Raw genomic sequence first — 230,686 nt, forward strand, 5'->3', positions numbered from 1 at the left:
CGCTAAAATATTTTCGTTTTCAATGGTGATTACCTAATAGATTTTAGCGGAGATTGTGTTTTGATAGACGCCTGCCAGGCGTCTCTACACCGCTGATATGCGTGTTCAACATTATAATCCAAACGCGCATTGCTATATCAATTCACAAAACTCCCGTCATTCCTCCGCACCTTCCCGGCGTTCCGCCCGCCCGTCCAACGTTGTGGGCTCCAGGAAAACTGCAGGAGGAAATAGCGGCTGTTGTGCGAGGAGGGAATATCGCGATAGCCATTCATGAGCAGTTGTCGCGCTACGGCATTATCCTGCCGCAGCAGGTCCATTACCACTACGCTGATCACCCCATTTTTCTGCCGGAAGATGCGCTTTTCCATGTTTAACCCCACTACCAGCGGCGACCGGTTGAGGGCATTATCGCTGCTGTGCTCCAGCTTTTTGCTTATATCAAATCCTACCAGCCACTCGGGTGTCAGGTATGCAGTACCGTAGATATTAAATCGCGCGCGTGTGCTGTTAAGCGCCGCAAAGCGGTTACCCCGATTCCATTCCAGGCCGGAGGCAAAGTTGAAATCGAGCCATTGCCAAGGGGTAAGCGTGGCAGTAAACGTATTCAGGTTCATCATGGTGATGGTGTGATCTGCCACATGATCAGTGAGGTATATCATGCGATTGCGTAACAACTGCCCATCCAGCTTTAGACTCAGCGAATGATATGATATGGTCTTAGTGAGATTATAATACACCATCATCTTCGTTTCCCCGTCCACGTTAGCAAATCCTGTGGTACGGCGCATCGTATTTCCGTTCACGGAGAAGGTGATGTCCGGCGTGACTTTGTTGGAAGTACGGGCATATAAGGCAGTCACACTCATAAAAATTTCCGGGCGCATCATAAAACGGGCAAACCTTGCCTGGAACTGATCCACCACAGCTGGACGCAACCCGGGATTACCGGTTACCGTATTAAGCGGGTTGCTTACATCCGGTATGGGCATCACTTCCGCCAGCCGTGGCAGCACAGTATTTCCATTGTACCGGAACGACCACTGCGTACGCATGCCATTGGCATATTCATACAATATGTCCGGGAAAAGCCTGGCAGTATAAACAGCGCTGTTGATCCAGCTCTGTTGCAGCCGCAGCCCCGCCGTAAGGTTACTTTTTTGCCCGATTGCACGCTTAACAGTAGCAAGTAACGGATGCTCCACCGTACGGTATAAAAAACGACTGCTCAGGGAATCAATCCGCTGCTGTGTAGCTAATAAATTATAAAATTGCTGATCATACATCACCCGGCGTACCTGTAGGTCGCTCCTGAGCTGCAGCGAAGTGCGGGTGTTGAAAGGCAGGGTATACGTCAGGGTAGAGAGGTAATTTTCAGGACTACTCCGCTCCTCCAGTTGCACCCGGTAGGTGCTATCCTGCTCGGGCAAGGGGTCGTGCCAGCTGGTGACGGTGCCATCATCTGTTTTCCGCTGCTGTTCTTTTTCGTTTAATAAATGGAAATCGGCCGTGAGGATCGATTTAGAGCGGGCAAATTTGCGTATATATAACAGGTCAATATCCAGCGCCGGCGCAGTAGCGGTTTGTAAACCAAGCAGGCTACTGCTGTTATGCAATAAGCCATCCTGCCGAGCATTACTACTGCTGGACAAACTTTCGTTCGCATGCCTGAAGCCAATGGTGGTATTTAGCTGTGAATGATCCGATAATTTAGTATTGAAAACGCCTTTGAGGTCATGTTTTGTTTGTTGTTGGGAGATGTCAGTGTTGCTGCTGGTCAGCAGCCCGCCGGTTGAAAAATACTCCTGCTGAAGGAGGTCTTTTATTTCAAGCTGATCTTTCCGTTGCAGGTTGTAGTAAAGCTCATAGGTCAGGAAATCTTTCCATTTGTTTTTATAGGTAAGTATACCAAATGCGTTTTGGTGATAGCCATCGGAAACACCGGGTTGTCCGCCGGCAGGTGCTAGCATTGCATTCATTTTGCTGATAGTACCCACTGGTGCGCCCGTAAGTACGCCGGCGGGTGAACGCGCCGCTCCTGCCTGTACTTCCAGCTGATTAAATCCATCGATCTTTTTAATATATCCCTGCCCGTTATAACGTGTATCAAAATTAGAAGAAGCAGCAATTTCATAGAGGTTAGCAACTGATTTATCCTTTTTGGAAACGATATTGATTGTTTTGGTGGCTTCGCCGGATTTTATGCCGGCAGCATTGGCCTGGTCGCCGTAGTCATCAATGATTTGAATTCTTTCTACAATATTTGCCGGGAGCTCTTTCAGCAATTGTTTTACATCTCCCCCAAAATACCTGATCCCGTTGAACATGGCCTTTTTTACCATCTGGCCCATGAACTGCACATTACCTTCCCTGTCTACGTTTACCCCTTCGAGCTTTCGTATTAACTCTTCCAGCCGCGCATAATCCCGGACGATGTAATCATCCGCCCAAAACTGCACGGTATCTCCGAGCAGCTGCGGCCCTACCTTACCCTTGATCGTTACGCCCGCAAGCGTTTGCAGCTGTGCATGCAATAATATAGGCGCCAGCGTGATACGTGCTTTCGTGTCATTCATCATATACCGCTGCATAAACGGCCGGTAGCCCAAATGTTGCACCACGATGGTGAATTCGGCGGAGGTCACCGATTCAAATACAAAAATACCATCCTCATTGGTGAGTACAAGTAGGGTATCCGTTAACGTTATTAGCAATACGCTGGCCTGCGGCACATCCACTGCGCCGCTGGAATCACGCACTACACCGCTCACCTGGCGGATTGCCAGTGGTGGCGGCTGCTGGGCAGCCGTACTCATGACAATTAACAGGCTGGTAAAAAAGAATAACAACCGCATCATACTCACGGCTGTTGTGCCAGTTCATAAGTAGCCCAAAACTCAGTAACCGTATTGGTTTCTGCTAACCGCATCAGCTCAGCCGGACTCACATTGGCACCGTCTTTATTTTTTATCTGGATGCCAGGCATCAGAAACATGGAACTTTGTCCTCTGCGGCCCGTTCCCATCAGGCAGATGTCGTAATCAAATGCATGCTCATTCAGGGATAATAGTTTACGAGGTATCCGTATTTCACAGGTAAAAATTTTATTCGCTTCATCCAGCTTCCATGCGGCCTTGATACCGTACTGGTTATAGATGGATATCAACGTATCTTTTACAGCAGGGATATTGCGGACTTCAATTTCATCCCATTTTTCAGGTAGTTTTTTATGAATACCCTCGGTAGTGACCGGAAAATGCAGCAGTGGCATTACCTCCGTTTTCCGCTCACCTTTGTTACCGATGGAGAGCTGAATGGAAGCGGGGGCATAAATTTTAGAAAGGTTATCTGTTTTCTTAAACGCAAAATAAATAAAGTCGTTATCGTTAGCTACGCTATACCAGAGCTTATTGGTAGTATTATATGCTTCCAGCGAAGTGCCCCAGTCCTCAATGGCGCCATCAATCTTTTTATTGGTGGCCCACCTGCTGGCCTGCTGGATATCGGGAAGTTGCTGCGCCAGTGCAGGCAGCGCTGCCATTATCACTATTAACGTAAATACAGATTTCATATGGCGTTTTTTTTTGAAAAAAAGATACCTGCCGGGCAGTCACCATAGGAGGTGGCGTCCAACAGGTATCACTATACGAAAACTAGATACCGGTTTCAACTTCCCATGGCCAGTCGCACACTTTCAGGGTTGGATTAAACCACAGGCCAGCAGGGCATTGACCTAATAAGGTATAGCCTTCTTCAGTACAAACATAGAAATTAGGATAAGAAGAAGGGTGTGGGTAAACACCTGCCGCCAGGTGATTCTGAGCGCAGTAATCAGGATTGAAAGGAACCTGTGCAATAGCAGCGGATGCGATGAAGGCAATGCCTGCAACGAACATAGCAATTTTCTTTTTCATAATGGTTTGTGATTAGTTTTTAATGAATGTTTACTTTACCATGTATATTGATCAATAATGGTCTGGAGGAGGCATTGGAATACACGTACACATTCTGCCGGAAATCTCCGGCTTCTTTCAGCTGATAGGTAACACTGATGTCGCGCATTTCCCCGCCGGGGATGGAGTCTTTAGGCCATTGTACTTTAAGACAGCTGCAGGAAGGATGCACTTCACTCAGCACCAGCGGCTTCCCTCCTGCATTCCTGATGGGTATGCGAATGGTTCTGAAAGCGTTTAATGGCGCAGGTTCCAGCATGATATCTACTGAAGGTGTGGAAAGGATAGCACTGTCGGCCAGTGCCGTTGGGCCGGCAAAAAATTCCAGTTCCGAAATATAGGTTTTATACAGCATCCTGTCGATACCGGTTGTACTTCGCAATAAGTCCTGTGCCATGGCCACTGCGGAATCTTTCCTCCCTTCTTTCACCTGTAGCTGCGTCAGCAGGTATCTGTTCAGAAAATAAGGTTTCAGTTTGACATTTTCCTGTAATGCCTGTTTTTCGGCCGCAGAAAAACGACCGGCTTTCCTGTAGGTAGTAAAGAGTTTCGCCACCGTGTTAATAAATCCAATACGATCTTCGTTGGTAAATTTCCGTTTCCCATCTACAGGCTGAAATGCTTTACTGTTGGGGGAATAGTAGATACCTCCAGCGTAAATAGCGGACAATTGCCGTGGTAAATCCGTGGCAAGGCCACCTTTGGAAATGCCCCTGATTTGCCCGTCAGGACTAAACATCACGATTATTGGAAAGGAAAACTCATGCAGCAATTGATTTAACCATAAATTTTGCGGCAGCCTTGTATCCACCGAGCGAATAATTAAATCTCCTGGCAGATCACTACCCTTTTTCACACTGGTTGCCAACATGGATTTGTATACAAAGCAGGCATCACAGCCTTGCTCAGTTAGTATAACTACCGCATGCTTATTGGCAGCGCCGGCATCTTTTAAAACATCATCAATTGAGGTAAGTTCACTCAGGTCCACCTCAGGCGTGGCATGCCTGCAGCTGATGAATATGCACAGGCATACCCACAGAGATATTTTTCTCATTGTCGGTTATTTTGTACTTGGTTGGTTATTCGTACTACTGGTTGATTATCTTATGTAAAAAGGGATTCCTGGAGTGCGCATTCTCTCTTCGACGGTTGGTTTTGTTATCAATACTTAGGGCAATCATTGCTGCACTTCCAGCATCACAATAATATTTTTAAAAATTTATTTAAACAAATATTTGGAGCGGATAAATGATTTTTATTTGTAAATAATTTTACTATTTTATTCAATAAGATAATATGGACGGCCGGTCATGAACTTATCGTGTAAAAGTGAAATGGAATCCAAACTTTATCACAAAAAAACGCCATGCAGTAGTTGCATGGCGTTTTTTACGCGTAACTTTTTGCTATCCCTTATTTCAGCGGCTTAATCACAAAACTATAATTCAGCTTACCAAAAGGAATCCTGTATTGCTCCAGTGGCTGGGAGCCCCAGCTGTCGATCCCCTGTACACCTGATTGCTGCAGGTCCACATGCATGAAGATCTGATCACGAGCCACCAGCTCACCGCTGTGATATTGCTTTTTATCAGCTTCAGGGTCCAGGTCGTCCATACTGTAAGGCAGTGCTGCGAAGTTTAACAATGTAGCACCCACGCTTTCGATCCGGATGCCTTTTCCTTTTTTGTTAGTCATCGTTACCCAGCGAACATCCGTTTTATTACCACTCTCCTGCGGACGTGCATATGGGAAATATTGCGCTGCCACATTGGAATTATACAGCCCTACAAACGAGGCCGTTTTTCTGTCCCAATAGTTTTCCCACGGACCCCGGCCATACCAGCTAATCTGATCAAACTGCTTTGCCAGCTGCATGTCTGTACCATAGCGCAGTAAAATTTTATGATCACCTTTGATGCCTTCAAATGCATTATTCACCAGGATGGTACCATCAGGCGCAATGGTATAGGTTTGCCGGGCAGTGGCGTCCCCGTTGAGCAGACTTGCTTTGAAGGTAACGGTTACGGCTGATGGTTTTTCATCAGTGGTGGCGGTAACAGTTGCTTTGCTGTAAGCATCGCGCCAGCTGCGTAAACGATGATTGTAATCCGCTCCAATGTCGTTATCCGTTGGTGCACGCCAGAAGGCAGGCTGCGGGCCATTCGCCATCACATCTTCTCCATTGATTTTGTAGGAAGACAACAATCCATGCACCAGGTCGAAATTCACTTCAAAGGCAGCACCTTTAACTTTTAACATCTGCCCATCTTTAGTAACAGTTAGTTTGCCACTCGCAGGTGTAGCTGCAGGAGCAGGTGACGGCGTGTTATAGGCAAACTGTTCTGCTGCAATTTCATAACCGGCAGGGAGGAAAGGTTCCGCTGCTTTCAGTACATAGCGTACATTCAAAAAGTACTCTTTGTTTCCGGCTATTTTAGTTTTAGGGGAGATAGTAAAGGCCGCTGAATCCTGAGCTGCCACGTTCAGGCTCGCTACAGTACCGCGCTCGGCAACTTTACCATCTTCCAGTAATTCCCAGTTCAGCTGATAGTTGGAAAGGTCCCTGAAGAAATAGGCGTTACGTACGGATATGCCGTTGGCTGTGCGGGTAGTTTTTACATGCTGGTACACTTTTTTCACTTCAATAGCCATTGGTGTGAGCTCCCGGTGAGCAGTCACCACACCTTTTACGCAGAAGTTATTATCGCTGAATGTTTCATTCACCGGTCCGCTCAGCGGGAAGTCGCCACCATAGGCCAGTATACGCTTACCATTTTTCACGGTATCAATACCCTGGTCAATCCATTCCCAGATAAAGCCCCCTTGCAGGTAAGGATTATTTTCTATGGCAGTCCAGTATTCCTGGAAGTTGCCCAGGCTGTTACCCATGATGTGCGCGTATTCGCTCATGATCATCGGGCGGTCTGGATTGCGCTGGGAATATCTTACCAGTGAGTTCGGACCGGGATACTGGGGCACGATGATATCGGTATTAAAATCATGTTCTGCACGTTCATATTGCACCGGACGGGTGTCGTGTGCTTTGAGCCAGTCGTATGCTTCATAGAAGTTCACCCCGTTGCCGGCTTCATTGCCCAGCGACCACGTAACGACGGCCGGATGGTTTTTATCCCGCTCGTACATACGTAAAACGCGCTCCAGATGCGGCATACGCCATTGCTTATCATTAGCCAGCGTGTAGCCGAGATCGTAGTAGCGGCCGTGTGACTCGATGTTTGCCTCGTCGATCACGTATAAACCATACTCATCGCAAAGCTGCATCCAGTAAGGGTCAGGAGGATAATGAGAGTGTCGCACCGCATTTACGTTGAGCTTTTTCATCATCTCCATATCCTTACGCATATCTTCATGGGTAAGCGTATGACCCTGTGTGGCATTGTGCTCGTGGCGGTTCACTCCTTTGAGGAATACGCGCTTTCCGTTAACGAGGAAGTTGCGGTCTTTCAGTTCAATGGAACGGAAGCCAACGCGCTGTGGTATTACCTCCAGCACGTTGCCCGTTTTATCTTTCAGGGTGATGTAAAGCGTGTATAAATAAGGTACTTCGGCGGACCATTTCTGCACTGCCGGAATTTCTTTTTTGAAAGAAACGATGGATTTATAATTCCCTAAAACTTTTTGTATGGAAGAAGTTTCTTCCTGGTATACCGTTTTACCAGTGGCATCCGTGAGCTTCACCGCTACGGAGAAGGTATCCGGCTTGCTATGGTTCGTGCGCTGATCAATGCGGTAGTTATTCACTTCCAGGTTGATGTCCAGCATACCGTTGGTATACGATTGATCCAGGCCTGCGGCAATTTTAAAATCGCGTACATCCATTTTGGGAGTGGCGTAGAGATATACTTCTCTCTCGATACCGGAGATGCGCCACATGTCCTGGCATTCGAGATAGGAGCCGTCGCTCCAGCGGTACACCTGCAGTGCCACCAGGTTTTCGCCTGGCTGCAGGTATTTGGTGATATCGAATTCCGCTGCCAGTTTACTATCCTCACTATACCCTACTTTTTTTCCATTTATCCAGATATAAAAGGCCGATTTGACTGCACCCAGGTGAATGAACACCTGCTTGCCGCTCCAGTTTTGCGGCAGGGTAAATTTGCGCCGATAGGAACCTACCGGGTTATTATCTTCAGGAATATCGAAAGGCGGGTTTAAGGCGGCGCCCATTTTAGCGCGACCCGTAAACTCATAAGGATGGTTTACGTAAATCGGTAGTCCGTAGCCGTTTACTTCCCAGTTGGCGGGCACCTTAAACGTTTCCCAGTTGCTGTCGTTGTAAGCCGGCAGGTAAAAATCAGCCGGGCGTTTGCGGGGATCCTGTACCCAGTTGAATTTCCAGGGCCCGTTGAGCGACAAAAAATTGGCTGATTTTTCTTTGGCTTGCTGTTGTGCCAGGGATTCATTTTCAAATGCAAAGGCCGAAGCACGCATGGGCATTCGGTTGACAGATACTACTTCCGGGGTTTGTAGTTCGGAAGGTAATTGCTGTGCATGCGACTTTATGGCAAAGCTCACGCATGCGGCAAGAAATAATTTTCCTTTCATTGTTCAGTATAAAATAGTTTGTTCATCGCAGCTACAACACACTTTCAAAGGCACGGCTGCTAAGAAAAGTATTATTTCCGAAAGTACTCAATAAATGTGATGAGCGTAAAAAATACGTTTCTTAATTCCGGCATAAAAAAAGCATCCCCAGCGGCGGACACTGTGGGATGCTCACTCCTGCTACATCAATTCTCAGGCTTTAGGAAAAGGCGGATTAGTAACAGCGGCCAACCGTTCTTTTGCTTTAGATATACGCCTTCCCCTGAAGAAGAGAAATAGATTGAGGAATAACATGATGCCAAGGTATATAAAGAATCCTCCCAGTTTGGAGCTCAGTGCTTCCAGCATTTCCTGGTGCGTTTCCAGACCATAGCTAATTTCCATTATTTTCACGCCAAAGCCCAGGTTCAGCAGATAAAATCCGGTCTCAAACAGTTTGTTGGTGCTCATGGCAATTTCTACGCGGCCATTAAAAATATCGAGCATAAATACTTTGCTGTTTTTAAACAAAGTATATGCAACAAACCAGGTAACAGCGGCTACCACAGGGAGGTAGATCAGGTAAGCAGTGTAGTTGAATGTGTGGTTCATATGGATGTATTTTTATTTGTGGAGATGAAAATTTCGCTTGCCAAGGAGGTAGATGCCCAGCATATTCATACAGTGAATAGCACCCAGGGTCAGCATAATCCGGCCCGTCATCTGCGCCACCGTTCCCATCACATCCAGCCAGTTGTGCAGCGCATCCCAGGTGCTGATCATCAGCGTGGCATAACCCAGGTTGAGCAGGTAGTAGCCCGTTAGTAATATCCTGTTGATAGCATCCGTCGTTTGCGCGTCCCCGTTAAAAAAATGCAGGATAAATACACGCCCGTTGCGGTAAAAAAGCCATCCCACCTGCACGGTGATTACCCATGTAATCGACAGGTAGATGAGGTATGCCAGGATATTCATAGCTGTTCGCTTTTGTTGAAACAAAGCTATATCAGTTTTCCGAATTTTCAAAATTTTCTGAAAGTTTAGTACTTACAAAGTACTAGAAAATTATCAGGTAATCTCCTAAACGATTGACAACAACGGGGATTTCTTTTGTGCCTGCGGCACAAAAGAAATCCCCGGATGAGGAAGGCCAGCGTAAAATCGTGAAAGGGTTGAGGACCACCGGTCATCAACCCTTTCACTTAAAGAAAACATAGTTTTACTACTCCCTGATACTCGTCTTATCCGCCAGCGTCATCCGCGCAATTTCATCCTTGCGCTTAAACGACACCCCCTTATGCCCCTGTATATATTGCAACAACTCCGCCGTTGCCTTCACCATCTGCGGAGTTCCGCCGATACGGTCGTGGAAACTGATGCTAAGCTGCCGGCGCCGCCGGGCCGATTCCTCATACAATTGATCAAACTCCATCTTCACCTGTTTTAAAAACTGATCAGTAGAAAAGTGTTTTCCTTCAATCAGCAATATATCATTACAGCGCAGGGTATACGGCACCACGGCAAAGTCCTTGTTGTTTACCTGAATGATAAAAGGCTCGTCCCGGCTCAGGTCATCAATATGATAAGTGAAGCCAAGCTCCTGCAGGATTTTCAGTGTGTTCTCCCCACGGCGCAGCCAGTTGGCATTGTAGCCCACCGGATTAAAACCCGTCACCTTTCGGATAGCGTCAGCACCATCGGCAATGAACTGCTTCTCCTGTTCATATGGCAGGTTATACTGAGTGGTCCAGTCCATCCCATGCCCCGCCGCCTCGTGGCCACGCTGCACAATCTCCTTCGCCACCTCAGGATGCTTCAGCACCGCCGATCCTACCATGTGTGACGTTACCTTTACGTCAAACCTGTCCCAGTTGTCCAGCATTCGCTGCACCCCTTCCTTGTAACCATAGGCATACCACGTGGCGCCCGGCAAATCCCTGAAGCCCGGCAACATATTATTGGGAAAGGGACTCTCCGCATTATCCGGCTGCCCACCGGATTCGAACTGCATGGAAATACTTACCACCAGCCTCGATCCATCGGCCCAGGAGGATTGTTTTGAAGTGTCCCTTCCTGCTGCCAGACTCCCAAACGGTTGTACTAATCCTGCCATACCCAATACGGCGCTTTGTTTCATAAAATGTCTCCTGGAACTCATGGCCACTATTTTTTAAGGAGGTTATCCAATGCCCAGGCATTGCTGGAAATATACTGTAACAGGGCCGCAAAAAATGCCACATGGATCAACTGTGATGGTATCCAATCCCAGTTTTCCACCATACAGCTGCCAAAAATCAGGGCAGTCATCACCAGCGCCCCCGCTATCAGGGCAGGCTTGGTAAACAGGCCCAGTAACAGCAATAAGCCCACAATAAATTCGGCAATAGGAAGAATATAACTGAAAGGCACTACCATGGCAGATGGCAGCATGGACTTTTCAAAAGAGCCTACCATCCAGCTGCTGAAGCCATTCAATTTGGGTAAACGTACAAGGCCATGGCCAAACATGCTGGCCGCTACAGCCAGTCGTAATAACAAATAAACAGTTGCGTTCATGTATCATTAAATTTTATGATACAAAAGTGCAGGAAACCATTGGGGTGTAACTGGTATAATTAGGTGGTTTATTTGTATAAATCTTGCATTTACCACCATTTACGATTGGCAGGATATTGCCGGATGCTGGTCATATTGTTTACCAACACCGCTACCAGCAAGAGTATGGCCACACCGCTGGCTACGGGACTGATCACATACCAGTATCCCAGTTTGCGGATCGCGGGCGACCCGGCAATGGCCAGTAAAGCCGTAGCCCCACCCGGTGGATGCACCGTTTTGGTCATCTGCATCACAATCAGGCTCAAAGCCACCGCCAGCGCACAGGCCAGCCACTCAAATTCAGGCCAGGGTATCAGAAATCGTACGGTAACGCCTACAATGGCACTAAGGATATGTCCCCCAATCAGGTTCCGGGGTTGGGCAAGCGGACTTTGGGTATGCCCATATATCAGTACAGCAGAGGCGCCGAAAGAACCAATCAGAAACAGGTTATCTTTTACAGGCAAATAAAAATGGCTCAGCATCCCCACCGCTGCTATCCCTACAAAAGCCCCCACAAAAGACCATATTATATTTTGCTTATCAATCATGGTTTCCCTGTACATCACGTACCGGGCTACACGTATGCTACGTTTAATCCTGTGTTTCATAATAATCGTGGCGCAAAATTAATAACTGGCACCCACAATTAAAACACTACTTGTTATTATCCAGCTGCTTAATAATGTTATTCACCTCCGTTTCTGTAGCCCGCAGCTTCTGCTGGCAAAATGCAATCAGCTCCGCGGCACGCTTTACTTTTTCGGATAACAGGTCTACTGAAACCGTTTCCTGTTCTATTTCTTCAGCTATTTCCTGCAGCTCCTGGTAAGCTGCATCATATGTCAGTTCCTCGCTCATCTGTATTGGATTTAGATTGGACTACTGCCTGAATGGCCGTATCCTGTAATTGAATGGTGATATTATTTCCTGCTGTAATGTCTGCGGCATCCTTCAGCAACTCGCCGTTCTTATATACCAGCGCAAAGCCACGCTTCAGCATACTTTCGGGCGCCAGCATTTTAAAAAACTGTTGTTGCTGCCGCAGCTTTTCCTGCTCGCGTTGCAAGCGTGTGCCCGGCCTGGCCAGGAGCGCTGCCTGCATAAAGAGCACCTGTTGCTTTTGCTGTTGCAACAGCTGCTTCGCACCACGGTCTATGCCATGCCGCAGGTGCAGCAGTTCTTCTCTCCCTACCCCCAAAATAGCCCTTGTTTTATTGATAATATCCTGCTGGAGATGGTACATCTGGCGGTTGCCCATGGCTACGGCCTGCTGGGCGCGTACCAGTATGCGTTGCCGGAATTGCAGCAAGGCATCCTCATAGCCACGATTATGTGCGATGATCAACTCTGCCGCTTTGGTAGGGGTTTTCACGGCGGTATGCGCCATCATATCTGTCACTGTTTCATTTTTCTGGTGACCGATGCCGGTGATCACCGGAATGGGAAACCTGGCCACTACCCTGCCCAGCTGATAGCTGTCGAACAACAAAAAATCGGTTTGCGCACCGCCACCACGGATGATAACCACCACATCGTACGCCTTTCCTGCATTGAACACATCCACCATGCGCTGTTGTACCAACTCGGCATTGGCTTCTCCCTGCACAACGGTAAAATAGGTATCCAGCTTAAACGTATAGCCAAAGCCGTTATTAACCAGTGTATGATGGAAATCCTGATAGCCGGCACTGTTGCCGGAAGTAACCACGGCAATCTGCTGGATCACGGCCGGCAGCGGCAACTCCTGGTTGCGGGTAATATACCGCTCCCCCACTAACCGCACGGCATCAGCATTTTCAGCAAGGAGTCGCGCCAGCGTTTGTTGCTTCTGCTGCTCCAGTTGCCCGATAGTAAAGCTGATGTCCACATCCTGCACGGTTACCTGCAGGCCATGTACCTGGTGATAGCTGACGGTTACCTGTACCAGCACATGGATGTTATTGCGAAACGGCTGCCCGGTGATCAGCTCAAAAGCCTTGATCTGCCGGCTGCCGTTACCCCAGGCATTGGCTGCCACGCGGGCCACTATACCACTACGCTCATCTTTCTCCACCAGGTCGAAATAATGAATGTTTTTATCGGGATAAAAGGAATGACTGGTAATATCTGCTTTCACCCAATAGCTCTGCCCGGCAAAGGCTTGCTGCACCACCGCTCTGATGCGGGCGCTCAGCTCTGATAAACGTATAGCGTTAGGGTGACTCATACTGCGAAGATAAAGAAATTGGCAGCAGCCTATTCATAATCGGTGATGCCGAGGCGGGCAAAAAATTCGGCTTCCGGCAGCTCCCGCACCTCGCCGGAGCGAAGGTCGCCCAGCTCAATGCCTTCAATGGAAACGCGCACCAGGCGCTGACAACGATGACGGATATGATCCAGCATTTTACGGATCTGGTGAAACTTCCCTTCCACCAGCGTCATGCGCAGCCAGGTATGCGGGTGATCGTTATAATCCCCCGGCCGGTTGGCCAGGTTATCAGGTGGGGTAGTACGGTCCACCTCACAGGGCAGTGTGGTGTAATCTTCCTTGTGGCCGGACATAAAGGTGATGCCATTACGCAGCACCTCAATGCTGGCATCGGTCACTATATTTTTCGCCTTCACCACATAGGTACGTTTATGCGGTACCGTACCCTGAAAGAGCAATTTGGTCACTTTCTTGTTGGTAGTGAGCAACAACAGGCCTTCCGAAGCGTTGTCCAGTCGCCCGATGGCATGTGTACCTTCCGGAAAATCAAAATCCAGATCGCCCAACAGCCGCACCGGATGCGGACTTACAAACTGGGAAACCATATTATAAGGCTTGTGTATAACGAAATATCGGTGACCACTACTATTCATGATGAGCGCAAAGGTACAGAATTAAGTAACTTTGCCACATGGACGGACAATACAGAAAAGATATCTATCCCGGACTGGAGGTAGGTATCATACTCAAAAAAGACCAGCGCAGCGGCAAAAAAACCTATGGTATCGTAAAAGACCTGCTCACTTCAGCAGCCTATCATTCCCGCGGTATCAAGGTGCGCCTGGAAGACGGCCAGATAGGCCGCGTAGCCGAGATTATCGGATAATCATTACATTTGCCCGCATACCCAACTACTTACTAACTCATTACTTGCTAAAACGAATGGATCAGTTAATTTTTCACTGGGCTGGAAATCTAAGGTTTTTGCGTAAACGGAAAGGCTTAACACAACAGCAACTCGCCGATGCCACAACCATAAAAAAAGGACGCCTGGCCGCACAGGAAAGCGGTAAAACCCGCAACCCCCGGATGGAAGACCAGGTACGTATTTCCACCTACTTCAACATTCCGGTGGACCACCTGATTAAATCAGACCTCAGCGCATTCACTGCCGAGCAGCTGTATGAACTGGAAACAACCGCGCCGCTGGATATAACCGGCAAGCATATACGCGTATTACCCATCACGGTAAACAGCGATAACGAAGAGAATATGGAGTTTGTACCGGTAAAAGCGAAAGCGGGCTACAGCCGTGGGTTTAGTGATCCGGAATTCATCGCATCTCTCCCTAAATTCTCCCTGCCAGGATTACCAAGAGAAAAAACTATCCGTATGTTTCCCGTTAGCGGCGACAGCATGCAGCCCATCCCCGATGGCAGCCATGTGATTGCCCAGTACGTGGACGACTGGAGCGTGGTGAAGTCAGACACCCCCTGCGTTGTAGTGTTGAAAGATGAAGAAGATATCCTGTTCAAACTGGTGGACAACACCATGAAACTGGATGGCACACTGCGCCTGCACTCCCTTAACCCGACCTACAAGCCGTTTAAGGTGAATGCCAACGAAGTATCCGAAATATGGAAATTCATCGGGTATGTAAGCCGCGAAATGCCGGCTGCCAGCTGATTATTTATTCACCAGCGCCAACTGACCCAGGTGATAGGAAATATGCGTGAGCCTCGACAGTAACACGTTAAAGCGGTTTCTGTGAGGCTCTTTTTCAAACTCCTCCGGCGTCACCATCGTATGGCGATCCAACCACTCTTCGGCCGACAATTGCCTGAATGCCGCACTAATAGCAGCATTTACATCTTTCCAATAAGTTCTTAACTCACCCGGCATAGGTAAAGCCGTTTCAGGACTATCAGGATGGGTGATAAAGAACTCATCCAGGTTGGGATATCTGCGCTCTCCCAGTCCCAGCAGAGGCAGCAGCATATCATGCACGGCCGTCATGTGGCCGAGGATGTAAATGATCCGGTTTCTGCCGGGCGCCACCTGCAAATACATGTCTTCGTCCTTGTAATTATCAAATGCGGTGGTGATTCTTTTCACCTGACTGTCCCAGTTGGACAGGGTAATGCCTATTAATGGATTTGTTTCCATAGAAATACTGGTATTAATAAGTTCTGATCCAATCAAGTACATACGCGGCATCTTCCTCCCAGGTTGGCTGCCCCAACACAAAATGATTGCGTCCTTCCACTTCCCTGAAATGCGTGAGATAACCGTTTTGTTTATATCTTTTGAAATTTGAAAATACAAGTGAAGACGGCACGATCCTATCCTCCCCGCCGCCGATGAGCAGGAGCGGCGCATGCGGCTTACCGAAATCAATTTTTGCCGCCGCCGTAAGTCCATCCCGCAGAATGCGCCTCGATTCCGGCACCGCATACTCCTCATAAGTTTTCAATTGCTGATCATGCGGCATGCCATTCGTAAACGCATATTGCCATTCTTTAAACGAAAGCATGTATGGCTGGTTAGCCGAAGTATAAAAGCCCAGCGGCTTAAACGTAGCTTTTAACACGGAATACCTCAACGAATACACGCCGAGTGGCGGCACGGGATGTATGGCAATACCGGCAGCGCCAATATTACGTTGCAGCAAAAGTTGTGTGATCAATCCTCCCAGGGAATGGCCCATGATGATGGGCGTTTCGGCCTGCACACTGGCAATATCCCCGTAGTAATGTACGAGGTCGCGCAGGCGAATACTGGCCACCAGTGGATCGGGATGCCGCTGCCGCAATGCCGGAGCAGAAATATTTTTATGCGGCCATGGTGGCGCAATTACCTTGTAGCCGTGTTGCTCGAAATAACGTTTCCAATTATCCCACATGGCAACGGTTACAAATGCGCCATGGATCAATAAGATAGTTCTTGTATTCAGTTCTCTCATATCGGAATTTTGGGATCCTTATGATTACCAAAATTCCAATTATGTAAATGGGTTACAAATGACAAACGGCAAAAAATACAATTGACAAATATCAACTACTCATTTTTCAGATAGGCCTGTTTGCGAATACGGCTGAGCGTTTCAGGGGAAATGCCCAGGTAAGAGGCGATCATATTCTGTGGGAATCGCTGCACAAATGCGGGCTGGTGACGGAGCATATCCAGGTAGCGTTCTTCTGCAGTGAGGGTGATGGCCGCATGAATCCGCTTTTGTGCAGCTACGGCGTGGCGCTTATCCATTTCGGCGGTAAGGATGCGCATGGCAGGTATACTATTGCGGATCTCCCACCAGTCGTCGTAATGAATCTGCAGCAGCGTTGTATCTTCCCATGCATCGATGTTGTAGGCAGATACAGAGCCCAGTTCAAAGCTTTCCCTGTCGGACATCCACCAGTCCTCAATCCCAAACTGCACAATATGCTCCACTCCCTTATCATCCACGGAATACTGGCGCATAGCGCCTTTTGTAATAAAAGCCAGGTGCCGGCAGATGTCGCCTTCCTGCAACAGGTATTGTCGTTTACGGATTTTGCGGGGTTTAAAAGCGTTTTGCAATAACAACAGTTCCTGTTCGGAAATGGGGTGCTCGGTATATCGCCGGATATAGTTAAAAAATGTTTCCATAAAGTGGTTAAATGACGGATTTCTAAGATAAGCAATTATTAGCTCCCTGCGGTATTCCTGCGGTATAACACCTATCTGGCGAAAGGATAGAAATTAAGTGGCTTCCAGGGCCCGTGCAGGTATTTCCAGGTATGTAAGCCGGTTGTTTTCACCTGGAAGGGCGAAAAATTTTCCATTAGTTTTTCCCTGGTTTGTGTGGCCTTATAAGCGGTCACTTTATTCTGAATGGTTATGTGTGGGCGTAGCGGTTGCTGATCTTGTTTAATGAGATGCGGGAGCCACTGCTGCTGCATGGCGGCGTGAAGCTCCGAGAGCGCCTGGCAGTGGAGCGAATAGGCACAACCCAGTCCAAATGAAAAAACCCCCGTGACATCCAGTAACAACGGTGGCCGCCGTGCCAGCCCGGGTAATGCGGCCAGGATACCGGCATCCTCATCCGGGAGTTTATAAAAGAGGGTAATATGTGCGTCCAGGTAATTGGCATGCGTGGGAAAATGGGCGGCACGCAGCGCATTGAAATACGCCTGTGCACTGTCTTCCATTTGTAGTGTAAGAATCATATCCGCTGCAATTTAAAGTTAATCCGTGGTTATTTATATTTGCAGCAAGAGCTAACGACATTGATAGAAGAAACGGATATACGAAATGGCAACTTAGTGGCCTATTATGATCGCAACATGCAGGAAACAATCTTTGCAGTAGAAGGCGTATGGCAGGGATTTATCTATAACTCCGGCCTGCCGCTCAGCAAGATTCCCTGTCAGAAGGCCAACCCCATCCCGCTGGAAATTAGCTGGCTGGAAAACTTCGGATTCCTCCCGGGTGATGCGGAGCATGGGGAAGATCCAAACGTATACTCCCTGAAATACAACCGCCTGCACAGTATACATATACGGGTGCAGCAGGGCATCTTTCAGCCGGTGGCCGACAGCCCCTCCGGACAGGTACCCTATGGTCGCCCCCTGGCGCATGTACACCAGTTACAAAACCTCTTTCATGCCCTTACCATGGAAGATCTCTGATTGTCACATTTAACCCCCATTTTGTCTTAAACGGCCAGTCTCCCGCAACAACATTGCCTTTACTTTTGTATGAGAAATTATTCACCCAAAACTTAAGTATATGGCAAGTGTAAATCCTTATCTGAATTTCAACGGTCATTGTGAGCAGGCCTTCCTCCAATATCAGTCCGTGTTCGGCACGAAGATCGAGTTTATGTCGCGCTTCAGCGAAATGCCTCCTGAGCATCCCTGCGACCCTGAAGAAAAAGAAAAAATCATGCACGTGATGCTGCCTATCGGCAACGGTACCGTGCTAATGGGCAGTGATGTTCCCAAGGCCTACCAAAAACCCGAAACCGCCTCTGCTTCCTTTGCCGTGGCCGTAGCGCCGCAAAGTGCAGAAGAAGCGGATCGTATTTTCAACGGCCTGGCAGAAGGTGGCAATATCACCATGCCCATCGGCAAAACTTTCTGGGCGGAAAAATTCGGGATGTGTGTGGACCGCTGGGGAGTAAACTGGATGGTAAACTACGCAAATCAATAAACGAAAAACCTGTAACTAAAAAAGTCTGCACCACTAAGGATGCAGACTTTTTTATTGGTTCAATCAAAGGCCTAACTGCGCTGTGCAGGATAGGCGTCGCGATTCTTCTCCAGCTCTCCTATGAAGGGTATTGCATTAAGGATAGATGACTTAATGGCGTTTTGCAGGTAAAGCTCCAGTTGCATGAACTTCGCTGCATTTTTACCACCTAATACCTTGGAAAATTTCTTGAAATATCTTTGATAAAATTTGTCGTAAGAGAGATCGTTGGACAGCGTACGCTTTGCCAGGCTGGTGGCCGCCTCATCATCAAGTGTTTCGTACATACGGCTGTAATCCTGTAATATCGCCAGCCGCTCCCGGCTCAGCGAACGACGATCAGATTCATACTGATCATACAACGACCAGAACGGATCATTGCTGCCATTCTTAAAATCCATGTACTGCGTTACCAGCGCCTTCTTCTCTTTCCCAAACACAGACTGAATTGTTTTTAAATCACTATCGTCCTGTGCAAATACCACATTGCCGATACAAAGCATCATCAGTAACAGTACATATCTCATAAAAAGCCATTTTTCAAGGAGATATAACACCAGTTCCCCGTAAATGTTCAGGATAAGTTTAGAAAATTAACAGGGTTGGCGTAGGGGTATACGGTAGCCTACCGTGTCGGAGGTGATATCTAATTTATCAGTGATGTTAAAAAAACTACCGATCTTATTACTATTAGGCGCTGCTAGCCAGGCCCAGGCGCAGTTAGGCGCCACTTCCCTCAAAGGACCAGGCATAGGCATCAGCACCGATTTCCTCCCTGCCAGCCACTACATCCGCCCGGAAGACAGTGTGAAAACCCAGTCTACCACCAGCCAGCTCCGTTATAATTTCGGTGCCAGCTTTGTACTATCGTCCAAAACGGATACGGCTACCCGTAAAATGCGTATGTGGACAGCCGATTTCTCCGGTACCTACACCAAACTGGACAATAAGGATTATACGAAAACAATCTTCCCAGGTGAGCTGCTGCAGGCATCTGCCGGCCTTAAATACATCCATTCGTTGAACAACAACTGGACTTTGCTGGCCATGGTAGATGGTACCATTGGTACGGACATGGAAGAAATCACTTTCGATGACCTGTTCCTCCAGGGCGGTGTCCTCTTCCTGAAACAGCATAACAAGCGCTTTGCCTATGGCGTAGGGGTGGTACTCACCAATGCCTTTGGTACCCCGATGGTATTGCCGGCATTTGGCATCCAGTATAAAACGGATAGCCGCTTTAAGATTGATATTAATTTTCCGGAAAAAATTTCCATCGGCACCCAGCTCAATAGCTTTACGGAACTGGCCCTGGCCGTGCGTGTACGCGGAGGCGCCTATGATGCCACCAACGGCGTGGATGGGAAAAAGCTGATGAGTTATTCTGAATTCAGTGCAGGCCTGGAAAGCACCTGGCACCTGGGTCACCAGTTTGATTTTGTGGTATCCTGTGGCAGTATCCTCGCCAGCCAGGTTTCGTATTCAGATAAAAAATTATCAGAGATGTTTAAAGAGAAACCAAGCCACCGGCTGGCCACCAACGTGTTTATGAGCGCGGGCCTGCGTTGGAATATTCCGCATAAATAAACCTACTCGTAACGCAATGCTTCGATAGGATCGAGTCTGCTGGCCTTTTGCGCGGGGTAATACCCGAAAAACACACCGGTGAGCGCACACACCATAAACGATAAAATAATAGAACTGCGGGAAACCAGCGTAGGCCAACCCAGCGCCAGCGTGATTACTTCGGAGGTAGTAATACCCAACACTACGCCAATTAGTCCGCCGGTGATGCTGATGATGATCGCTTCTACCAAAAACTGCAGCAGGATATCAATACCCCTCGCGCCAATGGACATACGAAGTCCTATCTCGCGGGTACGCTCTGTAACGGATACATACATGATATTCATGATGCCGATGCCCCCTATTACAAGAGAAATACCGGCAATAGCGGTGAGTAAAACGGTGAGCAGACTACTGGTGGAACTAAGGGTTTTAATCAGTTCCGCCATGGTTCTTACCTGGAAATTATTTTCATCTGTAGGTCGAAGCCGGTGCGTTTCCCGCAATATGCTGGTGATCTGGTTCACCGCTTCTTCGGAAGCATCTTCGCTGACGGCAGATGCCAGGATATTTTGCAGATAGATGGTGGCCAGCACGCGCTTTTGAATAGTGGTGTAAGGTGCTACGATGATATCGTCCTGGTCCTGGCCGAAGGAGCTCACACCTTTGGGCGCCAGTGTACCTATCACCTGCAGGGGAATTTTATTAAAACGAATCACTTTCCCGATAGGGTTCTCTCCACTGGGAAATAGATTATCCACCACCGTTTTGCCCAGGATGCAAACTTTTGCAGCGGAAGCTACATCTGATTCAGAATATAAAATACCATCCTGTAAGGTGAGCTTGCGGATGTCAAAATAATCGGTATTACCGCCCTGCAACTGTGTAGGCCAGTTGAGTGCACCGGAAATGGACTGCCCCCTGGAGGAGGAAACCGGCGACACAGCAGATAGCAAGGTAGCCCGCTTTTTCAACGCGTCCACGTCCGACACGGTCAGCGTTTGTACACTGGAGCCCTCCAGTCGCGCCCCTCCGGCCACATTACTGGCAGGCATAATGGTGATCATGTTTGAACCCATATTACCCAGCTGCGACTGTATACTTTCTTTGGACCCCTGCCCTATGGCCACCATGGCGATAACGGCGGCCACCCCGATAATGATACCCAGCATCGTAAGGAAAGCCCGCAGCTTATTACGTTGCAGGGCCAGTAAGGCGAGTCGTATGAGATTAAAAATGCTCATAGCAGTATTTTAGTAGTCGTCCGACACCGGAAGCGCTGCCAGCGCCTCTTTGGCAGAACGTACATTTTCATTGAAATAATCTTTTTGCACACGGCCGTCGCGGAGCATGATGGTGCGACTGCTAAACGCCGCAATGTCCGGTTCATGCGTTACAAACACGATGGTTTTTCCCTGTTGATTCAGTTCCTGCATCAGGGCCATGATCTCGTAGGAAGTACGCGTATCCAGGTTACCGGTGGCCTCATCGGCGAGGATCATCACGGGCTCATTCACGAGTGCCCTTGCAATGGCCACGCGTTGTTGCTGGCCGCCGGAAAGCTGACTGGGTGTGTGATCCAGTCGCTCGGCCAGCTTCACTGCCTCCAGTGCCCTGATGGCTCTTTCGCGGCGCTGATGCGTATTGATTGCCTTATTGTAAAACAGCGGCAGTTCCACATTTTCGAGTGCCGAGGTACGTGGCAACAGGTTGTAAGCCTGGAATACGAAACCTATTTTAAGGTTACGTACTTTTGCCAGGTCGTTGCGCGACTGATTTCCCACGTTGGTACCGTCCAGTATATACGTACCTGAGGTAGGTTTATCGAGGCAGCCAAGAATGTTGAGCAGTGTGGTTTTGCCGCTGCCACTGCTCCCCATGATGGTCACAAACTCCCCTGCCGTAACGGTGAAGTTGATTCCTTTCAGGGCCCGCACTACTTCTGTGCCCATGCGGAATTCACGCTTGATATTGTCTATTTCTAATATTTTCTGCGTCATCGTCTTCTTCCCATTTTAGGCATGAACGGAGAGCCGCCGGCCTGGCTGGATGCAGTAGCAACCGTGCCGCCTTCCTGCCCGGTGATCACCCTGTCGTTGATGGTGAGGCCGCGGAGTACTTCCAGCTGGGTATTATCATTGAGGCCGGTGCGGATACGTTTCTGTTGCAGCGTATCCCCGCGGAGTACCCATACATAGTTGACGGTGCCTTCGCGGACTTTCTTTTCGGTGTCCACGCGATTAGTGTCTTTAGGCTCCGGTGGCGCGTTGCGGCGCACTGCCGGGAGTATGATGTATTGTTTGGACAAGCTCGCAGAATCTGGTCTGAATTTAAGTGCACGTACCGGTATCAGCAGGGCGCTGTCGCGCTCCGCGGTGTAAATAGTCACATTAGCCGTCATACCGGGTTTGAGTTTCATCTGGTTATTGCTGGCGTTGATGATGGTGTTATACGTCACCACGTTCGCTGACACACTGGGCTGCAGGCGGATTTCCTGTACCCTTCCATCAAATACATCATCCAGGTAGGCGTCTACGGTAAAGGATACACGCAGGCTGTCGCGCACTTCGCCAATGTCCGCTTCATCCACGCTGGCTTCTACCTGCATCTTTGTAATATCTTTCGCAATTACAAATAAGGTAGGCGTATTGAAGCTGGCTGCCACTGTTTGTCCGATGCTTACATTTCTGTTGAGGACTACCCCGTCTATCGGGGAATAAATATTGGTGAAGTCGAGGTTGGTTCGGGCAGACTTTAATTGCGCTGTAACAGCGGCTACATTGGCCTTGGCGGCATTTAACTGGTAGGCGGCATTGTCGTAATCGGCGCGACTGATAGCCCCGGTTTTATAGAGCAGTTCCTGCCGGCCGAAATTAGCCGTTTGGTAAGTCAGATTACTATTTGCCACTGCCAGTTGACCGGAAAACTGGTCCACGGAGGCCTGGAACAGGGTTTGGTCGAGTTGTGCCAGTAACTGTCCCTTTTTCACATTGGAGTTAAAGTCTACATACAAATATTTCAGGTAGCCGGAAACCTGTGTACCCACAGCTACGGTATCCACCGGCTGAATGGTGCCGGTAGCGGTAACCGTGGTAGCGATGGTACCATATTGCGGAAATTCCGTTGTGAATGTTGTTTTTACAGGTGGCTTTCTGAAAAAGAAATACCAGATCAGCAGGAGTGCCAACAGCACTGCTACTACTATTATGATCACCCGTTTATATTTTGCCATAGCTGTCAGCGTTTATAGTTTTACCGGGATACCCCTGTAAAAATCATAGATCCTTATATTAAGTGCTGCGTTGTATTTCGACTGTATATACGCCTGTACGGCCTGTATGTAGAGATTCTTCTGTTGCAAAAACTCTACAATATTGGCCACACCTACTTTCAGTTGCTCATTCGCGATGCGATAACTTTCCTGGACATACTTAAACTGCTCCACTGCGGCGTCGTACTGGCCCTGTGCATTGAGCACATTGATGTAGGCCTGTTCCACGTCCTGGGAAAGGTTGGTTTTAGTATTCTGGAGGTTGAGCTGCGACTGATCGATATTTATTTTTGCTTTTTCTATATTGGTTTTATTCACTTTTCTTGTGAAGATGGGTACCGATAGCGTCAGTCCGATTTGCTGGTAAAAGTTATTGTCCAGCTGTTTGAAATAAGCAAAATCATTACCGGTGAGATAGTTGCTGGACAGCGACCCGCCGGCGGTAATCACGGGCAAACGCCCTGCCCTGGCTTTGGCCAGATCCAGATGTGCCACATCTACGTTGAGGTTACTGCTTTTGATTTCCGGGCGCGTATCAAAGGCTTCCTGCTGCGCCTCTTCCACCGGGGTGAGCAGGCCGGTAGCCATGATGGTATCCGGGGCTACAATATCGAAAGGTTTGCCGGTGGGCAGTTGCAGGATTTGCTTCAGGGTCAGCATATTTTGCCTGCGTGTATTCTCTGCCGTTATGAGGGTATATTTATCATTGGCCAGTTGTGCCTGTAGTTGCGCGAGGTCTTTGAGCGCAATGCTTCCCACGTCGTACTGTTGCTGGGCCCTTGCTACCTGTGCTTCGGAGGTAGTTACAATATCTTTTATGTAGATGATATTTTCTTTTGCGAGCAGGATATTCAGATAGGATTGTGTGATCAGCAGGGTAATATCGTTCATCTGCTGTGCAATGCTTAGATCTGCTACCTGCGTTAGTATATTCTTTTGCTGGATGTCCCTGTTGAGATAGCCGCCGTTGTAAATGGTGACGCTGGAATTGACGCTGTAGTTACCGGAAGCAGCAGTGCCATAGGACTGGCTGTTGTTGGTATTTTTTCCACCGGTAAAGTTCTGTGTGGCGGAGGCGTTCAGGTTAGGCAGCTTTGCGGCCCTGGACAGGATCAGGTCCTGCTCACTCGTTTGCCGGCTTAGTCGCAGGCTGTTGAGTGTAATATTATAGCGCATGGCATAGTCGAGGCATTGCTGCAGGTCCCACTCTACCGGTGAAACTGAATCTACCGGCGCCTGAGCAAAGCTGCCTGTAACCAGTAGCGGTAGCACCCAGGTGAGTATGGCCTTTGGCATCTGCCTGAAAAAATATTTAATCCAGTATGATGGTATCATAAACCCTGCTGTGTTTAAATCCGTGATGGGTTACGGTGATTTGTCCGCCAAACTTCAAGCCGGAAAAGCTGGAATAGTGGTGATGATGCGGGATGATAACAGTATCTAACATTGCTTAACATTAAATAACATTTGGGTATTTTTTGATCCACTGAGATTTCTTTTGAGCGAATTGCAAATGACACCTTCGGTGTCATTTGGGGGAGTTCCGCGCTGCGCGCGGGTGGCTTTGCCAGTGCCATCACTCACGGGCGTACGTTATGGTGGTTACCTCACCTCGTGGGCGTATCCTTTGGCGGTACCTTAGCACGCGGCATTCGTTATGGTGATCACCGTAGCGCACGAGCGAATGCTGCTGATCTTAGCCTGCGCGCATACCTATGCCGGATACCTTAGCGCACGAGCGTACGTCCCTCCCGTTGCTGAATGGGCGCACCGGCGGTGCGCCCATTCAGCGTTTATACCAGTGCCGAAGGCGCTGGTATAAACGCATTACTAAATCATATAACAATAGAATTTCATTAAGGTTGTATTTTTGGGGACAACTATGGAATCGATCGTAATAGCAGCGGTGGTAGCATTAGCAGCCACTCTGGTAGTAAAAAAGAAGAAACTCACACCGGCAGCCGGCATTACAGGATGGCTGGTGGCGATGGCAATATATATGGGTACCCGTTATGAGGGGCTGGCCTACCTGGCGCTGTTTTTTGGAAGTGCTACCCTGGCCACCCGTCATCAGCGCGGCGTTAAATCCCACGTGGAAGAGCATACTGAAATCCGCCAGGCTTCCCAGGTGCTCGCCAATGGCGGCGTTGCCGCCCTGCTTGGATTGGCAGCCTGGCTCCTGCCCCAATACCAGTCATTGTTTTCGCTACTGATGGCCGCAGGATTTGCCTCCGCCACTGCGGATACTTTGTCGTCAGAATTGGGTACCGTGTATGGCAGCAAGTTTTACAATGTCATCTCCTGGAAAAAGGACACCCGTGGCCTGGATGGCGTGGTAAGTCTGGAAGGCACGCTGATTGGGGCAGCAGGCGCCATTGCCATAGCAGGCTTGTATGCAGCATTCCGACAGGCGGATAGCGGGTGTGTGATTATTGCGTTAAGTGGTATACTTGGGAATTATATTGATTCTGTGTTGGGCGCTACGCTGGAACGGAAGCAGCAACTGAATAATGATATGGTGAATGTATTGAATACCGTGGGGGCGGTTATTATTGCAGTTGGACTATTTTTTTTATTAGCCTGATACCTTCGGTGTCAGGCTAATAAAATGCCCGCGTGATACGCGGGCATTTTTATTGATACAGTTATTTGATCTCTTTCAGCATTTCCTTCACGGCAGCTTCCATCTGTGCATCCGTACCGGCGAGGAAGCCCTCGAATGGCAGCGGCACACGGATATCCGGCTCTACCTGCAGGTTTTCTGTCGGGCGGTTTTCAGCACCGATAGTGGCCACCATCGGAATACCGAATACGATGGTAGGATCGATCTGTGTTTCCCACCACACAGCGGTACCGGTACCAGCTACCGGCATACCTACCAGCTTACCCAGTTTACCTTGTTTATAAACATATGGGAAGATGAAAGCGTCGCTGTAGTTACCTTCGCTCATAACCACGCAGCTGGGCCCCTGCCATACACCCATTGGTTCACCGCCGTTCAGCCGGTTACCCTGTGGTGCAAATTCCAGGTATTTCTTGCCGCTGAGGAACTGGTACAGGTCGTCGTGCAACCAGCCACCACCGTTGAATCGTGTATCTACGATCAGCGCTTTTTTGTCCTTATTTTTACCCATTACCACATCGTATACAGAGCGGAAGCTGGCATCGTTCATACCTTCTACGTGTACATAGCCTACTTTGCCACCGCTGAGTTTATCTACGAGTTTGGACATTCTGTCGGTCCAGCGTTTGTACAGCAAACCGGATTCTTCACCGGCACTGATAGGCTTCACGATCTCGTCCCAACGTTGTTTGGTATCAGGGTTGTAGATGCTCAGCAGCACATTGCTGTTAACTTTGCGATTCAGCAGGGTGGCCCAGTCGAAGCTACTGTTGATGGCCACGCCATCGATTTTCTCGATGATATCGCCTTTTCTCAGTTTGGAACTGGCTTTATCCAGCGGACCACCATTGATCACCTCATCCACTTTCAGACCATCCGCAGTGGAGGCTTCATCGTAGAGGAGTCCCAGCGCAGCAGTCACATCACCGTTAGGGATCATCGGGCTATAACGGCCACCTGTATGGGAAGCATTCAGCTCACCCAACAACTCGCTCAGCAGTTCCTGGAAATCGTAGTTGTTGCTGATGTAAGGCAGGAATTTAGCATAATTATCCCCATACATCTTCCAATCCAACCCATGCAGTTTAGGATCGTAGAATTTCTCTTTCACCTGCTTCCAGGTATGCCAGTAGATATATTCACGTTCTTTCTCCTGGTTAAGGGCCATTTCTGAACCGATGGTTACAGGAGTGATTTTACCGGAATTGGCATCCACCTTTACTACGCTGCCACGGTTGCTGACAAACACGGTGTTACCGTCTTTACTAAGTTCCAGTCCGCCTGGGGTACCGCCCAGTTTAGCGAGGATTTTGGTTTCACCTGTTCTTGGCTCTGTTACCCAAAGGTCGAATCCTTTTTCGAAGGCAGCCATGTAAAACACTTTGCTGCCATCTTTATTCAGCACATAATCGCTGATAGAAGCACTGTTGATCGTCAGGCGTACCCGGCGGTTTTCCAGGTTATCGAAATTTGGCTGCCAGGTTTTCTTCGCAGTAGTATCTTTTTCTTTGGACTTGGCAGTATCTTTTTTGGCGTCACCACCTTCTTTCAATAAATTAAATTCATCCTTCGACAATTTGAATTTATCGTAGGCTTCCTGGTCGAGGAATACGGCGTAAATATCTACTTCGCGGCTACCTTGTTTGGCGAGTGACTTACGACCTTCACGGTTGTTGTACCAGGTCATCATTTTACCTTCGGCAGCCCATTTACCATTGCCTTCACCAAAGCCACTGTTGATAGGATAGAAAGGCGTGCCTTTACCATCCGCAGCTAATACAGCGAGGTTGCTGGAACCGAAATAATTTTTCTCATCGTCTACCAGTAACCACTTGCTATCCGGTGACCAGTTGAATGACCAGTCGCCATCAGAATAGCTGTGATTATGGCCTTCCGGCAGGATGGTACGTGTTTTACCGCTGGCGATGTTTAATACTTTCAGCTCATTGCGGTTTTCCACGAAGGCAACTTCTTTGCCATCCGGTGAAAACAGCGGCTGGAATTCTTCTGCTGAAGTGGCGATCAGTGGCTCTTCTTTCAGCAGCGTAGCGTTAAAGAAGAATGGTTCTTCCTTGCGAACGATGGTAGACTGAAAGATATCCCAGTTACCGTTGCGTTCAGCAGCGTACACAACTTTTTTACCATCAGGTGACCAGTTCACCATGCGTTCCTGCTGGGGCGTATTGGTGAGGCGTTTGGTCATATTTCCTTCCACGCTGGTCACGTACACTTCACCTCTTGCTACAAACGCCATCTGTTTTCCATCAGGGCTCATGGCAAACTCAGTGATGTTACCGGATACCGGCATATTTTTCACTACCGATTCGCGACCGTCATTAAAGATTTGTACGTTGATTTTCTTTGGCTTATCGCCTTCTTTCAACGTATATATCTCCCCGTTGTAGGTAAACGACAAAACGCCGTTATCAGCTCTGGTCAGACTTCTTACCGGGTGATTGGTAAAGCTGGTGAGCTGTTGCATGCTGGATTTGTCGGTCAGGGAAGATTTAAAGAGATTTTGAGAAATACCACCTTTTTCGCTCAGGTAGTACACTTCGTTGTTGTTACCGAATACAGGTTCACGGTCTTCGCCCTCATAGGCAGAGAGCTGGTCGTATTTTCCTTTGGCTACATCCATTACCCAGATATCGCGGGTAACTGCGGAGGTGTGGTGTTTACGGAAAGGATCTTCATACCCTTTACGGTCCTGGAATACGATTTTGCTGCCGTCTTTATTATAGCGGGCAGCATCCATGCCGGCAGCGCTCAACAGTACCGCGCGGCCACCGGTAACGGGTACCGTATACACGTTACGGAAAATGCGGTAGGGGAAACGTACGCTTACAGCGGGTGCATTGCGTACACTACCAAAAAGCACCTGTTTGTTATCCGGTGTAAAATCGTACGGATAATCGGCTGCGCTGTTGGTAGTCAGCCTAACCGGCGTGCCGCCGGTGGCAGGCATTACAAACACATCGAAGTTGCCGTATCTGTCGCTGGCAAATGCGATGGATTTACCGTCGTGACTCCATACCGGCATCATATCATGTGCCTCATGGATGGTGAGAGGTACTGCTACTCCCCCATTGGCGTCAACACGGTAAATGTCGCCCTTATAGCCGAAAACAATGGTTTTACCATCCGGGGAAATGGCTGGATTTCTTAACCAAAGGGCATTATCCTGGGCATAGGAAGAGGCGGCGAGCAGTAAGGCCGCACAACTGAATAAAATCTTCTTCATAAGCGGTATTAGATAGCTTTGTATAACCGCCTAAAGTAACAAATTACTCCCGCTTTGGCAATCCCTTACTTGACAAACGGTCCGCAGGCCCAATAGCTGGGAAATCAGGTAGTTTTATAGATGTACCAGCCATCGCCGAGGTCGCGCAGCATAATGAGGTCAGACTCATACAGATCGGGCAGCTCCTTCTTGTCTGGCACGTAGAGGTAGCCTACGAAGTTATCGATCATACCACCGATCATAAATCGGATGGCGGTAGAGCCTTCCGGTTCGCCGGTGAGTACAGTTTCTATCAGCAGGTTTTTATAGTCGGTACTATATTTACGCAGCAGTTTATGGTACTTTTCCTTTTGCTTTGGATGGCGCTGCATTTCAGCCATGGCTGTATCTTTCAGCCGATTGAATGCGGCCTTATTGCGTTTGAAATGATCTGCAATTGTATCATCGAGGGCGAGGGCTAAACGAAGATTTCCAATGAGAAAATGATAATCATCCATGGAAGTCAGCATTTTAAGTGCGTTGCCTTGTTTATCCGCCTGTGCTGCGGCGATGAGGGTATCCAGGTAGCCTTGCGGCATTTGTTCCAGCTCTTCCAGTTCCGCCTGCATAATGCCGGTCATGGCCAGCGAGCGTACGCTCTGCAATTTCCAGGTGGTATCTTTTACCATGCGCAGGTAGAGGTCTGCTCCTTTTCCGGTGGAATCGATTACTGTGAGATTGATCAATGCGATGGTATCGCGCTGATCGAGCACTCTCCAATGCAGTTGCCCGTTTGCGAAATCACGTCCGTTGGGAGTACCGTCATATTCTCCCGTGATATACCGGTACATATCCGGTACAGCATCTTTTCCGAAAATTATTTTCGCCACTTTTACCGCCTCATTGCCACTCTTTCCTTTTACGCCGGGCACTTTTTCCTTACAGGAGAAAAAACTGCTGATAATCAGGGCTAAACAGGTTAATAAGATAGTATTGCTTCTCATGATAAAAGGGTTTTATCAGAAATGGTCAGCCCTAAAGATACGAATATCAAAATAAGCGATATATATATTTAAAAAATACCCGCTACCTTTAGTACGGTCAAAATTAAAATTTATGAAACGCCCCGCTTTAGAGCGCTTAGCCCAAATCCTGCATCAGGTACCCGCACAACTATCCGCATTTTCCAGCGAAGAATGGAACACCCCTTATGGTCCAGGCAAGTGGAACAAGAAGCAGGTGATCGGCCATTTGATTGACAGCGCCGTCAACAATCATCAGCGATTTGTACGCATACAATTTGAGGACACGCCGGTGATTCGTTATGCGCAGGAAGAATGGAATCAATACAGCTATCATCGTTTGCAAAATGAGCGGCTGTTGTTACAAACATGGATTGCGCACAACACCTTTCTGCTGGCGCTTTTGCAGCAAATTCCGGAAGCAGCGCTGGAGCGTACCGGCATTGGCGGAGAAGGTAAACCATTTACGCTCGCATACATTGTAGATGACTATGTAGATCATATGGAACATCATCTTAAACAGATCCTGTAGTACAAACATTTCCATAATTTCGTGGAAAACCAATTCATTATGTCATCCAGGAATATCAAGCAGGTGATTGTCATGCGCAAGGATCTGAACATGCGTAAAGGAAAAATGATTGCACAGGGTTCACATGCCTCCATGGCATTTCTTACCCGGCAGGCAACCATTGAAGGCAATATCCTGCAAACTCATTTACGCAACCCGGAAGAAGTGCAGGAGTGGATATCTTTAGGGTTTACTAAAATTTGTTTGTCGGTAGATTCGGAAGAGGAACTGGTACGTATATACGAACAGGCGGTAGCGGATGGACTGATAGCGTCCCTGATCACGGATAGTGGCTATACGGAGTTTGGTGGAGTACCTACTAAAACGTGCTGTGCGATTGGACCTAACAGGAATGAGGATATTGACAGGATTACGAAGGATCTCAAATTATTGTAACTGATTCCTCCCGCCTTCGGCGGGAGGAATCAGTTAAGGGTCAGGGCCAAAGGCCCTGACCCTTAAACCCCTTCTATAAGCAAACCAGTTTAATTACGGCAATGTAGTCAGATTTACCGTTGGCGCTACACCGGTAGCAGTACGCGTAAACGTAGTATTGTAGTTTACATAGTTACTGAAGAAACCACAGTTTTTCAGGAAGAACCTTCCCGTACCACTATCTATCCCACCGGCATAATCACGACGCTGATCAGCAGTGGCAGTAGCATCTGCAGTAAACTTAGCGGAAGTGATTTCTGTCCATACACCGGCAGTAGAGCGTATCCAGGCATTGCTGTATTGCGCGCTTCTTCCCAGGTAGCCTTTGGTATCATTGAAGTTTTCGAGGAAAGAATAGAGTCCGCCGAGATAAGTGGTGGTATTCGGTTGTTTCCACGTGGCAATGAAGCGCCAGCTGCTGGTTTCAGGTGTATAAATCCAGGACGAGAAATCGGTACCACCGGCACCATCCGGCAATACATGTGTAAGGAATTTATAGGTAGTACCTGCCTGCCAGTTAAACACGAGATAACTCTGTCCGCCGGTACCTTCACCGCCGAAAGCATTATCTACCACACCGGTGCCTTTACGCACGAGTGAAGTCTTTCCCACTGCGGGGTCCCAGATGGAGAAGAGGACGCGGCGCTCCGTAGCGCTGTTTACCTGTATCCCAAAATAACCACCGTTAAAGCCATTGCTCATAAAGTAAGAGCCGATCTTATCTTCCCCGGCTGGTACGGTTACTTCGTTATAAAACCATTCAGCCGTGGTGCCGGAAGGAATGGTGTAGCCGAGGTGCACGGAAGGGCCGCGGCGCGACCAGTAATAATTAGTGGCATCGTTAGCATACGTTACGCTGTTTGCCGTAGCGCTGCCGCTGATGAGGATATGCGATACATCCCCGAAGTAGCTGCCTGTTTTGCTCACCCCCTGCAGGTCTACCTTTACATAGCCTGCGCTGGTGATGTTGATGGAATCGATGTTGTAATCGATGTAAGAGTTACCTGTTACGGTTTTTGTAAATGCGGTACCGTTCACTGTTACTTTGATAACGCTGGTGCCGGAAGGAACTTTCATGCGTACGCCTACTTTGAGGGTACCGGTGAGTCCCAGGCGGAAATATGCGCTGGTAACGCTGTTGGCGTTGGTCCAGTTGCCCAGGCCATTGCTGGTGATCACTTCTGATGCACCGGAAGGCAGGTTGGTCACAAACGCATTGCCTGCAAGCGCCACGGCATAACTGGAGGCGGCAGGCACTGTTTCCGTTTGTGCTTTGGCGGTAGTGCGGGCAGTCAATGTGTCATCGCTTTTATTACAGGATAACAAAGCGGCAGACACCATAAGGGCTAAAATAAACCGAATGTTCACTTTCATTGGATGGTAAAGTTTTTGAGTGAAATTTTCTGACAGATTTGCTTATAGAGATGGAGTTTTGTTCACTGGAAAAATTTCGGGCACCCCACAGATCTTGGTTGAGACATTGTTCTCTTTAAATATACATCATGATAAATTAAAATAAGAATTTTTTTTCCTCTCTGCCGGGATGCAATCTTCTCAGGATGCCATTTGTGGAGTAAAACCCTTCATGGGATGCAATCTTCGTGAATGCCTGCAACAACCCTCCAATGCATTAGGTATTGGAGGGTTATTGGTAGATAACAAACCTGTTCCGAAAATTGTAATGTAATAGGAACAACACTATCACATGTCACAGCTGAATTTGTTTAATGAAACGGAAGGCTTCCGGTTCCCGGAGGAGCTGCTGGAATATTTCCCCGGTTTTATGGAACCGGCGGCGGCACTAACGTTAATGGATACCCTGATTAATACCGTTCCCTGGGAGCAGCATGTACAGCGGATGTACGACAGGGAAGTGCTTACTCCCCGCCTCACTGCCTGGTATGGCGACCCCGACAAAACCTACCATATGGCCGGTAAAACCCTGCAGATGCATGCCTGGCTACCTGAATTGCAGGCCTTGCGGGACCAGATCACTCACTCTACCGGGCATACGTTTAACAGTGTATTATTAAATTATTACAGAGATGAAAATGACTCGGTGGCCTGGCACCGGGATAAAGAGAGTGAGCTTGGTAACCGGCCGGTGATTGCGTCTGTAAGTCTGGGTGCTGCCAGGCCCTTCGAATTCAGGCAGTTAGACAACCACAGTAATAAATACGCGCTCACGCTTAGCAACGGATCATTGTTGCTGATGAAAGGCGATTTACAGCAGCATTGGGAACATCGGATTGCCAAGGCCGGGTACAGGCTGAAGCCACGGCTCAATCTCACTTTCAGAAGCATTCGCATCTAACTAAAAAACAACTAATTATACTTTTAAATAATAAAAATTTAAAATAATCCGGCAACTCTGTCACGTTTCGATTTTCGAATTTGTCTTACTGGTGTATATCGACATTAAAACATTAACTATAAAAATTTACACACCATGGAAGCAAGAATTAAATTCGAAGATGTAAACAAAGGTTTCGCAGATGGCCTGTTTAAATCAGAAATGCATTTAAAAAAATCCGGCCTCGATCCGTTGCTGAAAGAGCTGATAAAATTCCGGGCCTCTTTAATAAATGATTGTGCATTTTGTTTGGATATGCACTGGAAAGATGCCATTCACCTCGGTGAAAAAGAGCAGCGTTTATACTCCCTGGGCGCCTGGAGGGAATGCCCTTACTACACAGAAGAAGAACGTGCTGTGCTGGCCTATACCGAAGAAGTTACCGCTAAAAATGTGACGGACGAAACATTTAACCATCTCACTAAATTCTTTGATAAAGCCCAAATTGCCGATATTACACTGGCGATTGTAAACATTAACTCCTGGAACATGCTTAACCGCGCTTTCCATACCGTTCCCGGTGGTTATGTAGTAGGTAGTATGGGCTGATTTTTTTGCCAATCAAATGTTTGTATGATAGATTATCAACAGTTGTTGTTTCCGTATGCCTATAACATACTCGGAACAGCTGAAGATGCCAAGGATGCCGTACAGGAAGTGCTTTCCCGGTATTTTACCACTACACACGATGAGGTGGTGGACGAGAAAAACTACCTGATCAGAAGTGTAATTAACCTGGCCATCAATTACAAGAACAGAAATAAGCGACTGACTCCGCAGCCGGCAGAATGGCTGCCGGAGCCAGTGGCTACGGATGATAATGCGGATAAGAATGTATACCTAAAAGACATCCTTTCGTATTCGCTGATGGTATTGATGGAGCGCCTGAGCCCCATCGAAAGGGCGGTATTCATTTTAAGAGAGAGCTTTGATTATTCGCACCAGGAGATTGCGGATGTACTTTCCATCACGGAGGAATATTCCCGCAAGTTACTGAGCAGGGCCAAAACCAGGCTGTTTAAACCCGGTGCGGAGGTAAAGAGTAAAGATGTGATGGATAATACCAGCCAGCTGGTAGCTGATTATGTGAATGCTATCCGCCAGCGTGACCTGAGCCGGCTCGAAGAAATGTTATCCGCGGAGGTAACCCTCATTACTGACGGTGGCGGCAAAATTAAGGTGGTGGCTAAAGTCAGCACAGGATTTGAAGAAGTATCCAATGTGTTACGCATCGTTATTGAGCGGTACCTTGGCAAAGCGGAAATTAAGGTGCGGTGGATTAATCACCAGCCTGCCCTGCTGTTTTTTGTGAAAGGACGGCTGGCTACCTGCCAGGTGCTGGAATTCAGTGCAGACGGGAAGCGAATCGTACAGGTAAACAACGTGGTAGATCCTGCCAAGCTGAAAATGCTGGCATCTAATGATACAAACTAATATTATGGCCATTCAACACCGGAAAGAAGACTATTTCGAACAACTGATTGCCGAGGCTTTTCAGGCATTTAACCGGCTGATAGGAAATACTTCTCCAACAGCCATGCAGGAGCTGGAGATGCGGATCGATGAACTGCTGAAACCTTCCGGGCTAACGCTCGAAAATATGGGGAAGATGCCCGTCGCGGAGCTGGAAACAGCACTGCAAGCCAATCCCCAGAACGAGCAGCTGCTGGAGCTGGCAGCAGATACCCTGCAACAGCAGGGCAACAGCACCCAGCAACCGACACTTGCCGAACGGGCACAATGGCTGTATAACTACCTGATGAAACACCAGGGTGGCAACAGTATTTCGTATAGTTTGCTGATGAAAATGAAGAAGCCGAAGTAGAGACGCCTCGCAGGCGTCTATCAAAACACCATCTTCGCTAAAATAAATGCGTGTATCCGTTTAGGTTATACGAATTTATTTTAGCGAAGATTATGCAATAGATTTACGCGAATAGACGCCTGCGAGGCGTCTCTACACAAGATTATAATTCCGCATTTATTTCAACAACCCTACCACCACTGGATCCAGCGCCCTGGCCCACATCCGGTATCCTTTTCCCGTGAAATAAAAAGAAAAACACCCGCACAGAATACTGTCAAAACAGCTGCAGCTTTAATTAACTAGGATACCACATCAATCTGTGTAGAGACGCCTCGCAGGCGTCTATCAAAACACCATCTTCGCTAAAATAAATGCGTGTATCCGTCTAGGTTATACGAATTTATTTTAGCGAAGATTATGCAATAGATTTACGCGAATAGACGCCTGCGAGGCGTCTCTACACAAGATTATAATTCCGCATTTATTTCAACAACCCTACCACCACTGGATCCAGCGCCCTGGCCCACATCCGGTATCCTTTTCCCGTGAAATAAAAAGAAAAAACACCCGCACAGAATACTGTCAAAACAGCTGTAGCTTTAATTAACTAGGATGCCACATCAATCTGTGTAGAGACGCCTCGCAGGCGTCTATCCGAACAAATCTCCGATATGATCTCCGCAAAATCTTTCTGTTATCTGAAGGATCATGTAGGAGATTTTAGCGAAGACTTAAGCGAATAGACGCCTGCGAGGCGTCTCTACACGAAATAAAATGGTTAACTAAATGTGCTATTCCCAAACCTCCCTAAAAAATAAATTTGGCAATTTAGACCGATCGGTCTAAATTTGTATCATGATGACGAAAGGAGAAAAAACCAGGCAGTTTATCATTGAGCAATCGGCCATTTTGCTAAATAAAAAAGGTATGGCCGGCACCGCTATCAGCGATATCATGGAGGTCACAAAAATGGCCAAGGGCGGTATCTATGGCAACTTTGCCAATAAGGAAGAAATTTGCCGGGAAGTGTTTGACTACCTGCTGTCACAAATGGCCACCCGGATTGAAGCACGTTTGGCGCAGGAAAATACCTGGAAGGAGAAGTTGCTGGCACTGGTGGATTTTTATTACGACCTGGTACTGGCCAATAATAACGGGGGGTGTCCCATGTTAAATTTTGGTACGGAGGCAGATGATACCGACCTGACGATGAAATCCAAAGTAGCTGCCGGCATCAAAAGTACGCAGGCACGCATTGCCAAACTGGTTACCAATGGCATTAAAGCCGGAGAGTTCTCCCAAAATGCCCACCCTGCTGAATTTGCATTGAAAATGTTTACCATGATGGAAGGTGGCATCCTCGTTGCGAAAGTGACAGATAACACCAGCCAGATGAAAACCATTTGCGGTATACTTAAACAGGAAATCGAATCATTTTCGATCCCACGCACGTAAGTGCTTTTTTTTGCTTCAGAAAAAGACCGATCGGTCTATTATAAATAAACTTTAAAATCAAAAAAATGAACACCACAGCAAATACCATTCTTGTAACCGGCGGCAGTGCCGGTATCGGACTCGAACTCGCCAAAGCCCTGCTCGCAGCAGGTAATACCGTGATCATCACCGGCCGCGACGCCGCCCGCCTGAAAGCCGCCGAGGCAGCACTACCGGGTGTGCACACCTTCCGGGGAGACGTAGCCCATCCCGCAGACGTAGACGCGCTAGTGCAACATCTCCATAACCACCACCCGGCACTTAATATCATTGTCAACAACGCTGGTTACGCCAACCTCAATAACCTGCTCGACGACACCGATACCTTCGAAAAAGCCGGCAGGGAAATGCTCACCAACTACCTCTCCATCATCCGGCTTAACGAAAAGCTGCTGCCCCTCCTCCGCCTTCAGCCTGAGGCAGCCATCGTAAACGTGTCCTCCATCGTGGCTTTTGCACCGGGGAGTCGCCTCGCTACCTACGCGGCCTCTAAAGCAGCCCTGCACTCCTATAGCCAGTCGCTGCGCGTAGCCCTGAAACCAGCCGGCATCAAAGTATTTGAACTGATGCCCCCTCTGGTAAACACGGAGTTCTCCGCCGAAATCGGTGGTCAAAACGGTATCCCCGCTACCCAGGTAGCGGAAGAATTCCTGGCAGCACTCGCAACAGATAACTACGAAATTCGTGTAGCCAACACCGAAGCTTTTTACCAACTGTATCTCAGCTCTCCGCAACAGGCGCTGGAAGTAATGAACCCACAGGCAGCGGAAACGCTTGTACCATAATTTCTCTTTTTGAAAACAGGCCTGCGGCCTGTTTTCAAAAAGAGCGGGTTGTCCCGCCAGCGGGACAACTCGCTCTTAAAATAAAATCCTTTAAATTATGAAAGGTATTTATTACATTTATAAACAACAGTGAAGCCCTGATCATGCGTAAGTAGCAAAACCAAAATCTGTCAAAACAAACCACGTCTTGTTTAACCACTAAATACGAGCAATGAAAAAAATCAATTGCAAATCAATGATTGCAGCAACACTCCTGTGCGCTTCTGTACTGTTTGGCGCCTGTAAACGTAGTATTACAGAGGGGTTACAGCCTTTGTCGGCCAACAAAGGTACTATGATCAACCTTACACCCAGTGCCTACAAAGTGAACATCATCTACTTTGTACCGTCCGATGCCGACACCATCACCGGCTACCGGGAACGCCTGAACGGTATCCTGCTCCAGGGGCAGCAGTTTTATGGTAAATGGATGAGCTATTATGGGTATGGCGACCGTTCGTTCGGACTCCCAATGGATTCCGCCGGCAAAGTAAAAGTAACCGTGATCCACGGTGCACAGCCTAAAAGCGCTTATCCATACGATGGCGGCGGCAACACCGTGATCGGTGAACTCAATACCTGGTTTGCGAACAACCCTACCCAGAAACTCAGCGAGCATACCCTGGTGATCATGCCAGCCAGCACCTATGCCGCCGATGGCGATCCCGGAGGTGTACCGTTTTACGGGCTTGGCCGCTGGTGCTTCGCCCTCGACTACGCCGAAATGGATACCAGCTACCTGGGCCAGAACACCACCCTCGGCAATCGCGCTACCAAATGGATCGGTGGACTGATGCATGAACTGGGTCATGGCCTCAACCTCCCGCATAACAAGGAAAAAGTATCCGAAGCCGCTGACGCTACCAAAGGCACTGCGCTCATGGGCAGTGGTAACTACACCTACGGCAAAAGCGCCACCTTCCTCACGGCCGCCAGCTGCGCTATCCTGAACAATTCCCAGGTATTCCGCACGGCCACCGCTACGGGCATCTATGGCGGCGGGTCCACTACCATTAACGTGATAAAAGCTGCCTACGCCAGCGGTAACATCTCCCTGAAAGTAAAATACACGGCTACACAAACCGTAAACCGGGTAGTAGTGTACAACGATCCGGAAGGTGGTAACGACTACGACGCAGTTGCATGGGTGGCCACCCCAGCGGGCGACAGCATCACCCTCAGTATGCCAATCGCCGATCTGCAGAAGAAAACAGGCAACTACGCCATGCGCATACGCTTCCTGTATACCAATGGCTCCTCCACAGAAATTTCTTACCCTTACTCCTTCGTGAACAATGAACCTGTGCTCAACTTCAGCACCAAAGATGAACTGAGCAAAACCGGATGGAGCATCGCTTATGTGGACAGCCAGGAAAACGACGGACAGGCCGTAAACCTGCTGGATAACAACCAGAGCACCGTATGGCATACCCAATGGAAAAGCACACAGCCTACACATCCACACACAGTGGTAGTGAATATGGCCGCCCAGCGCACCATTGCCGGCGTGTCGTTCCTGCAACGCTCCAACCTGAACGGTTCCCTGAAAGATATTACGCTGTATACCAGTACCGACAATGTAAACTGGACTACCGTTGGCAGCTATACGCTGGCAAATGTGAACTCTAAACAGTACATCACCTTTAGTAGCCCGCAAACAGTGCAATATATTAAAGTGGTGACTGCGTCGAATTACCTGGGCACGTATTATGCCGTGCTCGCGGAATTAGGTGCATTTTAAACCCCTAATCCCGAGACCGAAGGTCTCGGGATTAGGGGTAAGCCCCACGCCGGCGGCGTGGGGCTTACCCCTGGCAAGACAAACATGCACATCTGAACATATCCCACCCCAAATTTGTAATGCAGTAGTGTCCTATTCCGACACCTGAATTTATGAAGCGCCCATTACTGCTGTTCCTGTTGCTGCCGCTGTTTTCATACAGCCAGCAGCAGAAAGAAATCAACTCCCAGTCACAATCCTGGTTTAGCATCAACAGTACCTTCCGGTTTAATAACCATTGGGGCGCCGTGGGCGACTTCCATATCCGCCGCAACAATTTCGTTGCCGATAACAGCTTTTACTTTATCAGGGCCGGTGTGGGCTACTGGCTCAACGACCAGTTATCATTTATTACCGGCTATGGCCATCTCTGGCTGGCCCCTACTACCCCCGGCTATAAAACCTTTGCAGACGAAAACCGCTGGTACGAACAAATCGCCTATGCTACCAAAGTGGGGAAGGTGTCGTTGCTCAATCGCTTCCGCAGTGAGCAACGCTGGCGGGAAATATTGCAAAACGATCAGTCCACCGGCGACTACTACTTCTCCAACCGCTTCCGCTACCTGATCAGCGTGGGTATACCTATCAGTCAAAATAAATGGGTGCCGCAAATTTCTCTGGCAAATGAAGTGGCGGTGCAGTTTGGAAAAGCGATTGTGAACAATACCTTTGATCAGTTCCGCGCCTTTGCCGGCATCCGCCAGGATTTGGGCAAGGGCTGGTCGTTTGATATGGGCTACATGTTTGTAAGTCAGCAAAAAGCCAGTGGCTACCAGTACGATTACAACCATACTTTCCGCTGGTTTTTCTACTACACCTGGAACCACAAAAAAGGCGGCAAGGAACTGCCGGCCTTACAATATGAAGATGAGTAAGTTATATTTCTTCGGGTAAAAAATCATCCTGTTTTTGATGCATGGCCTGCAACCGGCGTTTACGAAACGCCGCAAAGCCCTCTTTCAGCGCTTTTTCACGGGTTTTATCGGTTTGATTGTGCAGGTACACCTCCTGGGCATACTGCCTGAATTGCCGGTATAAATCATCCTCCTGCTGCGATTGTAAGGTACTGCCAATAGAGGCACGCTTGTCAGGGAACTCAAACCGATCCCACCAATGATAGATTTCCGGAAACAGGTTATTACTGTATTTAAACCGCATATACCACCAGGGTTCACTATCGCGGTAGCGCAGCCAGGCAGCTTTCAGGATGGCATACAGGTCGATCAGCCAGCGCACCCATATATAAAGCAGTAGCAATCCAATGGCTACGTAAAGCGTCAGCAGGTACCACGGTATGCCAAATATTTCCCTTGGTCCTTTTTTTTGTGGGGGAGATGCCGCCGCCACTGTTTTAGCAAGACTATCCTTCAGGGTCGTCATCATCCCCAGGGAAGGGTTTTCCGCCACATGGACCTTCACCGGCGGCAAGCTGCGGGAATACATCCGCGCGGCATAAGGGTTCCACCAGGATATCTTAATTGCCGGCATTTCAAATTCCCCGGCACTCGTGAGCAGGTAAGTAGTGGTTTGGGTACGCTCGCCATTGGCCGAAACATCATTGCGTGTATCCTTCAGCGTAGCAGGCTTAGGATAAGTACTGGCCCAGCTTAGCTTGTTATCAGGCAGCTCAGGAATAAACTGCGGTAATGTACCACTCACGTCCACGACTATACTTCGGTCGATCACATCTCCAACTTTGAGGTTGGTAAGCGGCTTGTTCCAGCGTTGGGTAAGCTGCACGTCGGAGGCTACCAGCCAGCTTTCGCCCGGTGGCAGCGTGCGGGGCACAGGCTTTACCACAAAGGATTTGGCCGGGCTATGAATCACCACGGTTTGACTGGCAGCACTGCCTTCCGGCGGCGTAACAGCGGTGATTTTTATGGGTGGCACCTGGAAGCTGCCCGACTTATAAGGGAACACGAGGTAGTAAAACTGAATACCCGAATATTCCTTGCCATTCACTGTAAAGCGGCCGGGGGTAGAACTGGTGAAAGGAACGATAAACGATTCAGGCACCTGCAGGTTCTCAAACTTCAATGGCTCCGTATACCAGGTAGCCGTGAGTACGGTGAAAGTTACCTTTACCGGCTGTTGTACATATACTTCGGTTTTATCCAGCTCCACCTGCGCAAAGCATCGCACCTGCGCCTGCAACAGCTGCGCGTGCATACAAAGGAGTAATATGATCCAGCCTGGCCTTACCATGTTTGTTTTCCGGGTTTTACAGTGGGGTAAAATTTCTTTTGCTGCAGTATAAAACGCTTATGCAGGAACTCGCCGGGATCTGCCGGCGGCTTACGCAAAATGATGTTTTGCAGGTCATCATTTTTCTGCTTGCTGGTATCACCGGGCTCGCCCATCTTATCACTCTCCTGCCCCCGGTGGATGTTGGTTTTCACTTCATCAGTATTACGATCCCCATGTGTAGGCAGTTTATCCACTTTTGTATCTGATGATAACTGTTCGTCTTTGGACTGTGGCTTTCTTTCTTTGAGCGGTTCATCTTTTTTATCATCTTTCAGCTTTTTACTTTTTGCATCTTTTTTTATGTCTGCTGCTGCGCTGCTATCGGCCTCATATTTGGCATGCTGATTCAGCTTCATGCTTTTCTGCACTTTATCGGACAGGGAGGGGTCCAGCCCTTCCGCTACCTTAAATGCATCTGCGGCTTCATCAAAGCGGCCCAGCTTACTGAGTGCCAGGCCACGGTTATACGCACCGGCAGCGCTGCTGTCCAGCGCAAACAAAGCAGCTGCAGTTTCATAGTCGCCCGCCTGGTAGGCCGCTGCGGCCTTATGCGGCAGGTCCTTAAACCGCGTTTCGGCCTCCGTATAGTCGTGCTGGTTATACAGTACTTGTCCCTGATAATCCGCCGTATACCACCACGATGCCTGTTTGCTTTTTACACTGCAACTGCTCATCACCAGCAACAGCAGGCACCAGTGTACGGCCCAGCCTTTACGGGCAAAAAACAGGGTAATCACCATCACGGGCAATATCAGGAGGTAGCCCATATCGTCCCAATCCTTGCTGCTTTTTTCCTTATCGGATTCAAATACCAGGTTCTTGCGGATTTGCGCTGCAATGCCACCAACGTCTGTAGTATCCAGTGTTAGCGGAGTGATAGCGAGTTTGGCATTTTTAAGTTGTTGCAATACTGCCGGGTCCTGTTTCGAGGTCACATTTTTAATACCCGGCACCGGCGCTCCTTCCGGTGACGACATCAGGATCACATCCAGCCGGTGTATGCTGCTGTTTAAGAAGTTCGTATAGGCGATCGCGTCAGATGCGGTAATTTCATCCGTAAATAGCAGGATCGTGCTGGGCGCCAGTACCGGCCGCATCACCGTATCTATTTCCTGCAATAACAGCTGGGTATTATTTCCCGGCACCGGCATCTCAAAAGTATTTAAACTACCCGCATGCATTTTTACAATACTGTAATCGCTGGTAAAAGGCAGCACCAGGTGAGGTGTGCCGGCGTAGGCCATCAGTCCGGCCCTGGCGCCGGGATGGGCATCCAGGAAATCGCTGATTTTGAGCTTGGCGCGTTCCAGCCGGGTAGGTTGTATATCGGTGGCGGTCATTGATTTAGTGAGATCTAATACAATCAGCACAACGGCCTGCACTTTCTGGCCCGGGATTTCCGTTTTCTTCCAGGCAGGGCCTGCCACTCCCAGTATCGCGGCGCTGCCTCCCAAAACGAGTAACAGCAACGGCCACACGATGCTCCAGCGGCTACCTTTGGAAAACAGGTAAGGCCGCAATACCGGTCCTATCACACGTTTCCAGCGCTCCGGCTCGCGGGCGCCAATTAACAGCAGCACTACAATAATGCCCAGCACTTCAAATAAATGCAGCAGCTTAGGCCGCAGAAAATGAAACTGCTGCCAGTTAATATCCAGATCTATATGTTGCCACCATTCATGCATGCTTCCAGTTTTTTGCCGCCAGCAGGTATACAGCCAGTAAGAAATAATACAACAGTACCAGCAGCAAACCTGCTGCCAGCGGATAGTAATACAGCAGCTCCACCGGTTTGTAGTTTTGCTCCAGGTATTCTACCGGGGCCAGTTTATCCAGCATCTGGTATACTGCTTCCAGCTCTTTTTCGTTCATGGCGTTGAAGTAGCGGCCACCCGTATTTTTTGCTACTGACTTCAGGGTATTTTCATCGAGGTCGTAGCCACCGGAGCCGCTGGCCTGGCCTATTCCGAGGGTATAAATTGTGATGGAATCTTTTGCCGCACTGGTAGCGGCATCCAGCGGTGATATGTCTGCACCGGTGTCCACACCGTCCGTCAGCAGCAGCAATATTTTCTGCTTTAAAGTATCGGCTTTCAGGATGCGGGTGCTGAATGCGATGGCGTCGCCGATGTTGGTCATCTGACCGGCCATACCTACTTCCGTTTGGTTCAGCAACCAGGTGATCATGTTCAGGTCCGCCGTGAGCGGGGCCTGGAGGTAGGCGTTACTACCAAATACCACAAGGCCCATCTGGTCACTCTTGCGTCGTTTCACAAAGTCTGACATCAGCTGCTTTACAGCATCCCAGCGGGTGGTATGCTTACCGCGCACAATCCAGTCGGGCTGGGACATGCTTCCTGAAATATCCGCTGCTATCAAAAAGCTTCTTACCGTTTTGGGTACTTTCTCCGGTTCACTTACATACCGGGGAGATGCCGCAGCCGCGAGGATACAGGCCCAGGTAAGGAACAATACAATCCAGCCAGGCACATTACTACCGGTGACCCATGCACGCTTACGGGGCTTATGCCCGATAGCGGCGGCGGCCACGCCGAAATGCGGCAGTAGCAGCGCTGCGCTGCGGCGCCGCCAGGCCGGCAATAAAAAGTAGATCAGCAGCGGCAGCGGCAGTAACAGGAATACCCATTTATATGCTATTTCCAGGTGCATGTTTGTGATGCCGTATCCAGCTTTTAGCTTTAGTAATAAATTGATTTATATTTTCCGGAGCGATCGGTTCCGCTCCCGGTTTATATAATGAAACCTGCAGCAAGCCAGCATCTTCAGCGGTAAAGCCAGGTGCCGGCCTGCTGCTGTTGTTCAGAAAATCCATCCAGGGCTGTTGTTGCAGAGAGGCAACTGTAGCAGCACCATAGCGGTGCATGGCAATCTGCTTCAGCAGCATATCCGTATCAAACAGTAGTTGTGCAGGCGTAAGCTGTGCCTGCTGTTTGGCTTCCAGCCAGGCCAGTGCGTGACGGCGATAACGATTGCGCCTGTATCTTCTCACTAACAAAAAAACAGCTGTAACCAGCAGCAACAGCAAAAGTACACCGGCCACATACCAGCCGGGCGCCGCAAAGGTAAACGGTACCGGATCGGGCACTATCAGTTGTCCTATATCGTTGCCGGGTTGCGCCATATCATTTGTTTCTGTTACTGAAAAATCCGATCACCTGCGAGGAGGCAGGCTGCGTGGTATCCATAAAGATCACCGGAATGCGGTAGTTCCTGAATTCCTCTGCCAGCCTGAGTTGCATCTTTTTGTATGCTTCCTCATATTTTTGCCCTGCGTTATGCAGGCTATTTTTCCACCGGAGTTGTTTTTTTCCGTCGCCCAGTATCAGCCTGCCATCCGGCAGTGCGGCATCCAGTGGATCGGAAATATGCACCAGCATCACATCATTGTGCAAAGCCAGTCCACGCAATAGCTTCACGGTTGTATCATCCGCTGCGGTGAAGTCGCTGATCACCGCAATTACGTAATCATGGGTAACGGAAGCGGCTGTACGCTTCAGCATATCATTGAGCAGGGAAATGTTTACTGCTGCCGGCTTACGTGCCGGAAGGAGTGCATTTTTTTCTGCAATACTTTTCAGCAGGTACTGCACATGTGTTTTACTCCGGGCAGGATGAATAAATTCGAATCCATCTTCGTTATATACAATCCCCCCTACCCTGTCGCCCCGGCGGATGGTGTAAAAAGCGCTGAGGGCCGCTACCTGTGCGGCTATCACCGACTTCACCTGCTCCTGTGAACCAAAGAACAACTGGCTGCTCTGGTCCACCACCAGGAAAGAAGGGCGTTCTTTTTCTTCATTAAACACTTTGGTATGGGTAGTGCCGGTGCGGGCAGTCACGCGCCAGTCAATGTTACGCACATCATCACCGGGTACGTATACACGTACTTCTTCAAAATCGAGCCCGCGGCCTCTCAGCCGGCTTGCATGCCTGCCTGCCAGGATGCTGTATACCGGGTGCTGGGGCAGGATCGGAATTTCCTGCACATAGTACTGGTAGCGCATCAGCTCATCGAGGGTAACCGCTACTCCTTCCGGCCATTTATGTGAAGTATTGTTACGCAACGGGTACTACTTTTAACAGTTCGTCAATGACTTTATCAGCGCCCATGCGGGCAACGTTGGCTTCGTAACTGAGGATGATACGGTGGCGCAGTACATCGTGCACCATGTGGCGCACATCATCGGGTGTTACATAATCGCGGCCGTCCAGCCAGGCCACGGCGCGGGAACATTTATCCAGGCTGATACTTCCTCTGGGGCTGGCGCCATAGTCTACCCATTTGGCCAGTTCCTCGCTGTACTTTTCCGGGAAGCGGGTAGCGTTGGTAATTTCCGCGATGTAACGTGCAGCAGCATCGCTTACCTTGATATCGTTAATCGCTTTACGCGCATCAAAAATTACCTGCTGTGATAAAGCAGGTTCATTGTTCGCTGCTCCTTTTGATTCTTCACGCACCAGTTGTACGATCTTCATTTCATTGTCTACTGTAGGGTAATTGATTTCAAGTTTTAGTAGAAAGCGGTCCAGCTGGGCTTCCGGTAACGGGTAGGTACCTTCCTGTTCAATAGGGTTCTGAGTGGCAAGTACCATAAACAGGGGCTCCATTTTGTGCGTTTTACCGGCAACGGATACCTGCCGCTCTTCCATGGCTTCCAGCAGGGCCGACTGCACCTTTGCCGGGGCGCGGTTGATTTCATCTGCCAGCACAAGGTTGGAGAAGATGGGTCCGGGTTGGAAGAAGAATTTTTCAGTGGCTTCCGGCTGGTAGATTTCAGTACCGGTAACGTCGGAGGGTAGTAAGTCGGGGGTAAACTGAATGCGGCTTAATTTACTATCGAGGTGTTTGGCCAGGCTTTTTACCGACCTGGTTTTTGCCAGTCCCGGCAAGCCTTCCAGCAGTACATTACCGTCGGTTAGTAGCGCTACTAATATTTTTTCGATCACATCATCCTGGCCGATTACATCTTCGGTGATGCGTTGCCGCAGGGTTTTGATATCGTCGAGTGTACTCATCGTAACGGAATTATGAAAATACCGGAGAAAGCGGGCTTTCTCCGGTATAAGAGTGATATAATTATTTCGCGCGTGCTTTTAGTTCACCTGTAAACTCAGAAATGTCGAAACTGGCTGGTTTTTGACGTGGTGGAAACTGTTTGTAGGTAGCCAGATACCTACCTACTGCTTCGGCTGAAGGCAGGACCAGGAAAGCCCTGTCCATAAACCATTTATCGTAATAGGCTGAAGCATGGTCGTAAGCGTATTCAAACGGATCGCCACGCAGATCTTCCAACAACGGGGCTCTTAGTACATCCAGTGGTTCCCTCCACACACTCATCCCTTTATGTTCCTGTTTCATGTAGTTGAATTTCCAGCGTCCCTGTCGGAAGGCCATCAGGTCACCATCATCTGAGAAGTAAAAGAAATCCTTACGTGGACTCTCCTGTACTTGTCCGGTCAGATATGGCAGCTGGTTATAACCATCCAGGTGCACTTTAAAACTTTTGGAACCGGCAGCATAACCATTTTTTAATTTATCCACCAGGTTAGCATCTCCACCTGCGGCAGCTACCAGGGTAGGTAACCAGTCTTCCGCAGAGAAAATTTCGTTATAAACAGTACCTGGTTTGATATGACCTGGCCATCTCACTACGCAGGGTACACGAAATGCACCTTCCCAGTTCATATCTTTTTCACCTTTGAAAGGAGATACGCCACCGTCGGGCCATTCGCATTTCATAGCACCATTATCGGTAGAGTAGATCACGATAGTATTTTCGGTGAGGCCGTTGTCGTCGAGGAATTTGAGCAGGTCCCCTACCATTTCATCATGCTCAGTCATACCATCAGCCTGTATCCCAAGCCCGGTGCGGCCTTTGGAAGCGGGTTTCAGGTGCGTGTTGATGTGCATGCGGGTGCTGTTAAACCATACAAAGAATGGTTTATTGGCATCTTTCTGGCGTTTCATGAAATCAATGGCTGCATCGTAGAATTCTTTATCTACTGTCTCCATACGTTTGATGGTGAGTGGGCCGGTATCCTCGATTTTACCGTCGGCAGTGGCTCTCAGCACTCCTCTGGGGCCATATCTTTTCTTAAACGCAGGATCTTTTGGGTAATCCTCATGTTCAGGTTCCTCTTCCGCATTGAGGTGATAGAGGTTACCAAAGAACTCATCGAAACCATGTGCAGTAGGTAGAAATTTATCCAGATCGCCCAGGTGGTTTTTACCAAACTGCCCGGTAGCATATCCCAGCGGTTTGAGGAATTCAGCAATGGTAGGGTCTTCTTTCTGCAGGCCCACGGTGGCACCGGGGAGGCCTACTTTGGTAAGTCCGGTGCGGAAAGGGCATTGCCCGGTGATGAAAGCGGCACGACCAGCGGTACAGCTTTGCTGACCATAATAATCGGTAAACATGGCGCCTTCATTGGCAATACGGTCGATGTTGGGGGTTTTAAAGCCCATCATGCCGCGGTTCCAGCAACTGAGGTTCCACAGGCCAATGTCATCCCCGAAGATCACGAGGATATTGGGCTTCTTTTGGGCTTGCAGGCTATCCATGGCGATAGCCGAAAACAACAGCAGGCAACAGGTGAATTGCCAGCATCTCTTCATAAGGTTCATAATAGAATTGTTTTGGATTGGAAAAGAGATGCTGCTAATGAAAATGCTCAGGAAAAGGATTTCATAAAGGTGAATAACACCGTATTGTTGTTATTGTTTACTATCATAATTTTTTATGAGGGTTTCGAAATAGCGAATCATGCGGCTATAGTTGCTGATACTGATGTATTCGTTGTTGTTATGAATGGTTTGTTGTTCGTTGTTGTTAATCAGGACAGGGTTGAAGCGGTATACGTGATCAGACACAATTTCATATTTATATCCGTCCGTACCACCGATGGTAAGGTAGGGCGTTACGATGGCATCGGGGAAATATTGTTTGATCGTTTTTTCCATCACCCTGTACCCTTGTGAATTAGTATCGGAGATGCGGGAGGCTTCTCTGGGTGCGCCAACATCTTCAATTTCCACGTCAAAACCCCTGCAGGCATTTTGCAAGTGCTGTTTCACTTCTGCCACGGGGTTACCCGGCAGTATGCGGAAGTTTACTACAAAATCCACGATGGGGGCCAGTACATTGGATGCATCACTACCCTTCATCATGGTGAGGGCAGTGGTAGTGCGTACAAGGGCGTTGGTGGTATGATTTGCGGTGAGTGTTTTAATGAGAGTGCCTTTTAGCAGCCACTGGTTGGAAATAGCCAGCCGGCCTTTAAAATCCATAGCACCGCCCACATTCTTAAAGAACTGATCAATAACCGGGATGATCATGGGTTTCATTTGTTCCGATTCGAGGCGCTGCATAATTACAGCAGCTTTCCCAATAGCACTTTGCAGGGGTGGCATGGAGGAGTGCCCGCCGAGTCCTTTGACTTTGACTCTTGCTGACCAGAAGCCTTTTTCGGCACAACCGATAAGAGCTACTGTGGCATTGATACCGCTGAGACTACCTTTGGAGGATACAATACCTCCTTCATCATACACTGCATCGAAGTGGATGCCTTTGGCTTTAAAGTCTTCCGCAATCATTTTTGCGCCATGGGTACCTCCTACTTCCTCATCGAAGCCAAAGGCGAGGTATACGTCTCTTTCAGGCGTGTATTGCCGGGATATAAGATTATTAACAGCTTCCATCAGGGAGAACAACATATTTTTCATATCCAGTGTACCACGGCCATAGATGCGGCCATCCGTTACGGCACCGCTGAAGGGGTAATGGGTCCACTTATCCTGTATGGCTGTCACCGGTGGCTGGGGTTTATCTTTCGGGGAGAAGATAATCTGTCCGCTATCCGTGCCTTCGTATTCGCCCGGAGGTACCACATCGTAGTGCGAGAGGAAAAGTACCGGCTTCAGGGAGCTGTTGCGGCCCTTCCAGTGGATAACGATTCCGTGATCGTTGACTGTGTAGCTTTCCGTAGCGGCGTATACGTTAGGGTAGGCCTGCCGCAGATAGGAGGCAAATTGAGTGATGGGGCCATAGTTAAACTGGGAATAATCTGCATTTGAAACGGTAGGAATACGTATCCCTCCGGCAAAACGTTGCAGGGCGCTGTCGCTAACGGGGAAATTTTCATACGCGGCGGTGCCGGTATTCACTTTCGTGAAGGGGTAGACGAGTGTTTTTATTGCCAGCACGGCTACCAATAAAACGAGTAAGACACCGATGATTGCCAGTAGCTTCTTCATACATAAATGTTTGGATCTACCTCCTTTAACAGCCACCTGATGCAATTGTTTGAACCCGGTTACAAACGGAAATATCGTTTGACCCTGGCGGTTAGTGAAGGAGTAGCTTCGAGGAAGGGCCTTTCCAGGTATTTATAGCTCAGCGTACAAACGGTTACCAGTACCAGGCTGCAGCCGGCGGTGATGAGCCAGTGCACCAGTGGCGATTGTACCCTGGCGACAGGCATGCCCAGTATAAACATGAAGGTGATAAAAAGGATCAGGCCATGGATGATGTAGAGCGAAAAAGCGATTTGCCCCAGCAGGCAGGATGGGCGCCAGGTTAGGATACCAAACAGGGTGTTTCCGCAGGCAATGGCTACAAAAATAAAGGTGGTACACAGATAGGTAAAGAAGGAATAAATATAGGGAGAATACAGGGTAGCAATGATCAGCACAGCGATCATGAGCAGGGAAGTGATCCAGTGAGCGGCCAGCTGGCGCACTTTCGGGTGGGCAGCAAAAAATGCGGGGATCATGCCCCCGGTAAAGGCAAGTGTTTTGTTCCAGGCGTTGGCAGGGTACCAATAATAAATGATGCCGATGAAGAGGGCCAGGAAAACGGCCGCCATCAAATAAATGTAGAAGGGCGCGCGTACACCAAGTAACAGTCCGAGAAAAGGCAGCGCAGCGTAATACAGCCATTCAAAGGCAAGGCTCCACACCACGCCGGCAATGATCAGTTTAGTGCCGGAGATATGATTCACATCCGCGGCGATGGAGATCATCCACTGGCCCACATGAGCCACTAACTGCGGGAGCGGTTCGCGGAGCTTCCAATGCGTAAGGATGCCCACTACGAACAGGAGCGCGATCACCACGGCGGTATACACCGGGTAGATGCGCAGAATACGGGAGATGTAAAGTCTCACCCAATCCACCTTACGCTCCCTGGCATGTACCAGCTTGGAAAAAAAGAGGAAGGCGGTGATCATGAAGAACAGGGAGATGCAGATGGCACCAAGATTGGCATGGATGACGGAAGGCGGCGGGGATGTCCACTTATTAGAGCGCAGGAAGAAGAACCAGATGATGGCATGATAGAGGAATACATATACGGCGAGGTAGCCGCGCAGGCCATCGATCGATTTGTAGCGGCCTTCCTGCGGGCGTACCTGTAGCCAGTTACTCACCAGGGTTATCCATAACAGGATAAGCAACAGGATCAGTAACATCGGCAACAAACTAACGGGGGACATAGGCGATATCATTGGAAGTGGCACTAATATCAGGAGAAGCACTGCGGCAGAATTAGCAAATGTATGCTCAAAAACAGATTTTTTTTCTTAATTTGAAGTGTCTATTATTCCAAAGTAACCGGTAATATTCATAACCCCCGCCATCCCTCAAGAATGAACAAGATTTATTTATTATTCGTCATAGGTGCTATTTTTTTTGTTGCATTAATGCATGATTTACATAAAGATAATACCGTAACAGCCTCTGGCACATCAACAAATAACGACCGTTATTTGTATAATAGGGAAAGCTTGTTATCTTTAACAGATAGTCTGGATTTTTCCGATAGCTCCGGCGTTACATTATATTTCAACCTGAAGGGCAAACGCTTCTCCGAAAAGAATGGCAAAAGCGATTACTATATTGTCTTTACCAAAGAAGATGATATTCAGGAAACGATACGAAAAGGCTATTACCTCCTCAACCCCGGCATAGCACTACTAGACCACATTACAAGGGCCTACCACTTATCTGATTCCCTGGGTGTGGAACATTTTTTTGTAGTGGGCAGGCAATCAAAAATGTCCGACATTGAGCGTGGTATTATAGACGCTATTTTCCCGAATGTTATTCAACGTGCAAAGACAACCCTGGTATCGCGGGGCGATGTACTGGACTTTTCCGTGCATTCGCATCCGTTAGTGAAGAATGCAATTAGTGGGGAGGTGGAAAGAATAGGTGGTCCGCTGCCGTCAGGGCCTGATTTAATGCCACAATACCCGATGGGTGGCCGTTTTGAGATGGTGCTGGGGCACGAGGTGATAGATCCGATGGAGTACAGAAAGCTGGATAAGGGCGTGTCGTTCAGCACAGCTATCGACCAGCCGCAGCGATACAGGCAGGTGATAGGCTTGTATAACCAGGGAGAGGTAATCGGCACTATTTTTTATGAGAAATTAATTGAACTGGTGTGCAGAGTGAATAAAGTGAAGCGGTACCCGGTGATTGATAAAACGAATGCAGATATAGTAAGTTTATAATTGCTGTATTGATATACCCAAAAGCTACTAGATTGTCATGCTAAAACACACTACCAGCGGAGTGCGATGTATTATTCCGGGCATGGTAATATGCCTGTTGGTGGCGCTCCAATCTGTTGCGCAAACGGCCGACAAGCTGGAACCTTTCGAACCCAGCCGCAATGCGGTGGACAGTTATTATAATCATCTTTATCAAAAGCTGCTGTACCGCTTTGCGGACAGGCCACTGGCGCGGGTGGTGGTAATGCCGCCTTTTAGTCCGGAATACGCCCTTTCTGTGGAGGGGGATGCCAGGGGTTATCAGCTGAAGTCCAATATCAAGGTGGCCTATTATGATGCGCTGCAGCAAAAGCGTGTGGTACCGGATCAGCCGGTGTCTGTGAGTCGCCCTATTGATAAGGAACTGGCCACAAAGATCAGGGACTTGTTTGAGGCGGCACTCAGTAGCACTGGTGCGCCTGCCGATCCGGGGCTGGATGGGGTCCGTTACTTTTTCTCTTCTTACAATGAAAAATATGGGATGCTAAGGGCACAAGCGCTTACGCCTACACCGGGTAGCCGTTCCGGCGCCCTGGTTAAAATATGTCATCAGCTGATTGCCTATGCCAAAGGGCAGTCAAATGCTGAGGATTCCCTGATCAGAAATATCAGCAATTTAACGAGGTATTATGAGTCGCTGAATGTGAAGATGGCGACGGCGTTGAATTGATGCGCTTATCATTTACTGGTAGAGGCGGGCTGCGCCCGCCACTACGCGAGGAGCCGCCATGCCTGGCGGCTCTACGCTGGGGAAGGAAGTCGCATACATAAATCCCTGATATTCAATAGAACGAACCAGTTGCGTGAGATTTAACAAGTTTTCCCGTAATTAGTAAATAAACATTTACTTATATTTGCATTGTCAAACTACCAACAATGCGACCCAAAAACCTGGAAAAAGAGCAGGCGATCAAAACCATAGCCCTGAACATCATTGCCACAGAAGGCCTGGAGAACCTGACCATGCAAAAGCTGGCAGCGGCAGCCGGTATATCCCCGCGAACGATTTATATTAAGTACAAGGACAAAGAAGACCTACTGATAAAGCTGTTTATTGAAGAAGCGCTGGGCGCCTTTGAAAAGGCACTGCTGCAGGACTTTGATGCAGGCATGACCCTGGAAGCCGGCATCACCAAAATCTGGCTCAACGGGTTTCATTACCTGCGCTACAACCAGCCCGCGTTTGCCCTGATCCGTCACGGGCAGGCCTCTCCCCTGCTGGTAAAAGCTTTCCAGGAACATCATATTAACGAAGGCTCGTTCTTTCAACCGATTCACCAGTTTATTCAGCAACAGATAACAGCCGGTAAGCTGGTACCCTTGCCGTATGAAGCATTGCGTGCTATGCTGTTTGCACCACTGATGGATCTGGTGAGCGAATATTTTGAACATACCGTAAGGCCGCAGCAGGTAATTACAGAAGCGGTACTGCTGCAATGCTGCAGCGCATTAATTAAGGGACTGAAACTATAACCACTTAAACTTTTACAACACATGACACAGATAGCCATCATAGGTGGTGGTCCGGGAGGACTCACCCTCGCCCGCCTGCTCCAGCAGCAAGGCAGGCACGTAACCGTATACGAACGCGATAAAAACCGCCAGGTGCGGGTACAGGGCGCCACGCTCGACCTCCACGAGGAATCAGGCCTGGCAGCATTGGAAGCCGCCGGTCTCATGGAAGCATTTAAGCAATATTACCGCCCCGGGGCCGATTTGATGCGGATCACTGACCGGACTGGCAACATCCTCGTAGATGATCATTTGCTGGGAAAATCCGAAGACCGGCCAGAGATAGACCGTGGCCCGCTACGCGAGCTGCTGCTGGATTCCCTGGCACCCAACACCGTTTGCTGGGATAAACAATTTCTGAAAATGACACCGGAAAAAAATGGCTGGCAGCTGGAATTCCAGGATGGTTATACTGCCTATGCGGATATTGTAATCGGAGCAGATGGTGCCAACTCACGGATACGCCCCTACGTAACAGGCATAAAACCTTTCTACTCCGGCATCACCATGGTGGAAGGCAGCGTATACCACCCGGAAACAGCAACCCCGGAAATCAACACCCTGCTGAAAGGGGGCAAACTTTTCGCACTGGACGGCAACCATACTTTGATAGTAAGCAGTAAAGGTGATGGCAGCCTGGTATTTTATACCGGCATGTATCTTCCGGAAAGCTGGACCAAAGAAAGTGGTATAGATTTTAATAACCGCGAACAGGTCTGCAATTGGTTCAACACCGCATTCAGCGACTGGGCGCCGCTATGGCATACGCTGGCTCAGCAAGCCTCGCTGCCACTGGTGTTACGCCCGCAATATTGCATGCCCGTTGACCAGCACTGGGAAGCACATGGTAACCTCACCCTGATAGGCGATGCCGCCCACCTGATGCCGCCCTTTGCCGGCGAAGGGGTGAATATGGCGATGCTGGATGCGCTGGAACTTAGCACCTGCCTCTCTTCGGGGAAATATGAAAATGATGCGGCAGCCATCGCGGCCTATGAAACACAAATGCGCCAACGCGCAGGTGAAGTGGCGAAAATGACGCTGGAACAAACTACCTCCATGCACACCGAAGGTGCGCTGGAAAGAATGGTTGCCATGTTTTCAGGACTGACGCAACAGGTATAACAGCGTAAGCAGCGAGAAATTGCAGGCTTTGTTCCGCAGATGATCCAGGGTTCGGTACATCAGTTTGGAGACGCCTGAGATATGCATATTCATGACATCCGCTACCTCGTCGTGACTAAGCCCCACATAATACCGCAGGAACAGGATTTCCCGCTGGCGGTAAGCCATAGAGCCCAGGAGATGTTGCGCACGATGCAGCAAGGCGCTCATGCGCTCGCCGGAAAACAGCGGATGTTCATCTTTTAATTGTAATTCGAAAGGCACCTGCTCGTCGGGTGCTTCGTTATAAGCATCGGCGCCATATTCCAGCTTGCCCAGTAAAATGCGGCGGAAAGAATGATACAGGTACTGCTTTACCGCAGTAGCGTGGTGTAGCCACTCCCTGTTTTGCCAGAGCCTGCGGAAGAGGTCCTGGATGCTTTCTTCTATGCATACATCGTCGTGAGTGAATTTGCACCCATAATTTGCCAGAGACTGGTAATATTGCCCGTAAAGGGCTTCCAAACCGTTTACTTCACCGGATTTGAAAGAATCCCAGTATTCGCTTTCATGCATACCTACAGTAATTTTTGGAGGTCTGAGAATGATCCTTATCATCAATAGAGCCTTATATAACAGTTCCGGCCTCCCAATTGTTTAACTAAATTCCTTAATTACGCGTAATAATTCCTTTTGCTCTTCAGTTGTCAGCTCCCCGGCCTTAAAAAACCGGACGATGTGGTTTTTATCAACGAATATGATCACGAATTTATTATTCACATCCCCCATGCGCCAGCTACGGCTGAGCGTATTATCTACATCGGTGTAAATATCCGCCCCGGTTTGCTTTACCTCCCGCCTCACCATCATACGCACAATGCTGTTGGGCAACAGCGGAGCATCGTTGAGGTTTACCACCCCAAAGGAAAAAATGTTGGTACTCGACACAGGGTGCTGCTTGAGGTAATCCGTAATGGTTTTGTTTTGAGAGGCATGATCGGGGTCGGGGTAAAAAATGAGATAGGCTTTTTGTCCCCAGTAGGGCAATTTCATCGGGTTATTGCTGGCGTCGCGGATAGTGACCTGACTAACCCTGTCGCCTACCCGGAGCTGGGCACTGGCAGGGATACCGGCGAGGATCAGCAGCAACAGTACGAGGTATTTCATATGTGCCTTTGTTGTGTTGAAAGATTTTTTATCCGCGGGTACATCCTTTTGATAGAATAAGTGTTATTAGGTTTGAGATGCCTGCGATATGATGAAAAACATTTGTATCCTGATTTTGGTTCTAAGTACTTTCCCGGTGGCCGGGCTGGGGCAGCAGGCGGCTGATACCAGCGCCCCGAAAGGGATCTTTAACCGTTTCATTCATTACATGAAACATACCAATGACGTTAAGAAGCAAAAAAAATTCGATGTCAGTGTGATTGGTGGTCCTTACTACGCGCCTGAAACCAGTGGCGGCATAGCTGTTATAGCCGCGGGCCTTTACAAAACAGATCGCAGCGATTCACTTCTCCCTGTGTCCAGCGCCTCGATTTATGGCTCTGTGTCGCTCACCGGTTTCTATGGCATTGGGATTAACAGCAATACCATCTTCCCGAAAGAAAAATTCCGTTTGCTGGCAAAAGCCTCTTTCAGCTCCATGCCCAACAAATATTGGGGTATAGGTTATGAGGACGGCAGTAACAAGGATGGCTATACGGATTATACGCTGGTTACTAAAAAGATTTCGGCGGACTTCAGCGTAAAAATTCATGGACGCCTCTTTGGCGGTCTTTCCGTAATGCTGAATGATGGCAGCGCCAGGAAAATTGATACCAGCGGCGGCACCCCACTGATGCAGCCGGAGCACGTGTTTGCCTTTGGGGCAGGGCCATTTATCAGTTTCGATAGCCGCGACTTCATCCCCAATCCTTATAAAGGCGTTTATGTGCGGGCGGGCTATAAATTTTTCCCTTCCACCTTTGGTAATGATGAGGTGTTTGGAAAACTGGAAGTGCAGGTGGACTGGTACAAGCGTTTATGGAAGACAGGCATCCTGGCCCTGGACTTTTTTACAGAGAGCAATTACGGAGAAGTACCATGGTCGCTCATGGCGGAAGCAGGAGGCAGTAACCGCCTGCGTGGCTATTTCGAAGGCCGGTACCGCGACAAGAAGTACCTCAGTGGCCAGGTGGAGCTGCGGCAGAAGATCGTAGGCCGCAATGGCGCAGTAGTGTGGGTAGGAGCAGGTAATGTATGCCCTGCCTATAAAAACCTCCGGCTGGATCAAACGCTGATCAGCTATGGTGTTGGCTACCGTTGGGAGTTTAAGAAGCGGGTAAATATCCGGCTCGACTTCGGCATGGGCTCCGATCAATCCGGCTTTTATTTCGGTATAAATGAAGTTTTCTGATGGCAATACGTTTACACTGGAACCGACAATCTACCTACCTCCTGATTTTTGCTATCAGCTGGGTGATCCCCAACATGGTACTGGTATGGATAGATTTCTCCTGGTTCAACATTATTGTAAACCTCCTGTTCCCTTTTACGCTGGGTATTGCGCTGATATCGGTGTTCCGCAAACCCGGTATCATGATGCTGCTGATGTTGCCCATGCTGATCATCCATGCGTATGAAATAGTTTTTTTGTATTTGTTTGGAGAAGGCGTGATAACGACGGACATGTTTCTCAATACGGTAACTACCGATGTGGAAGAAAGCACCGAGCTATTAGGAAACATCATGCCTTCGATCATAATTGTGTGCGTGCTGTACCTCCCTATTTTAGCGCTAGCCATTCTATCCTGCTGTATGAAGATGAGATTGCACGCGGGTTTCCGGCGCCAATTCAGTTTATACGCCGGCATCGCCAGTTTGGTGATGGCGGGCATTATACTTGTAGCGGGTGTGCGGATGGATGAAAAAGTATATCCGCTGAACGTTATTTATAATCTAAATTTTGCGGTGGACAAATGGTACCGGGAGCGGAATTACCCGATCACTTCCTATGGTTTCACTTTCCATGCAAATAAAAAAAATCATGCTAAAGAGAGAGAAGTATACGTGTTGGTGTTGGGTGAATCGTCGCGGGCCATGAGCTGGAGTTTGCTCGGCCACCGGGTGAACACCAATCCTTTTCTGACCGGGCAACCCGGGCTCCTGACGTTCTCCAATATTACCAGCGAGTCGAACGCCACGCAAAAGAGTGTACCGTTGATTCTCTCGCCCGCCGATGCTTCGTCGGCTCCATATCTCTATACACAAAAAAGTATTATTACCTTATTTAAAGAAGCAGGTTTCAAAACTTACTTTATCACCAACCAGGTAGCCAACCAACAGCTGATCGGATTTTACAGTAAAGAGGCCAATGTATGGATTGACATCAACAAAGGGGTGGATAAAAAAGAGATTGGGCAGTATGATGCCAACCTGATTCCGCACTTCAAAAAAGTACTGGACGAAGATACCGGCAAAGCCTTTGTCGTATTGCATATGCACGGATCGCACTTCAAATACTCCAACCGTTACCCCACGGATAAATCGTTTTTTAAACCGGACCAGCCGCTGGCAATTAAGCTGCAACATAAAACGGAACTCTGGAATGCCTACGACAACAGTATCCGTTACAGTGACAGTCTTTTACATGTGATGATCGGTATGCTGCAGGAACGGGAATTGTGTGCCGGTATGTTGTATGTATCTGACCATGGAGAAAATTTAATGGATGATGACCGGCATTTGTTCCTGCACAGTACTCCATTCCCTACCTATTATGAACTGCGTATTCCGCTGCTATTATGGTTTAGCAGGCAGTACCTTCAAACCTGGCCGGAAAGATTCCAGGTAGCGGAGCAGTACCTCCATGCACCTGCGGATACCCGCGTGGTGTTTCATACGCTGGCAGATATGGCGGGAATTTATAGTCCGTTTGTACAGTATAAACTCAGTTTAACTAACCAATCATTTGAACCGCAGATTCCCCGGAGGATTTTGGGAGATCATGAGGAACCGGAAGAGTTTTCCCGCTATTTCAAGACGGAAGATTTTGACGAAATGCAGCGCGAAGACTCGTTACTTAAAAGATAACAAATTCCACTGCAGCCCTTACTCACAGGGCTTATAAATAAAATTTTACTGCTCCGTAAATAGTTGTATTATTGTTACAACCAAAGTCTGATCGTAGTTCACTATTCAAACCTGATTAAGCAAATCTCTCCGATACTCATTCCGATTCGGTTTGGGCAGTATTGTATTTTCTTTTTCGCATGGATAACCCGGTTTGTTAATAGGCAATAAAAGTCCAGGAGTTTCACCCGATACCTTTTCCATCACTTAAAACCCCTCAAAAAACATGAAAAACAAAGCGCTTCTTATGCTGGGCTTACTGTTGGTAGTAGCCATTTTTGCGATTGTAGCCTGTAAAAAAGCCATCGATTCAGCGCCAAAAATTCAAACCATTGCCCTGACGAACGACCATGCCAAAAAAGTTTATAACTACATTATTGGCATGGGTTTTCCGGCACATCAGATCGTGGATCAGCCGGATGCATTTATTGTGGAAGGCGATATCCGTTTTCCTAAAGACATGGTGCTGCCAAAAGCTTTGGAAGAGCAGTATTACACGGGCAGCCTGGTGTCAACCAGTTGGGTAACTAACATCCGCTTATCTGTGGATGCATCCATGACTTCCATGAATTCGGAAATCACTTCTGCTATCGGGCAGTGGAATGGTATTACCAGTTGCGCGATTAACTGGACCATTGTTACCAGCGGAACATATGATGTATTGATCACGGACACCAACCTTGGTAACGGTGTTTGCGGTCAGGGTACCTTCCCAAGTGCTGGTAAAGCTGGTAATTTAATTTACATCAACAAGGCTTACATTGCGGGCAATACTTTCGCGCAGCGTGCCCGTACTATCTGTCATGAAATGGGACATAATGTTTCATTCCGTCATACTAACTGGTTTTCGAGAGGCGAGCCAACTGCTACAGATGTTCCAGGTGTACCTGGTACCGATGCCAATTCACTCATGAATGGTGGTCAATGCGGAACAGGGGCTACTTCGTTGTCTGCAAAAGACATTCAGGCTGCGCAGGCATTATATCCCTGATCTACTATAATTCAAGCGAATAAAAAACACGCTGAAAAACTCAGCGTGTTTTTTTGATAACATTACTTACTGCAATATGCTTTCATGGTGCAGATAAAAAAAATTTTGCTACTCGATAAATATTTGTATTATTGTTATAACCAAAATCTGAACGAAGTTTAACCTGGATACCCAATTAAGCAAATTTTCCGGAGAGCGCAACAGGCTGAAGTTTCAGCAGGTCTGCACCTATGTTTTATTGTATCTGTCGTATGCATTGATAATGAAAATTATCATAGTTACCCTGATTTGCCTATAGGTATTAAAAGTGCAGGATTTTTTAACTCACAATACCATTTTTATCACTTAAACACACGCTTCACAACATGAAAAAGAACCTATTCATCATGCTGGCTGTATTGTTTGCCGTTACTATTGCTTCCTGTAAAAAATCTGCTGATGCCCCGGCAGAACTACAAAGTGTTACAGCAGTTACTGACCCTGCTAAAAAAGTTTACAACTACATTATCGGATTGGGATTCCCTGCCCACACGATTGTTGACCAGCCAGGTGAGTACATTGTAGAAGGTGACATCCGTTTCCCTAAAGACATGGTAGTACCAAACGGCGCTTCTACAGAGCAGTATTACACTGGCAGCCTGGTATCTGCTGCTAACGTGGCTAACCTGCGTTTGTATGTTGACGCCTCCATGACATCTATGATTTCTGAAATTAACAGTGCCATTGGACAATGGAATGCTGTTGCCAACTGTAATGTTAACTGGGTGGTTGTAACCAGCGGTACTTACGATGTACTGATCACCAACTACAACCTGGGTAACGGTGTTTGCGGCCAGGGTACTTTCCCAAGTGGTGGTAAAGCCGGTAACCTGATCCGCATCAATAAAAACTATATTGCCGGTAATAGCTTTGCACAGCGTGCCCGCACTATCTGTCATGAGCTGGGACATAACGTTTCCCTGCGTCATACCAACTGGGCTGCTATTGGTGAATCCAGCGCTATTGCCGTTCCGGGTGTTGGCGGTACTGATGCATCTTCGCTGATGAATGGTGGTCAGTGCGGAAGCGGCGCCACTACTTTATCTACCAATGATAAAAATGCTATTGCAGCATTGTATTAATATTTCTTTCTTCTTCTGCGAAAAGGCACCCCGTGGCGGGGTGCTTTTTTTTCTTCCAGCGGCCGTTATCCATATTCTACTTTCTTAAAGGCCGCCAGCAGCAGGCTATGATAAATTTTTATCTGAAATCTCATATTAAAAAGAGTCCTAAACTTATGAAATCGCCATAAATGTGTATCCCATCTTCATCCACCCATCCCAAAACCCTTGCAAATCAGCCTTCACAGTTTTATATTGCGATCTTACTTTTTATCGAGTGTAGTTGTTAATTATGGAAACAGGAACAATGGTAGCAAAGCCGGAGGCGATGCAGGCAAAAAAGCATTATGAAATTCTGGATGGTTTAAGGGGTGTTGCTGCCGTGATGGTGGTGATCTTTCACTTTATGGAGGTGGTTTTCACCGATCCGAGCACCAACTTTGCGGGACACGGCTTTCTGGCGGTGGACTTCTTCTTTTGCCTGTCGGGCTTTGTGATTGCCTATGCTTACGACAACCGGATGGCAACCATGAGCACGGGCAGGTTTTTCCTGCAGCGGCTAATCCGCCTGCACCCTTTAGTAGTGCTGGGAGCTGTGATGGCGTTGGTGTTGTACCTGGTGGACCCGATTGTACCTCCATTTGCAGCATATGGCGTGGGGAGTGTTGTCCTGATTTTCCTGACTTCTATCCTCCTTATACCCTATCCGGTGATGGAGGAAAGGTATTTCAACCTGTTTTCATTGAATGCGCCTTCCTGGTCCCTGTTTTGGGAGTATGTAGCCAATATCGTATATGCGTTAGTGTTATGGCGACTGCCGCGCCGCATAATGGTGGTGCTCACCCTGCTGGCTGCCGGCGGCATTAGCTATGTGGCATATACCGCAGGTAATGTGGTAGGTGGCTGGAGCGGAGGCACCTTCTGGCATGGCTTTGCAAGAGTTGCGTACTCATTCCCGGCTGGCATACTGGTGTATCGCTACCGGATGATTATCCCTAACAAGCTGGGTTTTCCCGGACTCACCGTACTGCTGCTGGCAGCGCTGATGATGCCCTATTTCCAATACAACTGGCTGGTAGAGCTGGGGATCGTACTGTTATACTTCCCTTTACTGATTGCGTTGGGAGCTGGCGCCACACTGGCACCTGCCCTGAAGCCGCTGTGCAATTTTTCAGGCCATATCTCCTACCCGCTGTACATGACTCATTATGGGGCCATCTGGATCTTTGCCAATTACTTCAACACCTATAAGCCTGGAACAACAGAACTCACCATGGTGATCGTTTCCGGTGTGCTGATACTGATAGCAGTTGCTTACATGGCTATGCGCTGGTTTGATGTGCCGGTGCGACAATATCTCTCTAAAAAAATATTAAAGAAAGTAATAAAGTATTAGCGATTTTTAGCCACCACGGCTACTGTATGCCGGCAAATGCATATCAGCTGTCCGGATTCATCCACTATCCGGATATCCCAAACTTGTGTACGGCCACCCAGGTGCAAAGCGCGTGCGGTGGCATATACGCGGCCGCTACGGGCACTTCTGACGTGGTTGGCATTGATCTCCATACCAAAACAGACAAACAAATCCGGATCAATGACGAGTGTACCGGCAATGCTGCCCACGGTTTCTGCCAGCGCCATGGAAGCGCCACCATGCAGGATGCCGTACTTCTGTACAGTGCGGTAGTCCACCGGCATGGAAGCGGTGAGGAAGTCGGGACCTATTTCAGTAAACTCCATTCCCAGGTGCGCATTGAGCGTGCCTGCATTTTCTTCGTTTAAAGTGGCGATGGATACAGGTTTGTACCAGATGGTGTCGGTAATCATTCTATCTTTTGTTGTATGCGGGTAAATATAGCGGATTCCAATGACACCTTCGGTGTCATTGGGGAGGGGTGCCGCGCTTCGCGCGGCAGGCTAAGTTCTTCCGTTGCCACTGAATATTGTAAATTGCTCCCATGTACTACCACAGGAAAATAAATACGCCGGTGGGCGAACTGCAGCTAATTGCTACAGACAAAGGCCTGCGTGCTATTTTATGGGAAGATGAAGATGGCAGCAGGGTGAAACTGCCCGTAAATGGAGCGCAAAGCGCACATCCGGTACTGGATGAAACCACGCGGCAGCTGGAAGAATATTTTGCCGGCAGGCGCCGCGTATTTGACCTTCCCTTACATTTTGAAGGCACCACTTTTCAGCGGCAGGTGTGGGAAGCGTTATTACGGATTCCCTATGGCCAAACCGTGAGTTATGCGCAGCTGGCCAATCTCCTGGGCAACCCTAAAGCCGTGCGTGCGGTGGGTGCAGCCAACGGTAAAAATCCCATTTCAATTGTAGCCCCCTGTCACCGGGTGATTGGCTCCTCCGGCAGCCTGACCGGCTTTGCCGGCGGTATAGCCGTGAAGGAAAGATTGTTGAAAATGGAAGGTGCGATTACCACCAGCACTTTATTTTAAACAGCATCGCAGTACGAAGGAAGCTCTAAACGTCCCGGAAAAATTCCCCATACTGCGATGTCGTATTTTTATTTTTTCCTTAAGGAGCCACCGGACCGGATACGATCGGGCTTTTGTTAATCCCTACCTCGAAGCAGCCCAGGTCAGGACTGGCACCGGTGTAAGTATAACCACGGTTTACACCTTTATCAATCAGGTCACTGCCTGTTACCAGGCGCAGGAAGGTATTAGTAGGCAAGGTGAAATCAGAATGACGGCCCTGCGACATCATGCTTTCGGTGGTAGCGCTGAAGTCGGACGCGTTAACCGTAATGCCTGCAATCTGGAAATAGTTATTACTAGCCGTGGATGCACTTACATTGAGATTACTTACTTCGCTGCTGGTAGCAGCATATCCCAGGTTATTATAGAGATAGTGGCCCCATCCGGGTACATCTGCCGAAAAATCAGCGCTGCGGTTCAACATATTATAGTTCACGGCATTTTTATACGCGGTATTGTTCTCGAAGGTGAGTCCGCCCGGATGGTGATTGGCATAGAAGCCTGCTGACTTGTTCCCTACGGCCATGCAGAAACGAACGATGTGGCGTGGCACTACCGGCGGAACGGCACTTGCATCCGTAACACCGAAGCCGCCTGCTTTAATACCGTTTCCGTTAGCGAGACTCGCAAAGCTGGTGCTGTAGCCATTATAGAATGCCCAGCAGTTTTCGATGGTCACTACTTCGTAGGCGTTGATGAGGTCGAAGCCATCGTCGCTGTTGAACCATGCGCGGCAGCCGCGGAATACGTTGCCGGTGTAGCCTACGCCTTGTTTATATGGGTGTGCGCCGAATCCGTCCGTATTTTCGCCTTTACCAGTTTCTGAAACACTGTCCCAGTTGCGGTAAGCATCGCAGTTGAGTACGAGGTTGTTACCACCTTTGGTGAGGTAAAAGCCGATGCCCATACCATCGTGCATTTTCAGGGCTTCGTAGATGTTGTTGCTACCTTCATTGCGGAAGCATTCACTTTGAGTATGCGTGGTAATGGTGACCTGCACTCCAACCACTTCAATGCCTTTGATGGTGATGTAGGAGCCTGTTACCAGAAACGCGGTGATACGTTTGCCGGCAGGTTTAACATTGGCATAATTGAAAACGGGTATTTCGCCGGGATAAGCCAGGTACTGAATACGTGCAGCCGCCGTACCACTTTTATTAAGTTTGGTAACGCTGGCGTAGAGGGTACCGTTTTCAGCGATCTGCGATTCGCTCATCGTGTAGCTGCCGCCGCGGATATAGACGATATCGCCTGCTACTGCGGCTGTTTGCGCGCGCTGGATGGTGAGGAAGGGGGCCGCTTCAGTACCTGCGTTAGCGTCGTTACCATTGGGCGCAACAAAGTAGTAATGCAGCGCAGGTGCCAGGGTCACCGCTTCGGTATGTGCGCCGGCGGAACTGTCAGTATTCGGAAGGTCTTTCTGGCAACCCGACAGGCTATACGAAGTTAACAATACAGACACCATAAAGAGGCGGAATCCACTTCTGGGAGAATTAGACATACGTGAAATTTAAACGGTTATTACCTACTCTTAAAGATTTTCGGTTTACTCTTCAGGACGTTTGCATAACCTGACGGCCGGGCATGCCATTAGCTATTCGCCTTTATCAGCGCGAATTGCAGCGGAATACTATCCCGGCTTACAGGGAAATAGATTGCATGATGAGTAGTGAGATGAGTGCCCTAAAAAAGTATAACTAACAGATTTTGGTCATAACGTGATTATGAAGAAAAATTACGGAGAATTATCTGGAAATGCAAGCAGGTTGATTTTATTATCTGGCCTTCGGCCAGATAATAAAATCAACACGATCCCGAACCGGCGGTTCGGGATCGTGTTGATAGCCCACTTAAATCTCCGTGTACTTGACCGTTACCACCGGTGTGGTGTGGGTTACGAGACGCAGGTATGGCTGATGTTGCAGGATGTCACTGGCATCTTTATAAGCAAAATCAAATTCCTGGACATAACCCTGCGGGAAGTTGCCTGACTTATCCAGCAACTCGGAGAACTGCTGTTTGTACGCACGCCGCTGTTTTTCTTTCAGCACTGTTTTCCAGTGTTTCATGGCGTTGTAGCGCGACAACTTTCTACCGGCGCCGTGAGCGCAGGAGTTCAGGGCCTGGGCGGCACTGTACTCATCGCGGATTAGCACGAGCAGGCTGCCGCGGGACATAGACAGCGGAATGACCACTGTTTTGCCCGGGCTGATTTCCGTGCTGCCTTTGCGATGCATGATACCATCAGCCGTGAAGCGCAGGTGGTTATGTATCGAATCTTCCAGGGTGTACGGTGTGTTGTACAACTGCCCTGTTGCGGCTGCCTGGCTATAATCCAGCTGCAGGTACTGGCGGTCGATGCTGTTTTTATCGCAGCGCAGGTAACCAGCCATCTGCAGGAAGATCATGGATTTCAGGCAGAAATTTTTTCTGCGCTGATAACCAAAAGCCAGCGTATCCTCATAATACCGGATAAATGCCGGGGTGAGGAAATCGCGATGGAGGTAGTCGCCCTGGCTGCCGCTTTCCAGCGCATATTTCCGGGTGAGCTCCAGGCATTGCTGGTAGAGTGCGATGCCGCGGTTGCGGGTACCGGTATGGCAGATGATATAAACATTATCTGCATCCTCCTCAATGGAGAGGAAGTGATTACCGCCACCGAGGCCATCATCTGTCATCTGCGTGTGTGCCAGGCAGAATGCTTTGTAATGCGTGGTTTTATCAAAAGGCTTTAACCAGTGTGCCTTATTGATTTTCAAATACATAACACCGCAGCCAATATCCTTTCCGGTAATCAGCGGGTAGACGTAATCGTTAGTATGAAAAGCCACGCCTACCGGCAGGGCCTTTTCCGTGCAATAGTGTATATCAGTGAATGCGCAGATCGTATTAATATATGGCCGCCGGGCATATTCCTGTAACTGATGCAAGGCATTTGCTTCGATGCTGTTGGCATCGCAATAGAATGCAATAGTTTGCATATTCCTTAATTATGATAATAAAGATTAGTTTGTAGGAGCGTTTGGGGAACACCTGCTCCTGTCAGAGATGTCAGCAGCCGACTTGGTCGGAGGTGCAAAGGTAGTGGAAATTTGTATATTTAAATCAATTATTCCTTTACTATGATGTACAAGCTATTATTATTTATCCCGTGGCTGTTGCTGTCTGAGGTCGACAAGCGGTATATTTCAGGACAGTTTTATGTGAAGAGAGCAGCGGTCAGCCCGTTTCCTGATTACTATCTGGAGATCACCGCTGAATCAAATGGTAGTGTAATTGGCAAAGGGTTGGTTGACAGCAGCGGGCATTTTTTTATTACACTTGATAAGCCGGCGGCAGAAACAGATATTTTTTATACGGGCTTAGGGTTGGCCAAACGATACGTGGCCACCGTAAATATGAAGAAAGCACCCGATACCAGCCTGCTAAATATCCGATATCCACTCAGGATCAGCATGGGTAACAGCGGGCGCGCCATCTGTCCTAAATGTAAACAGGATGATGCCACTGTTCCGGTGAAGGATGGAGATGGTGTACCGCAGTACCAGCATTTTTTTGAGCACGACCCCGGCGATTTCAGCAAGTATGCGGATATTCCGCATTACTCGATGGAAACCTGTATACGGCCAGCTAATGCGCCTGATTGGATATGCGCCAGGGATCGTATATTCTTCTGAGTAAAAGAGGGTGTATCAAAAGTAAACCAACGTTTTGAGCATTACTTAAATAGCTGCCTGACTCCATCAGGAACCCGAATAAAATGAGGGCGTATCAAACTTTTGATACACCCCCATCACGTTACATAACCGGACGGCATTTCCTATAGGTCAGCAACCGGCCGTCCGCAGCTACGGGCATAAATCCTGCGCCCAGCAATAGCCTGCGACAGGGCGCATTATCTTCATAAGTCCTGGCTACCACGTGCCTCACCGCTTCATGGCCAAAGGCCCAGTTGATCATCGCCCGTAAAGCCTCGGCAGCATAACCCTGGCCGTGAAAGTGTTCATCCAGCATAAATCCTATCTCTGCAAAACCCTTATCATCCGGCGCCCCGGCAAAGCCAATACCGCCAATGGCCATATTACAGGATGTGAGCACAATTTCCCAGTTGGTATACCAGAAATAATTATCAGGATGAGCGGCCGTTTGTGGTAACCAGAAATGCGCCATGGCATACTGAATTTCGGTGACATACTCCTGGCTGATTTTCATAACATTGGTGGTTAAACCAAGCCTTGCTTCCATTTCAGGCCGGTTTTGGTTGCATAGCTGCAATAAATCGTGGGTTAATGGAATCAGCTTTAGCCGTTCCGTTTCAAGGAAAAACATCATGAATTATTTGTAATAAAAAAGACAAAAGAATATCAGCACCACAGAGAAAGCGGTGCAAACGGATTAGCGGAGTAAGCCGTTATAGTATTCCAGGCATTGAGTATTGCCTGTGTAGTTGGGTGGTATGCAAAAACTTGATTTTGATCCCGCAAAAATAGAAATTTTTGAGAGATTGTTTCAGGTCCTGACAAATTTTTTTGAGGGGAGCTAACTTTTGCGTGGCCTAAAAAAACAGGTAAAACCGCTGCGACGGCGGCCATCTCATCTCCATAAAAAAATCACCTGATAGCAGGCTACCAGGTGATCAGGCTTTATGTACGGAAACTAAAAATTGTAACTCATGGCAGGGTTATCCAGCAGGGGCACTGCCGTGGTCACCTCTTTACCGGCTGCCGGCTGCATACTTGGGTTCGACGGATAGGCCTTACCGTTATACTTCACCACGTGAATTTTCCCATTACTTGGGAGCAGGAGGTCTTTCCAGCCATTGGTAAGATTAGCACTCACACTCACCGGTGTATCCGTTACCGTGAATTTGGTAATCACCGTGCCCTGATCATTGAGCAGCAGCACCGTGCAACCACCGGAACCGCAGAAATAGCCACCGTTAAGTTTTACAAAAATCTCGTTGGAACCATCGTTGTTCAGGTCGGCCACGGCGATGTTAAACCGGCGGCTATTGCTATCGATCAGCTGTTTCGACAGGTCATCGGCATACAGTTTTTGCAGCACGGCAGTTACTTTTTCAGCCACCGGCTGCAATGTGTCTGTTACCGCAGGAACTACATTTTCCGTGCCTGCAATCGTATCAGTGGTACTATCTGCTTTTTCCGCACCGACGTTCGGTTGGCAGGCTACCAAAACAGCGGACAGCATTCCTATGCCAATGAGTACTTTTTTCATGATTGAACTATTTATGGTTTGATCTCGTGTAATACACCGCTCTTAACTACAAGTTCAGGCAGGAAAAGTTCGCTCAGGTTATCGTAAGGGTTATGTTGCAGCACAATGAGATTGGCCAGCATGCCTGGCTTCACCAGTCCACGATCCATAAGGCCGGTTACCCTGGCTGCATTCCAGGTGGCAGCCTGTATCACCGCCGCTGCCGGCATGCCGCATTTATTTTGCAGCAGTTGCAACTCTTCCTGCAGCGGCATAGTACCGCCTTGCTCCGGATAAATCCAGTCTGTACCTGCCACGATGTTTACCCCTGTTTGATAAGCCAGTCGCGTAACGGTTTGCGCATAAGTCAGTTTATTACTCGTGGCATGGAACACTGTTGCGTCCAGGAAGATGTTACGGGCTTTCATTTCTTTCAGCAATTGCAGCTGCCGGCTTGTATCCAGGGTGAAATTTTTATAGATGGCAGCCCATGCCTTACCTGATTCAATCATATCACCCGGTAATTGTTCAAATGCCATATCTGCGGCATGCGACATGCTATTCACCCCTGCCCTGGCGGCATCCATTGGTTTGGCAGGAAATACCGCTGCATGTGCCCATGCCAGCAAACCCTGGCGATGCGCTGCTGTGGTAATAGCAGCCACCAGCTGTTTGCTGAGGTCGTGATAAATTTTGATGCCGGTAGCACCACAATTCCTGGCAGCTGTTATAGCCGCTGCCATATTTGTAGTATCAGCAATGGTAGCAAACCAGGGCCTGGTGCCCTGATCAGCACTGTTGCGGCTACCACGACGAATTAATTCCCAATAGTGCGGACCCGCAAATTGCGCGGCGTAAAATATATCCGGCCCCGTTACCTCCTGCGCAGCAATCCTTTGCCGGCATGCTGCCAGGAAAGGCGCATCACCAGCCATATCGCGAACGGTAGTAATACCATGGTGCAGCATATTCTGCAACACGCTGTCCGTTTTTTTATTGGCCAGCTCCAGGTTGGAAAGATTGCCGGTAGCCAGGTGCACGTGTGCATCTATAAGGCCGGGTGCAACGTATTTGCCGGTACAATCAATCACCTTATATCCGGCGGGTATTTTGGCTGCCTTGCCATAAATGATCCTGGTAATTTTATCTTTTTCGATATAAACAGTACCTACCCGCGGCTTTGCAGCAGCGTCGCCGGTAATGATGGTGGCATGCTGCAATACCAGTTGGGCCTGTGCGGTGAGTGTGGCAACGGTAAGCGTCAGGAATAAACCTGTGTTTCGTAGTATGGTCATGAGCCTTATAGTTGAAGCAGTTGTTGTTCGGTTACCTGCTGACGTATAATCGTCCCCGTTTGATCGATCAGGAAAGTAGCCGGCAAGGTTTTCACCCTGTAGGCTTTTACGGCTTCGCTGTCCATTGCCTTATCAGCACGGAGCTGCAGCCAGGGGATGTTATCCGATGCCACTGCCTTTTTCCATAGCTCCTCATTGGTATCTACCGAAACAGAAACCAGCGCAATGCCTTTGCTTTTCAACTTTTCGTATATGGGTGCGAGTTTTCGGTTGGCAGCGCGACAAGGCGTACACCAGGATGCCCAGTAGTCCACCAGCACGTATTTATTTTGTTGGAGCAGCGATTGCAGGGTCACCACCTTTCCGTCCATATTCTGCAAACTGAATTCAGGTGCTTTTCTGCCCGTCATGATATTGGCTTCGTGTTGCTGTTGCAGTTGCAGGAGCCTGTTATAAGTAACCGGTGATAAGGGACTTGTTTTGTAGGCCGCTACCAGCTGATTCAACTCCGCGGGTTGCCAGAGGTTAGCCTGGTTGTAAGCGCTCCAGGCGCCGGCAATGTCCTGACGATGTTTCAGCGCAAAGTTGAGTCTTGCCTGCATTACTTTGGCGGCATATTTATTACTTTCTTGATTGGCTTTCAGTTTCAGTTCCAGGTCAGTAGCCTTACCATAAGTATTGCCCCATTCGTTCCAGGCTTTCTGATCTGCTTCCAGCGATTGTTCGAAAGCGCTCAGCTGTTGCTGGTATTTCCCGCCTTTAACCACCGCCGTTCCGTTTTCAGGAATCGTAATGCTCATATCCCCTTCGTTGGAAAAAACGATAGCATGATGGTAAGGGGTTCGTATGCTTACACTGTATACCATTGGGAGGGAGTCGCGCAGTTGCAGCGTGGCTTTACCACCGGTCAGCCGCAGGGTATCCACCAACATCCTTTGCGGCCATTCCCGGTAGATGGTTACTTTAGTACCATCCGGGTGAGCTTTGGATGCAATTTGCAATGATTGTGCGTACGAGGCCTGTACCGTGGCGATGCCCAGGCATACTAAAAGAGTCATCCATCTGACAGAGGGCCTTCGGCCCTGGCGGACTTTTTTGTCGCAAAGCAGCAAAGCATGTAAGCAGCAAAGGATTATGTTTTGTTTGATAAGTTTTGCCATTGACAACATAACATACACATATTTTAAGCAGGGCCGGAGGCAGGCATACACCTGCCTCCCAGCCCATTTTCACCGGGTTTATCTTGGATTCTGTACAATATTCCCGTTGATCTGAATAATTTTTGGACTAATCTGGAACAGGTATTTGTTACTCTGTGCCGGCAGCGTATATACGTTACCTTTATAAGTACGTTGCAGGTCTTTACGGAAAGTACTCTCCCGGTTGAGTCGCCTTAAATCAAACCAGCGAAGGCCATGGAACATGAGTTCCCGGCGGCGCTCCTGCAGCACCTTTTGCAGCGCTTCTTCTTTGGTAGCTGCGGTGAGCGGGGTATAATCTGCCGGTTTAAAGCGGTTTTTACGAATAGTGTTCAATATATCCATGGCATCTGTGGCTTTACCACTGCGCGCCAGGTATTCTGCGTTGATCAGCATCATTTCCGGAACTGTGATGCTGCTGTTCAGCATTTTCGCAAAGTAATCCGGCAGTGGATTAGTGGAAGCAGCACCCGTTGAAGTGATGCGCGTGAAAGTATATACGTAGCGCAAATCTTTTTCACCCAATACATTCAGCAGGTCCTGGCTGATCATGAAGCCCACGATGATACCATTCTGGCTATTTGTTTTGGTGAATATATTTTCCGGCCACTGGTCCACAGCAGGCTTGCCGGTAACGCCACTCCAGGGTTTGGCTGGATTGGTAAAACTCATTTTATTGAAGTCGAGCAGGGTGTTTTTATACCCTAATGCAGTAGTCGCATTTTTAGCGGCAGCCTCATAATCTCCCATGTAAAACATTACACGGGCCAGTAGTGCATAGGCAGCAGCCTTTCCGGGGTGCACATAGTTTCTGCCAAAATCAGGTAAGGTAGATTCAGCAATCGCTTCCTGCAGATCTTTCACTACCTGCGCATATACATCCTTTACCGTAGCCCTTGGGAGCATGGCTTCGAGGTCAGGCTTCAGCAATAGTGGCACTGCCAGATCAGTGGCGGCGGAGGCTGCCTGGTAATCGTTTCCAAACTGCATTGCCAGTTGGAAATAATAATAGGCGCGCTGAATTTTTGCTTCTGCAATCAGGCGTTGCTGATCCGGACTGGAGGCAGCATCACTGGCCTGCGGCAGGCGATCCAGCACGAGGTTACATACATAGATATTGGCGTATGATTTATTCCATTCCGCATCATCTTCCGAAGCCTTGAACACTTCGTCCAGCCACAGGTAGGACTTAGCGGTACGCTGATCCCCCTGTGCGGTTATACTTTCATCGGTGTAGGCAACATCATCGTTCATCAGCTCATTATAGCCGAAAGGTGCGTCGGCCAGCAGCACATCATTCAGGAATTTTTCGTAGTCGGCCACGGTTTGCGGCAGCACCATGTTTTTTGGCGTCACTTCGGTGAACTTGCTGCAACCGGCAGTGAGTAAGGTAAAACCTGCGATTGTATATAGCAATATTTTTTTCATCATCAGTTTTTTTACAAGTCAACACGAACGGTTAAAGTAGTAATTCTCGGCAGTGGCAAACTATATCCACCTGTTAGCGGGTCCACTGCATCCGGGTCCAGACCGTATTTGTTTTTCGTCCAAAGCGCCACGTTGTTCATCTGCGCAATTACCTGCACGCCTCTGAACACAGTGTTTTTTATCAGCCTGGAAGGCAGGGAATAGCCCAGCTGCACTTCTCTAAGCCTTATATAATCACCCGGCATAATGCTGTTGGAAGAATAGATAGCCGCACGGTCGCGGCCATCATAGAAGTCGGCCGCTGAGGAGGACTGCGTAATGGACGGAATATCTGTTTTCAGTTCATCGCCCGGCTGTCTCCATCTGTCGGCAATCTGGTAGTTAAGGTTGGACGCGCCTGCGTAACCGTTCATCGTTGGCATTTCCCTTCTCATTACATTTCCAAAATTGTATGTAGCAAACATGCTGAGGAAAAGGTCGTGGTAATAGAAGATATTGGTGAATCCGCCTACGTATGGCGCGCGATACACGCCGCTGTATTCGAGCGAGGAGAGTACCGGCACTTTCACTTTCTCACCTTTGTCGCCATATACCAACGGGTTACCGCTGCCATCGAGCCCGGCCCATTTGTAGCTCCAGATACTTTCGCGACTATAACCTTCTACGTATGGCGAAGAGCCGCTTACCCTGTTAATAGTGGGGTTACTCTCTGACATTCTGTTTGCCAGGATTTTGTTTTTATTATAGCCGAAGTTGAGGCGGCTTTCCCAACGAAAATCGCCCGTCTCAATAATATTTCCTCTCAGTGCCAGCTCTACTCCCGTATTGCGCATTTTAGCGGCATTTACCTTCATGCTGGTAAAGCCTACGGTAGGATCCAGGAGTTGTGTACCAAACAGGTCGTAACCGAATTTATTGTATGCATCCACAGTAACCTGGAAGCGGTTGCGCAGCAGACCCAGGTCCATACCCACGTTGAAGGTACGGGTACGCTCCCAGCGCAGTTTAGGATTATAGTTGGATACTCTTAATGCAAAATCGTTGAGGTTTACCTGGTAACGTTGTGTAGCGGTGAGCAGCGGCGTCGTAGTTTTGTCGAAGTTGCCGGTAAGTCCTACGGTGGCTCTCAGCTTCAGCATAGATACCGCCGGGATATTTATGAAATCTTCTTTGGCGATATCCCAGGCGCCACCAATGGACCACAGTGGATTGCTACGGTATTTAGGATCGGTACCGAAAAGATTGGACTGATCAATTCGGTAGCTACCCGTGAAAGTATATTTTTCATTATAGGTATAGGCAGCGGTTCCGTAGTAGGAAGCATGACGGTCATCTCTGAACGAAAATACATCGTAACTGGTCGCATCAAAAATTGGAACACTGGAATTATCCCACCAGCGCAGGCCTCCTTTGGCCAGTGTTTTTTGATCTACCGTTTGCCACGACAACAGCTGGTCATTGTACCCATAATGGCGTGCTGTAGCGCCTTCTGTAATGAACTTCTTCAATTCAATACCTGCCAGGATATTAATAAAGTGTTTGCCTTTAAAAGTGTTTGTGTAGTTCAGTTGCGTTCTCACGGCCCAGTTGCTGTAGGTATATTCTGACTGATCCAGGATATCTCCTTTAGGCAGATTGAAGTTGGCAGTGTTATTTACCAGTGTGGCGTATTGGTTCAATGTGTTGCGTACATATGTTGAGTTGGAGTCGCGCTCATTTTTGTTACTGGTTTTTGAGCGGTCGTACAAAAAGGTACCGTTGAGGGAGAGTCCTTTTGCGATTTTCCAGTTGGCACTCACTTTTGTGCGCAGGGCCATAGTTTTGGCATTATTATTTGCCAGTCGTGCATCTTCGAGCAGGTTACGACCGAAGTTGTAATAACCTTTTTTTATCAGGTCATCATTAGAAGCGTGGTTAAAGTCCGTATAGTCGTACAGGTAGTTACCTGTAGTGCCGGTGAGCAACTGGTACGAGGGCAGCTCCACGATATCGTAGGTGGATACGGCACTCTGATAGTTATTTGTAAATGCCGCGTTGATATCCGCACTTACCTGGAAGTTTTTGCTCAGGTCGAAATCGCTGCGGGTATTAAGTTGCGTATTATCGGACTTGCTGCCGATCATGGTTCCCTTATCATAATCGTAGGAGCCTGATACGAGGAAGCGGTAACCTTTACCGCCTCCTGCGAGGGAGAGGTAGTGGTTACTGCGCACGCCTGTTTGCAGGAGGAGGTCGTTGACCTGATCTTTATTGGACATGCGGCCAAGCGAATCTGCCTGGCGGCTGTATTCAGCTGCGGTAATGGTACCGGCATCCAGCTTCAGCAACAAATCGTAGGAGGGGCTATAGCCGGATTTAGTATTGGTATATATCTGTGGCATGATAAATCCTTTATCATACAATTCCTTATCATAATCCACCATGTCAGCTGAGCTGGCGCGGCCAAGTTTAGAAAAGTCCGGACGTTGGGTAAAGTAGGTGTTAGCAGTGTAGTTTACCCGCAGGTGCCCTTCTTTCCCTCTTTTGGTAGTGATAACGATTACACCGTTAGAGGCGGCGGCGCCCCAGATAGCGGCAGCGGCGGCATCTTTGAGCACATCTATGCTGGCCACGTCGTTCATATTCTGCGGCAGCTGATTTACCTGGAATCCGTCTACGATGATGAGTGGCGAAGTACGGTCTGACTGCAGGGAGCTACCACCGCGGATTTGAATAGAGGTAGCGCCTGGCGTACGGTTGGAGGCGATACCTGTATAGGTAGGTGACAGGGTAAGGCCTGGTATAGCTCCTTCGAGCACACCGTTTAGCGACTGACTACTGCGGCGTTCAATTTCTTTTTCCGTGATGCTGGTGTAGGCGCCGGTGGTATTCTTTTTAGCCATGGTTTGGTAGCCGGTGGATACCACTACTTCCCGGATGGATTGCAAGGCTTGTTTCAGCGTAACATTTACCTGCGAGTGGCTGCCAGTTTCCACTTCCGTGGTTTCATAACCCAGGTAAGAGATTAGCAGGGTACCGGGTTCGGTATGGAGTTTAATGGAGAAGTTACCCCTGTCGTCGGTTACGGCAACGGACTGGTGGCCTGCTTCGCGGATGGTAACCCCGGGCACATAGATGACGTCATTGCCTTCGAAGAGCCCTACCCTGCCCTGGATTACTTTTTCAGTGCCGGGTTGCAGTGGCGTAACTGTTTTTCTGGCTGTTACGCTGATCATATTGTTATTCCTTTTGAAGGAGAACTGGTAATGATCGGCGAGGTATTGCAGGATTTCTTCGAGCGACATTTTCCCTGTTGGTATAGAGATAACCTGACTGGTGTTGATCGTTGATCCACTATAAAAAAACCTTACTTTGTAGATGGAGCTAAGCTGATGGAATGCTTTCTCCGCCTGCATATTATTAATGTTCACTGTTCTTTTCTCCTGTGCTGCAACAGGTTGGTGCACCAGCAGGGCGCATAATAAAATAAGTACCGGGATGACATGGAACGTCCATTTCGTTATCCTTCCAGATAACCGATAGGTGTTAAGCTGCATAAATTTGGTTGATTACTTGATTAGCACGTTGGTTTCATCTGTAAATTCATATTGTTTGTTCACGGCAAAGCAAAGGACATCCAGTACAGACTGTAAGGAGTCATTCCTGAATTTTCCTGAGAATGTTTCTTTGTTTATATCCATACCCTCCACATTAATCTTCACGTTATAGCAGGATTCCAGCTGGAACACCACTTCCTGCAGCGGTGTATTTTCAAAAATAATTTCCTGTATTTTCCAGGCTGCCAGTGCTTTTGGTTCGAACACCTGCTGTGTTCCGCTGGCATCCGCTGCCTCGGAGGCGAAGCTTTGCATGGGTTGCAGGTATACCAGCAATTTCTTTTGATTACCTGTTCCCTGTTCCACTTTTACTTTTCCCTGTTCCAGCATCACATGCACTCCACCGGAGCGGGCGGTCATCTTAAACGCGGTGCCCAGTGCGGTCACCAGGTATCCGCCGCCTTCCACATCAAATGGCAGGCTGGCTTTTCCTCTGATCCGGAAATAGCCGGTACCGTTGAGTTTCACGTGTCTGTTGGCCGCATTATAGTCCCTGTCTATATCCAGGCTACTGTTTTTTTCCAGCAGCACATAGGTACTATCGGGCAACATAAAGCTGCTGCGTTCCTTGCCGCCGGCTGCGTAATGCAGCTGTTGGGCCAGTAATGGCGCGGGTGCCGGTGCATGCTGTTTCGCCTGTTGCAGATAGCGTTGTCCAACCATTAGTCCCGCTACTGCCGCAGCTACTGCTGCCCACCAGTACACCGGTTTCATCACCGGCTTTTTCTTTGCCGGCTTTTGCAGGTAAGCGTCCATACGGGCCATGGCGCCTGCTTTTTCATATTCTGCTATCAGCAGCCAGCCCATTGACTTTACCATTTCTTCCGCCTCACGGAAGGTAGCCGTGTGCTCAGGATGTTGCCGCAACCATTGTTCCCAGAAATGAACGTCGGGTTCATTTGCACGCGTACAATAGTTAATAAACGAGGGTTGTTGCAACAACCCGTCTACGGTCAGTTCATCCATGGTGGCACCTTTTAATTTAACAGAGAGATAATTGATTCGAATTTACCACAGAAAAAAAATATTTTTTTTGCCGACGGTGGCACGAAGCTGTGCAATCGCCCTGTGGGTAAGGTTATAAACAGTTCTGAGACTGGCATTTTTGAGGGTTGCAATTTCCTGGAGGGACATATGATGAATGAAGCGCAACTCTATTACTTCCCGCTGGGAAGGTGTGAGCGACTGAAGGGCGGATTGTATCAGGGCATAACGGGCATCAAACATTTCCACTTCCCTGTCTGCCTCTTCTGATACATCAATGAGGTCTGCAATGTTGGTGAGTCGCCTTTCCTTACCCCATTGCTCTATCACCCTGCGTTTGAAAGAGGTAAGCAGGTAGCGGGGTACGTGCACTTCTCTCGAAAGATTCCCTTTCTTCTCCCAGAGATATATAAAAAAATCATGTAAACAATCCTTAACGAACGCACTTTCCCCATCGAGCCATTTGCAGCCCCATACAAAAAGGTAGGAGTAATATTTGCTGTATAAATCGCGGAACGAGCCCTCATCCCCCTCACAAAAGCTTCTCCAGATACTTGCGTCCTCCTGCATCATATAAATGTGGGAAAATTTTTCTTTGGTTGGATAACCAAAGATATTTCTTTTTTATTTTCCGAAACACGATAATTATCAGGAGTGCTTATAGCATTTTTTCGTGTATGCTATAAGATAAAAAATGTTGCATGCGCCTCACTTTACCTGATCAATTGTTTGCTTTTCAGGTACTCCCAAAAATCCGGGGAGATGTTATTTTTCACCATATCCATATTGCCTTTAACTTTAGCGGCCTTGCTGGTGCTCATAGCCACCGCAGTTACACCCGGCACGTTGAGCCCGAACTGCACGCAGGCATGCGCGGGATCCACCTGATGCATGGTGCAGGCAGCAAAAAACGCAGTGCGCCAGCGTAGCAACTCATGATGGGCCGGATCACTGCCATCTACGAGTTTGTAATTATAATAGTCCCCGCCGGTGAGGAAGCCACCATTAAATACGGCCGAGTTGATCACCGCCACTCCACGCGCCTGCAGGGATTGGATATAATCAGCCAGCTCCTGTGGATGCGCATGCAGGGTGAGACTATTAGCGATCATCACCCAGTCCAGTGGTATAATGCCTGTTATTTCACGGATGATTTTCCAGTTTTTGGCGCCCACTCCTATGGCCTTTACTTTGCCGGCTGCTTTCAGGTCGTGCAGGGCCCGATAGGCGTCCCTGATATCTTGCAGCTTTTTTTCGCGCTCTTTAGGTGTGCCGGCAGTAGCCAGGTATTCGTCCGGATCGTGTACGGATACAAGTTGTGCCGGGTAGTTACCCAGCAGTTGATTCCCTTGTTCAAAGCATTGCAGGATACCTTCATAGCTGATCCGCTGTTCGGCATCATGCTGAATATTTTTCCATACACCCGGCTCAAATGTAGGCTCGGCCCCGCGTAGTGGGATGCGATACCAGCCCAGCTTATTGCTGATCAGCACCTGCTCCGGCGGCACCTGCCAATGGCGGAGTGCAGCTCCCAGGGCTTCCAGGGCCAGGCCCGCGCCATATTTACCGGCCGAATCAAATACCGCAGGTTTGTCCATGTGCGCCAGGCATTCCCCTACTATGGCATTCTTCTCCTCCTGTGTAGGCGCCTGGTACAGGTTACCCAGACCGCTGGTACCAAAAACGACTTTTGAAAGATGCATGATTATAGTTAATTTGCGTTGAACTGGAATAGATAACGCGCCAAAAATAGTATTGCCTGTAGCCGGCAGCAATTACAATTAAGACTTTATTTTATACAAATCCGACCTAATGCTGTACTTTTAAGATTATGGGAAAGCGCCAGTTAAAACATTCTTTTTCATTGCTCCACGTAGACCATGTGCACCTGGATACCAGGTGGAATTATAAGCATGTGATCAGTCCTTATTACCGCTTGTATTATATTGATGATGGGGAAGGCACTATTTCTGACCCTGGGGCGCGGATTAAGCTGAGCCCGGGGAACCTGTATCTGATACCCAGCTTCACCCTGTGCAACCTGCATTGCAACAACTATCTGAGTCAATATTTTGTACAGTTTTTTGAGGAAGCGCCGGATGGGTTATCACTGTTTTACAACAAGCGCATGCTGATGAAAAAGGCAGCTACGGCGGGGGATATTGCCAATATTAAGCGACTCCTGCAAATCAACCCCAACAGGGGGATCAATCGATCCGACAATCCACGGGTATACGAAAAGCATGCGTTTTACCGGGAATACCAGGAGCTGAACAACCTGCAAAGTGATGCGGTGTACCTGGAAACGCAGGGCATACTGCTGCAGTTACTTTCCAGGTTTATGGATCAGCAGGAGCAGTCGCCGGATGGAGGGCAGGTAATTCCTTCCAAGATCATGGATACGATCAGCTATATTCAAATGCATCTGCGGGAACCTTTGACGGTAGCCTTTCTGGCGTCGCGGGTCAATCATAACCAGGATTATTTTTCCCGGCAGTTTCTGCAGTTTACCGGTCTGCGGCCATTGCACTATATGCACGAAAAGAGAATCGAGCGGGCGCAATATTTAATTGCCACTACCGATGCCGGCTATACGGAGATTGCGGCGGAAGTAGGATTTGATAATCTGCCTCATTTTTCGAAAGTATTCAGGAAAGTAACGGGGATGACGCCTAATAAATACCGGCTGCAAAACCGGATGGTGTAGCGCATTGACTTTTTTTCACGCAAAGCAGCATGAGGATTTTAAGCTCGCAAAGATTTATTGGGCTTTAGGCGCCTTCGGCGCCCTTACCGCGATCTTGCTTCACGCAAAGCAGCATAAGCAGGTAAGCAGCTAAGACCTGCAGTTTGCTCCAATAAGTTTGTTTGAATAAGTTTGTTTGAATTGGGAGAGACCTTTGGGCTCTCCCAATTCATTTTGTTGTCCACCGAAGGTAGACAACAAAATGAATTTAACAACAAAACACAATCCCTTAGCTGCTTACCTGCTTATGCTGCTTTGCGTGCAAAAAAGATCACATAGAAACCATCCTAGTCATCCAGACCTTTGCCTTCGAGGATGGCATCCAGGTATTTTTCCACTCTCTGTTCGCGTGTTTTAGCCTGTTTGGCGGCGGCGAAGTAGAGCAGGTAACCACGCTGGCGGCCGGGGGTCAGCGCTTCAAAGGCCTTTTTAAGTCCGGGTGTGGTATCGAGTTTTTGCTGGAATTCTTCAGGCACGGGGTATTCCTTTACTTTTTTGAACTTCACTTCCAGTCCTGCTTTTTCTATTTCAATAGCTTCGTATATGTAGGCTTTTATCACTGCTTTTAGCTTTACTATTTCTTTCAGAGATGTAAAGCGTATCTGCCGGGCTGCCTGTACGTTTTCTGTCTGCTGAATCAGGATGCCTTCCGGATCAGCCATCAGGCTGCCCTTATGAAAGAGGATGGCGCAGTAGTCTTTAAAACCGTGTATTAATACAACATTTTTTCCGTTGTAGGCGTAGCAGGGCTGACCCCACTTTAGCTCTTCTTCCAGCGGGCAATCCAGCATAATACTTCTGAGTGTTTCAAATTCTTTCTGCCATTTATCGGCTCTGTCGATGAAGGCATCTACTTTAGGATTCATAGTCAAATACGTTTATGCGTTAACAGTGGTCAGTTTGCGGTTTGCCGGGCGGAAGTACCACGATATTACAGTCAGTACAAGCAGTAGCAGCGGCGGCCAGATATCACTGAAACCCTGGCCTGCTACCATATGCGAATATATGGCACCGGACATGCAGAAGAAAAATCCTGCGTAGGCCCATTCTTTTACCAATGGAAACCGGGGTACTAAGATAGCGATTACGCCCAGTATTTTCCAGATGCCGATGAGGGTGAGCAGGTAGGCCGGATAGCCAATGGCTGCCAGCATTTCCACATCTTTGGGCTGGTGCATGATTTGTACTATACCGGTGGATACCATACCTAAGGAAAGCCAGGCGGTGGCAATCCAGTAAATGATTTTATCTCTTTTGGACATGTGGTATTATTTTAGTTTTTCTGCAACTTGTTGTAAACGGTTATGCGCCATGTTCATGCCTTTGTCCATGCCTATTTTCAGGAACTGATCACGCTCCGCAGGAGAGCCATAGATAATGTGCACGGTGAGCTTGCTGGTATCTTCTGTGAGCGGTTCGAACTGCAGGAACTCGAGCTGTATGCCGAAGCCGGTGTTTTCCATTTCGAAGGTCCTGGTGATTTTCCGGTCTGTTACAAATTCATGAAACGTACCGTTGGCGCTGAATACTACTTTACCTTCCTTATCGGACGTAGCATATTGCCAGTTACCAAATTTCTTACCGTCGAAGGCGAGCACTTTCGTACCCATCCACTGTTCAATGATATCCGGTTCGGCGTATGCTCTGAAGAGCAGTTCTACCGGCAGATCAAATTCGCGGGTGATCGTTAATTCCTGCTTATTTTCTGGTGCTTGTACCTGGGTTTTCCTTTCCATGGGATTTTATTTTTTGGTTTTGTATTGACGCATGATGTCTTCGAGTTTGTTGAACTTATCGTCCCAGTGCTGGCGGAACGGTTCAATGAAGTCGGCTATCTCTTTCATTTTGTTAGGATTTAAATGATAGTAAATTTCTCTGCCGTTCTGTTCCTGTCGTAACAATTCGCATTCCGTGAGTATGGCCAGGTGCTTGGATACCGTAGGCCTCGCTGTGTCGAAATTAGCGGCAATGGCGCCTGCCGTCATGGCGTGGGCGGCCACCAGTACTAATATGGCCCTTCTGGTAGGGTCAGCTATTGCCTGAAATACATCTCTTCGTAAATTCATTATGTAGCTATTTGACTACAAATATACATGTAGTCATTTAACTACACAAATTTATTTTTGATTTTTTTATAAAAATTCGGGAGAGACGAACTGCTGCCGGCAATTCATCTCTCCCGAAATAAAAAAAGAATACTTTTTACCTTATGGGATCAATACAGCTCTACCTTTTATTTTACCATTCCTCAGCTTATCATAGACTTCCAGGGCCTGATCCAGCTTATATTTTTCTATGTTGATGTGAATCTTTTGCTGCCGGGCCAATCCTATTACCTCCATCAGCTCTGTCCGGCTGCCCCAGTAGGGATTGGTCATGCTTACCCCAAATGGCAGTTCCATCATATTGTACTGGAAATTGCCACCGCCGAGGCCTACAATGGTAAGGTCACCATCCAGTGAAACAGTTTTAGCGCCCAGCTCAATGGTGGAGGTAGCACCTACGAAGTCAAGCACTACTTTCGCTTTTTTGATCCCGGTGATTTTTTTGATTTGTTCTGCCGCATCGGCATCTTTGGAGTTAATGCCGTAGGCGGCGCCCAGTTCTTTTGCGAAATCAAGGCGGTCCTGGGTTACATCGCACGCGATGATGGTGGCGCCGGTGGTAGCGCGCAGGATCTGCACGGCTACGTGGCCGAGGCCGCCGATACCAATGACCACCACAAACTCATCCGGCATGAGTTTATGCAGGGAGCGTTTGATGGCGGAGTAAGGTGTAAGTGCAGCATCTGTGAGCGGCGCCGCAATGATCGGGTCCAGGTCGTAGATAGGTACCAGCAGTCGTGAGGATGGCACCAGCATATAATCCGCCATGCCGCCATTTAAACCGAGACCGCCACCAAAGGGCAGTTCCGACTGGTGATCGCAATAGTTTTCAGCGGAATGCTGACAGGGCTTGCAATGACCGCAACCCCATGGACCGTATACCAGCACAGCATCGCCTTTTTTGAAGCCTTTTACACTGGGGCCAACCTCTTCTACCCAGCCAGCATTTTCATGACCTAATGTAAAGATGGCGCCGGCCACGGTACCTTCATCGATGATGTGTAAATCCGAGTGACACACGCCTGCTGCACCAATTTTCAGCAATACTTCATCACCCGTTGGGGAAGGCTTTTCCATGTCATTCACGACGCGAACATCTTTATGTCCGAAGAATCTTACTGCTTTCATATGAATGGTTTTAATAATCAGGCATTTTTTTGATAAAAAGTGATAAAAGCATCCACCGCTTTTTTAAGGAAGTCGCGGGTACCCTCATTTATCATGTTGCCGGCCTCATCGAAGTCTTTGCTGATGGAATGCATGTATACCTCAGGTTGCGCCATGGCGGGCATGTTCAGAAAAACGAGGCTTTGGCGCAGGTGATGATTGGCACCGAAACCAGAAAGGTTACCCGGTGAATTACTGAAGATGGCGGCGGGCTTGCCCGTCCATGCGCTTTTACCGTAAGGCCGCGAAGCTACATCCAGTGCGTTTTTCAGCACTCCGGGCACTGACCGGTTATATTCAGGGGTGATAAAGATGACGCCATCCAGTGCCCGGATGGTTTCCCTGAAAGTGACATACGACGGTGGCACCTCGTGGTGATCATCAAAGTCCTGGTTGTAGATGGGAAGGTCGTCCAGCGGAATAATGCTGAACTCAAAGCCTTCCGGGGCCATGCCCTGTACTACGCGTCCAATTTTCTTTGAAAAGGATTCCTTGCGGAGGCTGCCAGCGATGATGCCAATTACTTTACTCATAAAATTTCAGTTTGTTTATGATGATAACGAGGGCTGTACTAATCCGTGTAAACGTAACAACACAGAGGAGGAAATGTTCCATCGTTTTTACCGATCGTTTCCATCTAAAAAAAGATTAAAACAGATGAACAGAACTTCGGACCTTTGCTGAAATTTTTCATTCATGGCATATACATTCAGACAGGCAACACGTAACGACATTCCGGTTATATGGACCATACTGCAACAGGCAATCCTCCGAAGGAAAGCAGATGGCAGTGAGCAATGGCAGGATGGTTATCCCAACCAAGCAGTGGTACAACAGGATATTGCTAACGGTTACGGTTACGTACTTACCGAAGGTGATACGATCCTTGGCTACACTGCCGTGATGATCAACAACGAACCCGCCTATGCCGATATTCAGGGTAAGTGGCTCACAGACGGCGACTTTGTGGTATACCACCGTGTAGCCATCGATGAAGGTCAGCTGGGTAAAGGATTAGCGCAGGCCATGCTGAAAGAAATTGAAGGCTGGGCCCTGCGGCACAACGTACACAGTGTGCGTGCCGATACCAACTTCGACAACCCCGGCATGCTGAAAATTTTTGAGAAGCTGGGTTATAGCTACTGCGGGGAAGTATTTTTCCGTGGCAGTGCCAGAAAAGCATTTGAGAAGGTATTGCCGTAGCCACCGGCCATAACTTCTTTTTTTAAGTCCCTTAGCCTTGTTAACCACGTCATTGACATCTCCCTAACCCCAATACCCCTGGTTGAAATATCATGAAATAGGGATCGTGCATGCCGTTTGGCAATTTTGTCAGGCGATGCAGCGGCATTCCCCGCAATTAGCCGCTACAAGCCCCCTGAAACAAAATTGATCACCACTATCCTTTTTAAAAATCACAGATATGAGACCTGTATTAATGAATCCAAATCCCGGTTACACCATTCCCATCAACATGACCACCCGCAAAAAGGCGATCATGGACGGATTAAAGGCATATGGGATTCCACTGGAAGCCGGCAATGGTACCACCACCGGCACCTATAACACCCAGCTGGTACTAAATCTCCTCTACCAGCTTACGGGTGCGAATGGAGGCGACCCCGACTGGGCCAACCTCGCTCCCCCGGGCCCGGTACTGGTACCTACGCTAATCCTGTATTTTTCTACCAATACTGCCATGAAATACGGCAATGCAAGGGGCACGCTGATAGATAACTACGGCGAATATTGCAGTTATTGCGGCATGCCCGTGCAGGACAGTTCACTGGCGGTGGAACACTGTTTACCAAAACAGGTATTCCCATCCGTAATGCTTAATTACGATAACTTTTTCCTGTCGTGCCCCAACTGCAATTCCAACAAAGGCGCCAAGCCTACGTGGACAGACTCGTTTAACTGGGCGAGTTTCTACAACGGCACTCCCACCTCGGTGCAGGACGTGATGGATGGCGGGATGGACCGGCAAATGTGGCCGGATTCAGGAGAAACAGCCTGGGAAGGACTGCCTGTGGTTTACTGGAATGTTACCAGTAACTCCCGGCTGAGCAACAATAGTGCCCTTGATCTGGGCAACCAGTTAGCGGGCGTTTCGCAAAATATTGTTTATGCGCGCATCATTGGATTTGCCCAACCGCAGGCCGTAGCTGCTTTAATTGGCACTTATGGCTACAATGATCCAAAGGTGCAGGCTACTGAAGACAACTTCATTGCTATCGTAAACCTGAACCAGTTTGAGGCGAATAACTATTCGGATCGCAGAGTCACCAACCGTACAATTGTATGGCTGAACTGTATTACTTCACTAAGGAACCTCAGTAAATTTACGGTGGGTTCCGAAGGGTGGAACCTCATGCTGGGCCAGATATTTCAGACTGCTAAAAATGCAGGATTTTTTGAGATATGGTCCTGGATATTTTACACGCTGTATGGCCCAACCACGCCGGTTCCGATTTACAATATCTTCAGGACTGTTTCCTGCGATCCTACTCAGCCGCTCTATTACTTTCCAGGTACTGATATTAATGATCTTCCAACACAATAACTATTATGCGACCAGTAAAAAAAATACAACCAGCTTATCTTCGCACGCTGACTGAGACCAGCGCGGAAGCGCAAACGGCAAACATCCATCACGCGCTGATCGAATCAATGGGCAACTATTGTTCGTATTGCGAAATGCCGCTCAGCGATTATCATGTGGAACACATCCGCTACCTTGCTTCCTGGCCTGAAATTCTTCAACTGCGCCAATGGGACGACCTGCTGCTGATCTGCAACGATTGCCGATCGCACATTCGCGTACCCGAGTTAAACAAGGAAAGCGCCGATGCGATGCTATGGCCTGATAAGGACATCACTTTTTCGCTGCAAAATAGCCCATTTCTGTATGAGCTCAGAAAAGTGAACTATGTGGTAGAAGCCGATGGGGAGGTCATTTCATCAACACAAATGGAATTGGTATTTGTGGTGGCCAATAAAAATGCGGGTGAATCCATTTATGAAAAAGCGGTTAACACCATTACTCACTTTCAGTTAAACATGCAACTGGAATATTATGACGCGGCCACCAATGAACTACGCGTTCCGCTGGAGGAAGATCAGCAAAGGACCGACAACCGCATGTTTAAAAGAACCCGTGCATGGCGGGAAGCGGAGGAAGCATTATTACGCCTGAAGGCATTGGATAACCTAAAAGATGGTACTTCCGGCGATAAAACAATTATGCGGGAAGTGCTGATCAAACAGATTGCAATGACGGCATGGTACAGTGGCAACTGGTCCGTATGGATGACGGTATTTCATCAGCTGAGTGGAGACCTGGAGTTAATGAAAGCAGTGCTGGCCAGTAGTGAGCATCCTTTTACAGGGCTGAATAACGAGGCGAATGCGGTATTTGGCAGATAGTGCCGGTTACGGCCGGGGAAAGCTGGCAGCCAGCTCCCTGGCCGTTTCTATCAATTCTTTTCCGTTATCTTTCCCTTTAATGATTTTTTTGTTGACGTAATAATACCGTTCCTCATTCTTTTTACTTTTGTTATAATCAAAGTCTTTATCGTAAATAGGTACATTATATTTTAGGGTGATGATATAGGCAAAGATGAGTGCATCATCCTGAAAATAGTATTGTGCCATTTCCTTACCGGTTTCCCAATACGTGTTATCCATGATCAGCTTGAGGGTGTCTTTGGCGTAGTAGGCAACTGACATACCGCCTTCGGTGCTTTGCCCGTCTGCATGGGAAAGTTGTTTCTGTTTATACAGATTGAGGTGTATGTTGGTATAATACACGTGGTTGCGAATATCGGCGATCTGGTTTTTCTGAACGGGGAATAAGAGCAGCATCAGGAGCAATGACTTCATAAGAGTCGGATTTACGGCAATTAAGCTACGGAAATTTTATAAGATTTTGGATAAAAAAAACAGCTCCACTGTAAGATACAATGGGCTGTGATGTGAGTTTTCAAGAATGGTTTCAAAATTTTTTGCCGATGCCCAGGCTAACCACCCAGGTATCATATCCGTTAAATTTTATATCATACGTTATCCCCGGACTCAGTTCCCATGATTTAGGGAGTTCGACACCATACTCCACGCCTATACGTCCGAGGAAGAAAGATTCACCGGAGGCAAATTCACCGCCGGCGCCCAGCATTACCGCCAGCTTTTCTACCGGACGGAAAGCGCCTACCAGGCAGGAAGAAACGGGAAAACTCCTGTTGATGACCTTCTCTTCTCTTTCCACCTCAAAATCGTCCAGGATGATATCATTATGTAATCCGAGGCTCCATTTTTTGTTGAAATTGTAGTTATAGTCCAGGCTCCAGGAGGCTGCAATGAGCCATTTGCGGTCACCGCTTTCATTGAGGCCTTTGCTAATATGGGCGTGCCCGATAGCCACAGCTATTTCATGGTGTTTTTCTTCCTGTGCGTAAAGTTGATAGCATAACAACAGGCTGCATAACAGCAGGCAAGCGCTTTTCATGAGCGTCAATTTATTGGATTAAACCTGTAACCTGGAATAGAGATGAACTGCTAATGAGGATATGCGAGGAATGGGACATGCGTCCGAGTTTACTAACAGCAGACAGCAATAATTGTTTATATGACGGAATTATCTATTCCATTTATTTCTACCGAAGGAGTAGCTGACGGTTACAGAAGGGCCATTATATCCCCATTTGAAATAACCAAGCAGGTGCTCTTTATTCGCGTCCACACGGGCATTGAGGCCGGTATAACCTACGGCTACATCCAATCCTCTCCAGGCGCGGTAATTTACATTGAGGTTATAGGCAAGAATTTTTCCTTTGTAATCATTTACTTTCAGGGAGAAGTAGTCGAATTCCGCATTGAGGTACCATTTTTTTGCGAAGGAATAACTACCCCAGACACCCAGATCCGGCAGTGGTGCAGTAACGCCAAAATCATCACTAACGTTGGCGCCTACATTGTTGCCAGTGAGGCCGATGCCGGCATTAAGGCCTACGATGTGTGCACCTACCAGCAATCCTGCCTCCCATTTAGGTTTTACGAAAAACGCGTAACCATAGGAGAAGCGGTATATATTGGTGTTAAAGTGTGCATCTACTTCTGCATTTACATTATAGGTATGATCCCCGAAGGTGATGTCACGCTGCAACACTTTGGTGGAACTGCGGGCCACGCGGTAATACGTCAGGTTAAAGCGGGAATGCGGGGAGGCGCGCCATTGCAGGTCCGCGTAAAACGTAGAAGTGTTCCGGTTAAATCCCAGGTCATCCTCGAAATCCACGTTGGTACCTGCATTGCCGTTTTGCGTACCTACGGAAATATCCGTATTGTTGATCGGGAAAAATGCGCCCGCTGATACTTTATATTTTTCTACGTACCAGGGTGGTGAGGGTTTGGTTTTCTTTTGTGCATGTGTGGTAATGGTCAGTAACAGGCAGCATGCCAGGCATGCTGTAATCATCAGAAAGCGTTGATGCAATTGGTTTCCGGCGGTACTCATGGTACTTGTTTTGGAGTGATGAATATATCAAACTTCTATTCGTAGTACGTTTTGAGATGACTGCCGCTATTTGCTGTTTATGCCAGGGAGTGCTTGGAAAGGTATTTTACTAAAGGTAACATTTATTTATGTTATAAAAATCAGGAGGTTTAGGGAGATGTTGGGGCCGCCCGGGAAGACTACAAGTGCTATATCATTCTTTCGGTATCAGCAGGCCCGGGGGCCTGCCGTTACCAAAAGAGTCGTTGGAGCCTTCCCGCTTCCGGAATCCACACTACCATTTTTCTGAATTTATTTATAAGTTTGTACCGGACCAGACCATAATAAAAAATCGATTTTGCCAGGTGTGATACCATATGAGGAGGAGGCATTGCTTACTGCGATAGCGGAAAATGATACCGCAGCATACGCCTGTTTATATGACACATATTACAACACACTGGTATATTTTTCCCTCAGCATCATCCAGAATCAACAGCAGGCAGAAGACATTGCCACCGAGTGCCTGCTGAAGCTATGGCAGGCCCCAACCCGGTTTGAGTCGACCGGCAAACTCAGGGCCTACCTCTTTACCCTGGCAAGAAACGCCAGCCTTAATTATCTGAAGCACCTGCGCGTGCGCGACAAACACGGACCCGACATCTCCGGACAAACTGAAACCGACGTCAGTATTGAGTCGCTGATGGTGGAATCAGAGCTGATGCGCCTTGTATACGAAGAAATCGCCCGGCTGCCGGAAGCCTACCGGCAGGTAGTAGAGCTCCTGTACCTGCAGGACCTGCCATCAGCGGATGCTGCCACACAACTGGGCATCAGCATGGAAAACTTCCGCCAGCGTAAAGGAAGGGCTATTGCGGCACTTAAAACAGCGCTCCTGAAAAAAGGTGTGAGCGACCGTTTCCTGAGTATTTTATTTTTTTAAGATTTTTTTGTCACGCTTTGTAATAGTCAGTTGTTATACTGGAAATGGGGGACATGCCAACAGACGAACATTCATTGATGGACCATGCTTTTGAAGAGAATATAGCGCAGCTGCTGCACCGGCAGCTGACGGGGGAAGTATTATCCGCCGCGGAGCAGCAGGAACTGGAAGCCTGGAAGAATAAGTCTGTACACAACGCAGCACTCCTCCAAAAAATAAACGATGAGGCATCCATACATCAGCTGCTGCAAACCTGGCATAACATTGACCGAAACCGGGCGCAAAACAAAGTGCGTTTCCTCGCCATGCTGCAACCGCCGGTAGTGCGCCAACCCCGGCTACGCCTGCTGCGCAGCAAAATATTCCGCTATGCTGCCGCTGCCACCCTGCTAATTGGCATTGCTACCTTTTACTGGCAACAACAACACCCCAACAAACCAGCAGTCGCCTTCCGGGAAACCGCCCCCATAGCGCCTGGCAAGGAAGGCGCCATCCTAACGCTGGCCGATGGCTCGCAAATGGTGCTCGACAGCGCCGGAAACGGCCTGGTAGCCAACCAGAACGGTACCCGGATCATGCTGCAAAACGGGCAACTGGCGTATAACGCTGGTGGGGGAACCTCAGGCACCATAGCATTCAACACCGTTAGTACTCCTAAAGGCCGGCAATTTAAGCTGATACTCCCCGATGGCACCAGCGTATGGCTCAATGCCGCCAGCGCCATCACGTACCCTACTGCCTTTAACGGCCATGAACGTACGATTACATTACAGGGTGAAGCCTACTTTGAAGTAGCTACCAACGATAAAGCGCCATTTAAAGTAACCGCTGGCGAAGCCACCACCATTGAAGTGCTGGGCACCAGCTTTAACGTAAACGCATATACCAACGAAAATAACATACGGACCACGCTCCTTAGCGGAGCAGTGCGCATAAAAGCCTACCAGCAAACCGTTACGCTCAAACCTGCACAACAGGCGGCTGTGAAGCCATCCACCGCGCAACTGGTAGTACACAACGCGGTTAATACCGACCAGGTACTGGCCTGGAAAAATGGCCTGTTCAATTTTGAAAATGCCAGCCTCGACGAAGTAATGCGGCAACTGGAGCGCTGGTACGATATAGAAGTAGTTTATGAGAAAGGTATCCCTCCTACCCGCTTTGGCGGAGAGATCAACAAACAGAACACCCTGCAGGATGTATTGCAGATCCTGGAAGGTTCCAACGTACACTTCCAGCTACAAGGCCGTAAACTCATTGTAATGCCGTAAGCATACCAACTCATTCAATATCGCTAACAATAAACGTAACAGAATCATGACCTAATGTATCCCTGGGGAACAGCAGCAAAAAAGCCGAAAGCGCTTGCAACACTCTCGGCCGGCGGCTGGGCTGATCCCTCAACAATTTCTTAGGACGAATTGCTTTTTTATCAACCCTAACCAACACGTAAGTTATGGATTTTACTGCTTTTCCCAAGCCGTACCTGGATGCTATGCCTGTTCAGGAACCACCGGCTCAGGGGTTATCAACCAAAGTGCTGCCTGCCGATGGGCTGAAAGTCAAGCCAGGCCGAAGCGCAGGCGCAGCCACAATTTTTCTTGCTATGAGATTGACATTTTTTTTGCTTTTTGTCACACTGATGCATGTGCAGGCTGCCGTAGAAGCCCAGTCTGTGTCGGTATCGGGCACCAACATCCCGGTAAAGGCCCTGCTGCTTACCATCCGGCAGCAAACAGGCTACGTAGCCTTCTATAACCAGGATATGCTGGCAAATGCCAAAACCGTTTCTGTAAACGGTACGATCGAACTCCCGGAGCTGCTGAAAATTATGGCGAAAGATCAGCCGTTCCGCATGGAGCTGAAAGAAAATACAAAAACCATCATTATCACGCCAAGGCCGGAGCCTGTTAACGTCCTGCTCAACTATGCGGAGGCGCAACAGCCCTCCCCTAAAATATCCGGGCATGTGGCGGACAGCGTATGTAATTGTGCCCTTCCAGGAGCCACCGTCCGCGTGAAAGGCAAGCCCGCCACCGCTTCTACGGATGCACAGGGCAACTTCCAGATCGAAGCCGCCGCCGGTGATGTACTCCTTATCTCCTTCGTAGGATACCGCCCCACGCAATACACGGTCCGTAAAGACAAACAGGTATCCATCATCCTGGCACCCACCATTTCATCCATCAACAACGTGGTGGTAACCGGGATATTCAATAAATCAAAGGAGTCGTATACCGGTGCTGCTAAAACCATTACCGCCAAAGAGATTCAGAACTTCCAGGGAAGAAACATCTTTGTAACCCTCGGCAACATTGATCCTTCCTTCTACATCGTGCCGGATAACAATTTCGGGTCGGACCCTAACCACCTCCCGGATATCCAGCTGCGTGGCAACAGGAACCTGCCTAATATCGACCAGCTGCAGGACAACACCTCCGCCCTCATCAATACACCGCTGATTATTATGGATGGTTTCCCGATCACGCTGCAACGTATGATGGACCTCAACACCAACGAGATTGCCACCATCACCCTGCTCAAAGACGGACCAGCCACCGCCATCTATGGCTCCCGGGGCTCTAATGGCGTTATTGTGATCACCACCAAAGAACCTGTAGCCGGCAGGCTGCGCCTGACTTACAGAGGCGGCCTGAGTTTGAGTACACCAGACCTGAGCTCCTACCACCTGCTGAATGCGCGGGATAAGCTGGAACTGGAGCGACTCTCCGGATTTTACTACAATTCTACAAAGAGTCCCCAGCAAAACATCAACCTCCAAACCTATTACAATGAAGTGAAAGGATTGGTGGAAAGCGGGGTGAATACCGACTGGATGGCACAGCCCCTGCGCAACGGTGTGGACCAGCAGCACTCCCTGCGACTTGAAGGTGGGGACGCTGCCTTCCGCTATGCACTCATCGGCGATATCCATAAAATACAAGGCGTCATGAAAGGTTCCGACAGGCAAACCATCAACGGAACCGTGGACCTCTCCTACCGGCTGAAAAAGTTAAACTTCAGGAATAGTCTGACCGTGGGTAGTGTGAAAGCCAATCAATCGCCCTGGGGCGCCTTTGGGGATTATGTAAAACTCAATCCTTACTGGAGTCCTTACGACTCCTCCGGGCACATCGCCAAAACCTTTACTCCCTTCAGCTACGATTACTGGGTACAGAAAAACGGTACCGGCGGAAAGCCTTATGCCAACCCGATGTATGATGCTACGCTGAATACATTTGACCGCAATCAATACCTGAATATCATCAATAACTTTCAGGTGGACTGGACGCCGTTTAACCACTTCACCGTGCGTGGCGGACTGGGCATCAACGCCACCAATGCCAATACAGATAACTTTAAACCTGCGGAACACTCTGCCTTTGCCGGTTACAGCGATGCCGACATCTTACGTAAAGGCACCTACGATTATGGCAGCGGCAGATCGTTTAGTTATACCAGCACGCTGAATCTTCAATATAGCAACCTGTTTAAGGGTTTGCATTTCCTGAGCATCGGGGCGCAGCTGGAAGCTGCCGAAGATAAAAGCACCAACTACACCTTTGCGGCGGAAGGATTTCCGGATGCCAGCATCGACTTTTTAGGCATGGCCCTCCAATACCAGAAAGATGGTAAACCCGGAGGCAGCGAAGCTACCACCAGGCGGGTAAGCGCCGTAGGTAACGTTAGTTACAGCTACGATGACCGCTACTTTGCCGATGCCAGCTATCGTGTGGATGGTGCTTCCCAATTTGGTACCAATAGTCGTTTTGCTCCTTTCTATTCCCTGGGCGCCGGATGGAACCTGCATCACATCGATTTCATTCATAACAACCTGCAGTTCGTAAACAGGCTGAAATTGCGCGGTTCCTACGGCGTTACCGGTAACCAGGCGTTTGCTGCCTATCAGCCGCTGGCTACCTATGGCTACATCATCAATGATCACTATAAAAACTGGCTGGGAGCCACCCAAACTTCACTGGGCAATCCTAACCTGCAATGGCAGAAAAACCAGAAATACAACGGTGGACTGGAAGCGGAACTATTCCGTGGCAGGATTAACATCGTAGCGGATGTATACAGAGAAAGGACTTCTAATTTGCTCAGCTCACTCGAATTACCTTACTCCAATGGGTTTACCAGTTACATCGAAAACATCGGCCAGCTGGAGCAGCGAGGCTGGCAGGCCAGCGCTACGCTGATGCTGATCCAGAATGATGCACGCCGCATCAGCTGGTCCGTAACAGGAAACATTGCACACAATACAGATCAGATTGTGCAGTTGTCGCAAGCCATGAAGGCTGCCAACGAAAAGCTGGCGCTGCAAACCAACGGCAGCACGCCTAATAAAATCATCCGCGAAGGTGCTTCACAGAATACCATCTACGCCGTACGCTCGCTGGGTATTGATCCCAGCACCGGCAGAGAGCTGTTCCTGACCCGCAAGGGCGAGGTGACCTACTCCTGGAATGCTGCTGACCGCGTAGCAGTCGGCCTCAATCAGCCAACCTACCGGGGCAACTTCAGCACACTGGTACGTTACAAAGGCCTGAGCATGAACGCTTCCTTCGGTTACCGCCTCGGTGGACAAATCTACAACCAGACGCTGGTAGACCGCGTAGAAAGTGCAGATAAGTTCTTTAACGTAGACGCACGCGTATTTACGGACCGCTGGAAACAGCCGGGGGACAAAGCTTTCTTCAAGGGTATCAATGATTACTCGGTGATCTTCCCTTCTTCCCGGTTTGTGCAAAATGAGTCGACCCTTACCTGCCAGAACATCAATATCAACTATAATGTGCTGGACAAGGTATGGCTGCAACACATCGGGCTACAGGCGCTTACGCTGTCTGCCAATACCGGTGAGCTGTTCTACCTCTCTACCGTGAAGCAGGAACGCGGGCTGGATTATCCGTTTACCAGACAGGTTTCCTTTAATGTGTTTGCCACTTTTTAAAACCGATCAAACATGAAACGACTAACTATCACGACTATACTTTTCGGCGCGCTGGCATTCAGCAGCTGTAACAAATACCTGGACGTAACACCGCGAGCGCAAACGACCAAAGACCAGCTCTTCAGCACGGAGAAGGGTTTCAGGGATGCACTCACCGGCGCCTACATCCAGATGAAGAGTAACAATACCTATGGCGGTGGCCTGATGTGGAGCACCATTGAATATATGGCGCGTAACTGGGATGTATCCGGTAGCAGCATTGCCATTACCAACCTTACCAATGCCAACTACAACGATGCACAGGTAAGAGGTATGCTGGATAATACCTATGCCGACCTTTACAAAGTAATCGCCAGTGTAAATAGTATTCTGGAGAGAATTGACGGCCAGCAATCGGTATTTACGGGTAACAACTACGCGTTAATCAAGGGAGAAGCGCTGGCGCTGCGCGCCTTCAACCACTTCGACGTACTGCGGATGTTTGGCCCTATGCCGGACAATCCAGGCACCAGTACGCTGCTGCCTTATGTGACGGAAGTAACCCATGATATTATCACGCCGGTAGCCTACCAGGAGTTTGCAAAAAACATCCTGGCCGACCTAGACGCTGCGGAGGCGCTGATGAAAGACAAAGATCCAATTCTCAGTTACTCACTGGCAGAACTTAACCCGGTGGCTAATTCCAGCACACCACCGGTAGTGGCAGACAATTTCTATATGTACCGCCAGATCAGGCTGAACTACTATGCCGTGCTGGCGCTTAAAGCCCGGGTGTATATGTACCTCGCAGCCACTGACCCCGCCAACAAAGCCAAAGCTGCTCAGTATGCACAGCAGGTGATAGATGCGAAGGACCGTACAGGCCGTGCTACGTTCAGGCTTGGCCGTGAGAGCGACCGCGTGGCGGGGGATTACCTGATGTCGCCGGAGCATATTGCGGCACTCAGCGTATACAACCTGGAAACCATAGCTACCAGCACGTTTGGCGAAACAGGATCGCTCGTGCGTACGGACTTCAATGTACAGGACGGGTTTTATTATCTCAACAACCTTTTCCCGGTGGCAGAACGCACTTCAGATGTAAGGTGGAAGGAGATGTGGGTGTATAAGGTGACCAATACTTCCTATGTGATGTACCGTAAGTTTATACAGAAGCCTTCGGCGCCGGTGTTGCAGGTACCCCTGCTGCGCCTCAGCGAAATGTACCTGATACTCACCGAATGTGCCGCCACCAAAGAGGCTGCAGAAACCTGGTACCGTGCATACTGTAGCGAAAAAGGAATTCCCTTCCCTTCCGGCTTTAATGCGGCTGCCTGGGAAACGGACCGCAAGAACAAAATGATCCGCGAGTATGTGCGGGAGTTTTACGGGGAAGGACAAACGTTTTTTACCTACAAACGCTATAACGTGGCTACACTGCCTGCCAGCTGGACGTACAGCTATTATACCGGCAACCCTGCCAGGTATGTGGTGCCTAAACCTGATCGGGAAATAAATTATAACAACAAATAAAGACAGCCATGAAAAATATAATCTGCATTTGCGCTACCGCCCTGGTGATTGTTTCGGGCTGCAAAAAATCGCCTTACCTCTCCTATAGCGATATTGCGCGGGTACAAATGAGTGATACCACTACACAAACGGCTACTTTTGTTTTTGAAAACAAAAGCGTGGTGCAGGATACGGTGTACATAGATATTAATACCATCGGCGGAATAACGCCGTACGACCGGCCGGTGAAGCTGATGCAGGTGCCGGAAGTTACGTATACCTATAAACGTGACCCTGTCACCAACCAGATCATAGACAGCATTGGCACAGAGTTACCTTTCAAGGCCCAGCCGGGCGTGCATTATGTGGACTTTAATGATAAAGCTGTACAAGGCATTATGGTCGTAAAAGCGAATGAGGCTACGGCTAAAATTCCTGTTATTTTATTGAGAGATGCCAGTCTCGCTACGAACACCTACCGCTTGCGTATACAGTTGGTAGCTAATGACCAGTTTGGGTTAGGAGAGAAAGCAGCCCGCGAAAAAACGCTGACCTTTTCTGATCACCTGGAGCGTTTTAAATCGTGGCAAACGGATAACGGCTTCTCACCGGCCTACAACTGGTTTAACAAGTACAGCACCGGTAAGCACCAGTTTATGATTGATGTATTGAAACAAAATATTGATGAGGCCTGGTACCAGGCTGCCAACTCCAATGGCTCCCTGCGGCAGTTTGTGACCGTACTCAAAGAAGCATTGGCGGCGTTTAACAGCGACCCGGCCAACATTGCCAGCGGTAAAGCACCTGTGCGTGAAAACGCTTCACCCACCAGCCCGGCGATTACATTCCCTTAATTCATCAACCAACAATCACATGAAACGAATTAATATATTCATAGGACTGCTTGGCCTGCTGGCCATTGGCTGTACAAAAGATAAAAGCACCGGTGTTACACAGCAATTGCCGGCGTTCGATGTAGCCGGTGTTCCGGATACCATTAACCTGTACACCCACCAGGATACGCTGCGCCTGAGCCCTGCCGTGGCCAGTGAAAATACTTACGACTATTACTGGACCAATATCAGTGCGAACTTTGTATCTCTCTATGGTAACAGGAACAAAACTGATACGCTGGCATTTACCAAAAACCTGGAACTCCCGGTGAAGCTTGATCCAGGTCAGTACTACCTGATCTTTAATGTGAAGGATAAGCGCACCGGCGTGGTGAAAGGGAAGGAAATTATCTTTAACGTGTCCACGCGGAATGAGAATGGCTGGTATCTCATTAAAGACAATAACGGGAAAACAGATGTGGACTTCATTTATAAAACCGGCAGGATTGATAACTGGATTGCCTTTAACAACGGTAAGAGCCTGGATGGAAATGCGGTGAAAGGTTTATTCAGCGGGGAACTGCGTACCACGCTCACTTCTCCCGACCTGTTTGGCGGCCTGGTGGTACTCTCCGAAAATGATGCCGCTATTTACCGCGTGAGCAATGGCGCACAGGTATATGGTTTCGACAGCATGTTCTTTTCAAAACCCGCCAATCGCAACCCTCAGAATGTGTTTCAGCCGATGCCATCCGGCAACCTGATGCTGATCAACGACAATAAGGCTTATTGCATGACCAAAGGTGCACTGTTTACCAACCTGCCGCAAACCTACACCCCTTCGCCACTGGCGGTGGTAGGGGCTATGGACCTGGGTTGGGATATTAAAACTAAATCCATCTTCTGCTATAACGGTGCCGCCTATGCGGCGCTGGCCAAAAACGGGGACAATCTTAAAAACATGACTGCAGACCTGCTGTGGATGGGTGGCTATCCGGGTCCGCGCAGTGTGGCACTCACCCTGTTCAGACTGCCTGACCAGCGGGGTATGCTGTACAAGCTGAACACACTCTATGGCTTCCTGCTGGGTAGTGATTCGCTGATCATGAAACGGGATACGCTCGCTCCTACACACGGACTGATGAAAGCCAGCAAGATTGCAGGAAATTATGATTCGGACTATATCTACTATGCCGTTGGCAACGCGATTTACCTGACTGATGTAACCACAGCTACGGAGCGCTTACAGGTAACCCTGCCGGAAGGTGAGGTAGTAACGGACATCCAGCATATCAAATATCCGGTGCCGGCCACTAATGTGGTGTATACCACCGACTACCTGGCCATTGCCACGTATAAGGATGGCCGTTATAAGGTATGGCTGCATAAGATCAGCTCCATTGGCACCATACAACCACTGGCGCAGCCTTCCTTTGAAGGAACAGGCCGTATCAACACGATCATCTACATGGAAAAAGGTGTAGGCAGCCGCGTTTTCTAAAACCATCAAACAATATAGCAACCCCTCCTGTACCGGTGTACACCACTGGTACAGGGGATTTCATGCCATCAAACTTATTTACATACCATGAAAAGTACACTCCTGGCAGCCCTCGCCTGCACACTCGGTAGCAGCGTGATGGCTCAGCAACAAGTAACGGAGACGGCTATACTCTCCGCACAAAAGCAGGAGCTAACCGCCTTCCTCGCAGCCGCTGATCAGCAACTGGCCACCTGCCAACAAAACTATTATGATGCACAAAAAGCAAAGGGCCACTACGACACCATCGGCCTCGGCGAATGGCGCTACCAGATGAAACTGCTGAAGCAGGCTCGCAAAGCGAAGGAGATCGATTTTATTCAACAACATCCGGATTACATGGTAAGCCTGGAAGCTTTGAAAGATGTGATTGGCCCATTGCCGGATGACATCAGCAGCTACAAAGCGCTGTTCATGGGCCTGCAAAAAAACGTCCGCAAGAGCGAAGCGGGTAAGAGCACTGCGGCACTGATTGAAAAATACATGGCCGTGCGGGTAGGTGCAACGGCACCAGCCTTTGCCTCGACAGATACCAGCGGCAAGTTAGTGCAGCTCAGTGATTACCGGGGTAAGTACGTGCTGGTGGACTTCTGGGCCAGCTGGTGCGGGCCTTGCCGCGAAGAAAACCCGGTAGTGGTAAAAGCTTACAACACCTTCCGGCACAAGAACTTTGAGATATTGTCGGTATCACTGGACCAGGTTGGCAAGCGGGCTGACTGGATCAAGGCAATTGAAAAAGACGGGCTCACCTGGCAGCATGTTTCCGACCTGAAATACTGGGACAGCGAGGTAGGGAAAAAATATATGGTGCGGTCTATCCCACAAAATTTCCTCATTGATCCGAAAGGAAAAATCATTGCCAAAGACCTCCGCGGCGAGGCATTATCACAGCAACTACAAGAATTACTTAAATAGAACCCATGCTTAAATTCAACATCGCCTTTGCTACCTTGCTGGCTATCGGCGCCGGTGCAAACGCACAAAAGAAAACACCTCCTGCCGACAGCAGCGCGAAAAAGACGGACACAGTACCAGCGGCCATTAAGCCTTATGACCAGGTAATCACTGCCAAAGCAAAAACCTATGCCGGCATGTTTAACGTACATTACCTCAATGGCCGTTACTACTTTGAGATTCCGGACAGTATGCTTACACGTGCCATCCTGGTGGTAAACCGCATCGGCAAAGCCGCCACCAATCCGCGCCCTAACATGACCGGCTACGCCGGCGATCAGATCGCTGAAAATGTAATCCATTTCGATAAAGGCCAGGATGATAAAATCCTGCTGAAAGAAATGCGCTTCCAGGAGCGTTCCTGCGACTCTACCGAAAACGGAATGTTCCGTGCTGTGATCAACTCCAACCTGGAGCCTATCGCAGCCGTATTCCCGGTAAAGGCATATAACAAAGCGGCAAATGCCACCGTCATCGACGTGACGGACATCCTCAATACCGAAAATGAAATTTTCCACTTTGGTCCGCAGGTAAAAACCGCGCTGAAAATCGGGGCTGTACAATCGGATAAATCCTTCATCACCGGAATCAAAGCCTTCCCGATGAATATCGAGGTCCGCACCCTGCGCAGCTATCTTTCCACCGGCGCACAACCAGGAGCTACCATCCCGGAAACTTATGAGTTGAACAGCTCCATGGTATTGCTGCCCAAAGAGCCCATGCAGGCACGCTATGCGGATGCACGCGTAGGATTTTTTGCCAGGGGGTATGTAGACTTTGATGCAGACCCGCAAGGCGTAAAAGCACGCTACCTGATAACCCGTTGGCGACTGGAACCAAAGCCGGAAGATGTGGAGAAATACAAACACGGCGAGCTGGTAGAGCCTAAGCAACCGATTATCTACTATATTGATCCTGCTACCCCAAAAAAATGGGTACCTTACCTTATTGCCGGCGTAAACGACTGGCAGAAAGCATTTGAACAGGCCGGGTTTAAAAATGCAATAAAAGCCTTGCCGGCGCCGGAAAACGATTCCACCTGGAGTATTGACGATGCGCGCCACAGTGTGATTGTATACAAACCTTCTACCATTGCCAACGCCAGCGGCCCGCATGTGCATGACCCGCGCAGCGGCGAGATCATTGAATCACATATCAACTGGTATCACAACATCATGCAGCTGGTACGCAACTGGTACATGGTGCAGGCGGGCCCACTGGATGCCCGTGCCCGCAAAATGGAATTCGACGATGAGCTGATGGGGCAACTGATCCGGTTTGTATCCAGTCATGAAGTAGGACACACCCTCGGTTTGGCACATAACTTCGGCTCCAGCTCCACCGTACCGGTAGAAAAGCTGCGTAACAAGGCCTGGGTGGAAGCCAATGGCCACACTCCATCTATCATGGACTATGCCCGGTTCAACTGGGTAGCGCAACCGGAAGATAACATTGGTGAGAAAGGGATTTTCCCTCGTATCGGCGAATACGACAGATGGGCTATACAATTCGGTTACCGCTGGTATCCGCAATACAAATCGCCCAATGAAGAAGTGGCTTTTCTGAATAAACTGGTGATTGATAGTCTGGCTGCCAACCACCGCCTGTTTTTCGGCAACGAATTCGCTGCTTCCGACCCACGCAGTCAGAGTGAAGACCTGGGTGACAACAACGTGCTGGCGGCGAAGTACGGGATTAAAAACCTGCAACGCGTGCTGCCGCAGCTGAGCACGTGGACCCGCGTACCTAACGAAGGCTATGATAACCTGAAAACCATGTACGAAACGGTGCTGCGACAATATATCCTGCTTGGAGCCCAGGTGATGAAGAGCGTAGGTGGCGGCTACCAGACTTTTAAAAGCGTGGAACAGCCGGGCGTACAGCTTTCGCCGGTGCCTTATCAGCAACAGAAGGAAGCGATGAAATTCCTGCAGGACTACCTGCTGACCACCCCTATGTGGCTGATCAACGACACCCTGACCGCGCTTACCGGTACTGACGGAGCCAATTACATCTCCGCAGGACAAAATAACATCCTCTCCCGCCTGATGGCCTCCGGCACAATTATGACGCTAACCCGTGATGCGGCCATGAACAAGGGCATGAAAACATATTCGGCCATTGAAATGTTAGATGATCTGCGTACCGGCATCTGGACGGAGCTGTACAATAATAAACCCATAGACCTGTACCGCCGCAACCTGCAGAAGCTATACGTGGAGCAGTCGAAAAAAGCCTTTAAACAGGTGAATGAGATTGTAATGCGGAACAATGGTAATGGCACGCAGATTTATGTAAACCCCGACCCTACCGGCAACGATGCCTCTACACTGGTGCGTGCGCAGCTGGTAACCCTCCGGGGAGATATCCGTAAGGCGATTCCCCTGCAATCGGGTATTTCAAAATATCACCTGCAGGATATGGAAAGCAGGATTACAATGATACTATCTGGTAAAGAGCAGGAAACAAAATAAGTCCTTAATTCTCATAAGCAAAAACGAAGAATCGGTTGCAGGTATTTACCTGCAACCTTTTTTATTAATGCTTATTTAAGTGTGATATCTACTGGCTGTTTTCCATTCCACGATAGTTGCTGCACTTTTCCATTCCCTTGTTTAACCGTGATCAGTACCGCTTTCCCTTTTCGTTCTGCCGTGATGTCTACATCATCATTGAAAGCACGTATATGCCTGAGTGCCATTTTTTGCCATCCCTGTGGCAGGCTGGGCTGGCACTGAAAGGTATTAAATCCTGTTACCCTGATACCGAACAAGCCTTCAGTTACAATGCGGCAGTACAGGCCACTTTCAGCCGCCAGGTGGCGTTGATCTCCTTCCGGCCATGCTTCAATGGCATAGGGCACGTGTTCTCCGAGCAGGCGTTTACGTGAGTAATCCTGCAGGTATCTGGCGGCACTGTCGGTAGCGCCGGCATTGAAGGTGCCACGGAGGCCATAGAGCAATGCTCTGTCCCAGAAAGTTTTAGAGCCTGCTTCTGTAAGCATGCCGTTGTAGGTCCAGAGGTAAGGGGAATACATGGCTTTGAGCGTACCTTCTTTCCGGTCAAAGATGCCCATGGTGAGCGGAATGCCAATCCAGGCGCGGAGCTTGTCGTTACCGTCGAAATAACGGTACGTATCATATCCCTGTACGTTACTGCCGAAATATTTTTCTATGCTGATTTGCAGGGCCGCAGCTTCTGCGTTAAGTGATTTTGCTTTAGCCGGGTTGTGCAGGGCGAGGGCCAGGTCCGCAGCGCTGATCAGTGCTCCGTAGGTAAGTGCATTCGTGGAAAGATTGATTTTACCAGCGGGGAAGCGTCCTTCCAGTTCATCGGAGTCGGATTGGATAACTCCTTCGCTGGTTTTCTTTCTCCTTAGAAACTCCAGGCACCAATCGATCAGGGGCCAGAGTTGTTTTGCTTCATACGGATCGGCGTATGCCAACGCAAAGCGGGAGGCACCATAGGCTATCATGGCCTGATCACCGCGGTCGCCGGCGCCGTTCCATTTACCTGTCCCCTCAGAGATGATGGAGCTGGGTATAGGTTTATATTCCGGGTTCATGTAGCTGGCAAACCAGCGAAAGCTGTTCATGGCGGATTCATTCCCTTCAATATTACCGAGGAAAGGAAAGAAAGGGTTGGCATATTCGGCCTGGTCGTTGGCCCAGATGGCGGCATAGTAGGCGCCACCGCCAGGGCCATGCATGAGGCCTCCTTTGGTATCATAAATACTTTCGGTTACGCGCAGTTTAGCGAATGCAAACATATTGTTGAGCACCGGGTCCGGTGTTTCCAGCACCAGGTTTTGTGTAAGCCCGGCAGCGAGTGCGGCTCTTTTCTGGTGTTCATATCCGGCTGAAAAGGCGTAAGGCTGATCACAGGTTTTGCGTCCGCTGTATACAATCGCGTATTTCACGATCTCACCGGGCTGAAGGTCGTAGGTGCCGGCGCCATATACGGTGGTGCTCAGGATATATACGCCATAAACACCTTTTTCCGCCTGGGTGCTGTCGCTGGTGGTAGTATTCGGAATATTTATGTGGATGGCGGATTTCCCTGTATTGGCCAGTACGCATTCTTCCAGCAGTGCCGCCTTATCGGTGGATGGGAACAGGTGCCGGGTGAGGGTGACATCCGAACTGAGGTTTGCGTGAACAGTGAGTATACCATTGAAACCAATAGCCGTTACAGTTTCTACTGCCGGCGTATGGTTGATGGCTACCACCGGTGTATTCTTTTCGTCCACGGTCCATTTCAGGCTGGCCTGCGTTTTATTGGGAATGGTACGCAGCATGGGAAAGATCACCTGTTTTTTTATAAAAAAGCGCTGCTGCGGGCCAGTACCGTAGGTGATGATGGCAGAAGTTTGTTTCCCGCTCATTTCAAGCTGGTCCTTATGGGGTGTATCCGCCGGATTGATTTTCCATTCAATTGCCTGGTTGCCCGTAATTTTCCACCTGCTCTGTTGGGCCGCACAGGTAAGGGTAAACCAGCAGAGTGGCAACAATAAGAATTTTTTCATAAAGGCTTCGCTTTGAAGTTTTCCGTAGAATTTAATGTGGAATCAAAGCTAACCCGAAATCAGGTGGGGTATTGAATGGATATTATCTGGAAATAGTACAATATTGCTCACATGGGAGGCAGCAGGGGATGGCTCCCCTGCTGCCTGTAATTATTTAATTGCCACATTCTGTTTAAACGCTGCGAGTTGCAGCTGCTGGCCGTTTACTATCACATTTTCGGAGCGAAGTCCCTCCACATTACCCAGCTTCAGGCCAGGTTCTGCTAATTGCAGCTTTGCATCTGAAACGCGTATATCCGTGATGGTAGCTCTGGCGTGCCCAAACAGTTCACCCCACGTTTGTGCATTGCCGTGAATATTTTTGATCTGCACATTGCGCACGGTGGAGGCAGGCGGCTCCTGGCCCATCAGGTCGAAGTACTGACTCCAGGGCGATACTTTAAAGATGGCGCCTCCGTTTTCTACGGTAATATTTTCGAGCAGGATGTTTTCATATTGCTGCGGAGTATCCGGGCGCAGTTTGAGTCGCAATACGGTTGGTCCGCGGGTGATGCTGTTTTTCACTACCACATCTCTCACAATAGTTGCCTCGCTGCCGCAGGTAACCAGTCCACCGCCTTTTTCCACGATGCAATCGGTGATGGTGATACGTTCTACCGGCGGGCTGCTCAAGTCCTTGAGTGCAAACGGGCCTTTGCTGCCTTTAAGGGCGATGCAGTCGTCCCCAACGGAGAAGAAGCAGCCGGCTATCAGTACATCCTGTGAGCTGTCCACATCAATGCCATCGGAGCTGGGCGCGTGGTTATCCGGCTTGGATACTGCCGGCGCAATGAAGCTGCAGTTTTTCACTACTACCTTGCTGCATTTGTAAATATGCAGGTTCCAGAAACCAGCGTTGAGGAAATGGATGCCACTGATCTGCACATCTTTCGCATTTTGCACCAGCATGAGCCTTGGGCGTTCTACATCCAGGTTTTTGGTTTTACCATCTCTGGCACGTTCATCCCAGAACCTTTTCCAGAAAGGAGCACCGCTGCCGTCCAGTGTGCCCGTACCCGTTATACGGAGGTGATCAGTACCATCCGCATTGATGAGGGCAGCGCGCCACATTTCGAAGTGCCCTTCGATGCGGGTATTGATTTTGGGATAATCGTTGATGTCAGTAGAACCTTTGAGCACGGCGCCTTCCTGTATTTCCAGGTTCACTCCTTTTTTCAGAAAGAGGGAGCCGCTGCGGAAAATGCCTTTAGGGATTACCACCATGCCGCCGCCGCTGGCAGCACATTTATCGATGGCGGACTGTATCGCCCGGGTATTGAGCGTGGTGCTGTCGCCCACAGCGCCGTAGTTAGTGATGAGGTATCGTTTTACTTTCTGTGTTTCAGTAGTTGGATGCAGCGGTAATGCAGCCGGCGAAAAGCCGTAGTCGGTGGTTAAAGCGGCGCAGGTAAAGAGTACTATCAGTTGTTTCATAATCCGGAATACGGTTAATCCGTGTAGAGACGCCTCGCAGGCGTCTATTCGAGCCGGTCTTCGCTGATATCTCCGTTATAATCATCTCGAATGATGGACGAGAAGATAAAGGAGGAGATATATGCGAATAGACGCCTGCGAGGCGTCTCTACGCGGAATGGAAAAATGTTCCTGTACCATCCTGTGTGTCGGTACACGGAATGGAAAATGTTCCTGTACCATCCTGTGTGTCGGTACACGGAATGGAAAAATGTTGCTGTACCATCCTGTGTGTCGGTACGCGGAATGGAAAAATGTTCCTGTACCATCCTGTGTGTCGGTACACGGAATGGAAAAATGTTCCTGTACCATCCTGTGTGTCGGTACACGGAATGGAAAAATGTTCCTGTACCATCCTGTGTGTCGGTACGCGGAATGGAAAATTTTCCCGTACCATCCTGTGTGCCGGTACGCGGAATGGAAAAATGTTACTGAGGTAAGATACAATGCTTTGAATGAAACATTATCCTGTACCATCCTGTGTATAGTCACACGGAATGGAAAAATGTTGCTGGGGTAAGATACAATGCTTTGTATAAAACATTATCCTGTACCATCCTGCAAAAAACATTTACTCATACCTTAGCAGCCGCCTCATCTGGTAAAAAAATCTTTCTATTAACCGTAAATCTTCTGTTACCACTTCTGCATTTCCCTTCAGCTCCTTATCGAACGGCAAGGTCCTGTGGTAGGAGGTCTGGAGGCCATTGGGCAGCATGATTGTTACAAAGTAATTCCCGTCTTTATCCGGTGCATTGGTGATATTTTTGACTTTACCTTCTACCAGACCAAACTCCTGGTAAGGGTAGTTATCCAGCTTTAGTAATACTTTCTGACCTTCTTTTACCTTACCGGAATTTACAGCGGGGAGTTTGAGTCGCCCGATGGGCTGCGCATTTTCCACCGGCATTACCGACAGCAGCACATCCCCGGCTTTAACATACTGCCTGTTGCCCAGCAGCTGCTGGAAGCTAACCACGCCGGCCCCAGAGGCGCGCAGCAGGTAATTCTGCTCCCAGGCGTTGAGGGATTTTCGCAGTTGCTCAAACAGCTGCGTACTTTGGGACGACAGGCTTACCTGGTCTTTTTGTGCGTTGATGGCCGCACCGCTCCTGGTTCGTTCAATACTTACGATGCCTTCCTGGAGCTGCGAAATGGTGAGGTTGATATTTTCCAGGTTTTGCTCTGCCTGCAAAAATTTAAGTTTCTCCTGGTTAAATTCTGAGGCAGATACCACTCTTTCCCTGAACAGTTCCGAGTAACGATCAAATTCCCGTTTGGACACCTCATATTTCGTTTGCTCCAGTTTCTTCTGCAACAGCAAACTGCGGATGCGGCTACGGGATTCAGACAGGCCTTTTTCTGCGGCCGCGTACTCAGGTGAGTAGGGCTGCAGGCGTGCGTAAAGCTGTTCATCAATCATTGCCTTGGCAAAGGCATTATAATCTCCCTGAATATCTCCGAGTTTAAACGAGCGCACCACCTCCACGGGAAACTGCGCTATATGATGGGTATCCAGCGAATCGATGATCTGGCGCAGGCGTATCACATCGCGATAATCAGCGGTGGATTCCAGCACCATCAGCAGCTGGCCGGAATGTACCTGCTGGTGATCTTCCACAAAAATCTGTTCGATCCGGGTGTTGGTTCTTGCTTCCAGCTTTTCGGGCGGGTTTTGGGTAGATATCAGTGCCGTAGCCGGAATAAATTCCGGGTACCGGATCAGGTAGCTCATCACCAAAGTGAGCAGCAAAATGAGGAAGATTACTGTATTCCCGAAACGCACCATCCAGCCGGGTGGCTGCGTGAGGATGTCCTGCACGCCTTCGGAATGCAGGTGTATCGTGTCCAGTATTTCTTTTTTAGTTTCCAAGTTCCAGCTGATTTTTTACGAGTCTGTAATATTCTTTCCGGAGCGCCACCAGTTCATCATGACTCCCCTCCTCTACTACCTTGCCCTTGTCCAGCACAATGATTTTATCTGCATTTTTTACGGTAGACAGCCGGTGGGCAATGATTACGGCCGTTTTGCCTTTCAGGAACTGCTCCAGGTTGCCCATAATGGCCTTTTCGGTATTGGCATCCAGCGCACTGGTGGCCTCATCGAAAAATATATATTCCGGTGCTTTGTATACGGCGCGGGCAATAAATAGCCGCTGTTTCTGTCCGCCGCTGATACCCAGGCCCTCATTGCCTATCTTAGAATTGTAACTCAGCGGCAGGCCCTCCACAAAGTCCTTGATGCAGGCTACTTCCACCGCTTCGCGCAATTGTTTGCGATTGATATTATCTACTCCTACTGCAATATTTCTGGCGATGGTGTCATTAAACACATATCCTTCCTGCATTACTACTCCGCAGCGGTTTCGCCAGTAGCTCGCTGAAACGTGCTGCAACTGTACGTTTCCAATCCTGATATCACCTTCTCCGGGTTCATAAAATTTCATCAGCAGTTTCAGCAGCGTGGTTTTACCACTACCGCTGGCTCCTACAATGGCGGTAGTTTTGCGGTGCGGGATGCGGAGACTCAGGTTTTCGAACACCGGTGTATTGGCACCTGTGTAGCGGAAGGTGACATTATCCAGTGCAATATCCTTTTCCGGCAGGTCAGCGGCTATTTGCACGTGTGGCTGTTCTTCATCCGGCTTTTCATGAATTTCACCTAAGCGGTCAAGGGAAATTTTAGCGTCCTGCACTTGTTTCACAAAGTCCATCAACTGAATCAGTGGCCCGTTGAGCTGACCGATGATATACTGCACGGAGAGCATCATGCCCAGGGTGATATTCCCGTCCAGCACCAGCTTAGCGGCAAGGAAGCTCACAAAAATATCTTTTACCTGGTTAATAAAGTTAGCGCCAACGGTTTGCCATTGTTCGAGCGACAATGCCTTAATCTGGATCTTAAACAGTTTTACCTGCATAAACTCCCAGCCCCAGCGCATTTGCTTTTCCGCGTTATGCATTTTGATTTCCTGCATGCCATTCACCAGTTCTATCACCTTACTTTGCTCCTGGGCTACCTGCGAAAATCGTTTATAGTCGAGCTCTCTTCTCTTCTTAAGAAAAAAGGAAATCCATGCTACTGATAAACCAGCCCCCAGCAGGTAGATCAGGAACAGGCGGTAATCGTACATCAGCAGCACCACACTGAAGATCACCAGGTTCACCATGGAGAACAAGGTGTTGAGCGAAGAGTTGGTCAACAGTTGTTCGATACGCTGGTGATCACTGATGCGTTGCATAATATCGCCCGTCATGCGGGTATCGAAATAGCTGATCGGGAGCCTCATCAATTTGATGAAGAAGTCCGACACAATGGAAATATTGATTCTGCTGGAGAGGTGCAACAGGATCCAGCTGCGTGTCAGCTCAATTCCCATTCTCCCTAAAAACAGCATGACCTGTGCCAGCAGCACCAGGTAAATGAAGTTGAGGTCATGATTTTGGATGCCTATGTCCACAATACTTTGTGTAAGGAACGGGAAAATGAGCGATAGTAAACTGCCTGCGAGCAGGCCTAAGGAGAGCTGTCCGATTAGTTTTTTATATCGGAAGAAGTAAGAGAAAAGGAAGGAAAAATTTTTCCGGCTGCGCGGCGTTGCCGACTCTGCTTCATAAAAAACCGGGGTAGGCTCCAATAACAGGGCGATGCCTTCTTCCTCATTATCCTTTTTACCACGGCCTATCCAGCCGTCGATAAACTCCTGTTTGGTGTATTTTATGAGGCCGTATGCAGGATCAGATACGTGGATGGTGGTATTGGCACCGGATTGCTTAATATCGTACACTACTACGAAATGCTGCTGCCCCCAGTGGCAGATGCAGGGCAGTGGCACGTCTTCGACGAGGGTAAGGAAATCTATTTTTACTGCCAGCGTTTTAAACCCTAATCCCTCCGCGGCTGCAGATAGTCCCATCAGGGAGCTGCCTTCCCGCGTGGTTTCTGCCAGCGAGCGGATAGCCGCCAGGTCCGTCATCCGGCCGTAATGGCGGCTGATGATCTTGATACAGGTAGGACCACAGTCTTTCCTGTCGGGCTGCATATAAAAAGGGAATGCTTTCAGCTTCATATCAATTGATTAATGCCGTTAATCCATAACAGGCGATGGCTTGCTGTTTCATCGGGAGCTGCGACCAGTTTTCCCAGTTGTTGGTATACGGATCGTAGCCGCATTTCAGCGGGCGGGAATAGAGATCATTGGGATCTTCCCGGTAGGCGCGACAGTCGGTGCACACATGCCTGAATTCACAATCTTTACAAACTTTAATGTCGTCTTTGCGGATGTTATCGTATTTATGAAAGTCTTTATTGTCCAGCACTTCCTGCAGGTTAGCTGTGGACACGTGGCCATAGCTCTCCGGCAGCGACGGGCAGTTTTTGATATTGCCTTGCAGGTCGATGCTGAGCTTGCGATTGAGGCAGGTGTTATGGTGCTGACTTTCGGTAAACAATTCGATGTTGGTGGTAAAGTAATTGGTTCGGATTTCGCCGCATGCCAGGCAGGAGTTGATGCTCCCTTTGTAGAAGATCACGGGTACGGATTCTGCGAAAATTCGTTCCATTTTATCTACCGGTGACGTATGTACGAGAATTGACTTTACACGCGGGTATTTTTTTACCAGTTGGTCCAGCGATGCCAGTTCCAATGTGAGGTGGAATGGCAGCACCAGTTTGATAAATTTAAGTGTGGTTCCGTTGAATTGCTCCAGCAGGCTGCGTAATTTTTCTAAGGGCAGGTGTTGGTAGCAGCGGATTTCAAGGGCGTGCACCTGTTGGTTAAACAGTTCCCGGAAGAAAGCACTATTATAGTCTATCTCTTCGTTGTATTCGATGATTACGTTGGTAATATCGCCAAAGCGGTCCCAGCTGAGGCTGAGCGGGGTCAGCTCCGGCAGGTGTTGTGTATCGGTGAAGCCCAGTTCCCTGCTGAGGAGGAAGTCGATATAGCCGGTGATGGCTTCTCGGTTATCTTCCCCGTAATAGGCGATGCATTCATCAATACTATGTTGTTGCAGGTAGGTGATTACTTCTGCTGTATCGTTGGGGATATGATAATACCGGCGCATCTGCAGGTCGCACAGCAGCGACATATTAGCACCTGTAACGAGCTGGCAGTTTGCATATAGATTAAAATATTCCATGGTCAGAATTTGGAGATCGTTTTATAATAGCTGAAGAGTTCAAATCCTTCGGAGTTCAATGATTTTGCCTTTTCGAATTTGATGATGTGCCGCCCTGGCTGTGCGTTATTCTTATCCAGGAAGTAGAGTGAAAGCGGCAGCATTTTTTTCTCCTTCAGGTTGCTGATGAATTTCTTTTTCATGGATGTTTAGGTTGAGTGATTTTTCGCGTGCCTTTGGCAGGTGAAAAATCTGTTCATGTTAAAGGGTTGCAGGTTCTAATTCCTGAATGGATTCGCCTAGCAATATTGCCAGCTTTTTTTCCAGATAATAGTTACACGGATACGACACCATACCAAACTGCCCTTCCGGATTAATTTCCAGGAAATAATAATTCCCTTGTTTATCTACCATCAGGTCCACGGAGCCGGTGCGGAAGTGCAGCAGCTTCATGAGCTGGTGCAGCTTAGCTTCCAGCGTTGCCGGTAGTTGATAGGGTACGGTTCTGTTGGGCCGTTCGGTATCATAGTTGCGGAAATCTTCGCGGGTCTTTTGATTATTTTGGGAAAAGATGGCCATAGCGTGCCATTCCCCATTGAGATAGAACGCGCGTATTTCAAATTTCTTCTCTACTTTTTCCTGTACCAGAGAAGGAAAAAAATTTTCCGGCACGAGGTGTAGATTAGCGTGGTGGATGGTTTTGGTGAGCATTTTATATTGTCCACCTGCTGCATCTTCCAGGAAAATACATTCGCTGATTGGTTTTACAATGATTTCAGGGTAGGTGTTCAACAGTGATTCAATTTCTTTTTTGGTGGTCACAACCTCGGTGAAAGGTGTATGGATACTGCATTTTCGGGCAAGTGCGAGCACCTGCAATTTATTGAGGCTATCTTCCGTGAAGGGGTCATTTAACCACTTGTGGCGGTCGATGAGGTGAAACAGGTATGAATGAAGGCCGTTGAATTCGTCGATGAGGAAGCGTTTAAGCGTATACTCCGTGTTGAAGTCCGCTTTTTTCAGCTGGTATTGTGCCGGAAAGCTGTGTATCTTTCTGCGGTACCATACGGCAGCAATATTTTCATTTGCCGGCAGGTCGGTCAGGCGTTGCAGCTGGCACAAATCTTCCCCGTTTAACCGCAGGAAAGGTATCCGCAGGTGCGAAAGCCACTGGCATACGTGATCTGTGGAGCCTTCCAGGTGTGACTGGCTTAAGATGAGGATTTGAGCAGACATGGTATTGTTTTTTTGAGAGAGCACTACCGGCGACGCCGGCAGTGCTGTAATAAGAGTCATAAAAAATATGACGGAAGGAGGTGTTATTATTTATCCTTTTTGTGGTCGCAAATGTAAACATCCGGACCTTCGTAGTGGGTAGGGGTATGAACAGTAGTACCTGCCGCTGATTCGCCGAGGTCGGCTGATAAATCATTGGAAAGCTGCATCAGACCACCTTTAATAGCGTCCAGGGATTCAACTTTTTTCGCATTCAGTTTTGCGAGACTTTTTTTGCTTTTCATAGTTTTCAATTTTAAAATGGTTTTGAAATTTGTTTGTTACAGGTGATTATTTAGGGTCTTTGCGTACGTCAGTTACCCAATGCTGACCATTCCAGGAAGGATAGTTTTCGGTTGTTACCTGCTGATCATCGAAAGAGAATTCAGGTTGCAGTGCCATTAAACCACCTTTTACGGTTTCCGGGGATGTTACCTTTTTGGTAACCAGTTTTTCTAACTTTTTCATGAGATATAATTTTTATTAACGACCTAAAATTAGGAGTCAGGACTAAGTGGGAGAATGGGGAATATATATTTGAGGGGTACGGGTTTATATTCGCAGGATTTGGGGGAATATTTGTGGCGGGCAAGTGGCAGTGTCCGTGTAAGTTAAAGCAGGTCAGGATTTTATGACCTCCCCAGAGGAGGGTATTTGTCTTTTTTGCTCGCAAAGCAGCAAAGCAGGTAAGCAGCTAAGACTTGTATTGCTTGTCGTAAACATGGGAGCTGCCAGGGAGGTAAGCAGCTGAAGATTGTTTCTGGTCCGCCATTGGTGGACCAGAAACAACATAGGGAAAATCTGCGGTCTCCCCTTTGTTGGTAACATATTTCTTTTGAGTAATGGCTATTTAATCTCCAACTTATCAAGTACCGCGTAAACGATCCTGTCGCACCGGATAAGGTGGAATGGAAATACCACATCGTTTTGATAAAATTTGGAGATATGTTCCCGCAGCATCAGCTTGGCCCTGATCTGGCGAACTTTCACATTAACCTTTGAAATATCCAGGGCTTTGGAGGTTTCGGCCACATTGAGCTGGTCGATTTCCCGTAGCACGAATACCGCCCGGTATTTTTCGGGAATACTCAGCAGCGCGTTTTCCAGCACTTTGCCCAGTTCCTTATTCATCATTGCATCCACCGGTGTTTCCCTGGTTTTGGGAATATCCTGGTGTAGGGCCAGGTCTTCGCTGGCTGTTTTTTTCATTCGTTTGAGATGCTGGTGGCACTCATTTATTAGAATTCTTTTTAGCCACGTGCCAAATGCGGCATCCTGCCGGAATTGGTCCAGGTGCTGATATGCGTTGATGTAGGTGAGTTGCATTACATCTTCCACATCCATATCGTTGTTAAGAAACGACATGCCAAGCCGGAACAGGCTTGTATTGTGGCGGCGCATCAGTTGCTCATATAATCGCTTTTCGCCGGCCAGCACTCTGGCAATAAGCTCATTGTCTGTAAACGTGTCAATTGGTTGAATAATCGTCATTCAGTAGGATATTAGGTTTAAAGGAAAAAAGTTATAAAAAAAAAGCCAACATTTTTGTAACCTTTTTTAAAACCCGTCCTCTAATCAATATATACATGTGACCGAAACCACCTAAAAGCACATTTGAGCCCAATGATGACCGTAGAGCAATTCAAACAATCAGGCGTACCCTTACCTGCGTTAACACACCAGCGCGTACAGGAATTAAAGCAGACTCCTAAGGGTCAGCATATTATGATGCAGCCTTTTGCTGCCTTCCCCGCAATGTTGGAATCCCTTACCAACGGCCTGCAGGACAAACTCCTCTCTTTCGAATGGGGTCAGATTTCTCAGACTACCAGGCAGGAAGGGTTGACACTGGAAGGGCTGAAAGAGGATTACCAGTTCCTGGAATTTGTGCAGTTCATTATGTTTGTGAAGTATACGGAGGAAAACAGGAGAAAAAAAGCGAGCTAATCACATCCAGTATATTGAAATACCCCTGAGGTGCACCTCCATGCACTAAATTACAGGCGACTTTAAGGTCGCCTTTTTTGTAAACCGGAGGCACAACAGGAAAGTGTACCTCCGGTTATATCGAACATCCGGGAGAGATGTTGTAATTTATTTCAGATGTTTTTTAAACTCTGCCAGTTTGGTTTCCATTTCTTTCACCGTATCCTCCAAAATAAAACCAGTGAACTTACCTTCCTTCAGGTATTGCTTGCCTGCGTCCACGGCCTGTTGCTGGTAAATTACCGCATTTTTATAATCGTCCATATTGGCGTACAGATCGGCAGTCAGCTGGAGGTAAATGTTAGCCGGTTCATTTGGGTTAGCCAGTTTTTCTTTAATCAGGTCCATGGCAAAAAGGTAGGTTTCCCTTTTCAACCCTTTCTTTTGAGCGATAACGGCAGCAGTGGATCCAATGTATCCAGGTTTGCCTTTCTGCCACTCCCGTGCAAAAGCCATGGCGCTGTCTTCATTAAAATGCTCGATCATGGTTTGGAACTTAAAAAAACCCAGACTTTTGTCCATCATGGTATCCTTACCCATCGCGTCATTAATCACTTCAAGCGCCTGTTCAAACTGGTTTGCTTTTATCGCCTTATCCCAGGACTGCATCACAGCCATAAAAGGCGCCATGGCAGAATCGGCGGCGGCTTCCTTGTGCTGGAATTTTTCACGGGCAGCCTGCACATCATAATCAGGGCTCATCACCAGTCCTACTACGGAATCAATTTCTATTGGATGGCCGATCCACATAATAATACCGTCTTTTATCATGAAAGAACAAGGGATGCCGCTCTGACCGGCGGCCTTCATCCAGCGATTGCCCATTTGCTCATCTTTGGAATCAGTTACCACATTAAAAGCCATTTTATCACCCATACCTTTCACGAATTTGGCTACTTTAGGCCAGGAGCTTTCATAAGGTTTATCTCCTGTTTTTTCCCAGATGTTTACCGCCGTCACAGTTACATCCTGCTTGTGCTGCTTTGCGAACTCGGAAAGATGCGGCATGGAACCGATGCAGGGAGCACACCAGGTAGCCCAGAACTCGAAAATATACAGCCGGCCTTTTTCATAGTTTTTAATAGGTGTACCTTTTAACCAGCTGCCATACTTAAAAGCCGGTGCTTTGTCGCCAATGGAAAGAGAAGGCTTTTCCTGACTGAACCCCTTGGAAATGCTGCCCACCTGTAAAATCAGGGTTAGCAACACACTCACGATCATGATAGTTTTTGCTCTGAAATTCATATTTGTTGGTATTTATTTATGGAGAATTAAATTTTTACAGGCATAGCATGCCCCCTGCGACTGATCGCTCAGCGCACCTAAACCAGGGAATGTCAGGTTGTTAGTTTGTAGGAATTGGAAATACGACTTTAGGATCATCCGGCTGTATTACCAGCTGTTGGCCGTTATTATCAGCTGCCAGCCGGATCATAGGCAAACCATTCCGGAAAAAATCGTAGCCGGCATGGCCTTCAAAAGCCAGCTCCAGGCGCCTTTCCTTCAGGATGGCGGGCAATAATTCCTTGTCTGTGATAGCATTCAGGTCTGTTGCCGGTAGCCCCGCCCTAGTGTGGATCAATTGTAAATCAGCCCTGGCAGCCGCATAATTACCCAGCTTAGCATAAGCTTCCGCTCTATTTAAATATTGCTCCCCTACTCGGAGGTATATATTGGGTGCATGGGTCAGGAGCTGTGCATACAGCACCAGCAGCTTAGTGGTTTCCTTACGGCCGTTGGCAGGGTTTATCCGCAGGAAAGTTTTACGGATGTCTCCATCCTGCAGCAGATGCAGGAATTCTTCTCCTGGCAGAAACGTTCCACCCCCATCGTATTGTGCATCGTAATTATACAATAAGCCAAGGCGCGTAGTGCCGGTAGCGTTATCAAATGCAAAAATGATCTCCTTGTTGCTGGCAAACATGGCGCGGCCCAGCGTTCCTGTTTCATCATCAGCGAACAGCTTTTGATAATCGGCCCCCTGAATCAGGGCGTACTTACCTCCAGAATAATTCAGGGTACTATCCACATAGGTAATCACAGAATCGTTGAACGAAGCATTCGGCTGTGCCAGGCTCCCGCCCATATACAGGTAAACTCTTGAGAGCAAAGCCCAGGCTGCCGCAGTGCTGGCAAAACTGTTGGTTTTGGTTACCGGAGTTTTCATTTGTTGTGCAGCCAGTTGCAGCTCACTAATAATATAGTCATATACTGCTTTTACAGATGCCGGTGCTGGCATATCCGTGAGTGAGCTGCTTGTTTTTATTCCCACACCAGGACTATTAGCAGCATCCTGGTAATATGGCTTGCCATACACGCGGATCAGGTTGAAGTAAGTGCAGGCGCGAAGGAAGTGGTTCTCACCTTCTGCATACAATACTTTATTTTTATCCGCTTCTGTAGAAGAAGAAAAGGATGTTTTTTTGAAAGTGGCAATACCTTCCAGGGTGGCATTCACACCCACAATAATCTGGTAGGCGCCCCGGTAAAATTCATTACTGAAGCCCAACTGCGCGCCTGGACTATTTTGATACGCAAATGCATCCGTTGTTTTCAATACCGGTCCAAAGGTCCGCAAAGTAACATTGTTGCCTCTGCTCTCGGAGATGTTGGCAAGTGGTTCATCGTAGCTGGAAGTAGACGTACCACGGAGCAGGGAATAATTACCCACGGTGGCTTCCACGATACCCGCTGCGGACGACAACTCCCCTTCCTGGTCTATTTTAACCAGCGGTCTGATCTCATCTATTTTTTTATTACATGCCCCTAGCAACGCAGCTGCGCACAACAGCACACTAATATTTTTTTTCATGACTATACTATTTTGTAGTGGATCAAAAAGATAATTGGGCACCGATCATAAATCTGCGCGGGATACCAAGCACTCCACCCGAGTTGCCGAAATCCTGGGCCTCTCCTACAGCCGGGCCTTCCGGACTGGAAGCAATTATTTTTTTGGAATAAAGCGTATATAGGTTGTCGGCACTTGCATATACCGTGCAGTTAGCCAGTTTTAAGCGATCAATAAAAGCCTTAGGCAGCTCATAACTTAAACGGATATTACGGAGCGAAGCGTTGCTGGCATCGTGCATATATTTATCGGAGCCGAAATAAGTAGTGGTACCCTGGTAATATAGTGATGGCTCTGTGGCATTTGTTTGCCCAGGGGTGGTCCATGGTATCTGCGCTTTGGTATATTTCAGCTGGTTAAACCGCCCGATATTCGCCATCTGCCCGGCTGCTGCGTAATTATTGGTCATCGTATACTTAATGGCATAAGTAATCAGCACACTGAGAGAAATATTATTATAGCTGAAGGTATTGGTGAGTCCACCGTAGAACCGTGGCTGAAAGGAACCCACTGTTTGAAACTGCCTGCTGTCGCGGTCTGCGCCTACTTCCGCCAGGGTGTTCACGTATTCCACCCCTGTCTTTTGTCCCTTTGCGTCGAAGAGTAATTTTTCGAACAGTGGTTTGCCTGTTTGAGGGTCTACACCGGCGTACTTTACAGCTTTCAGCGTATTAATATCATCTCCCTTATACAAATAAAAACTGTTTTGATCATAATAACCCTGCCTGAGTGAGTCGTTTGCTACGCTTACAATCTGATTCTTATTCCAGCTAAAGTTGAAGGCGGTGCTCCAGGTAAAATTCTTACGCATGATGTTCTGCGAATTCAATACTACCTCCACGCCTGTATTTTGTACGACTGCTGCGTTTTGCCATTGGGTAGGAAAACCGGCCATAGGCGGCAGTGTTACCTTCTGAATCAGGTCCTGGGAACGGCGGCGGTAAAAATCTATGTTGGCAGAAAACCTGTTCCACAGGTCCATGTCCACACCGGTGCTGAAGGTTTTGGTGATTTCCCAGCGCAGGTCCGGATTACCCAGCACAGTAATCGTAGCTGCACCGCTGCCGCTGTATACTTCACGCGGATCGTACAGGGTGCGTGTCAGGAAATTATCCCCCAGTTGCGACCCACTGGTACCATAGTTAGCCCGCAGCTTTAACATGCTCAACCACTTCATCTGTTCCAAGAAAGGCTCACTGCTGATATTCCAGGCGGCACCACCGGAATAGAAAGTACCATACCTGTTGTTGCTGCCAAAGCTGCTGGAAGCATCGGTACGTATACTACCACTGAGACTATAGCGGCTTTTGTACGTATAGCCTGCTTCTCCGAATACAGAATACACGGCCCTTACATCTTTTCCTCCTTCGAGATTGCCTACCTTGGTAGAAGGAATACCAAAGAACGAAAGGTCAGCCGGCCCACCCATTTCACGGGCCAGGGAGATGACCGGGTACCCTGCTCTCACATGGTTTACATTTACCAACATATTTTCATTGGTAGTTTGTCCGAATTCCAGTGCCGCCAGCGCCCTGATGGAGTGCTCGCCTGCACGCTTATTGAAGCTCAGCTGGTTGGAGGTGAGGTACGACATCAGGTTGCCGGTAGTGGTGCCCAGGTAACCCTGTGGCGCGAAAATGGAAGTTCCTCCATCGTAGGTTCTCACATCTATATACTGCACATTTTTATTGTAATTCAGGTTGCCCGAATTAGTGCTGGAGATGCTGAGCCAGTCCGTAATCCGGTAATCCAGTTTGATGGAGCCGAAGAACAGTTGAGATTGCAGATTATAGTAATTAAACTGGTTATCATACAGGGGGTTGCCTTTTACCTGCTGATTGCCACCCATTTTATATTGCAGTGCAGGCGTGAGTGCGCCGGCACTATTGTAAGGATTTGACCATGGAATAAAGGTTTGAACGGCGCCTGCTACACTATTCATATCTCTGTAACCGTTGTTCAAAATCCCGTTGATGGACATACTGGTGGACAGCCGGTCGGTAAGCCGGGTGTCGAGGTTAAGTCGAAACGTTTTCCGGGTAAGACTATTCAATACGCTGGTGGCATCTTCCTTATAGTAGGATGCGCCGATATAGAATTTTGTTTTATCATTTCCACCACTGGCCGAAATATTTACGTCTGTGGTATGACTGGTTCTGAACGCGTATTTGGTCCAGTCGTAGGAGTTAGCCACCGCTTCCTGTGTAGGCAGCATATAGGTGAGGTACTCCGGTAAAGTCGGAAATATTGGCGAGAGACTGGCGTTATTTTGTGCATAGTTCTCCGTATAGAATTTTTGTTGCAGGTCATATAGTTCCTGGCCTGACATAAAATGCATGTTGCCTGTATTGGGAATGTTGACACCATGTTTAATATCAGCACTGATACGTGTATTCTCTGTACGGCCTTTTTTGGTGGTCACCACCATTACGCCTGCAGCAGCGCGGGAACCGTATATAGCTGTGGCGGCAGCATCTTTCAGGATGGTGATTTCCTGTATTTCCTGCGGTGTTACCAGGTCTTTCAAATTCTGGTTAGGCATAATCACGCCGTCTAATACCAACAGGGGGCCGTACGACAAGGTGGGGATTACAAATTCATTTACCTGGTCCAGGCCTACACCGGCGATACTGCTCTGGCCGCGTACAAACAGCTGGCCACCGCTGCTGGTGGGATCGGCCGCGTTTTGTTCTGAAATATATACACCGGCTACCCTTCCCTTCAACAGGGAAGCGGGATCGGAGGAAGTAATACCGGTACGTAGGTCATCCCCTGAAATCCTCTGCACGGCGCCGGTCATCTCTCCTGTTTTTTTACTGGTATAACCTGTAGCTATCACCACTTCCTTTTGCTCAATTACTCTTTCTTTCATGGTAAACAGTAGCTCTACCGGCTGGCTGTTTACGGCAATTTTTTCTGAGGTATGGGTAAATCCGATGCAGGAAATTTCGATGGTATAGGTGCCAGATGGTACATTGTTGATCACAAACACGCCCCGCTCATTGGTAGAAGTGCCCATGCCGGAAGGTTTCAAGCGGATGGTAGCCCCTATTACAGGTTGGCCGGTTCCATTAATCACCTTCCCGGAAACGGTGGTGGCAGCAGCTTGCTCCGGAGTATCCGTTGCAAGCGTAGCCTGGTTTTTAGGGGAGATAGTAATGACGCGGTTCCTGACACTGAAACGAAATGGCTGGTCCTTAAAGAGTAGTTCCAGAAATTTATCCAGCTCCATCTCTTTAGCATTTACGTTTACAGGTTTGGCAGATGCCAGTATTTTCTCATCAAAAAAGAACGAGTAGCCGGTTTGTTTTTCCACAGTGGATAACACACTGGCTAACGATCCTGCCTGTACGGATACTGACACCTTACCCTGGGCTTTAGCAGTGGCATACCCATTGATAAGGAAGGTAAACATACATACAAGGACCATCCTCCATACACTCATTGCTTTGCTGTGGTGGCTCAGCCAGGAGCTTCCGGGCCGATTAATACCTACACGTTTTAACATACTTTTGGTTGATTTGATGATTAAACATAAGTCTGCACAGGACTATAAAAAGGTATAGTCCTTACACACGGTATATAGTTGGTTACTGATTACTGGTTGGATACACTATTTCCCATAAACGGTAATCGTTCTGTTGTCGAGTTTAAACTTCACATTTACATCCTGGAGTATCTCCAATACTTCCGACAGGCGGAGGTCTTTTGAGAGTTTCCCTCTGAATAGCTGCGTAGGCATTTCACCTTCATATTTCACGTCTACATCATACCACCTGGAGAGCTGGCTCATGACGGTTTTAATATCGGCATGACTGAAATCGAACTGCCCGTTTTTCCAGGCGATGACCTGGTCGGTATTGACGTTATTTTCAACTTTCATGGTAGTGGTCATTACCTGTGCCTGCTGGCCCGGTTGGAGTATCACCGGCCGGATGTTGGCAGTACCAACGGCTACAGCCCCCTGTAACAAGGTGGTTTTGGTCATACCTTCGTCCACGTAGGCGCTCACATTAAAATGGGTACCTAACACGCGGATGCTCACCCCGTTGTTTACACTTACGATGAAAGGTTTATCTGCATTGGCGGCTACTTCGAAATATGCCTCCCCGGTTATTTCCACCAGGCGATCCTTACCGGCAAAAGCAGTAGGATACCTGATGGAACTGGCGGCGTTCAACCATACGGCGGTACCATCGGGCAGGGTTACACGATATTGTCCGCCGCGTGGCGTTCTGAGCGTGTTAAATGCTATTTTTTCAGTGGAGGAATGGCCGTTATAGTTCAGCTGTCCATTTTGCTGCATTATTGTATAGGATCCCTGACGGATTACCTGCGACCCGGTACTGTCGAGATTTACCACCCGGCCATCTTCCAGCGTAAGCATGGCTTTATTATAACCTGGTAAGATGTTATTGGCTGCCAGGGCTGGTGCTGGCTGGCGCTGATGGCACAGGTAGTAACCACCGATGCTGAACAGTAAAAGCACAGCAGCTGCGGCTGCCCATTGGCGCAGCTGGAAAACGCGATTACGTGGTGCCGGTTTATCCAGGATGCGTTGGAGCAGCGCTGTTCCATCCGGTATGTTGGCATCGGGGCCACTCAGTGCATCCCACTCCTGTTTCATTATCATTTCCAGGTCCTTATTTCCTGTTTGTTCCACCAGGCGCATGAGCTCCTGTTCTTCAGCTGCCGAAGCCAGGCCTTCAAAGTACCGGTGGAATAATTCTGATATTCTTTCCATTTACTATCATTATTGCAAGCACACAAAGATTCAATACCAGTAGCGTTGGCATCTCCCTAAATAAAAAATGCAAACCTGCCGTTATTTATTAAGACACCTGGTACACTTAAAAAGTATATGCTTTCAAGTGTTTTTTTATAGGGTATATTCATTTGAAGGATACCACTACATCCTTAAGACACGTGGTGTGGGGAAAAAGTATACGGGTATTTTACTTTTCTTTTGAAAACAGGGTAAGTATTATCATAATGGCCAATCCGAGTGAGGATTGATTTTTCACATGCTGTGTGATCAGGCTCACCGCCTGTTGCATATATTTTTTTACAGTAGGAAGCGAAATACCCATTTCCCGGGCAATTTCAGCCTGTTTCATTTTATCGATGCGGTTCATGGTCCATACCTTGCGGCAATGTTCCGGTAGCTGGCGAATAGCTTCGTCGATGAGGGAGAGCTGCCAGATACGCTGTTCATCATCACCGGTGGTAATAGCATCCGTTGGTAAAGTGCTGAGTATGGCTTGCCGTCTCGACAAATTACGGATTGCATTCAAGGCGTGATGGCGCGCCATCACCCAGAGGTAGTTGCTGAAACGGTCTACAAATTCCAGTGCTTCCCTGCCCTGCCAGATCTTCAGAAATACATCCTGCAGGATACTTTCTGTTTCTGCGTGTACCCTCGTGATCCTGTTTATGTAGGTGTAAAGTAATGGGTAATAGTGATCGAATATGACTGCAAATGCCTGCTCGTCACCTGCTGCGATCCGCTGTAGCAGTTCTTTCTCTTCGTATGGTTGAATAGCCGGCAAAATTTTGGTCTGATTATTTTTCGCAAACTATAAAAAAATAAATAAATCCTGCAAGTTGATTTTGGATACAGGCAGGATGGTACAGGACAATCAACCCATCCGGAAATTGTAATTTCCTGTAGACGATAGTTTACCACGAGGCATCGGCAAATCTTAAATTCCATGTACGTTATGAATTCATACGCCTTCTGTATTTTCAATAATATGGTGCAGGACAGGCTGTAGACGACGCCCGGCACCCCTCCTCTCAAAACTACTTTGCAGCTACGGGCAATAGCTTATCCCACACCCATCGGAGGCCGCCGTGTTGAATTTCACATATGGACATAATGTGCCCGGACAACTACACGTTTGTCCGCACAACACGCTTGTGCTTTTTCTCACCAAACCTAATATACCCGTAACCAAAATCAACGATTCCACATGAAAAAAATGCTACAATTACTGCTACCTATGGTACTGCTACTGTTTTTTGCCAACGGCTCGCATGCCCAGCAATGGAAGATCCTCGGCAATGAGCAGGCGGTAGCCTCCCTGGCATCCGCCTATACAAATATTGCCCTTGTGAGCGGGGATTCAACAGATGTACCCTATGTGGTATTCACAGAAGGAGGCATTGCCAAAGTAAAAAAAATGCAGGCCGACAGTACCTGGGTACAGGTGGGTGGTAATGTAACCAGCGCCAGCACTACCTATACACGACTATACGCAGATCAAACCGGCGTATTGTATGTAACCTATGTGGATGCTGCTGCCGGCAACAGGCTGGCCGTAAAAACATATAACACCGCCACCAATACATGGGAGCCGCTGGCAGGCAACAGTGCCAACCTGTATGTATCAGCAGGTTCGGTTACCAACAGCGTATCGCAATACAGCTCCACGCCCCGCAGTACCCTGGCGTTCGACTCCAACCATACGCCCTATATTGCCTTTGGGGATAATGGCAACCTGGTACCTTTCGTAAAAATGTTTGATGGCAGCAGCTGGGTCACCGTAGGTGGCGCCTCCGTAAACGCCGCTGCCAAAGCTGTTGCACTCAGCCTGGTGCTGGATGAAAACGATATGCCCTGGCTGGTGTTTTGTAACCTCAGCAGCAACACCGCTACCACCGGCAGTATGGCGCTGTACAACTTCAATGGTAACAGCTGGGTGGCCGCAACCTCCACCCTCTCCGGCATTCGGCATACCAGCATGGTGGTGCAGTCGACAAACAACCTCGCCATCGCCTATTTTAATACCGGTAACTCCAACCGCGCTACGGTGATCACGTATAATAAAACTAGCGGCTCCTGGGGAACGGCTACATCACTGTCAGGCCGCGATGCCCCGGGCATCAGTATGTTGCGGGACCAAAGCGGTAACCTCTACTGCTCCTTTATTGATGCGGTAAGCAGCAGCTCCGTTTCTGCCGCGCGCGTGTTTAAGCAATATGTGGGTACCACTGTATGGCGGGAGTTGAAAGACCCCGCAGTGGCCACCGGCATCGACCAGCCGGTGGGCAACCTCTCCATCGCTATTGGCAGCGATACCGCCCGACCCGCCATCGCCTATACGAAAACAAATAGCAGCAGTGTGGTTACGCCTGTGGTACGGGGCTACATTCCTCCGCCGGACCCTGTGATGATGAGCACTGCGATGCTGAGTAACGTTACCCCTACGTCTGCCGTGGGTGGCGGCCATATCAGTGATGATGGTGGCTCCGCTATTGTGGAGCGCGGGCTGGTGTACGGACTTACCATTAATCCTACCACCGCTGGCAACAAAGTGGCGGCAGCCACGGCAGATACCGGCGCTTACACGGTTACACTCAGTAACCTCACGCCGGCTACCGCCTATTACGTGCGCGCCTACGCTATCAATGCCGGCGGCACCAGCTATGGTAATAATATCCGGTTGAGCACCCTTTCCACGCCGGATGCGGTGGTAACAGGGCCTAAGCAAATGGAGTTCCTTACCAGGGCGGTGGTAGCGGTGCGCCGCAATGCCAGTACGGTATATGTTGGCTGGCGGCTCCTGGGCACCGATCCCCAAGCCATTGCGTTTAACCTGTACCGTGATAGTATAAAAGTAAATGCGGTACCTATCACCACTTCTACCAACTTTGTGGACAGCACAGCCACCGATCATCAGTACACCGTGCGACCAGTGCTCAACGGCGCCGAAGGTGCGCCTACAGCTCCCGTGGATGTATGGGCTACCAACCAGTTGCAAATTCCGTTACAGATACCACCAGGAGGCACCACACCTGACGGGGTAGCCTATACGTACACCGCCAACGATTGCTCCGTGGGCGATGTGAACGGCGATGGGATCTATGAAATATTCCTGAAGTGGGACCCTACTAAACTCAATCATAACTCCGGCGGCTATTCCGGTGATCAGCTCATCGATTGCTACAAGCTGGACGGCACGCTGCTCTGGCGTATTAACCTCGGAAAAAATATCAATGCAGGACCACATTTTACACAATTTATGGTGTACGACCTTGACGGGGACGGCAAGGCAGAAATGGCCTGTAAAACCGCTGATGGCACCATCGATGGTACCGGCGCCGTGATTGGCGATCCGATAGTGGACTACCGCAACAGTGGCGGCTGGGCCGACCAGGGGCCGGAGTTCCTCACCGTGTTCAACGGCCTCACCGGTAAAGCCATGGCTACCGTAAACTACGAGCCCCCAAGAGGCGCCTATGCCGATTGGGGAGATAACTATGGCAACCGCGCTGAGCGATACGTAAATGCCATCGCCTACCTCGACGGCCTAAGGCCCAGCCTGATTGTAGGTCGTGGCTATTATAATAAACTCGTACGTGCTGCGTACGACTGGCGCAATGGCCAGCTTACGCTGCGCTGGAAATTTGACAGTAAAGACCCGAACAACCCGGCTAATGAAGCTTACAGCGGTATGGGCAATCACCAGATGACCATCGGTGATGTGGATGGAGATGGAAAAGATGAAGTGATCAACGGCTCTTCTGCCATTGACGACGACGGCACCCGCCTGTGGAGCAACCGCAATGGCCACGGCGATGCCCTGCATATGACGGATATGGACCCTGATCATCCGGGACTGGAAATATGGCAATGCCTGGAGAGTCCGGGTGACTACGCCCCTATGGGTCTGCGTTTAAACGATGCCCAAACCGGCGAAACCCTGTTTGGCGTAACTACCAGCGGTGATGTGGGTCGCGCCCTGGCGGCGGATATCGACTCCGCCTACAAGGGCTACGAAATATGGGGCTCTTCCGGCAGCGGCGTTTACAGTTTAAAGGGCGAGTTGATTTCCACCAACCGTCCTTCGTATAACCATGCCGTTTGGTGGGATGGTGATTTGGCACGTGAGCTGCTGGATGGCAATGTGCTGGATAAGTGGCGCCCGTCGCCGGTGAATGCGATGACCCGCCTGTTCACTATTTACCAGGCGGCACCGGTGACTGGCAACAACGATACCAAGAAAAATCCCTGCCTCACCGCTGACCTGTTTGGCGACTGGCGCGAGGAAATTATCCTTCGCAGGTCCGACAATACCGCGCTGGTGCTGTTTACCACCAATATTCCTACGGAGCATCGCATATTTACCCTGATGCATGATCCGCAATACCGTACGGCGGTGGCCTGGCAAAACTCAGGCTATAATCAGCCACCCTACCCTTCGTTTTACCTGGGGTATGATATGGAGACACCACCGCAGCCCAACATTGCCGTAACGGATATCATAGCACCTGCCGTTAGCAGTATCAGCAGGCAGAACGCTGATTCTACCAATGCTACCAGTGTGAGCTACCAGGTAGTATTTACCGAAGGGGTAACGGGCGTAACACCGGCTGCCTTTGCCGTGGCGGGTGATACCAGTATTACCGGGAACATTACGGCTGTAACGGCGATATCTCCTGCCGTGTATAACGTTACGATCGGCAACCTTCAGGGCGAAGGCCATATAAAGTTGCAGGTAAAAGAAACACCCGGCATTACCGATGCTACCGGAAATGACCTGCTTACTACCACCATTAACGTTACCGCCTATACGCGAATTCGTGCCGAACAGGCCATTACCTTCTCCCCGATACCTGATAAAGCCTATGGCAGCAGTGACTTTACCCCGGGTGCTACTACCAGCTCAGGGCTGGAAGTGGTGTACACCAGTAATGATCACAGCATAGCCACGATTTTAAATGGGCAGGTGCATATCAACGGGCTCGGAAGTGCTGCCCTCACGGCGGCACAGCCGGGTGATAACCTTTACAGGGCTGCGCAGGCAAAAACCCAGGTACTAACAGTGAAGGATATGGTGAGTCCTGAACAGCCGGCGGCGCTGACGGCCTTTAAAGCTACGGCGCACCACGTGAAGCTGGTATGGCTGCCTGGCACAGATGATATTGGCGTGGCAGGTTATTTTGTTTACAGAGATGGGGAGCTGCTCACCACAACGCCGGTAACAGCTACTTCCTTCACTACCGATGCACCGGCAGGTGACAACGTATATACGTTTACGGTAGTAGCGGTGGATGCTGCCGGCAACCGTTCACCGGAAAGTGCGGCGGCCCGTTATACCAATGGTAATGGCGGTGGCCATAGCGCGGACGACCTGCTTACCATCTTCCCGAATCCTACCAATGGCAACTTTAAAGTGCGCCTCAGCAGTGCCGTGGAAGGGCCGGTTACGATTACGGTGCGTAACCAGAGCGGGCTGATAGTGCAATACCTCAGCGGCACCAAGCAGGGGGAGGTATTCCAGCAAAACGTACAGCTGAAAAATGCCAGCAGCGGCATATACCTGGTAACGGTGACGCTGGGTTTATATGCAAAGACTTCCATCGTAATTGTTCAATAAAGCGTAGGTTTTAACATCAACAAAGGGCGACTAGAAAATCGCCCTTTGTATTTTACCCGGCAAACCTCCCGGAACAATTTTGCCTGACATTTGTTTTCCATTGTTGTGCAATGCTTTGGAGAAAAGATAATCTATCACAATGGAAAACTCATGATAAAAAGATGTAAAGCTGTTCTGTTAGTATCACTCGGGTTAATGGCTCACAGCGAACTATGGGCCCAGGCGGCACCTCCGCCCAATACCATGGGCTTTATACCCGCCTCCATTTCGGAAATAGACGTTGCTTTTCCCATCTACTCCAAATGGCATATTTCCGGACAGGCCGATGTGCAGTTTGTGACGCAGGGGTCCTATATCGACAAAAATCCGTTTGCCTACGGACAGCGGTTTGTATTCAGACCCTGGCTGATGTATTCCGGATTCAAAAACCTGAAGTTATGGGCAGGGTACGAAACCAATCATAAATACGAAGTAAAGGAAGCGGGCAATTATGAAACGCTGGAGCAAAGGGTGATTTTCATGGGTTCCATTGCGCAAAAGCTCCCCAAGGGTACCATGTTTCAACAACTGCGCTTTGAAACCAAGTTCTTCGACGACAGAAACGGGGTGCATCAAACAGTACCCAGGCTCCGGGCACGCTTCGGTGTGAACCACTTTTTGCGGCAGGAGCGCCCCCATCCGATCTTCCAGGATGCCAACATTTCCTATTATGCAGAGCTGATGCTCAAGTTTGCATCCGATGACTATGCGCCTAATAATTTCGATATTTTCCGCATGTCCGTTTATTACAGTGCAGGGATTACTAAAAATCTTCACTTTTTAACCGGTATTATTGCGCAAATGCAGCTACGCACCAACGGCAACCAGTTTGATGTGTACTACGGGCCTACACTTGCACTGAAGTATACCATCAAGCCGAAGGAAAGAGAGACGTTTGATAACGTGAGCGGCGGTGCAGACTAACCTTCCTGTCGCAATGCCAGTGCGGGGTTCAGCAGGGCAATCCGATATACCTGTATCCCTATCGTTAATGCTCCTACGCAGGCGAGGCTGCCCAGGCATACCAGATAGATGCTGATGCCGGGAGTAGCATGATAAGTAAATACATGCAGAAACAGGGCCCCTAATAATGCACCCAAAGGCAGGCCTATCGCGGCCGCTATGATCATGAGCTTCACAAAACTCCAGGATAGCAGGCGCATAACCTGTATAATGCCTGCGCCCATAACTTTGCGGATCACCACTTCTTTTGCGCGCTTTTCCGTGCTGTGGGTTACCACGCCCAGCATGCCTAAGGAAGCGATTACAAATACAATCAGGATGATGATGCCAAACAACTTCAGGTCTTCATTTTCCATGTAATCCTCATAGAGTTGTTGCTCATACCAGTTATACAGAAAAGGTTCGTAGGGGAACAGTCGTTTCCAGGTGGATTGAATGGAGGCAGTAAGGGCTTCCTGGTGGGTGCCTTTTTGTACCAGCAGTGACAGCGTGGTGAATGCGGCGGGGTCGTACCGCAGTACCAGCGGGGTAACCGGCATTTCATAGCGCATGAAGTTGAAGTTCTTTACTACGCCGGCAATCATCATTTCCACGCTGTCCAGCAGTATGGTTTGCCCTATGCTGGCCTGCGGGTCAGTGAAGCCGAGCGACTGCACCGCTTTTTCGTTCAGCACTACAAACCTACCTTTGCTGGTATCCATTTTACTTTCAGGGAGATTATTACCTGCGGCGAAGGTCAGTTTCATGTTGCGGATAAACGCCGCATCTACCGAGTAGGTAAAGGTCTGCAGCGGCTCGATGCCTGCTTTGGCGCGGGCATCGCGGGTGATGGTGGCACGGCCGGCGGATTCATTTAAGGGCGCACTGGTAGCGCCGATGCTGTTTACGCCTGACAGCTTCGCGATTTCATTTGCCAGCAGCCGGTAGTTGCCCGATTCCCCTATTGGGATATTCAATATGTCTTTACGATTGAAGTTTTTATTGTCCGTAGCCATATAGCGGAACTGCGTGTACATGATGGCGGTGGACACCATAAATACCAGTGACACTACAAACTGAACTACGATCAGTGCTTTGCGGAGGCCTATCTTTCCAAAGCCCGCAGGCCCCAGTGCACCTTTGAGAATGGCCACCGGTTTGGCGGCGGACAATATACGCGCAGGAGCTGCACCAGCCACCAGGCCGGTGAGGAGCGTAAAGCCCAGGAAGGAGCACCAGAGTATCCCTGGCCGCTGCACTTCCCAAATCAACCAACGGGCATGAATAAACGATTTCATGGCGTACAAGCCCACCATCCCTATCACGAGGGCAAACATAGCAATAAGCACACTTTCTATCAGGAACTGCAATACCAGCTGCCAGCGGGCAGCACCGGCTACCTTGCGCACCCCCACTTCTCTCGCCCTGCTGAGGGAGCGGGTAAGCGTCAGGTTTATGTAGTTAAAAATCGCCAGGGAGATGATGATCAGCACCATGATCCCGTTGATCAGGATTTTGAACCATGGTTCTACGCCAGGGTTGTTTTGCAACCCGCTGAAGTCGGGGGAAATACTGCCGATGCGCTGGTAGTGAAACTGGTGATCTTTCACACCGGTAAAATCAACCTGTTTCCGGTTATCAGCGCGAACTTGCGCGAGCATACCGTTCAGCTGTTCAGGTGTAGTTCCTTTATGCAGGAGTACGTACGTATAGGCGTTATAGTTTAACCAGTTATCGCTGGCTTCGCCAGGATGCAGCATGGGGTAGGTAGCCATGGAAACTACGATGTCCGCATCCAGGTGCGATACGTGTTGCCCCAGTGGGGCAAATACACCTGTGATCGTGAAGGTGCCAAGGTCTTTCTGTTCCAGTGTTTTACCAATGGGGTCCGTATCTCCAAAGAATTTAGCGGCTGTTTCATGCGAGAGTACTACCGTATAAGGCGCAGTAGCAGGTTGTCCTTTTTCAAGCGGGAAGTTAAACAACTTAAAATAACCCGGGCTTACATAATGCCCCCAGACTCCCAGGGATTTAACCCGGTTGGAGAAGGTGCCGCCAAAGCCTCGTATTACCTGGGCTACCCCTTCCACGCTGCTCTGTTCCTGTTCCAGCTTTTGGGCCAGGGGTTGCGGGGTGCTGGCCAGGGAAATTGTTTTGCCGTCGGCTGCCGTTACGTCGGTGGTAATACGATAGGTGCGGTCAGGAAATGGATGAAATGCATCTCTCTCAAAACTACCCTGCAATTGAATAATGATCAACAGGCACATGGCCATGGCGAGGCCTAATCCAATGATGTTGATCAGGGAAAACAACCGGTGCTTCCACAGGTTCCGCCATGCAATCTTGAAGTAGTTTTTCAGCATAGTAAACGGGGATGTTTAATTAGTTCTACTACTGCCAAAGAAAATGCCTTATTGCAAATTAATACAAATTATCTATTTAGAAATACTAACTAAATATAATATGTCCATTCCCGTTAGGTTATTGTCCAGTATTGAACATTAGGGTAACCGGGCAGCTAATTTTTCAGGGAGATATTTAAGTACTTGGTGGATCAGTTTCCATTTAAATCCGGGTACAATCGTGAAACCACTGCCGGCATCAACGATGGACCTGGCAATGAAGGCGGGCTCCATCAGCAGGGACTCGGGCAGGTCGAGTCCGGCGGTCATTTTACTGCGGATATATCCGGCTACGATCACGTTCACGGTTATTTTCCTGGCAAACAGGTATTGCCTGAGCCCTGCCAGGTATTGTGTAAACGCGGCTTTAGTGCTGCCATATACGAAATTACTTTTGCGGCCACGCACCCCGGAGAGGGACGAGAGTCCGATAATCCGTTCCAGGTGATTATTGCTGCAGTCGGTTATTATCAGATTGAGGATGGACACCGCACCGGCGTAATGCACCTGCATCATACGGTAGCTTCCCTCCCAGTCCACCAGTGCCTGCTCATTGGTTACCTGGAAGCCGGCGGCATACACTACAATATGTGGCTTAGCCGGCAGCGACGCATAAAATTGCGGGTGACTGTCGAATGCAGTAGCATCAAAGTAGGTAATGATGAGCAGGCCGGCAGGGGCTTTACGGGCTGCCATAAAAGCTTCGATATCAGCCGTACTGCGGGAAGCGGCTACTACCTGGTAGCCTTTGTGCAGGTATAGCAGTATGGCTTCTTTGGCTACGTCGGAATTGGCACCGAGTACAAGAACGATTTTGGACATAGGGATTAATTAGGTACCAATATAGCAAAAGCCGCACTAATTAATGGTGCTACTCCCTAATTTTCAGACGGCCGATAATTGAAAAAGTCCCGGGTAATCAAGAGTACCCGGGAATCTGCGCTTATTTCGGCTCTGGCACATATACCAGTTGCATGTGCAAACTATCATTACCCAGCCTGCCGCTAAACTGCATATTTTTATGGTCTTGTTGCTGCAGGATACCATCGAACCGGCTTTTAAAACCGGCAGGGTATCGCCAGGTCACGCTGATACGACCATCTTTTTCATCCAGCTTGTAGGTGCCGATATATCTGCTGTTGTAATGGTTGAATTCCAACACAAATTCGTCCTGCAAATCCATGTACACGGTGGTCAGCACACTGTCCGCCTGTTTTTTTGGTGCAACAGGGGAACCATTTACCAATAACTGTTTTACCCGGTATTTGCCGGAGAGCCAGGGATGCTTATCAGGGTACTGATAAGTAGCTAATAAAAACAATGGCAGTATAACCACCAGCGTCCCTAGTGGCCATTGCCAGCGCTTTCCTTTTATTACCGGCAGGGAGTCAGGTGTACGAAGGAAGAAATCGGTCAATCGCGGCAGGTACTGCATCAGCAGGTAAATTACGCCTGTCATCAATACCAGGGCATGTATCAATACCCAGGTATGTAACTGATAGAAGATGTCAATCAGGATAATATTGAGTAGTATCGGAATGATCACTATTACCCCTAACAGCCTGGTACGTCTGAACAATAGCAGCAGGCTACCACTGATCTGTGCGATTGCTATTGCCACTGTAAAGGGATAAGAGCGCCGGAAATAAGCCCAGGTAAGTGTTTCACCATCCAGGCTATTAAATGGCATATCCAACATACCACGAACCACTACCATCTGCAAGCCACAGATTTTCTGCCAACCGAAGGAGTAAAGGTCGAATGCCAGCAGATAGATGATCACGGTGTTAAAAAAAGCCTTTGTTTTTTCCGGTGATTTGAAATAACCAATGCACCCAGTCAACAGGCAAGCCGGTAACATTAAAAACGAGAACGACCAAATCACTACCTGTGGCAGCCGTCCTCCTGTATACCTGGCGAGCATTCTGAAAACTACAAACATAGCCAGCATTCCGGCAATAGTGGAAGCGATAACAATGGGTCCAAATTTCAATTTTTTCATAATATTGCTTTTACAGCAATATTAGCCATGGGCAATAGTCCTACCGCCCTTCTGTATCCAAACGCACCACTGTTTTCCGAAATTCCACCGGTGTTTTCCCCGTCAACTTTTTGAAAGAAGTATTGAAAGCGGTTTTTGAATTGAAGCCTGCTTCAAAACCAATGGCCAGTATATTAATGTGTTGATGCTTTTCTGACTGCAATAATTCCTTGGCTTTTTCTACCCTGAATTCATTAATGTACTGGTAAAAGTTTTTCTCCAATCCAGTATTCAGCAGGTAGGAAAGTTCATGTACGCTGATATTCATCTGCATTGCTAAACCAGAAAGGTTAAGATCCGAATCCGTATACGGTTCGTCCTCTCTCATTACTTTTTCCAATTGTGCCTTGTAACGGTTGAGTGCTACGGTATTTAGGCGGGGGGTAGCAATGTTATGCTGAATATGTCGCTGTTTTATTACATAGTAGGTAGCTGCATTTGCACACAGGAGATAAAGAAAACTGTTGAAATGCCAGGATGAATCCCATTTTACAAAAGATGCCAGCAGGTAAACAGCTATCATTATTCCTACGGCAAGCATAAGAAACAGCAGCCAGGAGTGGCGGAACTGACTTTTTCGTATCAATAGCAGACCTGCTATCCAGTAGCCGGCCAGCTGTGCTTTTAAACTTAGTACCACTACCAGTCCGGCTCCAGGCGGCAGATAATGACTCAGGCCGGCCAGCACTCCGATAAAAAGTATAGCAGGGATAAAGTGAAGTATGAATTTCCAATCGGCCTTCACATCCGGACGGGTATAATACAATACTGATAAATATAAAACCGGCGCCATGGCAAAACGGGTTATTTCCATTGCAGGAATTAACAGCGGATATTGCAGATGAAGAGTTGATTTTTCTGCGATAGCAGACAGCAGGGCAAATCCTGCGAACAGAAAAAACAGGCCCATCCACCGGTTAGCGATCTTATACAGATTGATCGCATTACTCAGGAGGATGAATGAGAGTAAAAAAAGGCAGCCGCAGGTGAGATAAGCGAATAGCATTTTTTTTATAGGGAGATGCAAAGGTCGCGAAAATCCACATCTCACTTGATAAGAATATTAAAAAAGACTATCGCCAGGCCGAAGTTTCACTTCAACCTGGCGATCATCAATATCTCTTTAACTATAATAACTTAGAAGAAGAACCTCGCTCCCAACTGTATCTGATAAGGATCTCCACCCGGGTTAGCTACACCGCTGGTGTTAACAGCGTAGGTATAAGCCCTGGTATTTTTATCGAACGCAGTACCGCGGTACAGGGAAGTGTTACCGAAGTTGTGGCTGGATCCCCATTTCTTATTCAGCATGTTGGCGAAGTTGAACACATCTACTGACAGTTCAAAACCGCTTTTTCTTGAAATTTTAAATTGTTTAGCCAGTCTTAAATCCACTGTGCCGTAGAAGCCGTTGATACCACCGTTTCTTTCAGCGATTTTGCCGGTGGACTTCTCCACATATTTTCTGAATCCGGCATCACCCGCATTCAGGAGTTTCAGCAGTCCGTCTCTTACAGCGGCAGGTGTAGTAGCAGCGTTAGGATCAAACACATAAGCCAGGTCGTTGGTACCGCTCACGAAGTCCTGGTTGCTGTTTACGCCCGACAACAGGCTGTAGCGGGTACCGCCCAGTCCGGAGAAGCGTACTCCGAATACAAATCCTGCAAAGGTGGGAGAAGTACCATAGAATACTACTTTATGACGGAACTGCGCATCGGAGTACGACATTTTGCTGAGGTCACGCGGGTCACTTGCTACCGGCAGGCCTAAAGTAGCACTGTTGGCAACGTTACCATTGTAGGAGGTATTGTCTTTTGAATCGTTCCAGGTATAGCTGGCGGTGATGTTACCATCCTTATAGTATCGATAGTTTACATCATATACAAAGGTGTAGGTGTTATTTTTACCCAGGCTGGTTAGTTCCAGTACCCTGCCAAACGCAGTGCTCTTTCTGCCATCGAGATAGTTACCGCTACCACCGCTGGTATTCATTTTATCTAAAGGAATATACACCCCTCTGTTAGCTTCAGCAGGAAGGGTGAAATATGGTGTTTCCACCATGTTTTTATCAATATAGAAGTAGTTGTTACGGCCATAGGTCAGGTAAGCGGAAATACCCATACGGAGGCGGCTGGTGATGTATTTGGTATAGTTGATGTTCGCTTTGTATACCACCGGTATTTTAGCATCAGGGCCTGTGTAGTTGATGAGTGGCAGTTGGTATTGGGTGAACGCCGGTACCGTTCCCAGGTCTTTTCTGAAGGCAGAGAAATCAGGTGAAGGAATGGCCACGGAGCTGGAGTTCAGGTTTACCGTTCCGAAGTGCTTGCCATCAAACGTCAGGTTGTTGATGAGCATGTAGTTGTTGATATCGGAACTGAAAATGCCTGCGCCCACCTTGAGGTAGTCCGTATGTTTTTCCTGTACATCCCAGGTAAACTGGAACCTTGGCTGCGGCACGAAAGATTTGATACTGTTGTTAGTGCTCAGGCCAAGGGCATTGTACAGGTCCTGGTTGAGAGGCGCCTTGGGGTAGGTAGCCATGTCAAAACGCAGACCGGCGGTGAGGCTCACTCCCTTACCCAGGGACGTTTGTAACTGACCATAGATACCGCCGTTGAAGATAGTGGATACTACGCTTGGATCAGCCACTAAAGGCACTTCGCGGTAAAAAGCATAGGGGGTATTGTTGCGGAAGGCATCCATACCTCTGTATACATAGCGACCGTTTACCTCGCTACCGTAAAGGGATTTAGCGTGCGTATACATCAGGTCGATACCGAAGGTATAGTTTATTTTTTCGGTATTGTAGTATAAGTTATCTGTCAGCTGGAATACGTTGTTGGTAAAATTCTCCTGTCCAAAGCGGTGACCACCGATCTGGATGTTGGTAGATTTTGTGGAACCGTCGGACAGCACAGAAGTTACGTTTTCAACGATCGCTCTTGGCAGTGCACCGGGCAGCTCATCGTTTTGCTCACTGGACTGCCAGGTGTATAAATGCTGGGCTTTTAATTCGTTGGTGAGTTTGGTGCTGATGGTAGAACGGAGTGTCAGCAACAGGCTGTTGTCGCGGTTATAGTCGTTACCGGTAGACTCATACAGGTCAATGGCGGTATTATCGATCAGTCCCAGTTTGTTAACGTCGTTCGTATAATTGTTCCTGATAGTCAGGAGGTTTTTATCATTGATCTGCCAGTCGATGCGCAGGAAGCCCGCGTCGGACATACGTTGCTTATTAAACGATCCGTATTGTGCGTGGCTGGAAACACCATATTTCGTTCTGGCGATATCAACAAAAGTGTCCAGCACGTTACGGGTAACGTTGTATACCAGCTCATCAGAAGCGGAGCGTACGTCAGCGATTACGAGGGAGCGGTTATCTGTCTGGTGATCCCAGGCCAGGAAGTAATGCAGTTTATCCTTGATCAGTGGGCCGCCGATGGAGCCGCCGAACTGGTAGGTAGAATAGTTGTTGTTTCTTTTGTTACCGCGGATATCGTAAGGGCTGGATAACCAGTTGGCACGACCGTAGCCGAATACCGAACCGGAAACAGTGTTGGTACCTGATTTGGTTACTGCACTTACCGTACCACCGCCGGACCTGCCGAGGGTAACATCGTACTGGTTGGTCACCACTTTAAACTCGCGCACCGCTTCGATGGAGATGGAGTAAGGCGCACCGCTCCTGGAGGTGGTAGGACCTGCGGAGGTAGGGTTCTTTGCCGTCATACCATCGATGGTGTAGTTGGTACCGGAGCCTAACTGGCCGCCGATGCTGTTGCCGTTACCGGTGAGTGGCGACAGTGCTGCCAGGTTGGCGAAGTTTCTTCCGTTAACAGGCAGGCGGCTGATATCAGTAGGCGTGATAGTGGTTGCTGCGCCGGCGTTTACGATTGCCTTCTTGTTGGAAGTAGAGGTAATGGTTACTGCTTCCAGGTTTGACACCGATGATTCCAGGTCAAAATTTACCTGTAATGCATCTCCCTGGTTCAGGTTATAGTCCTGTTTTTTCTGGGAGCCAAAACCCATGGCCGACACCGTTATGGTGTACGGACCACCGAGCGGTAATTGTTTAAAGGTGAAAACGCCTTTTGTATTGGACTGGGTTCTGTTGGTGAAGCCGGTCGATTCATTTCTTACTGTGATTGATGCACCTGGTATTGCTGTACCATCCTTAGCTTTGATCTGGCCGTTTAAGTCTGCCAGGGTTGATTGCGCGAATAGTTTGGTTGAAGTCAGCAAGCTTAGGGTAAGATAGATTAGACAGATAATTCTCTTCATTGACATGAGTGTTTATGCTTAGGGTGCAAAAGTAGGTGGGTGATGTGTTGGGAATATTACGGGGAGGTTAACAAAATATTAACTATTCGTAGGGTCGGTGGGGTGAGTTGTTTTGAGAAGTGGGGATGGCGTAGTAATATTGTATATATTACTGCTCCTATGTCATTAAATAATACAACTATATTTCCTGCTGACCGCGTTACTGCTATCCACCTTGCTTTTGAAAAGGCCTTTGGAAATGTAAACGTTGGTGAGGTCACCCTGCTCGCCGGCGGATTATCATCCGCCGCGGTATATAAGCTTATCGTGAATAATCAGCCCTATGTAATGAAACTGGACATACCGGGAAATCGTGCTTCTACAGCAGCTTTTGAGCGGATAGCACTTGCTGCAACGGCAGGTATTGCGCCACCGTTATGTTATCAAAATGCAGAAAATGGTATTACTATCAGTGAATTTGTGGTAAGCCAACCTGTCAGAACTACCTTTAGCGGAGAGATACTGGCAGCGAAGCTGGCGGAAGCGGTTAAAAAAATTCATGCGATCCCCTACGCTATACCTGGCGACGATATGGAAGTAACGCTGGAGCAGATTGTGGCCGGCTTCCGTAGCAGTCAGCTATTGGCGGGCCCTGTACCCGATGAATGCCTGGCATACTACGAAAAAATAAAAAAGTTTTATCCCTGGCAGGATGCGGACATGGTTTTCAGTCATAATGATTTAAATCCTTCTAATATTCTTTGTGATGGGAAGGAGCTCTGGATCATTGACTGGGATACGGCTTTCTTAAATGATAGGTATATAGACCTTGCAGGAGTAGCTAACTTTTTCATTCACTCCCCCGAACAGGAGGCTATATTCCTGAATACCTACTTTGGTGAGGTCAGTGAATATCAGGCTGCCCGGTTTTATGTGATGCGGCAGATCAGCCGGATAATCTACTCATTGATGATGTTGCAGCTGGCTGCACGGAATAAGCCTGAGGCGGTGGATCAGGAAATGGAAGGAATCTCCCTGAGAGAGGTGGGGCCGCTGATTGGGTCTGGAAGATTGTCGCTGGCTACATATGAAGGGCAGTTGATGTACGGCAAGGCGTTGATGAATGAGGCGGTGCATCAGATGCGCGGGGAGCGGTTTGCGGATGCGCTTAGCGTATTGAGAGATGATATAGTATAAATAAAACACGATACATGGAATACTCCTGTTTACGCATGCATATACCACCTTGCAAAATAGTATAAAGCAGGCAGCAGCAAGTTAAAGATGCTTGCTTCATAGTTAAAAATTGCGCTATCGATCAATACCCTAAATACTTCGAAAAAAACGGTAACATATTTTCCTGTATCCGCTTGCTTACATGATTTATATGATCGCCGTCATATATCTCAAAATCATGCTTAATACTATAAGCATCTAATGCAGCATGCAGTGTTTTAATACTCTCTGCTATACCAGTGTCCCGATCACCTGCATCAAACCCAATTGCCTTAAGTTTTTTGATATTAAAAATATATTGGTCCAGACTATTTAACGGGCGGTTAGCATCCCATTTTAAAATAACGTCCTGCTGCAGCTGCCCATTTTTAACGGGAAGATCCAGGTAAAACGGTGGACGCTGCGGATTAGGCGACCACGCTGCAGCTGATGCAAAGGTGGCTTTAGTGAAGAAGTCGGCCTGCTGCAGCTCTTCAATAGTTTTTATTTGCTCCGCTTTCAGCAATGGAGCGGGTATGTCTCCTGTAGCCATAGGAGCGGAATTCAGGCAACAGGGACTTAACATGTAAACAGCAGAAAATACATCCGGATTCCTTTCACCAATACGTAATGCTCCATAGCCCCCCATGGAATGCCCGCATAATCCACGGCTTTCTTTTCTGGCAATGGTGCGGTAATGTCTATCGACATACCCTACCAGTTCCTGCGCTATGAAATCTTCCCAATTGCCGGTGGTAGCAGAATTAGAATACATACTACCCTGAAACTTCGTGAATGCATCCGGTGTAACCACGATGGCCGCATGCGCAGGATCTTTCGCAAACGCGGTATCCAACAGGTTGATCAGGGTCATCCAGTGTTTTTCGAAGCCATAGAATTTTGCATCATTATCCGTATAGCCATGCAGGAAATAAATGACCGGGTATTTTTTTGTTGAAGAAGAACTGTAGCCTGCCGGAAGATAAACCGAAACATAGCGATCAGCGCTGTCGCCACTTAGATTCCCTTCCAGGAATTGCCCGTGAACTTTTATACGCTGTACAGTTCCCTTAGGTACCCGCTGGGCAAATACCGGCAGGGTGGCAGCAACCAAACTAATGCATAGTAATAAAACGATGGACCTTTTCATAACTGTGTTATAATTGTCCAAAATACTATTATTTATCGTAAACAGGTAGCCTAAAAAACAATTGATTTCCCATAACATAACTTTTAGATCATTCTTTTGTTATAATAGGATATTCATGCAAGACATGACCATACTCATCTTTCCAACTGATACCGATCAAGGAATATCAAACACGCTGTCGATAATTTTGAAAAAACAATCCTATGATAGGAACACTCACACCCGAGGAGATCGATGAAATACTGACAAAGCATGCCACCGGCCGGATTGGCTGTACTGACGGGCTACAGCCATACATTGTACCTGTAAGTTATGCCTATAATGGCACCTACCTGGTCGGACATTCCCGGCCTGGCCTGAAGATCGATATCATGCGCAAAAATCCAAATGTTTGTTTTCAGACAGATGAAATTGACGACCTGGAAAACTGGCGTTCAGTACTGGTACGTGGCGAGTTTGAAGAAGTAAGTGAACAAAGAGAGAAATACTATCTCATGAAATTTTTAGTGGGCCATCTACAGCAGTACCATGCAGCAGAAACGGGTGGATTTAAAGAATTGCTGATGAATAGTGAGCGGCACCCACCTGCCGTCCGCCCCATCGTTTTTAAGATCATAGTAACGGAAAAAACAGGTAGGTTCGGTCATGGATGGGCATCATATTAACTGAAAAATATTCACATTTTTAGCATAAGCCAGTAGAAATAAGCCTTGCCAGGCTGAAGTGCGTCATCCCCCCTTGATTTCGTGGCACAAAAACCGGCCTTTTGAACAAAGCATATTTGGACTTTTGAACAAAGGCGCCCATTTCATGGCAAAGTAATTTTGTTTCAACATCAACGATTAAAAAATTACTGTCATGAAACAAAACAATTACCAGGGCGCACTGCAAACCCCTTTACATTCTGGCTTCAATGCCACATCCACAACAGCAGACGTTATTAAGGGTATTGACCTTACCGGGAAAATCGCCATCGTAACGGGCGGCAATACCGGTATAGGATTAGAAACTACCAGCACTTTGGCGGCAGCCGGGGCTACCGTGATTGTTCCGGCAAGAGACATCGAAAAGGCGAAACGGAATCTGCAGGGCATTCCGAATGTGGAAATCGCAGCGATGGACCTCATGGATCCCGCCTCCATCGACAAATTCGCCGACACCTTCCTGGCATCGGGACGGCCGCTGCACCTGCTCATCAACAACGCCGGCATTATGTGGGTGCCCTTGCGTAGGGACAGCCGGGGCATTGAATCGCAACTGGCTACCAATTACCTGGCGCAATTTCAGCTCACGGCCAGACTGTGGCCTTCCCTCAAAAAGGCAAATGGCGCGAGGGTGGTCAACGTTTCTTCGCAAGGCCACCAGTTTGCGCCGTTCGATTTCGAAGATCCAAACTTCCTGTACCGCGACTATGAAACTCTACAAAGCTACGGCCAGTCGAAAACCGCAGTAAACCTCTTCACAATGGAACTCGACAACCGGGCCAAAGCAAGTAATGTAAGAGCCTATTCCCTCCACCCCGGATCTATCGGCGGTACAGAACTTGGCCGGGAAGCGCCTCTTGAACTTTTCCAAAAAATGGGCTTCTGCGATGCGGACGGTAACATGCTTCCGGAAGTGCTAGCCTCCCTGAAAACCATTTCCCAGGGCGCCGCCACCACGGTTTGGTGCGCCACCTCACCTCTGCTCAACCACACAGGCGGCGTGTATTGTGAAGATGCTGATGTTGCCGCACTGGCAACCGGTGAATCCACCTCCGGAGGCGTGAAGCCTTACTCTCTCCAGGAATCCAGCGCCAAACACTTATGGACGCTCACCGAAGAAATGATGGGCCACCAATTTAATTGCTGACCTTCAATCGCTGAAAAATGAAAGAACAACTGACCGGTTCCATCCCATTATCCCGCCGATTCTTGTTATTTTTAGATGGTGCTGACCTGCAAAACCCATAAAAATGGAATACAAGGCAAAATACATCACAGAAGATATAAAATTGTCGTGCTATGACGACAACTTCTTCAAATCTGACATCATGTTTGAACACCACATGCTGGTTTGGTTCATTTCGGGCGAAACCAAGATCGTTCAGGCGGATGCTACCTATTATTTCGGGAAAGGAGACATTTTCCTTATACCCCGTAATCAACTGGCAACGATAATTAATTATCCTAAAGACCTGCAGCCACATAAAACGGTGGTCATGCATTTAACGGTGGAAAGATTGCGGCACTTTTACGCATCGCATCCCTCCAAACCACAAACCATGCGACCACAGCAGATCTACAGCTTCAATCATCACCCGTTGCTCGAAAGCTGCCTGGCATCCCTGATCCCTTATTTCGATATGAAAAACCTACCGGAGGATATCGCGTCTTTGAAAATCACCGAAGCTATTAGCATTCTACGGACGATCGACAGAAGTGTAGATAATGTGCTGGCCAATTTCGAAGAACCAGGAAAGATCGACCTCGCCGAATTCATGGAGAAGAATTTCATGTTCAACATGCCACTGGAGAAATTCGGTTACCTGACAGGCAGAAGCCTCACTACCTTCAAACGGGATTTTAGCAAAGCGTTCAACAATACACCGCAACGTTGGCTAACGCAAAAAAGACTGGAACTGGCGCATTACCATCTCAAGGAGAAGAAAAAGAAGCCGGTTGACGTATGCTATGAAGTAGGATTCGAAAATCTGTCTCATTTTTCGTTTGCGTTTAAGAAACACTTCGGATATGCGCCTACGAAGTTGTTGGAATGATCACAACTCCTCAAGTAATAACTCTATATCTCACCTTACTCCATCGACACCACTACTTTCCCCTGGTATTTTCCTTTCAGGTAATAGCGATACGCCTCCGGCGCTTCATTAAAAGGGAATACACTGTCTATGATTGGTCTGAGCTTATGAAGCGCCACGGCACTGTTCATTGCCTGCTGATGCCCCCGGTGCCCGGCGGCAATAACACGAATTGTAGCGGCGGTAGTTAACAGCATATTTAGGTTCATCAGGGGATCCCCGGCAGCCATCGTTCCTATCAGGCTAATTTCTCCAGTCAGGTATACCGATTTCACCGACTGCGCCATTGTTCCACCACCACCGATTTCAATTACGTGATCTGCTCCACGGCCACTGGTAAGCGCTTTTACTTCCTTATGCCATTCCGGATGCTCTTTGTAATTAATCACATCGTCGGCACCTAACTTACGAAGGAACTCCATTTTTTCCGTGGTGGAGCTGGTAGCGATTACACGGGCGCCGGCTGCTTTGGCAAATTGCAATGCCATCATAGCCACACCGCCTGTCCCCAATGTCAGCACCGTCTGGCCCGGTAATAGCCCTGCCCCGCCAAACAAGGCATTCCAGGCAGTAACGCCGGCACAGGGATAAGCCGCCGCCTCTACATAGCTGAGATGATCCGGAATACGCACCACGCCGGCTGCTGGCAACACCTTATACTCTGTAAGCATACCATCCAACGCACCCCCCAGCTGCCTGGAAAACTCCGCCTGAAAAGGCCCGGATTGCCAGTAGGGAAACATCATTGCCGCTACACGATCGCCCGCTTTAAAAGAAGTAACCTCCTCCCCAACAGCTACAATCTCTCCCACCCCATCTGCCAGCGGAATAAAAGTCTCTTTCACCGGAAGTGGATATATACCTGATTCAATGATCATCACCTCTCGGTAATTAAATGCTGCTGCCTTTACCCGTATCAGTACCTCCTGTGGGCCCGGCGCAGAAATAGTTTGTAATACCGAACGTATGCTTCCTGCACCTTTTGCTTTGTCTGCCAGAAATGCCTTGCTGTTAATGCTTTTCATATTTTTTTTCTCAAAGGTCACAACGGCAGCGAAGACAAACAATAACGGAAAATTTTGTTCGTATCTTTGAATATGCGAAAACTCCAGTCTACCAATACCAGCAACCTTAAGCAACTGGTAACCCTCTGCCCTATTTCCTATACGCTCACGCTCGTAGGTGGCCGATGGAAACCACTGATCATCAACAGACTGATGAAACAACCTATGCGCTACAGCGAGTTGAAAAAATCAATTCCCTTTGTAACAGAAAGAGCGCTCACCTTACAACTGAAAGAACTGGAACAAGATGGACTTATTCAAAAGATTATCCACCAGGAAAAACCTCCCCGGAATATTGAATATCTTTTAACTGAAAAAGGAAGATCGTTACATCCTGTACTCTCAGCATTATACGAATGGGGCAAGGAAAATAACCAACCCATACTTATGGAAATCGCTCCATAGCAGAGTTCCGGGAGGCTGTTTTGAAAAACCGCCATGTCAACATAAACATTAGGCAAATCCAATGAAGTCTGAACAGTTTAATGCCAGGATAAATTCGTTCAGAAATGCAGAGCGTGGAGTAAGAGACGTAGATTTTTTTCTATTCAGATGATGTAAACTCTATGCGCTTAAAAATAATCAATCCCCCAGGTATTCAACTTGATCCCTTGATCCTCGTTTTGTATGATTTACCTTTTTTACGGCAAAATCAAAAAAGCCGCTTAAATCGGGTGATTTAAGCGGCTTTAATAACCTTTGATATTCTTCTGTGATCCCGCTGGGACTCGAACCCAGGGCCCATACATTAAAAGTGTATTGCTCTACCAACTGAGCTACGGAATCATTCCCTTTTGTTTGTTTCGGGAGTGCAAAGATAGAAAAATATTTATTCTCACAAAATTTAAATAACAATTTTATTTTACAAAAATACAAAACCAGCCACCACAGCAGATTACAGACGATAAAAAAATTTACAAATTTGCGTATATGCATACACGTAAGCAGGGTAACGTCGCGCCCGTGCAACATTACCCCGCTTACTTAAATATCAGTTTAGTGCTCGTCTGCACTCGGCCCGTAGCTGCCAGGAATAGGCACCTCCAGCAAGCGCAGATCATAGCCCAACTGTGCACGGTGATGTATCATCTGCCCGAGAATCATACGCATCACCTCATATTTACTACTTGTACTCCATATCTGATCACCATCCCGCATCGTCCAGGTTTTCTGTAAGTCTGCCTCCGTTGCTTTGGATAACGCTTCCTCCCCCTTCTGCAATTCCTCCTCAAAAAAAGTTAACAACTCCGCATTCGTTGGTATCACCCGGGGCTTGAAATCCTTTTCTGAAAAATTAATCTCTTCCGTATTTAACACCATTGGTATCCAGCCCGACACCTCCGCCAAATGCGTCGCCAAACGGCCAACAGTCATACTCTTTTCATGAGGCTGCCAGTCAAATTTGCCATCAGGTACACGTTCCAGCATCTTCCTGGTAGTGGCCGACTCGCTCCTCAACTCCTGGAGCAATAATTCAATGATATTCATAGTTGCTTTGTTTTGTTGATACAAAGTAAAAATCACAAGGTGACAACCCTATGTCAGCAGGTATAACAAATATTTTAAAAAAAGTTTTAGAAGGCCTTCCTCATAGGCACCAAATGCAGAAGGGGACAGCGCTACCAAGCCCTGTCCCCTTCCGGATATAAAAAGATGATTACTTACTTACATTATCTCCCGGCGTTGCATCCATATACAAACCGCCCTCTACCCTTACACTACGAACTTTATCCGGAACCGGCAACGTTACCACCTGCTGGTTCTTTTCCCAAATAGCAGGCGTATAATGTTTGCGGACCTCCTTGCCGGCCGCATCAGTTACCACCAGGTCAAACGGAATAGCGAAACCACCCACATTGCGGATCGTCACCGTTTTCCCCTTCACCGGCCCCACTGCCAGGTCTATATAATTGTTCGTGAAAAACCAGTTATGCCAGAACCAGTTCAGGTTCTTGCCGGCAGCAGCGTTGAAGCTGTTGAAGAAATCCCATGGAATAGGATGCTTCCCATTCCAGGTATGCATATAATGATGCAAACATTTCTTAAACAAAGCATCTCCCAGCAAATCCTTTACCGCCAGGTAAGCCAGCGAAGCCTTGCCATAGGAATTACTGCCATAGCCCATGCCACTCACCTGGGTGGACATAGAAATAACTGGCTGATCCTCCTCTGTACTCGGATCACTTATATAACGCTTTACCCTAAACTCTTTGTAAAATTCGTCCGCAACCTCCTGCCCTTTTTCTGCAATACCAATCAGGTATTCAAAAGTAGTGGCCCAACCCTCATCCATAAACGCATAACGGGTTTCATTGATTCCCATGTAGAATGGAAAATAAGTATGCGCCATCTCATGATCCTGCAACAACTGCGCAAATCCCAGATCGCCAACATTGCCATCATTCACCATCATCGGATATTCCATGTCAGCATACCCCTGGAAAGCCGTCATCACCGGATATGGATAAGCTATGCCCGGCCAGTGGTTCGAAAACCAACCCAGCGCATACCTGCCAAATTCCACCGACTTACGGAAGTCGGCAGCCGTATCATTATAAGCCGCCTGCATGCTCGCCCTGCGGCCAGTAGCCGTATCCAGCAAGGCACTGCCGGCATCCCATACATAATGATCACTCACCCCATACGTCACATCTACAATATGATTCACCGCAAATCTCCAGGTATTCCAATCGCGCTGCGCCGTTACCTTGCCATCCAGCATATCCTGCAAAGTTGCAATCTGCATCGTTTTGTCAGCTACATAACTTTCTTTCAAACGCTGCGCCACCAAAGGTTGCAGCACTTCGCCACCATTTAATAAATCACCGGTACCCCATACCACAAAGTTTTTTGGTACTGTAATAGCCACGGTGTAATCGTTAAAATCATTATAGAACTCTGCACGGTCCGTATGCGGAATATCATCCCAGCCATTATAATCATCATACACGGCTATACGGGGATAGGCATACGCCAGAAATGCAGTGGTGCTGTCGATCATCCCTTCACGACCACTCTCCTTTGATAAGTCATAATGCCAGCTGATCTCAATCTTAGCACTATCGCGCGCTACCAGCGGGCGAGGCAAACGGATCTTTGCCGCCGTACCTACGTCGTTATTGAATTTCAACTCCTGGCCATTGTACACAAATTTATCGATCACCATACCGCTGTCCAGGAAGTCCATACTATGATAGCCGGAGCGGGGGGCCTGGTATTTATGCAGATTGGTGTTCATGCGGATGCATAAATGTTTGAGCGTATCCGGACTGTTGTTGACATACACAATGGATTCCGTGCCGGTAACGGTACGGGATGGAGGTGCCAGCTTCATCTGAATATCATAGCGGCCTTTGTTCTGCCAGTAATTTTGCCCGGGAAGGCCACTCTGATCCCGGGTTTTGGCGCTATAAGCATGGCGGATATTCCGGGGCATATATAACTGCTGGGCAACTACGTTGTAGCTACTCCACATCGTTGCCAGCAATAAAAGGTATTTTCTCATAAGCCGAATTTTAACCTGACGAACTTCGGGAAAAATACCGGCTTTTGCAAACCTCTTATTTATAACTGGTGCGCACCAATGGTTAAACGGCCACCACTTTTACGGGCATGCCCATCAATATCCAGTGCTCCTACTATGGAATCATGCAGCATATATGCACCGGCACTTGCCGGTGAGGCCGGCTGGAGATGCAAATCAGGCGTGTTAGTATTTACCAGCATCGGATTGATACCATATATGGCTGCATTATCCTGCCCAGCCCCTGCCTGCCAGGTTGCCATCGTGATATAAGGTACCCCATTCCATATCCATTGAGGAGTACCGGTAGTATAATACAAGTTATGATTAATCACATTTCCACTGCCGGTACTGGTATATTTGTGAAAGAAGACATCCGTTGGACGGGCATATACAAGATTATTCATCATCACATTATCAAAACACAACTCGGTCATCCTCAACTCCCCTTCTATTTCTGAAAATGCACCTGGCTCACGGTTATTCATAAACAACGTATTATTCACCACATAACAATTGCGGGTACCTCCTGAAGTATAATTGAGATAACCGCCCAGGTAAATGCCCGTCCTCCAACAATTGTAAACGAAATTATTTCTTACTTTACAGTAGCTGGTAGGAAAGGCGTCCGTTTCACTTACAATACCAATCCCCCTGTCTGCATCGTGCACACGGTTTCGCTCCACAATAATGTTCCTGGCGCCATCTACGTATATCCCTATAGCTCCATGGCCATGCACCCCACCAATAGGGCCCCTGGTCATGTCGATATTGTACAGCTCATTTTCGGTAATCAACCCGTTCCTTGCATAGTTCAATGCAGGGGTAGGATTGGCGGCATAGCCACCGGCGGCATCTATCCCAATATTCTCGGTATTATAAATAGTATTGCCGCGAATAATAAACCCATCTACATATCCATTAATGGTGAGGTTTTCGCTATACCCTGTTTTAGTATCATGTATGATATTTTCTTCTACCAAAATATCCTTCACTACCTCAGCTGTATTGCCAATGATCAGTATTCCATGACCACTGCGCCCCTGTTCAGGTGCAACGTTATGTTCAATATTATAGACATTGTTATTCCGCAGGGTAATGCTGCTGCTGCCATTGTTTACCACAATCCCATTCACATCAGCCCATGGCTTATTACTTTTCAGGTTGCAGAAAGCAATACCCGCCACGGTTACATTTCGCGAAGCGCCGATAGTGAGTACAGTAGTGCTGGCCGAAACAATGTAGCCCGTCATATCCACCACCGGTTGCTCCTGGGGCATCGCCATAATTACAATATCAGACTTGCTGATGGTAATTATTTCTGTATAACTGCCACCACGCACAAAAAGGGTATCACCGGCTTTCATTTTTGAAACAGCGGTGTTAATGGACTTCAGCGGGTGATTTAAATCACCCGCTGCGGCATCATTACCCTGCGGCGACACATACCACGCCGTCATCTGTGGCTTCATCACCGCGCCTGTTAAATCAGGCTTTACCCCCGTACAGCTGGCCAATAGCGCCGATATAAGTAGTCTGCCTGTCATAGTTATTCTGAAATTACTTTTCTGATTGCGTTATTGTTTTTATCCAGCACATACACCGCTCCGTTTTTATCAATGGTAATGCCAAGTGGCCCGTTGAATGCTGCCGCCTGGCCAATGCCATTGGAAAAGCCGGCGCTGCCTCCACCTGCATAGGTGCTCACAGCGGCATCTGTAGCGCTGATAAACCGGATACTCTGATCAGGATTAGCGCCTGCATTAATATTCCCGTTTCCGGCAACATACAGGTTACCTTGTGCATCCGCAGCAATGCTCCATGGTGCAGAAAATTTAGCACTTGCGGCAGCGCCGTCGGCATAGCCAGCCACCCCTTTTTGCCCTGCCCAGCTGGCAGCTGTCCAGGAGATAGCGGTGTATTTTTGAATGTAGTGCTCATCGTTACAGGTAATAAACAAGTTCCCCTGTTTATCAAAGGTGATGCCCCCCGGTTTTGGCAGTTGTGTAATCACACTGGTTTGAGAATAATCTGCATTCAGGCGATACAATGTAGCGCCAGGCGCTGCACTCGTGTAGTACAGCTGACCACTGGAAGGATCAGTAGTAATAAACCAGGGTTCCGACATTGCCCAGGCAACGGTGGTAGCCTCCCCATCAGGTGTAATCCTGCGTATATCCCAGTTGCCGGGGTCCACTGTGTAAAGGTTCGCCTGGGCATCAATGGTGATGCCGTAGGGAATTGAAAACTTCGCACTTTTCCCTTTGCCATCTGCATATCCGCCCGCCTCCGGATTTCCTGCCAGCAGTGTTACATTTCCGGCGGTATCAATTTTACGGATACAATGATTACCTACGTCTGTCACATACACATTCAGGTCGTTGTCTGTTACTATTCCAGCACCACGATACCATCCCTCTCCATTAAAATTAAACATGGCTTCCGTACCCTTTCCGTTGGCATAGCCGGCTTTACCATTGCCGGCGATAGTCGTAACTGTTCTGGTAAATATATAATTGAATGTTTCTGTACTAACAATGCTGTCGCTACCCACGCGTACTATTACCTTTCCGGAGCCGCAGCGTTTAGGCACTATAGCCATTAGTTGATTAACAGCAGTATTGATTACTACACAGCGTTTTCCGTTGATGGTTACACTGACCTCGGAAGTATCAGCGGCGAAATTGCTGCCTGTAATCAATATCTGCGTGGTAGCGCCCCCGCTTTGAGGAAGAAAGCGGTCTATCGTCATGGCACTGCCTCCAAGGTGTTGTTGGCTGTCTTCTTTCTTACAGCCGGCTATTAACACCAATAATATCAGTAGCAGGGTATAATAGTACTTGGTCATTTTACTTGCTGGTTTCAGGTGAGATGTAATAGTTTACCATCCGGGATTTTGCACCAGGGCTCTGTCACGTTCTATGTCCTGTTGCTGGATAGGGAACAGGTACATTCGGTTATCCCAACTACGTTTCTGGAAAAGGGTGCGTTTATAAAAGTCAGTAAAGGCAAAACCCTGGCCGTTATCGTTAGCATAGGTATTAAGGCCGTAAATCGTTTGATATTCCGGTTTCCCCAGGAGCAACCGGCGCACAAGGGTAAAGTACCGGTCACCCTCAAAACAAAGCTCAACCTGACGTTCACGCAGAATATGCTTTCTCATTTTTTCTGTATTACCTACAGCATCGGGATATACAGCGGCTATCCCCGGCAGGCCCGCACGGGTACGCACCATATCCAGGTATTTAGGAATATCCGGGTTACCAGGATCATATTCATTCAGTGCTTCTGCATAATCCAGCAGTATTTCGGCATAACGGAGTACAATATAAGGAGTAGGATTAGAAACAGCATCCTGGCGGATATTATCATTCGGACTAACCCGTTTCAGTGGCAGGTAGCCGGTGATATTGCTGGTGCCGGCTGACTTTTGCCCTGACTTACCATTGTAATAAAACTCGATTCTTCCTCTTCCATCTAAATTATTGTCTGAAGAGAAGAAATTCTTATCATCTACTGTACGGGCGGGTAACACGGGACGCCCGTTATAAGCTATAAACGCGTAAAAACGGGGCTCCCTGTTAGCATACATATTCCAGTCCCCCTGTTTTTGCTCCCAGTCATTAGCACCGTTTTGCTGCACAAATCCCGTTTCTGTATAACCGGATGCTGGATCATCAATTGTTCTGCCATTATTCATTGCAAATGCATCTACCACATTCTGCGTAGCATTATACATATTGTAGCCTCCGGGGCCGGGCGAAGCACATTTCGTATAGCCCCATACGTTCCAGCTCACTACACCGAAAATTGTTTCTACATTCCATGGCGTAAGATGAACATTCCTGACAGACAGGTAAGGGTTAAAACGGGTATCTCCATTTTCCAAGTTGGTATACAACTTGGAAAACCCCGAGTCTATTACGGCTTTTGCTGCTGCAGCCGCCACCTTCCAACGATTCACATCATTGCTGGCAGGCGCCAGACTTGTACCATCCTGGTTTTTGAATCCGGCAAACGCCGCATTCCCGTTCCACAACGGACTGGCTGCCAGCTGGTATACTTTCGCTTTGATAGCCATACAAATCCCTTTATTAGCTCTGCCGAGGTTGGCGGAATTATCCCATCTGCCCGGCAGCAACGCCGCAGCTTTATCCATCAATGCAACTATCGCCGCCACACAGGTATCAAACGGAGCACGGGGGTAAACATTAAAGTTTTCATTCTGACTGATGGCCTTTGTCAGATTTACAAATGGTCCGTATTGGCGCAGCAACAACCAGTAATAATATCCCCTGAGAAAATAGTTCTCTCCCTTATATTGCTGTTTCAGCTCATTGCTTAATTGATTTGCCGGGACTTTATCAATATTTTCTTCAAAAACAAATGTTTTACGGATAGCCGTATACCAGCCGGCCCAGTAATAGCCATGCCAGTCCGCCGGGCTCCAGCTGCCACCTACCATTTGCCGCACCGCGGTTGTAGGAATTGCAACGGATGTTTCGTCGGAAGCGCCAACAGAGGCATAGTCGTCTCCGTTTGCGTAATGTATATAGCCGTATACGTTATATAGATAAGCCTCTGCATTTGCACGGGTTTCCCATATCTGGTCTTCTGTTAAGAGGTTGTCCGGTTTTTTATCGAGATATTTACTACACGATGCCAGTAGCAGCATTATAGCCAATATAGATGTCAGTTTATATAATTTCATAACAAGCAGCTTTAATGTTTAAAATTGCGCACGTACACCTACCGTCACGGTTCTCGCAAAAGGATATTTGGCACCGTTCGACCCCAGTTCGGGATCCCAGAGTTTGAATTTACTAAGTGTCAGAAGGTTGGTACCGGTAACGTAAGTAGTCAGGTTACTGACACCTCTCTTTTTCATCATTGGTGTAATGAAGGAATAGCTCAGGGTGGCCTGCTTCAGGCGCATAAAACTACCGTCCCGAATCCAGTGTGAACTGCTGACATAGTTGTTGTCGCTGGTATTGGCTACGGTAAGGCGCGGATACGCAGCATCCTGCCTCGGATTTTCTTTGGTCCATCGGTCTTCTAATGCTGTCAATACATTGGCCGGATACTGTCCCATACCTGCAAATGGAATCACGCCTACCCCACTGGCTCCCCAGTCGCTAAAGCTAACGGCTGCACCATTAGCCATAATCGCAACATCAGCTACACCAGCGAACACTGTCGACAACTCCCATTTCCTGTATCCAACCGTAAAGCCGTATCCATAGGACCACAGCGGGAAACTGCTCTTGCCCAGGTAAGTCTGATCACCCGCATTTATTTTTCCATCTGCATTCAGGTCCGCATACCTGATATCACCAGGGTATAATTTTCGCAACTGCGCAGGGCTTTTATCAATTTCTTCCTGGGTATTATAATAGCCTTGCGCTATGTAACCATATTGCTCACCATTCATATGCCCCTCAAACTGCTGATAAGGAAATATGGCCACAGGGCGGTCAGCATATATCACTTTGTTACGGGCGTAAGTAATGTTCCCGAACAGGCGCAGACTAACGTTTTTACCTATACGATCAATGTATTCAATACTGGCATCCACGCCCTTATTTATCATCTCTCCCATGTTGGCAAATATCTGTGCATCACCATATCCGGCAACGGGAGAAATGGTACCGCGCTGCACAAGGATGTTGTTACGATGGTCCTGGAAATAGTCGGCAATAATGGTCAGTTTATTACGTATACCCAATTCCAGACCGATATCTGTTTTGGCTGATTTCTCCCAGGTCAGGTTTTCAGTTCCGAATACAGTTGCGGCTATACCGTTATTCCAGCGGGGGGTAGCACCAAATGCGATACCACCTGAATTATCAATATAGGTAAGATAGCCGAAGCGGTTATTATCTGCCAGCTGGTCATTACCCGTCATCCCATAGGATGCACGCAGCTTAAACAGGTTAAATGTATGGGTAGCGGGCTGAAAAAACTCTTCCTTGGATATAACCCAACCTGCTGATGCCGCCGGAAAGTATCCCCAGCGCTGTCCTTTTTCAAAGTTTTCTGAGCCGGTAGCTCCCATATTGAGCTCTGCCAGGTATTTATCTTTAAAGGAATAGGTGACCCTTGCCGCCATGTTCTGATTACGAAAAGGTATAGCCATTTTCAACCCCGAAGCGGTTCCTATTACCCGGTTTCTAAGGCTTCCCACTACCAGGGCACCTACGGTATGATTGCCAAAGTTGCGGTCGTAAGTAAGGTTACCTTCAATATACATCACCCGTTCCCCTGACGAAGAAGTGGAATAGCCGAGATAAGTATTTCCTGTGCGGGTACGCTCGTAAATCAGCTCGCCGTTTTCATCGCGGCCGCCGGCATACCACAGGTCGTTATAACCATGGCGGCTGGTATTGAATTCACCGTAGGTATCAAATGAAAAGCGCCCGGTAGCACTGAGTCCTTTTGTGACTGCATCCAGCCGTTGGGTAACCGATACCACCGATTGAACACTGGGTTTAAACTCTGTACTGTAACCGGAATTTTGGACAAGATTGAAAGGGTTCACGCCACCGTTGTTGCGGGGCCCCGCCCATTTGTTATCCGGATATGACACGGGGAAAGCTATCGGATTGGTAGCATAGGCTGCATACCAAATACCGCCGGCGGGGTTGCCAGGGTAACGGCTGTTAACCAACATTGCGGCAATGTTGAGTGATAATACAGTCGTTTTTGTCACATTCATATCCACATTGCTGCGGAAATCATAACGCTTAAAATTCAGGTTGGGGTTGTACCCATTTACTTTCGACACCTTGTACTGTCCGTCCTGGTTGTAAAAAGACATGGATACATAATAACGCATTGACTCACCACCTCCGCTAACATTTAAATTGGCGTTGGTCATAGCAGTCCAGTCCTTATAAATTCTATCCAGCCAGTTTACATTGGGGTAAATATATGGGTCAAGGCCCGACGCTGTTTTAGCAATTATTTCGTCATTATAGGCGGGGGCTTCACCGGCATTTGTTTTTGCCTCATTGTAAAGTTTCATGTAAGTAACGCCATCCACCATCCGGGGTTTCTGTGTAAGTCCACTCCATCCGGTTTCCGCTTTTGCAGAGATTTTTGGAGTACCTGCCACCCCACGTTTGGTGGTGATGATCAGAACGCCGTTGGCCCCCTTGGCGCCATATACAGCGGTAGCAGAAGCGTCTTTCAGCAAAGAGATGCTGGCTACATCTTCGGGATCGATATTATTGAATGCACCGCCGAAGGTACTGTTAATGTCGCTGCGTTGCACCCCGTCAACAATGATTAAAGGAGAAGTACTACCGGTAAAGGTACCTATCCCGCGAATCGTAAACTGGGGATTATCATATCCGGGTTCACCACCTGCGCTCTGCATGGAAATCACACCGGCCACCTTTCCAGCCAGTGCGTTTGTGAGTGAAGGTACCGGTGTACGCATATCAGCCATGTTCACCGTAGATACCGCACCTGTTACCGTCACCTTGCGCTGGTTACCGAAACCCACCACCACTACTTCGTTCAGCTTATCCACCTTTTCAGTGAGTGTTACCTTCAGTGTGCGGCGCTGCCCCACCTGCACTTCTTCAGGGTTCATACCTACCATGGCTATACGGAGTATACTATTTTTATCGACCGGTAAAGTGAATCCGCCCAGCGGGTCGGTAACCACTCCTTTACTGGTACCTACCATGCTGACAGTAGCGCCGGGAATAGCCCCTCCACGCACATCCATTACCTGCCCACGGAGCTGCCATTCATCAGCCTGCGGTATTGTGGCAGCAGGGGTAGGCAGTTTTTTGTCGAGTACAATACGATTGCGTTGTACGCCATAAGTAATATTCCTGTCTTTAAACAGGGCCTCCAGCACCTGTGGTAAAGGCGTGTTGTGAAAGTCGACACTCACCTCCTCATTATCATTCAGCAGCTGGTTGCTATACACCATCGTCAGCTTTGTTTGCTTGCGGATAGCGCTGAATACCTGCAGAAACGACAGGTGTTTTCCTGAGAGCGTCACTGTACGCTCATTGATTTTGGCTGGGTCCTGCGCGAGCGCCTGTTGCAACGGCATACTGCATATGAGCAATAGGGCGGCGCAGTGCATCCACAGGAGGATGATCTTTTTCATCGCGGAATAGTTTAATGATGTGAATCATCCTAACTACACGAGAAAAGCAAATCGGGTGACAACAAAAAAAAAATTTTCAGGGAGATGGTAATGATAATTTAGGGAGGAACAAACGGCTATTTCAAAATAATCCGGTCCTGATCAATGGTATAATTTATATTACCGGTTATCTTGAGATCGGAAAGGAAATCTTCCAGGCTGTTTCGTTTCATAAGGCCGGTAAAGGTTTGCTGTAATAATTGTGGGTTAGCGATGGTAAATTGCAGCCCATAAAACCTGGAAGCAGCATCAGCCAGTTCCAGCAGATTCATATGATGATAGTAACAGGTTCCATCCAGCCACGCCAGCACCTCTTCTTCTTCAAATGATTGCACGGTAAAGGTATTGCCATCGTACTGTGCCTGACTGCCCGGCTTCAGCAGCTGCTGCGTCGTGGCCTCGCGGTTACGCACCATTACCGCACCGCTGGTGAGGGATGTTGCTACGTTGGCGCCCGGGTAGGCATTTATATTAAAAGTTGTTCCCAGCACATCTATATCATTCGATGCAGTATGTACTATAAAAGGATGCTGTGGGTCCCTGGCAATCTTAAAATATGCTTCTCCGCTAAGGTATACTTCGCGGGAGCTGCCTGAAAAATGAAATGGAAACCTGAAGGTAGTTGCTGCGTTGAGTGATACTTCCGAACCATCTGACAATACAATCTTGTATTGCTGGCCGGCAGGCACTGTCAGGCTGTTCTGTGCAGTGTCAGTAGAGGCATAGCTCATACCACCCGCATGCGAGGATATAACGGCATTGCTTATACGTAAGGTATGGCTGCTATCAGACGGGTCGAGAGTGATAACCTCCCCATTTTTTGTTTGTAACCGGATAGGAACTTTTCCTGAAACGGCAAGTGTATTAAGTTGCTGATGGGCCGGATTACTCCGGTAAAGGTACCAGGTGGCTCCCATGGCGATGCATACCATCACCACCGCTGCCGCAGCCATTCGCATTCTTTGCATACGCATCCTGCGCCGGCGGCGCTGGTAGTTATTTAACAGGGCTTGCTGGGTATCCATGCGTTGCACAAAATCCTCCACGTTGAGTGCAGTTCCCTCCTGTTCCAGCTCTCGCCAGGTAGCTGAGAAGGCAGCATCCGTACGTAATTTTTCACGGATTAACTGCTGCTCCTCGGCGGTAGCGTTGCCGGAAAAATTTGTAATATATAATTGGAGGATATGATCTCTATCCATGGCGGTTATTTCGGGATGATAGCATGACGTAATATTTTTAATCCCCGCTTGAGGTGTGTTTTTAGTGAGTTCAGGCTGATCCCCATTTCATCGGCAGCCTCCTGGTAGCGCTTTCCCTGCAGGTACACCATTTGTATGGCCGCTCTTTTCTGGCAGGTCATTTCATCCAGGGTGGCATTTAGCTGACCGGTATAGTCAGGCGTTTTTTCATAAACCGTTTCTGTATCATCCTGTAGCTGGCTGAAGACCGCCTGTTTTTCACGCTGCGCTTTTAGCTGCCTGAGTAAATTCAGACTACGGTTTTTTACGGCCTGGAAAAGATAGCCTTTTACCTCACCTTCCAAATTTAAGTATAATTTTTTATCCCAAACATCCAGGAAAAAGGCCTGAACGAGGTCTTGTGCTTCATCCTGGTTACGGATATACCAATAAGCGTTCAGACAAAGCATTTCATAATACTTTGTAAACAAGGCGTCGAATGCGGCACTATCACCCGCTTTCAACCCCTCCAAAATTTCGGAATCTGGCTGCTTATGCATGGAATACTGGCACTGATAAATTACAGGTGGTTACGCCTGTTACTTTGGTTGACTATTGCAAATCGGGATACATTGGCAGTTTTTTCACTGTTCTTATTGGTTTTTCCTGCTGCCATCCGCCAGATTAAGATATAAATATTAAATCAGATTTTTAGTTTTTTTTCTTACACTATATTATTTTAATAGTTACTTCTTCACCTTGTTTAACTGTGCCGGCATGGAAGCTGGCCAGTAATTGCTCCTTCCCGGTATCCAGCAGTGCTTCTTCATGTGAGCCAAAGTACTTTACTTTAATCACGTTTGCAGGTATCCCCTTTCCTTTTGTAAGTACAATATTTTCAGGGCGTATAAATTTTGTTTTTCCTTTCAGGGAGACTTTATTGAATTTGCCGAACAAGGCCGCGCAGTAATCATCAGCCGGCTTCAGGTACACCTCCTGTGGTGTCCCATCCTGTACAATTTCCCCCGCACGCATAATCAGGATACGATCAGCCCAGGACAATACATCCAGCGGATCATGGGAAGTGAGGATACAGGTGATGGACAGCTCACTGGCTATATCTGCAATCACATCTTTGAGCTGTTGTTTATGAATCATATCCAGGTTAGAAAAAGGCTCGTCCAGCACCAGCAGCTGCGGTGCGGTAGTCAGCAGCCTGGCTAGTGCCACGCGCTGCCGCTCCCCTCCGGATATCTGGTCGTTCTTCCTTTTAAAGAGGTGGGTAATGCGGCATACTTCATACACGTGCATCGCATCTTCGTCCACCAGTTTGTTGTCGCGCTCCAGGATTTCCTCCACGCGGAAGTTATTGCGCAGTTCAAAGTGCTGCGACAAATAAGCAATCCCCGGATGGCCCGGCAGCAATACTTCCAGCGGCCCCTTTACCCGGTTGCCGTTAAAACGTACCATGCCCTCATCAGTCTGGATAAGGCCGGAAATGATCTTCAGCAACGTGCTCTTGCCCGACCCGGTGGCTCCGGCAATGGCCAGCTGCTGAAATTGCGGCTGTACAAAGTTGATGTCCTTTAATATCGGCTGATCCTGTAACTTTTTGCTGATTCCGCTTACCTCAATAAAATTCATAATGCCGCCATTATTGGTTAAAATGAAGCCGTAAAGGTATTCAAAATGCAATAAAATGGCGGTATTTCTTGTATATGGGCCTTCAGGCAACAAGCCCCTATGTATATACGAAATTGTTCATATATTTGTAACCGCAGTTACATTCATTATTTACCACTTTGGCATGATTTTGGCCAACCCCTCTTTCAAGAGGCAATTAAAAAAAGTTTTAACCAATGCGACAAACATTCGTAGCCGTAGCAGCCGCTTTAGTACTGTTCTCCTGCAAAAGCCAGCCTGACCAGGCGGCTATTGAGGCAGCAAAGCAAGCCACCATTGATTCTATCAACAACGTCAACCTCGTTAAACAACAGATGATTGACTCCATGAATCATGTGGGCAGAAAACACAGCAAAAGCGCTGCAAATGAAAGTGGGTTTTCTCCTGCTGAATACGAGGCTCCAGCCGATGGAACCACAGCAGCCGCGGCTCCTGCTGAAACAAAGAAAAAGAAAGGCTTTAGTTCCTGGAGCCACACCGCTAAAGGTGCCGTTGTGGGCGCCGGCGCTGGTGCTGTAACCGGAGCTATCGTTAACAAAGACCGCGTTAAAGGTGCCGCTATTGGTACCATTATCGGTGCAGGCGTTGGTGCTGGTACCGGAGCGATCGTCGATCACGCGAAAAAGAAGAAAGAACAGCAGTAATTTCTTTTTCCATTCATAAGGTTAGATTTAAGCTGGAAGCAGCTGTCTTTAAAAGGCAGCTGCTTCTTCTTTATATATACCTCCTCACTGTTGCCCAGCTTCATCCGAAACCTAGTATATTCATTTTGTTTAATTCTAATTACTAATTTCTTCAACAGATTAATCCCCCATCACCATGAAACAATTTTACCTTCTTATCCTGTTATTGCTCTATTATAAAACCGGAACAGGCCAGCAATACGCCACCAGCCAAACAAACGGAATAACCGGTATCTGCCTGCTGTGCAATGTAGCCAACCCCAACAATGCTATTGACAACAATGATCTCGGAAATTACTCCAGCCTCAATATCACAGCAGGACTGCTTGGGGTAACCGTTTTTCAGACCCTCATCTTCCCAGCCACTGCCGGAGGCAGCTGCGATTCCCTGTTCATCGGGGTGGGCACCAGTGGCAGCATCAGCGTGAACCTCCTGGGAGGCATCAGTGTCCAGACATACCTGGGAACTTCCGCCAACAACGACTTACAAGTGGTGGACAGTAGCCACTTCCGGTTTACAGGAACAAACACGGGTGAAATACTGTTACGCCCGGTGGGCACCTTCGACCGGGTAAAGATTACCTTCACCAGTAGTCTTGCTGGCCTGCTGACCAGCCTGCGCTTATTTTACGCCGGTTACAAACCTGCGGTACCAACGCCGGCAGCAACTGACAGTATAGCTATCTGCTCCGGGGACAGTGCCACCGTATCAGCCGTACCTCCGGCAGGAGCCACTGTTTCCTGGTACAGTGCTCCATCAGGCGGAACATTGCTTCATACCGGCAATAGCTACACGTTTACTCCCCCAGCAACCGTAACAGTATATGCCATTGCGGGAATTGGCAGCTGTAGCAGTGCTCCAAAGCCGGTTACGGTGATCGTTAATCCTTTGCCGGCAAAACCAGTTTATTCCGTACCACAGGGCAGGCAGTGTAATGACCAATCTCTTGTTATCAGTAATCACACCACCGGCCTTAGCTATTCAGTAAATGTAAATTATACCGGAAGCGGAAATCTTAATAAAGACACCAGCTTCACAGTACAACATTCAAATACAATTACGATAAAAGACCTGGGATATTATTTCAATGCTACAGCCAGTATCTCCATCAGGGCTATAAATGATACCACCGGTTGTATTTCTGACAGTACCAACCGTGCATTCATCTTCGGTGGCCACGCGGCAAGGGCAGTGGTAACCGGCGACAGTGCCATCATCTGCAAAGGCGATTCTGTTACGCTCAACGCCAATTTACTAAACGACCCATCCGGAACCAATCTTGCACTTATTAAATGGTACGATACACCCGTAAACGGTACCTTGCTCTACACCGGACATAACTTCAAAAGTAAACCGGATACCACTGTCACCTATTATGTTACCGCTGCTTTTGAATGTGACTATCCCGTACGTACACCCGCCAAGGTGATAGTAAAGAAGTTAGCGCTGCCAGATTTCACAGTACCACAGGGCGTAGCATGCGGTGTGCAGCAGCTACCGCTGAATAACAGGCAACCCGGTTACTATTATGCAGCCAGATTCGTTTACCGCAGCTTCCTTGGTGTTATGAAAGATACCTCCTACTATAGCTATTCCTCCCAGTATGTCACTACACCGCCCATATTTCCTATCCTTCCAGTGGATGTGCTGGTATACCTGCAGGCAATAGACTCCGTCAGCGGATGTAAATCAGATACAGCACAGATGACCTACAGCATGGGCGGTTATGCATTACAACCTTCCACAACACAGGACTCAGTGCAGATCTGCAACGGATCAGCCGTAACCCTGCATAGCTATATCCCCGGATTCAACGATCCAACCGTGCGGTTCCGGTGGTACAGTGCTGCTACAGGTGGTACCTTATTATCTTCAGCAGACTCACTGGTGGTAAGTCCTTTGGGTACCACCACCTACTATGCTTCTGCAGGTTATGAATGTCAATTCCCTGCCAGAACGCCTGTAACCGTTGTTGTATCGGATTGTAATGCCCTGAAGGGGCAGGCGCTTCAAAGTGTTTCATTACATCCACGTACCATAACATATGACAAAGGAATCTACCCTAACCCAACAACAGGCACAATTTTCCTTGATTTCAAACAGGATATTACGGGCAGCCTGCTGCAAATATTTGATATCAACGGACGGGAATTATTACGGGAAGTGCTGGCCTCTAATCGCTTTAATTTTCAAAACAGAATACCGTCCGGCGGACTTTACCTGGTTAAAGTTTCCAGAAACAATGAGGTGATTTACCAGCAAAAAATAATCTTAAAATAGCCATTTCTTAAATAGGGTGCTGCTTCTCCCACATAAGGGAGGCAGCACCTTTGTATTTAAACGAAAAAGCCACGCTAGAAAGCGTGGCCTGATACATCACCCAAAAATAACTAGATATGAAAGGCCTCCCAGCCTCCAATCGCAGTACGGTTGCAAGTCATTGCCTGTGTCCCGTTTTCCGATGACACATACCTGCCATTATTGCCCCGCAGCGATATGGTGCCGTCAGCATTAACAATCCAGTCAAACTTTTCCCAGTCGCCAATAGTGGTGCGATTACAGGTAATCGGATTGACGCCGTTTTCTGACGAAACATATTTTCCCATAGACTGTAGTGCTACCTTCCCTCCACCTGCATCCACCACGGTAAACTGCTCCCAGGCCTGCGCGGTGGTACGGGTACAGGTCATCGCCTGGGTACCGTTTTCACCACTTACATAGGCATTGTTAAAGCCCCTGAGCGTAATGGTTTGCCCGATAGGTGTGGACGTTTGCGTCATCGAATACACCCGCACATAGTCTACATACATACTTGCCGGCAGCTTACTCTCATCCACGGTTTGACCGGGAAAATCTCCTGCCACTGCAAGATTTAATATTATAAAGAACGGATTATGGAACTCCTCGGTACTGTTGATGTTGTTCAGGATATTCGCCGTAGCAAACTGTACACCATCCAGGTACCAGCGGATACTGCTCGCATCCCACTCTACCGCATACACGTGATAGTTTTCCGGTGTTGTGGTGGTAGTGCCGCCATACGACACATGCCCGTTCGCGTTCCAGTGAATAGTGCCATAAATGGTACTGCTGGTATTGATGCGCTCCATAATGTCAATTTCACCGCATGCCGGCCATCCTACTGAACCAATGTTGTTGCCCAACATCCAGAAGGCAGGCCATAAACCCTGACCGGAAGGCAGCTTGATACTGGCCTCTATACGGCCATATTTTACACTGAAGTGTCCCGATGTATTCAAACGGGCAGAGGTATACGGCATCCCTCCCACACTTTGCTTCCTGGCAGTAATCACCAGATTACCGTTGCTCACACTCGCATTTGCCGCCTGGTAATACTGCTTTTCGTTGTTTACATTCGGGCCGATCTCGAAATTCCAGTTGTTGGTGTTTACACTGGTACCGTTAAACTCATCGGACCATACCAGGTTATACGATACGGCTTCTGTAGCAGCTTTAACTTTACTATCAACCTGCTGCTCCTGCTTATTTTCATGGTCCTTCGTACAGGACATCAGGGCGAGCATTACGCATACGCCCACGTGGAATGGATTTGCTTTCATGGGTTTTACACTTATAAAAGTTAACAATAGAGGGGTGATATACTGTCTTCATAATTACTTCCTTTTAAATTCCAGTTGACTAAATAAACAGCCTCCTTTGGCAAACACAACGCGGATCCGGTTTTCACCTTTATCCAGCTTCACAGCCGGTACAGCCACCTGCTGCCATCCCGCCGCAGCCGGCACCGCCAGGCCCGTTGCCACATCTTTGCCGTTTACCTGTACAGCCAGCACCGCATCGGCGCTGTCTTTAGCCACTGTCAGATTAATAGTGTAACTCCCTGCTTTTGGCACTTTTACAGTGTATTGCAACCATTCGGTATCTTCTGTATTAAATATGTAATAAGCTCCTTTATCTGCTTTGATATCCACTCCATCATTGCGGTAAGCCATCCCGCGATTGCCACGTGTATTTACACCGGGCGTATAATGATAACTCGCGGTATCCCTGTCGCTATAGGCGTAACCGTTACCCCCCAGGTCATAGTCCACCGCTTTCACTACCGCAGCATTTCCAATCACGTGCTCGCGGAACGGAATAGCCTCCGTACTACGGACTTGCCTGAACATCGCATCCACCACATCTCTATGCACAATTGTATTTTCTGCTTTTGTATTACTTACAAATTCCTTCAGTGCCATGTACGCCGCATCCGCAGCTGGCTGCTCCCCTTTCCCGTTCCAGGAATCCAGTATCGCCTGAAACCCGGGATTAATGCGGATCTCCATTGGCTGATTAAAACCAATCTTCTTTTGCTGCCACCAGGCCCAGCCAATATCATTGCGCTCCACCAAACTGATCACATGCTGATACCAGTTGTTACTGTTTTCACCTGATTCCCCTAACCACAGCGGTACATTGTACTGCTCCCTTAATGCCTTAAAGCGTGCGATAGACGCTTCATCCGGGAAGTTGCCATACTTATGGAAGCTCAACACCATATTTTCGTCCCACGTTGGTAGTATACCGTTATAGTTATTCCCGAAGGCGTTTCCTTCTATTATTATAATATGCTTTTTGTCTACCTCCCTGATGGCAGCTGTAATCTCCTGCATCAGTTTCTTCAGCGGTGCATTGGTTTTCTCTTTGCCACCAGATTTATCGGCAGGATCTTCAAAGCCCCAGTTAGGTTCATTGATGATATCATACCCACCAATCCATGGCTCGTTGGCATAACGGGCCGCTAACTTTTTCCATAGCGCCACCGTTTTCACCTGGTTGGCTTCACTCTCCCACAGCGATGGCCTTTCGGGATGCCTGTCGGAAATCGGCAGGTCATTTCCCTGCCCGCCAGGCGCTGCATGCAAGTCCAGGATCAGGTATAAATGATTGGCCTTACACCAGGAAAGCAAAGAGTCCGTCAGCGCAAAGCCTGCTTCCTTCCAGGTTTGCTGCCCTGCCACCGGCTCATCTTCTACCGCCGGCGTATATAATTCATAATGCATGGGGAGCCGCACGGAATTAAATCCCCAGGCCGCCAATGAATCGATATCTGCTTTAGTGGTATGACTCGTCAGCCAGCTATTATATATTTCGGTCGTTTTTTCCGGCCCTACCAGCTCCTGTATCTTCGCTTTAATTTTATATTGCTGCCCCACATTACCCAACCGGAACATGTAACCTTCCTGCAGCATCCATCCACCAAGGCCCATCCCCCTGAGGATCACCTTTTCATTTTTTTCGTTGACAATAATATGACCCTTCGCTTTGAGATATCCCTGACCGTTAGCCAGTAATCCGAACAGTAAGAAAAGCGTTGAAAGTACCATTACTCTTTTGGCAAAAGAGGCATCATAACCGTGAAATCGCATACGTGAACGTGAATTTATAGCTGGTGAATCACTACCGCTAAAGTCTGTAAAACTCCCGACATTGCTGCATTTACGGGTACGTCATTTCTACTACACACCCACTGTAGTGGCACTTATGCCCTCCAAATTGCACACGTCATACCTACTACAATAAAAAATTTCTACATTTACGATTATGAAGTTTATCGGGCATCTGCTATTCCTTATACTGTTACTGGTAAGCACCACGTTATCCGCTCAGCAAACTATCGGGCTGCCTGCTATTGCCAACTACGACCGCACTGTTTACAAAGGCAACGGGCAGACCTACGATGTGACCATGGATAAAAATAGTATCCTCTACTTTGCCAACAATGAAGGCCTCATCTCCTTCAACGGCAGCAACTGGCACCTGCACCCGGTGCCAAATAAAACCCGCGTGCGATCTGTTAAAGCCACGCCGGATGGCCGGATTTACGTAGGTGCCCAGGATGATTTCGGTTATTTTCTCCCCGATAAGAATGGTAACCTGGTATATACCTCCCTCAAACAAAATATACCGGAAGGCAAACGACAGTTTGCAGATGTATGGAATATTGAAACCATGGAGGGCAACATCTTCTTCAGGACCAATAACAAAATATTCCGCCTCAATAATAAGGGTAAAATTGACGTTACTTTTTCCAGAATGGAATGGAAAATAATGGGCTCCAGTGGTAAACACCTCTACGCGGAAGACAATGCAGTAGGGCTTTTCCGCTATGAAAACCAGGAATGGAAATTATGGTGCACCACCCTCACCGACAAACAACTGGTGATCAGCGCTGTACTCAGCGAAAGCAATGATACCCTGCTGGTAGCCACCATCAAAAACGGCCTGTACAAAATTTATCAGAACCAGGTAATCCCCGTCACCACCGCTGCTGACGAGGCTTTCCGCAACACGCATATCTACTGCGGGCTGCAGCTCAGTCCTACCCAGTACGCCATCGGCACCTTCAGCAATGGCCTTTATATAATAGACCTGCCCAGTGGCCGCATCCTGCAACAATTCACCCGCAACGAAGGCCTGCAAAGCAATAACATCCTCCGCATTTTCAGCGATACACGCAGTAATCTGTGGCTCACGCTCGAAAACGGAATCGACAACCTCCACTACAACGCAGCCATCAAACGCATCGCACCGGATAAAGGAAACCTGCTGGGGGCCTATACGGCCAGCATCTTTCAAAACAAACTATACGTAGGCACCATCGATGGATTGTATGTTTCCAACCTCGACAATAACACCGACATCAGTTTGTCCAAAGGCACCTTCAGCCGCATTCCTAAAACATCCGGACAGGTATGGAATTTACACGTGTACAACGGACACCTGTTGATGGGGCACAACGATGGTACGTTTGAAATCAGTAACATGAATGTTACACCGCTGCTAACGGATATCGGCAGCTGGACCTATCTGCCCGTAGGCGGGCGACTGATCACAGGTTGCTACAACGGCCTGGCCGCCGCTACGTTGCAGCAGGGAAAATTTACCGTGCAACGGCATATCAACGGACTCTATGAATCACTGCGTTTCCTCGCACCTGATGATACCGCGCATGTATGGTCCTCCCACCCTTACAGAGGCATTTATCGCCTGCACTTTATCAACGATTCTTTGCGCTTTGACTTATACACGCAAAAGGATGGCTTGCCATCTAACGATAATAATTTTGTATTTACCCTGCAAGGCAAAATGGTGGCTGCCACGCAGGCGGGTATATACGAATACCAGCCTGACAGCAATAAATTTGCACCTTCCAAAAAATGGCAGCCACTGTTTCAGCAGCTGCCGGTACAATACCTCCGCGAAGATGCACAGGGAAATATCTGGTTTGTGTCCGCCAACAAAGTGGGGCTGGCAGATACCAAATCCAACCGCATCATCTACTTCCCGGAACTCACGGATCACATCATCACGGGATTTGAATTCATCTATCCATATGACAACGAAAATATCCTGCTCGCCGGTGATAAGGGACTCATACATCTCAACTATAAAAAATATAACCAGCAACACACCGGCGCCAAAGTGCTGATGGGCGCTATCCTCACCGGCACCCGCCGCACGGATAGCCTGCTTTATGGCGGCTACCCCGGTACCAGCCCGGCCAATGAACCCAGCCTGGCCAACGCTTTCCGCAATTTCAGGTTTGAATTTTCTTCACCTCCCATCAACCAGAACAATAATATATTATACGCCTACCAGCTGGAAGGCTACGATAAAGAGTTTTCTGAATGGTCGCCCAAAACGGAGAAAGAATATACCAACCTGCCATTCGGACATTATCGCTTCCTCGTGAAAGCGAAGGATAACATGGGCAACGTTTCCCCGCTGGCCACCTACAGCTTTTACATTCAGCCAGCCTGGTACCAAACCTGGTTTGCCTGCTGCGTTTATGTATTTCTGTTAGTACTGGCTGGCTACCTCGTATACCAGCGCCAGCGCAAACGGCTGACAGCACAGCAACAGCGCCACCTCAAAGAGCAGGAACAACTGATAGTAAGCCATCAGCTGGAAATGGAACGCCATGAAATGCAACTGGTGAAACTCCGCAACGAAAAGCTGCAGGCCGATGTACAACATAAAAACAAGGAGCTGGCCACCGCCGCCATGAACATTGTACAGAAAGGAAAAACGTTGTCGGATATAAAAGAAGCCTTCCTGGAAGCGATCAAAAAGCTGAGCGATCCCGCGCCCATGCCTAAGTTCCGTAAAGTGATGAAGCTGTTTGAAGAAGCGGAAAATAATGAGGACGACTGGACTGAATTCTCCCGGCACTTTGATGAAGTACATAATAACTTCCTCCTTACCCTCAAGAAAAAATTCCCGGAGCTCACCACTACGGACCTGAAATTATGCGCCTACCTGCGCATCAATCTTACCACTAAAGAGATTGCTCAAACCATGGGTATTTCCGTGCGTGGCGTGGAAACCAGCCGTTACCGGCTGCGTAAGAAACTGGAAATTCCGGGAGAAACGAACCTGTTCGACTTTCTAATGGACGTGACCATGACGGAATCATAAATCAATCGTAAATACCGTCTCGCCCGGTGCCACCGTTTTCAAAGAAAATGCAAAGCCGTGCTGTAACAGGATTTCCTTCACCAGTGTAAGTCCTATTCCCTGTCCATCCTTCTTGTTGCTGAAGAAAGGCGTAAACAGCTGGGCGGCCACGGCGTCGCTGATACCTTTTCCATTATCCGTTACCGTAAGCCGGCGCTGCGCAGCGTCCAGGGTCACCACCACCTTCCCTTCGCGGGCAACCGCTTCCAGGGAGTTTTTGATGATGTTGATCAATGCCTGCTCGAGCAACTGCTGATCAGCCGGCACCTGCATCTCACCGGAAATAATTTGCAATTGCAAAGTAGTATGCTGCATATTTGCAGCTGGTTGCAACAGCATACAGGTATGCTCCAGCAGCCTGTTTAAAGAGAGAGGCACGGGATGGGCCGTGGGAAGCCGCACCACATCCGCAAAGTTGCGCATGAAAGTATTAAGGTTGTAATTACGATCAATGGCTACCTGCAAACTATCCATCAGCAAGCCTTCGCGGGGAATACAGGGGGAATGCTGCACCGACTGTAAAATAGAATTCACCGGGCCTATCGTGTTGTTTACCTCATGCGCCATCATCCGGATCACTTTACCGTAAGCCTTTTTCTCGGCTGCCAGGATTTCTTCCGTCAGCTCTTCCAGCATAATAAAATGCCTCGGAAAGCCGCGGTCTATAAAATGTGATTTTTGAATTTTGTAGGTAGAGATGCCATCCAGCGTGATGGTTTGTGACTTGCCCGACTGCAACGCAGCTATTTCGCGCCACACAGGATGCTGTAGTTCCCCTATACTTTTGCGGCATACCATATTTTCGCTGGTACCCAGCACCTGCAAGGCTTTGGGGTTGGCCTGCTGCACCACATCTTCGTAGTCCAGTATAATGATACCCGTGGGTGAGGTCTGAATTAATTTCTCGAGAAAGAAATGCTGCTGCTCCTGTTTCACCCGTTCTTTACGCAGCTCATCAATCATGTTGTTATACACGCTGATGAGTTTGTCCAGCTCATGCTGCCCCGTAGGTTGAAACTTCACATTGAAATCCCGCTCCCGGATAGCATCTACGCCACGCATCAAAAAGGCAAGTGGCCGCGCCAGCTGGCGGTATAGTCGCCATGCAATAATGGCGGACACCAGCACCAGCGATTCACTCACCATAAACCAGACCCTGTTTTTTTCAAACAGCAACCAGCACAGCACCAATACCACCAGGTGCAGTATACCCAGGAACAGGAGATACTTAATCCTCAGTTTCATCGTACGGAATATTATACTTTTCGAGGCGGCGATACAAGGCGCTGCGGGTTAATCCCAACGAGGCAGCCGCCCTGGAAACCTTATTGCGGTGGAATTCCATGGCCTTACGTATCATGAGCACTTCCATTTCTTCGAGTGTGAACTCCCCTACTGCCGGCAGCTGTCGCCCATTAGTGCCGGTAGCCGTAGCGGCCAGGTGGCCCTGGAAATCTGCCACATCCAATGTATCCTGTGGTGCCAGTAGGATAGTGCGCTCCACCAGATTTTTAAACTGCCGGATGTTGCCCGGAAACGGTTGCCTGCTCAGCCACTTCACTGCAGCGGGCGTCACACCGAGCGCAGGGCGGCGGTAGATTTCCTTCAGGTTGCCGGTAAAGAAATCCAGCAGCAGCGGAATATCGGAGGTGCGTTCCCGTAGTGCCGGTAGTTTTATGGAGATGAGATTGATACGGTACAGGAGGTCTTCACGGAAAAGCCCCTGTGCCACCATCTCACCGAGGTTACGGTTGGTGGCACATACCACGCGCACGTCCACCATTTTGGTGCGACTACTCCCCAGTACCTCGTAGGTACGGTCCTGTAGTACCCGTAGCAGCTTTACCTGCGAGGCTGCATCGAGGTCGCCAATTTCATCGAGGAAAATGGTGCCTTTGTGCGCCATCTCAAAGCGGCCGGTCCGATCGTTGCGTGCATCGGTAAAGGCGCCGCGCACATGTCCGAACATCTCACTTTCAAACAATGTCGCAGCAATGCCGCCCAAATTCACTTTTACAAAAGGCTTGCTGGCCCGGCCGCTGTTTTCGTGAATGGCTTCGGCAATCAGTTCCTTGCCGGTACCACTTTCGCCGGTGATCAGCACCGGGGCATCGGTGGCGGCTATACGCCCAATCGTTTCCAGCACCTGTAACAGCTGTGGGTCCTGGCCTATGATCTGCCCGAAGCGGTAACGGCTGTCCAGCTCCTTACGGATGGCGGGCAGCGGCTGCTGCGCTTTGAGCTGTAAGGCCGTGCGGATGGACTGCAACAAATGATCGTTGCTCCAGGGTTTGTTGATAAAATCCGCTGCCCCCAGCTTCATGCCTTCCACCGCTAGTTGAATCGTTGCCCAGCCGGTGATCAGAATCACGGGGATGTTGGGATAGTCTTCGCGGATTTCACGGAGCAGTGCCAGGCCTTCCTTACCGCTGGTTTCCGGCGTAAAGTTCATATCCAGTATCACCAGCTGCACCGGATGGAGCGCCAGCTGTCGCAGCGCAGCATCGTGGCCGTCCGCACATACCGACCGGAACAACGCTCCCTCCAGCATCAGCTGGAGGGAAGTCCTAACGGCTATATCATCATCTACAATCAGTATCATCTTCAATTATTAATCTTCATGCAGGGCCACTGCCGGGAATATAGCCGCAGCTTGTTTTCCCGGGTAAAAAGAACAAAGCAGTACCAGCAAATATATAAACAATACGCTCAATCCAATGGCTACCAGGTAACTCACGGTAGGTACGTTAAACACATGCATCAGTGGAAACTGGACCGCAAAGAAAACACCTATCAGCAGCGCAAAGCTGGCAATCACCATCGACTCGCCCACCAGCTGCCGGTTGATGTCCGCCCCGGTGGCGCCTACCGCCCGGCGCAGGCCTATTTCGCTGCGGCGTTTGTTGATATTATACCAAAGTACCCCAAACATCCCCAATGCTACATTGATGATCATGAAAGTGGCGATGATCAGTATGATCACCACGGGAATAATGGCCTGCCGGTCCTTTTCGCGGTGCCGGTCGCTCAGGTGGTGAATTTCAATATTAGCTTTAGGAAAAAGCGAACCCAGTTTTTTATACAGCTTTCCTTCAAAAGTGGCGTCATTGGCTACCGCCGGATCTACGCGGATCAACATATTCCTGAGCCATTCCAGGTCACCATTATTAACACGCATGAAGCAGGAGAAACCGGAACTTAAATAGTCGCCCTGAAATTTAGGTTCCTTTACCACACCAATAATCCTGAAACCGGTTTGCTCTTCGCCCAGGATTTTATTAATGGGCGACTCGCTACCAAACATTTCATCCTTTAGTCTTTCCCCTATTACTACCGGTTTGTTTTTATACACTTCATCCTCCTTTGAAAACCAGCGCCCTTCCAGCACTTCCAGTTGCAGAAGTTGTTGAATATTATCTTCCCCCCGGTAGGTGTTGATGGAAGTGACCGTCTTGCCTTTATATCCAAAACCACTCTGATTGAAATTAGCGGAAAACGGTGTGTTATTACCTGAGAGTGACAGGCTTTTGATTTCCGGCATTTGCAGGAGCTCCTGCTTTACCACGTCGACGTACATACGCATGGAATCTTTGTCCTTAGGAAATTTAGCGCCTGAAAAGCTCACATCCCAAACATTGGCTTCATTCATAGCTGCCGGCTGGGCATAGCTGCGATAGTAGGTAACCAGCAAACTGGATAACCCGAAGATGACAAGAAACGAAACCAGGATTTCTACCACCAGCAACAGGTGGCGGCCTTTCCGGTTCCAGATGAGTTTTATCAAATGAGGAAACATAATTTCATGTTTTAAAGATCAGCAGAATCAGGCTTTCAGTGCTTTTACAATGGCCAGCCGCGACATACGCCAGGCCGGGTATACACCGGATACAAGTCCAAACACCAGGCAGGTAATCAGGCCTATCACCAGCACTACCGGGTTGAGGTGCAGGGTTACGTGTGGTAATATTGCAGCATCATTAAAGATATACAACATCACCATGGCCAGTAAAATGCCTGCGATACCTCCCAGCAAAGTGAGAATGATATTCTCCACAATAAACTGGTAAACCAGTGTATTGGAAGAAGCCCCAAAAGCTTTACGGACGGCTATTTCAGAGCTGCGTTCCATAATCCTTGTTAAATTGATATTCACCAGGTTCACAGAAGGCAGGAATATAAGCAGGAATACAAACCCACCAATCACGCTGTACACCCATCGTTTCAAAGGCTTGCTCATATTGCCGGTACGTAGGTAGGCGTCCGGATAGTAGTCTGCATAACTGAGCACTTTGTCAAACATTTTATCACTCGGTTTTAACCTGGCCACCACATTTTTATACTCTGTTTGCATAGCAGCAACGCTACCGGCATCAGCAGCCAGCAATACGGCTGAGTATTCACCCTGATAGCTCTGCACCTTACCTTTAAACATGGCAGTGCTATACTCATCATGATAGGTGGGCGGCGTTTCAATCGTGACGCCGGTTACGGAATAAGGTACGTACATGTCCGCATTGAAGAAATAGGTGGTGCCCGGTACATTTTTCACCACACCGGATACACGAAATTGCTGATTATCCGCTTCAATGAATTTCCCAACTACCTGTACATCTTCCCCGAAATATTGCCGGCGCAGGTCTTCGGTGATCACCGTTACCTTTTCGCGATTCCTTACCTGTTGTACATCAAAAGGTTTACCTTCCAGGAATTCGAATTCGAGCACATCCCAGTAGCTGGCATTTACATAGCGTAAGGAGATGCCTATTTTTTTACCTGCATGGTAAGTATTGGTGCCTGCCCTGGCTGAGTAAAAGGCAACATCCACAGGCGTTTTCATGGTTTTGAGATAGCGCTGGATATAATCCAGTGAAAAGGCGGAACTACTCATCGCCTGCGGACCATTTTCTTCAATACCGGTCAGGTAAAGGGACCTTGCCCGTTTTCTGTCGGGGTAATCATCATTAACAATTTTTTCTATGAAAGCCGTCAGTACCAGCAAAGTGGCCAGGGTAAAGCTGATACCGAACAAACTGACGAAGGTGAAAAACTTCCTTCTTTTAAGTATAGCGATCGCAATTTTGAAATAATTTTTGAGCATAGCTGCATAGTTAAGGGTGAATCATTGCACCTGCGTGCCATCGAAGAGTCGTACCAGGCGGTGGGTTTTCTTCGCCATCACTTCGTCGTGGGTAACCATAACGATGGTGGTTTTATCCCGGCTGTTGAGCTGCAGTAATATGTCCATGATTTCATTGCCCATGGCGCTGTCCAGGTTACCGGTGGGCTCATCGGCGAGGATGATTTCGGGTTCCCCTACGATGGCACGGGCAATGGCTACCCGCTGTTTTTGTCCGCCGGAAAGCTGGGTAGGAAAATGTTTCAGCCGGTTGCTGAGCCCTACTTTTTCCAGTGCCTGTGTGGCCAGGCGGCGGCGTTCTTTGGCGTTTACTTTACGATAGAGCAGTGGCAGTTCTACATTGTCGAGTACATGCAGGTCGTTGATCAGGTGGTAGCTCTGGAAGATAAAGCCCAGCCGTTTATTGCGGAAGTGTGCCAGTTGCTGGTCGCTCATCCGGTCAATTTTTTCGCCGGCAATGGTGATGGCCCCGGAAGAAGGCTCGTCCAGCAGTCCCATAATATTGAGCAGGGTGCTTTTACCGCAGCCTGACGGGCCCATTACAGACAGGAATTCACCTTTCTCAATATCCAGGCTGATGCCGTTGAGGGCCAGCGTTTCGATGGTGTCGGTACGGTATACCTTTTCGATGTTGTGCAGCTTGATCATAACGGTAAGTTATTTATAATCTATTTTTTTTTGCAATTCAAAATCATATAAAGAGAGATATCGGATCTGGTACCACGCGCTCCAGTAGTCGCGCAGCGCTGCGATGTAGTCGCGGCGGGCCTGGTCTTTTTCCTGGAAGGCAATACTCAGGTCTGTTATACTGAGATTCCCGAGTACATATCTTTCCCGGGAGATATCAGCCTTTTCACTGGCAATGCTATCGGCCCCGGCAGTGAGTTGCAGCTGGTCTTTCATCAGGTCGAATAAGGTTACCTGTGTTACTATCTGCTGTACAAACAGCTGCTTGTCCTGTTCCACTGCGTATTCTGTAAACTTCAGGTTTGCTTCGGCGGTGCGGGTACGGGAGCGGGCCCTCCCCCAGTCGAGTATGGGGATGGAAAATTCGAGTTGCACCAGTTGCTGGTCCTGCGGGTTTTGATAGACCTTTGCCACGGTACGGGCGCTGTTGGAGTAGCCGAGTCGCGCCGTGAGCATGGCATTGATGCCGTTATCGCCTTTGGCTTTGGCCACATCCCTTTTCGCTTCCGCGAGGCGGCGTACAAAGGCGATGGCATCTGAGCGGTTGGCATAGGCTTCTGCCAGTACCTTTTCGGTAGGTACTTTAATGTGCATCATTTCATCGGGCAGTTGCAGCTGAATGTATTGGGTGGTATCAAGGCCAGTGTAGGTGCGGATATTGAGGGAGGCAATCTGCAGGTCGCGACTCGCAATACCTACTGCTTTGCTGGCTTTCAGCTGTTCCAGTTTGAGCTGCAGCATTTCATTGCGGGAAATTTTTCCCAGCTCCAGTTTCACATTGGCTACCTCCTGGATATGCGCAGTATTTTTCAGGATGGTGCGTGCCGTTTGCAGGTTTACCTGTGCCAGCAGCAGGTCAAAGTAGTAACCGGTGGCCGTGATGGCTACCTGTTCCATATCTTCTATGTAGGCCTGGCGACTTTCGTAATACTGTAACGGTGCTATTTTTTTATTCCACTTTAAAGCATTGAATTGCCACAGGGGTTGACTATAACCGATACCATACGGGGATCCGCTGTACTGGGTAGTATGCCGGTCAAAATCATCGAAGCGCTGCAAATTAGTGCTGCCGAAGATCATGCCCCCTGTGGCGGCAATGCTTTGCGTGAAGGAGAGATCGAGCGTTGAATTATTATTGTGCACTGGCTGGAACAATGCGGTACCATCCGGTTGTATTACCTGGTTGAATGATTTCGTATAGGCGGGCAGGATACCCGTGAGTGCCAGCTGTGGCTGGTAGTTGGCTTTAAAGCTGCGGTATTCCCAGTAGCGGGTTTCCTTGAGGGTGGCCGCCTGGCGGGCGCTGATAGAGCGCTCCCTGGCCATATTAATCACTTCCGGCAAAGAGAGTGTAAGCGTGTCTGTTAGCTGAGCGGCAGCAGGCAGGGAAAGGAGTATCAGGTAAAGTGAAATGATTTTCTTCATGGCCGCGCTCAGTTTTTGATGGTTAACTGCCTCACCTGGTCGTACTCTTTCATGTCGGAGGTAATCACCGTTTCGCCGGGCTGAATGCCGCTCACCACTTCTACAAAGTCGAAGCTGGTGAGGCCGATCACAACGCGGCGCCGGTATGCGATGTTATCGCGCACTACAAATACATCCTGCGACTGCCCGCTTTTAAAGGCAGCACCATTGGCAACCCGCACAATGTTTTCGTGACTGGCGGTCACCAGGTAAATGTCCAGTTTCTGGTTAGGGCGCAGCTGCTGCTGGTGCTGGCGGGGCAGCTGCACATCGAACGACAGGATGTTGTTTTCCACGGCGGGATGGATGTTGGCGACGGTGCCGCGGAGCAGGCTGTCGTTAGTTTTTACAATAACGGGCAGGCCTGTACGAATCTGATCCGCCCAGGCATCGGAGATGCTGCCGTTGATTTTATAACTGCCCAGGTCCGCAATGCGTGCCAGCGGCTCTCCTTCATTGATAGCGGCGCCAATGTTGCGGTTTACCCAGGTAACCACTCCCGCCCTGCTGGCCACCACATCGGCCAGGGTGAGCTTGCGCTCCAGCTCCTTTAGCTCGTTCGCTTGTATTTTAGCGGCCAGCTCCGACTCCTGGATATCCAGTTTCATGGACTGCTGCCGGGTACTGATCTCATTTTCCAATTGCTTTTTTTCCTGCTGTGCTACCTGCAGGTTCATGGTGGCCTGCTCAATGTCTTCACGGGTGCCACCACCCGCCTTGAAGAGGCGGCGCGCATTTTCTACAGCCGCCTCCAGGCTGTTGATGCGGAGTTGCTTGATGGTATTGTTCGACTGCAGGTCGTAGAACGACTTATTGAGTTCCAGCTGCATCTTGCGGATATTGTTGCGCTTGAGTTCCAGCTGGAAACGCAGGTTTTCATATTGCAGTTGTGCCGCCGATTTATCGAGGAGCAAAACGGACTGACCTTTTTTTACGGCACTGCCGGCATCGAGGAGGACTTGTTGTACGGAGGCATTAACAGAGCTGGTGATAACCTCTTCAAATTCCGGTACCACTACGCCGGTGGCTGTAAGCGTATTTTCGATATTTCCTTTTTGCGCAATGGCAGTGGTGATGCTGTTGCGGGATACGGTGGGGGCAAACAGGGAGCGAAGCAGGAGCAGCAGCGTAATGATCACCGCTGCTGCCACGGCCAGGTACAGGTATCGTTTTTTATTACGCAGGGATATTTCTGATTGGGCAATCGCCTTATCCATTGGATTATTATTTTAGGGAGATAATAATCCAATCAGAATGCCATTGTCACGTAACTGATTTTCAGCACGTTAATGTATACACGCCCTTTCAAAAGTGTCCGATACCGGACAAAGTGTTTGTTTCCGGGAAATCAACCCAGCTCTTTATAAGCCAGTTTCATGAATTTTTTCACTTCCGCATTTACATCTTCCGGATTATACATGCGAAAATGATGATTGTACTGGTTGCTACCCGGTACCTGGCCCATTTTTGTGAAGCATAGATTATCCGGGTAGAGCTGCCGGAAAGGGAATACCACATGCACAAAGTTCTTTCCCAGCTGGGATACCCAGGCTATACGTGGACCATCGTCGCCAGTGGTGGCCAGGGCGATCATGGTTTTAGTGGGTACCAGGTGCAGGTGCCCGATCTTGTAATATTCGGCTATAAAGTGATTGAATAAGCTTTTGGTGATGTCGGATTTTCCGGCAAAAAAGTGGGCTATCCGGGGATTTTCAGCGATGTAGTCCATAAGGGTTTAAAGAATGATACCGTGCAAAGGTCTTGTTTTGGAGGAAAACAAACAACGGTACAGGGTATCACTCCCTCAAAAAATCTTTCCAATTGGCGGAAGGAAAGGCAGCTGTTGTGTGTTAGTTCCAAAGTTATCAAGCACATTCTTCCGGGCATAGTACAAATCCGACATTTTTTTTGTCAGGTCATAAAACTGTGCAGGCGGATGGTACTTTTCAGTTCTTCCTCCCGGATGATGCTGGGCGTGATGCCAGCAAACTCTTTGAAATCGCGGATAAAATGCATCTGATCGTAATAACCGCTCATATGTGCAATGGTGGTCCAGGTGGCATCCGGGAAATTTTCCTTCAGGTGGTAGGCTTTGCAGAAGCGGATCAGGCGGGCGTAGCGCTTGGGCGACATTCCCGTGCGTTCCACGCATTTCCTTTCAAACTGACGTATACTGATATTGGCATCATAGGCCATTTTTTCTATGGAGATGTTACCGGCGTTCTGAATAAGGTTTTCCATTACAAGGTCCACAGCAATGGAGGGCTTCAACCGCGCTACTTTCTTTAGCAACCAGGTTTCGACAATAAATACCATCCTATCCCAGTTGCTCTTGTGTTCTTTCAGCTGATTATTGATCTCGTCAATCTCGCGGCCGAGGAACAGCTGGGTGTCAAAGTCCTGCTCATGCAGCTCCGTCATATGTACATTGAGCAGGCGGAAAAGCCCTCCGGGCTTAAAGGCGACTCCCAGCGCCAGGTGCTTACGGCCCATGTCCAGCCATACAGTTTTTTCGAGGGGGCCTACCGTCAGGCTCACCGACTTCTCCACAAACTCATTGGAATATACGCGTTGTACCTTTACTGGATCTTCCAGGTAAAACATAATGTAACGCTGGTACGAGGGTACAAAACGGTACATATTCGACAGGCCTGACTCAGTAAAATCGGCACCATAAACGCCGATATTATGGATAAACTCCTGCAGGGCCGGGTGCGGTGTATACACTTTAGCTTTCATGGCCGGAATAATAACGGTTAACTAATGTTGCGCTTTTGGAATAGAGGCTCAACAGGTGGTTGTGATTCTTTTATTGTTTCATGTGCATTCTGTCATAAAAATAGGAATTCCGGGCGGATGGCAAAATACTACCTCATAAAATTCCCCTTCGGCACACGATTAAAAAGGGGGGGCAAAGGCCACTGGCCTTTGTCCCCCCTTTTGTTGAAAAAGCCGGTGTCTACGGCGGCACCAGCTTTTTGGCGTGATGAACAGGGCCGCAGGCCCTGTTCATCACGCAGATAGGCTAACCATTAAGGTATCTTAACGGAGTCTACCCTGGAATAAAAAGTATCAATCGCTGTTACCGTCGGTTTAAACATCGTGCGAAACTTACAAAAAGTGCCCTTTTTAACGTTTTTCAGCAGGATGGAGTCCGGGTCACCGGGATTGTCTACCGTTTGCAGCACGCCGGCAAGGTCCGTAAAATTCAGCCGTGTATTCACGTTGGTTGCATCATTGCTCTTATACCAGTACACGCAGAAATCCGCACCAATGGCTTTACTGCTTTTTACCACCCGTGGCTGCAATGAGCCTTCGTATACAGGCCCATAGGTGTTCCCCAGGATACTGGTAGGTACGGAGCGATGACCGTTGCCGTCGCGGGTAATCACCGTAAAGGAGTAACTGCTTTCCGGCAGCTTTGGTATCACTACAAATACCGAATCTGTGGATGGTGCCGCCGGCACGTCAAAGGTCATGGAGTCTTTACCGGTATTCCAGTATACGATGGCATTTTTGATTTTGGTGTCCGGCCCGCGGCGCCAGGTCAGCATCATACGCTCCCTGCCAGACCAGGTGGTGAGTTGATCTGTTTTAGCCGTGTAAAGCACTCCGCTGGGCACCACCATATTTTTAAAATTATCGTCCACCTTGGAGCAGCCATATAAACTGCAGATGGCACTTATACTGAGCATTAATTTTCTGATCATGTAAGGATGGTTTGCTGGTCAATAAATTACTGTTACTGGCGTGCCCCCCAGAACGACAGCTCACTGATGTAGAAATACGTAAATCCGCCCCAGGTAGAGTTGATTTTGAAACGCAGGTACCGTACCGCAGGAATGCCCGGCGGCATGTCAAAATCCTCCCCGTTTACGCTGGCAAACGTGCGATCTTCCGCACTCACCGTAGTACTTGGTGTAGGCTTGATGGAAGTAAACTCCCCCAGCAGCGTCCAGCTGCTATCCCAGCTGCCATCCGGATTAGGATTGTTGCTGCCGTAGATCTCAAATGTTTTAGGGTCACCACCTACATAGGCGCCACTGGAGCCGGAACGATGATAAAATTTGAATCGGCTGAGCGCTGTTTTAAAGCCCATATCAAAAGTAAACCAGGCCGGCATCAGCGCCACACTGGTTTTGGTATGGAAGCAGTCGTTATCCGAGTTCCAAACGTTGTTCCAAAGGAAGGTCATGTTGCGCAGCGATAAGCCCGACCAGGTATGGCCGATGTTATTATCGGTAGGCAGGGATACTTCCTTGAACGGTGCTTTGTCGATCGGCGTTTCGAAAATTGGTTTCAACTCTTTGATCAGCGTGTCCGATTTATTGCCCCAGCGGTCTTTCGTATATACGGCAAAGCGCTGCGTAACCGTATCATAGCCACGGGCGGTAACGGCGCCGGCGGCAGCTTCGCTGGTATAAATGGTAATGTTCTTCCAGGTATTTTTACCGGTAGTATCCAGCATGAGGTAATAGGTGAGCGGCGCCATGGCTTCATTTTTATAAATGGCTACCACCCCGCCAAAAGTGGCCCTGAAATCGATGGACCGCTGCGCGGACCTCACCGGCGGCGTAAGCGGGTTCACTGTCACTTCTGTAGCAGCAGATGCCTTTTCATTACGCCCTACGGTATATAATTTCACAATTTTCGGGAGGGTGTCACCAAAGCCGGTCACCACCAGCGTATCACCAAAGTAAGAAGCTTTGGCTTCACGCTTTACTTCCGCGTTGGCATTATACACCGCTTTTACATAGAGCAGGTTTGGATCTGCCGGGATGGTGTAGGTGATGATAGCACCACCCGGAATGTTGGTCACATTGAATTTCGTGATGGCGGCGGGTGCCGGTGCATTTTCATCTACATACACCCGGATGCCCTCTTTTTTACAGGCCAGTGTTACCATGCCAGCCAGCAGTATTAACAGATAAATCTTTTTCATAGTAGTCATTTTTGCGGGAACTTACCATCCCGGATTTTGAACAAGATTTCGGTTTACAGTCATGTTCGATACCTTGATAGGCCAGAAATAATCTTTCAGGCTAAACGTCTGGTACAGGATCGGACGCACTTTGTAATATGCCTCTGCGGTGGACTGCTGTATATCCCAGCCCGTCATCGGTGCGTTCATCAATGCCGGCGCTTCTTTCCAGCGGCGCATGTCGTAAAAACGCTGCCCTTCAAATGCCAGCTCTATATATCTCTCCTGGTGGATAATACTGCGCAGCCCTTCTTTAGTGGTAAACTTACCGGGGTTGATGCCGAAGTTGGTCCAGGCATTTTCCACCGTAGGAATACCTGCCCTGGCCCTTACCAGGTTAATGTATTGCAAGGCTTCGCCAGTAGGCCCGTTTGCTTCATTATACGCCTCCGCAGCCAGCAGGTACAGGTCAGCCAGACGGAACTCCGGCCATGGATACTGCTGAATCGTAAGCGTGGAAGAAGTACCGATTACATCCTGGTAATGCACGTATTTTTTGATCCAGTAGCCGGTAGTAGAATAAGCAAACTGCACCTGTTGCGATGCTGCCTGTCCTTTCTTGGATTTCACACTGAGGATAGCCGCCTTTTCATCATACTTGCCCTGTCCATACCATTTTCCCCCATCAAAGCCAAGGTTCGCATAAAAACGTGGTTCCCGGTCGTAGTTCACCGTAGCAGTCACGTAGCCCACTTCAAAATCTGTTTTCTCTTCGTTCACGGCTGTACGAAGATTATAGCGGGTGCTGTAGGGATAGGTTTTATCCTCGCTGATAGGCACTCCGTTTTTAGAATAGAATGTTTCCACAATTTTAAGCGGTGGCGCCAGTTGTCCGCGGGGCGAGGTATTGTCCAGAAAAGCAGGATCCAGGCCACGGGGAATACTGTTTGTTTGCAGGTCATTCACCATACTGTTGGGGTTGGCCCATATCTGCTCTGAGTTCCAGCGGTCGCAGATGGCATTGCGAATACTCATCTCCGTATATTGTTGCGGGCTGAGGTAATAGGCCGCTACACTTTGTGTAAACGTATAGAGCTTCATCCCCTGGGAGTGGCACATATCAATGGCTTCCTGGCAGGCTGCTGCGGCCCTGGCCCATTTACTGTCATCTTTCTGTGCAGGAAACAGGGCCACATTGCGGTTATCTGTAAATCCGTTGTAGTCAGGATTACCGTTGAACAGCGGGCTGGCGGCATATACAAGTATCTTCGCTTTCATGGCCAGGCAGATAGGCTGTGTGATACGGCCCTGCTCTGCAGCCAGGTTTGCGATGATTTCCGGCAGGTCCGGCTTTGCCTCATCCAGCAGTTGTACGATGTAGTTAAAGCAGCTGTCGATCGGATCACGGTATACCCTGATCTGGTCAATGGTGGCGTCCATCGGCAGGTTTACCTTCACCAGCGGAATAGGTCCGTACAGGCGTAACAGGTAGAAGTGGTAATAGGCTTTCAGGAACTTTACTTCTGCGGCCCAGCGGGCTTTTTCCGAGGCATCCATGTCGGGTACCCGCCTGATATTTTCCAGGAAGATGTTACAGTCGCGTATGGCCTGGTACATCGACTTCGCTCCCCAGGCGCCATCCCAGAAGTTAACCATTGGATCACTGGCGCTTTGCTGACCTACGGCGATGTTAAAGCCACTCGGTTGGGAAGCACCGGAAACAAATGGGTATATCAGGGACCATTCATCGCCCGCCGACATCCCCACATTCCCATTGATGGTGCCGTGCGAAGGCAGGTAACTGTAACAGGTGAATAAATATTTTTCAGCCTCCTTGCGCATGGAAAATGCACTTTCAATGGTGGCCATATTATCCGGGATCACATCCAGGTATTTCTTACAGGAGCTGAGTGCACCTGTGATCATCCCGGATAGCAGCATGTATAGGATATACTTCGTTAATTTCATCTGATTACTTTTTAATTGCCTAGTTAAAAGTGAGGTTCACACCAAAGTTGAATACCCGCTGTACCGGGTATTTAAGGCCAAGGCCTCCCATTTCCACATCCCACAGGTCAAACTTCGACAGACAGAATAAATTGGTAGCATTGGCATACAGCCTGAAGGTGGAAGTATGCAGGCGTTTCTGCCAGGACTTAGGCAGGTTGTAACCTATTTCCACCTGTTTGAGTCGCAGGAATGCCCCGTTGCGCATCCACCAGGTACTGGCAGCAGAGTTATTATACATGTACGAGTTACTTAGTCGCGGCCACAGTGCATATACATTCTGGTTATCTTCTGACCAGTGATCATCCGCATAGGCCTTCAGCAACTGGGTTTCGTTTACAAACGGCGCGGTGGAGTCGGCATTAATAAAGAAGGAAGTGCGACCTACACCCTGGAAAAACGCAGAGATATCCCAGTTTTTGTAACCGGCAGAGAAGCCAAATCCGTACACAATTTCAGGAGTTTCCGGAAATCCGATATTGGTCATGTCTGCATCTGTGATCAGGCCGTCGCCGTTGAGATCCGTGTATTTAATATCTCCCCCGCGATATTCCCCATTTTTTAAAGTTTGCTTAGGGGAGTTCAAAGCCTCCTTATCGTCCACGAATAAACGCTCTGCAATAAGTCCATATTTACCGCTGATAGCGCGGCCTACGCGGGAACGGTATAATTCATTGGACATATACTGCGGCTCCTCATATTTGGTATACACGCCGGTAGCATAGGTGAAGTTAGCCATCACCTGGAACCAGCTTTTTTCGTAGTGCTGGTTATAGTCCAGGGAGAGATCCACGCCCTTGCTTTCGGCCTCTCCCACGTTGGCTTTAGGAATGTTCGTAAGCCCCATAGTGGAAGGAATAAACTCACGGGACATGAGGATGTTGGTACGACGGTATTTGTACACCTCACCTGTGAAGTTGAGTTTATCCTTTATACTGAGTTCTATGGCAGCATTGGCCTGATAAGATTTTTCCCAGGTGATTTCCGGGTTGGCATAGCGGGCTACCGTGTACCCACTGAGAGAATATAATCTGTCTGTACCAAATGCAGCGCCTTTAGCCCCATCGTTTGGCCGGGTGTCCGACAGGTAGAAGAAGCGCTCCCCTTCGTTACCAATCGCATCGTTACCCACCAAACCGTAGGTAGACCTGAGTTTCAGGTTAGTAATGGTATTAGCGATACTGCCTTTTTTGAAGAACTCCTCATTGGAGATGGTCCAGGCAACACCGGCAGACGGGAAGAAGCCAAACCTTTTCTTTTCATAGAATCTTTCTGAACCATTATAACCGAAGTTGAATTCAGCGAAGTAGCGGGTGTCGTAGTTATAGGTAGCGCGACCAGACAAGCCCGTGTTACGACCCGGCAAAGTGGCCATCAGCGTTTCGCCGGAAGGGTTAGCCGTGCTGCGCATAATATTGATCAACATACCGTTGATATTGTGTTTACCAAAGGAATGGCCGTAGCTCAGGGAAGATTCCCAGTAGAATACCGCATTCACTTTTTTCATATCATCGGCGTTGTTGTTGAAGTCCAGGTATTCACGACCAGTGGTGGGATTCAGCGGTACCAGCGTATACGGCTTTTCTGAATCGTTCCAGCCGGTGGCCTGATAAAAGAAAGGAGAATAGGCTCTCAGCACATAAAAGTTGGAGGTCCTGTTTACGTTCACCATAGTGCGGAAGTTCAGGCCGGGAATAAGTTGATCCAGCTTTTGTTTTACTTCCATCTGGGCGGACATGAACGATCTTGATTCATCCTTGTACCCCATCATGAGCGCTGCGTAAGGGTTCATGAGCAGGTAGCCTTTGTCAAGGTTGTTACCGAACATGATATGATTGACATAGCTATGTTCTTCATCTTTCGGATAGAAGGCGGGGAACATCACCGGGTTGGAGTGCATTACCTGGCGGTACATCCAGGAGCCGCCGGTGGTGGCGCCGCTGCCGATAGGTCCTTTATAGTCATCGAAGTTACCGCTGGTACGTACCGTGAGCAGGGTGGATTTAGTGAGGTCCACATCTACGTTGGCGCGGATGGTATAGCGTTTAATACTTACGTTACTGTTAAAGTTGTTTTGTTTATCTACTTTAAGCACCCCATTATCATTGGTAAAAGAGCCGGATACAAAGTAGCGGGCCACGCCGCCGCCGCCGCTCACGTTGAGGTTGGCACGCTGGTTAACAGCCCATTTTTTAAAGAGCTGGTCCTGCCAGTCGTTAGCCGGGTAGCGTAATGGGTTTTTACCTTCTATGGTACCGCGGATCTGGTCTTCCGTATAGGGCTCCGATTGTTTTGGATTACGTGTTTTGGTGGCTTCATTTGCCAGCTGCATGTAAGTGACCGGATCTGCGAGTTCAATATTTTTGGTAGCCTGGGAGAAGGAATTTTCCGCGCGGAAATTAATTTTCGCAGGGCCTTCTTTACCGTGGCGGGTGGTAACGAGAATTACGCCGTTTGCTCCTCTGGCGCCATAGAGGGCGGTGGAGGTAGCGTCTTTCATGATAGAGAAGCTTTCGATATCATCGGGGCGGAGTCGCGCCAGATCGTCCGTGGAGAGCTCTACCCCATCGATGAGGATGAGCGGATCTTTTTTATATCCGAAGGTGGTAACGCCGCGTACAAAGAAGTCTGCATTATCCGCTCCCGGTTCACCGCTGCGCTGGTAGGCGATGAGGCCGGCGGCCCTGCCTGCAAGAGCAGTGGTAAGGTTGCTGCTGGGTACTTTTAGATCGGCTACGTTGATGGACGTTACGGAGCCTACTACTTCTCTTTTCTTTTGCGTACCGTAGGCGACTACCACCGTTTCGCCGAGTGTGTTGGTGGATGGTTTGAGGATTATGTTGATGGTGGATTGTGTGGAGATGGCTACTTCCCTGGCTTCAAATCCCATCATGGTATAGATGACGGTGGCATTGTCCGGTACTACGAGGATGTAGCGGCCGTTAATATCGGTCACCGTACCCATGGAAGTTTTATTCTTCACTACTACGGTTACTCCCGGTAAGGGTGTACCGGAGCTGTCGGTCACCAGGCCTTTGATTTCTTTATTTACAAACCGCTCTTTTTCGTTTAGTCGTTTGCATAAGTCACTAATTTTTTTTTCGGGAGATGTAAATCCCGTTGCAGCATAGCTGCCAGTTGCTGCTTTGGGGCCGGCAGAAGAAAGATGCGGCCACAGTAGCAGTAACACATAAGCATTTTTGCGTAGCGTTCTGATCATGGAATGAAGTTTTACTTGATGATTGCGATTGATTCTGGCAGGAGAAAAACTTTTTTACGGTTACGGCAATACGATTCTGTGGCAGGCGTATACTTTTTTTACACGCGCTGCAGCAGCGTTGATTCCGGGGAATTGTTTCGATTACAGCAATAAGATTCCGTTACAGTGCGTATTACTTTTTATACGTGCTGTATCAGCGTAGATTCCGGGGAATAGATGGTCATGATGGAATTGTTACTTTTCCATTTAATAAACGTGGCTATACATTAAGTACAAGACTAACTACAGAAATACAAAATCACAGTTGTACCTAAACGTGGTGAATATAATAGTAATAAATCCAAGTTTTCATTGCTCAGTTATTCTACAGGGACATTTACTTTTTGGTTGTTACAGTAATAATATTTTGGCTGATGTATCTTCTGCAATCGTTTGCAGTATTAACACAAAAGAAAGAAAAATAATACTTATCTAATGATAGTATTTTATTATTTTAAGATATTATTTTCACATGAAATAAAGTTCACTAACTCGATTTAGCGTAACGGAGAAGGTGGAATCACCTGGTTTATGAAATCGTTTGCTGCCCCTGCCAGTAGGTAATTGCCGCGAGGATACAGAACACGAACACCACGGCTGCACGAACAATATACAGCATCAGTTTACTTTCTTCAGCAAGCTGTTTATCCCCAGGATTTTTTTCGCTTTTAAAGGAAAGGGCGATCAAATTACTTTGCAACAGTGCGGAAGCGACGAGGAAAATAGTTACCGGCACTATGAGCAGTACCCAGAGGCTGCTTTTATCTCCATAGTGATCGGCCTCCCCTTTGAGGTTGAAATGAATGGGAACATTATCAGGCAGATTAATCCATGCGATTATAAACTCCAGCAACAATATGGCCAGCAGGGAAATGGTGAGATAAGTAATAAACACGAAGTTCTTTTTCTGAGGGTCGGGGAAAAAAAACAATTTGATGCGGTTAACGCTCATGAGAATTTTTTTTTGCATTCCAGGGTTACGGGTTCTTTTTAAAGATACGGGAAATATCTAAATGTTGGATGTTTCCGATGATTTCATTTTTACCTGGTACAGGAGCATAAAAAAAGGTCCGGCCAACTGGCCGGACCCGCTATATCGATGGGTAAGCAAAGCTTTTTTATACTGCGGTATAAGCACCGTCCACGAGGTATTTACCGCCGGTTACATAGGATGCTTTATCGGAACTGAGCCATACAACCAGCTCTGCTACTTCTGATGTTTTTCCGAGCCGACCTATAGGGTGCAGCCCCACTAGCGCAGCTTTCGCTGTAGCATCCATCATATCCAGCAGCGGTGTATTGATATAACCCGGACATACTGCATTTACCCGGATTCCTTTGGCGGAATATTCCGCAGCAGCCGTTTCGGTTAACCCAATTACGCCATGTTTTGCGGCCACATAGGCTGCGGCATTGGCAGAACCAACCACACCCAGAATGGATGAAATATTTACGATGGCGCCACCGCCACTTTTTAACATAGCTGGCAACTGGTATTTCATGCCATAAAAAACACTATTCAGGTTAACACCAATGACTTTTTGATAAGTATCTATACTGTAATCAGCAATGGGTTTTGCCTCGCCACCTATACCTGCGTTGTTGCAGGCAATATCCAGGCGGCCGTATAGTTCCAGCGTTTTATCTACCAGCGCCCTGCAATCTTCGGGGTTACTCACATCACATTTTACAAACGATGCTTCGCCACCCTTCTCTTTTATGGATGCTACTACTTTAGCACCATGCGTTTCATTTACATCACTCACAATTACCTTTGCACCACCATCGGCATACAGCAGTGCCACTGCTTCACCAATCCCTGATCCGGCACCGGTTACCAGCGCCACCTTTCCTTTAAATAACTGTTCCATACTACTCCTTTTTTAGTGCGTAAAACAATATCTTTTCTGTATAACAAAAGTAAGGAATGATGCAGGGGCGAAGGATGATAAATATCAGTTTGCAGGGGCTTTTAGTAATGATTTAACATATCTCCATTTTATTCATTGGAGTTGTTTGTCCGCCTGCGGCGGAGGTGTTTGATTTTTTTCTCGCAAAGCAGCAAAGCAGGTAAGCAGCTAAGGATTGTGTTATGTTGTTTGTCTCGTTATGAGGTCCGCCTACGGCGGGCCTCATAACGAGAGAGGAGAGTCCTGCGGCCTCTCCTCTCTCTAATATTATTCGAACAAAATGCAGGCCTTTGCTGCTTATGCCCCTTATGCTGCTTGGCGAGAAAAAAAGACCGCCTATCCTCCTCCAATATCTTATTGGAACAAAATGCAGGCCTTTGCTGCTTATGCACCTTATGCTGCTCTGCGAGAAAAAAAGACCGCCTATCCTCCTCCAATACCTTATTGGAACAAAATGCAGGCCTTTGCTGCTTATGCCCCTTATGCTGCTTTGCGAGAAAAAAAGACCGCCTATCCTCCTCCAATACCTTATTGGAACAAAATGCAGGCCTTTGCTGCTTATGCCCCTTATGCTGCTTGGCGAGAAAAAAAGATCGCAAGGGCCGAAGGCCCTTATACAGCACTCTCTTTATGCCTTAAAGTCTGCAGCGCCACCGCCCACTTCTCCACCTCATGCAACATCGCGTGCGCGGAACGCTCCGCCGCCTCGGTAGGCACAAACTCATCCTGCTCGTTAACATTCTTATCAAAGAAATTAAGGATAACACCTTCCGGTAACGGCATTACTTTCAGCGTAGTCAGTACCTGCTTCAGCATCTGGGCCGCCCTTGTACCACCGGAAGCACCACCATAACTAACAATGCCCGCCGGCTTATTATTCCACTCCCAATACAAATAGTCCAACGCATTTTTCAGGGGCGCCGGCATCGAAAAATTATATTCCGCCGTTACAAATAAGAAGGCATCCGCCTCGTCGATCGTGGCACTCCATTTCTTCGTGTGCGCGTGCTCGTACTTTTTCATGCGCGGATGAAATGCTTCATCCATCATCGGCAGATTGATTGCGCCAAGGTCGATCACCTCTACTTCAAACTGGCCGGTTTGTTCCGCCGCTGCGGCTATCCAGCGTGCAATAATGGGACCTTTCCTGCCCGGACGGGTAGTAGATGTAATCACTTTTAATTTCAGCATAGAGTGGTTCTGTTTAGGTTTCAAAGGCGAAAATAAACTCCTCCGTCCTTAAGTTCACATTTTCTTTAAATTAATTTTTACCACTCAAATACACTGCGTAGTGACCTCCTACTTTTACATCCGAAATACAATATCGCATGATGCCCATTACGTTTACAGAACAACAGGTACTCGATACCGCTCCCGATGACGCCAGCCGTAAGTCAGGTAAAGACCTGGCCAACCTGCTCAAGTGGGAAAACACCGGCAGATCGGAGGCCGCCCTGTGGGGCGCCTGTAAAGGCAGTGGCAGTAAACCCTACCAAACACAGATCGACCTGCAGCAACTCGCCTTTAAATGCAGTTGCCCCAGCCGGAAATTCCCCTGCAAACACGGCATAGGCCTGTTACTGCTCTATTCCCGCAGCACAGATAATATCCCCGCCACCTCCTCACCTGCATGGGTAAACGAATGGCTGGAAAAACGACAAGCCACCCAGGAAAAGAAAGCTGCCGCCCCGGTGACCACTACCTCCACCGCCGCTAAAGACCCCGCCATCAGAGCTTCCCGGGTAAACGACGGCATTAGTGAACTGCTCCGGTGGACGAAAGACATGCTGCGCAATGGCATCATCCATCTCCCTGAAAAAAATCAGCAATACTGGGAAAATACCATCCGCAGACTGATAGACGCACAGGCCCCCGGCCTGGCCAATATGGTACGTAGCCTCCAGGATATCCCCTATTACCGGGAAGGCTGGCAGCAACCCTTCCTACAGCAGTTATTAAAGCTTTATACCGTTATACAAGGCTATCTGCACCTGGATCAGCTGCCGGAACTACTGCAGCAGGACATCCGCCAGCAGTGCGGGTTCACCATTAACCAGGAGTATCTTAAATCTCTCCCCGGTATAACAGATACCTGGCAGGTGCTCGGTAAACAAACCTCGGAACAGGATAAACTTATTACCGAACGGTATTGGCTATACGGAGAAAGCAGCGGGCATACAGCAATGATCCTGCAGTTTTATGCGCGACAATTCGCAACTCCCGCCGTTACCCTCCAGCCAGGAACGGCCATCAAAGGCACATTGGTGTTCTTCCCATCAGTAAAGCCGCTGCGCGCGCTGCTGAAGGAATATAAACTCATACAGTCGCCCCTGCATTTTCACGGGTTGCAAAACTGGACGGATGTAACAGACCATCAGACCACACTTTGCAGTAGCCTCCCCGTATATCCGGAACAGTTATACACCGTGCAGCACCTGCAACTGGTGCAGCAACAACAACAGTGGTGCCTGATGGATAATCAACGCCGGCTCATGGCACTGAAACCAGCCACCACCAAGCTCTGGAAGCTGCTCGCCATCACCGGCGGCCAGCCCATGCCAATGGCCATCACAGGTGCCGGCAACTTTTACGAACCCATCGGCGTTTGGCCGGATGAACACTATCAAGCCCTCTGATAAAAATTATAATCATGGAACTCTGGCAACAAATAATCAACACCGCCTTGCTGGGCACGGACAAGCAGGCCTTACCTCCTATCCCTGCCGATGATGAGCTGGGCGCCGCACTCGCCGTTATCCGCCACGATACGGGTAACGACCGGGAAGATGTACTCCTGAAAACAGGGGCCGTGCTGTTCAATTACCGCCAGGCCGGCACCACCGCCATGCCCGCAGATGAGCTGCTCCCCAATACTGCAGCGCCGGAAACCCGCGCCTATTGCAGCCCAGAGGCGGTAGCCAGTTTGCAGGAAGCAATGGACCTCGGCTCCAACGCCCTTACCAAACACTGGCTGGAACTCTGTGCGGACGCTGGTTACCTCCTACCGCCTGCCATGCTGCCACTGCTGATGGACAAAGCCACCGGCAGCAAACAACTACGCGCACCATTGATGAAATGCTGCGGTAACAGAGGGCTGTGGCTCGCCCAACTCAATCCCGACTGGCACCTGCTGCTGCCTGGCCACGAAATCGAGATCAATGCCGACACCTGGGAAACCGGCACCCTGCCACAACGCTGTGAGGCCCTTACGCAAAGACGCGCCGAAGATCCCGAAGCCGCCCTCACTATGCTCATGGAAACATGGAAGCAGGAAAACGCCGCTACCAGGGCAGCCCTGCTGGAATGCCTGCAAACTGAATTAAACCCCAACGACATACCCTGGCTGCAACAGCTCACCGCTGATAAAAGTCTGAAAGTAAAAGAAAAAGCATGGGAGCTCCTGCGCAAACTGCCACAGAGTGAAATTGTGCAATCGTACCAGCAGCTGGTTGCTGCTGCCATTAACAGTATCGATGGCAATATTTTCATTTCTGAACTGCAACTGCCCCTGCCGGCAAATATTTACCAGTCCGGCATTGATAAGCTTCCTCCTTCCGCCCTTCATATGAGTGATGAAACATACCAGTTGCAGCAACTGGTGGCGCAGGTTCCCTGCTCTTTTTTAAGTACACACCTGGCCCTTCCGCCGGCAACCTGTGTAACCCAGCTGGCCTCCGCCGGCATGGAAGCCGCGCTGCTGAAAGCTGCTATTCACTTTAATGAAACAGCATGGATCAGCCATATACTCGAACAAACAAACACCTTTTACCCGGAAGTATTTCACCTGGCACCTCCTGCCGTACTGGAAGCCTACGCGATGAGGTTCGCCGAAAAAGAGGGCAGCGCCGTCATCCTGCGCATGGGCACCGGCACCACTACCTGGGGACTCGCCATCACGCAGCAGATTTTTAAATTCATTGCCATGCATCCTTACAGCTACAACAGGAACTACTTCCTCGAACTGGCACACCTGCTGCCGGTCGACATCCTGCATACCGACGAAAAAAATTATTTCGGCGATATCCTCTACAACCAGCAGGCATGGAAAAGCCTGAAAGAAAAACTCTTTGAACTCATTGCCTGCAAAGCAGCCATACAACAACATTTATCGCTACCTTAAAAACTATTGACATGTCAAATATCCTTCGCCAACATGCGGAAGTGCTATATGCCACCGAACTGGAAGAACTCAGAAAACAGGACCACGATAAAAGGCCTTTTAACTGGAGTATGTCGCCCCAATCCGTAGTTACCTACCTCACCGGTGGTACGCTCAAAAACGGACTGGAAATAACGCCTAAATACATCGGCAACCGCCGCCTCATGGAAATTGCCGTAGCCACCCTGGCCACCGACCGCGCCCTGCTGCTGTACGGCCTCCCCGGCACCGCCAAAAGCTGGGTGAGCGAACACCTGGCAGCAGCCATCAGCGGCGACTCCACCCTCATCGTACAGGGTACCGCCGGCACCAGCGAGGAAAGTATCCGCTATGGCTGGAACTACGCCCGCCTGCTGTCCGAAGGACCTTCAGAACGGGCGATCGTGGAAACACCGGTGATGCGCGCCATGCGCGACGGAAAAATTGCCCGCATAGAAGAACTGACGCGTATAGGCGCCGACGTGCAGGACACACTGATCACCATACTCTCCGAAAAATCCCTCCCGATTCCTGAACTCAACACCGAAGTACAGGCTACCCGCGGGTTTAATATGATCGCTACTGCCAACAACCGCGATAAAGGAGTGAACGACCTTTCCTCTGCGCTGAAGCGTAGGTTCAATACCGTTATCCTTCCCGTGCCGGATTCAATGGAAGAAGAAATCGACATTGTTACCCGGAGGGTAGAAAGCTTTGAAAAAGTAATGGAGCTGCCGGCAGAAAAGCCGGCCTTGCAGGAAATACGCCGCATCGTTACCATCTTCAGGGAGCTGCGCAGCGGCATCACCAACGATGGCAAAACAAAGCTCAAATCACCTACAGGTACGCTGAGCACCGCCGAAGCCATTTCAGTAGTCAATAACGGCCTTGCCCTGGCGGCTTATTTCGGGGATGGCCGACTCAATGCGGCCGACCTCGCAGCAGGCATCATAGGCGCCGTAGTGAAAGATCCGGTGCAGGACAAACTCGTATGGCAGGAATACCTGGAAACAGTAGTGAAGCCAAGGGAAGAATGGAAAGATATTTACCGTGCCTGCAGAGACCTGGGCGCCTGAACCTGAAAATATAACCTCAATATGTCTGTTCATATACTCGGCATCAGGCACCATGGCCCCGGCTCCGCACGAAATGTGCGCGCCTGCCTGGAAGCATTACAGCCGGATATTGTTTTAGTAGAAGGACCACCGGAGGCCGATCCGCTGCTGCAATGGGTGGGGCACGATATGCTGCAGCCACCGGTAGCCATCCTTGCCTATGAGCCGGAAATACCTGCGCATAGCGCCTTCTACCCCTTTGCTACCTACTCACCGGAATGGCAGGCCATTACGTATGCCCGTAGCCGTAATATTCCGGTGAAATTCATGGACCTGCCACTCACCCACGTGTTTGCACTGGAAAATGAAAAAACGCCGGAAGAAGAAGCGCCACCAGCAGACGCTCCGGCGTACCACTTCGACCCTATTGCACTGCTGGCCACGGCGGATGGATATGAAGATGCGGAAGCCTGGTGGGATCATATGTTTGAATACCGTCGCAACAACGAAGGCATTTTCGATGCCGTCATGGAATCCATGGAGCTGCTGCGCGAAGAACTCAGCAGCAGAAACGACGCCATGAACCAGCTCCGCGAGGCCTGGATGCGTAAACTGATCCGCCAGGCACAAAAAGAAATGTACACGGAAATAGCCGTGGTATGCGGCGCCTGGCATGCACCGGCATTAAAGCATATGCCACCTGCCAAAGCAGATAATGAGCTGCTGAAAGGCCTCCCAAAAGTAAAGATAGCCTGCAGCTGGACACCCTGGACGTTTGAGCGGCTGAGCAGTCAAAGCGGTTATCGTGCCGGCATCACTTCTCCCGGCTGGTACCTGCATAAATGGGAGTTCCCTGATGATAATGGTACCCGCTGGCTTACAAATGTGGCGCGACTCTTCAGGGAAAAACAAATGGACATCTCCACGGCGCACGTAATGGAGGCGGTACGCCTCAGCAATGCCCTGGCAGCCATGCGCGCCTTACCTATGCCTGCTTTGGAGGAACTCAATGAGGCCACCGTTTCCGTTTTATGCAACGGCGATACCATGCCCATGCAGCTGATCCAACAGCAACTCATTGTGAGTAACCACATCGGCGCCGTACCGGATGATGTGCCCAAAGCACCGCTGCAGGCAGATATTGAGAAACAACAGAAAAAGCTGCGCCTCCCGCTCACTGCAGATTACAAGGATTACCAACTGGATCTCCGCGAAGCAAACGACCTGCAAAGAAGCATCCTCCTGCACCGCCTGCAACTGCTGGATATCAACTGGGGCGAGCAGCGCCACGCAGACGGCAAAGGTACCTTTAAAGAACAATGGCGGCTTCAATGGGAACCTGCACTGGCCGTGGACATCATCGACAAAAGCTGCTGGGGAAATACGCTGATCGATGCCGCCAACGCCTTCGTAACGGATACGGCTGCACGTAGCCAGCAACTCAAAGATATTTGTCGCCTGCTGGAAAACTCCATCCCTGCCGACCTGCCGGAAGCGACTGCCACACTTATCAACCGGGTCAATAACATGGCGGCCACCAATCACGATGTGGTGCAGCTGATAGACGTACTACCGCCACTGGTGAGCATCACCCGCTACGGCAACGTGCGTAAAACAGATGCCGGCCTGGTGCTTGGCATATTGGAAAGCATCATCACCCGCATCTGCATCAACCTCCCCGCCGCCAGCACCCACCTGGCGGAAGATGCTGCCACCGTTATGCTGGATCAGTATTACGCCATGAATGATGCGGTACAAACGCTGGCCAACGAAACACTCACGGCGCAATGGCAACAGGCCCTGCAAAAGATAATGAACGATGCACAATCGGCACGCAGCCTCGCGGGATACGCCACCAGGCTGCTGAACGATAGCCGCCATATTTCAGCGGAAGCATTGCTGCAGGTATTCAGTTTAGCCATGTCCGTTAGTAACGATCCTACTGCCGCCGCCCTATGGCTGGAAGGATTTCTGAAAGGAAGCGGCACCCTGCTGCTGGTAGATGATTCACTGTTTGCACTGCTGCGCAACTGGATGCAGCAACTGGAAGAAGAACATTTCATGCAGGCATTGCCACTCCTGAGGCGCGCGTTCTCCGCCTTCTCCGGCCCGGAGCGCCGGCAGATCGGAGAAAAGGTTAAACAGGGCGGGCAAAGCAGGTCCGCCGGCAATAATGATTCCTACACTTATGCCCCGCGGGCTGTGAAAGGCATCCCGGTCATCATGCAACTGCTGGGCTATCATCTCACAGAAAAAAAACAGGAACATGCATAGCAACAATGAACTAAGGAAGTGGAGAATGATACTGGGCAGCGACAAAAATGACGGTACCGGCTGCCAGCTCAGTGCCGGCGATATGCGCATTGATCAAACGCTGGAAGCCCTGTATGATAACCAACGTCAGGGCGGCCTCGGACCATCGTCCCCGAACGTAAGCCGCTGGCTGGGGGACATTCGTACCTTCTTTCCCGCCTCTGTGGTAAAAGTAATGCAACAGGATGCGCTCAAGCGGCTGAACCTGACACAAATGCTGCTGGAAAAAGAAATCCTGGAGAATGCGGATGCGGACGTACACCTGGTAGCCACCCTCCTTTCCTTAAGTAAAGTGATACCCGAAAAAACAAAGTCCACCGCCAGGATGGTGGTACAAAAAGTAGTGGATGAATTACTGCGGAAATTACAATCCCCTATGCAGCAAGCCGTCACAGGAGCGCTTAACCGCAGCATCCGGAACACACGCCCACGCCACAACGAAATTAACTGGTCACTCACCATCCGTAAAAATCTGCGTCACTACCAGCCGGCATACCAAACTATTATCCCGGAAACTAAAATTGGCGACGGCCGCAAACGCAGTGCCCTCAAAGATGTGATCCTTTGTTTGGACCAAAGCGGCTCCATGGGCACCTCCGTGGTATACAGCGGTATTTTTGGCGCCGTGATGGCATCCATACCTGCCCTGCAAACGAAAATGGTGGTATTTGATACCGCCGTGGCGGACCTTACCGAGCAACTCACCGATCCGGTGGACCTCCTGTTTGGTGTACAACTGGGCGGCGGTACCGATATCCAGCTGGCCCTTACCTATTGTCAACAACAGATTACCCGTCCTGCGGATACGGTGATGGTACTCATCACCGACTTATACGAAGGTGGCAACCCGGCCAACATGCGCAAGCGTGCAGCCGAACTCGTTAGTGCCGGGGTACAGCTGATTGTACTCCTCGCCCTGAATGATGAGGGCGCACCGTCCTATGATCATGAAAATGCACAGTTTCTGGCGGACCTGGGCGTGCCCGTATTTGCCTGTACACCGGATAGGTTTCCTGGCCTGATGGCCGCAGCCCTTTCCAAACACGACATTCACCAATGGCTAAATACCCATTAACCTGAATTTGCGTCCGCCGGAGGCGGACGCAAATTCAGGTTGGGTCTGGGCCGAAGGCTCAGACCCAACCTGGTTAAAATTCATAACGGGCGCCTACCTGTATTTGCCATGGATTACCACCCGGCGATACCGTACCGCTGTTTGTATTTACGTTGTATTTATACGCCAGGTTAGCATAGTCAAATCCACCGAGGGAATAAATGTTCTGCTTACCCAGGTTTTTGCTGGTACCCCACGACTTATTAAAAATATTCGCGAGGTTGAAGATGTCGCACGAAAGCTCCATCCGCTGCTTTTTAGTGAAGTTGAATTTCTTGGAAATACGCACATCCCAAACACCATAGAAAGGATTCACACCGCCGTTTCTTTCAGCAACCCTGCCCATGCTGGCGCGCACGTAATCCTTGTAGCCGGAGCTGACGGCAGGATTATCCAGAATTGCCTGGATGCCTTTGCGGTATGCCTCCGGAACGGCTGTATTATTTACATCAAACACATAGGCGAGGTCGTTGGAGTTAACGAAGTCGCCGTTTACGTTACCTGATACAGCAAGACTATACCGCGTACCGCCTATACCGGAATAACGCAATCCCACGTTGAAACCCGCGAAGGTAGGAGACGTACCGTAGAACACCACCTTATGACGGAACTGGTTATCGCTGTATGTCATATGACTCAGGTCACGCGGATCATCTTTCACCATCACCGACAATGTAGCGGTATTAGCCACGTCCCCGTTGTAGGAAGTATTATCCCTCGCATCGTTCCAGGTATAGCTGAAAGAAACCTCACCGTCTTTCCAGTAGCGGTAGGTAGCGTCCACCACAAAAGCGAACTGGTTTACCTTACCATCGCTGTTGAGTTCCAGCACACGGCCCACGTTAGTACTTTTACGGCCCTTTTGCCAGTCGGTAGCGCCGTTGGTAGTGATGATGGAAGCAGCCGGCACATACACGCCTCTGTTGCCTTCCTGCGCCAGCGTGAAGAATGGCTGGTCCACCATGTTACGGTCTACATACATATAGTTATGCCGCGCGATGGTGGTGAAGAAGGTCAAACCGGCTTTAAAGTTTTCAGTAAAGAAGTGATTATAGGAAATGTTTGCTTTATACACCACCGGAATCCTTGCTTCCTTTCCATTCATGTTTATGGTCCCTTGTTTGGCCAGGCCCAGCTGGTCAAACAGTTCTTTACCGGGAGCGGTGGAAGGATCTTTCCGGTAACCTGTGAAGTTCGGAGTAGGCACGCCTGCCCCGGTGATATCCACGGTCCATACCTTGGTACCATCAAACAACATGTTGTTGATCATCGCGTAGTTGTTGATATCGGAGCCGAAAATAGCGGCGCCGAAGCGGAGGTAGTCGGTATGTTTTTCGTTGATATCCCAGTTGAACTGCAGCCGCGGCTGGATCTGAAAAGTATTCAGTCCGCGGTTGGTCTGTAGTCCCAGTTCTTTATCAACAGTTTCATTGTAATTCGGTTTTTTGAGATACGTGGTATAATCTGCACGGATACCGGCAGTCATTTCCAGTCCCGGCGCCAGCTTCGTTTGCATCTGTGCATACAGCGCTGCGGCCACAATGCCTTGTTTCACACTCGGATCATCGGAGAGTGCCACTTCGCGGGCATAGCGGTAGGGCGTCATGTTATTGAAATTATCCATACCGGTGAAGTAGAAGCGGCCATTCATTTCGGAACCATACAGCGAGTTCATGTGACTGTACATGATGTCGGTACCAAAAGTAAAGTTAGCCTTGTTCGTACTGTAGTACACGTTATCTACCAACTGAAACACGTTGTTATAAAAATGTTCAGGAGAGAAGCGTTGTCCACCGAGCTGGATATTTGTAAAGAGAGAGGTAGTGCCCGCACGTTTGGTTTCCACTCTTTCCACTATGGCACGGGGGATGTTAGCTGCAGGCAGCTGACTGCCGGGCGAACTTTTTTCATAGGTGTATAGATGCTGGAATTTCAACTCGTTGGTGAACTTTGGGTTCACTACGGTACGCAGGGTAGCAAGCAGACTGTTATTAATCGCCTGTGCATCCGCATACACCTCATACAGGTTGATGGAAGTATTGTCATCCCTGCCGAGTGGGGCGCGGTCATTAATGTAGTTATCGCGAATGGTAAGGAGGTTCTTTTCATTAATCTGCCAGTCGATACGTGCAAAGCCCGCATCGGTACCTCTTTTCTTGTTAAAAGACCCTGTTTGCTGGGAGCTGGCCACCCCGTACTTTGTGCGGGCAATATCGAGGTACTGGTCAAGGGTAGCCTGGTTGATGCCGAGTCGCGCTTCATCCGCAGGGGATTTGATATCGGCGATCAGCAGGGGCCTTACATCCGCCTGGTGGTCCCAGCCGATGAAGAAGTGCAGCTTGTCTTTGATCAATGGGCCGGAGAGCGTGGCACCATACTGATAGGTGGAGAAGTCGTTGGTACGCCGTGCCCCGCGTGCGTCGTACCTGCTGGACAGCCAGTCGTTTCGCATGTACATGAAAGCGCTGCCATGCATTTCGTTGGTACCCGCTTTGGTTACGGCGCTGATGGTACCACCACCGCTGCGGCCGTAGGTAACATCGTACTGGTTGGTCACCACTTTAAACTCGCGGATGGTTTCCATGGACAGGGCGTAAGGGCCGCCGATTCTGGCGTTGGTGCCGCTGCTGGAAGTGGGATTTTTAGCCGAAGTGCCATCGATGGTAATGTTGGTGGAGGAACCTAGCTGGCCGGCCAGGTTAGAGCCGCTGCTTAGCGGCGAGAGATCGATCAGCGAAGAAAAGTTACGGCCGTTTACCGGGAGGCGGGCGATGTCGCGCCCTGTAACGGTGGTGGCCGCACCAAAGTTCTCGGTTTTGTTTTTCAGTCCGGAGGCAGTCACTTTCACTTCGTTGATGTTTACGGACGAGGATTGGAGTACTGCTTTGATACGTACCAGGTCGCCCTGGTTGAGCGTATAACCGGTTAGTTTTTGCGCGCCGTACCCAACAGAAGAAATACTGATGGAATACGGACCTCCCAGGGGCAACTCCTTGAAGTTGAATTCCCCTTTGGCATTGGTGACCGTTCTGCTGGTGAAGCCGGTGGATTCGTTACGAATCAGCACGGAGGCTCCCGGTATCAGTTGTTTGGCATCATCTGACACCGTTCCGGCCACTGAAGCCTGCGTAGTTTGGGCATACAGGTGCAGTGAAAAAAGACAGCATAATACGAATGATAAGGCAACACTACATACAGCTTTCATATGGCTTGATTTGATTGATAAGCAGAGTGTATTTACAATTGCATTTTGTTGGAATCCGGTGTTCACTGATTGACATAACGTAGCATTCACATGGTGCACATGTTTACTGAAAGTAGAAATTAAATTTCAGGGTACATAATTTTTTGAAAGATTTTTTTGGCTGGAATTGCTCTGCCCGTCTACTTTTTAACACATTTCACAGTCCGTCGGCTGAGGTAGCGGATCAGGAAGAAAATGGAGGTCGCCTGGCTCTCCATTTCCTTCGTAAAAGGTCAGCAGGACTTCAATACTACGGTGAGGAGTAAACGAAGTTTTCCGGCCAGGTAAAAACTAAATACATCCGGTCGTAAATCGAAATAGGTAATCACCTGATCTTCATGATCTACAAAACTGATGCGGTATAATTTAACCAGGCGGTGTACGGATACATGCGTGAGCGTTACCTGCTTCACTCTATCGAACGGTACCTCGGATACAGGAGGGGTGTTATAAAACTGATGGAGCCGTTGCAACCGGAAAACTCTTGCTTTCAGGTCAATGTCCACGTATTGCTGTCCGAAGGTAACCAGGTAGATATCACGGCCGGTGATGATACAAAACAGCAGTAACAGCGGCGGGGCCAGCCAGGAGTCGAGCCCATAGAGGAGTACATATCCCCCATACGCCAGGGGTACAACATACAACGCCATCCATACGGCCTTCACAAATAATCGCTCATCCCCCAGCGGACGGATGATAACGGTTTCCGGAAGCACTTCCAGGAAATTTCCGGCTCTGGAACGGGCAGCCAGCTGGCGCAGGCCTTCGATGGTTCGCTGTAATCGTGATAATGGCATTTGACTGGGGTTTAGTGTAACAGCGGAATTACATGGTTCTATAAATTACTACATACCACTGCATTATCACGGGAGTGATGAGATATGAAAAAAATATATCTTTGAAGCCTTCAATCACAAAATATTATGAAACCACTCCTTGTTTTAATAACTACCTTTTTTATTGCCCTGCTGGCACTTCACTTTATACACGGCGGTTACGAGTGGGCGTTTGCAGGTCGTATAGCCATGGCCGTCATGTTGTTTTTTACTGCCAGCGCTCATTTTGCTTTTACAAAGGGTATGGAGATGATGATGCCGCCCGGCATACCGTTTAAGAAGGGGCTCGTTTATATCACGGGGATACTGGAGATAATGGGCGGCATAGGTTTACTGCTGCCAGGATGGGCACACCTGACCGGCATCTGCCTGATAATATTTTTCCTGGCGGTATTGCCGGCTAACATTTATGCGGCGCTGAAGCAGGTGGATTACCAGAAGGGCACCAACAATGGAAATGGTATACCATATCTCTGGTTCAGGATTCCGTTGCAGCTGCTGTTTATTATCTGGGTATACTTCAGTGCTGTAGCGGTGTAGCACTACAGCCACCTCTTCTTCCCAAATGCATAGGATACCGTCAGCGATGGTCCGTTGTAGCCCCATTTGAGTTTGCCCTGCAGGTGGTCGCGGGTAGCATCCACATTAAAGTTGAATCCGGTATATCCGATGGCTGCTTCCAGGCGAGGAATGATGCGATAACTTACCATCAGGTTCCCGCTAAGGATACGTCCTGTAATATCATCAATAGAAAGTTTCAGCCAGCTGAATTCACCGTTCACGGCTATACGGTCTGTGATCGCATATCCGCCCCAGATGCCTACATCCGGTAACGGCGCCGTAATAGAGAAACGTTCCGTTCTGTTGTTGATGTTATTACCGGTCAGTTCCATGCCAATGCCGAGGCCTACCATGTGTGCACCAACGAGTACACCTACCTCATATTTCGAACTTTGCAGGAAAGCAAAGCCGTAGGATATCCGGTATATATCGGTATTAAACCAGGCATGTACGGAAGAGTTAATGTTGTAGGTTTGGTCACCGAATTGAATATCTTTTTTCAAAGTATAATCTGAAGTCCGCCGGATGCTGGCATACTTAAAATCGAGCCGCGACCTGCGGGATATGCGCCATTGGAAATCTCCGAGGAATGTGGCGGTGTTTTTATTAAACCCGAGGTCATCTTCAAAGTTAATATCGGTGCCGGTGGTACCAGAGGCATTTTCCAGGGTAACATCGGTATTGTTCACTACAAAAAATAATCCTGCCGATACTTTAAAACGGTTTACAAACCAGGGAGCCTGGTGTTTGTATTCAGGAGGGTCCTGGCTCACCGTCATGGTTGGATTTGTTTCCTGGGCGAAGGTGTTTCTGCTAATGAGCAATATGGTAATTAATCCGGTATAAAGCAACAGCGTTTTCATAAGATACGATGGTTTTGAATAGAAGCCGTCTCAAAACAAGAGACGGCTTCTTTTTTAGATCGTGTTAGTATTATATTGATTTCTTGATTTTCGTTTTAATAAAAATAGTTTCAGGATGATTTTTACGCTATTTTCTTTCTCAGGTTGTGTGCCAAGGCGATTAATCCCATTTCAATACTAACTTTTTCCATGCCTTTGAGCATAAATCGTTTAAAGCCATGGTTATGCTTAATATTAGCGAAGACTGGCTCCACATCATAACAACGTTGTTTACGCTTCTGCACCCCTTTTTTCGTTGTTAATCGTTTATCTGCCAAGGCTTTAAGTCGATTTAGATTATGATTTACTTCTATGATCCGATTAGTTTGCTGATCATGGCAACTGTGGCGCAATAAGCAGCCATCACATTTTCTTGCCTGATATGTTGTTATGGTTTGCCTAAAGCCGTTTTTGGTCGCTTTCAGGAAGGATTTCTTTCTATACATTCGCCCCCCGGCAGGGCATGTGTAGTAATCTTTTTCAGCATTATGACTTAGGTTCCCTGCTTTGAACTTTTCTTTCTCTTTGGTTGACTGGTGCTGGTTTCGATCGAAGGAGTTATGTTTGACATATGCGGTAATACGCTTTTTCTCTAACCATTGATAATTTTGTTCGCTGCCATATCCTGCATCCGTTGTAATGTTAGTAGGGGCGCGTCTATATAATTCAATGTGTTGTTGTAGATGACTGATTAGAGTGGACGTATCTGTTGTTTGTTGATGTAAGCTGTAGTTTACAATATATTGATTATTAGTACTGATCTGGAGGTTATACGCTGGTTTTAGTTGCCCATTTCTCATGTGATCCTCTTTCAGACGCATAAATGTTGCCGATGGGTCGGTCTTACTATAGCTGTTGCGAGTACCTAAAATTTCTTCCTGTTGAGCATACTTTTTTAGAGCCGAAGGCCAGTTACGACGGGCATAGTTAAGCTTCTGCTTAATCTGTTTATCAACAGGCTTATCCTTGATAGCATTATTGATGGCTGCAATGGTTTTTTCCACCTTTTCACTGTCGATTTTATCATAACCAGAAGGGTCCGTATCGTCGTCCAGCTCGGTAGCAGCCACAGATTGAGCGTATTTCCATAAGTCATTAAGTTGTTGTTTGATCTTTTCTTTGCTATACTTAATACCATTGCTCCATACAAAACTATAGCGATTAGCCTGTGACTCTATCTTTGTTCCATCGGTATAAAGCTCTTTTATGTTTAATAACCCCTCTTCGCATAGCAGCAACACTACCTGGGTGAATATTGGCTGCAAGACCTTCTGTAGGCGCTCTCCCCTAAACCGGTTTATGGTATTATGATCAGGTTTACTCATCCCGCTAAGCCACATAAAATGAATGTTCTGCCCTAAAGCCTCTTCTATTTTACGACTGCTGTAAATATTATTTATATAGGAATAAATAAGGACTTTTAACAGCATCCTGGGATGATAACTACTGGTTCCTCCGGATTTGTATCGCTTCAATAATAAACTAATGTCGATCCTCTCAATAACATCATTTACCACCCGAACCGGATGGTTTTCTGTGATCATATCACCTATCTCTGGCGGAAAAAGCATCGCCTGGTGCTGTAGGTTGGCTTTAAATACGACTGAAAGTGTTTTTCCTTTGGGCATAATATATGAACGGAAAATACTAACACAGAGATTTCCCTCCCCAAAAAAAAAGAGGATGTCTTTTGAGACACCCTCTATTCATTTGTGGAAGTGCCGCAGGCACTTCCACAAATGAATGAATGGTTACTTTGATTTAATAAACGAACCATTTTTATCAAAGAACAAACGTTTGGTATCACCGCCTTTAGCAACGGTTACTTCCCAGTCTGCATTAATTTTATTCGGTTCTATAAACCTTTTTACCTTGTCTTTAGTGATGTTGTAACCTTTATAGTTGGTAACAATATAGGTAGTGATGGTACGTGGCAGTGCTACGTTTTTCGCTACTTCATTGGCCCTGATCAGGTTACCTTTTTTGTCGTACAGTGCTTCCAGGTTCATACCGGTACCGGAGAGGTATAAAGTGTAGTACTGTTCATCACCGGTAGGTTTATGCAGCTCATCTATTTCCCAGTCTTTTTTATACGTTTTGGTAGGAATTTTCACGATGTCTTTCAGATTTGCACTTGGGAATTTCTTTTTGTAGGCTGCCACTACTTCAGGTGGCAGCTGGTCTGATTTGATACGTTCTGCTTTCAACAGGGTTTCCTGGTCCTGTGCAGTGGCGCCCAGCGCAACTGCTACCAGTAACATAACAAGAGTCAGGCCTTTTTTCAACGTTTTCATACTAGTAGGATTTAAGATGAATGAATGGTATTATTTAAACGTTTTTTTATCGTGCACCAATGGGTATACCTACTGCCACCAGGAACTGCCGGTTTTTGCCACGCATATCTCCTTTATAAATATTCCCGAGTCCCAGGTTGTACTGGGCATTCAGCCGGATACCTTTTCCTTTCATGAGTGTATACTGAATATCGAAGGTGGCGCCTCCGTCGATCCGGTGAATATCATCTTTTGCATTATAGGTATAACTGAGCTTACCATTGTCCGTTCCCTTTTCATAGATATCTTTTGCTACGGTGCGGATGGCGCCATAAGGCCCAACAGCGATCCCGAAAGAGGGGGTAAAGCGATAGCGTATCATTGGTGAGAAGGACATATAGACAATCTTCCTCGTGAACTCCTCTCCTACCAGCTCCGGCGCATCTGGCGCTTTAAAGGAGTTTTCATAGTAAATCGCATTGGCTCCCTTGGGCGATTTCATAATAATATCCATGGCGAGCTGCCAGTTTGTATTCAGGTCGTAAGTGGTATATGCGCCAATGGCAAAGCCGTAGCGGGGTTGTTCGCCGCTGGCGTTTTCCAGGTAACTGCCGGAGGCTCCCACGATAATACCTACGTGTAACCTGGTAGATGTTATTTTTTTCCCGAAAAGCAACGCGATTAACGCCTGTCCGGAAGCCACCTGTATGGCGAAAGAGGTAGTAAATACCGCTAAAAAAATGATATGTTTTATTTTAACCATGCGCTTCCGAATTGAATGTAAAAGCCCCATTGTTCGGGACCCCTGGCAATGTCTGCCCCCATATATAACTTAAATTTTCTTGCAAGCAGATACCGGAATCCCGTACCGTAGTTGTAGCTCCAGGGAGCATCGCCGAATTGATCATACTCATCGAAAGCCTTGCCCACACCGGTAAAGAATACGGCGCTCCATCGGCTGAAAACATTCCATCGTTGCTCGGTTTCAATCAGTGCATTGGTTTTTCCCTGGTACCTTCCTTTGGGTATACCCCGCAAATCAATCGAGGGTTTAAAATAAAAAGGGATATCCCCTATAACCTGCTGGAAGTCGCCCCGGAGGCCGCACACCCACTTTTCCCTCCTACCAATGGGGATATACTGATACACGAAACCATTGAGATGTGTGTACTCCATATCGCTGCCAAAAACATTGTAGGAGAAATTACCGTCCACATGAATTTTGGTGCCTTTATTCGGCGTGAAAATATTATCTCTGTTATCGAACTCTACTAATACTCCCGGAATACTGCTGATGTTCTTAAACTCTTTCGGATGAAAAAGTGAGTCAGGTAGCAGATGATCAGTGAGTTTTGCCGTAGTTTTCACAAAGAAATATTGTAGTCCGGCCGACCAGTTGCTATACCCTATCTGGCGCTGTACCCGGAGAAAGGCCGGGATGCTTTTGGTATTGGTGCCATACTTTACTTCACCCACAAGCGGCAACGTTTTGTAATAGTTCATGTTCAGACTGGCATAGCCGGCAAAAACCTTATAGCTCAATCTCCATTTAACAATAGTACCACTACGAAACAGCCCTGCTCCCCAGCTTTTGCTATCGGTATAAAAAGCCAACCCACCGGTGATATCGGGCCGGATGGGAGCCAGCCGCTTCTCTCCAGGTTTATATGATGGTTGTTCATGCTTATGCATTAAGATCGGGGCAATGGCTCCACCGAAACCCAGAGCAGGCTCTGTAATAATGTATGGAACGGGAATAAAACCATTGGCATTGATCATCCAGTCGCTAAAGTCAATAGCATGATCGAGGGAATCCCTCAGGGAAAACTTCCACTTTGGCTTTACAGGAATGCTGTCCTGGGCGTACGAATGCATGGAGCAGCCCAAAAGCAGCAGCAGTAACTGCACCGCAGCTATTCGACGGATCAATAACCGGTATGTGTTCATGCAACAGATAATCTTTTTCGTAATTAATCGGGATTATCATTGTGTGAGATTGCTACTGTGTATGCCTGGTAGAGTACTTAATAAACAGCACGGACAAGCAAATAGTTTTCAAAGGGATAGAAAATTATCTTCAATCGTAATAAAATATTTATTTGTTTGAACTTTTTGAATTTGTGACCGTTATAATCATCATAACATCCACTTCTGAAAGAAGGAGAATTAGCAAAACCCGCCCTAAGTATAGCAGCATTATCATCATCTTCACTGCAGGTCCTCCTGCTCACGTTACTTATTTATAATACATGTTGGAAAAATAAAAATGTCGCTATGAAAAGACTAACAGTACTCCTATTACTAGGACTGGGGCTGTTTGCTTCCTGCCGCAAGGAACCGGACCTCTCCAAGCTTTCCTCCAATTTTGTAGTACAAACTGACAAGGACCCCGCAGCTCAGTTTACGAACTACAAAACGTATTTCATTTCAGATACGATTGCATATCTGTCAACCAACAAAAACGACTCCATACTGGTAGGAGACGGTGCAAAGAAGATTGTAAATGCTATCAAAGACAATCTGAATGCAAGAGGATATACTTTTGTTCCCAAAGCGGCCAAACCTGACCTTGGTATCAATACTGTGGCTGTTAAGGACGTATATGTAGGTGTCGTATATCCTGGCTGGTGGTGGGGATATCCTGGTTATTGGGATCCCTGGTACTGGGGTTGGTACTATCCGTACTACTATCCATGGGCTACAGCTTATTCCATTACAACAGGTAGTGTAATTGTTGAGATGATAGATGTTAAAAATGCATCTGCAGATCAGAAATTTAATGTATTATGGACTGTAAACCTCAATGGTGCACTGGGTTCTGATGCCGCCAACACACAACGTGCGGTGGATGGTATCAACCAGGCATTCGTACAGTCACCATATATTAAAGCCCAATAGTTCACACCAAAATGATTTTTATGAAAAAATATATTCTCCTGGGTGCTATGCTGTTGACCTCTGGTATAAGTGCATTTGCGCAGAGTAATAATAAAATGACCAATCTGTTTGGCTTGTCATGGGAGATCAGTATACCCACCAATAATGAGTTTCTTGATAAAACCAGCCTTGCCGGTGGCAGGTTAGAATACAGACATTTCTTACCCAATGCTCCCGTTTCCTTTGGATTGGGCTTGAGCTGGAACTCTTACGAGCAGTATACCCCTACGCAGACCGTATACTATAAAGATGGTAACTCTGCTATCACTACTGATATGGACAGAGTGATATATACTGTGCCGGTAACAGCTACCGCACACTACTACTTCAACAGCTGGAAACCAGTAATGCCTTACATCGGCGTAGGACTGGGGGCCATGTATGCGGAACAAACTATCTACTACAACATCTTCGAGGATAACACCTATAACTGGGGATTTGTAGTTAGGCCTGAAGTAGGCGTATTAATCAGACCAAACAACGGCAACTGGGGTATCCTGGCAGGTGCGCATTACCAGTATGCTACCAATAAAAATGATTTGTTCGATCAGAACAGCCTGAAAAGCTTCGGCTTTAATGTGGGGTTCTTCCTCAGCAGGTAAAGATTTGATGATTGCTAATTTGTTTATGCTTAGGAACGGCCGTGTCTTTTTCAAGACATGGCCTTTTTGTTTCCTGTAAAGCTTTTAAAGGATTTTAAGTATGCGAAGGCGCCTTCGGCGCCCGGAGAGCGGTCTTTTTTGCACGCAAAGCAGCAAAGCAGGTAAGCAGCTAAGGATTGTGTTTTGTTGTTTGTTGTGTTTGAGTTTGCGTATTAGTCCATCGCCGCAGGCGATGGACTAATACGCGTACGGGGAACGACCGAAGGTCGTTCCCCGTACGTTTGCATAAAACCATAAAAAAGGTGACCTTCCTTTCGGAAGGCCACCTTTTCATATTTCACTTAACACCAGCTTACATTTTCTTAGGGAAAGATTCCATGATTTTGCTTACAGCCTGTGGAATTTTTGTATCCGGATCTTTGATAGGTCCGTCGATCTGACTGTTACCTACCCCCTGCCATAGCAGTTTACGATCACTTCTGTCCACCACATCAATGATAAGGGAACCATCAATGTATTTGTCGACGTTGAAGGTAGTGTTGCTGCTGGCCATACCCATGCCACCACCCCAATAACCATAAGGACGGTAGAAGCCTCCGTAACCGTAGTAATCGGTGTTAGCGGATACGCTCTGACCCTGTTTGGCCACGGTGATAGGATTTACCAGCAAATCCGCAGAGCTGGTATCTGCCTGCGTATAGCCTTTGGCTGTCATGGCTGCGATAATACCCTGATCAATGCGGTTACGGTTTAGTTCACTGACAGACGCCCTGGCATCGCCACGGGTGCCCGGGTTGTACACCGCGAAAGTTTTATAATTCGTGAAATTAGCCTGACTATTGACATCATGCGTCACTTTCAGGGTTGGACCGCAGGCAGCCATTGCCAGCAGCGGGAATGCGAAAATGAGTAGCCTTTTCATATTGTACTTTTTGTTGAATGATTACTGAATTATGATGATAGTTTTTTAAAATGAATAACCGATACTGAACACCGTGCCATAATCCACCTTCTGTGCATCCACGTTAGGTGGCTTGCTGTCGTAATCCACATATACCTGCACATTGGCACTTAAATGCGTAATAATTTTCCAATACAGTGTAACGTTCTGGTCTAAACGAAAACGCCCTTTGTCCGTTAAACTAAAGTACATACCGTTTGAAAACTGCAGCTTGATCTCCGGCTTACCTAACCTGTACAAATAATAGTTGACGAAAACCGGAATCTCCGCAGTAACGGACCTCCCGTTATTGGTAGTATCCGTACTGTACTCCTTTTGACCGGAGATACCGGAAGCCACTCTCAGATCATGTCTCCTGTTCTTTAACAGGATCGGGCCCACCGCTTCTGCCAGCTGATAACGGGCATTCAAACCTAATTCGGTACTACGTTGAAACTGGGCATTGGTGATGGCGAACAGGCGTTTCCAGAACTCGAAATATCCCTGCAACGACAGGTCTGCCTTCTCTATACCTCTATACCCCTCATCCATCGTATACATTAAATCACCTGTGGTAACGAACAACCATTTACGGGTACTGTAGGTCATACTGTGACTTTCATTGATACGACCAATATTACTGGAGCGGGAGTACGAATAACCTAAGCTGGCATTTCCATCCAACCTGGTCCAGAAGCGCTTGTCCAGGTTTTCGATCTGGTCCAGGTCCTGGATAGCCAGTGCGATCGTATCATTAACCCCTACTACTCTTACCCAGCCAGGTGAAATACCGTGTAACAAAATGCCTACATATCGCTTCGTTTGAACTGTTTCAATCAGATATGCTTTACGCCTTGCCGCAACATATTTAATGTCTCTCAGCTTAATAGTCACCAGATCGCCCAATTTGTCGCCGTCGAAGGTCAGTTCTCCTCGCTGTATTTGCTTAAGCTTACCGGTAATCTTATCTCCATTATACAGCTCTATCTCATCCAGAACGTCGGGTTCCAGTTGCTGTGCCATCAATTGCCAGCTGCTGCACAACAGTAATATTGTCATTGACCATTTTACCAGCGCCATCTGTAATTACCTGAAATCAACAGTGATTTACGCCCTCCCAGAAACCCTACTTCCGTGCGCACCTGCCAGCGATGATTGAACTGGTATTGTGCACCGGCAATCATACTCCATTGTGAGGTAGGCTCCTTCTTAAGGTGATAATGAATAGTGATATCGTCTGGCAGGCCGTTAATCCGGTTAAGTAAGGCTTGTGCCAGTTCTTTTACTACCTTTTGCTGTGGCCTGGAAAGTGCCTGATACCATTGTTCCGTTTCTGCGATTATCTTTTCCAACTGATCTTTATCCACGGTTGGACTAAGGTCAGAAAGGTTCACAGTTCCATCTGTACCTCTGTCTATCAGGAATGCCGTAGCTCCCACCCATACTGCAATCGAGCGGTTAGGTTTATTCTTGAACAAAAAATTATATCCCAGCCTTGGAGTAATCATCCAGGTTTTGATACTGCCTTCTATATTATCCAGCCGTGTCCAGGTGTGATTGATGTCCGTGATGGTGATCAGACCATGATAGCCACCGGCAACCGTGGTTCCGAGCCCAAACGTGGTTCCTTTAAAATCGGCCTCCCCTGAAAAATTAAAGGGCTCCACTACGTTTACATGGGTCTTTGCTCTTACGGCACCTCCAATGGCATATACGTCCAGGAAAGGTAACACCCAGAGGTCCAGTCGCGCAGTAGCACTTTGCATGTCCGCCTTTACCTCACCAAATTTTACAAAGTCCATTGGCACCATGGGATTATCATTAAAGCCCACCTGCAGGTCCGTGATATTGACTAACTGACTACCGCCCTGTAGATTCAGCATGGCGCCTACCGGGTATTGGAGGTTAATTCCTTTCTGTACGGCCTTTGCTCCCCAAATGGGAAAACGATATGGATAGCCTGCACGGCGTAAACTATCTTTATAAGCCTGATCAGAGGGGCCTATTTTCATACCGGCACCGGCCTGTGCCAGCAATTGCCCGCTGCACAATAAGCCTGCAATGAGGATATATATGGATTTCATCACCATGTTCGATTAGCAACAGGGCTCTTTTTCGTTTGGGAATAGAAATAATCATTGTGATCCGCCTTCGGGCGGTGATGATGATGCTACTGTATATGCCTGGGAGTTTAACTAACGAATTTATAACAACACAAATCCGCAAAAGGTTAAGCTTTTTTTCACATTTAAAAGATTTTCATCAATTGTAAATTTGCTTCTACCTTAGTAATACCTAAGCATACACTCATTTGTCAGTCATCTTACCCTACAAAATGATGACTCATGATTAAAAATTTTCTACACTACGTACGTTTGTTCGGGTTAGTATTATCTTCCACCCTGCCGGTATATGGTCAGTTAAAGGGGGATCACCTGTTGGGAGATGCCGGTTTACAGGCAGACTTCCTTTTCAGTTATTCCCTTTATTTTCCTTCAGGGAGATATGAATTAGGCGGGGATGATAATGCAGGCCTCGGACATCGATCCTGCTAAAGATCATATCTACGCAGTAGGTGCAGAAGGCAGTGTGTATGTGCCGCAGGCACGGATGCTGTTTGACCTGCGCTGGCTGGGAGAAATGGGCGCGCGCAACAGGTTTCAGGGAAATACTTTTATGCTGACGATGGCGTATACGATTAAGTCTTTCCGTAAGGCGGAATAAAACGGGCCTTCGGCCCTGGCGATCTCGTTTCTCCAAAAGTGGCGTAAGGATTTAAGCCAGCAAAGACTTTTTTTGCTTAAGGCGCCTTCGGCGCCAGGAGAGCGATCTTTTTTTCTCGCAAAGCAGCAAAGCAGGTAAGCAGCAAAGACTTGTGTTTTGTTGTTTTTTTTAAGAAAGCGGTTTTCCGCCAACGGCGGAAAATCACTCTTTGTGGGTAAAGACCTTCGGTCTTTACCCACAAAGAGTGAAAAAACTTATTGGAACAAAATGCAGGCCTTTGCTGCTTATGCCCTTATGCTGCTTTGCGAGAAAAAAAGACAAAACAAAATTCTTTGTGAGAAAGCTAATCACGCCAGGCTTTGCGCAAAAACCGCAACCAGTTTCCGTACATAATATTTTCAATATCCGCTGCACTGTAGCCTCTGGCAGCAAACTTAGCCGGCAGCAGCTGCAGGTCAGCAATGGTTTCCAGGTCGTACGGACATTGCTCCTTTCCGAATGCACCATCCAGATCAGTACCGATACCCACATGTAAGCTATTGCCCGCCAGCTGGCAAATGTGATCAATATGATCAATCATTTTATCCAGGTTGCAGTTCATGCTTTCAGGCGTGGATGTACCACGCACCCATCCGGGCACCATCATCCAGGCGTCCAGTGCGGCGCCGATCACCGCTCCTTTGCTAATGAGGGCCTGTATCATTTCGTCGCTGAACTGGCGGTTGTGGTTTACCAGGGCGCGACAATTATTATGACTGGCCCATACGTTCCCATTAAAGATTTCCATGGCATCCCAGAAGGCATCATCGCAAAGATGCGTAGCATCGAGGATAATGTTGAGTTCCTCCATTTTGCGGATCAGCTGCCTGCCCTGCTCGTTGAGGTGACCTGTAGCATCCGTACCATTGGCATACCTGCCGGGGCCGTAATGCGCAGGGCCAACAGCGCGCAACCCTTTGTTATAGGCACGTTCGAGATAGCGGAGGTCCACCAGAGAGTCCGCACCTTCCAGGCTCAGGATATAGCCCACCGGCTTGCCATCATTGGGCGTACCGTCGTTCCAAAGCGCCAGGTGGGCTTCGAGCGACTTCCGGTCCTTGATCATCACCATTTCACCGGCATCTTCCATGGCTTTGTACCAGGCCAGCTGCCCCTGCGTTTGTGCCCAGGCCTGCTGGGGAGAGTGCCAACCCGGGAGTGGATTATCCGGCGCTACGTAGCGGCCAATCTGTGTGGCTACTACCAGCCCGATATTTCCTTTTCTCAGTTCAGGCAATGCCACCACTCCTTTGGCTCTGTCTGGCTTATCATTGAGCCCTGCCTCGCGTGCACGTATAGCCGGCACCGTTTGCTGCAGGTCCCGGTTCCACTCCAGCGCGTTCATGCTCAGATCCAGATGCGCATCTATTGTAAACATAGCGTATTTGATTTCAGACATCCGTTTACCCTGATATGGTACCCCCGATAGGAAAACTGCATTAATAATTTTCCAGGTAGCCTATCAAGGTAAACGGATAGCTTTGTGGTTAGTATAGTTCAAATAATGCTTCAATTTCCACGGGAATATTGTCAGGCAGGGAACCGAAGCCCACGGCGCTTCTTACGCCGATACCATTTTCTTCACCCCATACGGCGGCAAACAGTTCGGAGCAGCCGTTGATGATATACGGATGACGCTCGAAATCAGGTGTACAGTTCACCATACCCAGCACTTTGATCACACGTTTCACTTTATTCAGGCTGCCTACATTTGCTACAATGGTAGAGAGCATGGTAAGGCCTACCTGGCGTGCCGCCAGTTTGCCCTGCTCCATATCCAGTGCTGCGCCAATGCGGCCAATGATCAGCGACTTATCATCCTGTACCGGGCCATGACCGGAGAGGTACAGGTATTTACCATCTATCAGGCAGGGTTTGTAAACGCCCAATGGCGCCGGCGCCGGCGGCAGGTTCAATCCCAATGCTGCAAATCGCTCATCTGCATGATTGTTTTCCATAGATTATCAGTTTTTATGTTGTTTTAGTTAAAGCGTCAGATAAAAGCATTTAGCAGTAAAACGCCTGCCAAGCCTGCTGTGCCAACAATGGTTTCCATAACAGACCACGACAACAGGGTATTTTTTATACTCAGGTTAAAATATTCCTTAAACATCCAGAAGCCGGCATCGTTCACATGGGAAAACATTAAACTTCCCGCACCGATCGACAACACCATCAGGTTAGGATTGGTTCCTGCCTGCACCATCAACGGGGCTATCATGCCTGCGGCGGTGAGTCCGGCAATAGTAGCGGAACCTACACAGGCCCTGATCAGTGCGGCCATCAGCCAGCCCAGCACCAGTACCGGCACATGCCAGGTTTGCATGGCGGCTGCAATCTCGTTGCTTACACCGCTGTCTGCTAGCATCTGCTTCAACGCACCAGCGCCTGCAATGATGAGCACGATCATGGCCACATCTTTCACCGCGTCGCCGTAGATCTGCATGAGTTGTTTCATATCACGGCCCTGTGCCAGACCCAGTGTAAAAGTAGCCACTATTATACATAGCAGCATTACCATAGGCGCATCTCCGGCAAGCGTAAGCCAGGGAGTGGCACCAAGTATATGTGTGCAGGCCGTTGTGACCATCAGTAAAATAACGGGTAACAACGCCGTGAAGAAGCTATTATATCTCCCCGGTAAAACCTGACTGCTACTACTTTCCGCTACTTTAAACATGGGATTAGGGGTGGCTGGCATCTTCCGTAAAAAACGGGAGAACACAGGCCCCGCCAAAATTAAAGCGGGAATGGCTACCAGCAGGCCGTACCACAACGTTAAGCCCATGTTGGCATGAAACTGTGTGACCAGCGCCGCCGGCGAAGGATGTGGCGGTAAAAAGCCATGCGTAATGCTCAGTGCCGCCAGCGTAGGTAAGCCAATGTAAACCGCCGGAAGTTTGTACTGATACACCACGGAAAATATCAGGGGTACCATCAATACAAAGCCAACGCCGTAAAATAATGGTATACCGATGATAAACCCTGCAATCAATAGTGCCCATTGCAGGTATTTTTCGCCAAACAACTGCATGAGCGAATTAGCTATCTGCCTGGCAGCGCCACTTTCTGCGACCAGCTTGCCCAGCATGGCCCCCAGTACAATGATGGCCAGCAGCCCGCCGATGGTATCACCAATCCCTTTCTGTAAACTGGCTGGAATTTTTTCAGGCGGAATGCCCAGTAATAATCCTGCCAGTACCGACACCAGCATGAAGGCGATAAACGCATTCAGCTTTCCCCAGGTCAGCAGGAGAATGAGTAACAGCAGGCAAACAAATACGATTAAAAATGACATAGGTGAAATGGCATCAGTTAATTGAAATCTCATCCATCAGCAACATCGCATTGCCACCGGCACCGTACTCCCCTGCCGGAATTACACCTTTATTTTTGGCGTAAACCCTGATATAGCGGGCTTTTACAGGCTTCACCTGTATACGTACATTGTTGATTCCGTTGAGTAGAAATGTTTTTGTTTTAGTCATGGGCAGATAATGTACGCCATCGTTGGAATATTGAAACTCCAGGATGGTGGGTGCCCACATCTTCTGCCAGTGGTAATTCAGTACATTGGTGGCCACCACTTTCACCGGCTGTGGTGTACCCAGGTCGATCACCGCATCCAGGTCACGCTTGCTGAAACCCAGCCACTGCCCATCGTTGAACCGATGGGTACCTGTAATGCCATTTACCAGCGTTGAGGCGTTGGCGTTATATTTTGTATTAGGATCAGCTTTTATACTAATCTTAGCACCCGTTGACTTACTGATGGCAAACACCTGTTGAAATTCCCTGTATACCTGCTTTCCGTCAGCAAACAAGGCCGCACGGAGTGTAGTCGTATGCGTTAAACGCAACGGCCCTTCATAGCGCGGGCTGGTAGCTTCCGGAGCTCTACCGTTGGTGGTATACCTGATCACTGCATTAGCAGCAGTTGTTTGCAGGGAGATGTTAAGGGCGCCCCTCTCCAGGCTATCGAGCCGGTAAGTGATTTCGTTGTGTACATCGGCGCCTGCAATACCCTTGCTTTTTAGCAGTTGCTGGTGTACGGCTACACGCTTTAAAAAATCGTTATAGTCCCGCGTTTGCTGCGTGGACCATGCCCGCTCCGCCATGGCCAGCATGCGCGGGTAAATCATGTAATTGGCCTGTTGTGCAGTAGGCAGGTATTCACTCCACATCTGCCCCTGCATACCGGAAATATAAGGCAGCAAAGCCGTATCACCGGCCGCATGCAGCGGATCATAATCATACACTTCCCGGAGCGGCGTGTAACCGCCGGCAGCGGTAGGTTCCACGGCGTAGAGGGATTGATAGTGATCAAAGTACAATTCATCTTCCGGCGTCATGATCACATGGTGCTGCTGCTTTGCGGCTTCCACTGCGCCTTCCACTCCGCGCCAGCTCATCACGGTAGCTCCGTGGGCCAGCCCTCCTTCCAGGATTTCGTCCCAGCCCACCACCTTGCGGCCTTTGGACTGAATATATTGTGCAATACGTTTTACAAAATAGCTTTGCAGTTCATCCTCATTTTTCAGGTGCTCCGATTTCATACGTTGCTGGCAGGCCGGACATTTGGCCCAGCGCACTTTCGGGCACTCGTCCCCGCCGAGGTGAATATATTGGGAGGGGAACAATGCAAATACCTCGTCCAGCACATCTTCCAGGAAAGTAAAAGTGCTGTCGTTGCCGGCACAGAACACCTCATCAAATATGCCCCAGAATTGCGCCGTTTTATACGGTCCTTTGGTACAACCCAGCTGCGGATAAGCTGCCAGCGCCGCCAGCGCGTGACCAGGCATTTCTATTTCAGGAATCACATTAATGTGCCGGGCAGTGGCGTAAGCTACCACCTCCCGTATTTCATCCTGCGTATAAAAACCGCCATACCTGCGGCCATCGAACTGATGCGGTAGTTCTTTCTTGTGGCCGATAAGTGTTTGGTCGCGCCAGGCTGCGATGGACTGTAATTTGGGATACCTTTTAATTTCTATTCTCCAGCCCTGGTCATCGGTAAGATGCCAGTGGAAATTGTTGATCTTATATAAAGCCAGCTGATCAATCAGTGTTTTGAGATAGTCGACAGTAAAAAAATGCCGGCCTACATCCAGGTGCATACCACGGTAGGCAAAGCGGGGATAATCTTTTATCAACACCCCGGGAACGATGAGTTCCTTTTGTTTGAGCTGCCATAGCTGCCGAAGGGTAGCAATACCGTGTACAATACCGTCAGTACTGTATGCGGTGATGCGCACTTCATTGTTTGCAGCCTGTAGCTGGTAACCTTCCGGGGGCAGTTGCAGCGTGGTATCAACGCGGAGGACTATACGATTTTTTGCCTGTGCCGTTAAGGCAATGCCCAGCTGCTCTTCAATATAAGTGTGCAACAGCACTGCCAGGCCAGCGGTAGCGGCATCCGTTTCAATAGCGGTATTATGGGAGATAGTTACCGTTTCTGTTGTCCATTGTGTTTGCACAGGCAAAGGAATCAGGGCTGCCGTAGCAGCCTGATTCCTTTGAGCAGCGGCATTTTGCCCGAGAGCCGCTATCAAAATTACGATCAGTAGTTTCTTCATGGTTATTTATCCCACCACATTCTTGTTGTTAAGAGATCAGGACCCTGGCGGTTAACTGCTGCCTTGTAATTGATGGCGTTGATACTTTGTTCCTGGCCGGAGTATGGGAGTCGACGTGGAATAGTACCACCGGTAGCATTACTGCGGTAGTTAACGGGCACCAGTACCGGATAACCTGTGCGACGCCAGTTGGCATAAGCTTCCATTTCATCCAGCAGATGCGCTACCCAATACTGGGAGTGAATCTGATCCATTTTTTGTTCGAGTGTACCGGCAGCGTTGAAAGGATGTGCTGCAAGGTACGCGTCAATTTTCGGCTGACTGATAACGCCGCCTTCACCGAATAAGGTAAGACTGCGCATCGCGCCTGCCACGCCATCCCTGTAATATTGCGCCGCATCGCCGGATACCCATCCGCGGGTAGCGGCTTCGCTGAGCAGCAGGTTGGTTTCAGCATTCGTTAATATTAATAAAGGTGCTGCGTATTTCAAAATTGTATTAGGATTCGGCTCTGAATACGTCACGAAATCATTCGGTTTGGAGTCCAGGCCATTAGGCATACCTTTCTGCAAAGCGGAGCTGGTATCTGCCTTATCATTATTCCATACTACGGAAAGTACCGGCAGGCGTGGGTCAGCATTGTTTTTCAGGTAGTCGATAAATGTTTTGCTGAACTTACTCCATTCCAGGTTGTTGGCACCTTTTGAATTGATGGTGTAATCCTGGTTAATGAGTTCTACGGCAACGGGGTTCTGGTTGTACGGCTGTGGGCCGCTGGCATAGGTTACAACCGCGTTGTCCGCAGCATCCAGGATTACACCACCGGTGGCTGCTTTCTGCACCCAGTCTTTCACCGGGATTTTACCGTCGGTCACTTTCGTGAGGCGCATGGCTACGCGCAGCATGAGGGAGTAACCGAATTTCTTCCATTTATTCACATCTCCTTTAAAGATATAATCAGCGCCGCCAAACGTAGGCTGAGCGGGATCAAACGCTTTAATCGCCTCGTCCAGCTCCTTGAGCATGTCCGCGTAAATATCTGCCTGTGCATCATACGCTGGCGCAAATACGCCGTTACGTGCCTGTGCTGCCTGCGTGTATGGTACATCTCCATATAAATCCGTAATACGCTGCATGAGCAATACTTTCCAGATACGGGCGGCCGACAGCTTATTCACCGAAGTACCGGCTACTTTGCCGGATTTGTTGGCATCAATGATGTCCTGCACGTTCAGGATAGAATTCGTATAGGCGTAACGGAAGTAGAAGCCCTGGTAAAAATCGTTGACTGCATATTTATCACCGGAGCCGGAGCCACCGATTTCCTTGGCCACTGCAAAGTGCTGTACATAGGTACCGCAGTGGAGGTAGGAGCTGTAGTAGTAAGCGCGATCGTATACATAGCTTCCCTTAAGCAAACTCTGTGAGAACATGTAGTCCACATTCATGTTCGTAGAGGCGTTAGGGTTGGTATTCAGTTCCTCGAAGCCTTTGTCGCAGGAAGCCAGTCCCAGCGCTGCTCCCAGGAGCAAGAGGTATTTATATTTTGACAAACGTTGCATGCGGTTAGGTTTTAAAATTTCACGTTCAGGTTAAGACCATAGCTTCTTGTTGGCGGTACACCAAACATTTCAAAGCCTTGTGCGCTACCATTGCTGAAGGTTGATTCCGGATCGATATTCGGCGCATTTTTATACAGGATCAGCAGGTTTCTGGCCACAAAGGATACAGAGGCGTTCTGCACTTTGGCGAAAGAAAGCAGCTGTGTGGGAATATTGTAAGAGAGCACCACCTGGCGCAGTTTGATGAAGCTGGCGTCGTAGATGAATTTCTCAGAGATATTTTTCCAGTTGTCGTAATACTGCTGGATACCGGTGCTGTAGTTAAACGTTTTGGTAAACGGTTTACCATCTGCATCCACGCCGGTAACAGTGAGCCCGTCAGTACGGCCGGGGAGCGTGATTTTAGTAAGACCAAAGCGGGTGCCATACAGGTTGGTGCCGGAGTATACTTTACCACCAAAGCGGCCATCGATGAGGAAGTTCAGATCGAAGCGCTTGTAGCGGAAGCTGTTGGTGATACCACCGGTTGTAGGTGCGATACCGGTGCCATAATCCTGCAGGTCTGTTCTTAATTCGTAGCCGTTGTTTTTGTCGTACATGGTGTTGCCGTTAGCATCCTTTTTCACGCCATAGCCCATGATGGAGCTGTAAGGCTTGCCTACCTGTGCGTAGAGGAATGCGTAGGAGTTCACTGTTTTATCCAGTTCCAGGCTGTTGAGGCCGTTGAGGGATTCTACACGGTTACGGTTATACGCCATGTTCAGACTTACTTCCCAGCTAAAATTTTTGTTTTTGTAAGGGGTGCCGTTGATCAGGATTTCAACGCCCTTGTTACTCATTTCACCTACGTTGAGGTAGGCGTAGTTGTAGCCGGCCGACTGGCTGATGGCTACGCGCATGATATCGTTCACGGTTCTGCGTTGGTAGAGGGTAACATCGAAGCCGATGCGGTTGTTGGCAAAGCGGCCTTCCAGGCCGAGTTCTGCGGTGGTGGACGTATATGGCTTCAGGTTAGGATTAGGCGCTACCAGTTCACCGGAGGTGGTACCAGTTGTTTGCGTAGGTGTTTGCAAGGGTTGGTTGTTATGACCACCGCCTGGCACCATGCTGTAGGTTTGGTTCAGTGCGTACGGCATAGGTGCGCCGCCGCCTACCTGTGCCCAGCTGGTTCTGATTTTAGCGTAATCTACCCATTTAGGCATGGCCACTGCTTCTGACAGCAGGAAGCTGGCACCTACGGAAGGGTAGAAAATGTTATTGCTGGTGGCAGCCAGGGTGGAGAACCAGTCGTTTCTTCCTGTTACGGAGAGATACAGGTAGTCCTTGAAGCTGAGGTCCACGGAACCGAACACCGAATTGGTGGCCAGTCGCTGATTCAGCACTGTAGTGGTGAGGCCGAGCACATTGGAAGGGTCGTAGAATCCTGGCTGGAAGAAGGTACGGCCTTGCATGGTGGTGGCATCGTTGATGCTTTTGCGGCGGTTACCACCGGCGAGGGCGGTGAGCTGGAGGTCGCGACTGATTTTCGTGTTGTAGTTGAAAGTCAGTTCCGCATTGGTTTCGGTGATGGCGGCATCTGTTTGCAGATAGTAGCCATCTGTGTAGTAGGCAGTACCTGAAGGCACGATACCTACGAAGGTGCTGCTGGTGCGGTCGGTAGTTACGCGGCCGCGTACAAAGAAGTTGTCGAGCAGGTTGTATTTGATACCGAGGTTACCGATGAAGCGGTTACGATCGTCGTGGTTCTGGAATTTGTTAACGGCGAAGTATGGGTTGGTAGCGAATTCGGAAGGGTTCCATTTCACTTCGTTACCATTTTTATCGTAGCCGGGTTCCAGGTTGCGAATATCAACCGTGTTGGCGATCATATAGGTACCCCAGTTAGGGTTGCCGGTAGCGTCACCAACGCCGGATCTGTTCTGTGATTTCTCGATGTTGTATTGTGCGTACCCTTCCACGCTGAGGCGTTTGCTGAGGTTGGCGTTTACACCAAGGTTAAATATTTTTTTGTTGAGGTGCTGGTTAGGAACCAGGCCTCGGTTGTTCATATCGGAGAGGGAGGCGCGGAAAGACGCGGCTTCGTTACCACCGGAAAAGCCTACTGTATTGGTGAAGGTATTGCCGAGGTTATAGAAGTTTTTGATATTGTTTTTCTGTGCCGAGTAAGGGCGGGCTACGCCATCGAACTGGATGACGGGGGTGCCGTCGATTTTAGGCCCCCAGGAGAGGCGGCCTGCGCTGATGGCTTCATTTTGCGTGGTAGGCTTTTTACCGTTTACGCCAGAGCCATATTCATATTGCCAGTCGGGCGTGATGGAAGGTGACTCCAGGGTGAAGGTGCCGTTATAGTCGACGCCGATGCCTTTTTGTTTCACGCCTTTTTTGGTTGTGATGAGGATAACGCCGTTGGCGGCGCGGGAGCCGTAGAGGGCGGCGGCGGGGCCACCTTTGAGTACGGTGATGGATTCGATATCATCCGGGTTGATGCCGCCGATACCGTCGCCGCGGTCCTGGTTGAGGCCTATGGAGCCGTTACCGTTGGATGGGCGGGCTGCGGTGGTGTTATCGATGGGCATACCATTGATCACGTACAGCGGCTGATCATCGCCGTTGAGGGAGCCGGTACCGCGAATGACTACACGACTGGAGGCGCCTGGGCCGCCTGCGAGGGAGGCTGCGTTTACGCCGGCTACTTTACCGGTGAGGGCGTCACCGAGGTTCATGGCGCGGGCTTTGGTGAAGTCGGAGCCTTTTACTTCTGTGATGGCGTAGGCCGTAGCTTTCTTCTCTTTTTTGATACCCAGTGCCGTTACCACGAGTTCGTTGAGGGCTTTGGAAGAGAGTTCCAGCTGGATTTGGATGTTGGTTTGTCCGGCGGCTACGCTCACTTCTTTTTTATCGTAACCGATAAACGATACCAGTAAGGTGACGTTGGTTCCCTGGAGGTTATCCGGCAGTTTAACGGTGAACTGCCCTTCCAGGTTGGTGGTGGCGCCGATTCCTTTGGCGTTGAGCAGGGATACGTTGGCGCCGATAATTTTTTGTCCGTCGGTACCGGCAACGGTACCGGAGATCTGGGCGGCTTTGTTTTGAGCGAAGCTCACCACACTGCTACAGATACAGTACAGGCATAGTAGCAATTTCGTGAAAGTTGCCAGGTTTAAGACATTTTTCATGTTAGTGGTTTGGTTGATATTCTTCAAATAATGCGGAAATACGTGTCTAAAAGTAGGAAAAGATTTGATTTCTGCAAATTATTTGCAAATATTTCTGCAATATTAACGCAAACAAATTTTAGAATGCGTTTATGTGTAAGGTTAAATTATTGATAATTAACAACTAATGAATTTACAATTACCGCAAAAATCGAATTTGAAATAATAAAAATGCAAAAAATCATTCTATAAGGATTATTTTTGTTGTATGTATTATATTAGTCGTAAATCTTATACTCAAAAAGATAACCGAGCTATAATACTTTCATCTAAATTCAGAATTGTCGACACGCTATGGATAGTGCAAATACCCAAGACCAGCTGCCCCCGGTGACTCTCACCAAAAAAGCCAGGAAGCAGCTCATCATTCAACAGGTGAATATCCACACCCGCATTACATATACGGAACTGGTAAACCTGATCAACGTATCAGAAGATACCATCCGCCGCGACGTGAACGAGCTTGCGGACGACGGGGAAGTGGTGAAGATCAAGGGTGGCGCCATGTCCATTGCCTATCACTATGGCCATGAAAGCGAGACCTACGCACAAACAAACAAGCTGGTAATTGCCGATAAAACACTGCAATTATTGCGGGACGATATGATCGTACTCATCGGCGGTGGTACCACTATCCGGGAGTTCATTAAAAAGATCCCCAATAACCTCAAAGCCACCTTCATCACCGTGAATGTACTCAGCGCCGTAGAGCTGCTGGATAAGCCCATGATTAAAACAATCGTAATAGGAGGCCAGATTTCAGCGTATTCGCAGATGACGGTGAGCGGGGAAGTATTTGAGTATTTATCCAACATCAAAGCTGACCTCTGTATCATTGGCACCAACGCCATCGACCCGGTAAACGGCCTCACAGATGCGGACTGGGAAACGATACAGGTGAAAAAAGCGATGATAAAAGCCGCAGATAAAGTTGCAATTCTTGCAATTTCTGAAAAGCTGAATTCGTCGATGAAAATGAAGATCGCAGACCTCTCAGATATTCATTACCTGATCACGGAACTGCCGGCGGACAGTAAGGAGTTACAGGCGTATAAGGCGAAGGAGCTGGTGATATTGTAGTTGCTCGCAAAGGATTTTTAAGCGGGGGCGCCTTCGGCGCCTGTGGCGCGGTCTTTTTTGCACGCTAAGCAGCAAAGCAGGTAAGCAGCAAAGGATTTTGTTTTGTTGTTTTAGGGTTTTTATTTTTTATCCCTTCGGGAGATATAAAAGCGGCGGAGCCAATGGCCCCGCCGCTTTTTTGTATTTACGAGGCGCTGATCAAACCCCGGATAAATTCACTGTAAGACTCCTTAAACGGTAGCACCTTATCGATGAAGAGTTTGTTCCGTACCGTTGTAACGGCTTGCTGTAACACAGGATTATACCCTGCTACGGTTACCTCTCTCCAATAAATACCCGACCCTCTTTTTTGCCAGGCAGGCAAATCGTTATAGTTGATCCCGTGTGAAAACAGCAGCTCGTTTTTATCGGCACTGCTGAGTCCTTCAATGCGGTTGGTGGCCGCTACGGCGGACAAGCCACTATTTCGCAGCAGCCAGTAACAATGTGCGCTCAGCGCATTACGGTGTGCATCTTCATTCCGCCAGCGGAAATAATCTGTAACGACAGCTGCGTTCGGAAACTCGCAGATACGGCAATCGAAACTTGCCACATCTCCCAGTAATAAAGAAAATTTAGCACTCGCCTCCCCTGCCAGCAAGGAATTCAGCTTACGCTCCTTCCTGCTGAACGACTGGTCCTGCAAATGGAACAACAAGGATATTTCATCACTCTGCGTATAGCCATAAATGATATTAAAGCCGCAGTTCATCAGGTGCAACACCGTCGCAATCATATAATCATGAAAACGTTCGTCGAATGGTTTGGCAAAATCATGCCGCTCCTTGGTGAGCTTTGTAAAGCCGCGCCCGTCAATACGCGCCACAATATACATTTCCGGCATGATGCTGCGGTCGTTCACCGTTTCAAAGCTTCGCATCCGCTGGTCCAGCTCTTCAAATTTCATGCTGCCAGGGTTTAATAATAAATATGATTGCTTCCATTGTAATTATTACACCTCCATCTCCCTAACTCATATAAAACGATAAAACAACAAAACACAAAAAGCTCCTCCTCTATCTCCAACTCCTTATAAACAACAAAACATAATCCTTTGCTGCTTACCTGCTTTGCTGCTTTGCGTGCAAAAAAGACCACTCCCCGGCGCCGAAGGCGCCTACTTAAACACTTCCCCTTACGCCTCTTTGAGAGCAACCCGCTTATAATAAATAATCGTCCCCGACAACCCACCGTGCGGCTTCAGTGCAAAGTCAGGAATCACACCCACCTTCTGAAAGCCCAGTGCCTCATAAAATCCTGCTGCACCTTCATCTTCCGCCGTATCCAGTGTGATCAGCGTACGGTTTTTCTGCAGGGCAATCGCCTCTGCCGCATCCATCAGTGCGCGGGCAATCCCCTGCCCCCTGTAGGCCACCCGTACCATCATTTTGGCCACTTCAGCGCGATGCGGCTGGTTAGGCGGCGAATTCAGTATAAGCGTAACCGTACCGATGAGCTTAGCCCCATCGAAAGCACCCAGCACTACCCGCTCCCCCGCAATCACTGCGTTGATAGACGATCGCCAGAAGGCCTGCGCTACATTTTCCTGCAAAGGATGCATGAAACTCACTGAGCCGCCATGCGCCACAGTTTCGATTAATAAGTCGGCCAGCGCGTTGATAATCTCCGGCTCGTACACCAGCGGAGCTATATGGTATCCTGGATTCATTTGAACATTAATTTTATAATTCTATTTTAGTTTCAGGGAGATGGTAATGCCGCGACTAAAATAATAATTACCGGGATGAATGTTATAAAATTATGTTACCCGGCTGCGGCAAATCACCCACCCTGTTTTTTTTACTCGTGTCCACTGCCTTATCCGGTACCCCCATATCTCAGATCCATATCAATTTTTTTCACAAAAGTGCAACTACCCTACAGTAAGTAACCTGAATGATTTTGTGTAAAATCAGAATAATTCAGTACCATTGATCAACAAAAGAAGATGTGTCATGGATTTTAAAGCATATGAGCAGGAATTTCAAAAAATTCTGCACGACCCGGCACCTGCACCGCCTTATAACAACGCTGATTACCTGAATTATACAAAGCTGAACTGGTCCAGGCAATCACGCTGGCTGAAGACCGGGAAATTATCGGAAGATATTATTGCCGCGGTGAAAAGCATCACCCAACCGCAGCACTGGATCATTATCACGGAGCCATGGTGCGGAGATGCCTCCCACATCGTGCCGTTCATTCACATGATTGCCGGATTGAATCCGATGATTACAACCGAATATCAGCTGCGCGATTCACCACCGTTCCTGATCAATCAATATCTCACCAATGGTAAATCCAAATCAATACCTAAACTGGTGATACGGGATACCGCAGGAAAAGATTTAGCAGTATGGGGGCCTCGCCCGGCAGGATGCCAAACGTTGTACGACCGCTTAGTACACGAAAAGGCAGATTTCGAACAAATGAAAATTTCATTACAACAATGGTATAATGAAGATAAAGGTGTGAGTATACAATTAGAATTATTACCTTTGCTACATACCTACTAACCCATCATTTTTAAAACAGCGTCACAAGGCTTTTGTGACGCTGTTTTTTTATGTCAGATTTTTTTCTTCAGCCTTTCCTGTAACTGTGCGTAGTAAAGACTTTCAGGCTGCACATGTTTTCCCTGCGATACATTGATACCACCTGGCAACATCGGAAATTTCCCAAACGGACGTGCTTCCTGTCGCTGCTCCCCTATGCAGCCAATCATCCAGTTCATACTTCCAGGAGGCTGCTGATTCAAAAAACTTTTTGCAGTACTGTTCCACACTACCGACCACCCGATGGACCATCCATGACCGGAGCCCATGGAACCGCGATTCATATATTCAATACCACCTCCGGGTACGTGACAGTTATCCACCAGCACCCCCGTAGCCCAGCGCTGATGCGGTTGTATCCAGCCACCACCTTCGAAGGTGCAGTTAAGAATAACAATGGGGCCTGTTACCTTAGCACCGGTGGCGATGTAAAACACATTGCTGCCTTTGATGTAGCAACGCTGTACCAGCAACTGCGGACCGCTGGCATTAATATCCGCCGGCTTAGCTGCCCCGGTAGTTACAGTATCATGATAAATACGGATGCGGTCCAGCGTAATGCGACGCCCTGTGACGCTGACGCTGTTGATCGTATTGTACGCCTGTATATCCTCCGCCCAGGCATCGGTAATGCCACTGATGTGAAAAGCCTGGTGATGGCGGTCGTTGATAGTGCCGGTTTGCGTAGGCGACACGATGCTGAACCCGCCGATGCCGCAGTTCACTATTTCTCCGCTCGTGCTGATGCGTTCAACTACCGCGCTGGTGTACTGTGCATCATAGCTATCGGTAAGCGGCACATCCAGGGAAAGGGTGTTGCCATTAATAGCGGTGATAATGCGGTCGGTGGTGAGCTCTCCGTTTATCCATGTCTGTGGTTTACCGTCGCGCACGAGATCGTGCATGCCCATGAACTGTATCCATTCCGGCGTCACCGGTTTGGTGATACGGATAGTATCTCCCTGGTTAAAAATGGCAGGCTGATCAACCGTTAGCTTATTTGTACCTGCCGGCACATAAGCCATAGTAACCTTAGCGGCTGCACTGGTTTTGGTGTACACCGGCTTTCCTCTAAGGGCCACGGCCACGTGTGCCGGACCTGTAAGTTGTAATACCGTGCCTTTCGGGTTGCTGCCGCTACCTTGGAGTACCACGCCGCTGGTATGCAGTAAAATGGTTTTATCACAGGTATAGGCGCCGGCGGCCAGTAACACGGCGCCGCGGAAACCTTTTACTAACGGTAACGCCGACACGGAATCGATAGCCGCCTGAATGGTGGCAGCGTCATTAGCGTTATCCGGTCGCACGCGGATGCGCACCGGTACATCCGGAATATTCACCCCGCCACCTTTGTAGCCGGCGTAAGAGAAGTCCATGATGCGGTCACCACGCGAAGTAGTATCATATTGCAGTTTACCTTTGGAAGACAGGGATACCCATTCCTGTGCATGTGAAAGTACTGCTACGGATAAGAGAGGCAGTACCATCCACAGTGCCCTGACGGCTGTACGTTTTTTCATAATGGAATTCAAATCAGTAATGCGGATAAAGCTACAGTATTGCCTTAAAACTATCCGTTCAATTACTGATAGGATTTTAGCAGTGCTACCTGATACTAAAAAGGAAACCTACGCCGTACACGTTCTTGATTTCCACGTTCGGATTTTTTGCAAAATATTTCCGGAAGCGGGATACAAATACATCCAGGCTACGGCGTAATACATAATCGTTACTGCCCCAAACGGTGGCCAGTATGTCTTCCCGGTTGAGCACCTTATTGGGATGCTGGAAAAAATACAGCAGCAGGTCATGTTCCCGGGCGGTGAGCTGTATTTCATCCTCATCGGGTACCTGCAGGATGTAAGTATCCTTATTATAAGTGGTATGCCCGATAGCGATCACTTTTTCTTCGACGGCCAGTTTGTTGCTGCGACGTATGATATTATTCATCCGCAGCACCAGTTCTTCGGCATCAAAGGGTTTTACGATGTAATCATCGGCACCCAGTTGCAGTCCTGTAAGGCGGTCCTGCTTTTGGTTTCGGGCTGTAAGAAAAAGAAATGGCAATGCGGGTTGCAGCAATTGCAATTGCTTTGCCAGCGAAAAGCCATCCATGCCGGGGAGGTTTACATCAATCAGCGCGATGTGGAAAGGATGGCCTGCTGCCGATTGCATCGCTGCTATTGCATCCGGGGCCAGCGTTACGGCAAAGTTGCAAAGGGTAAGGTACTGCATCACCATATTACCCAGGTCTGTTTCGTCTTCAATAAGTAATACATTCGTTTTCATGGACAGGAAATTAACGGAATGGTGATCACAAACCGGCTGCCATAGCCGGGTGTGCTGAATACATCGATTTGCCAGTTATGTGCTCTCACGCACTGTTGTACAAAATAAAGGCCTATGCCCAGTCCAGTGATGTTTAAATCATCCGGGGTGCTGGCCCGGTAATATTTCTCAAAAATTTTCTCAATAGTACTTCTGCTCATACCGATGCCATTGTCGGCTACAGACAACATGGCGTTTTTACCCGCTTCTGCTACGGTAATGTGCACTAATTTATGATCCTGGCGGTTATATTTCATCGCATTGTCGATCAGGTTTTGGAGCATCGTGGTAAAGTGAAAGCTATCCGTTTCAATGCAAAGCGGGTGATCTGGCAGGTCGAGGTAAATACTGCGGTGTTGCTGGACCGTATAGTTTGCTACAATATCGCTTACCAGGGTGTTTACATCCTGCACCATTTTTTCGGTGAGGAGTTTATTTTCAACGGTCATCTCCAGCATTTTGCTCACGAGGAGCTGGAGCCGGCGCGACTGCCTTTCAATCACTGCTGCCAGGTTGCTGATTCCCGGATCGGGGACATTTATGTGTTTGAGGTTAAGCGTGGCCATGATAATAGTGGTAAGCGGCGTATTGAGTTCATGCGTGATGTTATCGATAAAATCCGATTTCATTTCCGACAGTCGCTTTTGTTTCTTCCACCGCCTCACCAGGATGACAAACAGGATCACGATGGCCAGCACGGTACACAGCGATGGCAGGATGGTATAACGCATTTGTCCCAGTACGATCGCTCCTCTGTTGGCCGGATCGGCATGCATGGAAAAGCGTACCAGCAAGGTATTAGGCTTGGGGTCACTCACGGCGATGGCGGCAATGATATTATTGTTGGCGGCTTTTTCCATGTTACCTGCCAGCCTGATCCCGATATTGCTTTGCATTCCTGCCGGCAGTAAGGGGCGCATAGTGGAAGGTTTATATAAGGGGAGATATTTTTTCCCGTCAAAAGTAACTGCCAGTTCATGCACCAGTATCGTGTAGGTCATCTGCTCTTTTATTTTAAGGAGATGGCAGATACTATCAAATACCTGGTTGTCCGTAGCGGCTTTATGGAGCTCCAGCAATACACGATAGGATAACGCTGACGCATACTGCGCAAAGGCCGCCGAATCTGTTTTATACAGTTGCTGCAGTCGCGGTAACGCCGTATCCACATGGGCGTGCAGGATATTTTCTCCTCCCGGAAAAAACAGGTCGTTGGCAATAGAGCGGGTATACAATTGGTGTATATCGTACTCTTTTTCCATGGAGTAGCGGTCGTTCAGCAGCTCATAGGTGTTATACAGCAGCAGGAACTGTGTAAATACCAATGCCACAAAGCAGATGACGGCGGTGATGATGTAGATCTTATACTGGTGTCGCATTTGGTTGATATACATATATCTACGAAACAATAATAGCCTGCTTATAAGGCGGCAATATGCAGCTTTTAATCTGTTGGCAAAAGGGCGTTTACATTTCATTTAAGGTTCATTGGCAATTGTTTACATTTCCTTGGATATCTGTTAACAGCTTGTATCACACCGGTTGTGTAATTTAGCCGTCAATTGGAATAAGGACCTATTTTCCTGCTTTAGAAAATCGATTTAGCAGAAAAGAAGATCAGCAATCAGCAAAACTTACATAAGTATATTCATTATCATTCAGATTACCAGATCGGCCAATAAATATCTGATTTTTGGCGTGATTGAACAGATGCCTTCGGCATCCGTTCAATCACGCCCGAGAGAGGGCCATCGGCCCTCTCTCGGGAGAAAAAATAATACTCAATTACCAGATCGGCCAATATATACCTAATTAATGGCGTGATGGATGGACGACCTTGGGCATCTTCCATCACATCTGAAACAGAGCCGAATGGCCCTCTGTCAGGAGAAAAAAACAATACTCGCAATATGAAAGTGCTGTACCTGTAAGAAATAAACCAGACAGTCCCAGACACAACCAATATCAATCGCATATTTAAATTGTAACGTCATGAATAACACATCATGTACCGGGAGGCGGCATGCCCTCTCCCGCGCGGTAACCCTTTGCCTTACCCCGCTGTGCATTACCCTGGCAGCCAGTCAGCTGCATGCCTCACCTGCTGCACCGTGGCCACAAAATGTAACGCAATCAGATACACGTATCAACGGCATCATCAGGGATAAAGCCGGCAAGCCGGTACCCGGTGCTACCATCCGCGTAGCCGGCACCAGCAGGGGCACCACCTCCGGCGCCGATGGCCACTTTACCATCAACGCCAATCCCAAAGGCAGCCTGGAAGTATCCTACATCGGCTTTAAACCGCAGGTAGTATCCATCAACAATTCTGTAGAACTGGAAATTATCCTCGAAGCCAAAGAAGGCAACATGAACGAAGTAGTGGTAGTAGGCTTCGGACAACAAAGAAAAATCAGTCTGGTAGGTGCACAGTCCTCCATAAAAGTGGCTGACCTCAAACAGCCCGTGGCCAACCTCTCCACCGTGCTCGCCGGCAGAATTTCCGGCATCGTGGCCGTACAGCGCAGCGGTGAGCCTGGCCACGACGATGGCGACATATGGATCAGAGGCATCTCTACCTTTACCAGCGGCTCCACTCGCCCACTCGTACTGGTAGATGGGGTGGAACGTGCCCTCTCCAACATCGATCCTCAGGACGTGGAATCCTTCACCATCCTCAAAGATGCCTCCGCCACCGCCGTATATGGTGTTCGCGGCGCCAACGGCGTTATCATCATAAAAACAAGGTCCGGCAAATCAGGCAAACCGAGGATTAACCTCGACTACAATGAAGGGATTACAAAATTTACCAAAGTACCCGACATGGCCGATGGCCTCACCTACATGAAACTGGCTAACGAAGCACTCACCACCAGAGGGTATAATCCAAAATACACGGCCGACTACATAAAAAATACTGAAAACAACAGCGATCCTAACCTCTACCCCAATGTGGACTGGATCGATGCTATCTTCAACAAAACGGGCCGCAACCGCCGCGCCAACCTCAACATCAGCGGCGGCAGCAACAACGCCAAATACTATGTATCCCTCGGATACTACGATGAAAAAGGCCTGTTCAAAACCACCGACCTCGTGAAATACAACCAGGCCATCAAATACCGCCGGTATAACTTCACCAGTAACCTGAACATGCGCGTGACGCCCACCACCACCATCGACCTGGGCCTGCAGGGATACATCTCCAATGGTAACTACCCCGGCGGCGCCACCGCCATCGATGGTAACGGTAACATCAGCATCAGCTCCTCCAATATCTTTGAACAGGCATTGCTGGTACCGCCGGTAGAATACCCCATCCTCTACCCCGGCAACTTCGTGCCAGGCCGCAACCCCAACGGGGACCAACGCAACCCCTATGCCGACGTAACCCGCAGAGGATATACCAACGAATTCAAAAACCAACTCTATTCCAATATCAGGCTCACACAAGACCTTCGCTTCATCATACCAGGCCTCAGCTTTACCAGCATGTTCGCATTTGATGCCTACAATGGTAATGTACTGGCGCGACTCAAACGCGAAGACACCTACGTACCCGATCCCGCCACCCCGTACAAAGCCGACGGCTCCCTCAACCTCGTAAGAACTTACCAGGGAACAAACTACCTCAGCTACAACGCCAACCGCTCCGGCAACCGGCGCTTTTATACAGAATCTTCCCTCAACTACGACAGCGCCTTTGGTAAACACCGCGTAAGCGCATTGCTACTCTATAATCAAAGCGATTACCTCAACCCGTTTGCGGGCGACTTCACCCGCAGCATTCCTTTTCGTACCCGCGGTATAGCCGCCAGGGTTACCTACTCCTGGAACGACCGTTACTTTGTAGAAGGGAATGCCGGCTACAATGGCTCTGAAAACTTTGCACCTTCCCAACGTTATGGCCTGTTTCCCGCCTATGGCCTCGGCTGGGTAGTGTCTAACGAACCATTTTTCAACGGCATAAAAAATACTATTCCCTTTCTCAAGTTCCGTTTCTCTGATGGTAACGTAGGTAGCGGCTTACTCGGCAGCGGCGATAATGCCCGCCGTTTCGCCTACCTCACCCTGCTTAACGAAGGCGCTACCGGCTATACCTTTGGCTCCAACCGCAGCGGCATTACCGGTATCAACGTGAGCGACTACGCCGTAGACGTTACCTGGTCCACCGCCCGCAAAATGGACCTCGGTATGGACCTCCGCCTGTTTAATGAACAGCTGTCACTCACCGTGGACCTGTTCAAAGAACACCGTACCGGCATATTCCTGCAACGCGGCGCCGTACCATCTTTCGTAGGCCTTATCAATAACCCCTGGGGTAACCTTGGCGTAGTCGATAATAAAGGCCTGGACGCCAACCTGGAATACACTGCCAAAATCGGCGATATAGGCATCAGCCTGATGGGCAAC

The 230,686-nt window shown here is 48.5% G+C and carries 192 protein-coding genes and 1 tRNA gene (1 of these 193 cut by a window edge); 63 read left to right on the forward strand and 130 right to left on the reverse strand.

The annotated features are described in order from the left end of the window. Positions 1-137 precede the first annotated feature (137 nt). The 13 genes from BUB18_RS25345 to BUB18_RS25405 form a co-directional block, all read right to left on the reverse strand. Entirely contained in the window at positions 138-2,858 is a 2,721-nt protein-coding gene (locus BUB18_RS25345) for a TonB-dependent receptor (protein ID WP_073086535.1), read from the reverse strand. Positions 2,859-2,860: 2 nt separating this feature from the next. Further along, positions 2,861-3,571 carry a hypothetical protein gene (locus BUB18_RS25350; RefSeq protein ID WP_073086537.1) on the reverse strand — a complete coding sequence of 237 codons (711 nt, stop codon included), beginning with the start codon at positions 3,569-3,571 and terminating at the stop codon, positions 2,861-2,863. 82 nt (positions 3,572-3,653) lie between these two features. Next, positions 3,654-3,914, reverse strand: coding sequence for a chitin binding peritrophin-A domain-containing protein (locus tag BUB18_RS25355; protein WP_073086539.1), 261 nt, complete (start codon positions 3,912-3,914; stop codon positions 3,654-3,656). Between the two features lie 19 nt (positions 3,915-3,933). Then, the gene (locus BUB18_RS25360) at positions 3,934-5,010 is read right to left on the reverse strand and encodes a DUF1573 domain-containing protein (RefSeq protein ID WP_073086542.1); all 1,077 of its coding nucleotides are present in this window, start codon (positions 5,008-5,010) and stop codon (positions 3,934-3,936) included. 359 nt (positions 5,011-5,369) lie between these two features. Next, positions 5,370-8,522, reverse strand: coding sequence for a beta-galactosidase, LacZ type (locus tag BUB18_RS25365; RefSeq protein ID WP_073086544.1), 3,153 nt, complete (start codon positions 8,520-8,522; stop codon positions 5,370-5,372). Positions 8,523-8,714: 192 nt separating this feature from the next. Beyond that, on the reverse strand, positions 8,715-9,113 hold the full coding sequence (locus BUB18_RS25370) for a hypothetical protein (RefSeq protein ID WP_073086546.1): 399 nt from the start codon (positions 9,111-9,113) through the stop codon (positions 8,715-8,717). Between the two features lie 12 nt (positions 9,114-9,125). Further along, entirely contained in the window at positions 9,126-9,476 is a 351-nt protein-coding gene (locus tag BUB18_RS25375; protein ID WP_073086548.1) for a hypothetical protein, read from the reverse strand. Positions 9,477-9,723: 247 nt separating this feature from the next. Then, positions 9,724-10,659: a polysaccharide deacetylase family protein gene (locus tag BUB18_RS25380; protein ID WP_073086550.1), complete on the reverse strand. Its 936-nt coding sequence runs from the start codon at positions 10,657-10,659 to the stop codon at positions 9,724-9,726. Between the two features lie 5 nt (positions 10,660-10,664). Further along, entirely contained in the window at positions 10,665-11,057 is a 393-nt protein-coding gene (locus BUB18_RS25385; RefSeq protein WP_073086552.1) for a DoxX family membrane protein, read from the reverse strand. Between the two features lie 89 nt (positions 11,058-11,146). Next, complete coding sequence (locus BUB18_RS25390; RefSeq protein WP_073086555.1) at positions 11,147-11,710, reverse strand: HPP family protein; 564 nt, start codon at positions 11,708-11,710, stop codon at positions 11,147-11,149. A gap of 46 nt (positions 11,711-11,756) precedes the next feature. After that, complete coding sequence (gene xseB, locus BUB18_RS25395) at positions 11,757-11,960, reverse strand: exodeoxyribonuclease VII small subunit (protein WP_073086557.1); 204 nt, start codon at positions 11,958-11,960, stop codon at positions 11,757-11,759. Further along, positions 11,938-13,308, reverse strand: a complete 1,371-nt coding sequence (xseA, locus tag BUB18_RS25400; RefSeq protein ID WP_073086558.1) for an exodeoxyribonuclease VII large subunit — start codon at positions 13,306-13,308, stop codon at positions 11,938-11,940. Before xseA ends, xseB begins: the two co-directional genes overlap by 23 nt. A 29-nt stretch (positions 13,309-13,337) precedes the next feature. Next, positions 13,338-13,943 carry a pseudouridine synthase gene (locus tag BUB18_RS25405; RefSeq protein WP_073086559.1) on the reverse strand — a complete coding sequence of 202 codons (606 nt, stop codon included), beginning with the start codon at positions 13,941-13,943 and terminating at the stop codon, positions 13,338-13,340. A 38-nt stretch (positions 13,944-13,981) separates the two neighbouring features. Here BUB18_RS25405 and BUB18_RS25410 point away from each other — a divergent pair, with 38 nt between their 5' ends. Next, complete coding sequence (locus tag BUB18_RS25410) at positions 13,982-14,176, forward strand: YwbE family protein (protein ID WP_073086560.1); 195 nt, start codon at positions 13,982-13,984, stop codon at positions 14,174-14,176. A gap of 98 nt (positions 14,177-14,274) precedes the next feature. Continuing rightward, entirely contained in the window at positions 14,275-14,976 is a 702-nt protein-coding gene (locus BUB18_RS25415; RefSeq protein WP_178372206.1) for an XRE family transcriptional regulator, read from the forward strand. On the opposite strand, the gene BUB18_RS25420 is transcribed toward BUB18_RS25415, so the two are convergent. From BUB18_RS25420 to BUB18_RS25435, 4 genes are all read right to left on the reverse strand, one after another. Then, the gene (locus BUB18_RS25420; protein WP_073086561.1) at positions 14,977-15,456 is read right to left on the reverse strand and encodes a DinB family protein; all 480 of its coding nucleotides are present in this window, start codon (positions 15,454-15,456) and stop codon (positions 14,977-14,979) included. 13 nt (positions 15,457-15,469) lie between these two features. Then, complete coding sequence (locus tag BUB18_RS25425; RefSeq protein WP_073086562.1) at positions 15,470-16,252, reverse strand: alpha/beta hydrolase; 783 nt, start codon at positions 16,250-16,252, stop codon at positions 15,470-15,472. Positions 16,253-16,347: 95 nt separating this feature from the next. Beyond that, complete coding sequence (locus BUB18_RS25430; RefSeq protein WP_073086563.1) at positions 16,348-16,935, reverse strand: Crp/Fnr family transcriptional regulator; 588 nt, start codon at positions 16,933-16,935, stop codon at positions 16,348-16,350. A gap of 71 nt (positions 16,936-17,006) precedes the next feature. Further along, entirely contained in the window at positions 17,007-17,495 is a 489-nt protein-coding gene (locus BUB18_RS25435; RefSeq protein ID WP_073086564.1) for a 2'-5' RNA ligase family protein, read from the reverse strand. Positions 17,496-17,534: 39 nt separating this feature from the next. Between BUB18_RS25435 and BUB18_RS25440 the strand changes: the two genes are divergently transcribed. Both BUB18_RS25440 and BUB18_RS25445 read left to right on the forward strand, forming a co-directional pair. Continuing rightward, complete coding sequence (locus tag BUB18_RS25440; protein WP_143160100.1) at positions 17,535-17,957, forward strand: hypothetical protein; 423 nt, start codon at positions 17,535-17,537, stop codon at positions 17,955-17,957. Between the two features lie 100 nt (positions 17,958-18,057). Further along, positions 18,058-18,480: a VOC family protein gene (locus BUB18_RS25445; RefSeq protein ID WP_073086566.1), complete on the forward strand. Its 423-nt coding sequence runs from the start codon at positions 18,058-18,060 to the stop codon at positions 18,478-18,480. Positions 18,481-18,551: 71 nt separating this feature from the next. Here the strand turns inward: BUB18_RS25445 and BUB18_RS25450 are convergent, their stop codons facing one another. Beyond that, positions 18,552-19,046: a hypothetical protein gene (locus BUB18_RS25450; RefSeq protein WP_073086568.1), complete on the reverse strand. Its 495-nt coding sequence runs from the start codon at positions 19,044-19,046 to the stop codon at positions 18,552-18,554. Positions 19,047-19,179: 133 nt separating this feature from the next. Between BUB18_RS25450 and BUB18_RS25455 the strand changes: the two genes are divergently transcribed. After that, positions 19,180-20,106, forward strand: coding sequence for a DUF6268 family outer membrane beta-barrel protein (locus BUB18_RS25455; RefSeq protein WP_073086570.1), 927 nt, complete (start codon positions 19,180-19,182; stop codon positions 20,104-20,106). Between the two features lie 2 nt (positions 20,107-20,108). On the opposite strand, the gene BUB18_RS25460 is transcribed toward BUB18_RS25455, so the two are convergent. Genes BUB18_RS25460 through BUB18_RS30120 form a run of 5 tightly spaced genes read right to left on the reverse strand, consistent with a single transcriptional unit; the run spans position 20,109 to position 24,803 of the window. Further along, positions 20,109-21,329, reverse strand: coding sequence for an ABC transporter permease (locus BUB18_RS25460; RefSeq protein WP_073086572.1), 1,221 nt, complete (start codon positions 21,327-21,329; stop codon positions 20,109-20,111). A gap of 9 nt (positions 21,330-21,338) precedes the next feature. Further along, on the reverse strand, positions 21,339-22,085 hold the full coding sequence (locus BUB18_RS25465) for an ABC transporter ATP-binding protein (RefSeq protein ID WP_073086574.1): 747 nt from the start codon (positions 22,083-22,085) through the stop codon (positions 21,339-21,341). Next, entirely contained in the window at positions 22,082-23,317 is a 1,236-nt protein-coding gene (locus tag BUB18_RS25470) for an efflux RND transporter periplasmic adaptor subunit (RefSeq protein ID WP_073086576.1), read from the reverse strand. Before BUB18_RS25470 ends, BUB18_RS25465 begins: the two co-directional genes overlap by 4 nt. A 12-nt stretch (positions 23,318-23,329) precedes the next feature. Further along, positions 23,330-24,652, reverse strand: coding sequence for a TolC family protein (locus tag BUB18_RS25475; protein WP_073086578.1), 1,323 nt, complete (start codon positions 24,650-24,652; stop codon positions 23,330-23,332). Between the two features lie 16 nt (positions 24,653-24,668). Further along, positions 24,669-24,803, reverse strand: a complete 135-nt coding sequence (locus BUB18_RS30120) for a hypothetical protein (RefSeq protein ID WP_262487702.1) — start codon at positions 24,801-24,803, stop codon at positions 24,669-24,671. A 435-nt stretch (positions 24,804-25,238) separates the two neighbouring features. On the opposite strand from BUB18_RS30120, the gene BUB18_RS25480 reads away from it, so the two are divergent. Beyond that, positions 25,239-25,940 carry a DUF92 domain-containing protein gene (locus BUB18_RS25480; RefSeq protein WP_073086579.1) on the forward strand — a complete coding sequence of 234 codons (702 nt, stop codon included), beginning with the start codon at positions 25,239-25,241 and terminating at the stop codon, positions 25,938-25,940. Between the two features lie 61 nt (positions 25,941-26,001). On the opposite strand, the gene BUB18_RS25485 is transcribed toward BUB18_RS25480, so the two are convergent. Together BUB18_RS25485 and BUB18_RS25490 are read right to left on the reverse strand one after the other, a co-directional pair. Then, positions 26,002-29,220 (reverse strand): S41 family peptidase, encoded by a 3,219-nt coding sequence (locus BUB18_RS25485; RefSeq protein WP_073086581.1) that lies wholly within the window; start codon positions 29,218-29,220, stop codon positions 26,002-26,004. A 104-nt stretch (positions 29,221-29,324) separates the two neighbouring features. After that, on the reverse strand, positions 29,325-30,203 hold the full coding sequence (locus tag BUB18_RS25490) for a hypothetical protein (RefSeq protein WP_073086583.1): 879 nt from the start codon (positions 30,201-30,203) through the stop codon (positions 29,325-29,327). A gap of 112 nt (positions 30,204-30,315) precedes the next feature. Between BUB18_RS25490 and BUB18_RS25495 the strand changes: the two genes are divergently transcribed. Next, the gene (locus BUB18_RS25495; RefSeq protein WP_073086585.1) at positions 30,316-30,753 is read left to right on the forward strand and encodes a DinB family protein; all 438 of its coding nucleotides are present in this window, start codon (positions 30,316-30,318) and stop codon (positions 30,751-30,753) included. A gap of 39 nt (positions 30,754-30,792) precedes the next feature. Continuing rightward, positions 30,793-31,188, forward strand: a complete 396-nt coding sequence (gene pth2 / locus BUB18_RS25500) for an aminoacyl-tRNA hydrolase (protein ID WP_073086587.1) — start codon at positions 30,793-30,795, stop codon at positions 31,186-31,188. Positions 31,189-31,281: 93 nt separating this feature from the next. Here the strand turns inward: pth2 and BUB18_RS25505 are convergent, their stop codons facing one another. Then, positions 31,282-32,601: a DUF3472 domain-containing protein gene (locus BUB18_RS25505; protein ID WP_073086589.1), complete on the reverse strand. Its 1,320-nt coding sequence runs from the start codon at positions 32,599-32,601 to the stop codon at positions 31,282-31,284. A 331-nt stretch (positions 32,602-32,932) separates the two neighbouring features. Here BUB18_RS25505 and BUB18_RS25510 point away from each other — a divergent pair, with 331 nt between their 5' ends. The 8 genes from BUB18_RS25510 to BUB18_RS25545 all read left to right on the forward strand — a co-directional run bounded on the left by BUB18_RS25510 (position 32,933) and on the right by BUB18_RS25545 (position 40,360). Next, the gene (locus BUB18_RS25510; protein WP_073086591.1) at positions 32,933-33,541 is read left to right on the forward strand and encodes an alpha-ketoglutarate-dependent dioxygenase AlkB family protein; all 609 of its coding nucleotides are present in this window, start codon (positions 32,933-32,935) and stop codon (positions 33,539-33,541) included. Between the two features lie 135 nt (positions 33,542-33,676). Next, a complete protein-coding gene (locus BUB18_RS25515; protein WP_073086593.1) occupies positions 33,677-34,129 on the forward strand; it encodes a carboxymuconolactone decarboxylase family protein in 453 nt (150 codons plus the stop codon). Between the two features lie 24 nt (positions 34,130-34,153). Further along, a complete protein-coding gene (locus BUB18_RS25520; RefSeq protein WP_073086595.1) occupies positions 34,154-35,014 on the forward strand; it encodes a sigma-70 family RNA polymerase sigma factor in 861 nt (286 codons plus the stop codon). Positions 35,015-35,018: 4 nt separating this feature from the next. Continuing rightward, positions 35,019-35,405 (forward strand): hypothetical protein, encoded by a 387-nt coding sequence (locus BUB18_RS25525; RefSeq protein WP_143160101.1) that lies wholly within the window; start codon positions 35,019-35,021, stop codon positions 35,403-35,405. 837 nt (positions 35,406-36,242) lie between these two features. Further along, positions 36,243-36,842: a TetR/AcrR family transcriptional regulator gene (locus tag BUB18_RS25530; RefSeq protein WP_083550777.1), complete on the forward strand. Its 600-nt coding sequence runs from the start codon at positions 36,243-36,245 to the stop codon at positions 36,840-36,842. 65 nt (positions 36,843-36,907) lie between these two features. Further along, positions 36,908-37,666 carry an SDR family oxidoreductase gene (locus BUB18_RS25535; protein ID WP_073086601.1) on the forward strand — a complete coding sequence of 253 codons (759 nt, stop codon included), beginning with the start codon at positions 36,908-36,910 and terminating at the stop codon, positions 37,664-37,666. 211 nt (positions 37,667-37,877) lie between these two features. After that, on the forward strand, positions 37,878-39,446 hold the full coding sequence (locus tag BUB18_RS25540; protein WP_073086603.1) for a discoidin domain-containing protein: 1,569 nt from the start codon (positions 37,878-37,880) through the stop codon (positions 39,444-39,446). Between the two features lie 152 nt (positions 39,447-39,598). Beyond that, on the forward strand, positions 39,599-40,360 hold the full coding sequence (locus BUB18_RS25545) for a DUF2490 domain-containing protein (RefSeq protein WP_073086605.1): 762 nt from the start codon (positions 39,599-39,601) through the stop codon (positions 40,358-40,360). Position 40,361: 1 nt separating this feature from the next. Here BUB18_RS25545 and BUB18_RS25550 read toward each other — a convergent pair whose 3' ends face one another. From BUB18_RS25550 to BUB18_RS25590, 9 genes are all read right to left on the reverse strand, one after another. Continuing rightward, on the reverse strand, positions 40,362-41,654 hold the full coding sequence (locus BUB18_RS25550; RefSeq protein ID WP_178372207.1) for a BatD family protein: 1,293 nt from the start codon (positions 41,652-41,654) through the stop codon (positions 40,362-40,364). Positions 41,655-41,683: 29 nt separating this feature from the next. Continuing rightward, a complete protein-coding gene (locus BUB18_RS25555; protein WP_073086609.1) occupies positions 41,684-43,417 on the reverse strand; it encodes a VWA domain-containing protein in 1,734 nt (577 codons plus the stop codon). Beyond that, a complete protein-coding gene (locus BUB18_RS25560) occupies positions 43,410-44,402 on the reverse strand; it encodes a VWA domain-containing protein (protein ID WP_073086611.1) in 993 nt (330 codons plus the stop codon). The genes BUB18_RS25555 and BUB18_RS25560 overlap by 8 nt, the downstream gene beginning before the upstream one ends. Then, a complete protein-coding gene (locus tag BUB18_RS25565; protein ID WP_073086613.1) occupies positions 44,380-44,874 on the reverse strand; it encodes a DUF4381 domain-containing protein in 495 nt (164 codons plus the stop codon). Before BUB18_RS25565 ends, BUB18_RS25560 begins: the two co-directional genes overlap by 23 nt. Before the next feature lies 1 nt (position 44,875). Continuing rightward, positions 44,876-45,817, reverse strand: a complete 942-nt coding sequence (locus tag BUB18_RS25570; protein ID WP_083550779.1) for a DUF58 domain-containing protein — start codon at positions 45,815-45,817, stop codon at positions 44,876-44,878. Further along, positions 45,810-46,769: an AAA family ATPase gene (locus BUB18_RS25575; protein ID WP_073086615.1), complete on the reverse strand. Its 960-nt coding sequence runs from the start codon at positions 46,767-46,769 to the stop codon at positions 45,810-45,812. The genes BUB18_RS25570 and BUB18_RS25575 overlap by 8 nt, the downstream gene beginning before the upstream one ends. 61 nt (positions 46,770-46,830) lie before the next feature. Beyond that, on the reverse strand, positions 46,831-48,378 hold the full coding sequence (locus tag BUB18_RS25580; protein WP_245805736.1) for an arylsulfatase: 1,548 nt from the start codon (positions 48,376-48,378) through the stop codon (positions 46,831-46,833). Positions 48,379-48,468: 90 nt separating this feature from the next. After that, positions 48,469-50,007 carry a M20/M25/M40 family metallo-hydrolase gene (locus tag BUB18_RS25585; RefSeq protein ID WP_073086617.1) on the reverse strand — a complete coding sequence of 513 codons (1,539 nt, stop codon included), beginning with the start codon at positions 50,005-50,007 and terminating at the stop codon, positions 48,469-48,471. 59 nt (positions 50,008-50,066) lie between these two features. Further along, entirely contained in the window at positions 50,067-51,245 is a 1,179-nt protein-coding gene (locus tag BUB18_RS25590) for an acyltransferase family protein (RefSeq protein WP_178372208.1), read from the reverse strand. Positions 51,246-51,536: 291 nt separating this feature from the next. Between BUB18_RS25590 and BUB18_RS25595 the strand changes: the two genes are divergently transcribed. Together BUB18_RS25595 and BUB18_RS25600 are read left to right on the forward strand one after the other, a co-directional pair. Next, a complete protein-coding gene (locus tag BUB18_RS25595; RefSeq protein ID WP_143160103.1) occupies positions 51,537-52,265 on the forward strand; it encodes a hypothetical protein in 729 nt (242 codons plus the stop codon). Between the two features lie 37 nt (positions 52,266-52,302). Beyond that, entirely contained in the window at positions 52,303-52,974 is a 672-nt protein-coding gene (locus BUB18_RS25600) for a hypothetical protein (RefSeq protein WP_073086623.1), read from the forward strand. A 12-nt stretch (positions 52,975-52,986) separates the two neighbouring features. Here the strand turns inward: BUB18_RS25600 and BUB18_RS30125 are convergent, their stop codons facing one another. Next, complete coding sequence (locus BUB18_RS30125) at positions 52,987-53,121, reverse strand: hypothetical protein (protein ID WP_262487703.1); 135 nt, start codon at positions 53,119-53,121, stop codon at positions 52,987-52,989. A 59-nt stretch (positions 53,122-53,180) separates the two neighbouring features. Between BUB18_RS30125 and BUB18_RS25605 the strand changes: the two genes are divergently transcribed. Both BUB18_RS25605 and BUB18_RS25610 read left to right on the forward strand, forming a co-directional pair. Further along, entirely contained in the window at positions 53,181-53,777 is a 597-nt protein-coding gene (locus BUB18_RS25605) for a TetR/AcrR family transcriptional regulator (RefSeq protein ID WP_073086625.1), read from the forward strand. 21 nt (positions 53,778-53,798) lie between these two features. Continuing rightward, a complete protein-coding gene (locus BUB18_RS25610) occupies positions 53,799-54,941 on the forward strand; it encodes an FAD-dependent oxidoreductase (protein WP_073086627.1) in 1,143 nt (380 codons plus the stop codon). Here BUB18_RS25610 and BUB18_RS25615 read toward each other — a convergent pair. Together BUB18_RS25615 and BUB18_RS25620 are read right to left on the reverse strand one after the other, a co-directional pair. Then, a complete protein-coding gene (locus BUB18_RS25615) occupies positions 54,918-55,496 on the reverse strand; it encodes an RNA polymerase sigma factor (protein WP_073086629.1) in 579 nt (192 codons plus the stop codon). The genes BUB18_RS25610 and BUB18_RS25615 overlap by 24 nt on opposite strands. Positions 55,497-55,577: 81 nt before the next feature. Beyond that, positions 55,578-56,087: a YtfJ family protein gene (locus tag BUB18_RS25620; protein WP_073086631.1), complete on the reverse strand. Its 510-nt coding sequence runs from the start codon at positions 56,085-56,087 to the stop codon at positions 55,578-55,580. 115 nt (positions 56,088-56,202) lie between these two features. Here BUB18_RS25620 and BUB18_RS25625 point away from each other — a divergent pair, with 115 nt between their 5' ends. The 5 genes from BUB18_RS25625 to BUB18_RS25645 all read left to right on the forward strand — a co-directional run bounded on the left by BUB18_RS25625 (position 56,203) and on the right by BUB18_RS25645 (position 62,520). After that, positions 56,203-57,318, forward strand: a complete 1,116-nt coding sequence (locus BUB18_RS25625) for a BamA/TamA family outer membrane protein (RefSeq protein ID WP_178372209.1) — start codon at positions 56,203-56,205, stop codon at positions 57,316-57,318. Then, entirely contained in the window at positions 57,318-58,994 is a 1,677-nt protein-coding gene (locus BUB18_RS25630) for a phosphoethanolamine transferase family protein (RefSeq protein WP_073086633.1), read from the forward strand. The genes BUB18_RS25625 and BUB18_RS25630 overlap by 1 nt, the downstream gene beginning before the upstream one ends. A 265-nt stretch (positions 58,995-59,259) precedes the next feature. Beyond that, complete coding sequence (locus BUB18_RS25635; protein ID WP_073086635.1) at positions 59,260-60,024, forward strand: M57 family metalloprotease; 765 nt, start codon at positions 59,260-59,262, stop codon at positions 60,022-60,024. 365 nt (positions 60,025-60,389) lie between these two features. Next, positions 60,390-61,145 carry a M57 family metalloprotease gene (locus BUB18_RS25640; protein WP_073086637.1) on the forward strand — a complete coding sequence of 252 codons (756 nt, stop codon included), beginning with the start codon at positions 60,390-60,392 and terminating at the stop codon, positions 61,143-61,145. Positions 61,146-61,416: 271 nt separating this feature from the next. Next, a complete protein-coding gene (locus tag BUB18_RS25645) occupies positions 61,417-62,520 on the forward strand; it encodes an acyltransferase family protein (protein ID WP_083550790.1) in 1,104 nt (367 codons plus the stop codon). Here the strand turns inward: BUB18_RS25645 and BUB18_RS25650 are convergent. Next, entirely contained in the window at positions 62,517-62,954 is a 438-nt protein-coding gene (locus BUB18_RS25650) for a hotdog fold thioesterase (protein WP_073086641.1), read from the reverse strand. The genes BUB18_RS25645 and BUB18_RS25650 overlap by 4 nt on opposite strands. Positions 62,955-63,085: 131 nt before the next feature. Between BUB18_RS25650 and BUB18_RS25655 the strand changes: the two genes are divergently transcribed. Next, positions 63,086-63,583 carry a methylated-DNA--[protein]-cysteine S-methyltransferase gene (locus tag BUB18_RS25655; protein WP_073086643.1) on the forward strand — a complete coding sequence of 166 codons (498 nt, stop codon included), beginning with the start codon at positions 63,086-63,088 and terminating at the stop codon, positions 63,581-63,583. Between the two features lie 79 nt (positions 63,584-63,662). On the opposite strand, the gene BUB18_RS25660 is transcribed toward BUB18_RS25655, so the two are convergent. Both BUB18_RS25660 and BUB18_RS25665 read right to left on the reverse strand, forming a co-directional pair. Continuing rightward, entirely contained in the window at positions 63,663-65,126 is a 1,464-nt protein-coding gene (locus tag BUB18_RS25660; RefSeq protein ID WP_245805737.1) for a right-handed parallel beta-helix repeat-containing protein, read from the reverse strand. Between the two features lie 349 nt (positions 65,127-65,475). Beyond that, positions 65,476-66,606 (reverse strand): RtcB family protein, encoded by a 1,131-nt coding sequence (locus BUB18_RS25665; protein ID WP_073086645.1) that lies wholly within the window; start codon positions 66,604-66,606, stop codon positions 65,476-65,478. Positions 66,607-66,747: 141 nt separating this feature from the next. On the opposite strand from BUB18_RS25665, the gene BUB18_RS25670 reads away from it, so the two are divergent. After that, positions 66,748-67,302: an Ig-like domain-containing protein gene (locus BUB18_RS25670; RefSeq protein ID WP_073086647.1), complete on the forward strand. Its 555-nt coding sequence runs from the start codon at positions 66,748-66,750 to the stop codon at positions 67,300-67,302. Between the two features lie 121 nt (positions 67,303-67,423). Here BUB18_RS25670 and BUB18_RS25675 read toward each other — a convergent pair whose 3' ends face one another. From BUB18_RS25675 to BUB18_RS25715, 9 genes are all read right to left on the reverse strand, one after another. Next, positions 67,424-67,957, reverse strand: a complete 534-nt coding sequence (locus BUB18_RS25675) for a GNAT family N-acetyltransferase (RefSeq protein ID WP_083550792.1) — start codon at positions 67,955-67,957, stop codon at positions 67,424-67,426. A 324-nt stretch (positions 67,958-68,281) separates the two neighbouring features. Beyond that, the gene (locus tag BUB18_RS25680) at positions 68,282-68,860 is read right to left on the reverse strand and encodes a hypothetical protein (protein WP_073086651.1); all 579 of its coding nucleotides are present in this window, start codon (positions 68,858-68,860) and stop codon (positions 68,282-68,284) included. 11 nt (positions 68,861-68,871) lie between these two features. Continuing rightward, positions 68,872-70,134 carry an amidohydrolase family protein gene (locus tag BUB18_RS25685; RefSeq protein WP_073086653.1) on the reverse strand — a complete coding sequence of 421 codons (1,263 nt, stop codon included), beginning with the start codon at positions 70,132-70,134 and terminating at the stop codon, positions 68,872-68,874. A 5-nt stretch (positions 70,135-70,139) separates the two neighbouring features. Further along, the gene (locus tag BUB18_RS25690; RefSeq protein WP_073086655.1) at positions 70,140-71,192 is read right to left on the reverse strand and encodes a TlpA disulfide reductase family protein; all 1,053 of its coding nucleotides are present in this window, start codon (positions 71,190-71,192) and stop codon (positions 70,140-70,142) included. A 180-nt stretch (positions 71,193-71,372) separates the two neighbouring features. Then, a complete protein-coding gene (locus BUB18_RS25695; RefSeq protein WP_073086657.1) occupies positions 71,373-72,761 on the reverse strand; it encodes a RagB/SusD family nutrient uptake outer membrane protein in 1,389 nt (462 codons plus the stop codon). 11 nt (positions 72,762-72,772) lie between these two features. Next, positions 72,773-76,297, reverse strand: a complete 3,525-nt coding sequence (locus BUB18_RS25700) for a SusC/RagA family TonB-linked outer membrane protein (RefSeq protein WP_073086660.1) — start codon at positions 76,295-76,297, stop codon at positions 72,773-72,775. Positions 76,298-76,309: 12 nt separating this feature from the next. Then, positions 76,310-77,323: a FecR family protein gene (locus BUB18_RS25705; protein ID WP_073086665.1), complete on the reverse strand. Its 1,014-nt coding sequence runs from the start codon at positions 77,321-77,323 to the stop codon at positions 76,310-76,312. A 42-nt stretch (positions 77,324-77,365) separates the two neighbouring features. Continuing rightward, positions 77,366-77,914 (reverse strand): RNA polymerase sigma factor, encoded by a 549-nt coding sequence (locus BUB18_RS25710; RefSeq protein ID WP_073086666.1) that lies wholly within the window; start codon positions 77,912-77,914, stop codon positions 77,366-77,368. A 140-nt stretch (positions 77,915-78,054) separates the two neighbouring features. Further along, the gene (locus BUB18_RS25715) at positions 78,055-79,044 is read right to left on the reverse strand and encodes an aldo/keto reductase (RefSeq protein WP_073086668.1); all 990 of its coding nucleotides are present in this window, start codon (positions 79,042-79,044) and stop codon (positions 78,055-78,057) included. A 161-nt stretch (positions 79,045-79,205) separates the two neighbouring features. Here BUB18_RS25715 and BUB18_RS25720 point away from each other — a divergent pair, with 161 nt between their 5' ends. Further along, complete coding sequence (locus BUB18_RS25720) at positions 79,206-80,048, forward strand: AraC family transcriptional regulator (protein ID WP_245805738.1); 843 nt, start codon at positions 79,206-79,208, stop codon at positions 80,046-80,048. Positions 80,049-80,374: 326 nt separating this feature from the next. Here BUB18_RS25720 and BUB18_RS25725 read toward each other — a convergent pair whose 3' ends face one another. The 6 genes from BUB18_RS25725 to BUB18_RS25750 form a co-directional block, all read right to left on the reverse strand. Then, positions 80,375-80,953 carry a YdeI/OmpD-associated family protein gene (locus BUB18_RS25725; protein ID WP_073086672.1) on the reverse strand — a complete coding sequence of 193 codons (579 nt, stop codon included), beginning with the start codon at positions 80,951-80,953 and terminating at the stop codon, positions 80,375-80,377. Positions 80,954-80,965: 12 nt separating this feature from the next. Then, entirely contained in the window at positions 80,966-81,349 is a 384-nt protein-coding gene (locus tag BUB18_RS25730; protein WP_073086674.1) for a DoxX family protein, read from the reverse strand. A 6-nt stretch (positions 81,350-81,355) separates the two neighbouring features. Next, complete coding sequence (locus BUB18_RS25735) at positions 81,356-81,823, reverse strand: SRPBCC domain-containing protein (RefSeq protein WP_073086676.1); 468 nt, start codon at positions 81,821-81,823, stop codon at positions 81,356-81,358. Between the two features lie 6 nt (positions 81,824-81,829). Next, a complete protein-coding gene (locus tag BUB18_RS25740; RefSeq protein ID WP_073086678.1) occupies positions 81,830-82,153 on the reverse strand; it encodes an ArsR/SmtB family transcription factor in 324 nt (107 codons plus the stop codon). A gap of 141 nt (positions 82,154-82,294) precedes the next feature. Continuing rightward, complete coding sequence (locus BUB18_RS25745; RefSeq protein ID WP_073086680.1) at positions 82,295-83,320, reverse strand: NAD(P)-dependent alcohol dehydrogenase; 1,026 nt, start codon at positions 83,318-83,320, stop codon at positions 82,295-82,297. Between the two features lie 17 nt (positions 83,321-83,337). Then, positions 83,338-83,892: an NADPH-dependent FMN reductase gene (locus BUB18_RS25750; protein ID WP_073086682.1), complete on the reverse strand. Its 555-nt coding sequence runs from the start codon at positions 83,890-83,892 to the stop codon at positions 83,338-83,340. 163 nt (positions 83,893-84,055) lie between these two features. On the opposite strand from BUB18_RS25750, the gene BUB18_RS25755 reads away from it, so the two are divergent. The 3 genes from BUB18_RS25755 to BUB18_RS25765 all read left to right on the forward strand — a co-directional run bounded on the left by BUB18_RS25755 (position 84,056) and on the right by BUB18_RS25765 (position 86,785). After that, the gene (locus BUB18_RS25755; RefSeq protein ID WP_073086684.1) at positions 84,056-84,562 is read left to right on the forward strand and encodes a GNAT family N-acetyltransferase; all 507 of its coding nucleotides are present in this window, start codon (positions 84,056-84,058) and stop codon (positions 84,560-84,562) included. Positions 84,563-84,782: 220 nt separating this feature from the next. Then, positions 84,783-85,922 carry an HNH endonuclease gene (locus BUB18_RS25760; protein WP_073086686.1) on the forward strand — a complete coding sequence of 380 codons (1,140 nt, stop codon included), beginning with the start codon at positions 84,783-84,785 and terminating at the stop codon, positions 85,920-85,922. Positions 85,923-85,927: 5 nt separating this feature from the next. Continuing rightward, a complete protein-coding gene (locus tag BUB18_RS25765) occupies positions 85,928-86,785 on the forward strand; it encodes an HNH endonuclease family protein (RefSeq protein WP_143160104.1) in 858 nt (285 codons plus the stop codon). A gap of 6 nt (positions 86,786-86,791) precedes the next feature. Here BUB18_RS25765 and BUB18_RS25770 read toward each other — a convergent pair whose 3' ends face one another. The 3 genes from BUB18_RS25770 to BUB18_RS25780 all read right to left on the reverse strand — a co-directional run bounded on the left by BUB18_RS25770 (position 86,792) and on the right by BUB18_RS25780 (position 88,871). Then, positions 86,792-87,241: a hypothetical protein gene (locus BUB18_RS25770; protein ID WP_073086690.1), complete on the reverse strand. Its 450-nt coding sequence runs from the start codon at positions 87,239-87,241 to the stop codon at positions 86,792-86,794. A 112-nt stretch (positions 87,242-87,353) separates the two neighbouring features. Continuing rightward, positions 87,354-87,863 carry a hypothetical protein gene (locus tag BUB18_RS25775; protein WP_073086691.1) on the reverse strand — a complete coding sequence of 170 codons (510 nt, stop codon included), beginning with the start codon at positions 87,861-87,863 and terminating at the stop codon, positions 87,354-87,356. Positions 87,864-87,992: 129 nt separating this feature from the next. Then, complete coding sequence (locus BUB18_RS25780) at positions 87,993-88,871, reverse strand: porin family protein (protein ID WP_073086693.1); 879 nt, start codon at positions 88,869-88,871, stop codon at positions 87,993-87,995. 346 nt (positions 88,872-89,217) lie between these two features. Between BUB18_RS25780 and BUB18_RS25785 the strand changes: the two genes are divergently transcribed. From BUB18_RS25785 to BUB18_RS25820, 8 genes are all read left to right on the forward strand, one after another. Further along, positions 89,218-89,793, forward strand: coding sequence for an RNA polymerase sigma factor (locus BUB18_RS25785; RefSeq protein WP_178372210.1), 576 nt, complete (start codon positions 89,218-89,220; stop codon positions 89,791-89,793). A gap of 53 nt (positions 89,794-89,846) precedes the next feature. Further along, the gene (locus BUB18_RS25790) at positions 89,847-91,064 is read left to right on the forward strand and encodes a FecR family protein (protein WP_073086697.1); all 1,218 of its coding nucleotides are present in this window, start codon (positions 89,847-89,849) and stop codon (positions 91,062-91,064) included. A gap of 335 nt (positions 91,065-91,399) precedes the next feature. Beyond that, entirely contained in the window at positions 91,400-94,750 is a 3,351-nt protein-coding gene (locus tag BUB18_RS25795) for a SusC/RagA family TonB-linked outer membrane protein (RefSeq protein WP_245805739.1), read from the forward strand. Positions 94,751-94,762: 12 nt separating this feature from the next. Further along, a complete protein-coding gene (locus BUB18_RS25800; RefSeq protein ID WP_073086701.1) occupies positions 94,763-96,262 on the forward strand; it encodes a RagB/SusD family nutrient uptake outer membrane protein in 1,500 nt (499 codons plus the stop codon). An 8-nt stretch (positions 96,263-96,270) separates the two neighbouring features. Further along, positions 96,271-97,095: a DUF4843 domain-containing protein gene (locus BUB18_RS25805; RefSeq protein WP_073086703.1), complete on the forward strand. Its 825-nt coding sequence runs from the start codon at positions 96,271-96,273 to the stop codon at positions 97,093-97,095. Between the two features lie 19 nt (positions 97,096-97,114). Next, positions 97,115-98,575 (forward strand): PKD-like family lipoprotein, encoded by a 1,461-nt coding sequence (locus tag BUB18_RS25810; RefSeq protein ID WP_073086705.1) that lies wholly within the window; start codon positions 97,115-97,117, stop codon positions 98,573-98,575. Between the two features lie 87 nt (positions 98,576-98,662). Beyond that, positions 98,663-99,529, forward strand: coding sequence for a peroxiredoxin family protein (locus tag BUB18_RS25815; protein ID WP_073086707.1), 867 nt, complete (start codon positions 98,663-98,665; stop codon positions 99,527-99,529). A 5-nt stretch (positions 99,530-99,534) separates the two neighbouring features. Next, a complete protein-coding gene (locus tag BUB18_RS25820) occupies positions 99,535-102,042 on the forward strand; it encodes a zinc-dependent metalloprotease (RefSeq protein WP_073086709.1) in 2,508 nt (835 codons plus the stop codon). Between the two features lie 71 nt (positions 102,043-102,113). Here BUB18_RS25820 and BUB18_RS25825 read toward each other — a convergent pair whose 3' ends face one another. The 10 genes from BUB18_RS25825 to BUB18_RS25870 form a co-directional block, all read right to left on the reverse strand. Beyond that, the gene (locus BUB18_RS25825) at positions 102,114-104,093 is read right to left on the reverse strand and encodes a hypothetical protein (RefSeq protein ID WP_073086711.1); all 1,980 of its coding nucleotides are present in this window, start codon (positions 104,091-104,093) and stop codon (positions 102,114-102,116) included. Positions 104,094-104,243: 150 nt separating this feature from the next. After that, the gene (locus tag BUB18_RS25830) at positions 104,244-105,566 is read right to left on the reverse strand and encodes a glycoside hydrolase family 28 protein (RefSeq protein WP_073086713.1); all 1,323 of its coding nucleotides are present in this window, start codon (positions 105,564-105,566) and stop codon (positions 104,244-104,246) included. 610 nt (positions 105,567-106,176) lie between these two features. Continuing rightward, entirely contained in the window at positions 106,177-107,478 is a 1,302-nt protein-coding gene (locus BUB18_RS25840; protein ID WP_073086717.1) for an HlyD family secretion protein, read from the reverse strand. After that, positions 107,468-109,675: a peptidase domain-containing ABC transporter gene (locus BUB18_RS25845; protein ID WP_073086719.1), complete on the reverse strand. Its 2,208-nt coding sequence runs from the start codon at positions 109,673-109,675 to the stop codon at positions 107,468-107,470. The genes BUB18_RS25840 and BUB18_RS25845 overlap by 11 nt, the downstream gene beginning before the upstream one ends. Position 109,676: 1 nt before the next feature. Further along, complete coding sequence (gene gwsS / locus BUB18_RS25850) at positions 109,677-110,747, reverse strand: grasp-with-spasm system SPASM domain peptide maturase (protein ID WP_073086721.1); 1,071 nt, start codon at positions 110,745-110,747, stop codon at positions 109,677-109,679. A 2-nt stretch (positions 110,748-110,749) separates the two neighbouring features. Continuing rightward, positions 110,750-110,929, reverse strand: coding sequence for a hypothetical protein (locus BUB18_RS25855; protein WP_073086723.1), 180 nt, complete (start codon positions 110,927-110,929; stop codon positions 110,750-110,752). 58 nt (positions 110,930-110,987) lie between these two features. Further along, on the reverse strand, positions 110,988-111,962 hold the full coding sequence (gene gwsG, locus BUB18_RS25860; protein ID WP_073086725.1) for a grasp-with-spasm system ATP-grasp peptide maturase: 975 nt from the start codon (positions 111,960-111,962) through the stop codon (positions 110,988-110,990). Positions 111,963-112,048: 86 nt separating this feature from the next. Continuing rightward, on the reverse strand, positions 112,049-112,246 hold the full coding sequence (locus tag BUB18_RS25865) for a hypothetical protein (protein WP_073086727.1): 198 nt from the start codon (positions 112,244-112,246) through the stop codon (positions 112,049-112,051). Positions 112,247-112,292: 46 nt separating this feature from the next. Beyond that, a complete protein-coding gene (locus BUB18_RS29750) occupies positions 112,293-112,469 on the reverse strand; it encodes a hypothetical protein (protein WP_178372211.1) in 177 nt (58 codons plus the stop codon). A gap of 378 nt (positions 112,470-112,847) precedes the next feature. Then, positions 112,848-113,492 carry a sigma-70 family RNA polymerase sigma factor gene (locus BUB18_RS25870; RefSeq protein ID WP_073086729.1) on the reverse strand — a complete coding sequence of 215 codons (645 nt, stop codon included), beginning with the start codon at positions 113,490-113,492 and terminating at the stop codon, positions 112,848-112,850. A gap of 132 nt (positions 113,493-113,624) precedes the next feature. Here BUB18_RS25870 and BUB18_RS25875 point away from each other — a divergent pair, with 132 nt between their 5' ends. Further along, positions 113,625-113,948: a hypothetical protein gene (locus tag BUB18_RS25875; protein WP_143160105.1), complete on the forward strand. Its 324-nt coding sequence runs from the start codon at positions 113,625-113,627 to the stop codon at positions 113,946-113,948. A gap of 147 nt (positions 113,949-114,095) precedes the next feature. Here the strand turns inward: BUB18_RS25875 and BUB18_RS25880 are convergent, their stop codons facing one another. The 5 genes from BUB18_RS25880 to BUB18_RS25900 all read right to left on the reverse strand — a co-directional run bounded on the left by BUB18_RS25880 (position 114,096) and on the right by BUB18_RS25900 (position 122,387). Further along, the gene (locus tag BUB18_RS25880) at positions 114,096-115,232 is read right to left on the reverse strand and encodes a TlpA family protein disulfide reductase (RefSeq protein ID WP_073086733.1); all 1,137 of its coding nucleotides are present in this window, start codon (positions 115,230-115,232) and stop codon (positions 114,096-114,098) included. A gap of 100 nt (positions 115,233-115,332) precedes the next feature. Continuing rightward, a complete protein-coding gene (locus BUB18_RS25885; protein ID WP_073086735.1) occupies positions 115,333-116,799 on the reverse strand; it encodes a RagB/SusD family nutrient uptake outer membrane protein in 1,467 nt (488 codons plus the stop codon). Between the two features lie 22 nt (positions 116,800-116,821). Next, positions 116,822-120,346: a SusC/RagA family TonB-linked outer membrane protein gene (locus BUB18_RS25890; RefSeq protein ID WP_073086737.1), complete on the reverse strand. Its 3,525-nt coding sequence runs from the start codon at positions 120,344-120,346 to the stop codon at positions 116,822-116,824. Between the two features lie 105 nt (positions 120,347-120,451). Then, complete coding sequence (locus tag BUB18_RS25895; protein ID WP_073086739.1) at positions 120,452-121,582, reverse strand: FecR family protein; 1,131 nt, start codon at positions 121,580-121,582, stop codon at positions 120,452-120,454. 211 nt (positions 121,583-121,793) lie between these two features. Next, positions 121,794-122,387: an RNA polymerase sigma factor gene (locus BUB18_RS25900; protein WP_178372212.1), complete on the reverse strand. Its 594-nt coding sequence runs from the start codon at positions 122,385-122,387 to the stop codon at positions 121,794-121,796. A 423-nt stretch (positions 122,388-122,810) separates the two neighbouring features. Between BUB18_RS25900 and BUB18_RS29515 the strand changes: the two genes are divergently transcribed. Both BUB18_RS29515 and BUB18_RS25910 read left to right on the forward strand, forming a co-directional pair. Further along, positions 122,811-127,220, forward strand: a complete 4,410-nt coding sequence (locus BUB18_RS29515) for a rhamnogalacturonan lyase family protein (protein WP_073086743.1) — start codon at positions 122,811-122,813, stop codon at positions 127,218-127,220. A 195-nt stretch (positions 127,221-127,415) separates the two neighbouring features. Next, positions 127,416-128,183 carry a DUF2490 domain-containing protein gene (locus BUB18_RS25910; protein WP_218588105.1) on the forward strand — a complete coding sequence of 256 codons (768 nt, stop codon included), beginning with the start codon at positions 127,416-127,418 and terminating at the stop codon, positions 128,181-128,183. Here the strand turns inward: BUB18_RS25910 and BUB18_RS25915 are convergent. From BUB18_RS25915 to BUB18_RS25935, 5 genes are all read right to left on the reverse strand, one after another. Then, positions 128,180-130,564 carry an ABC transporter permease gene (locus tag BUB18_RS25915; RefSeq protein WP_073086747.1) on the reverse strand — a complete coding sequence of 795 codons (2,385 nt, stop codon included), beginning with the start codon at positions 130,562-130,564 and terminating at the stop codon, positions 128,180-128,182. The two genes, BUB18_RS25910 and BUB18_RS25915, sit on opposite strands and share 4 nt — an antisense overlap. Before the next feature lie 138 nt (positions 130,565-130,702). After that, positions 130,703-131,425 (reverse strand): SDR family NAD(P)-dependent oxidoreductase, encoded by a 723-nt coding sequence (locus BUB18_RS25920; RefSeq protein ID WP_073086749.1) that lies wholly within the window; start codon positions 131,423-131,425, stop codon positions 130,703-130,705. A 121-nt stretch (positions 131,426-131,546) separates the two neighbouring features. Beyond that, a complete protein-coding gene (locus tag BUB18_RS25925) occupies positions 131,547-132,605 on the reverse strand; it encodes a hypothetical protein (RefSeq protein WP_073086751.1) in 1,059 nt (352 codons plus the stop codon). Positions 132,606-132,645: 40 nt separating this feature from the next. Beyond that, positions 132,646-133,650, reverse strand: coding sequence for a helix-turn-helix domain-containing protein (locus BUB18_RS25930; RefSeq protein WP_073086753.1), 1,005 nt, complete (start codon positions 133,648-133,650; stop codon positions 132,646-132,648). Positions 133,651-133,781: 131 nt separating this feature from the next. Next, complete coding sequence (locus BUB18_RS25935; protein ID WP_143160106.1) at positions 133,782-136,928, reverse strand: TonB-dependent receptor; 3,147 nt, start codon at positions 136,926-136,928, stop codon at positions 133,782-133,784. A 159-nt stretch (positions 136,929-137,087) separates the two neighbouring features. Here BUB18_RS25935 and BUB18_RS25940 point away from each other — a divergent pair, with 159 nt between their 5' ends. Beyond that, complete coding sequence (locus tag BUB18_RS25940; RefSeq protein ID WP_073086757.1) at positions 137,088-138,104, forward strand: phosphotransferase; 1,017 nt, start codon at positions 137,088-137,090, stop codon at positions 138,102-138,104. 121 nt (positions 138,105-138,225) lie between these two features. Here the strand turns inward: BUB18_RS25940 and BUB18_RS25945 are convergent, their stop codons facing one another. Beyond that, a complete protein-coding gene (locus tag BUB18_RS25945) occupies positions 138,226-139,272 on the reverse strand; it encodes an alpha/beta hydrolase (protein ID WP_073086907.1) in 1,047 nt (348 codons plus the stop codon). Between the two features lie 203 nt (positions 139,273-139,475). On the opposite strand from BUB18_RS25945, the gene BUB18_RS25950 reads away from it, so the two are divergent. From BUB18_RS25950 to BUB18_RS25960, 3 genes are all read left to right on the forward strand, one after another. Beyond that, positions 139,476-139,937, forward strand: a complete 462-nt coding sequence (locus tag BUB18_RS25950; RefSeq protein WP_073086759.1) for a pyridoxamine 5'-phosphate oxidase family protein — start codon at positions 139,476-139,478, stop codon at positions 139,935-139,937. A gap of 193 nt (positions 139,938-140,130) precedes the next feature. After that, positions 140,131-141,123, forward strand: coding sequence for an SDR family NAD(P)-dependent oxidoreductase (locus BUB18_RS25955; protein ID WP_073086761.1), 993 nt, complete (start codon positions 140,131-140,133; stop codon positions 141,121-141,123). Positions 141,124-141,226: 103 nt separating this feature from the next. Beyond that, positions 141,227-142,030, forward strand: coding sequence for a helix-turn-helix domain-containing protein (locus BUB18_RS25960; RefSeq protein WP_073086763.1), 804 nt, complete (start codon positions 141,227-141,229; stop codon positions 142,028-142,030). A gap of 35 nt (positions 142,031-142,065) precedes the next feature. Here the strand turns inward: BUB18_RS25960 and BUB18_RS25965 are convergent, their stop codons facing one another. Then, the gene (locus tag BUB18_RS25965) at positions 142,066-143,094 is read right to left on the reverse strand and encodes a zinc-dependent alcohol dehydrogenase family protein (protein ID WP_073086909.1); all 1,029 of its coding nucleotides are present in this window, start codon (positions 143,092-143,094) and stop codon (positions 142,066-142,068) included. A gap of 72 nt (positions 143,095-143,166) precedes the next feature. On the opposite strand from BUB18_RS25965, the gene BUB18_RS25970 reads away from it, so the two are divergent. After that, entirely contained in the window at positions 143,167-143,538 is a 372-nt protein-coding gene (locus tag BUB18_RS25970; RefSeq protein WP_073086765.1) for a winged helix-turn-helix transcriptional regulator, read from the forward strand. Positions 143,539-143,846: 308 nt separating this feature from the next. Here BUB18_RS25970 and BUB18_RS25975 read toward each other — a convergent pair. The 10 genes from BUB18_RS25975 to BUB18_RS26020 all read right to left on the reverse strand — a co-directional run bounded on the left by BUB18_RS25975 (position 143,847) and on the right by BUB18_RS26020 (position 157,645). Continuing rightward, positions 143,847-143,919 (reverse strand) — tRNA-Lys (locus tag BUB18_RS25975). A 210-nt stretch (positions 143,920-144,129) separates the two neighbouring features. Continuing rightward, the gene (locus BUB18_RS25980) at positions 144,130-144,621 is read right to left on the reverse strand and encodes a DinB family protein (RefSeq protein ID WP_073086767.1); all 492 of its coding nucleotides are present in this window, start codon (positions 144,619-144,621) and stop codon (positions 144,130-144,132) included. Between the two features lie 169 nt (positions 144,622-144,790). After that, entirely contained in the window at positions 144,791-146,638 is a 1,848-nt protein-coding gene (locus BUB18_RS25985; protein ID WP_073086770.1) for a M1 family metallopeptidase, read from the reverse strand. 59 nt (positions 146,639-146,697) lie between these two features. Further along, positions 146,698-148,203: a right-handed parallel beta-helix repeat-containing protein gene (locus BUB18_RS25990; RefSeq protein WP_073086772.1), complete on the reverse strand. Its 1,506-nt coding sequence runs from the start codon at positions 148,201-148,203 to the stop codon at positions 146,698-146,700. A gap of 2 nt (positions 148,204-148,205) precedes the next feature. After that, on the reverse strand, positions 148,206-149,504 hold the full coding sequence (locus tag BUB18_RS25995) for an IPT/TIG domain-containing protein (RefSeq protein WP_073086774.1): 1,299 nt from the start codon (positions 149,502-149,504) through the stop codon (positions 148,206-148,208). A 33-nt stretch (positions 149,505-149,537) separates the two neighbouring features. After that, on the reverse strand, positions 149,538-151,367 hold the full coding sequence (locus BUB18_RS26000) for a RagB/SusD family nutrient uptake outer membrane protein (RefSeq protein ID WP_073086776.1): 1,830 nt from the start codon (positions 151,365-151,367) through the stop codon (positions 149,538-149,540). Positions 151,368-151,385: 18 nt separating this feature from the next. Beyond that, complete coding sequence (locus BUB18_RS26005; RefSeq protein ID WP_073086778.1) at positions 151,386-154,784, reverse strand: TonB-dependent receptor; 3,399 nt, start codon at positions 154,782-154,784, stop codon at positions 151,386-151,388. Between the two features lie 116 nt (positions 154,785-154,900). Next, the gene (locus BUB18_RS26010) at positions 154,901-156,022 is read right to left on the reverse strand and encodes a FecR family protein (RefSeq protein ID WP_073086781.1); all 1,122 of its coding nucleotides are present in this window, start codon (positions 156,020-156,022) and stop codon (positions 154,901-154,903) included. 5 nt (positions 156,023-156,027) lie between these two features. After that, the gene (locus tag BUB18_RS26015) at positions 156,028-156,561 is read right to left on the reverse strand and encodes an RNA polymerase sigma factor (RefSeq protein ID WP_073086782.1); all 534 of its coding nucleotides are present in this window, start codon (positions 156,559-156,561) and stop codon (positions 156,028-156,030) included. Between the two features lie 169 nt (positions 156,562-156,730). Continuing rightward, positions 156,731-157,645 (reverse strand): ABC transporter ATP-binding protein, encoded by a 915-nt coding sequence (locus tag BUB18_RS26020; protein WP_143160107.1) that lies wholly within the window; start codon positions 157,643-157,645, stop codon positions 156,731-156,733. 215 nt (positions 157,646-157,860) lie between these two features. Between BUB18_RS26020 and BUB18_RS26025 the strand changes: the two genes are divergently transcribed. Further along, positions 157,861-158,328: a glycine zipper domain-containing protein gene (locus BUB18_RS26025; RefSeq protein WP_073086786.1), complete on the forward strand. Its 468-nt coding sequence runs from the start codon at positions 157,861-157,863 to the stop codon at positions 158,326-158,328. 175 nt (positions 158,329-158,503) lie between these two features. Further along, the gene (locus BUB18_RS26030) at positions 158,504-160,648 is read left to right on the forward strand and encodes an Ig-like domain-containing protein (protein WP_073086789.1); all 2,145 of its coding nucleotides are present in this window, start codon (positions 158,504-158,506) and stop codon (positions 160,646-160,648) included. 110 nt (positions 160,649-160,758) lie between these two features. On the opposite strand, the gene BUB18_RS26035 is transcribed toward BUB18_RS26030, so the two are convergent. Together BUB18_RS26035 and BUB18_RS26040 are read right to left on the reverse strand one after the other, a co-directional pair. Then, positions 160,759-161,949 carry a family 16 glycosylhydrolase gene (locus BUB18_RS26035; RefSeq protein ID WP_073086791.1) on the reverse strand — a complete coding sequence of 397 codons (1,191 nt, stop codon included), beginning with the start codon at positions 161,947-161,949 and terminating at the stop codon, positions 160,759-160,761. A gap of 54 nt (positions 161,950-162,003) precedes the next feature. Beyond that, the gene (locus BUB18_RS26040) at positions 162,004-163,761 is read right to left on the reverse strand and encodes a cellulase family glycosylhydrolase (RefSeq protein ID WP_218588106.1); all 1,758 of its coding nucleotides are present in this window, start codon (positions 163,759-163,761) and stop codon (positions 162,004-162,006) included. A gap of 175 nt (positions 163,762-163,936) precedes the next feature. Between BUB18_RS26040 and BUB18_RS26045 the strand changes: the two genes are divergently transcribed. Further along, complete coding sequence (locus BUB18_RS26045) at positions 163,937-166,813, forward strand: ligand-binding sensor domain-containing protein (protein WP_073086793.1); 2,877 nt, start codon at positions 163,937-163,939, stop codon at positions 166,811-166,813. Here BUB18_RS26045 and BUB18_RS26050 read toward each other — a convergent pair. From BUB18_RS26050 to BUB18_RS26130, 16 genes are all read right to left on the reverse strand, one after another. Next, positions 166,808-168,097 carry a sensor histidine kinase gene (locus BUB18_RS26050; RefSeq protein ID WP_073086795.1) on the reverse strand — a complete coding sequence of 430 codons (1,290 nt, stop codon included), beginning with the start codon at positions 168,095-168,097 and terminating at the stop codon, positions 166,808-166,810. The genes BUB18_RS26045 and BUB18_RS26050 overlap by 6 nt on opposite strands. Then, positions 168,081-169,454 carry a sigma-54-dependent transcriptional regulator gene (locus BUB18_RS26055; protein ID WP_073086798.1) on the reverse strand — a complete coding sequence of 458 codons (1,374 nt, stop codon included), beginning with the start codon at positions 169,452-169,454 and terminating at the stop codon, positions 168,081-168,083. The genes BUB18_RS26050 and BUB18_RS26055 overlap by 17 nt, the downstream gene beginning before the upstream one ends. A gap of 9 nt (positions 169,455-169,463) precedes the next feature. Next, on the reverse strand, positions 169,464-170,648 hold the full coding sequence (locus tag BUB18_RS26060) for an ABC transporter permease (RefSeq protein WP_073086800.1): 1,185 nt from the start codon (positions 170,646-170,648) through the stop codon (positions 169,464-169,466). Positions 170,649-170,675: 27 nt separating this feature from the next. Then, entirely contained in the window at positions 170,676-171,950 is a 1,275-nt protein-coding gene (locus tag BUB18_RS26065; RefSeq protein WP_073086802.1) for an ABC transporter permease, read from the reverse strand. Between the two features lie 21 nt (positions 171,951-171,971). After that, entirely contained in the window at positions 171,972-172,637 is a 666-nt protein-coding gene (locus tag BUB18_RS26070) for an ABC transporter ATP-binding protein (RefSeq protein ID WP_073086804.1), read from the reverse strand. 9 nt (positions 172,638-172,646) lie between these two features. Next, entirely contained in the window at positions 172,647-174,101 is a 1,455-nt protein-coding gene (locus BUB18_RS26075; RefSeq protein ID WP_073086806.1) for a TolC family protein, read from the reverse strand. A gap of 8 nt (positions 174,102-174,109) precedes the next feature. Beyond that, entirely contained in the window at positions 174,110-175,357 is a 1,248-nt protein-coding gene (locus BUB18_RS26080) for an efflux RND transporter periplasmic adaptor subunit (RefSeq protein WP_073086808.1), read from the reverse strand. Positions 175,358-175,488: 131 nt separating this feature from the next. After that, the gene (locus BUB18_RS26085; RefSeq protein WP_073086810.1) at positions 175,489-175,869 is read right to left on the reverse strand and encodes a uroporphyrinogen decarboxylase/cobalamine-independent methonine synthase family protein; all 381 of its coding nucleotides are present in this window, start codon (positions 175,867-175,869) and stop codon (positions 175,489-175,491) included. 182 nt (positions 175,870-176,051) lie between these two features. Beyond that, a complete protein-coding gene (locus BUB18_RS26090; protein ID WP_073086812.1) occupies positions 176,052-176,879 on the reverse strand; it encodes a helix-turn-helix domain-containing protein in 828 nt (275 codons plus the stop codon). 293 nt (positions 176,880-177,172) lie between these two features. Next, complete coding sequence (locus tag BUB18_RS26095; RefSeq protein ID WP_073086814.1) at positions 177,173-177,850, reverse strand: DUF4998 domain-containing protein; 678 nt, start codon at positions 177,848-177,850, stop codon at positions 177,173-177,175. Positions 177,851-177,882: 32 nt separating this feature from the next. Continuing rightward, on the reverse strand, positions 177,883-179,082 hold the full coding sequence (locus tag BUB18_RS26100) for a DUF5000 domain-containing lipoprotein (RefSeq protein ID WP_178372213.1): 1,200 nt from the start codon (positions 179,080-179,082) through the stop codon (positions 177,883-177,885). 21 nt (positions 179,083-179,103) lie between these two features. Continuing rightward, a complete protein-coding gene (locus BUB18_RS26105) occupies positions 179,104-181,029 on the reverse strand; it encodes a RagB/SusD family nutrient uptake outer membrane protein (RefSeq protein WP_073086818.1) in 1,926 nt (641 codons plus the stop codon). A gap of 19 nt (positions 181,030-181,048) precedes the next feature. Next, on the reverse strand, positions 181,049-184,288 hold the full coding sequence (locus BUB18_RS26110; RefSeq protein WP_083550808.1) for a SusC/RagA family TonB-linked outer membrane protein: 3,240 nt from the start codon (positions 184,286-184,288) through the stop codon (positions 181,049-181,051). Between the two features lie 568 nt (positions 184,289-184,856). Further along, on the reverse strand, positions 184,857-185,279 hold the full coding sequence (locus BUB18_RS26115; RefSeq protein WP_178372214.1) for a DUF1648 domain-containing protein: 423 nt from the start codon (positions 185,277-185,279) through the stop codon (positions 184,857-184,859). A 166-nt stretch (positions 185,280-185,445) separates the two neighbouring features. After that, the gene (locus tag BUB18_RS26120; RefSeq protein WP_073086822.1) at positions 185,446-186,198 is read right to left on the reverse strand and encodes a glucose 1-dehydrogenase; all 753 of its coding nucleotides are present in this window, start codon (positions 186,196-186,198) and stop codon (positions 185,446-185,448) included. A gap of 651 nt (positions 186,199-186,849) precedes the next feature. Beyond that, a complete protein-coding gene (locus BUB18_RS26130) occupies positions 186,850-187,428 on the reverse strand; it encodes an NADPH-dependent FMN reductase (RefSeq protein WP_073086826.1) in 579 nt (192 codons plus the stop codon). A gap of 137 nt (positions 187,429-187,565) precedes the next feature. Here BUB18_RS26130 and BUB18_RS26135 point away from each other — a divergent pair, with 137 nt between their 5' ends. The 5 genes from BUB18_RS26135 to BUB18_RS26155 are packed head-to-tail and all read left to right on the forward strand — an operon-like array spanning position 187,566 to position 194,818. Continuing rightward, a complete protein-coding gene (locus BUB18_RS26135) occupies positions 187,566-188,873 on the forward strand; it encodes an SWIM zinc finger family protein (RefSeq protein ID WP_245805740.1) in 1,308 nt (435 codons plus the stop codon). A gap of 14 nt (positions 188,874-188,887) precedes the next feature. After that, positions 188,888-190,357 carry a DUF5691 domain-containing protein gene (locus tag BUB18_RS26140; protein ID WP_073086828.1) on the forward strand — a complete coding sequence of 490 codons (1,470 nt, stop codon included), beginning with the start codon at positions 188,888-188,890 and terminating at the stop codon, positions 190,355-190,357. Positions 190,358-190,368: 11 nt separating this feature from the next. Beyond that, positions 190,369-191,451 (forward strand): ATP-binding protein, encoded by a 1,083-nt coding sequence (locus BUB18_RS26145; protein WP_073086830.1) that lies wholly within the window; start codon positions 190,369-190,371, stop codon positions 191,449-191,451. 21 nt (positions 191,452-191,472) lie between these two features. Then, the gene (locus BUB18_RS26150) at positions 191,473-193,704 is read left to right on the forward strand and encodes a DUF5682 family protein (protein ID WP_073086832.1); all 2,232 of its coding nucleotides are present in this window, start codon (positions 191,473-191,475) and stop codon (positions 193,702-193,704) included. After that, the gene (locus BUB18_RS26155) at positions 193,697-194,818 is read left to right on the forward strand and encodes a VWA domain-containing protein (protein WP_073086834.1); all 1,122 of its coding nucleotides are present in this window, start codon (positions 193,697-193,699) and stop codon (positions 194,816-194,818) included. Before BUB18_RS26150 ends, BUB18_RS26155 begins: the two co-directional genes overlap by 8 nt. A 73-nt stretch (positions 194,819-194,891) precedes the next feature. Here the strand turns inward: BUB18_RS26155 and BUB18_RS26160 are convergent, their stop codons facing one another. After that, the gene (locus BUB18_RS26160; protein ID WP_073086836.1) at positions 194,892-198,062 is read right to left on the reverse strand and encodes a TonB-dependent receptor; all 3,171 of its coding nucleotides are present in this window, start codon (positions 198,060-198,062) and stop codon (positions 194,892-194,894) included. 272 nt (positions 198,063-198,334) lie between these two features. Further along, positions 198,335-198,898: a hypothetical protein gene (locus BUB18_RS26165; protein ID WP_073086838.1), complete on the reverse strand. Its 564-nt coding sequence runs from the start codon at positions 198,896-198,898 to the stop codon at positions 198,335-198,337. A gap of 126 nt (positions 198,899-199,024) precedes the next feature. On the opposite strand from BUB18_RS26165, the gene BUB18_RS26170 reads away from it, so the two are divergent. After that, complete coding sequence (locus BUB18_RS26170) at positions 199,025-199,477, forward strand: DoxX family protein (RefSeq protein WP_073086840.1); 453 nt, start codon at positions 199,025-199,027, stop codon at positions 199,475-199,477. Between the two features lie 2 nt (positions 199,478-199,479). On the opposite strand, the gene BUB18_RS26175 is transcribed toward BUB18_RS26170, so the two are convergent. From BUB18_RS26175 to BUB18_RS26195, 5 genes are all read right to left on the reverse strand, one after another. Next, entirely contained in the window at positions 199,480-200,361 is an 882-nt protein-coding gene (locus BUB18_RS26175) for a hypothetical protein (protein ID WP_073086842.1), read from the reverse strand. A 122-nt stretch (positions 200,362-200,483) separates the two neighbouring features. Then, on the reverse strand, positions 200,484-202,028 hold the full coding sequence (locus BUB18_RS26180; protein ID WP_073086844.1) for an IS1182 family transposase: 1,545 nt from the start codon (positions 202,026-202,028) through the stop codon (positions 200,484-200,486). A gap of 123 nt (positions 202,029-202,151) precedes the next feature. Continuing rightward, complete coding sequence (locus BUB18_RS26185) at positions 202,152-202,694, reverse strand: PepSY-like domain-containing protein (protein WP_073086846.1); 543 nt, start codon at positions 202,692-202,694, stop codon at positions 202,152-202,154. A 46-nt stretch (positions 202,695-202,740) separates the two neighbouring features. Then, the gene (locus BUB18_RS26190) at positions 202,741-203,436 is read right to left on the reverse strand and encodes an outer membrane beta-barrel protein (protein ID WP_073086848.1); all 696 of its coding nucleotides are present in this window, start codon (positions 203,434-203,436) and stop codon (positions 202,741-202,743) included. Then, positions 203,424-204,620: a BamA/TamA family outer membrane protein gene (locus BUB18_RS26195; protein ID WP_073086850.1), complete on the reverse strand. Its 1,197-nt coding sequence runs from the start codon at positions 204,618-204,620 to the stop codon at positions 203,424-203,426. Before BUB18_RS26195 ends, BUB18_RS26190 begins: the two co-directional genes overlap by 13 nt. Before the next feature lie 327 nt (positions 204,621-204,947). Between BUB18_RS26195 and BUB18_RS26200 the strand changes: the two genes are divergently transcribed. Together BUB18_RS26200 and BUB18_RS26205 are read left to right on the forward strand one after the other, a co-directional pair. After that, positions 204,948-205,571 (forward strand): DUF4136 domain-containing protein, encoded by a 624-nt coding sequence (locus BUB18_RS26200; protein WP_073086852.1) that lies wholly within the window; start codon positions 204,948-204,950, stop codon positions 205,569-205,571. 20 nt (positions 205,572-205,591) lie between these two features. Then, on the forward strand, positions 205,592-206,212 hold the full coding sequence (locus BUB18_RS26205; protein ID WP_073086854.1) for an outer membrane beta-barrel protein: 621 nt from the start codon (positions 205,592-205,594) through the stop codon (positions 206,210-206,212). A 352-nt stretch (positions 206,213-206,564) separates the two neighbouring features. Here BUB18_RS26205 and BUB18_RS26210 read toward each other — a convergent pair whose 3' ends face one another. From BUB18_RS26210 to BUB18_RS26220, 3 genes are read right to left on the reverse strand one after another with little or no spacing between them, the layout of a single operon-like run. After that, positions 206,565-207,134 (reverse strand): DUF4136 domain-containing protein, encoded by a 570-nt coding sequence (locus BUB18_RS26210; RefSeq protein ID WP_073086856.1) that lies wholly within the window; start codon positions 207,132-207,134, stop codon positions 206,565-206,567. Positions 207,135-207,179: 45 nt separating this feature from the next. After that, entirely contained in the window at positions 207,180-208,211 is a 1,032-nt protein-coding gene (locus BUB18_RS26215; RefSeq protein WP_178372215.1) for a DUF481 domain-containing protein, read from the reverse strand. 8 nt (positions 208,212-208,219) lie between these two features. Beyond that, positions 208,220-209,236: a hypothetical protein gene (locus tag BUB18_RS26220; protein WP_143160108.1), complete on the reverse strand. Its 1,017-nt coding sequence runs from the start codon at positions 209,234-209,236 to the stop codon at positions 208,220-208,222. Between the two features lie 261 nt (positions 209,237-209,497). On the opposite strand from BUB18_RS26220, the gene BUB18_RS29520 reads away from it, so the two are divergent. Further along, entirely contained in the window at positions 209,498-209,707 is a 210-nt protein-coding gene (locus tag BUB18_RS29520) for a hypothetical protein (protein ID WP_143160109.1), read from the forward strand. Then, positions 209,679-209,876 (forward strand): hypothetical protein, encoded by a 198-nt coding sequence (locus tag BUB18_RS26225; protein WP_178372216.1) that lies wholly within the window; start codon positions 209,679-209,681, stop codon positions 209,874-209,876. Before BUB18_RS29520 ends, BUB18_RS26225 begins: the two co-directional genes overlap by 29 nt. Before the next feature lie 343 nt (positions 209,877-210,219). On the opposite strand, the gene BUB18_RS26230 is transcribed toward BUB18_RS26225, so the two are convergent. From BUB18_RS26230 to BUB18_RS26255, 6 genes are all read right to left on the reverse strand, one after another. Next, a complete protein-coding gene (locus BUB18_RS26230; RefSeq protein ID WP_073086917.1) occupies positions 210,220-211,293 on the reverse strand; it encodes a dipeptidase in 1,074 nt (357 codons plus the stop codon). A 109-nt stretch (positions 211,294-211,402) separates the two neighbouring features. Then, positions 211,403-211,873: a RidA family protein gene (locus BUB18_RS26235; protein ID WP_073086865.1), complete on the reverse strand. Its 471-nt coding sequence runs from the start codon at positions 211,871-211,873 to the stop codon at positions 211,403-211,405. Positions 211,874-211,908: 35 nt separating this feature from the next. After that, the gene (locus BUB18_RS26240) at positions 211,909-213,213 is read right to left on the reverse strand and encodes a gluconate:H+ symporter (protein ID WP_073086867.1); all 1,305 of its coding nucleotides are present in this window, start codon (positions 213,211-213,213) and stop codon (positions 211,909-211,911) included. Positions 213,214-213,226: 13 nt separating this feature from the next. Then, entirely contained in the window at positions 213,227-215,494 is a 2,268-nt protein-coding gene (locus BUB18_RS26245) for a glycoside hydrolase family 20 protein (RefSeq protein ID WP_073086869.1), read from the reverse strand. A 2-nt stretch (positions 215,495-215,496) separates the two neighbouring features. Then, positions 215,497-217,056: a SusD/RagB family nutrient-binding outer membrane lipoprotein gene (locus BUB18_RS26250; RefSeq protein ID WP_073086871.1), complete on the reverse strand. Its 1,560-nt coding sequence runs from the start codon at positions 217,054-217,056 to the stop codon at positions 215,497-215,499. Between the two features lie 11 nt (positions 217,057-217,067). Further along, the gene (locus BUB18_RS26255; RefSeq protein ID WP_073086873.1) at positions 217,068-220,232 is read right to left on the reverse strand and encodes a SusC/RagA family TonB-linked outer membrane protein; all 3,165 of its coding nucleotides are present in this window, start codon (positions 220,230-220,232) and stop codon (positions 217,068-217,070) included. 333 nt (positions 220,233-220,565) lie between these two features. Here BUB18_RS26255 and BUB18_RS26260 point away from each other — a divergent pair, with 333 nt between their 5' ends. Then, positions 220,566-221,351, forward strand: coding sequence for a DeoR/GlpR family DNA-binding transcription regulator (locus BUB18_RS26260; protein ID WP_073086875.1), 786 nt, complete (start codon positions 220,566-220,568; stop codon positions 221,349-221,351). Positions 221,352-221,535: 184 nt separating this feature from the next. Here the strand turns inward: BUB18_RS26260 and BUB18_RS26265 are convergent, their stop codons facing one another. Both BUB18_RS26265 and BUB18_RS26270 read right to left on the reverse strand, forming a co-directional pair. Further along, complete coding sequence (locus BUB18_RS26265; protein WP_073086877.1) at positions 221,536-222,297, reverse strand: tRNA(His) guanylyltransferase Thg1 family protein; 762 nt, start codon at positions 222,295-222,297, stop codon at positions 221,536-221,538. A 228-nt stretch (positions 222,298-222,525) separates the two neighbouring features. Beyond that, on the reverse strand, positions 222,526-223,059 hold the full coding sequence (locus BUB18_RS26270) for a GNAT family N-acetyltransferase (RefSeq protein ID WP_073086879.1): 534 nt from the start codon (positions 223,057-223,059) through the stop codon (positions 222,526-222,528). A gap of 286 nt (positions 223,060-223,345) precedes the next feature. Between BUB18_RS26270 and BUB18_RS26275 the strand changes: the two genes are divergently transcribed. Next, positions 223,346-223,906 (forward strand): thioredoxin family protein, encoded by a 561-nt coding sequence (locus BUB18_RS26275; protein WP_073086881.1) that lies wholly within the window; start codon positions 223,346-223,348, stop codon positions 223,904-223,906. A 53-nt stretch (positions 223,907-223,959) separates the two neighbouring features. Here the strand turns inward: BUB18_RS26275 and BUB18_RS26280 are convergent, their stop codons facing one another. From BUB18_RS26280 to BUB18_RS26290, 3 genes are all read right to left on the reverse strand, one after another. Next, a complete protein-coding gene (locus BUB18_RS26280; RefSeq protein WP_073086883.1) occupies positions 223,960-225,465 on the reverse strand; it encodes a hypothetical protein in 1,506 nt (501 codons plus the stop codon). An 85-nt stretch (positions 225,466-225,550) separates the two neighbouring features. Further along, positions 225,551-226,234: a response regulator transcription factor gene (locus BUB18_RS26285; protein ID WP_073086885.1), complete on the reverse strand. Its 684-nt coding sequence runs from the start codon at positions 226,232-226,234 to the stop codon at positions 225,551-225,553. After that, positions 226,231-227,652: a sensor histidine kinase gene (locus BUB18_RS26290; protein ID WP_178372217.1), complete on the reverse strand. Its 1,422-nt coding sequence runs from the start codon at positions 227,650-227,652 to the stop codon at positions 226,231-226,233. The genes BUB18_RS26285 and BUB18_RS26290 overlap by 4 nt, the downstream gene beginning before the upstream one ends. 613 nt (positions 227,653-228,265) lie before the next feature. Here BUB18_RS26290 and BUB18_RS26295 point away from each other — a divergent pair. Further along, positions 228,266-230,686: the 5' portion of a SusC/RagA family TonB-linked outer membrane protein gene (locus BUB18_RS26295; RefSeq protein ID WP_073086889.1), read on the forward strand. 750 nt of this gene lie beyond the right edge of the window; only the first 2,421 of its 3,171 coding nucleotides appear in the window; its start codon is at positions 228,266-228,268; its stop codon lies beyond the right edge, outside the window.

This window comes from Chitinophaga jiangningensis (assembly GCF_900142605.1).
Classification (GTDB): domain Bacteria; phylum Bacteroidota; class Bacteroidia; order Chitinophagales; family Chitinophagaceae; genus Chitinophaga; species Chitinophaga jiangningensis.

Bases quoted from the DNA above. Each gene is read 5' to 3' on its own strand.
- BUB18_RS26065 (WP_073086802.1), bottom strand. From the start codon at position 171,950: ATGCTCAAAAATTATTTCAAAATTGCGATCGCTATACTTAAAAGAAGG.
- BUB18_RS26265 (WP_073086877.1), bottom strand. From the start codon at position 222,297: ATGAAATTTGAAGAGCTGGACCAGCGGATGCGAAGCTTTGAAACGGTG.
- BUB18_RS26025 (WP_073086786.1), top strand. From the start codon at position 157,861: ATGCGACAAACATTCGTAGCCGTAGCAGCCGCTTTAGTACTGTTCTCC.
- BUB18_RS25870 (WP_073086729.1), bottom strand. From the start codon at position 113,492: ATGACGATTATTCAACCAATTGACACGTTTACAGACAATGAGCTTATT.
- BUB18_RS25565 (WP_073086613.1), bottom strand. From the start codon at position 44,874: ATGGCGCAACCCGGCAACGATATAGGACAACTGATAGTGCCCGATCCG.
- BUB18_RS29515 (WP_073086743.1), top strand. From the start codon at position 122,811: ATGAAAAAAATGCTACAATTACTGCTACCTATGGTACTGCTACTGTTT.
- BUB18_RS25955 (WP_073086761.1), top strand. From the start codon at position 140,131: ATGAAACAAAACAATTACCAGGGCGCACTGCAAACCCCTTTACATTCT.
- BUB18_RS26145 (WP_073086830.1), top strand. From the start codon at position 190,369: ATGTCAAATATCCTTCGCCAACATGCGGAAGTGCTATATGCCACCGAA.
- BUB18_RS25925 (WP_073086751.1), bottom strand. From the start codon at position 132,605: ATGAAAAAATTGAAATTTGGACCCATTGTTATCGCTTCCACTATTGCC.
- BUB18_RS26255 (WP_073086873.1), bottom strand. From the start codon at position 220,232: ATGAAAAATGTCTTAAACCTGGCAACTTTCACGAAATTGCTACTATGC.
- BUB18_RS25420 (WP_073086561.1), bottom strand. From the start codon at position 15,456: ATGGAAACAAATCCATTAATAGGCATTACCCTGTCCAACTGGGACAGT.
- BUB18_RS25695 (WP_073086657.1), bottom strand. From the start codon at position 72,761: ATGAAAAAAATATTGCTATATACAATCGCAGGTTTTACCTTACTCACT.
- BUB18_RS25490 (WP_073086583.1), bottom strand. From the start codon at position 30,203: ATGAGAAGCAATACTATCTTATTAACCTGTTTAGCCCTGATTATCAGC.
- gwsS (WP_073086721.1), bottom strand. From the start codon at position 110,747: ATGGAATATTTTAATCTATATGCAAACTGCCAGCTCGTTACAGGTGCT.
- BUB18_RS25810 (WP_073086705.1), top strand. From the start codon at position 97,115: ATGAAACGAATTAATATATTCATAGGACTGCTTGGCCTGCTGGCCATT.
- BUB18_RS26245 (WP_073086869.1), bottom strand. From the start codon at position 215,494: ATGAAGAAACTACTGATCGTAATTTTGATAGCGGCTCTCGGGCAAAAT.
- BUB18_RS25970 (WP_073086765.1), top strand. From the start codon at position 143,167: ATGCGAAAACTCCAGTCTACCAATACCAGCAACCTTAAGCAACTGGTA.
- BUB18_RS25680 (WP_073086651.1), bottom strand. From the start codon at position 68,860: ATGAAAAAAGTACTCATTGGCATAGGAATGCTGTCCGCTGTTTTGGTA.
- BUB18_RS26115 (WP_178372214.1), bottom strand. From the start codon at position 185,279: ATGAGCGTTAACCGCATCAAATTGTTTTTTTTCCCCGACCCTCAGAAA.
- BUB18_RS25725 (WP_073086672.1), bottom strand. From the start codon at position 80,953: ATGAATCCTAAAGTAGATGCCTTCATCGACAGAGCCGATAAATGGCAG.
- BUB18_RS25410 (WP_073086560.1), top strand. From the start codon at position 13,982: ATGGACGGACAATACAGAAAAGATATCTATCCCGGACTGGAGGTAGGT.
- BUB18_RS26135 (WP_245805740.1), top strand. From the start codon at position 187,566: ATGATGCCCATTACGTTTACAGAACAACAGGTACTCGATACCGCTCCC.
- BUB18_RS25960 (WP_073086763.1), top strand. From the start codon at position 141,227: ATGGAATACAAGGCAAAATACATCACAGAAGATATAAAATTGTCGTGC.
- BUB18_RS26005 (WP_073086778.1), bottom strand. From the start codon at position 154,784: ATGAAAAAGATCATCCTCCTGTGGATGCACTGCGCCGCCCTATTGCTC.
- BUB18_RS25475 (WP_073086578.1), bottom strand. From the start codon at position 24,652: ATGCCAAAGGCCATACTCACCTGGGTGCTACCGCTACTGGTTACAGGC.
- BUB18_RS25640 (WP_073086637.1), top strand. From the start codon at position 60,390: ATGAAAAAGAACCTATTCATCATGCTGGCTGTATTGTTTGCCGTTACT.
- BUB18_RS25885 (WP_073086735.1), bottom strand. From the start codon at position 116,799: ATGAAAAAAAATATTAGTGTGCTGTTGTGCGCAGCTGCGTTGCTAGGG.
- BUB18_RS26170 (WP_073086840.1), top strand. From the start codon at position 199,025: ATGAAACCACTCCTTGTTTTAATAACTACCTTTTTTATTGCCCTGCTG.
- BUB18_RS25425 (WP_073086562.1), bottom strand. From the start codon at position 16,252: ATGAGAGAACTGAATACAAGAACTATCTTATTGATCCATGGCGCATTT.
- BUB18_RS26105 (WP_073086818.1), bottom strand. From the start codon at position 181,029: ATGAAATTAACGAAGTATATCCTATACATGCTGCTATCCGGGATGATC.
- BUB18_RS26070 (WP_073086804.1), bottom strand. From the start codon at position 172,637: ATGATCAAGCTGCACAACATCGAAAAGGTATACCGTACCGACACCATC.
- BUB18_RS25645 (WP_083550790.1), top strand. From the start codon at position 61,417: ATGGAAACAGGAACAATGGTAGCAAAGCCGGAGGCGATGCAGGCAAAA.
- BUB18_RS29520 (WP_143160109.1), top strand. From the start codon at position 209,498: ATGATTAAAAATTTTCTACACTACGTACGTTTGTTCGGGTTAGTATTA.
- BUB18_RS25515 (WP_073086593.1), top strand. From the start codon at position 33,677: ATGGAAGCAAGAATTAAATTCGAAGATGTAAACAAAGGTTTCGCAGAT.
- BUB18_RS26140 (WP_073086828.1), top strand. From the start codon at position 188,888: ATGGAACTCTGGCAACAAATAATCAACACCGCCTTGCTGGGCACGGAC.
- BUB18_RS25545 (WP_073086605.1), top strand. From the start codon at position 39,599: ATGAAGCGCCCATTACTGCTGTTCCTGTTGCTGCCGCTGTTTTCATAC.
- BUB18_RS25540 (WP_073086603.1), top strand. From the start codon at position 37,878: ATGAAAAAAATCAATTGCAAATCAATGATTGCAGCAACACTCCTGTGC.
- BUB18_RS26260 (WP_073086875.1), top strand. From the start codon at position 220,566: ATGGATAGTGCAAATACCCAAGACCAGCTGCCCCCGGTGACTCTCACC.
- BUB18_RS26270 (WP_073086879.1), bottom strand. From the start codon at position 223,059: ATGAATCCAGGATACCATATAGCTCCGCTGGTGTACGAGCCGGAGATT.
- BUB18_RS26220 (WP_143160108.1), bottom strand. From the start codon at position 209,236: ATGAAATCCATATATATCCTCATTGCAGGCTTATTGTGCAGCGGGCAA.
- BUB18_RS26100 (WP_178372213.1), bottom strand. From the start codon at position 179,082: ATGAAAAAGATTTATCTGTTAATACTGCTGGCTGGCATGGTAACACTG.
- BUB18_RS26110 (WP_083550808.1), bottom strand. From the start codon at position 184,288: ATGATCAGAACGCTACGCAAAAATGCTTATGTGTTACTGCTACTGTGG.
- BUB18_RS25365 (WP_073086544.1), bottom strand. From the start codon at position 8,522: ATGAAAGGAAAATTATTTCTTGCCGCATGCGTGAGCTTTGCCATAAAG.
- BUB18_RS25770 (WP_073086690.1), bottom strand. From the start codon at position 87,241: ATGAAGTCATTGCTCCTGATGCTGCTCTTATTCCCCGTTCAGAAAAAC.
- BUB18_RS26175 (WP_073086842.1), bottom strand. From the start codon at position 200,361: ATGAAAACGCTGTTGCTTTATACCGGATTAATTACCATATTGCTCATT.
- BUB18_RS25735 (WP_073086676.1), bottom strand. From the start codon at position 81,823: ATGGAAAGGAAAACCCAGGTACAAGCACCAGAAAATAAGCAGGAATTA.
- BUB18_RS25575 (WP_073086615.1), bottom strand. From the start codon at position 46,769: ATGAGTACACTCGACGATATCAAAACCCTGCGGCAACGCATCACCGAA.
- BUB18_RS26040 (WP_218588106.1), bottom strand. From the start codon at position 163,761: ATGCGATTTCACGGTTATGATGCCTCTTTTGCCAAAAGAGTAATGGTA.
- BUB18_RS25935 (WP_143160106.1), bottom strand. From the start codon at position 136,928: ATGAAGAGAATTATCTGTCTAATCTATCTTACCCTAAGCTTGCTGACT.
- BUB18_RS25460 (WP_073086572.1), bottom strand. From the start codon at position 21,329: ATGAGCATTTTTAATCTCATACGACTCGCCTTACTGGCCCTGCAACGT.
- BUB18_RS26075 (WP_073086806.1), bottom strand. From the start codon at position 174,101: ATGAAGAAAATCATTTCACTTTACCTGATACTCCTTTCCCTGCCTGCT.
- BUB18_RS25675 (WP_083550792.1), bottom strand. From the start codon at position 67,957: ATGATGTTTTTCCTTGAAACGGAACGGCTAAAGCTGATTCCATTAACC.
- BUB18_RS25450 (WP_073086568.1), bottom strand. From the start codon at position 19,046: ATGAGATATGTACTGTTACTGATGATGCTTTGTATCGGCAATGTGGTA.
- BUB18_RS26085 (WP_073086810.1), bottom strand. From the start codon at position 175,869: ATGGACTACATCGCTGAAAATCCCCGGATAGCCCACTTTTTTGCCGGA.
- BUB18_RS26240 (WP_073086867.1), bottom strand. From the start codon at position 213,213: ATGTCATTTTTAATCGTATTTGTTTGCCTGCTGTTACTCATTCTCCTG.
- BUB18_RS26095 (WP_073086814.1), bottom strand. From the start codon at position 177,850: ATGATCAGAAAATTAATGCTCAGTATAAGTGCCATCTGCAGTTTATAT.
- BUB18_RS26205 (WP_073086854.1), top strand. From the start codon at position 205,592: ATGAAAAAATATATTCTCCTGGGTGCTATGCTGTTGACCTCTGGTATA.
- BUB18_RS25435 (WP_073086564.1), bottom strand. From the start codon at position 17,495: ATGATTCTTACACTACAAATGGAAGACAGTGCACAGGCGTATTTCAAT.
- BUB18_RS25875 (WP_143160105.1), top strand. From the start codon at position 113,625: ATGATGACCGTAGAGCAATTCAAACAATCAGGCGTACCCTTACCTGCG.
- BUB18_RS25485 (WP_073086581.1), bottom strand. From the start codon at position 29,220: ATGAAGAAGATTTTATTCAGTTGTGCGGCCTTACTGCTCGCCGCCTCT.
- pth2 (WP_073086587.1), top strand. From the start codon at position 30,793: ATGTCATCCAGGAATATCAAGCAGGTGATTGTCATGCGCAAGGATCTG.
- BUB18_RS25890 (WP_073086737.1), bottom strand. From the start codon at position 120,346: ATGTTAAAACGTGTAGGTATTAATCGGCCCGGAAGCTCCTGGCTGAGC.
- BUB18_RS25430 (WP_073086563.1), bottom strand. From the start codon at position 16,935: ATGGAAACATTTTTTAACTATATCCGGCGATATACCGAGCACCCCATT.
- BUB18_RS25790 (WP_073086697.1), top strand. From the start codon at position 89,847: ATGCCAACAGACGAACATTCATTGATGGACCATGCTTTTGAAGAGAAT.
- BUB18_RS26200 (WP_073086852.1), top strand. From the start codon at position 204,948: ATGAAAAGACTAACAGTACTCCTATTACTAGGACTGGGGCTGTTTGCT.
- BUB18_RS26250 (WP_073086871.1), bottom strand. From the start codon at position 217,056: ATGCAACGTTTGTCAAAATATAAATACCTCTTGCTCCTGGGAGCAGCG.
- BUB18_RS25805 (WP_073086703.1), top strand. From the start codon at position 96,271: ATGAAAAATATAATCTGCATTTGCGCTACCGCCCTGGTGATTGTTTCG.
- BUB18_RS26055 (WP_073086798.1), bottom strand. From the start codon at position 169,454: ATGATACTGATTGTAGATGATGATATAGCCGTTAGGACTTCCCTCCAG.
- BUB18_RS25660 (WP_245805737.1), bottom strand. From the start codon at position 65,126: ATGTCTAATTCTCCCAGAAGTGGATTCCGCCTCTTTATGGTGTCTGTA.
- BUB18_RS25560 (WP_073086611.1), bottom strand. From the start codon at position 44,402: ATGCACCTGGAAATAGCATATAAATGGGTATTCCTGTTACTGCCGCTG.
- BUB18_RS25930 (WP_073086753.1), bottom strand. From the start codon at position 133,650: ATGCTATTCGCTTATCTCACCTGCGGCTGCCTTTTTTTACTCTCATTC.
- BUB18_RS26155 (WP_073086834.1), top strand. From the start codon at position 193,697: ATGCATAGCAACAATGAACTAAGGAAGTGGAGAATGATACTGGGCAGC.
- BUB18_RS26180 (WP_073086844.1), bottom strand. From the start codon at position 202,028: ATGCCCAAAGGAAAAACACTTTCAGTCGTATTTAAAGCCAACCTACAG.
- BUB18_RS25455 (WP_073086570.1), top strand. From the start codon at position 19,180: ATGTTAAAAAAACTACCGATCTTATTACTATTAGGCGCTGCTAGCCAG.
- BUB18_RS25630 (WP_073086633.1), top strand. From the start codon at position 57,318: ATGGCAATACGTTTACACTGGAACCGACAATCTACCTACCTCCTGATT.
- BUB18_RS25380 (WP_073086550.1), bottom strand. From the start codon at position 10,659: ATGAGTTCCAGGAGACATTTTATGAAACAAAGCGCCGTATTGGGTATG.
- BUB18_RS25355 (WP_073086539.1), bottom strand. From the start codon at position 3,914: ATGAAAAAGAAAATTGCTATGTTCGTTGCAGGCATTGCCTTCATCGCA.
- BUB18_RS26045 (WP_073086793.1), top strand. From the start codon at position 163,937: ATGAAGTTTATCGGGCATCTGCTATTCCTTATACTGTTACTGGTAAGC.
- BUB18_RS25750 (WP_073086682.1), bottom strand. From the start codon at position 83,892: ATGAGTAAAGTAATTGGCATCATCGCTGGCAGCCTCCGCAAGGAATCC.
- BUB18_RS26080 (WP_073086808.1), bottom strand. From the start codon at position 175,357: ATGGATAAGGCGATTGCCCAATCAGAAATATCCCTGCGTAATAAAAAA.
- BUB18_RS25825 (WP_073086711.1), bottom strand. From the start codon at position 104,093: ATGAAAAAATTCTTATTGTTGCCACTCTGCTGGTTTACCCTTACCTGT.
- BUB18_RS25345 (WP_073086535.1), bottom strand. From the start codon at position 2,858: ATGATGCGGTTGTTATTCTTTTTTACCAGCCTGTTAATTGTCATGAGT.
- BUB18_RS25700 (WP_073086660.1), bottom strand. From the start codon at position 76,297: ATGCAGCTTAACACCTATCGGTTATCTGGAAGGATAACGAAATGGACG.
- BUB18_RS25405 (WP_073086559.1), bottom strand. From the start codon at position 13,943: ATGAATAGTAGTGGTCACCGATATTTCGTTATACACAAGCCTTATAAT.
- BUB18_RS25685 (WP_073086653.1), bottom strand. From the start codon at position 70,134: ATGACCATACTACGAAACACAGGTTTATTCCTGACGCTTACCGTTGCC.
- BUB18_RS25520 (WP_073086595.1), top strand. From the start codon at position 34,154: ATGATAGATTATCAACAGTTGTTGTTTCCGTATGCCTATAACATACTC.
- xseB (WP_073086557.1), bottom strand. From the start codon at position 11,960: ATGAGCGAGGAACTGACATATGATGCAGCTTACCAGGAGCTGCAGGAA.
- BUB18_RS25550 (WP_178372207.1), bottom strand. From the start codon at position 41,654: ATGCACGCGCAGCTGTTGCAGGCGCAGGTGCGATGCTTTGCGCAGGTG.
- BUB18_RS25370 (WP_073086546.1), bottom strand. From the start codon at position 9,113: ATGAACCACACATTCAACTACACTGCTTACCTGATCTACCTCCCTGTG.
- BUB18_RS25880 (WP_073086733.1), bottom strand. From the start codon at position 115,232: ATGAATTTCAGAGCAAAAACTATCATGATCGTGAGTGTGTTGCTAACC.
- BUB18_RS25950 (WP_073086759.1), top strand. From the start codon at position 139,476: ATGATAGGAACACTCACACCCGAGGAGATCGATGAAATACTGACAAAG.
- BUB18_RS26230 (WP_073086917.1), bottom strand. From the start codon at position 211,293: ATGTTTACAATAGATGCGCATCTGGATCTGAGCATGAACGCGCTGGAG.
- BUB18_RS25605 (WP_073086625.1), top strand. From the start codon at position 53,181: ATGCGACCCAAAAACCTGGAAAAAGAGCAGGCGATCAAAACCATAGCC.
- BUB18_RS25830 (WP_073086713.1), bottom strand. From the start codon at position 105,566: ATGAAACAACTGATAGTACTCTTTACCTGCGCCGCTTTAACCACCGAC.
- BUB18_RS26010 (WP_073086781.1), bottom strand. From the start codon at position 156,022: ATGGATAGAGATCATATCCTCCAATTATATATTACAAATTTTTCCGGC.
- BUB18_RS25525 (WP_143160101.1), top strand. From the start codon at position 35,019: ATGGCCATTCAACACCGGAAAGAAGACTATTTCGAACAACTGATTGCC.
- BUB18_RS25670 (WP_073086647.1), top strand. From the start codon at position 66,748: ATGATGTACAAGCTATTATTATTTATCCCGTGGCTGTTGCTGTCTGAG.
- BUB18_RS26020 (WP_143160107.1), bottom strand. From the start codon at position 157,645: ATGAATTTTATTGAGGTAAGCGGAATCAGCAAAAAGTTACAGGATCAG.
- BUB18_RS26150 (WP_073086832.1), top strand. From the start codon at position 191,473: ATGTCTGTTCATATACTCGGCATCAGGCACCATGGCCCCGGCTCCGCA.
- BUB18_RS25730 (WP_073086674.1), bottom strand. From the start codon at position 81,349: ATGTCCAAAAGAGATAAAATCATTTACTGGATTGCCACCGCCTGGCTT.
- BUB18_RS25585 (WP_073086617.1), bottom strand. From the start codon at position 50,007: ATGAAGAAGCTACTGGCAATCATCGGTGTCTTACTCGTTTTATTGGTA.
- BUB18_RS25375 (WP_073086548.1), bottom strand. From the start codon at position 9,476: ATGAATATCCTGGCATACCTCATCTACCTGTCGATTACATGGGTAATC.
- BUB18_RS26185 (WP_073086846.1), bottom strand. From the start codon at position 202,694: ATGAAAACGTTGAAAAAAGGCCTGACTCTTGTTATGTTACTGGTAGCA.
- BUB18_RS25995 (WP_073086774.1), bottom strand. From the start codon at position 149,504: ATGACCAAGTACTATTATACCCTGCTACTGATATTATTGGTGTTAATA.
- BUB18_RS25865 (WP_073086727.1), bottom strand. From the start codon at position 112,246: ATGAAAAGCAAAAAAAGTCTCGCAAAACTGAATGCGAAAAAAGTTGAA.
- BUB18_RS25465 (WP_073086574.1), bottom strand. From the start codon at position 22,085: ATGACGCAGAAAATATTAGAAATAGACAATATCAAGCGTGAATTCCGC.
- BUB18_RS26285 (WP_073086885.1), bottom strand. From the start codon at position 226,234: ATGAAAACGAATGTATTACTTATTGAAGACGAAACAGACCTGGGTAAT.
- BUB18_RS26165 (WP_073086838.1), bottom strand. From the start codon at position 198,898: ATGCCATTATCACGATTACAGCGAACCATCGAAGGCCTGCGCCAGCTG.
- BUB18_RS26280 (WP_073086883.1), bottom strand. From the start codon at position 225,465: ATGAAAAAACGTACAGCCGTCAGGGCACTGTGGATGGTACTGCCTCTC.
- BUB18_RS25590 (WP_178372208.1), bottom strand. From the start codon at position 51,245: ATGTCCCCCGTTAGTTTGTTGCCGATGTTACTGATCCTGTTGCTTATC.
- BUB18_RS25815 (WP_073086707.1), top strand. From the start codon at position 98,663: ATGAAAAGTACACTCCTGGCAGCCCTCGCCTGCACACTCGGTAGCAGC.
- BUB18_RS26015 (WP_073086782.1), bottom strand. From the start codon at position 156,561: ATGCATAAGCAGCCAGATTCCGAAATTTTGGAGGGGTTGAAAGCGGGT.
- BUB18_RS26060 (WP_073086800.1), bottom strand. From the start codon at position 170,648: ATGTTTCCTCATTTGATAAAACTCATCTGGAACCGGAAAGGCCGCCAC.
- gwsG (WP_073086725.1), bottom strand. From the start codon at position 111,962: ATGTCTGCTCAAATCCTCATCTTAAGCCAGTCACACCTGGAAGGCTCC.
- BUB18_RS25715 (WP_073086668.1), bottom strand. From the start codon at position 79,044: ATGCATCTTTCAAAAGTCGTTTTTGGTACCAGCGGTCTGGGTAACCTG.
- BUB18_RS25985 (WP_073086770.1), bottom strand. From the start codon at position 146,638: ATGAGAAAATACCTTTTATTGCTGGCAACGATGTGGAGTAGCTACAAC.
- BUB18_RS25665 (WP_073086645.1), bottom strand. From the start codon at position 66,606: ATGCAAACTATTGCATTCTATTGCGATGCCAACAGCATCGAAGCAAAT.
- BUB18_RS29750 (WP_178372211.1), bottom strand. From the start codon at position 112,469: ATGAAAAAGTTAGAAAAACTGGTTACCAAAAAGGTAACATCCCCGGAA.
- BUB18_RS25655 (WP_073086643.1), top strand. From the start codon at position 63,086: ATGTACTACCACAGGAAAATAAATACGCCGGTGGGCGAACTGCAGCTA.
- BUB18_RS25855 (WP_073086723.1), bottom strand. From the start codon at position 110,929: ATGAAAAAGAAATTCATCAGCAACCTGAAGGAGAAAAAAATGCTGCCG.
- BUB18_RS25755 (WP_073086684.1), top strand. From the start codon at position 84,056: ATGGCATATACATTCAGACAGGCAACACGTAACGACATTCCGGTTATA.
- BUB18_RS26035 (WP_073086791.1), bottom strand. From the start codon at position 161,949: ATGAAAGCAAATCCATTCCACGTGGGCGTATGCGTAATGCTCGCCCTG.
- BUB18_RS25780 (WP_073086693.1), bottom strand. From the start codon at position 88,871: ATGAGTACCGCCGGAAACCAATTGCATCAACGCTTTCTGATGATTACA.
- BUB18_RS25580 (WP_245805736.1), bottom strand. From the start codon at position 48,378: ATGAACCTTATGAAGAGATGCTGGCAATTCACCTGTTGCCTGCTGTTG.
- BUB18_RS25555 (WP_073086609.1), bottom strand. From the start codon at position 43,417: ATGCATGAATGGTGGCAACATATAGATCTGGATATTAACTGGCAGCAG.
- BUB18_RS25535 (WP_073086601.1), top strand. From the start codon at position 36,908: ATGAACACCACAGCAAATACCATTCTTGTAACCGGCGGCAGTGCCGGT.
- BUB18_RS26190 (WP_073086848.1), bottom strand. From the start codon at position 203,436: ATGGTTAAAATAAAACATATCATTTTTTTAGCGGTATTTACTACCTCT.
- BUB18_RS25965 (WP_073086909.1), bottom strand. From the start codon at position 143,094: ATGAAAAGCATTAACAGCAAGGCATTTCTGGCAGACAAAGCAAAAGGT.
- BUB18_RS25470 (WP_073086576.1), bottom strand. From the start codon at position 23,317: ATGGCAAAATATAAACGGGTGATCATAATAGTAGTAGCAGTGCTGTTG.
- BUB18_RS25600 (WP_073086623.1), top strand. From the start codon at position 52,303: ATGCTAAAACACACTACCAGCGGAGTGCGATGTATTATTCCGGGCATG.
- BUB18_RS25620 (WP_073086631.1), bottom strand. From the start codon at position 56,087: ATGAAATACCTCGTACTGTTGCTGCTGATCCTCGCCGGTATCCCTGCC.
- BUB18_RS25920 (WP_073086749.1), bottom strand. From the start codon at position 131,425: ATGTCCAAAATCGTTCTTGTACTCGGTGCCAATTCCGACGTAGCCAAA.
- BUB18_RS26090 (WP_073086812.1), bottom strand. From the start codon at position 176,879: ATGAAAGCTAAAGTGTATACACCGCACCCGGCCCTGCAGGAGTTTATC.
- BUB18_RS26290 (WP_178372217.1), bottom strand. From the start codon at position 227,652: ATGCGACACCAGTATAAGATCTACATCATCACCGCCGTCATCTGCTTT.
- BUB18_RS25445 (WP_073086566.1), top strand. From the start codon at position 18,058: ATGGCAAGTGTAAATCCTTATCTGAATTTCAACGGTCATTGTGAGCAG.
- BUB18_RS30120 (WP_262487702.1), bottom strand. From the start codon at position 24,803: ATGTTAGATACTGTTATCATCCCGCATCATCACCACTATTCCAGCTTT.
- BUB18_RS26030 (WP_073086789.1), top strand. From the start codon at position 158,504: ATGAAACAATTTTACCTTCTTATCCTGTTATTGCTCTATTATAAAACC.
- BUB18_RS25350 (WP_073086537.1), bottom strand. From the start codon at position 3,571: ATGAAATCTGTATTTACGTTAATAGTGATAATGGCAGCGCTGCCTGCA.
- BUB18_RS25845 (WP_073086719.1), bottom strand. From the start codon at position 109,675: ATGAAGCTGAAAGCATTCCCTTTTTATATGCAGCCCGACAGGAAAGAC.
- BUB18_RS26130 (WP_073086826.1), bottom strand. From the start codon at position 187,428: ATGCTGAAATTAAAAGTGATTACATCTACTACCCGTCCGGGCAGGAAA.
- BUB18_RS25895 (WP_073086739.1), bottom strand. From the start codon at position 121,582: ATGGAAAGAATATCAGAATTATTCCACCGGTACTTTGAAGGCCTGGCT.
- BUB18_RS26210 (WP_073086856.1), bottom strand. From the start codon at position 207,134: ATGAAAAGGCTACTCATTTTCGCATTCCCGCTGCTGGCAATGGCTGCC.
- BUB18_RS25635 (WP_073086635.1), top strand. From the start codon at position 59,260: ATGAAAAACAAAGCGCTTCTTATGCTGGGCTTACTGTTGGTAGTAGCC.
- BUB18_RS26195 (WP_073086850.1), bottom strand. From the start codon at position 204,620: ATGAACACATACCGGTTATTGATCCGTCGAATAGCTGCGGTGCAGTTA.
- BUB18_RS25795 (WP_245805739.1), top strand. From the start codon at position 91,400: ATGAGATTGACATTTTTTTTGCTTTTTGTCACACTGATGCATGTGCAG.
- BUB18_RS25800 (WP_073086701.1), top strand. From the start codon at position 94,763: ATGAAACGACTAACTATCACGACTATACTTTTCGGCGCGCTGGCATTC.
- BUB18_RS26225 (WP_178372216.1), top strand. From the start codon at position 209,679: ATGCAGGCCTCGGACATCGATCCTGCTAAAGATCATATCTACGCAGTA.
- BUB18_RS25765 (WP_143160104.1), top strand. From the start codon at position 85,928: ATGCGACCAGTAAAAAAAATACAACCAGCTTATCTTCGCACGCTGACT.
- BUB18_RS25650 (WP_073086641.1), bottom strand. From the start codon at position 62,954: ATGATTACCGACACCATCTGGTACAAACCTGTATCCATCGCCACTTTA.
- BUB18_RS25705 (WP_073086665.1), bottom strand. From the start codon at position 77,323: ATGGATGAACTGACCGTAGACGGGTTGTTGCAACAACCCTCGTTTATT.
- BUB18_RS25610 (WP_073086627.1), top strand. From the start codon at position 53,799: ATGACACAGATAGCCATCATAGGTGGTGGTCCGGGAGGACTCACCCTC.
- BUB18_RS25990 (WP_073086772.1), bottom strand. From the start codon at position 148,203: ATGACAGGCAGACTACTTATATCGGCGCTATTGGCCAGCTGTACGGGG.
- BUB18_RS25940 (WP_073086757.1), top strand. From the start codon at position 137,088: ATGTCATTAAATAATACAACTATATTTCCTGCTGACCGCGTTACTGCT.
- BUB18_RS25390 (WP_073086555.1), bottom strand. From the start codon at position 11,710: ATGAAACACAGGATTAAACGTAGCATACGTGTAGCCCGGTACGTGATG.
- BUB18_RS26050 (WP_073086795.1), bottom strand. From the start codon at position 168,097: ATGAAACTGAGGATTAAGTATCTCCTGTTCCTGGGTATACTGCACCTG.
- BUB18_RS25385 (WP_073086552.1), bottom strand. From the start codon at position 11,057: ATGAACGCAACTGTTTATTTGTTATTACGACTGGCTGTAGCGGCCAGC.
- BUB18_RS25760 (WP_073086686.1), top strand. From the start codon at position 84,783: ATGAGACCTGTATTAATGAATCCAAATCCCGGTTACACCATTCCCATC.
- BUB18_RS25530 (WP_083550777.1), top strand. From the start codon at position 36,243: ATGATGACGAAAGGAGAAAAAACCAGGCAGTTTATCATTGAGCAATCG.
- BUB18_RS25910 (WP_218588105.1), top strand. From the start codon at position 127,416: ATGGCTCACAGCGAACTATGGGCCCAGGCGGCACCTCCGCCCAATACC.
- BUB18_RS25510 (WP_073086591.1), top strand. From the start codon at position 32,933: ATGTCACAGCTGAATTTGTTTAATGAAACGGAAGGCTTCCGGTTCCCG.
- BUB18_RS26160 (WP_073086836.1), bottom strand. From the start codon at position 198,062: ATGAAAGCTGTATGTAGTGTTGCCTTATCATTCGTATTATGCTGTCTT.
- BUB18_RS26235 (WP_073086865.1), bottom strand. From the start codon at position 211,873: ATGGAAAACAATCATGCAGATGAGCGATTTGCAGCATTGGGATTGAAC.
- BUB18_RS26120 (WP_073086822.1), bottom strand. From the start codon at position 186,198: ATGGAACAGTTATTTAAAGGAAAGGTGGCGCTGGTAACCGGTGCCGGA.
- BUB18_RS25745 (WP_073086680.1), bottom strand. From the start codon at position 83,320: ATGAAAGCAGTAAGATTCTTCGGACATAAAGATGTTCGCGTCGTGAAT.
- BUB18_RS26215 (WP_178372215.1), bottom strand. From the start codon at position 208,211: ATGACAATATTACTGTTGTGCAGCAGCTGGCAATTGATGGCACAGCAA.
- BUB18_RS26000 (WP_073086776.1), bottom strand. From the start codon at position 151,367: ATGAAATTATATAAACTGACATCTATATTGGCTATAATGCTGCTACTG.
- BUB18_RS25505 (WP_073086589.1), bottom strand. From the start codon at position 32,601: ATGAAAGTGAACATTCGGTTTATTTTAGCCCTTATGGTGTCTGCCGCT.
- BUB18_RS25820 (WP_073086709.1), top strand. From the start codon at position 99,535: ATGCTTAAATTCAACATCGCCTTTGCTACCTTGCTGGCTATCGGCGCC.
- BUB18_RS25740 (WP_073086678.1), bottom strand. From the start codon at position 82,153: ATGAATTTACGAAGAGATGTATTTCAGGCAATAGCTGACCCTACCAGA.
- BUB18_RS25360 (WP_073086542.1), bottom strand. From the start codon at position 5,010: ATGAGAAAAATATCTCTGTGGGTATGCCTGTGCATATTCATCAGCTGC.
- BUB18_RS25775 (WP_073086691.1), bottom strand. From the start codon at position 87,863: ATGAAAAGCGCTTGCCTGCTGTTATGCAGCCTGTTGTTATGCTATCAA.
- BUB18_RS25495 (WP_073086585.1), top strand. From the start codon at position 30,316: ATGAAACGCCCCGCTTTAGAGCGCTTAGCCCAAATCCTGCATCAGGTA.
- BUB18_RS25710 (WP_073086666.1), bottom strand. From the start codon at position 77,914: ATGATGCAGGAGGACGCAAGTATCTGGAGAAGCTTTTGTGAGGGGGAT.
- xseA (WP_073086558.1), bottom strand. From the start codon at position 13,308: ATGAGTCACCCTAACGCTATACGTTTATCAGAGCTGAGCGCCCGCATC.
- BUB18_RS25615 (WP_073086629.1), bottom strand. From the start codon at position 55,496: ATGCATGAAAGCGAATACTGGGATTCTTTCAAATCCGGTGAAGTAAAC.
- BUB18_RS25480 (WP_073086579.1), top strand. From the start codon at position 25,239: ATGGAATCGATCGTAATAGCAGCGGTGGTAGCATTAGCAGCCACTCTG.
- BUB18_RS25690 (WP_073086655.1), bottom strand. From the start codon at position 71,192: ATGACTCTTTTAGTATGCCTGGGCATCGCCACGGTACAGGCCTCGTAC.
- BUB18_RS25945 (WP_073086907.1), bottom strand. From the start codon at position 139,272: ATGAAAAGGTCCATCGTTTTATTACTATGCATTAGTTTGGTTGCTGCC.
- BUB18_RS26275 (WP_073086881.1), top strand. From the start codon at position 223,346: ATGGATTTTAAAGCATATGAGCAGGAATTTCAAAAAATTCTGCACGAC.
- BUB18_RS25980 (WP_073086767.1), bottom strand. From the start codon at position 144,621: ATGAATATCATTGAATTATTGCTCCAGGAGTTGAGGAGCGAGTCGGCC.
- BUB18_RS25915 (WP_073086747.1), bottom strand. From the start codon at position 130,564: ATGCTGAAAAACTACTTCAAGATTGCATGGCGGAACCTGTGGAAGCAC.